We start from the raw sequence: 181,399 nt of genomic DNA on the forward strand, positions 1-181,399 counted from the left end.
CAGGCGGCAACGAGGTTGAGCCCGGGGCAGTCCGGAGCGAACGCTCCGGACCGCAATCGTAGCCCCGCCATCCCCCACCGACCCCGACACGCGCGCCTTAAGAACCTACCCTCAAGCGCAAAACACCCAATTCACCCCCGGATATCGGCCAGGAACTTCCGTGCCCGCTCCGTCTCCGGCCGACCAAAAAACGCCTCCGGCCCGGCCACCTCCACAATCCGCCCAGCATCCATGAACCACACGGTATCGGCCACCTCCCGCGCGAACCCCATCTCGTGCGTCACGCACACCATGGTCATGCCGTCGCGCGCCAGGCCCTTCATCACCTGCAGCACCTCGCCCACCATCTCGGGATCCAGGGCGCTGGTCGGCTCGTCGAACAGCATCACCGGCGGATTCATCGCCAGCGCCCGCGCGATTGCCACTCGCTGCTGCTGACCGCCGGACAACTGCGCCGGATACGCCTCCGCCTTGTGCGCCAGACCGACGCGTTCCAGCAACTGCATGGCGCGTTCGCGCGCCTCGGGGCGGCGGGCGCGCTTGAGTTGCAGCGGCGCCAGCATCAGGTTCTCCAGCACCGACAGGTGCGGAAACAGGTTGAACTGCTGGAACACGAAACCGATGTGGCTGCGCAGCGTGTCCAGATGGACCTTGGCGCCATAGATGTCCTGGCCGTCGACCTCGATCACGCCCTTCTGGATCGGCTCCAGCCGGTTCACCGTGCGGATCAGGGTCGACTTGCCGGAGCCCGACGGTCCGCACACCACGACCACCTCGCCGCGCCGCACCTGCGCGGTCACGTCGGTCAGCGCCTGATAGTCGCCGTACCACTTCTGCACTTCGGAAAAACGGATCATGTCGGTATCGCCTTGGGAACGGGGGCCCGGCCGGCGCGGCGGCTGCCGATGCGTCTCTCGGTCAGGTGCACCAGGGCGCTCAGGCCGAAATTCAGGATGAAATAGGTCAGCGCCAACAGCGCGAACACCTCGAACGGCTTGGTCAGCAGCACGCTGTTGATCTGGTTGGCGGCATAGGTCAGCTCCTGCACGCTGATCACGTAGGCCAGCGACGTTTCCTTCACGGTCGAAACGAACTGGCTCAGCATGCTGGGCAGCATGTTGTAGAGCGCCTGCGGCAGGATCACCCGGCGCATGGTCTGCAGGTACGACAGTCCCAAGGCGCGCCCGGCTTCCTGCTGGCCGGGCGGCAGCGCCTGGATGCCGGCGCGGATGATCTCGGCCAGGTAGGCGCTTTCGTAGCAGACCAGCGCCACCACCATCGTCGTGGTGCCCGCCACCGGCCGGCCGATGACGAGCGGCACGAAGAAGTAGGCCCAGAAGATGAACATCAGCAGCGGCAGGCCGCGCACCAGGTACACCACGGTCGAGGCCGGCCAGCGCAGCACGCGGAACGGGCTGATACGGCCCAGCGCCAGCAGGACGCCGCAGGGCAGGGCCAGCGCCAGGCTGATCGCGGCCAAGCCCAGCGTGGCGGCCAGTCCGCCGATCGGGCCGTGCGGATACTGGCCGATGAGCAGCAGCAGCCAGTTGTCTTTGAGTATGTCCCACATGATCAATGGCCTCCCAGGGGCCGGTAGCGCCGCTGCAGCAGCGCGCCGCCGCCCATGATCAGGAACGACAGCGCCAGGTAGATCGCCGTCACCACCGCATAGGCCTCGAAGGTGCGGAACGTGTAGTTCTCGATCTCGCGGCCGGCGGCGGTCAGTTCCGCCACGCCGATGGCCATGGCCAGGCTGGTGTTCTTGACCAGCAGCAGCGTCTGGTTCAGAAGCGGCGGGATGGCGATGCGGAAGGCCTGCGGCAGCACCACGCACCGCATGGTGCGCAGAAAGCCAAGGCCCAGCGCGCGCGCCGCCTCGACCTGCCCGGCCGGGATGCCGCGCACGGCGCTGCGCAGGTCTTCGCAGACGTAGGCCGACATCACCAGGCCGATGGCGATGCACGACAGGATGAACTCGCTGCCATGATTGTTGAGCCAGTCGGTGGCCGCCTGCGGCAGCAGCGCCGGCACGCCGAAATACCAGAACAGGATGTGCACCAGCATGGGCACGTTGCGGTGGAAGGCCACGTACAGCGCGATCAGCGCATTGGCCACGGGCGAGCCGGTCAGGCGGATGACCGCCAGCAGGCTGCCCACCAGGAAGGCCAGCATCCAGGCCAGCCCGGCCAGCGCCAGGGTGGTGACGAACCCCCTGAGCAGCCAGGCCGGATACTCCCCCTGGAAGATGGCGGAGAAGTCGAAGACGTAATGCATCGCAGGCTCCGGCGCGCGTGGCGTCAACCCTTGATCGCTTCGATGCGGAAGTCGCGCTTCATGTTGAACGGGGTGCCGGCGCCGAACCACTTGTCGAAGATCTGCGCGGCCTTGCCCGACGCTTCCAGGCCGTCCAGCACCTGGTTGACCTGGTTCAGCATCGCCGTGTCCCCGCGCCGCACGCCCATGCCCCAGGGTTCCACGAACAGCGCGGGTTCGAGGATCTTGGCAGGCACCGCGCTGGTCGCGGCCTGTTGCTTGAGCTTGACCAGCATCAGCTCGGAGCCGACGAAGCCGCTGACCTTGCCTTGTTGCAACGCCAGGAAGGCGCCGCTGGGGTCCTTGAAGGTCACGGGTTCGACGTTGGGGATGAACTTGCGCGCGCCTTGCTCCGACGACGAGCCGCGCACCGCGCTGACGCGCTTGCCGGCCAGGTCGGCGGGCGCCTTCAGGTCCTTGTCCGATTCGCGCGCCAGCACTTTCTGCAGGCTTACGAAATGCTGGTGCGAATAGTCGATCTGCTGCGCCCGCTCGGGACTCCATCCCAGATTGGCCGCGACCACGTCGACGCGGCCGGCGATCAGTTCGGGGATGCGGGCCTCGACCGCGATCAGCTTGAGTTCCAGCGGCACGCCCAGGCTGTCGGCCACCGCCTGGCACATGTCGACCTCGTAGCCGACGATGGCGCGGGTCTTGGGGTCCTGGAAGCTGAACGGCTCGGCCGTGCCCATGGTGCCGCAGATGAACTTGCCGCGCGTCTTGATGTCCTGCAGCGTGTCGGCGTGGGCCGCGGGCGCCAGGGTGGCGGCCAGGCCGATGGCGGCCGCGCAGGTGATGATCCAGTGCTTCATGTCGATTCCCTTGAAATATAGGTATGGGTACTGCCAACGGCGGCGGCCCCGGCGCGGGGCCGCCAGATTCAAGCCAGCCGGCCGCAGGCTTCGGCGATGCGGCGGCAGCCTTCCTCGATGTGGTCCATCGAAGTCGCGAAACTCAAGCGCAGATAGGGCGACAGCCCGTAGGCGGCGCCGTCCAGCACCGCCACGCCGGCCTCGTCCAGCAGGTACATGACCACGTCCAGGTCGCTGCGCAAGGTCGCGCCTGCCGGCGTGCGCCGGCCCAGCAGGCCTTCCACATTGGGATAGACGTAGAACGCGCCCTGCGGCCGCGGGCAGCGGATGCCCGGCACCGCGTCCAGCAGCGCCACGATGCGGTCGCGGCGCGCGTGAAACACGGCGGCGGCCTCGCCGACGCAGGCCTGGTCGGCGCTCAGCGCCACGCGCGCCGCCGCCTGGCTGATGGCGCTGACGCAACTGGTGCTTTGCGAGATCAGCGTGGCCATGGCCTTGATCAGCGCCTTGGGGCCGCCGGCGTAACCCAGGCGCCAGCCCGTCATGGCGTAGGCCTTGGAAACGCCGTTGACCGTCAGCGTGCGGCCCGCCAGTTCCGGCGCGGCGGCGGCCGGCGAGGCATGGCGCTCGTCGCCATAGGCCAGGTGTTCATAAATCTCGTCCGTCATCAGCCAGACGTGCGGATGGCGCGCCAGCACGTCGGCCAGCGCGCGCAGTTCCGCCGCGCTGTACATCGCGCCGGTCGGATTGGAGGGCGTGTTCAGCAACAGCCATCGGGTGCGCGGCGTGATGGCGCGCGCCAGCGCCTCGGGCGTGAGCTTGAAGCCGTCGGCCTCGGGGCAGGCCACCACCACCGGCGTGCCGTCATTGACCAGCACCATGTCGGGATACGAGACCCAGTACGGCGCGGGAATGATGACTTCGTCGCCGGCCTGCACGGTGGCGGCCAGCGCGGTGTAGAGCAGCTGCTTGGCGCCCACGCCGACGATCAGCTCATCGAGCGCGTAGTCCAGCCCGTTCTCGCGCTGGAACTTGGCGCGCGCCGCTTCCAGCAATGGCCGCCAGCCGGCCGACGCGGTGTAGCGGATGTCGCCGCTGTTGAGGGCGTCGATGCCGGCCTGCACGATGTGCGCCGGCGTCGCCAGGTCGGGCTCGCCGACGGTGAAGTCGATGATGTCGCGCCCTTGCGCCCGCAACTGGTCGACGCGGGTCTTGGCCGCCATGCTGGGCGAGGGCTTGATGGCGCGGGCGCGCGCCGCCAGCCGCAAGGTGTCGGCGCCGCTCATGCCAGCCCCTTGGCGGCAAAGGCCGCCTGCATCCAGCTCTGGGTGCGGGCGCCGCCATCGATCTCGGCCATGATGCGCGCTTCCTTGTCGGCATGCGCGCGCGCCGCCGCGATCAGCGCCGGCGCTTCCTCGACCGCGAAGCTCACCAGGCCGTCCTCGTCGCCCACGACGATGTCGCCGGGCTGGATCACCTGGCCGCCGATGGACACCGGCACGTTGACCTCGCCGGGGCCGTCCTTGTACGGGCCACGGTGAATGTGGCCGCGCGCATAGCAGGGAAACGCGTCGGCCTCGAACGCGCCCACGTCGCGGATGGCGCCGTCCACCACCACGCCGGCGCAGCCGTGCGCCTGCAGGTAGCGCTTCATGATCTCGCCCAGCACGGCGTTGGACAGGTCGCCGCCGGCATCCACCACCAGCACGTGGCCAGGCTGCACCTGCATCATGGCCTTGTAGATCATCAGGTTGTCGCCGGGACGGGTCTTGACGGTGAGCGCCGTGCCGACCAGTTTGCCGGCGCGGTTGTAGCGATGCAGCCCGGCGATGCCTTCGCGGCGCGCCAGATTGTCGCTGAGATGCGGCGTGACGATGCCGGCCAGCGCCTGCAGGATGGATTCCGGGGCAACGGGGGCGGCCGGCAATATGCGCGTGCCGGTGATGAGAGTGGCCATGGCGGTCTGTGTAGTCCTGAAACGAATGAGTCAGACTGCATGGTCGGCGCTTTCGGCGATCCGAAAAAGGGATTAAATTTCCACGAACTTGATCCCTTTTGGGAATATAAGGGTTAGCCCTTAACGGAAATTTCGGAATGAATCAGACCCTCCACCGGAGCGCTGTATGCTGACCTTCAAGCAGATCGAGGCGCTCTACTGGACCGTGCGCCTGGGCACGTTCTCGGCCTCGGCGCAGAAGCTGCACACCACCCAGTCGGCCATCACCAAGCGCATCCAGGAACTGGAGGCGGATTTCGACGTGGCCCTGTTCGACCGCTCCGGCCACCGCGCCGAACTGACCGCGCGCGGACACGAGGTCTTTGCGCTGGCCGAGGAAATGCTGGGTCACCGCGACCGGCTGCTGGTGCGCCTGAAGGGCCAGCACACGCTGACCGGCACGTTCCGTTTCGGCATCACCGAGATCACCGCGATGACCTGGCTGCCGGCCCTGATCCGCCTGTTGCGCGCGCACTATCCGCGCATCACGCTGGAGCCGCACATCGATCTGGGCGCGGACCTGCAGAAGCGGTTGCAGGCCGGGCAACTGGACATGGCGTTTCTGCATGGCGAATTCGCCGAGCCGGGCCTGCAGGTGGTGGCGCTGCAGCGGCTGGAGTTCGCCTGGATGGGCAGCCCCGACATGATCGACCCGAGCCGCGTCTATACCCCCGCCGACATCGCCGCCCTGCCGCTGCTGCGCCAGAGCCGGGAGTCAGGGCTGAACATGATCTACGACGGCTGGCTCAAGCCGCACACGCCGGCCAGCAACATGTTCACCATCAACAGCCTGATCGCCATGGCGGGCCTGACCGCGGCGGGTTTCGGGGTGAGTTGCCTGCCGCGGGATTATTTCGCGGAGATGGTTAGCGCCAGACAACTGGTGATCGCGCGGACCAGCACCGCGGCGCCGCAATCGGTGTATTGCGCGATGTACCGCAAGGGGGCTGATGATGCGTTTTGTGAGAGTGTTGCCGAGTTGGCGCGGAGTTGTTGTGATTTTTCTTCTAGCGGGCGGCATTGAGGGGAGGGGGTTTGTGGCGCGGGGGTGAGTTCTTAAGGCGCGCGTGTCGGGGTCGGTGGGGGATGGCGGGGCTACGATTGCGGTCCGGAGCGTTCGCTCCGGACTTCCCCTTCGTCATCCTCGTCCGCCTTCGGCTCCCTACGGATTCCCTCGGGCGCATCTACACGCCCCGCCATCCCCCACCGACCCCGCCACGCGCTCGCGATGAGACGTAATGACGGTCGCTGGGGCGGGTGGTGTGCTTGGCGTTTTGGCGCACAACGGGGGGGGAGGGAAAGGTCTTGCGGGGCCCGCCGCAAGCCGGCCGCGCGGGCGGCCTTTTGCGGCTTACGTGGTGTCTTGCGTCGGAATGATGACGCTTCCTGCAGGGCGCCTCACTGACCCCTCTCGCTGCGATAGCATCAACAGACCTGATCTAAACGACGATCAGGCTTTTAATGCCTTAAGCACAAAAATACTGACACTCCCCTCGCGGGTGGAAAGGCCCCCATCCGACGCGATTGCACGGCTATCGGCACCAGGAAAAGGGCGCTATCCGGTGCGATTGCGCGGTTGCCGGCACCACGACTGTTGTGGGCGGCGCACGCGCTCGTCACGCGCAAGCCAGCCCCCACCGCGCCGCCATTACCCCCCTCTCCTTCGGAGCGGAACCACCAGAAAACCGCTCGCCACCCGCGCGCAGCGCACCCGCCCCACTTTCAAATGCACAGACGCCCATCGTGGCCGCCCGCGCGGCCGCGATGGGCAGCCCCGCAAATTCCCTTCCCCGCCCCCGGCTCTAGCAACGCGACAAGCCCAGACGCACGTAGCCCCTCGGGCGGGCGGACCCGATGGCGGGCAACCTCGATGCGCCCGACGGAATCCGAAGGAGTCGCCGAAGGCGAGGACGAGGATGAGGCAGGGGAAGTCCGGAGCGAACGCTCCGGACCGCAATCGCGGGCGCCCGCCATCGGGTCCGCCCGACCGAGGGGCGACCTACGAAGCCGCCCAACGAAGCCCCCCCCAAAGGCCCCAGCAACCACCGCCCCGCAAGCGCCTTCACTCAGACAACGGATCCTGAAACTGCGAACACTTAACCTGCACCAGCTTCCGATCCTGCAACCGCAACGCCGTCAACGCCCCGCCCCACACGCATCCCGTGTCCAGGCAGATCACATCGGGCCGCATCATCAGGCCCAGCGTCGACCAGTGGCCGAATACCGTCGTCACGTTGCGTGTCGCGCGGTTCGGCACGTCGAACCAGGGCACCAGGCCCGGCGGCCACGCGCCCGGCGTCACCTTGGTGGCGAACTCCATGTGGCCGTTCGGCGTGCACAGGCGGATGCGCGTCAGTGCATTGATGATCACCCGCATCCGCTTGCCGCCCTTGTGGTCTTCCTTCCAGGTGGCCGGCTCGTTGCCGTACATCTTCTGCAACGCCTTCTGCCAGTTCGGGCCGCGCAGCGCCTCCTGCACCTCGGCCGCCAGCGACAGCGTCTTGGCCACGTCCCACTTGGCCAGCGTGCCCGCGTGCACCATCAGGTGGTCCTGCTCGAAATGCGCCAGCGGGCGCGAGCGCAGCCAGTCGATCAGGTCGGCCGAATCCGGCGCCCGCAGGATCTCGTCGAGCGTGTCGGACTTGGACGGTTTGCGCACCCCGGCGGCGGCGGCCAGCAGGTGCAGATCATGGTTGCCCAGCACCACCGTGGCGCGCTCGCCCAGGTCGATGATGCGGCGCAGCGTCGCGAGCGACTGCGGGCCGCGATTGACCAGATCCCCGGCGAACCAGAAGCGCGATTGCGGGTCGCCGACCAGTTCGGGATGGGACAGCAAGCGATCCAGCGGCGAGCAGCAACCTTGCACGTCGCCGATCATCCAGATACTGCCGTTCATGCGGGACTCTTGCTCCAGGGCCAACGTTGTTGGACGATTCGGGTGATGGTGTGGCGGTACTCCATGTAGCTCATGGCGCCCAGCGCCAGGGCCATGGCGCCGATGTTCGGCCCCAGGGCGGTGAGCCAGGGCGGCCACTTACCCAGCATGCCGACGTTCAGCGCCAACTGGTTGAGCATGAAGAAGCCCACGCCCAGCAGGATGCCGATGAACACCTTGGCGCCCACGCCGCCGCGGCGCGTCTGCATCAGGCCGATGGGGGCGGCGATGGTGATCATCACCAGCAACGTGAACGGATATGCCAGTTTGCGCCACAAGGCGACAACCTGTCGACCATATTGCAGCTGGTTGTTGCGCAAATAATCCACATAGTCGAGCAGCGTCACGATCGACATGCGTTCGGGCGTCAGGACCCGGGCCAGCAGGCGTTCGGCGCTCAAGGTGGTATCGACGGTGCGCTCGGGCACCTTGACCACCACCGCGGGGGGATTCTTCGGCGGGCGGGCGTCGGCCAGCGCCTCGGCGGCGTTATCGTCCAGGCGCGTCTCGGCCACATCCTTGAGCACCAGGTCGCCATGGGCGAACAGGCCGGTCGGGGCGGTCGACAGGACGGACAGGGTCAGGTCCTTCTTGAATTCGTACAGGGTGACGTCGGTGACCTGGCCGTCGCCCTTGAGTTCGCCGATGTTGATGATGCGGGTGCCGCCGTTGGCCGTGGGTTCCTTGAACCAGTAGCCGCTGTTCAGGCGGTCGCCGCCGGCCTTGCCGCGGAACATCAGGTTGGCCTCGCCGGACTTCATCTCGGCCCAGGGGGTGACGTACTCGGACAGCAGGGCCGCGCCGATCATCAGCGGGATGGTGACGATCCAGAGCATGCGCAGCAGGCGCATGCCGCTGACGCCCGAGACCCGCAGGATCACCAGTTCGTTGCGCTGGGCCAGGCCGGCCAGCGCCAGGATGGCGCCGATCAGCAGGCCGATGGGCAGCAGGTCGTACAGACGGGTGGGGATGGCCAGCGCCTGCATGTACAGCAGGGCCATCATGGAGAACTTGTCGCCCACGTTGTCCAGGTCGTCCACCAGCGCGAAGAACGTGAAAAGGCCCAGCAGGGCCATGAGGACCACTGCACAAGAGCGATAGATCTCGCGGGCCAGGTAGCGACGTGCGGTACGCATGAAAAAGGGCGAAGTAGCGCTAAACGTGAAAGCTTAACAAATCCGGCCGTCGAGGGTGGGCCGTGACCTGTCGAAGCCGCCGGTTTCCGTGTCAGGGAATGTCAACCATCTGCATGCGCCGGGTCAGGGTGTAGACGCGGGAATTCAGGTAATTCGAGTTGCGGTGGCTGTCATAGAAGCGCGGATTGGGCAGCATGGCCGCCAGCCGGGCCGACTGGGCGGCCCCCAGGCTGGCCGCCGGCACGTTGAAATAGTGCCGGGCCGCCGCCTGGGCGCCGAACACCCCGACGCCCCATTCCGCCACATTCAGGTACAGCTCCAGGATGCGCTCCTTGCTCATGACGTGTTCGATCATGTAGGTCAGCACCAGTTCCTGGCCTTTGCGCAGGTAGCTGCGGGAACTGGACAGGAACAGGTTCTTGGCCAGCTGCTGGGTGATGGTCGAGCCGCCGCGCATCTTGCTGCGCCCGGCCGCCTCCTGTTTCTGGTTGTATTCCCAGGCCTTGCGGATGGCGTCCCATTCGACGCCATCGTGTTCGGTGAAGTTGGAATCCTCGGACGCGACCACCGCCAGCTTCAGGCTGCGGTTGATCTTGTCATAGGGCACCCACTCGTATTTCAGTTGGAAATCGGGATTGCCGTCGCGCAGACGCGATAGTTCCTCGCGCATCACCGCGCTGCTGCCCGGGTTCTGGTAGTTGTACCAGACCACCAGGCCGAACAGCCAGAACTGGTACAGCAGCACCGCGCACACCAGCGCCATCAGCGTGCCGGTGATGATCCGGAACCAGGAGCGGCGCTTGCCGCTCTTGCCGCGGGCGGCCATTGGCTCAGTTCCCGGCCATGAGCGCCTCGCGCAGCGCGGCCAGCACCGGGGCGGGGTCGGGCCGCACGCCGTGCCAGATGAAGAAGCTCTCGGCCGCCTGGCCCACCAGCATGCCCAGGCCGTCGGCGGTCAAGGCGGCGCCGTCCTGGCGGGCCTGGCGCATGAACGCCGTCGGCTGGGCGCCGTACATCATGTCGTAGGCGGCCGCGCCCTCGGCGTACAGGCCGGCGGGCAGGTCCGGGGCGGCGTCCTGCAGCCCGCTGGCGGTGGCATTGACCACCAGGTTCCAGCCGCCGGGCTGGGCGGCGTCGGCCAGCCCGCCTGCGGTGACCCGGGTCTGCGGCTCGGCGCCGGTCTCGCGCCAGCCCTCGGCCAGCTCCAGCGCGCGGGCGGCGGTGCGGTTGACGATATGGATGCGGGCGCAACCGGCCTGCGCCAAGGGCTGCAGCACGCCGCGGGCGGCGCCGCCGGCGCCCACCAGCAGCACCGAGGCGCCCGTCAGGCGCACGCCCAGGCGCAGCAGATCGGAAACCAGGCCCACGCCGTCGGTGTTGCAGCCATGCCAGGCGCCGTCGCGCCAGGACAGGGTGTTGACCGCGCCGGCCAGCCGGGCGCGGCTCGACAGGCGGCCCGCGGCCAGCGCGTAGGCGTCCTGCTTGAACGGCACCGTCACATTCAGGCCCAGGCCGCCCTCGGCGGCAAAGGCGGCCACGGCTGCCGTGAAGCCGTCCACCGGCGCCAGCAGGCGCTCGTAGCTGAGCGGCTTGCCGGTCTGGCGGGAAAACAGGGCGTGGATCTGCGGCGAGCGGCTGTGCGCGATGGGGTTGCCGATCACGGCATAGCGGGCAAGAGGGGACGCCTCGGTCATGGGGCTTCGGTTTCCAGGGTGTCGTTGACGAAATGCCAGGTGCGGGTAATGACCAGCACGTCGGTATCGCGCGCGATGTCGGGCGGGAAAGGCGGGAAGGGCGCGGCCAGTTGCACGATGCGGCGCGCGGCCTGGTTCAGCACGGCGTGCGGCGAGGGCTGGTCGATCTCGACGTTGGCGATGCTGCCGTCGGCGCGCACCGACACGGTGATGCGCAGCGAACCATAGATGCGGCCGCGCGCCTCGTCCGGGTAGTGCTGGGTGCCGACCGTCTCGATGCGGGTGCGCCAGGCGTCCAGGTAGGCGGCATAGCGCGAGGCTTCGGCCGAGGGCGCCACGAACTGCTTGCGCGGTTCCGCGCTGTATTGCTGGACCTTGGCCGCCAGGGCGGCGACCTGGGCGTTCTGGATGACGCTGGCCTGGTCCTCGGCGTCCTTGCCGCGGTCATTGCCGTCGGGCCAGGGGTTGACGGCCTGGCGCTCGGCGCCGGCCTTGTCGGCCGCCCGCAACTGGGTCATCAGGCGGGTCTGCTCGGCCTCCAGCTGGACCTGGCGCTTGCGCATGGCTTCGAGCACGATGGTCTCGGCCGAGGCGCCGGTCTGGGGCAGCGGAGTGGTGGACAGGCCGCGTTCGGCGTTGCCGCCGCCGCTCATCTGGTTCTGCGCCTGGGCCCGTGGCGCGTCGGGCGGGGTTTCGCTGCGCGCATTGAGCAGCACGATTTCCAGACTGGCCGCCGGCGGCCGCGACAGGGCGGGCGCGCCGAAGCGCCACGCCAGGGCGCCGGCGTGCACCAACAGCGAAATCGTGAGGCCGATGCGCAGGTAATGCTGGGCGGGCGCGCCCAGCCACCGCAGCGGACGGCTCAGCGGGGGAGGGGAGTCAGCGACGTGTTGCACGCACGCATTGTAGAGCCACTCCGCCCGCCGCCGTCACCTTACTTGGCCGGGCGCGGGAACACCCAGACCTTGTCCGCCGGCAGGGCCAGGCGGCAGGGGCCGGGCTCGCGGCCCTCGGGGCCGTAGGCGCGCAGCGCCAGCGTGTTGGCCGGGTCCGCATCGGGGGTGCGGAACAGGTATTCCCAGCGGTCGCCCAGGTACATGCTGGTCAGCAGCGGCATGTCGATGTGGTTGCCGTCGGGGTCGTCCGCCAGGCGGACCTGTTCGACCCGGATCACGGCGGTGGCGTCCTGGCCCGCGGCCACGCCTTCGCCGGCCTTGCCCCACAGCGCCCAGCCGCGGCCCTCGATGCGGGCGCGGCCATCGCGCACTTCGGTGACCTTGCCGTCCAGGCGGTTGTTGCTGCCCATGAATTCGGCGGTGAACAGCGTCGACGGCGCGCCGTACATCTCCTGCGGCGTGCCCTGCTGCTCGATCTTGCCGTTGTTCAGCAGCAGGATGCGGTCGGAAATGGCCATGGCTTCGCTCTGGTCATGCGTCACCATCAATGCCGAAAGGCCCAGGCGGATGATCAGCTCGCGCAGGAAGGCGCGGGCCTCCTCGCGCAGCTTGGCGTCCAGGTTGGACAGCGGCTCGTCCAGCAGGATCACGGGCGGGCTGTACACCAGCGCGCGGCCGATGGCCACGCGCTGCTGCTGGCCGCCGGACAGCGCGTGCGGATGGCGTTGGCCGAGCTTGCCCAGGCCGAGCTGGTCCAGCACCGCCTGTACGCGTTCGCGCACTTCGCCCGAAGGCACCTTGCGCAGCTTGAGCGGGTAGGCGACGTTGTCGAACACGGTCTTGTGCGGCCACAGGGCATACGACTGGAACACCAGGCCGAGGTTGCGCTCCTCGGCCGGGATCTCCTGGCGCGCGGCGCCGTCGTAGACGGTGCGATCGCCGATGGTGATGCGGCCGCGCTTGGGGCCTTCCAGGCCGGCCACGGCGCGCAGCAGGGTGGTCTTGCCGCTGCCCGAGGGGCCCAGCAGCGATACCACTTCGCCCTGGCGCAGTTGCATCGACACGCCCTTGAGCACCGGGTTGTCGCCGTAATCCAGGTGCAGGTCTTCTACAGAAAGCTCAATCATGAAGTTTGACTCCGAATCGCAGGGCGATGCCCAGGCCGATCACGACCAGAACGATATTGATGAAGGAAAGCGCGGCCACGATGTCGATGGCGCCCGAGGCCCACAGCGACACCAGCATGGAGCCGATGGTCTCGGTGCCGGGCGACAGCAGATAGACGCCGGTGGAGTATTCGCGCTCGAAAATCAGGAACATCAGCAGCCACGAACCGATCAGGCCGTACTTGGCCAGCGGCACGGTGACGTGGCGCGTGACCTGGCCGCGGCGCGCGCCGGCGCTGCGGGCGGCTTCTTCCAGTTCGGGGCCGACCTGCAACAGTGTCGACGAGATCAGTCGCAGGCCATAGGCCATCCAGACCACCGTGTAGGCCAGCCACACGCTGAAAATGGTGCTGCGCATCGAACGCAGCCATTCGACGAAGTTCTCGCGCGCCCACTCGGCGAACGGCAGGCCCGACAGCCAGCCGCCCAGGTCGGCGTCGAGCGCGTTGTCCAGCCACATCGGCACGAACAGGAACACCCACAGGAACGCCAGGCCCGCCAGCAGGCCGGGCACGGCGCGCGGCACCAGCACGCTGTAGTCCATGAAGCGGGTGACGTTGTCCGGCTTGCGGTGCATCGCCAGGCCGACGAAGGTGTAGCAGATCACCGCCAGCGCGCCGCCGAAGACGCCGATGGCCACCGAGTTGACGATCGCGCGCATCAGGTTGGGCTGCGAGAACACCGTGCGGAACGCGTCCAGCGACAGCACGTCGAACAGCGACACGCCCATGCCCCAGTTGGACACGAAGGCGCGCAGCAGCACGCCCAGCAGCGGCACCACGATGGTGACCAGCAGCCAGAACGCCACCACGCCGCCGGCCACCCAGCGCCACTTGCCCAGCGGCAGCGGACGGGCGCGCGAGGCCTTGCCCTTGACGGTGACGAAGCGGTTGGCGGTGCGCATCAGGCGGCGCTGCAGCATGACCAGCGGGATCGTCATGCAGATCAGCACCACGGCCACCGCGGCCATCAGGTGGTACGAGGGGATGCCGAGCTTGTTGGTCAGCTTGTACAGGTACGTCGCCAGCACCAGGTTGCCTTCGGGGTCACCCAGCACCAGCACCAGGCCGAACACTTCCAGGCCCAGGAAGAACAGCAGCACGGTGGCGTACAGCATGGCCGGGCGCACCATCGGCAGGCTCACCGACACCATCACGCGCAGGGGCGAAGCGCCACTGACGCGGGCCGCTTCCTCGACGTCCGAGCCCATGCTGCGCAGCGCCGACGAGATGTACAGGTAGGCGTGCGGCACGTGCGTCAGGCCGGCGATGATGACGATGCTGGTCAGCGAATACACATTCCAGGGCACAAAGCCCAGGATGTTCTGCGCCCAGGTCGAGAAGAAGCCGACCGGGCCCGCCGCCACCACGTAGCCGAAGCCCAGCACCATCGGCGACACGAAGATCGGCACCAGGATCAGCGGTTCGATCCAGCGCCGGCCCGGCAGGTCGGTGCGGATCATCAGGAACGCCAGCATGCCGCCCAGCGGGATGGCGATGATGGCCAGCCCGAACGCCAGGATGAAGCCGCTTTTCAGCGCCTTGTAGAAATCGGGGTCCGCGAAGATGAAGCGGAACGCATCCAGGCTGAAGACCTTGGACGGCGAAAAGAAGGGCGCGGATAGAAAGCTCTGGATGATGATGAACGACAGCGGCACGTAGATGGCCAAGGCTGTGATCAGCACCACCACGCCGCGTGGCAGGGACTGCCATTTTCTGCGCAATGACTGCATGGGGAAAATCCTGTTATCTCGATAGACGCGGGTCGCGCCCACTGGCCATGAACACCCGGGCCACGGGCGGCCTGGCGGGCGGCGGTGCTACGCCCTCCCGCGTGCTTGCGGCCGGGGGCGCGCGGCCCCCGGCGGTACCGGCGACAGCCTTACTTGCCGGCGGCGGCGCGCCAGTCCTTGATGAACTGCAGGCGCTTGTTCTGCTCCAGGTAGTCCAGCAGCGTCTCGTTGACCGGGATCGGCTTGAGCGAGGCGCCCAGCTTCTTGGTCATGCCGTCGACGTCGTTGTCGCCTTCGATGTCGTCGCGGACCGAGGCCAGGTCGGCCTGGTTGGCCATGATTTCCTGGCCCTTCTGCGACAGCAGGTAGTCCATCCACAGCTTGGCGGCGTTGCGGTTCTTGGCCTTCTTGCTGATGAACGCCACGCGCGACAGCACCAGCGCGTAGTCGGTCGGGTAGGCCACGCCCAGCGACGGGTCGGTCTTGGCGCGGGTCTCGGCGTACGAACCCAGGATGTTGTAGCCGATCAGGTTCTCGCCCGACGACACGCGTTCCATCATGGTGCCGGTGGACGACTGCACGATCAGGCCGCCCTTGGCGATGTCCTTGAGCGTCTCGAAGTACTTGGGATCGTTGGCCTTGTCCTGCACGGCCAGCATGAAGCCCACGGCCGACTTCTCGATGTCGTAGGTGGTGACCTTGTTCTTGAACTTGTCCGGCTGGCTGGCGATCAGCTTGGCCAGGGCGCCGTGCGTGGTCGGCACTTCGTTGGCCGGGATCAGGCGCTTGTTATAGATGAACACCGCCGGTTCGTAGGTGGTGCCATAGGCCGAATCCTTCCACACCGCCCAGGCCGGCAGCTTGGCGATTTCCGGCGACTTGTACTGCAGCGCGTAGTCGGTGGCCAGCTTGAGGGCCGAGTCCATCGACGAGCTCCAGACGATGTCGCCGCTGCTGCCGCCCGCCGCCTGCTCGCTGATGTAGCGGTTGTACAGCTCGGTGCTGTTCATGTCGTTGTATTCGACCTTGATGCCCGGGTACAGCGCTTCGAAGCCCTTGATGATGGGGCCGGCGGCCTTGGTGTCGGTAGTCGAATAGATCACGACCTTGCCTTCCTTCTTGGCGCCGTCGAGGATCTTCTGATAATCGGCCGGGTAGCCCGCGGGAACCGTTTGGGCGTAGGCGCTGCCGGCGGCGATGGCGAATGCAGCGGCGCAGGCGGCCGCCAGTCTGGACTTGGCAAGCATGTCTTGTCTCCGTTTGGATTTGGTATCGACAGGCGCAAGGGCCTGCTTGGCGCCCATCTTAGGTTTCGGCGTCTGTCGTCGTCCTGTCATGGCGCGACAGCCGGGGTAGGGGTAATCCCGGTGTCCGCGGCGGGCGGCGGGACCGATGGCCCGCTCGCGGACGCGGCGGGAGGAGCGGTCGCCGCGCCCTAGGGCCGTTCAGGCGTGTCGGTGACCAGCCGGATCCAGTTCTGCACGAAGCGCGAATGGCGCCGCTGGTCCAGCCCTACCAGCAGCGCGGGCGACAGCACCACCGGCTGCACGATGCCCTGTGAGCGCGCCAGCACCGCTTCCGAGGTCCAGCGGCCGGGGGTGTCTTCCATGATCGACCCCAGCGCCGCGTGGCTGGAGGCCACCTGCTGGCCGGCCGGCGACAACAGCCAGTCGACCAGCGCGCGGCCCAGGTCCGGGTTGGGCGCGCGCCGCGCGATCAGCACCGAGCGCGCCAGCACCAGCACGTAGTCCTGCGGGAACACCACGCCGATCTTGCTGCCCGCCGCCTGGCGCGACAGGGCGTAGGAACCGAGGATGTTGTAGCCCAGGTCCATCTCGTCGTTCTCGATGGCGTCGAGCAGTTCGGCGCTGGTGGCCGACAGCCGCACGCCGACCTGGCCGAAGGCGTTGGCCAGGCCCCAGAAGTTCGACGACACCAGCTCGTCCTGCTCGGCCATCAGGTAGCCCACGCTGCTGCGCGAGATGTCGTAGGTGCCGACGCGGCCATGCAGCCGAGCACGGTCGTGCTCCAGCGTGCGCAGCAGGTCCTGGCGCGAGCGCGGCACCGTGGCCTCGGTGTAGCGCTTGGGGTTGTAGACGATCACGGCCGGCTCGAAGGTGAAGCCGTAGACCTCGTCGCGCCACACCGCCCACGAGGGCAGCTTGGCGGCGTAGGGCGAGGCGTAGCGCTGGGCATAGCCGTCGTTGGCCAGGCGGATCTGCAGGTCCGAGGCGGAGCTCATCAGCACGTCCACGTCCTTGAGCCGGTCCTCGATGGCGGCTTCGTACAGCTCGCGGCTGCCCATCTCGCGGTAAACCACCGTGACGTCGGGCCGCTGTGCCTGGAAGCCAAGGATCAGCGGCGCCACCACCGGCGTGTCGGTGGGACCGGCGATGGTCAGCACGCGCGACGACGGCTGCGGCGCGGGATAACGGGTGACGACCTCGGGGATCCCGGCGGCGCGCACGTCCGCGGGCGCGGCGGCCAGCAGCAACAGCGTTGTGCCGATGGCCCCGAGCAATCCGGCCAGGGCGCGGCCCGCGCGCTGCCGCGCCAGCGGCAGGATGACGCGCGCCGACAGGCCGCCGCCGGGGCGGTCCTGCAGCCACAGCGAGCCGCCGTGCGCCATGGCCACCGAGCGCACGATGGCCAGGCCCAGGCCCGAGCCCGGCTGCGATCCGCCGGCGCGGCCGCGCGTGAAGCGTTGCTGCACGGCGTCCTTTTCGTCGTCGGCGATGCCCGGGCCGCGGTCGGACACGGTCAGCGCGACCCGGTAGCCCGCCACCGGCGTCGCCTGGATATCGACGGTGCCCTCGGGCGCATAACGCAGCGCGTTGTCGACCAGATTGCGCAGCATTTCCCGCAGCGCCACGCGGTCGCCGGCGATGCGGGCGCGCCGCACCTGCGGCGCGATTTCGATGCGCAGCCGCTGCGCCTCCAGCGGACCGATGCGGCGGCGCGTTTCGTTGATGGTCTCGGCCACGCCCACTGGCGCGCGCGCGCCCTTGCCCAGCCGGTGCGTGATGGTGGCGTCCATCAGCAATTGATTGATCAACTGGCTGGCGTGGGTGGCGTTCAGGTGGATGCGGCCCAGCCGTTCGCGCAGGCGCTTGGGATCGGTTTCATCCAGCGCCACCTCGGCCTGGGCGCGCAGCGAGGCCAGCGGGGTGCGCACCTGGTGCGCGGCGTCGGCGACCAGGGTATTGAGGGTGTCCATGATGCCCGACAGGCGTTGCATGAAGGCGTTCAGGGCCTCGACCAGCCGCCGCACCTCGGTCGGCACCGGCGTCACCAGCGGCGCCAGGTCGTCCGGCGCCCGCTGCCGCAGTTCGCGTTCGATCACCGCCAGCGGCGCGAAGGCGCGTTGCACGCCGAACCACAGCAGGCCCAGCGCCACCAGCGACACCACCACCAGCGGCAGCACGCTGCGGCCCAGGATCTCGTCGGCCAGCTCCTCGCGCGACCCCAGCGTCTCGGCCACCCGCACGGTGACCCAGCCGGCATGCTGGCTGGCCGACACCAGCCGTCCCACCGTGGCCACGCGCACCGGCTCGTCGTGGTAGCTGAGGTAAGTGAAGACCGGGGTGGCCGACTGCGCCAGCGGCAAGCCCGGCGCCAGGTCGGCGTAGCCGGTGATGAGGCGGCCGTTGGACGTGCGGGCTTCGTAGAACACCCGTTCGCTGCCCGACAGCATGGCCAGCGACGATACCGGCGGCTCGACGGTGACACCGTTGTCCTCGATCTGCACGGAGCCGGCAATCGTCAGCGCCGACGCCGCCAGCAACCGGTCGAAGGCCTGCTCGGCGGCGCGCTGGGCGTAGTCGCGCAGGAAGAACACCAGCCCGATCAGCGCGCAGGCCAGCAGCACCGCGCCCAGTGTGAAGACGCGGCGGCGGATGGAGGCGCTTTCAGGCAGGCTCATGGCTGCGGGCCTGGTAGCCGACGCCGCGCACGGTGACGATATCGATGGAAGCGCCGGCCAGCTTCTTGCGCAGGCGCGAGATCAGCAGTTCCAGCGCGTTCAAAGATCCATCATCCAGGTCGAACAGCTGGTTCATCAGCCGTTCCTTGGCGACGGTCTGCCCCAACTTGCCCAGCAGGATCTCCAGCAGCCGGAACTCGCGCCGGCCCAGCTCCAGCGGCGCGCCGGCCAGCGTGACGTGGCGATTGGCCAGGTCCAGGCTCAGGTTGCCGTAGGCGGTGACGCTGCTGGTCTGCCCGGCCGGGCGCCGCAGCAGGGCGCGCAGCCGGGCTTCGAGTTCGCGCAGGTCGAAGGGTTTGACAAGGTAGTCGTCGGCGCCCAGGTCGAGCATGTCGATCTTGTCTTCGATTTCGGAACGCGCGGTGACGACGAGCACAGGCGCTTCGAGCCCGGCCGCGCGCAGTTCGCGGATGACGCTGAAGCCGTCCTTGCCGGGCAGGTTGATGTCCAGCACCAGCGCGTCCCAGGTTTCGTCCAGCCCCCAGCGCAGCGCGGCGACGCCATCATGCACCCATTGCACGCTATGGCCCGCCGAGCGCAGCTTGCTCTCCACGGCATCGCCCAGGTCGAGGTTGTCCTCGACCAGCAGAATGCGCATGTCCGTCCTCCGATATCGATTGTGATTTTTTCGGGAGTTTAACGGGAGGCTTTGATGCTGTCGCTGTCGGGGGGGGTGGTGTTCTTTTGGCCGCCCGTGGCGTCGGCGGCCGGCGGGGCGCGGGGCTACGATTGCGGTCCGGAGCATTCGCTCCGGACTTCCCCGTTGTCAACCTCGTACGCCTTCGGCTCCCTACGGTTTCCCTCGGGCGCATCTACACGCCCCGCGCCCCACCGGCCGCCGACGCCACGGGCTACGGCGTGATCACTTCACCGGCGCGGGGGCGAATCGTGTGCTTGGCGTTCTGGCGGCAGACCGGGTCGGGACGGAAGATTTGGCGGGGCCGCCAAAACCGGCCGCGCGGGCGGCCTTCTTTGGCATTTGGGGAGAGGTCGGGCGAGATGCGGAGGAATCGGAGAGGCAATGCCGGCGGTACTACGTTTGGAAGAATCCGGGATGCATCGGGCGTTGTCTTCCGTGGAAAGGATCCGCGATGCATCGGGCGTTCTTCTCCCGTGGAAGGATCCGCGATGCATCGCCAGACCTCTTCCCCATCAGCCGTTCTTCCCCAGTATCAGGCGCGCGCCAAGCCCGTCACGCGCAAGCTACCCTCCATCGCGCGCCGCCACTCTCTTCCCCCCCGACTGGACGGCACCTCAAGCAAGCAACCCGCCACCCGCGCGCAGCGTCAACACGCCAAGCCAAGACACCGCGTAAGTTGCGGGCGGCCGCCCGCGCGGCCACCCGCAACGGGCATCAGCAATCTCGTGAAGCTTTCTCGCTCTTGCAGCGCCACAGGCCAAGAAAAACGTAGCTCGTCTGGCAGGCGGCCCGGGCGGCGGGCAACCTCGATGCGCCCGACGGAATCCGAAGGCAGCCGCCGGCAGGCGGCAACGAGGATGAAAAAGGGGAAGTCCGGAGCGAACGCTCCGGACCGCAATCGTGGGCGCCCGCCGCCCGGGCCGCCTGCCAGACGGGCGGCCTAAGAAAGCGCCCCTGCCGCCAGCAGAAACAACCCAGCGACAAGCCAAATGCCGCCTCAGGCAGCAGCCTCTTCAGCCGCCGGCCCCACCTGCCCCACATACCGGCAATCCAGCTCCAGCGACAACTCATCCATCCCCAGGATCTCCACCTCCACCGCCGTCCCGCGCTCCAGCTCGGGCATCCCCCCGATGCGGGTCACGAGCGGGCAGTTGGCGAAGCGCACCAGGTCTTCGCGCAGCACGTGGGCCACCGTGCGGGTGATGTTGTGCTGCTTGAGCCAGCGCAGGCACCAGTAGCGCTCCATCGCGCTCTGGAACTCGGCCCAGGCCGCGTACTGCGCGTCGAACGCGCCGATGATCGCGAACAGATCCGCGTCGCGCGGCTTGAAGGGAGCCACCAGGCGCGCCGAGACGCCGTGCTCGACCGCGGCGATCAACTGCCACTGGTTCACCAGGTCGACGTAGCGGCGCAGCGGCGACGTGCTCCAGGCGTACTGCGGCACGCCGATGGCCTCGTGCGGCAGCGCCTGCGTGCTCATGCGCACGCGGCCGGCCTGTTGCGAGCGGTAGATGCCGGGCACGCCGTGCTGGTTCAGCAGGCCGCCCCACAGGTTATTGGCCAGGATCATGTACTCGGCCACCATCCGGTCCAGCGGCGCGTTGCGCTGGCGCGGCACCAGGCGCACCGGGGTGTCGGGATCGTCGGGGTCGCCGTCCAGGTAGAAGCTGTACTCCACCCGCGAATTGTTCTCGGGCTTGCCGCGCACGTTTTCGCGCTGCGCCGACAGCGCCTGCGCCAGCTTCCACAGCGGGCGCAGCCAGTGGCCGTAGGGCAGGTCAGTGGAAGTGTCGTTCAGGCTCTCTTCGGTGACCTGGGCGTCGAGCATGTTGTGGCGCAGGTTCTCGCGCACCACCACGCGCTCCAGGCGCGTGTCGGATTCGATAACCTCGCCGGTTTCCGGATTGGCCGTCACGTACAGCGACAGCACCGGCACCTCGCGGCCGGCGTCCAGCGAGAATGCCTTGATGACGTTGTCGGGCTGCATCGGGATCTTGTCGCCCGGCATGTAGACGGTCGACAGGCGCGCGCGCGCCAGCTTGTCGAACTCGCTGTCGCGCGTCACGGTCAGGCCGGGCGCGGCCACGTGGATGCCCACGCGCAGGTTGCCGTCGGGCAGGGTGGAGACCGACAGCGCGTCGTCGATTTCGGTGGTGGTGACGTCGTCGACCGAATAGATTTCGGCGTCCGACAGCGGCAGGTCGCGGTCGATCGGCGGCAGTTCCAACTCGGGGAAGGCCAGGCCACGGGGGAAGTTCACCGCCAGGAAGCGGCGCTTGTGCAGCGCCAGCGCGTGCGGCCAGGCGCCCAATTCCAGCAGCAGGCGGTCGGGGCTCTTGCCGAGCCTGGCGCAGGCGGCGTCCAGCGCCTTCCATTGCTGCGAATTCTTGTCGGGCCGGATCAGCAGCGATTCGGCCACCTGGGCGATGGGCTCGGGCAGGCGGCCGGCGGCCATCTCGTCCACCCATTCCTGTTGCTGCTCGGCCTGGCGCTGTTTCTTTTCGAGCGCGGCCAGGGCGGCGGCCAGGATGTCGGGCGGGGCGGGGCGGTAGCTGCCCTTGCCGCGGCGGTGGAAATAGGCGGGCGCGCCGTGCAGGCGCATCAGCAGCGCAGCCTGTTCCACCGGGGTGGGGGCGTGACCGAAGTAGTCGGCCGCCAGCGCGGGCGAATCGAATTCTTCCTGGGGCGCGCATTCCCACAGGAATTGCAGATCCAGGGTTTCGGCCAGCGCCGCCGCCTGGGCCATCAGCGCGGCCGGTTCGGGCGCGGCGAAATTGAACAGCGTGTTGGCGCGCTTGATCTTGCTGCGCTTGCCCGACTCCGACTCCACCTGCAGGCTGGCGTCGGTTTCGGACAGGATATGGCCGGCCTTGAAGCTGCCGTCGTCTTCGTAAAACACATACATGGTGAGGGTCGTCCTGGGCGGCGCGCACGCGCCGCCTTGCGCAGCTATATATAAGCGTGTTGATGTCAGAGTTATCGGGGGCCGTCCGGGGCGGCGCCAAGGGCGAATTCCAGCACCTCGGGCATCCAGTCGGCGAAATCGGACAGGCCGTGGTCGCTGCCCTGCACGATACGCTGGCGGCAACCCGCGTAGCGATCGCGCATTTCGCGCCAGTCCAGCACCTCGTCGCCCGTCGCCGCCACCAGGAAATACCGTTCCGGCTGGGTGACGCGGCCGACGTGCAAAGCGGCCAGTTCCGCCACATATTCCGGCAGGAACTGGAACGGAGTGTCGGAATGATACATGCGGTGCTCGCCCACCTGGGTCGCCAGATCGCGCGCGGCCTCGACCGCGGGGTTGAGCAGCACCGCCTTGCAGCCGAGCTGTTCGGCCAGCCAGGTGGCGTAGAAACCGCCCAGCGACGAGCCGATCACGGTCAGCGCGCGCGGGTTGGCGGCGCCGGCCAGCTGCCGGCGGGCGATACCCAGCGCCAGGTCAATGGCCTCGCGCGGGCTGGCCGGCAGTTGCGGGCAGGCCCAATCGCGTTCCAGGCCGCGGGCGGCCATGGCGTCGGCCATCATGCGGGCCTTGAACGAGGTCGGCGAGGAACGAAAGCCGTGCAGGTAAAGGATCATTTCGCGCCTTTCCGGTCTGTCAGCCTGGATCGCGGGCGGCCGGCCTCAGCCGCGCGTCTCCAGGGCGGCCAGCAGCTTGCCATGGATGCCGCCGAAGCCGCCGTTGCTCATCACCAGCACCTGGTCGCCCGGTCGGGCAGCCTGGGTCACGGCGGCCACCAGGGCGTCGATATCATCGTAACTGGAAGCGCGCTCGCCCAGGGGCGCCAGCACCTCGGCCGGATTCCAGCCCAGGGCATGCTTGCCGGCGCGGGCGCCAAAGCAGAACACCAGGTCGGCGTCGCGTAGCGAATCCGGCAGGCGCGCCGCCATGGCGCCCAGCTTCATGGTGTTCGAGCGCGGCTCCAGCACCGCCAGGATGCGCGCCGCGCCAACTTGGCGCCGCAGGCCTTCCAGGGTGGTGGCGATGGCGGTGGGGTGATGGGCGAAATCGTCGTAGACCTTGACGCCATTGACCGTGCCGCGCAGTTCCATGCGGCGCTTCACGCCACCGAAACGGCTCAAGGCCTCGACGCCCTCGGCGGCCGGCACGCCGGCGTGGTCGGCGGCGGCCAGCGCCGCCAGCGCATTCATGCGGTTGTGCTCGCCGCCCAGCGACCAGCGCACCGTGCCCACGGCGATGCCTTCGCGCCACACCTCGAAGGCGCCGTCGGCGTCGGGCGCGCCAGCACGCCAGGCGCCATCGGCGCCGAACGTGACGGTTTCAGACCAGCATCCGCGCGCAATCACGCGGTCCAGCGCGTCGGAGTGCGTCGGGCGGATGATGCGGCCCGATCCCGGAATGGTGCGCACCAGGTGATGAAATTGGGTTTCGATGGCGGCCAGATCGGGGAAGATGTCGGCGTGATCGTATTCCAGGTTATTCAGGATGGCGGTGCGGGGGCGGTACTGCAGAAACTTCGAACGCTTGTCGAAGAACGCGGTGTCGTATTCGTCCGCCTCGATCACGAAGGGGCGCCGCGCCGGGTCGTAGCGCGCCGACACCTGCAGGTCCGTGGCCACGCCGCCGATCAGGAAGTTGGGCGCCAGGCCCGCGGCCTCCAGGATCCAGGCCAGCATCGAACTGGTGGTGGTCTTGCCATGGGTGCCGGCCACCGCCAGCACGTGGGCCCCGGGCAGGATGTTATCGCCCAGCCATTGCGGCCCTGACACGTAGCGGGCGCCCGACTCCAGGATGGCTTCCATCAGGGGATTGCCACGGCTGACGACGTTGCCGATCACGTACAGGTCCGGCTTGAGGGCCATCTGCTCGGGGCCGAAGCCCTCGATCAGCTCGATTCCCTGTTCGGATAGCTGGGTGCTCATGGGCGGGTAGACGCCCGCGTCGCAACCGGTGACCTTGTGGCCGGCGGCGCGCGCGATCAGCGCCAGCCCGCCCATGAACGTACCGCAGATGCCAAGAATGTGCAGGTGCATTGAAAACTCTCCTGTCCTGCATTGTATATATAGGCGGCCGTCATGCCGGCGCGCCGGTGGTTGCGGCGCAAACCGGCCGCAGCGGTTATGATCGCGCCATGAATCGACGCCTACTCCTTTCCGCCGCCGTGGCCGTTGCCGCCACGGTCGCGGGTGGCTACACCCTGCTGGGCCGCAACAAGCCCCAGCCCGCGGCGCCCGCCGCCGAGGATCCCGTCGCCGCCCTGATGCAATTGCAGCTGCCTGACCTGAACGGCGCGACCCAGTCGCTGGCCGCCTGGAAGGGCCAGCCCATCGTGGTCAATTTCTGGGCGACCTGGTGCGCGCCCTGCGTCAAGGAAATGCCCGAACTCGACGCGTTGCAGAAAAAATATCCGCAAATCAAGTTTGTCGGTATCGGCGTGGATTCCGCCGCCAACATGCAAAAATTTGTCGAGAAAGTACAGGTTTCCTATCCGCTCTGGGTCATTGGCGCCGGAGCCATCGATACGCTTCGCAAGCTCGGAAATCCCAGTGGAGGTCTGCCATTTACCATTGTTTTCAATGCAGATGGCAGCATTAACCGGAAGATACTGGGTGAAATCCAGCCTGACGACCTGAATCAAACGCTCTCCGGTTTGAAGGCGTAAGTCTGTTGGACAAATAGTAGGAATTGGCGTAAAAAGCTGGTTTATCGGCTGTTTTGCCAACAATTGGCAATCCACTCATTGGCAAGCGCATGGCGCAAAACATACTGGTATTGCATGGCCCGAATCTGAACCTGCTCGGCACCCGGGAACCTCACATCTACGGCAGCCTCACGCTGTCCCAGATCAACGAGGGCCTGGAGCGGCTGGCCGGTGAATTGGGCGCCACGCTGACCGCGTGGCAAGGCAATCATGAAGGCGCGCTGGTTGACCGCATTCAGGCGGCCCGGCAAGACGGCACCGATTTCATCATCATCAACGCGGCGGCATATACGCACACCAGCGTCGCGATTCGCGATGCGCTGGCCGGGGTCGCGATCCCATTTATTGAAGTACATTTGTCCAACCTGTATAAGCGAGAGCCCTTCAGGCATCACTCATACCTGTCCGACTTGGCGGTAGGCCTCATCAGCGGCCTGGGCGCGGATGGCTACGAAGCGGCTCTGCGTTACGCAGTGCGGCACTGATCTCGCACCAACTCTCAGCTTTTACATCTTATATGGCGCGGACCCGACGACCGGGACGTTGCCGACACTATCTCGGGAAGCAGCTTCTATGGACCTTCGAAAACTCAAAACCCTGATCGACCTGGTGGCTGAATCGGGCATCGCCGAGCTGGAAATCACCGAAGGCGAAGGCAAGGTTCGCATCGTCAAATTCTCGCAGACCCTGCAGCCGGTGGCCTATCACCAGCCGGAAGCCGGTGTCGCCGTCGCCCCGGCGGCGCCCGCGGCCCCCGCCGCGCCCGCCGCGCCCGCGGCCGAGGCCGCCCCGGTGATCCAGGGCCACGTGGTCAAGGCGCCCATGGTCGGCACCTTCTACCGTTCGCCGAACCCGGGCGCCGCGCCGTTCATCGATGTGGGCGCCACGGTCAAGGAAGGCGATCCGCTGTGCATCATTGAAGCCATGAAGCTGCTCAATGAAATCGAAGCCGACAAGTCCGGCGTCATCAAAGAAATCCTGGTCGAAAACGGCGAGCCCGTCGAGTACGGTCAACCCCTGTTCGTCATTGGCTGATAGCTGAAAATGTTCGAAAAAATCCTGATCGCCAACCGGGGCGAAATCGCCCTGCGCATTCAGCGCGCCTGCCGCGAGCTGGGCATCAAGACCGTGGTGGTGCACTCCGAGGCCGACCGCGAAGCCAAGTACGTGCGTCTGGCCGACGAATCCGTGTGCATCGGGCCTGCGCCGTCGCGTGAAAGCTACCTCAACATGCCGGCCATCATTTCGGCGGCCGAAGTCACGGATTCCGAGGCAATCCACCCGGGTTACGGGTTCTTGTCCGAAAATGCCGACTTCGCCGATCGCGTCGAAAAGAGCGGCTTCGTGTTCATCGGCCCGCGTCCCGACACCATCCGCCTGATGGGCGACAAGGTCAGTGCCAAGCGCGCCATGATCGAAGCCGGCGTGCCGGTGGTGCCCGGTTCCGAAGGCGCGTTGCCCGACGATCCGCAGGAAATCATCCGCGTTGCGCGCGAAGTCGGCTATCCGGTCATCATCAAGGCCGCTGGCGGCGGCGGTGGCCGTGGCATGCGCGTGGTGTACACCGAGGCCGCGCTGTTGAACGCCGTCACCATGACGCGTTCGGAAGCGGGCGCCGCGTTCAACAACCCGGAAGTCTATATGGAGAAGTTCCTCGAGAACCCGCGCCATGTGGAAATCCAGGTGCTGGCCGACGGCGGTCGCAACGCCGTGTGGCTGGGCGAGCGGGATTGCTCCATGCAGCGCCGCCACCAGAAGGTCATCGAGGAAGCGCCGGCCCCCGGCATCGCGCGCCGCCTGATCGAGCGCATCGGCGACCGCTGCGCCGACGCCTGCCGCAAGATGGGCTACCGTGGCGCCGGCACGTTCGAGTTCCTGTATGAAAACGGCGAGTTCTATTTCATCGAAATGAACACCCGCATCCAGGTCGAACACCCGGTCACCGAGCTGATCACCGGCGTCGACCTGGTGCAGCAGCAGATCCTGATCGCCGCCGGCGAGAAGTTCACGCTGCGCCAGCGCGACATCACCTTCAAGGGCCACGCGATCGAGTGCCGCATCAACGCCGAGGACCCGTTCCGCTTCGTGCCCAGCCCTGGCCGCATCACCAACTGGCACACGCCGGGCGGTCCGGGCGTGCGTATCGATTCGCACGCGTTCAACGGCTATTTCGTGCCGCCGAACTATGATTCGATGATCGCCAAGGTCATCACCTACGGCGACACGCGCGACCAGGCCCTGGCGCGCATGCGCACCGCGCTGTCGGAAATGGTGGTGGAAGGCATTTCCACCAACATCCCGCTGCATCGCGAACTGCTGCAGGATGCCCGCTTCGTCGAAGGCGGCACCAGCATCCACTATCTGGAAAACAAGCTGGCCCAGCGTCCCTGACCAGCGCATAGCAGGGGGCCTTGGCCCCCTTTTTACTGCCTTAACCGGCTGACCGGGCCGCGGCGCATGCCGCGGCCCGTTGGCCAGATGGAAGAATCATCATGCGTGAACTCGTGCTCCACTGCCAGGAGGCCCAGGCCGAAGCGTTGTCCGACGCGCTGCTGGAAGCGGGCGTGCTGTCGGTGTCCGTTGAGGACGCCGACCTGGGCACCGACGACGAGCGCCCGCTGTTCGGCGAGCCGGGCACCGAGCCCGACGTGCAGGCCTGGGAACGCAACCGCGTCGTGGCCCTGCTGCCGGACGGAGCCGATCCCGCGCAGATCATGGAAGAAGCCGCCGCCGCGGGCGAGCTGGACCCGGCGCTGTTTGCCGGCTGGAGTCTGCGCGACGTGCCCGACGCCGACTGGGTGCGCCTGACGCAATCGCAGTTCGGGCCCATCCACATCGCCGAACGCCTCTGGATCGTGCCCAGCTGGCACCGCGACAGCCCGGACGTGCCGGGCCTGGAAGCGGCAGCGGCCGAGGACGGCGCCATCCATATCGAACTCGATCCAGGCCTGGCCTTTGGCACCGGCAGCCATCCGACCACGCACCTGTGCCTGGCCTGGCTGGAGGCTGAATTGCCCAAGGGCGCGACCCTGCTGGACTACGGCTGCGGCTCGGGCATCCTGGCCATCGCCGCGCGCAAGCTGGGCGCCGGTCCGACCCAGGCGGTCGACATCGACGCCCAGGCGGTGCAGAGCACCGTCTTCAACGCCGAGGTCAACCACGTCGAACTGCAGGCCATGTTGCCCGACGGCCTGGCCGACGGCACCTTCGAAGTGGTGGTGGCCAACATCCTGTCCAACCCGTTGAAGGTGCTGGCCCCGATGCTGGCCGGCCGCGTGGCCGCCGGCGGCCACCTGGTGCTGTCCGGCGTGCTGGAGCGGCAGGCCGAGGAAGTCGCCGCGGCCTACGCGCCCTGGATCGCCATGTCGGTCTGGCGCGCCCGCGACGGCTGGGTCTGCCTGCACGGCCAGAAGGCCTGAGTCCGTTTTCACCGGATCGCGCCATGGCCCTGACCACCCGCTGCCCCCAATGCGGCACGTCATTCAAGGTGGTGCCCGACCAGCTTCGGGTCCGCAACGGCCTGGTGCGCTGCGGCGCCTGCGCCACCGTATTCGACGGCCGCGCCTGCCTGCTGCCCGAGCGGGATGCCGGCATGCCGGCCACGGGCGCCAACCCGACCGTTCCCGCCGCGAACACGCCGCCCGCGCCCGTCGCGCCGCATACGATCGCCGCGCCGGTCCTGGGGACGCCGCCGGCGCCGCCCGTCGACGACGAGGCGCCGCCGCCGGTGCGCCGTCCCTCCATCGAGCCGCGCTCGGTCGCGCCCTGGGACGACCTGCCCGCTGCGCCCGCCTCGCCGGGCGTTTACCCGGGAGCCATCGGCGCGTCCCCGCCCTCCGCTCCGTCTGTCGCGCCGAGCGATGAACCGTCGCCTCGGCCTCCCGCGCCCGCCGTGCCGCCTGCCGTGCTGCGCGGCCGCGACGACATCCGCCGCCGCATCGAACCCGACGCCGCGCTGGCGGAAGAGGGCGACGATGATGAAGACGAAAACGAAGACCTGGATCGCTACGACGACGAGCCGCGCCTGGGCCATGCGCCGCGCTGGCCGGAGCCGGTGGCGCCGCGCGACGGACCCATCGTGGCGGTACGCGACAGCGCGAGCCGCGAGGCGCCGCGCCCTGTCCGGCCCGCCGAACCGGTATTCGTGGTGCGCAACGACGCGCGCCCCACGCCGCCCGGCGATGAGGATGACGATGACATCGACCAGCGCCATCACGACGACGAGGACGCCGACGACCGGCGCGGCCTCGACGACGCCGCCGAACCGATCCTGGGAGACACGCGCACGCGCTATTCCAGCGCCACGGATGTCGGCCGCGCCCCGCCCGAGTTCCTCGATGAGGACCGCCAGCAACGCCGCGGCCTGCTGCGCAAGGTCTGGGGCTATGCCTGCCTGATCGGCCTGCTCGCGCTGGGCCTGCAACTGCTGTACGTGTACCGCATCGACATCGCCAATTCGGTGCCGGTGCTGCGCCCGGCACTCGAAGCCGCCTGCAAACCGCTGGGCTGCACGGTGGGCTATGCGCGCCGCCTGGAACGCATTGCCATTTCCTCATCGTCGCTGCAGCCGCCCACGGGCGCGGCCGCCATCGACGACGGCCGCACCCGGCTGGTGTTGAACCTGGTGCTGCGCAACCGCTACGACAAACCGCAGCATTGGCCGGCCTTGGTGCTGGACCTGACTGATTTGTCGGATACCGTGGTGGTGCGCCGCGTGCTGATGCCCGAGAATTACCTGACGCCCGAGCAGTTGCGCGGCCCCTTCGGGCCGGCGGGCGAACTGAAGATTTCCGTGCCGATTGAAGTGACGCGTGTTCAAGTCAACGGCTACCAACTCGACAAATTCTTTCCCTGAAGGATGACATTCATGGCGACCCCTGTCCTGGTCTGCGGTTCGATGGCGTTCGACACCATCGCGGTGTTCGAAGGCCGCTTCAAGGAGCACATCCTGGCCGACCGCATCCAATCCCTGAGCGTGTCGTTCCTGGTGCCCAGCATGCGCAAGGAATACGGCGGCTGCTCGGGCAACATCGCCTACAACATGAACCTTCTGGGCGGCAAGCCGGTGCCCGTGGCCACCGTGGGCGAGGACGCCGGCGAATACCTGGAGCGCCTGACCGGCCTGGGCATCGACGTCAGCCGCGTCAAGGTGGTGCCGGGCACGTTCACCGCGCAATGCTTCATCACCACCGACCTGGACGACAACCAGATCACCGCCTTCCACCCGGGCGCCATGTCGTTCTCGGCCAGCAACGACCTGAGCGATGCCAAGGCCAGCTGGGGCATCGTCGCTCCGGACGCCAAGGAAGGCATGTTCGCCCACGCCGAACGCCTGCACCGCAGTGGCATCCCCTTCATCTTCGACCTGGGCCAGGCCATGCCGCTGTTCGACGGCGCCGACCTTGAACGCATGCTCGGCCTGGCGCAGGCCCTGACGGTCAACGACTACGAAGCCGGGGTGGTCGAGCAGCGCACGGGCCGCAGCATGGCGGACATCGCCACCGGACTGCGGGCCGTGGTCGTCACCCGCGGCGCCGAAGGCGCCACGCTGCTGACCGAAGGCAAGAGCATCCAGATCGAACCGGTGCGCGCCACGCAGGTGGTCGATCCCACCGGTTGCGGCGATGCCCAGCGCGGCGGCCTGCTGTACGGCCTGACCAGCGGCTGGAACTGGGAAGACAGCTGCCGCCTGGGCAACGTCATGGGCGCCATCAAGATCGCCTCGCGCGGCCCGCAGAACCACGCCCCGTCGCGCGCCGAGATCGACGCCGTGCTGCACGCCACCTACGGCATCCATCTGCCGGCCTGATCCCGCTCCGGATTGGCGGGCTGGCCTCGCGGGGAACCCGGGCGCGTCGACACGGTCAAACAGCCGGAAAAAACAGGCCGCGGCGGCACACCGCCGCAGCCGTTTCGCAAACGGGTTTTCCGCCCGTGGCGGTGCGTTTCAGTGTGTTGCACGTTAGGCTACCGTCCCCGTTGGGCGGAGTATGATCAGATCGTCGGCTGTGCCCGATCGAGGAGTCCAAATGAACCAAAGCAAAACCTTTTCCTTGTTGACGCCGCGTACCGGTCGGTGGGTGGCCGTGGCTGCCATCGTGACCTCGATGGCTGTCCTGGGCGGTTGCGCCAATCGCAGCGCGTCCAGCGGTGTGTATAGCTATGATCAAGCCCAGCGCGAGCAGATCGTTCGCACGGGCACCGTGACGGGGGTGCGTCCCATCGTCATCCAGAACGACAGGTCCAGCGGCGTCGGCATGCTGGCGGGTGGCGCGCTGGGCGGCGTGGCCGGCAACGCCGTCGGCGGCGGCACGGGCCGCACCATTGCCACCGTGGGCGGCGCCATCCTGGGCGCCCTGGCGGGCAACGCCGTGGAAAACCAGGTGGGCAAGAATTCCGGCTACGAAATCACGGTGCGCCTGGACAACGGCGAAACCCGCGTCGTGGCGCAGGAAGCCGATGTGCCGATCAGCGTCGGCCAGCGCGTGCAGGTCATCAGCGGCTCCGGCCCGACCCGCGTCACGCCGATGTAATCCGCTGACTGCTCCAGCCAGCGAAAAGCCCGCGCGAGCGGGCTTTTTTTCGTCCGGCGGCGCGCCAGCGGCGGGCGAGCCGGCATCACACAGGGCGGGGGAGACGGGCCTCCGCCGCCCGGAATCTGTCGTTCCGCCGCAACGCGGCACCCGGGATTTACCCGCAGGCGTTACCTTTACCAGCTATTTATAGCGATTTGGTCTGTAAGTTTCATGGCGATTCGACGTTCGTAGTGCCATGATTGCACCCGTGAACGAAGTCGCCGCGCGAAATTGATGTAACCAACTGCATCGGCGCCTCGCTCTGGAAGACTGGAATTGTCAGTCGACTTTCAGCTGTTTTCTATATACTCGCCGTCCAGAAACTCGGGGCGGGGATGATTTTGCCGACGAGGCAATGTAACGCCGTACTAGCTATGCATACCGAGCAAGAACTCCACACCAAGATCGGCGCGATCGTCGAGTCGATCGTCATGAAGAAAGTCACTCCCGATACCCAACTGATTGCCACCGGCCTGGTCGATTCGCTCGCCGCGGTGGACATCACGCTGGCGGTCGAGGCTGAGTACGGCTGCAGCATCCCGGCTCCCGAGATCGCCGAGCATCTGCAGTCGGTACGCACGCTCGCCGGCTATGTCGCTGCCAATCTTTCGTAATTCCCGCCTGCTGTCCCACGTCGCGGCCGCCACCACGGCGGTGGCGGTGGCGTATGGGGCGTACTGTGGCGCCGATGATGTGCTGTCGCGCGTCGTCAGCCCGGTTTCGACCGTGGCGGCGTCCAGCAGCAACTATCTGCCGAACCTGGGGCCGGACTGGGGGACTCAGCACGTCAACCTGACCCGCCTGGGCAATGCGCTCAGCGACGGCACCCTGGTGGTGTTGGGCTCTTCCGAGTTGTCCAGCCACGACCTGCGCTTCGTGCCCTATCGCTTCTTCCCCGAAGAACTGAAAGTGCCGACGCTGGCCTACGGCCACGCGATGTTCCAGTCGTACGGCATCGTCAGCGTGCTGGAATCGGTCGCGGATTCCCTGACCCCCAACACACGCCTGGTGATCATGGTGTCGCCGGCCTGGTTCGCCTCGGGCGGCCAACTGCCGCGCAGTGCGTTCGCCGAACACGTCACCGGACCTGTCTGGGATCGCCTCTGGGACAAACCCAACACGCGCGAACAGATGCAGAACTGGATCAGCGACAACGCCAACTGGGGGCTGCTCTGGCTGATCGCCAATGGCCAGGTCGCCGAGCTCAAGGACAAGCTGTCGCTGTGGTGGAACGCGCGCAAGGAACCCGCGCCCGATCGTCCGCGCAGCAAGCTGTCGGTGCCCGCGCATCGTTTCGTGACGTGGCCGTCGTCGGCGAAGCTCAACGCTGGCCAGTGGTCGCGCCTGACGCACGAGGCGCGCGAAGTCGAGCACCAACTGGGGGGCAACAACCCCTATGACGTGCGCGACGACTACTACAAGCAGTACCTGGCCCCGCTGTACTCGCCGGCGCGCAACGAGTTCGCCGACGTCGACCCGCTCACCCGCACCGAGCTGGGCGACCTGTCGCGTGTCATGGCCTTGCTGCAACGGCGCAAGGTCAAGGCCTACTTCGTGATCCAGCCGTTCAATCCCAAGCTCATCCTGGATGTCGAGCGCTTCGATCCGGTGGTGGCCGCCATTACCGGTATGTGCCAGCGCTACCAGATGGGGTGCCTGGACATGTACAGCATTCCCTTCGAACCGGGCATGGTGCGTGACGACATGCATCTGGCCGAGCTCGGTTGGGCGATGGCGGACCAAGGCATTGCGGAGTATTTTTCCCGATGAAACTCTTTCAGAAAGACGATGCGGCGCAGGACGACGCCGGCCAGGCCCCGGACGCGCGCAAGTCGGCCAAGGCCTGGGGACGCCGCTTCTTCTGGCATCTTTGCCTGTATATCGGGGTGATCCTGGTGTTCGTGCTGCAGGCGCAGCCCACCACGGGTAGCGGCGGACCTATCAAGGTCGAATTCCAATATCAACAGTTCTGACCGCAGCATGGAATTGTTCGCAAGTTTGAGCTTTTTCGGCGGCGCCCTGTTCGGCGGCCTGGGGCTGTTGGCATACCGTTCTTTCGGCATGCCGCTGCGCATCGGCTATCGCCACATCATCGGCGTGATCTGCCTGGGCGTGTGGATGGCGGTGTTCTGGGCGCGTCCCTACCAGCCCATCGCGTTGCTGGCCATCTCGGGCAGCGCGCTGTGGGCCATGCGCCGCAACTACATCCCGACCTGGCTGGCCGTGGTCATCACCATGACGCCGCTGCTGCTGGTCAAGACCGGCGTCTCGCACCTGGGCGCGATGCTGGGCCTGTCGTTCGCCACCTTCCGCGCCATCGACGTGCTGCTGTTCGCGCCGCGCAACGAGCGCGTGTCGCCGCTGGACTACTTCATCTACCTGTTCTTCCCGCTGACGCTGCTGGCCGGCCCGATGTACCGCTGGCGCAGTTTCCAGGCCGACCTCAAGCGCGGCTACGAAGGCGTCAACCTGAACACCTGGCTGACCGGCCTGGAACTGATCATGCTGGGCGTGATCCAGAAGTTCGGCCTGGCCGAACTGATCTGGCGCTACGGCCTGTCGACCCTGGACGCGCACGACTACTCGTTCACCGGCGTGGCGCTGAACGCCTCGCTCTACAGCGCCTACCTGTTCTTCGATTTCGCCGGCTATTCCACCATGGCCATCGGCATCGGCATGTTGTTCGGCTTCACCTTGCCGATCAACTTCCGCAACCCGCTGGCGACGCTCAATCCGCAGGACTTCTGGCGCCGTTGGCACATCAGCCTGTCCGAATGGCTGCGCGACGTGGTGTTCATGCCGATCTACAAGGCGCTGAGCAAGACCGCGTTCTTCGCGCGTCACCGGATGGCGGCGCAGAACATCGGCATCTTCGCCACGCTGCTGGCGATGGGCGTGTGGAACGGGCTGTCGTTGCACTACATCGTCAGCGGCCTGATGTTCGGCGCGTACTCGGTGGGCCATAACCTGCTGATCAACGCGGCGCGCACCCGGCCGGCGCTGCAGGCCACGCTGGCGCGGCCCGTCATGCGTTTCCTCGGACGCGTGCTCACCCTGATCCTGGCTGCCCTGGCGCTCTACGTGTTCAGCGGTCGCAGCCCCATCTGATGCCCGGAGTTTCGGCATGCGTTTCGACCTGAAGACTTTCCAGTTCGTTGATTCCGCGCGCGCGCCCGACGCGCTCGCGGTGGTCGGCGCCGACCGCAGCCTGACCTGGGCGCAACTGCGCGACGAGGCCATGGCGTGGGCCGACGAGGCGCGTGCGCACGGCGCGGCGCCGGACGTGCCGGTGGCCATCTATGGCCATAAAGAGGCCTCGTTCTTCGTCGCCATGGTCGGCGCGCTGCTGATCGGCGCGCCGTTCGTGCCCGTCGACACCATCTACCCGCCGGAACGCCTGCGCCGCATCGTCGAGATCGTGCGCGCCGCCGCCGTCTACGACGCCGCGGCCCGGGGCTTCGAGCCGGGCGAGGGCGCCGAACTGGCCGAGCGCGGCCTGGCTTACGTCATGTTCACCTCCGGCAGCACCGGCGATCCCAAGGGCGTGCAGATTGGCCGCGAAAGCGTCGGCCTGCTGGGCGACTGGATGCTGGGCAGCTTCGGCCTGGGCGATGCGCCGGTGTTCATGAACCAGGCGCCTTTCAGCTTCGACCTGTCGATGTACGAGGTGTTCGCCACGCTGGCCGCCGGCGGCACCTGCGTGCTGAACTCGCGCGAGCAGATCGGCGCGGCCGCGACCTGGATGAGCCGGCTGGCGCGGCACGGCGTAACCGTGTGGGTGTCGACGCCGTCGTTCGCGCACCAGCAGCTGGCCAACCGCGATTTCTCGCCGGCCACGCTGCCGACGCTGCGCACCTTCCTGTTCTGCGGCGAGCCCCTGCCGGCGGCGTTGGCGAAAAAGCTGCGCCAGCGTTTCCCGGACGCGGTGATCCTGAACACCTATGGCCCGACCGAGGCCACCGTCGCCACCACCTGGATCGCCATCACCGATGCGGTGCTGGCGGCGCATGATCCGCTGCCGGTCGGCCACGCCAAGCCCGATTGCGAGCTGCGCATCCAGGAGGGCGAGATCTGCATCATCGGCGATCACGTCATGCGGGGCTACCTGAACCGCCCGGATCTGAACGAGGCCAAGCTGTTCGTGACCGAGGATGGCCGCCGCGGTTTTCGCACCGGCGACCTGGGTGAACTGGGCGCGGACGGGCTGCTGTTCTGCCGCGGTCGCATGGACGACCAGATCAAGCTGAACGGTTATCGCATCGAACTGGCCGAGATTGACGAGGCCCTGCACGGGTTGCCGGGCGTGGAGGGCGGCGCCTGCGCGGTGCTGCGCCGGCCGGATGGCACGGCGGTGCGCCTGATCGGCTTTGTCGCCGGACTGGCGCAGGCGGATGCCAGCCTGCTTGAGCTCGATGCGCTATCGGGATGGAAGGAGCGGCTGGGCCAGCGCCTGCCGCCCTACATGGTGCCGTCCGAGCTGGTTTCGTGCGCGGCGCTGCCGATGTCGAACAACCACAAGATCGATCGCAAGAAGCTGCTCGACATCTACGCCGCGATTCCGGCGTAAGGGATGGGGCAGGCGCGCGCCGCGACCGCCGCGCCATGGAAACGGCCCGGGCAAGGCTTGCCGGGCCGTCGTCGTTTTCAGACGCCCATCAGGCCGTAGCTCAGGCGGGCAAGGACCATCAACAGCACCTGGGCCACGATCAGCAGCACCAGCGGCGAGAAGTCGATCGAGGTGCGCGGCAGCAGCCGGCGGATGGGATCGAGCATGGGCGCGGTCAGCGCCTGCAGCAGCGGCATCATCGGCGCCATCGGATTGACCCACGACAGCACCGCCTGGATCAGCGTCAGCCACACCACCAGGTTCAGCGCCCACTTGAGCGCCATCAGCAGCGCCGACAGCATGGCCGAGGGCAGCAGCACGGCGGGGATCAGGGCGCCGATGGCGACCAGCCAGATCAGCACCAGGTACACCAGCGCGGCCAGCCAGGTGGCCACCAGGCTGGTCCAGTCGATCTTGTTGCCCGCCGGAATGATCTTGCGCAGCGGCAGCACCAGCCAGTTGGTGGCCTGGTAGATGACGCGCGCCAGCGGATTGAACGGATGCAACCGGATCGCGTGCATCCAGGCGCGGGCGATCAGGGCGGCGCCGAACAGCGTGAACGCGATTTCGAGCAGGAAGCGGAGGATTTCACCGAGCATGGACGCGATCTACCTAATGAAGACAACATTTATTGTCTCACGCCAAGGCGTCAACGGCGCTGTCCGGATGGCCGCGGCGAAATGAGATTGACGCGGCTGGCGCCCGAATAAAAACCGCCTGGCCAGGGCCAGGCGGTTTGAGGTACTGCTACCGTTATGACCGGTCCGATTACGGACGGCCACCCGTCGGGAACGGCCACGACGCGGCGGGGTTCAGCGCGGTCTTCGCGCCCGGGGCAGCGGCCGTGGACGGCGGCGTGGCGGGCTTCTTCGGAGCGGCTTTCTTCGCAGCGGGCTTCTTGGCAGCGGCGGGCTTGGCAGCCGGCTTGGCAGCGGGCTTCTTGGCGGCCGGGGCCTTCTTGGCTACGACCTTCTTGGCAACCGCCTTCTTGGCCGGGGCCTTCTTGGCAACCGCCTTCTTGGCGACGGCCTTCTTGGCAACCGCCTTCTTGGCGGCGACCTTCTTGGCTACCGCTTTCTTGGCGACGGCCTTCTTGGCAACCGCTTTCTTGGCGACGACCTTCTTGGCCGCTGCCTTCTTGGCTACCGGCTTCTTGGCCGCGACTTTCTTGGCGACGGCCTTCTTGGCTACCGCTTTCTTCGCGACCTTCTTGGCGGCCGGCTTCTTGGCGGCAACCTTCTTCACCGCCGGCTTCTTGGCGGCGACCTTCTTGACAGCTACCTTCTTGACGGCAGCTTTCTTGGCCGGGGCGGCCTTCTTCGCTACTGCCTTCTTGGCGGCGGGCTTCTTCACCGCTTTCTTTACGGCTTTCTTGGCTGTTGCCATGGTCATGCTCCTTAGGTTCAGGGGTCCCAGAACTTAAACCCGTGCCCCGATCCGCCAACAAGGCGAACCGTGCCCGGGCTATTCATCGGCGCATGCCGCTGTTCTGTGCGAGCAACAGCTACTACGGTTTGCGCTAATGAATTCGGCACAGCCATTTGATATGGCCCCCGCTCCTTTGGCGCGAGCCATTTCAAATGGCGCCGGTGGGCAGTCTGATCACAGACCGCCTACCGCTTGTTCTACGTGTTCGAAAACACCCTGACCTGGGAGATCACCCTCAAGGCCTGGCGCGAACGCAACGCTCTTGCAAGAGCGTGCCCGCGCCGGGCCCGAAGGCGAACTGCGTTACTCCCAGCTCAGCGTGCCACCGGTTTGGTATTCGATCACGCGAGTTTCAAAAAAGTTGCGTTCCTTCTTAAGATCGATCATTTCCGCCATCCACGGGAAGGGATTCTCTTCCTGCGGGTACAGCGGTTCGATACCGATTTGCTGGCAACGACGGTTGGCGATGAAGCGCAGGTAGGATTTGAACATGGGAGCGTTCAAGCCCAACACGCCACGCGGCATCGTGTCTTCGGCGTAAGCGTATTCGAGTTCGACCGCTTTGCGGAAGAGTTCTCGAATTTCTTCGCGGAATTCCGGCGTCCACAGATGCGGATTTTCCAGTTTGACGGTGTTGATCAGGTCGATGCCGAAATTGCAGTGCATGGATTCATCGCGCAGGATGTACATGTACTGCTCGGCGGCGCCGGTCATCTTGTTCTGGCGACCCAGCGCCAGGATCTGCGTGAAGCCAACGTAGAAGAACAGGCCTTCCATCAGGCAAGCGAAGACGATCAGCGACTTCAGCAGCGTCTGGTCGGCTTCGGGCGTGCCCGTCTTGAAGTTGGGGTCCGCGATCGCGTCGATGAACGGAATCAGGAACTCGTCCTTGGCGCGGATGGACGGCACTTCGTTGTAAGCGTTGAAGATCTCCGCTTCGTCCAGGTCCAGGCTTTCGACGATGTATTGATAGGCGTGCGTGTGGATGGCTTCCTCGAACGCCTGGCGCAGCAGGAACTGGCGGCATTCGGGCGCCGTGATGTGGCGGTAGGTGCCCAGCACGATGTTGTTCGCGGCCAGCGAGTCGGCCGTGACGAAGAAACCCAGGTTGCGCTTGACGATGCGGCGCTCGTCCTCGGTGAGCCCGTTCGGGTTCTTCCAGAGGGCGATGTCGCGCGACATGTTGATTTCTTGCGGCATCCAGTGGTTCGCGCACGTGGCCAGGTATTTCTCCCATGCCCACTTGTACTTGAACGGCACCAGCTGGTTGACGTCGGTCTGGCCGTTGATGATGCGCTTGTCGGCAACCTTCACGCGTTGCGAGGTGGCGCTGCCGCTGGCCGCCAGACCGGCCGCATGCTGCGGCGCGGCTGGGGTCGGCATGGCGGTGTCACCGAACACGCCGGTCGCCGCCCGGACTTCGGGCACAGCCTGCCCGCCCGCCGCGGGCGCGGGGGCTTGTGCAGGTTGCGTGGCGAGGGTGTCGTCTTCCCAATTAATCATGATTCATTCTCCGGAGGCGGTTATTGGCAGGCTTCGCACTCTTCGAAGCCGGGGTCGCCCGGCCGCATGGTGCAAACCGCCCCGAGAACTTCGGGTTCCGGCAAAACAGGTGCAGCGGACACGGGGGCCGCGGTGGACTGGCCACCGGCGCTGACGGCGTTCAGTTCGCCGCCGCGTCCCGTCGACTTCTCGGCGCTGGTGGCGCCAAGGGTACGCAGGTAATAGGTCGTCTTCAGGCCACGCTTCCAGGCCAGCTTGTAGGTGTCGTCCAGCTTCTTGCCGGAGGCGCCGGCCATGTAGATGTTCAGCGACTGGGCTTGGTCGATCCACTTCTGGCGACGCGAGGCGCATTCCACCAGCCAGCTCGGTTCGACTTCGAACGCGGTGGCGTAGAGTTCGCGGAGTTCGGAAGGTACGCGATCGATGCGGGACAGGCTGCCGTCGAAGTACTTGAGGTCGGCGACCATGACTTCGTCCCAGAGACCGAGTTTCTTCAGGTCACGCACGAGGTAATCGTTAACGACCGTGAACTCGCCGGAGAGATTCGATTTGACGTACAAGTTCTGGAAAGTGGGTTCGATGCACGCAGATACACCAATGATATTGGAAATAGTCGCGGTTGGGGCGATTGCGATGCAATTGGAGTTGCGCATGCCATGTTGTTTGATGCGCGCGCGCAACGCATCCCAATCGAGCGTGCTCGATTCATCGACCTCGACATGACCACCGCGTTCGTCACGCAGCATCTTCAACGTGTCTTGCGGCAGGATGCCACGCGACCACAGCGAGCCTTCGTACGATTGATAGCGGCCACGTTCTTCGGCCAGCAGGCTCGAGGCCCAGTAGGCGTGATAGCACACCGCTTCCATCGAACGATCGGCGAATTCGACGGCGGCTTGCGATGCGTACGGCACGCGCATCATCTGCAGGCAGTCCTGGAAACCCATGATGCCCATGCCCACCGGACGATGGCGCGCGTTGGAGTTGCGGGCCTTGTCGACGGCGTAATAGTTGATGTCGATGACGTTGTCGAGCATGCGCATGGCGATGCTGACGGTGCGCTTGATCTTCTCGTGGTCGAGTTCGAAACCGCCGCCGGCGGCCGGCTTCATGTGCGCGACCAGGTTCACCGAACCCAGGTTGCAAACCGCGATTTCCGATTCGTTGGTGTTCAGCGTGATCTCGGTGCACAGGTTCGAGCTGTGGACCACACCGACGTGCTGCTGCGGCGAACGGATGTTGCACGGATCCTTGAACGTGATCCACGGGTGGCCGGTTTCGAACAGCATCGACAGCATCTTGCGCCACAGGGTCAGCGCCGGCATCTTCTTGAATAGCTTCAGGTCGCCGCTGGCGACGCGCGCTTCATAGCCGACGTAGGCTTCTTCGAAGGCCTTGCCGTACTTGTCGTGCAGGTCGGGGCAGTCGGACGGCGAGAACAGGGTCCATTCGCCGCCTTCCATGACGCGCTTCATGAACAGGTCGGGAATCCAGTTCGCCGTGTTCATGTCGTGGGTGCGACGGCGCTCGTCGCCGGTGTTCTTGCGCAGTTCGAGGAATTCCTCGATGTCCAGGTGCCACGATTCCAGGTAGGTGCAGACCGCGCCCTTGCGCTTGCCGCCCTGGTTCACCGCCACGGCGGTGTCGTTGACGACCTTCAGGAACGGGACCACGCCCTGGCTTTCGCCGTTGGTGCCCTTGATGTGGCTGCGCAGCGCGCGCACCGGGGTCCAGTCGTTGCCCAGGCCGCCGGCGTACTTGGCCAGCAGCGCGTTTTCCTTGATGGCGTCGTAGATGCCTTCCAGGTCGTCGGAGACGGTGGTCAGGTAGCACGACGACAGTTGCGAGTGCAGGGTGCCCGAGTTGAACAGCGTCGGGGTCGAGCTCATGAAGTCGAACGACGACAGGATTTCGTAGAACTCGATGGCGCGGGCTTCGCGGTCGGTCTCGCGCAGCGCCAGGCCCATGGCCACGCGCATGAAGAACACCTGCGGCAGTTCGATGCGGGTGCCGCGGATGTGCAGGAAGTAGCGGTCGTACAGGGTCTGCAGGCCGAGGTAGCCGAACTGCAGGTCGCGCTTGGCGTTCAGGGCCTTGCCCAGCTTGGTCAGGTCATAGCTGGCCAGGTCGGGCGACAGCAGGCCGCCTTCGATGCCGCGGGCGATGAAGGTGGGGAAGTACTCGGCGTAGCGGGCGGCCATGCCGTCCTGCGAGACTTCCTCGCCCAGCACTTCCTTGCGGATCGTGTGCAGCAGCAGGCGGGCGGTGACCTGGCTGTAGGCCGGGTCCTTCTCGACCAGCGCGCGCGCCGACAGGATGGCGGACTTGAACACTTCATCGACGGGGATGCCGTCGTACAGGTTCTTGACCGTTTCCTTCAGGATGGCTTCGGAGTCGATGAATTCGGCCAGGCCTTCACCGGCGGCGACGATGGTGGCGCGCAGTTCGGCGATGTCCAGCGGACGGCGGACACCCGCGTCCGTGACGTGCAGCACGTTTTCCTGCGGCGTCGTGTCGGCCTTCTGCTGGCCTTCGGCGGCCGCGGCGGCGGCGCGTTCCTGCGTGCGCTTTTCGCGATAGAGCACATAGGCGCGGGCGACGTCATGCTGGCCCGAGCGCATCAGGGCCAGTTCGACCTGGTCCTGCACGTCTTCGATATGGAAGGTGCCGCCGCCCGGGCGGTTGCGCACCAGCGCGTTGACGGCCTGGGTCGTCAGCTGTTCAACCAGCTCGCGCACGCGGGCCGAGGCCGCGCCCTGGCCGCCGTTCACGGCCAGGAAGGCCTTGGTCATGGCGATGGCTATCTTGCCGGGTTCGAACCCGACCACCGAGCCATTGCGGCGGATGATGTTGTAGCTGGCCCATTGCCCGCCGTTGGCGTCGGCCGGGGAATCGGTTTGAGAGGGCGGCACGGCCGAGGGCCGGGTCACAGAGGCGATCGTAGTCTGCATGGAAGCTCCTGTGCGAAAAGCGCGTAGATAGCGACATGACGACGTCATGTCAGGTACGAAATTTGGATCTTATTGAGGGGGTCGCAACGCTTGGACGGACGAATCCGCATGGCGTGGCCGACGAGTATCAGCGGTTAGGCGACCACAACATATAGTGTAGCACCCCTCGTTGGACACTAATTCTAGTGATCGAGTACGACAGCTACAAGAAGAAGATAGGATCAGGTTCCCAAAACATTGTTACTAAATGCACTGGGCGCGCCTAGCAAGGCGCGCCCAGGAGAATGCCGCTCAGCGCGAGTGTTTATGCGGTTTTCCGCAGGGGTACATCGCGCGGGGCAGGCGCCGTATAGCTTTGCATCAAGCGGGCCAGCTCCGTCCTGTACTTCTCGACGTTCGCAGCCTTCACGTGGCCGAAGCCGCGGATGGTTTCTGCAAGGGCGGCGATTGTAGCCGCTTGCGCCAGGTTGTCGCGATTCAACCCTGCGAGCAACTGGTCTATGGTCTGGCGGTATTCGACCACCAGGGCCCGCTCCATCTTGCGCTCGGCCGTGTGGCCGAACGGATCGAACCAGGTGCCGCGCAGGCGCTTGAAACGGGTCAGCAGCTTGAGCGCGGTCATGGTGCGCGGGCCCAGCGTCATCTTGCGCGGCACGCCGGTGCGCGGGTCCTTGCGCGCGAAGATCGGCGGCGCCATGTGGAAGCGCAGGCTGTAGTCGCCCTCGAACTGGCCCTTGAGCTGGGCCTGGAAGGCTTCGCCGGTATAGAGGCGGGCGACTTCGTATTCGTCCTTGTAGGCCATCAGCTTGAACAGGCCGCGCGCCACCGCCATGGCCAGGCGCGGCGTCCTGGCGTCGGGCGCCAGCTCGCGTTCGCGCGCGGCGACGCGCTCGACCACGTCGCGATAGGCCTGCGCGTAGGCGGCGTCCTGGTAAGCGGTCAGGTCCTCGACGCGGCGCGCCACGGCGCGCTCGAACGTTTCCGGCACATGCAGTTGCACCACCTGGGCGCGCGGGCGCAGCGCGCCGTCCAGCGCGTCGGGTTGGTGCGCGGCCAGGCGGCCGCTGTCGAAGGCCGCGCGGTTGGCGGCCACGGCGACGCCATTCAGTTCGATGGCGCGGTTGATGGCGGCCTGCGACAGCGGCACGCCGCCGCGCTGCCAGGCGTAGCCCAGCATGAACATGTTCGACAGGATGCTGTCGCCGAACAGCGCCAGCGCGGCCTCGTGCGCGTCGATGGCGGCGGTGTGGTCGTCGCCGGCGGCGTGGCGGATCTTGGCCAGCAGCGCTTCCGGCCGCATGGCGGCGTCCGGGTTGCGGGTGAAATCGGACACCGGCGCGACATAGGTGTTGACGGTGACCTGGGTGTGGCCGCGGCGCAGCGCGCCGAGCGAGTCGGGCGCCACGGCGGCGACCGGATCGCACAGGATGGCGGCGTCGGCCTGCTGCCAGTCCAGGCGCACCGGGCCGGCGGCCGCGCCCGCGGGCGCCAGGCGGATGTGGCTGACGACCGTGCCGCCCTTCTGCGCCAGGCCGGTCAGGTCCAGCACCGCGGCCGACAGGCCTTCCAGGTGCGCGGCCATCGAGACGATGGCGCCGATGGTGATGACGCCGGTGCCGCCCATGCCCGCCACCAGCAGGCGGTAGGGACGCTCCAGCGCCGGCGGTTGCGGCAGCGGCAGTTGCTGGATCAGGCGTTGCAGGCGTTCCTGGTCGGCCTTGGGCGCGGCGCTCTTTCTGGGCTTGCCGCCCATGACGGAGACGAAGCTGGGGCAGAAGCCTTCGGCGCAGGAGTAGTCCTTGTTGCAGCTGGACTGGTCGATGGCGCGCTTGCGGCCGTAGGGCGTTTCCAGCGGCACCACCGACAGGCAGTTCGATTTCACGCCGCAGTCGCCGCAGCCTTCGCACACGGCGCTGTTGATCAGCATGCGGCGGGCCGGATCGGGGAACTGGTTCTTCTTCCTGCGGCGGCGCTTTTCAGCGGCGCAGGTCTGATCGTGGATCAGCACGGTGACGCCGGGGATCTCGCGCAGCTCGCGCTGCAGGGCGTCGAGCTCGCGGCGGTGATGCACCTTGATGCCGGCGCCCAGGTCCACGCCCCGGTATTTCTCGGGCTCATCGCTGGTGACGACGATGCGGGCGACGTTCTCGCCGCGCAGCTGCTGGCAGATCTGCGGCACCGAGATCGGGCCATCCACCGGCTGGCCGCCGGTCATGGCGACGGCGTCGTTGAACAGGATCTTGTAGGTGATGTTGGCCTTGGCGGCCACGGCCTGGCGGATCGCCAGGTAGCCGGAGTGGTAGTAGGTGCCTTCCCCCATGTTCTGGAAGATGTGCGGCATCCTGGTGTAGCGCGACAGGCCGATCCAGTCGACCCCTTCGCCGCCCATCTGGGTCAGGCCGCCGGTGTCGCGGTCCATCCAGGCGGCCATGTAGTGGCAGCCCACGCCCGACAGCGCCTGGCTGCCTTCCGGCACCTTGGTCGAGGTGCTGTGCGGACAGCCGGAACAGAAGTAGGGACGGCGGCGCATGCCGTCGGCGTCGTTGGACAGCATGTCCTGGCAGTCGAAGGTGGCCAGGTCGACGCCGGGCTGCAGGCCGGCGCTGCGCGACAGCCATTGGGCCAGCGGCCGCGCCAGCAGCGACGGGCGCAACTGGCCGGCGGAGGGCACCAGCGTCTCGCCGTCGAAACCCTTCTTGCCGACCACGGTGGCGCGCTCGGGCAGGTTGAACAGCAGGTCCTTGAGCTGGGTCTCGACCACGGCGCCTTTTTCCTCGATCACGAGGATGTGCGAGAGGCCGCGCGCGAACTCGAGCATGCGCTCGGCGTCCAGCGGCCAGGTCAGGCCCGGCTTGTAGATGCGCACCGGCGCGTTGGCGGTGACGGTGTCCACGCCCAGGCGCGCCAGCGCTTCCATGGCGTCCAGGTGGGCCTTGCCGACGGTGACGATGCCGACGGTGGCCTTGGGCGCCGGACAGGTGAGGCGGTCGATGCTGTGGCGGCGGGCGAAGGCGGCGACCGCCTTCATGCGCAGGTTCATGCGGGTTTCAACCGCCAGCGACAGGAAGTCGCGGGCGGAGTATTCCAGCGCTTCCGGCGGCAGGTCGGGATCGGCCGGCATGTCGTAGTGGCGCACCGGCGCGGGGGTGAACGAGTGACCGCTTTCGATGGTCTCGGACACGGCCTTGAAGGCGACCCAGGCGCCGGAATGGCGCGACAGGGCCCAGCCCCACAGCGCGAAGGTCTCGTATTCGTCGATCGAGGCCGGGTGCACGATGGGCATCTGCCAGCCGATCAGCGAGGCTTCGCTGGCGTGCGGGATCGAGGAGGAGACGGCGGTGTGGTCGTCGCCCACCACCACCAGCACGCCGCCGTGACGCGAGGCGCCGGCGGCGTTGCCGTGGTGCAGGGCGTCGCCGGCGCGATCCACGCCGGGGCCCTTGCCGTACCACATGGCGAAGACGCCATCGACATTGCGGTCGGCGCGCACGCCGGCCTGCTGGGTGCCCATGACGGCGGTGGCGGCCATGTCTTCGTTGATGCCGGGCAGGAACGAGATCTGGTTGGCGTCCAGCGCCTTCTGCGCCTTCCACATCGCCATGTCGACGCCGCCCAGGGGCGAGCCACGATAGCCGGAGACGAAGCCCGCGGTGTTCAGGCCGCGCTCGCGGTCGATGCGGCGCTGGGTCAGCATGATGCGCACCAGGGCCTGGGTGCCGGTCAGGAAGATGCGGCCGGTCTCACGGGTGAGGTTGTCGGCGAGCTGGTAGTCGAGGTCCAGCGTGGGCTCGGGGGCGGGGGTGCCGTCCATCATGAATGCTCCTGTAGTCGGCACCATGATAGGTTCGCGAGGCATCGGGTTTATTGCGTTTTCGGATCGTGCTATCCCTATAATTCGCAATGAATATTTCGTGTTCGCGGAATTTCGACCCAAACAGGAGACAAAGCAATGGACAAGACCGATATCGGCATCCTCAAGGCCCTGCAGGAGGATGGCCGGGCCTCGGCGCAGCAGCTTTCAGAAAAGGTGGGGCTATCGGCGGCGCCGGTGTGGCGGCGGGTGAAGGCGCTGGAGGCCAGCGGCGTGATCCAGGGCTACAGCGCGCAGGTCGATCGCAGCAAGGTGGGGCTGGGCTGTATGTTCGCGCAGATCAGCCTGGAGCGGCATTCGGCGAACACGGTGGAGAACTTCGAGCGGTCGGTGCGGGATGCGCCGGAGATTCTCGAGTGCTATGCGGTGACGGGGGATTCGGATTTTCTGCTCAAGATTCTTGTGGAGAGTCCGGAGGCTTATGACCGGTTCTTGCATCGGTTCTTGTTCAATATGCCTGGGATTCGGCAGACGCGGACGATTGTGGCGTTGCGGGAGATCAAGCATGAGTTGAAGTTGCCTTTGTAGGGGGGGCTTCTATGTGGGCTCTTGTGGCGGGTTGGGTTCTTTAGTCGCGGGAGCCGGGGCAGGCGGGGGATGGCGGGGCTACGATTGCGGTCCGGAGCGTTCGCTCCGGACTGCCCCGGGCTCAACCTCGTCCGCCTTCGGCTCCCTACGGTTTCCGCCGGGCGCATCTACACGCCCCGCCATCCCCCGCCTGCCCCGGCTCCCGCTTTTGATGAGACTTAACGGCCGGGCTTTGGGGCGAGTTGTGTGCTTGGCGTTTTTGCCGTCAATCTGGGGAGTAGGGAGGATCTTGCGGGGTCGCCAAAAAGCGGCCGCGCGGGCGGCCGCCTTTTGGCATTTGGGTGTCTTGCGTCGAGGCGGCGGACGCTGCGCGCTGCTGGAGAGAGGCGTTGCTCGGGGGGCAATGGCGCGGCGCGATCGTGATGGGAGGGGCTGGTGAATCCTGCGTCATCGCGCTTGATTCGATGGGCGCAATCTTTTGATGGTCTCTATATTGCGACGCCCTCTATATATAGAGGGCGTTTCTTTATTTGCTGTGGGCGGTTACTGCGGCTGGATGCCGGAGATCTTGATCCATTCCTTCCAGCGGGCGGTGTCTTCCTTGACGAAGGTGTCGAAGCGGGCGGTGTCCATGGCTTCGGGGGTCAGGCCGAGGGCGCGGAGTTTGTCGGCGGTGGCGGGATCGTTGACGGCGGCCTGGGTGGCGGCGTTCATCCTGGCGACGATGTCGGGCGGGGTGCCGGCGGGGGCGGAGATGCCGAGCCAGCCGGCGACGATGAAGTCGGGGAAGTAGGTCGACATGGTGGGGACGTCGGGCCAGGCGGGGTGGCGCTGGGCGGCGGTGACGGCGAGAGGGGCGAGGCCCTTGCCGTCGATCTGGCCCATGGCGGTCAGGTAGTCGACGAAGGCGAAGCCGATCTGCTTGCCGCGCAGGTCGGTAATGATCTGGGTGATGTTCTTGTAGCCGGCGGCGCCGATGTTGATGCCGGCGCGTTGCTTGAACAGTTCGGACGGCACTTGCGAGGACGAGCTGTAGTAGCCGAAGAAGACTTCGCCGGGATGCTTCTTGGCGTAGTCGACCAGCTCGGGCACGGTGCGATAGGGGCTGTCGGGGGCGACGATGCCCACGGTGCCGAAGGTGCCGAGCATGCCGATCTGCACGAAGTCCTTTTGCGCGTCGTAGGGCAGGCGCTTGTAGAGGAACTGGTTGGCGGCGTGGGTGGAGTTGGTGGATAAGAGGAAGGTGTAGCCGTCGCCGGCGGCGTTCTTGGCGGCATTGGTGCCGACGATGCCGCCGGCGCCGGGGCGGTCCTCGACGATGACGGTCTGGCCGGTCTGTTTGCCCAGGAACTGGGCGAAGGTGCGGGCGGTGAGGTCGGCGGCGCCGCCGGCGGCGGAGGGCACGATCAGCGTGATGGGTTTCTCGGGCCAGCCGGCGGCGTGCGTGGTGGCGGCCAGCAGCAGGCTGGCGGCGGCGAGCGCAGGGCGCAGGAAGGCGCGGGGCGCGAAGGCGGTGAGGGTCATGCTTGTCTCCTGGGGCGGCGCTGGCGCCGTCATGTTCTATGGCTTGCGGTGTGCTTCATGGCGCGCTGGACGCGGGCCGGGTGGATCTGTCTGGCGGTCGTTGGCGGATGTCGATGGTTGAGGATGTATCGGGCGTCAGGGGCGTCGCGGGTCAGCCGAACTGTTGGCGATGCCAGCCGAGGATCGTGTCCGCGCTGGCCTGCCATGCGTCGCCGTACATCATGCAATGGGGCTGTCCGGCGAGGACGGCATGGGAAAAGCCGAACAGTCGCGCGATGGCGCGGTCCTGGCCGGGCGGATGGCGGTCGTGGGTGTCCAGGCCGGCCTCCAGGCACAGGCCGGGGGCGGTGATGGCGGCGGGGTCGACGGGCACGCGCAGCAGGTAGCGGTCGTTGAGCACGCGCGGGCTTTCGGGATTCAGGCGTTGGGTGACGGCGCTGACGTCGCGCGTCGGCGAGGTGGCCAGGAAGCGGGCGCGGATCTCGCTGGCGGCGGGCGCGGCGCGCACGGCGTCAGCGGGCACCGGCGGCAGGCCCAGCGCGCCGGGCAGGTTGGCGGGCGGCGAGGGCGCCATCAGCACCACGCCGGCGACGGTGCGTTGGCTGGCGGCCAGCAGCGCGGGCAGGGCGCCCATGCTGTGGCCCACCACGACGGTGGGCGCGTCCAGCAGGTCGAGCGCGCTGACGACGTCGGCGGCCAGGTCGGCGATGCCCGTGTCGAGGAAGCCGGGCGGTTGCGGCAAGGGGCCGTGGCCGCGCAGGTCGATGGCGGCGCAGGCCAGGCCGGCTCGGGCGAAATAGTCCAGGTAGTGCGCGTAGCACCAGGCGCCGTGATAGGCGCCGGGCACGAGCAGCAGGCCGGGCCTGCCGTTGGGTGCGGCAGCGGTCAGCAGCCGGCCCTGGCCGGCAGCGCGGGCGGGCAGCCGGTCGGCGAGGCTGAAGTCGAGCGGATCGACGGCCTGGGCGCGGGCGGGGGAGAGAGTCGCGGTAGTCATTGCGGCCATGTTAAGTGCCGCCCTATGATGAGAAAACTTTATTTTTCCTATGATTTGATAAGTTCATCAAATCAGGTGTCACGATGCCCGCCTTGCCCGAACTTTCCATTGCGCACTACCGCCACTTCCTGCTGGTGGCCGAATTGCGCAGCTTCCGCGCCGCCGCCGCGCGCGCGTTCCGCTCGCAGCCGGCGCTGTCGCTGTCGATCCGCGAAATGGAGCAGCGCCTGGGCCAGCCGCTGTTCGAGCGCGGCAATGGCAACGCGCTGACGCGGTTCGGCCAGGACTGCCTGCCGCTGGCGCGCGAACTGGTCGAGCACCACGACCGCGTGGCCGGGACGCTGGCGGGGCTGGCCAGCAACGAGGCCGGCACCCTGACCATGGCATCGGTGGCGACGGTGGCGACCCATTGGCTGCCCGAACTGGTGGCAACCTATCGCGAGCGCTACCCGGCGGTGGCGCTGCGCCTGTTCGACGACAATTCCGAAGGCGTTGAGCGCATGGTGCTGGCGGGCGAGGTCGAGCTGGGGGTGTGCAGCCCGGTGCTGCGCGACCGGCGGCTGGCGTTCGAACCGCTGCTGCGCGATGCCTTCGGACTGGTCTGCCATCGCGGCCATCCCCTGGCGGGGCGCAAGTCCGTGACCTGGCGCGAGATCGCCGGGCTGCCGCTGGTGGGCACGGTGGCGCACCGGCAACTGGCGGACTATCCGCAGGCCGCCTTCATGATGGAACGCCAGGTGTTCGTGTCCAACATGATGTCGCTGCTGGCGATGCTGGAGCGCGGCGTGGGCGTGACGGTGCTGGCGCGGCTGGGCGTGCCGCCGGATTCGCCCGGTCTGGTTTTCGTGCCGTTGGCCCGGCCGCGTATCGAGCGCGAACTGGGCATCACGCGGCTGGCCGGCCGCAGCCTGTCGCCGGCCGCCGCGCGCATGGAGGAAATGCTGCGCGCCAAGGCCGCGCGCGGCGCCCGCAGTGTCGCTTGAAACCAACGCATTTTTGCGCGTTGAGCCCTTAAAACACGGGGTTTCCGGCAAGGACTGTTGCGCAATTGCACACGGCGCCGATCGTCGTTGATTCTTCACCTGGGCATCTTTAGAGTGCGTGATGTTTGCTGCGCGAGGGGCGTGCCGGTTTGAGCGGCGCGGCGCGTCGACAGACGTGTTGAGGAATTCATGAGCAGTGTGTATTTGCGTTCGGCGGGCGTGGCCTGCGCCCTTCTGATCCTGGCCGGCTGCGCCGCCAGGAAACCCGCCTCCATTACCGAGGCCCAGCCGGAAGCGGCGCCCAAGCCGGTGGCATGCGTGCCCGCCAAGAGCGGCGATCCCATGGTCGGCACCTGGTATTCGAATTCCAAGCCGAAAGGCGTCAGCGGCGATTTCCAGGCCCTCACGGTGCTGTATGCCGATGGCCGCATGGCCTATGAAACCCAGCTGAAGATCGGCCGCAAGACGCGTCCGGCGCTGCGCGAGACGGGTTGCTGGAGCGTGGTGGACGGCGTCTACACGATGCAGACCACGCAATCGAACGGCGAGATCGTCGACGCCGCCGATCCGATTTACATCAACCGCTACCGTGTCGAGAAGGTCGAGCAGGCCAAGCTGACGCTGCGCGAGCTCAAGAGCGGCGGCCAGATCGTGACCGCGCGCCGCATGCCGCAGGGCTATCGCCTGCCGTATTGATCCCTGGGGCAGCCGGCGATTCCGCGTTCCGTCGCGCGGACGGAATCCGGGCGCCGGCGTCGCCAAGCGGGCGCGGCTGCGGTAAGGTGCGGACTTCGTCCTTCATTGCGCCGCCGGCCCTCCATGCCCGCCCTGTCATCCGAAGCGCGCGCCATCGCGCTGCTTGCCCTGGCCGCCTTCGTCAGCGCCAGCGCCTTCCGTATCTGTGATCCCATGCTGCCCCAGCTGGCGGCTGAATTCGGCGCCAGCACCGGCCAGGCCGCGCGCGCCGTCACCGCTTTCGCGGTGGCCTACGGCGTGCTGCAGATGTTCTTCGGTCCGGTCGGCGACCGCTACGGCAAATACCGCGTCGTCAGCGTGGCGACGTTCGCCTGCGCACTGGGCAGCGCCGGCGCGTTCCTGGCCGAGACGCTGGACGTGCTGGTGTTCTGCCGCGCCCTGTCGGGGGCGGCGGGCGCCGGCATCGTGCCGCTGTCGATGGCCTGGATCGGCGACACCGTGCCTTACGAGCGTCGCCAGGCGACGCTGGCGCGCTTTCTGACCGGCACCATCCTGGGCATGGCGGCCGGGCAGCTGGCCGGCGGCCTGTTCGCCGATACCCTGGGCTGGCGCTGGGCCTTCGCGGCGCTGGTGGCCGGCTACCTGGTGGTGGGCACGCTGCTGCATCGGGAAGTGCGGCGCCAGCGCGCGCTGGGACTGGGCGTGGTCGATCCGAACGCGCCGCGCCAGGGCTTCGTGGCACAGGCGCGGCTGGTGCTGGGCACGCCATGGGCGCGCGTGGTGCTGGCCACGGTGTTCATCGAGGGCCTGCTGGTGTTCGGCGCCCTGGCGTTCGCGCCGTCCTACCTGCATGAGCGCTTCGACATCTCGCTGACGGCGGCCGGCGCGCTGGTGGCGGTGTACGCGGTGGGCGGGCTGCTCTATACGGTGGTGGCGGGCCGCATCCTCAAGCGCCTGGGCGAACGCGGCCTGGCGGTGGCGGGCGGGCTGGTGCTGGGCGTGGCCTTCCTGTCGTACCTGCTGGGGCCGGTGTGGTTGTGGAGCCTGCTGGCCAGCGTGCTGGCGGGCTTCGGCTACTACCTGCTGCACGCGACCTTGCAGACCAACGCCACCCAGATGGTGCCGTCGGCGCGCGGCACGGCGGTGGCCTGGTTCGCCTCCTGCCTGTTCATGGGGCAGGCGGCGGGCGTGGCGCTGGCCGGCTCGGTGGTGGACGAGGCCGGCGCGGCGGTGCTGTTCGGCGGTTCGGCCGTGTTGCTGCCGCTGCTGGGCGCGTTCTTCTCCTGGGCCTTGAAGGCGCGGCCCAAGGCCGCCTAGGGATGCCTGCCGCCGCGCGGCGCCGGGACGGTAACCGGCCCGTGAGGCGAAAAAAAGCCCCGAACGGCCAGGCCGGGCGGGGCTTTTTCGTGGACGGAAGTCCGATCAGATGGCGGCCAGGCGCTTGATCACGACGTCCTTGCCGAGCAGGGCCAGCACCGCGTCCACCGCGGGCGTCTGAGTCTGGCCGGTGACGGCCACGCGCAGCGGGATCGCCAGTTGCGGCATCTTCAGGCCGCGGTCGGCCAGCACGGCCTTGATCAGCGCCGAGATGGCCTCGCGGGTCCAGTCGGCGCCCTGGGCGCGCTGGGCGAAGTCGGCCAGCGCCTCGCGGGCGGCGGCGGTCAGGTGCTGCTCGACCAGCTCCGGCGCGGCCGGCTTGAACTCGCCGCAGAACAGCATGGCGCCGTCGGCCAGCTGTTCCAGGGTCTCGGCGCGATCCTTGAGCAGGCCCATCACGCCCGGCAGGTCGATCTTTTCCGGATAGCCGCCGCGATGGGCGACGCGCGGCGCCACGCGTTCGGCCAGTTCGGCGTTGTCCATTTGCTTGATGTAGTGGGCGTTGACCCAGTTCAGCTTCTTCGGGTCCCACTGCGAGGCCGACTTGGACAGGTGGCGGGTGTCGAACCATTCCACCAGCTGGTCGCGGCTGAAGAGTTCGTCGTCGCCGTGGCTCCAGCCCAGGCGCGCCAGGTAGTTGATCATGGCCTCGGGCAGGTAGCCCTCGTTGTCGTACTCCATGACGTTGACCGCGCCGTGGCGCTTGGACAGCTTTTCGCCGTCCGGGCCGAGGATCATGGGCACGTGGCCGTATTCGGGCAGGGTGGCGCCCAGCGCGCGCAGGATGTTGATCTGGCGCGGAGTGTTGTTGACGTGGTCATCGCCGCGCAGCACGTGGGTAATGCCCATGTCCCAGTCGTCCACCACCACGCAGAAGTTGTAGGTGGGGGTGCCGTCCGGGCGCGCGATGATCAGGTCGTCCAGCTCGGTGTTGTCGAAGCTGATGGGGCCCTTGACCATGTCGTTCCAGGCGGTGGCGCCGTCCTGGGGGTTCTTGAAGCGCACCACCGGCTTGCGGCCTGCGGGCACCGGCGGCAGGGTCTTGCCGGGCTCGGGGCGCCAGGTACCGTCGTAGCGCGGCTTGTCGCCGCGGGCGCGGGCGGCCTCGCGCATGGCCTCGACTTCCTCGGGCGAGCTGTAGCAGTGGTAGGCGGTGCCGGCGGCCAGCATCTGCGCGACCACTTCACGGTAGCGGTCCATGCGCTGCATCTGGTAGAACGGGCCTTCGTCTGGCTGCATGCCGAGCCAGTCCATGCTGTCCAGGATGGCCTGCACTGCTTCCGGCGTGGAGCGTTCGACGTCCGTGTCTTCGATGCGCAGCACGAAGGTGCCCTTGTGGTGGCGCGCGAAGGCCCAGGAGAACAGCGCGGTGCGGGCGCCGCCCAGATGCAGGAAGCCGGTGGGCGAAGGCGCGAAGCGGGTGCGGATGGGGGAGGAGGCGTTGGAGGTCATAGGTGGCAATGATAGCGGCTGCGGCGCCACGAAGCGGCGGCGGACCGGGCCTGGATCAAGCGGACGTGGGGGTTGTCTTGTTACGATGAACGCTATTTTAGATTAGTGCCTGTTCCCGCCATGCTGCGACACGCTCTTGCCCCGATGTTCGAACCCGGTTCGCTGGTGATCGTCGCCGATCGGCCGCTGCCGGCGGCGACGTCGCTGCCACCCGCGCTCAAGGCGAAAACCACGGTGGTGGCCTGCGACCCTGGCGCCGCGCCCGACCTGCCGGAGACGCTTCTGGGGCTGGCCGCTGGCGAGCGGCCCGATCTGGCCCTGGTTTGCGTTTCGCCGGCCGTGCTGCCCGAGACCCTGCGCCGGCTGTCCCCGCTGGCCCCGCGCTCGGTCATCCTGTTGCCGCACGAGCTGCCCGACCCGTACCCGCGCGGCACGCTGGCGCTGTGCCGCGCCTGGGCCGAGGAAAACCGCTGCGAATTGCTGGGGCCGCGCTCGTTCGGCGCGCAGCGCCCGCATGCGGGCCTGAACCTGAGCCAGCACCCGGTGCTGGCGCGCGCCGGCCGCGTGGCGCTGCTGGCGCAGTCGCGCTCCATCATGGCGGCCGTCATGGACTGGGCCGAGGACGTGCATATCGGTTTTTCCACCGCCGTGTCGCTGGGCGACGAGGCGGTGGTGGGCCTGTCCAAGGTGCTGGACTACCTGGCCAGCGACCCGCGCACCGACAGCATCGTGCTGTACCTGGAAGACGTCGGCCCGGCGCGCGAATTCATGAGCACGCTGCGGGCCGCGGCCAGCGTCAAGCCGGTCATCGTGCTCAAGGCCGGCCGCGCCGACACCGACAGCGCCGACGCCATCTTCGACGCCGCCCTGCGGCGCGCCGGCGCGGTGCGGGTGCGCTACTTCGTGCAGCTGTTTTCGGCGGTCAAGGTGCTGGGCTACACGCGCCGTCCCAAGGGCCGGCGCGTGGCGCTGATCTCCAACGGCAGCGGGCCTCCCCAACTGGCCATGGACCTGATCGGCCCGGACGCCGCGGTGCTGCGGGCCGACCTGGCGCCGGCCACGCAGCGCGCGCTGGCGGCGATGCTGGAGCCGGACGCGGCCAGCGCCAATCCGGTCATCACCTACGTGCCGCTGACGCCGGAACGCATCCGCGCCATTCTCGACGTGGTGCTGGACGACACTGGCGTGGACGGCGTGCTGGTGCTGCTGGCGCCCGACGCGCTGGCCGACATGCCGGCGGTGGCGCGCGAGCTGGCGCTGATCGCGCCCAAGGCCAAGAAACCGGTGGTCACCTGCTTCATGGGCGATGCCGGCATGCGGCCGCTGCGGCGCATGCTGGACGACGCCGGCACCTCGGCGTTCCGCACGCCCGAGTCCGCCGCCGACGCCTTCGGCGTGCTGGCCACGCATCATTACAACCAGCAACTGCTGCTGCAGACCCAGCCGCCCGAGCCGGCCACCCATGTGCCCGACCTGGGCGCCGCCCGCGAGATCCTGGCGCGGGTGCGGGCCGATTGCCGGCGCGAGTTGAATACGTCCGAGGTCCGCGCGCTGCTGTCCCTGTTCTACGTGCCGCTGCGCGACATGCCGCTGGACGTGGCGGCGGCCGAGCCCGAGTCGCGCCCCATGGCGATCCGGGTGCGGCGCGATCCGCAGTTCGGGCCGGTCATCCGCTTCGGTGCCGGCGGCCCGGACGCGGTGCTGTCGCAATCGGATCGCGGCATCGACCTGCCGCCGCTCAACGGCTTCCTGGCGCGCCAGATGATCGAGCGCAGCCGGCTGTGGCGCCGGGTGCTGGCGCCGCGCGTCGGCCACCTGGCCGCCGAGGCCTTGCAGCAGGCGCTGGTGCTGGTCTCGGAGATGGTGTCGGAGCTGCCGGACATCGAAACGCTCGACATCGATCCGCTGTATGCCGGCGAGACCCATCTGCGCGCGGGAGGCCTGCGCATGACCCTGGCCGAGAAGCCGGGTTGCGAGACGCCGCAGACCGCCGGCTATCCGCATATGGCGATCCACCCGTACCCGGCGCGCCTGGTGCAGGTGCGCCGTTTCGCCGACGGCATCCCGTGGGTGCTGCGGCCCATCCGCCCCGAGGACGGCCAGCCGCTGCAGGACTTCATCCGCGGCCTGTCGGAGCGTTCGCGCTACATGCGATTCGTGTCGATGATGCGCGAGCTGACCCCGCGCATGGTGTCGCGCTACACCCAGGTGGACTACCACCGCGAGCTGGCGCTGGTGGCCGCCACCCAGGTGCCCAACCCGGCCAACCGCGGCCATCCGCACGAAGTGCTGGTGGGGTTTGCGCACTACCTGCGCAACCCTGACGGGCGCGGCGCGGAATACGCGCTGGTGATCGGCGACGACTGGCAGCGGCGCGGCCTGGGCCGCCAGCTGATGACCGCGCTGATCGACGCGGCGCGCGAGCAGGGGCTGGAATACATCGACGGCCTGGTGCTGTCGACCAACCGGCCGATGCTGTCGCTGATGACCAGCCTGGGCTTCACCAACGATCCGGATCCGGAAGACCCGACCATGCGGCGGGTCTGGCTCAACCTGCGCTGAGCGCCCCGGCCGGCGCGTGCCCGCGCCCGGCCGGGGCCATGCCGGCTTCAGGCCGTCTTGCGCGCGGCCTGCGCCGGCCGCAGCCGCGTCGCCACTTCATCCACCGACAGCACGTCGCCGAAGAACAGCAGCCAGCCATGCAGGGCGTTTTCGTGTTCGGCCGGCGTCACCGCGGCCAGCGCGTCGTCCACCATGATGGTGCGGAAGTCGCGCATCATGGCGTCGCGCGCCGTCGATTCGCAACAGACGTTGGTGACCGTGCCGGCGATCAGCAGCGTGTCCACGCCGCGTCCGCGCAGCAGCGGCTCCAGTTCCGACGAGCCCGTGGCCATGGCGCTGTAGAAGCGCTTGGTGACGCGCAGGTCGCTGTCGGCCGGCCGCAGGTCCGGATGCAGGGCGAAACCCGGCGCATCGCGGCGCAGGGTTTCCAGGCGCCGCGCGCTGCGCTCGGGCGTCAGCATCACGCCATGGTGGTGCGACCAGAAGGCGTCGGCGTTGTCGGAGGCGGTCTGCACCCAGACCACCGTGCCGCCGGCCGCGCGCACCGCGTCGCACAGGCGGTTGACCGGCGCGATGATGTCGCGCGCCGCCGCGCATTCGCCCTGGTAGCCGGGCAGCGTGAAGTACTGCTGCATGTCGATCACCACCACCGCGGTGCGGGTGCCGGGCAGGCTGTCGTAGGGATGCAGGCAGCCCTGGCGGGCGATGACGCGGTCCTGCACCCATTGCGGAATCTGCATGGCGGCTCCTTATCCGTAACGCCGCGCCACGGCGGCTTCGATGCGGTACACCACCAGGTACATGACGCTGGAGATCAGCGCCAGCATGGCGATGGCGGTCATGACGATGTTCAGCTTGAAGACCTGGCTGCCGTTCATGATGAGAAAGCCCAGGCCCGAGTCGGCCGACTGGAATTCGCCGACGATGACGCCCACCAGCGCCAGGCCGATGTTCATCTTCACCGCGGCGATCAGGGTCGGCACGCTGCCGGGCAGCACCACCTTGGTCAGCACCTGCCAGCGGCTGGCGCCGAAGGTGCGGGCCAGCTTGACCTTGTTCAGGTCGATGGCGCGAAAGCCGGCGTACACCACCATGATGGTCACGAACACCGCGATCGCCACGGCCATGCCGTAGACCGCGTAGTCCGACCCCAGCCACAGGTAGAAGATCGGCACGAAGGCGATCTTGGGCATGGCGTTGGCCACCACCAGGAAGGGATCGAGCACCTTGTACAGGAAGTCCGACCACCACAGCGCGGCGGCGACGATGATGCCGATCACCATGCTGAGCGTGAAGCCGACCAGCGTGGCCGACAGCGTGGTGGCGATGTGGTGGGCCAGGTTGCCCTGGTTCCACAGCTCCAGGAAGGTCGGCCACAGCGCGCTCGGATAGCTGGTCAGCAGCGGGTTCAGGATGTGCATGCGCGGCAGGATCTCCCAGGCGCACAGGAACACCACCAGCAGCAGCGCCTGGGCGATGCGGATGTTGCGGCGGCGGGCGCGGTCGCGCCGCAGGTAGTCCAGGTACTTCTGGCTGGGCGCGGGCACGGCGCGCAGCGGCACGGTGTTGGCAATCGGTGCGTTCACGGCTCAACCCTCCACATGGACGTCCAGCTCGTCCCAGAGCTGCTTGAAGTAGGCATTGAATTCCGGCCGCGAGCGGGCCTGGAACGGCGTGGGGCGCGCGCCGTCGCCATAATGGATGCGGTACTGGCTCTTGAGCCGGCCGGGCCGGCGCGACAGCACGATGACGCGATCGGTCATGGCGATGGCCTCGCCGATATCGTGGGTCACCAGCACCACCGTCTTGCCCTCGCGCCGCAGGATGTCGACGACCTCGTCGGAGATCGCCAGCCGGGTCTGCGAATCGAGCGCCGAGAACGGTTCGTCCAGCAGGATCACGTCGGGCTCGGTCACCAGCGTGCGCGCCAGCGCCGCGCGCTGGCGCATGCCGCCCGACAACTGGCGCGGGGTGTGCGACAGGAACGCGCCCAGTCCGCACTTTTCCAGCAGGTGCACGGCCCGCGCCTCGCTGCGCGCATCGCGCCGGCCCTGGATCTCGGCGCCCAGCATGACGTTGTCGAGAATGGTGCGCCACTCGAAAAGATAGTCCTGCTGCAGCATGTAGCCGATGCGCGGGTTGGGTTCGGTGACCGCCTGGCCGTCGATCATCACCGTGCCCGAGGTTGGCGCGTGCAGGCCGGCGATCAGCGACAGCAGCGTGCTCTTGCCGCAGCCGCTCTGGCCGATCAGGCTGACGAATTCGCCCGGCGCCAGCGCGAACGACACCTGCGACAGCGCTTCGGTCTCGCCCTCCGGCGTGAAATAGCTCAGGCAGACATCGCGCAGTTCGATCTTGGCGGTGGCCGGGTCCGGCTTGAGGTTGTGGACGACGGCGCTCATCACGGCACCTTCCTGGCGAAGTCCGCCACCACCACGTCTTCGTATTTGACGCGGGCGCTATCCTTCATGACCGCGCTGGCGATCAGCATGTCCTGCAGCTGGCTCATCGCCTCGGCCGTCACCAGCGGCGTGGTCTTCCAGATCTGGTACTGCTTGTAGCGTTCGATGGCGTCGGTCACCGCGGCCGCGTCCATGCCGGGGAAATAGGTCATGATCTGCGGCGCCAGCGTGGCCGCCGGCGTGTCCTTGACGTATTTCTCGGCGCGCGCCACCACATTGGTCCAGGCCTGGATCACCTTGGGGTTGTCGCGGATGTACTTGTCGGTGGCGGTGAAGACCGTGTAGTCCACCTGGCCGACCTCATGGCCGACCGAGGCCACGATGTAGCCCTTGCCGTTGCGCACCAGTTCGCCGGCCTCGGGTTCCAGGAAGATGCCGTACTCGCCCTGGCCGGCCATCCAGGCGCCGGCGCGCGCGGGGATGCCGATGTTGTTGAGCAGCTTGACGTCCTTCTGCGGGTCCAGGCCGTGCTTGCGCAGCGCGGTCTCCAGGAACACGATGGGGTTCGACCCGGGCCGGAAGCCGATCACCTCCTTGCCCTTGAGCATGCTCCAGTCGAATTTCTCGACCGGCTTGCGCGCCAGCAGGAAGAAGCCGTCGGTGGCGGTCAGGCCGGCGAAGATCTTCGGCTTGACCGGCGATTCGCTGTTCTGCACGTAGATCGAGGCTTCGGGGCCGATCAGCACGATGTCGGCGCTGCCCGAGAGCAGGGCGGTCATGCCCTTGTCGGTGCCCTGCGAGGTCTTCATGGACACGTCCAGCCCGGCGTCCTTGAAATAGCCCTGCGACAGGGCGACGTACTTGGGCACGTAGAGGATGGAGCGAACCACCTCTTCGTAGCGTACCTTTACCGGGGGATTGAGGGCTTCGCCGTGGCTGGCGAAAGGGGCGAGGACGGCGGCAAGCAGCGCCGCCGCCGCCAGGCGAGGCAATGGCAAGGGCTTCACGGGACTTTCTCCTGCGTCTATATGCCTCGCCGAAACCCGGCGCGGCACGGCCAATGGGATGGATCGACTGCAACAACAGGGAAGCCCGAGGCGATTGCGATCGGGCCAATACGGCTTGGATTGAATACTATATTCAACAATCGCGAGCGACAAGGGTTTTGGTATTGGCGTTTTTCTCTATGGACGAGCGAAGTCGCGCCCCGGAAAATTCGGGGCTGGAATACCACTTGGTATACAAAGCAGGGAATCCCCGTGCGAACGGCCCGGCGAATCCGGGCCCCGGGGGAAGGCGGCGGCGCGGCGCGCGCCGCCCGCGTTACACCAGCACCTGGTTCAGAAAGCGCGAGATGTCCGCCACTTCCTCGGCGCAGACCGAGTGCGGCATGGGGTAGGTGTGCCAGCGCACGTCGTAGCCCAGGCGCTCCAGCTCGGCCCGCGAGGCCTCGGCGCGCGGCAGCGATACCACCGGGTCATACAGGCCGTGGGCCAGGAAGATCGGGGTGCGCTGGTTGGCCGGGGCGCGCTCGGCCTCGGCGCTGTCCAGCAGCGGCAGGTAGCCCGACAGGCCCATCATGCCGGCCAGCTTGTCCTGCAGCCGCAGGCCCGTGTGCAGCGTCATGGCGCAGCCCTGCGAGAAGCCCGCCAGCACGATGTTCGAGGTCGGGATGCCGCGCGCGTTCTCGCGCGCGATCAGCTTGTGGATCGCGGCTTCCGAGGCGCGGATGCCCTTGGCGTCTTCCACCCGCACCAGGTCCATCACCAGGATGTCGTACCAGGAGCGCATCGCCATGCCATTGTTGATGGTGACGCGCTGCACCGGCGCATTGGGGAAGACGAAGCGCACGCCCAGGCCGGCCGGCAGGTCCAGCTCCGGCACGATGGGCGCGAAGTCGTTGCCGTCGGCGCCCAGGCCGTGCAGCCAGATCACGGCGTGCGTGGGATTGGAGGCGGTTTCGATCTCGATGCAATCGAGCAGGTCGGTGGGGGCGTTCATGGACGGCGGGCGCAATCAGTGGGTGAGGGTCTTGAGGGCCTGGAATAGGGCGCGATAGTGCTTCTTCTGCGGTTCCTGGCCTTGCAGCAGCACGGCGTTGGCTGCCTTTTCCTTGCGGGCGGCGCGGATCACCGCGCGTAGCTGCTGCACATCCGCCTGCGGATTGTCGTTCAGCAGCTTGGTCAGGGCGTCGTCGTCGTCGAGCAGCCGGTCGCGCAGGGTTTCCAGGCGGTGCATGGCCGCGGTTTCCTCGCGCGAGCCGTTTTCCCACACGTCGAGCTGGGCGCGGATCTCGTCGGCGGGGGCGTCGCGCATCAGCTTGCCCACGAAGTGGGTCTGGCGGCGCCGGCCTTCGCGGCTGGTGGTGCGCTGCGCCTCGCGGATCGCTTCGTAGAGGCGTTCGGCCAGGGGCAACTGCTTGAGGCGTTCGGGGGACAGTTCGATCAGCTGCTTGCCCAGATCCAGCAGCGCGTGCATGTCGCGCTTGACCTGGGACTTGCTGGGACGATCGTAGCCGTTCTCGGCGTAGCCGTCGGTGGATTCTTCTTCGATGTGGGAATTCATGGAAAACTGCGCAATGACAGACTTGGCTATGATAACCGTCTCTGCAAATTGGACAGCAATGGTCAAATCCTCCTCCTCCTTGCCGCTGGCGGCCAATCACGCGCGTTTTTCCGAACTCGTCGAGCAAACCCTGGCCTACGCGCGCCAGATCGGCGCCTCGGACGCCGCGGCCGAAGTCTCCGAAAGCCTGGGCCTGTCGGTGTCGGTGCGCAAGAACGACATCGAGACCGTCGAACAGACCCGTGACCGCTCGCTCGACCTGACGGTCTACGCCGGCCAGAGCCGCGGCTCCGCCTCGACTTCCGACTTCTCCGAAGCCGCGCTGCGCCAGACGGTCGAAGCCGCCTGGCACATCGCCCGCCACACCGCCGCCGATCCGGCCGCCGGCCTGCCCGACGCCGACCAGTTGGCCACCGAATTCCCCGACCTCGACCTGCATCGCGCCTGGACCGTCTCCACCGAGGAGGCCGCCGAGCTGGCCCTGCGCGCCGAGCGCGCCGCGCGCGAGGTCGATGCCCGCATCACCAACACCGATGGCGCCACGGTCGGCACCTACGAAGGCCAGTTCGTCATGGGCAACACCCGTGGCTTCCTGGGCGGCTACCCGTATTCGCGCCACAGCCTGTCGGTGGCGCCCATCGCCGGGCGCGGCAACGGCATGCAGCGCGATTACTGGTACACCTCCGAGCGCGACCCCGCCAAGCTGGCCACGCCCGAGGCCGTCGGCCGCTATGCCGCCGAGCGCACGCTGTCGCGCCTGTCGGCGCGCCGCATCCGCACCGGCAAGTTCCCGGTCCTGTTCGAGGCGCCGCTGGCGCTCGGCCTGGTCGGCGCCCTGACGCAGGCGGCCAATGGCGGCGCGCTGTACCGCAAGGCCAGCTTCCTGCTCGACGCCCTGGGCAAGCCGATCTTCCCGGAACACATCAACCTGACCGAAGACCCGCACATCCGCGGCGCCATGGGCAGCTCGCCGTTCGACGACGAAGGCGTGCGCACCCGCAAGCGCAACGTGGTGTCGGCCGGCGTGCTGGAGGGTTATTTCCTGTCCTCCTACACCGCGCGCAAGCTCGGCATGCAGACCACGGGCAACGCGGGGGGCTCGCACAACCTGGTGTTCAGCTCCACCCTGACGCGCCGCGGCGACGACTTCGAAGCCATGCTCAAGAAGATGGGCACGGGCTTCCTGGTCACCGAGCTGATCGGCCAGGGCGTGAACTACGTCACCGGCGACTACTCGCGCGGCGCGTTCGGCTATTGGGTCGAGAACGGCCAGATCCAGCACGCGGTGCAGGAAGTCACCATCGCCGGCAACCTGTCGGACATGTTCCGCCAGATCGTCGCGGTGGGCGCGGACACCATCTCGCGCGGCACCAAGACCACCGGCTCGATCCTGATCGAGCAGATGGCGATCGCGGGCACCTGATCCCGGGTGCGAGCGCGACCTGCGCCCGCCTGCGCGGGGCCTGCGGGCCTCGACAGGCGGGCGTTGTCGTTTTCGCCTCGCGGCCCCGCCGCCGCCGTGGTGCGGACATGGCCGGGCCGCCCTTTGCAATCCTTGACCGCTCGGGAATTCCTCTAGCCGTCAGCGGCGATGGCAACGTGTAATATCCGGCGGGTATTGCTCAAACTGGTATCGCTGTAGAGGAGCAAAGAGATGCAACGACGTTCATTCTTGAAGCAGGCCGGCCTGGGCGCCATGGCGGCGGGGGCGGCGGTCAGCGCTCCCGCCCTGGCGCAGGATTCCCCTTCGATCAGTTGGCGCCTGGCGTCGGGCTTCCCGGCCGCGCTGGACCTGCGTGCCGGCGCCGGCGAGATTTTCCGCAAGTTCGTCTCCGAGGCCACTGGCGGCAAGTTCAGCATCAAGCAGGTGGACGGCGGCGAGGTCGCGCCCGCGCTGGAACTGATGGACGCGGTCGGCGCCGCCAAGGTCGAATGCGCCCACGTGTCATCGGCCATCTACTTCGCCAGGAATCCCGCCTTCTGCTTCGACGCGGCCGTGCCGTTCGGCCTGGACGCCGCGCTGATGGACGCCTGGATGCTCGAGGGGGACGGCCTGCGCCTGACGCGCGAACTGTTCAAGGCGCGGAAGATCGTCAATTTCCCGCTGGGCAATACCGGCCCGCAGATGGGGCTGTGGTCCAACCGCGAAATCAAGCGCGCCACCGACTTGAAAGACCTGAAGATGCGCGTCGACGGCCTCGCGGCGCAGGTGCTGGCGCGTCTTGGCGTCGTGCCGCAGGATGTCGCGGCGGCCAAGGACGCCAAGGATGCCGGGGCTGCCAAGGATGCCGGGGCCGCCAAGGATGCCGGGGCCGCCAAGGACGCCGGAACCTCCAAGGATGCCGCGGCCGCGAAGGATGCCAAACCCGGCGAGGGCGCGGCAAAGTCCGGTCCGGACGCGGTGGCCGGCGCGGGCGCCTACGACGACGGCAAGCTGGGCCTGAACAAGACCGCGAAGTTCTATTACGGTCCGAGCTGGTGGGCCGCCAGTGAGCAGTTGTCCCTCTATATCAATGAGGAAGCCTGGGCCAAGCTGCCCAAGCATTACCAGGCTGTGCTCGAGGCCGCCGCCCTGGCCGCGCATACGCGCACCACCGCGGCTTATGCGGCCCGCAATCCGGCCGCGCTGGCCCAGTTGGTCGCGGCCGGCGCCCAGGTGCGCGCCTTGCCGCGCTCGGTCATGGACGCCGCCTTTGAAGCCACCCAGCAGGTCTATAAGGAATTGGGCGAGAAGGACCCGAAATTCAAGGCGATCCACGACAACTACATGGGTTTTCGCGACAACGCGATGCCCTGGTTCCGCTTGACCGAGGGCGCCTACGACCAGTACCTGGGCGTGGCGCTGTCCGCCCGCAGTTGAGCAGGGGTCGGATGCCGAATGGCATTCGGCAGGAGGTGGGGTTTTCGCTGATAACCCCGTGTTTTTTACAAAAAAATGGGCGGTTTTGCTCCTTTTGTTGAACGGCATTCGAGTTTCGGCCTGATACAAAGGAGTAATATCCCGGGTCTTGACGCGCAAACGTGACGCCTTCAGGCGCCATTGGACGTCAATCCGGCGGGAACATCCCGGCCTGGATAACCAACATTCCGAGACAGACTTTAAGGTGGTATCAACCATGCAATCCAAGACCAAGAAGCTGCTGGCCGCGCTGATCGCCGCCGGCATCGTCCCGGCTGCCCATGCGGCCGACCTCAAGCTGGGCGTGGCTGAAGCCCTGTCCGGCGGCGCCGCCCAGTACGGCGCGTCGATCCGCAACGGCTTCCAGCTGGCGGCCGACGAGATCAACGCCGCGGGCGGGATCAATGGCAACAAGATCGTGCTGGTGGTCGAGGACGAGCAAGGCAAGAAAGAAGAAGCCATCAACGTCTTCAAGAAGCTGATCTTCAAGGACAACGTCCTGATGGTGTTCGGCCCGACGCTGTCGAACTCGGCCCAGGCCGCCGACCCGATCGCCCAGGCCGCCAAGACGGTCGCCTTCGGCACTTCCAACACCGCCGACGGCATTACCTCCATCGGCAACTACGTGTTCCGCAACTCGGTCACCGAAGCCGACGTGCTGCCCGCCACCATCTCCACCGTCAAGGCCAAGACCGGCCTGAAGAACGTGGCGGTGCTGTACGGCAACGACGACGTCTTCACCAAGAGCGGCTACGACAACTTCAAGAAGGCCCTGGAAGACCAGAAGATCCCGGTCACCACGACCGAAACGTTCGCCAAGGGCGACGTCGACTTCAAGGCCCAGCTGACCAAGATCAAGGGCACCAACCCCGACGCCATCGTGCTGTCGGCGCTGCTGGCCGAAGGCGCCCCGATCATGGTGCAGGCCCGCCAGCTGGGCATCAACGTGCCCGTCATCGGCGGCAACGGCATGAACTCGGTCAAGATCTTCGACCTGGCCCCCGGCGGCGCGTCGAACAACCTGTGGATCGGCAGCCCGTGGTCGATCGAGAACAAGGCCCCCGAGAACGTCAAGTTCATCGACGCCTACAAGGCCAAGTTCAACGGCGCGCCCGACCAGTTCGCCGCGCAGTCGTACGACGCCATGTACATCGTCGCCCAGGCCCTGAAGAACACCAAGATCACCGGCGAACTGGCCAAGGATCGCGCCGCCCTGCGTGACGCGCTGCCCTCGGTGCAATGGACCGGCGCCACCGGCGCCTTCAAGTTCCGCCAGGCCACCGACCGCGCCGGCAAGCCCGCCGGCTACGACGCCGACCAGGCGCCGATCGTCAGCGTGACCAAGGACGGCAAGTACGTCATCGAGAAGTAAGCAATCCGCATCCCCGCGCGGGGGGATGCGCCTTGCGGACCGCGGCTGGCCGCGGTCCGCAAGGCGCTTTTTATCGTAGGACTCCCCAGGAATAGAACGGCTCTCTCAGGGCGGCAGGTCCACGCAATGCGCGGCGTGGAAGGCCTTACACAGGCCTGCCCCGGGTCCCGAAGCCGAGCCTGGCGAGCGGCAAGTCCACGCAGGGGGCGCGGCGTGGGGGCTCTTTTTTGATTTGGAATATGTCCCATCATGTTGGAACAACAATTCGTTAACGCCTTGTCGCTGGGCTGTGTGTACGCACTGTTCGCGCTGGGCTTCACGCTGGTATTCGGCGTGCTCGGGGTGATCAACCTCGCGCATGGCGCCGTCTTCATGGTGGGGGCCTACGCGGCGCTCTCCGTGGTGCAGCATTTCGGGCTGCCCCTGTGGGCGGCGCTGATGGTGGCATTTTTCGTCGCCGGGTTCACCGGGGTCATCATCGACTACCTGGTGCTCAAGCCGCTGCGCAAGCGCAATGCGCCCCACCTGATCCCCATGATCGCCACGATCGGCGTGGGCATCATCCTGAACAACGGCGCGCAAGGCATCTTCGGCGCCAGCAACCTGCGCTTCCCGCACGGCACCGTGCCCGAGGAAGTCATCGAGATCGCCGGCCTGCACCTGACCGTGATCGAACTGGGCATCATCTTCCTGTCGTTCGCGCTGATGGCCCTGCTGATGTTCGTGATGCGTCGCACGCAGTTCGGCCGCGCCCTGCGCGCCATTGCCGAATCGCCCAAGGCCGCCTGGCTGCTGGGCATCAACGTCGAAAAGCTCTTCATCACCACCTCGTTCGCCGCCGCCGCTTTGGGCGGTGTCGCGGGCGTGCTGATCGGCCTGTACTCGAACGCGCTGTTCCCGCTGATGGGCCAGCCGATGCTGCACAAGGGCATCGCGGTCATCATCCTGGGCGGCATGGGCGACATTCGTGGCGCCATGCTGGGCGGGCTGTTCCTGGGCTTCGCGGAAGTGCTGTCGGTGGCCTACATCGGCTCCACCATGCGCGACGCGGTGGCATTCGGCCTGCTGTTCCTGATCCTGCTGGTGCGCCCGCAAGGTCTGTTCGGCAAAGTGGTTCAACGCAAGGCTTGAGTATGAGCGGATTCGAAAACTTCTGGGCCATCTATGGCAACCTGGTGCTGACGCTCGGCACCAACGCCCTGCTGGCCCTCTCCATTTGGCTGACGCTTGCCTGCGGCATGCTGGCCATGGCCAATGCGGCCTTCATGGGCATCGGCGCCTACGCGGCGGCGTTGCTCACCATGAACTACGACGTCTCGTTCCCGGTCGCGCTGGCCGGCGGCATGGCGGCGCCGGCCCTGGTGGCGGCGCTGATCGGCTTGCCGACCTTGCGGCTGTCAGGGGTCTACCTCGCCATGGCCACGCTGGGCTTTGGCGAAGTGGTGCGGGTGACGGTGCTGAACACCGAGTCGATCACCGGCGGCGCGCTGGGCCTTAACGGCATTCCGCAGCTGACGCAGTGGTGGCACGTCATCCTGGCGGTCGTCATCGTGCTGTTCGTGCTGTGGCGCGTGCGCGCCTCCAAGATCGGACGCGCCTTCGAGGCCATCCGCGGCGACGAGACCGCGGCCGGCCTGATGGGCATCGACGTGCGCGCCAACAAGATGCTGGCCTTCGTGGCGGGCGCCATGATCGCCGGCCTGGCCGGCGCGCTGAATGCGCACCTGACCTTCTTCATCGGCCCCAACGAATACGGCTTCGACCGTGGCGTGGAAATCCTGACGATGGCCATCCTGGGCGGTATCGGCGGCCTGGCCGGCCCCGTGCTGGGCAGCTTCATCATCACCGTGCTGCCCGAGCTGCTGCGCGGGTTCGCGGATTTCCGCCTGGTCATCAACGGAGTGATCCTGGTGGTGATTGTGCTGTTCCTGCCGCAAGGCATCTGGGATCCGGCGCGCTTCAAGCGCTGGATGCGTCAAGGAGGCAAGCGCCATGCTTGAGCTGACCTCCGTTTCCAAGAGCTTCGGCGGCCTGCACGTGCTGCATGACGTCAGCCTGTCGGTGCCCGAAGGCGCGATCTTTGGCCTGATCGGTCCCAACGGCGCCGGCAAGACCACGGTGTTCAACCTGATCACCGGGCTGCTGCCGCCCAGCGGCGGCGGCATCGCCTTCAATGGCGAGAGCCTGCTGCGTCGCAAGCCGCACGCCATCACCCGCATGGGCATCGCCCGCACCTTCCAGAACATCCGTCTCTTCAAGGAGATGACGCTGCTGGAAAACGTGGTGGTGGGCGCCTACCGCCACATGAACTACGGCTTTCCCAGCCTCTTGCTGGGCCTGCCGGGCTACCGCGAGCACGAAAAGCGCGCCCGCGAGCGCGCCCACGAGCTGCTGACGTGGATGCGCCTGGATCACAAGGCCAACGACCTGGCCGACAACCTGTCGTACGGCGAGCAGCGCCGCCTGGAGCTGGCGCGCGCGCTGGCCACCGAGCCCAAGCTGCTGCTGCTGGACGAGCCGGTCGCCGGCATGAACACCGGCGAGCGCGCCGAGCTGATGCGCGAGATCCTGGCGATCCGCGACCGCGGCTACACCATCCTCATGATCGAGCACGACATGCGCTTCGTGATGGGGCTGTGCGAACGCATCGCGGTGCTGAATTTCGGCAAGATCATCGCTTGCGGCGGGCCTGAAGAGATCCGCAACAACGAGCAGGTCATCGAGGCCTACCTGGGCCGCGAGGACGACGACGACACCGACAACGCGGAGGCCGCACAATGAGCAGCGCAATGCTGGAAGTCCGCGGACTCGAGGTCAACTACGGCCACATCGAAGCCGTCCGCGGCATCGACCTGGACCTGGAAGCCAAGGAAATCACCGCCCTGGTCGGCGCCAACGGCGCCGGCAAGTCGACCACGCTGCTGGCGCTGTCGGGCCTGTTGCCCAAGGCGCGCGGCAAGATCCTGTTCGAAGGCGAGGACGTCACCAACCTGGCGCCGCACCAGCTGGTGGCGCGCGGCATCGTCCAGGTGCCCGAAGGCCGGGCCATCCTCACCACCATGACCGTGCTGGAGAACCTCGAGCTGGGCGCCTACCGCCGCGGCCTGAAGAACATCGACTCGGACCTGGAATACGTCTTCAACCTGTTCCCGCGCCTGAAAGAGCGGATCACCGGCATCGCCGGCAACCTCTCCGGCGGCGAACAGCAGATGCTGGCGATCGGCCGCGCCCTGATGGCCAAGCCGCGCTTGCTGCTGCTGGACGAGCCGTCGATGGGCCTGGCGCCGATCGTGGTGCAGGAGATCTTCCGCTCGCTGCGCGCGATCAACGCCGACGGCCTGACCCTGTTCCTGGTCGAGCAGAACGTGCGCCAGGCGCTCAAGATCGCCCAGCACGGCTACGTGCTGGAGAACGGCGCCATGGCGCTGTCGGGCACCGGCCGCGGCCTGCTCGGCCATCCGCGGGTGCTGGAAGCCTACCTGGGCGCCTGATCCGCGCCGCGCGGCGCGGACGGGAGCAGGAGCGCGCGGGCAGGGGCACTGGCAGCGCGCAATTGCGTCCCTTTTAAAAATGCGACAGTCGTTCCCCCGGGAACGCCTGTCCATCCACCTGGATTCGACCGCGGCTGCCCATTTTTTGAGCATCCGTGGTAGAATTTCAGGCTTTCCCTCATTTTGACCATTGCACGGGCGGGTAATAACGCTTAGGCGGGACGTCGATAGGGACAACGGATGGGCTAAAACCCGATCGGCTGAAACCCGGCACTGAACCCCAGTTGCTGGAAAGATGCCGGCTCCATTGTCTAGTTGAGGGGAAAAGCCTGGCTGGATCGTCCAGTCAGAGACCATTTTTCATATCTAGGAACCATCATGAAGACCTTTGTGGCCAAGCCGCATGAAGTCCAACGTGACTGGTTTGTGATCGACGCCAAGGGCAAAGTCCTCGGTCGTGTGGCCAGCGAAGTCGCACGTCGTCTGCGTGGCAAGCACAAACCTGAATTCACGCCGCACGTTGATACCGGCGATTACATCGTCATCATCAACGCTTCCGATATCGTCGTTACCGGTACCAAGGCGAAGGACAAGAAGTACTTCCGCCACACCACGTACCCGGGCGGTATCCGCGAAACGAACTTCGAGAAGATGCAAGAGCGTTTTCCCGGTCGCGCCATCCAGAAGGCCGTCAAGGGCATGCTGCCCAAGGGTCCTCTGGGCTACGCCATGATCAAGAAGCTGAAGGTCTATGCCGGTGCCGAGCACCCGCACACCGCCCAGCAGCCCAAGACGCTGGATATCTAAGGAAACGCCATGATCGGTAACTGGAACTACGGAACCGGCCGTCGCAAAACTTCGGTGGCTCGCGTTTTCATCAAGAAGGGCACCGGCAAGATCGTCGTCAACGGCAAGCCCGTCGACGAGTTCTTCGCTCGTGAAACCGGCCGCATGGTCGTGCGCCAGCCGCTGGAACTGACCGGCCACCTGGAATCGTTCGACATCAAGGTCAACGTGCACGGCGGCGGTGAAACCGGCCAGGCCGGCGCAGTCCGTCACGGCATCACGCGTGCCCTGATCGACTACGACGCGACCCTGAAGCCCGCGCTGTCGCAAGCTGGTTTCGTGACCCGCGATGCCCGCGAAGTCGAACGCAAGAAGGTCGGCTTCCGCAAGGCGCGCCGTCGCAAGCAGTTCAGCAAGCGTTAATCGCTGCGAAAAAGCCCGCCTCGTGCGGGCTTTTTTTTACATCCCGGGGCCCAGGCCCCCATGCCGGCCCGCGGAACTCCGCGGGCTTCGTCCGGTCGGACACCGGTCGCCACGCGGATTGCGCAGGGCGGCAAGGCCGGTTGTCCGAGCGATACAATCGAGCCTCGTTCTACGAAGAGCACACATCATGGCCCAAGCATCGAACTCCCGTATCAAGGTTGGTATCGTCGGCGGCACCGGTTACACCGGCGTCGAATTGCTGCGCTTGCTGTCGCAGCATCCCCATGTGGAATTGACCGCCATCACGTCCCGCAAGGAAGACGGGCTGCCGGTGGCCGACATGTACCCGAACCTGCGCGGCCGCGTGCGGATCGCCTTTTCCTCGCCGGAAAAGGCCACGCTGACCGACTGCGACGTGGTGTTCTTCGCCACGCCCCACGGCGTGGCCATGGCCCAGGCCCAGGAACTGATCGCCGCCGGCACCAAGGTCATCGACCTGGCCGCCGACTTCCGCCTGCAGGACGTGCCCACCTTCGAACGCTGGTACAAGATTCCCCACACCTGCCCGGACATCCTGGCCGAATCGCAGTACGGCCTGGTCGAGCTGAACCGCGAAGCCATCTCCAAGGCGCGCGTCATCGGCAACCCGGGTTGCTACCCGACCACCGTGCTGCTGGGCCTGGCCCCGCTGCTCGAAGGCGGCAAGCAGCTGGTCGATGCGCAGACCCTGATCGCCGACTGCAAGTCGGGCGTGTCCGGCGCCGGCCGCAAGGCCGAGGTCGGCTCGCTGTTCTCCGAAGCCTCGGACAACTTCAAGGCCTACGGCGTGGCCGGCCACCGCCACCATCCCGAAATCGTCGCCCAGCTCGAGAAGATCGCCGGCGGCAAGGTCGGCCTGACCTTCGTGCCGCACCTGGTGCCGATGATCCGGGGCATGTACTCGACCCTCTACGCCCGCATCAAGCCCGAGGCGCGCGACACCGACTTCCAGGCCCTGTTCGAGCAGCGCTACGCCGACGAGCCGTTCGTCGACGTCATGCCGGCCGGCAGCCTGCCCGAGACGCGCTCGGTGCGCGCTTCCAACAACCTGCGCATCGCGCTGTCGCGTCCGGGCGGCGGCGACCAGCTCATCATCATGGTGGTGCAGGACAATCTGGTGAAGGGCGCGGCCGGCCAGGCCGTGCAGAACATGAACCTGATGTTCGGCTTGCCCGAGACCATCGGCCTGGATCAGGTCGCGATCCTGCCCTGACGTCGCGCCGGGCCGGTGGCAAGCCCGCCGGCCCGCTTTTCATGTCCAACGATTCCTCCGCGACCCCTCGAACCTCCCGCCCCGGCCCCGGCCTGCGGGTCGCCGCCGGCGTGCTGGTGGGGCTCCTGGCGGGCGGGGCGGCAGGGTATTACTACGCGCGCGGCGTCTACCAGCCGGTCGATGCGGTCGTGCTGAGCGCGGCGCAGGTCGAGACGCGTGACGAAGCCATGCGCCAGCAGGCGGTCCAGTTGCGCTACCTGCGCGGCCAGCTCGATACCGCCGACGGCGAACTGGTGATCGAGCGCTCGGCGCGCCAGGAACTCGAAACGCAGTTGCATGCCGCGCAGGCCGAAGTCGGCCGGGTGCGCGACCAGTTGGCGTTTTACGAGCAATTGCTGCCGCCGGGGCCGGAAGGCACCGTGGACATCCGTGGCGCCCAGATCGACCGCGAAGGCGGCGGGCTGCGCTACAAGGTGCTGCTGATGCGCAGCGGCCGCAACGGCGGCGCACAGTTCGCCGGCACCTTGCGGTTCCAGGCCACCGGCACGCTCAAGGGCGAAACCGTCACCGTCGACCTTGCGCCGATGCAGGTCAAGGCGGAAAGCGGGCCGATGCCCGCCACCGGTGAAACCACGACAGCGGCGTCGCTGGCCTTGCAGTTCGACCAGTACCAGCGCAGCCAGGGCGTCCTGGCCCTGCCCGAGGGATTTGTCCCCGAAAGCGTCACCATCAGCATCCTGGAGGGCGATGTGGTCCGTGCCTCCCGCAGTGTCAAGCTCGAACTTTGAGTCCGGGCGGCGCCTGCGCTATAGTGACTACATGCGAGTGGCGCAGCCGCTCATCGGAATACGGCCCCAGCGGCCAGGAGTGAATCATGAATGCAGTGACCGAAACCGTCGACCTGCAGGCCGCCCCGCCTGCTCCCCTGGTGTTCACCGACTCGGCGGCCGCCAAGGTCAAGGACCTGCTGGCCGAGGAAGGCAATCCCGAGCTGAAGCTGCGCGTGTTCGTGCAGGGCGGCGGCTGTTCGGGTTTCCAGTACGGTTTCACCTTCGATGAAGTCGTCAACGAAGACGACACCGTGCTCGACAAGGCCGGCGTGCAACTGCTGGTCGACCCCATGAGCTTCCAGTACCTGGTCGGCGCCGAGATCGACTACAAGGAAGACCTGGAAGGCGCCCAGTTCGTCATCCGCAATCCCAACGCCAGCACCACCTGCGGCTGCGGTTCGTCGTTCTCGGTGTAAGCCGCGCTCGGCTTGATGCCGAGATGACGGCGCGGACCAAGCGTCCGGCCGATAAAAAAGCCCTTCGGTTTTCCGAAGGGCTTTTTGCTGGGCGCGGGCCGCGTGTCAGGCGGGATATAGCGCGCCCAGGATACGCGGGCCGCGGGCGCCGGTGACGCTGGGCAGGCCGGCGGGTTGGCGCGCCAGGAAGGCCTGCGCCAGCCAGGCGAAGGCCAGCGCCTCGACCTGCTGCGCCGGGACGCCCAGGGCGTCGGTGGCATGCACCGGGCGCTGCAAGCAGTACGCCAATTCGCGCATCAGACCCGGGTTGCAGGCGCCGCCGCCGCACACGTAGAGTTCGCGCACGTCCGCGCCGGCGGCGTCGATGGCGTTGGCGACGGTGCGCGCCGTCAGGCGCTGCAATGTCGCCTGCACATCCTGCGGCGTCGGCTTGGGGCCGTCATAGGCCGCCAGCCGGTCGTCCAGCCAGCGCATGTTGAAGAGGTCGCGGCCGGTCGATTTGGGTGGCGGCAGCGCGAACCAGGGTTCGCTCGCGATCAGTTGTTCCAGCAGCGGCGCCAGCACCTGACCGCTCGCGGCCCAGCGGCCGTCGGCATCGTAGGGCAGGCCCAGGTGCCGCTGGCACCAGCCGTCCAGGAACACGTTGGCCGGACCGGTGTCGAAGCCGCGCGGCGCCTGGCCGGGCGCCAGCAGCGTGACATTGGCGATGCCGCCCAGGTTGAGCACCGCGCGGCCTTGCGGCGCGCCGAACACGGCCGCGTGAAAGGGCGGCACCAGCGGCGCGCCCTGGCCGCCAGCGGCCACATCGCGGCTGCGGAAGTCGGCCACCACATCGATGCCGGTCAGCTCGGCCAGCAGGGCGGGCGCGTTCAATTGCACGGTATAGCCGCTGTCGGGGCGGTGGCGCACCGTCTGGCCATGGGCGCCGATGGCGGCAATGTCCTGTGCCCGCAGGCCGGCGGCGGCCAGCAGGTCGGCGCTCACCTGCGCATACAGGCGGGCCAGTTCGTTGGCGGCGAGCGCGGCGCGGGCGAGCTCGTCGTCGCCGGCCTGGTTCAGCGCCAGGAATTCGGTGCGCAGCGCCGCTGGCATCGGCAGGCTGGCGCTGGCCAGCACCTGCGGCGGCTGGCCGTCGCGCAGGCGCGCCAGGACGCCGTCGACGCCGTCCACGCTGGTGCCGGACATCAGGCCGATGAAGTGCTGGGGTACGGTCATGTCGGGGCTGCCTGGAAAAAAAAGCGGCCCGGCATCGAGATGCGCGGGCCGCCTTGCGGGTGCGTCATGCAGGTCCGCCTCAGCGGCTGGCCACGTTGGTCAGCGCGTCGGGCAGGGTCTGCTGGAATTCGGTGAGCAGCTGGATCTGCTGCTTGTACGGCGCCACGGCCTGGTTGAAGGCGCGGATCTCGGCGGGCTCCAGGGCGCGGGCGACGGGCAGGTCGACCGACAGCGGGTCGATCGGCTGGTTGTCGACGCGGAACTCGTAGTGCAGGTGCGGACCGGTGGCCCAGCCGGTGGCGCCGACGTAGCCGATCAGTTGGCCCTGCGAGATCTTGCTGCCCTTGGTGATGCCTTCGGCGATGCGGCTCTGGTGAGCGTACAGCGTCGAGTACTTGCCGTGGTGCTTGATGATGACCACGTTGCCGTAGCCGTTCTGCCAGCCCGAGAACTCCACCGTGCCGTCGGCCGTGGAGTGGATCGGCGTGCCCGAGGGCGCGGCGTAGTCCACGCCCTTGTGGCCGGTCCAGGTCTTGTGGATCGGATGCATGCGCATGCCGAACGTCGAGCTGATGCGGCTGAACTTCAGGGCGGTGCGCAGGAACGCGCCGCGCAGGCTGGTGCCGTCGAAGTCGTAGTACGAGCCGGTCTTGTTGTTGTCGGCGCTGAACCAGACGGCGGAGTAGGTCTTGCCGCCGTTGATGAACTCCAGGGCCAGCACGCGGCCGGCGCCGGCGTAGCGGCCGTCGTGCGAGCGCACTTCGTAGACCACGCGGAACTGGTCGCCCTGGCGCAGGTCGCGCAGGAAGTCGATCTTGGCGCTGAGGATGTCGGCCATCTGCATGGTGACCGAATCCGGGATGCCGGCCGCATCGGTGGCGCCGAACAGCGAGGAGCGGATGGTGCCCACGGCGACGCGGGTCTGGCGATCGGTGCTCTCGGTGATTTCCTCGGCCTTGTAGCCGTTGTCGGTGCGCGCCACGTGCAGCATGCGGGTGACGACCTGGCCGTCAGCCTCGTTGCCGGGGGTGTGGATGTAGCGCAGCCAGATCAGGTTGCCTTCCGCGTCGGTCGCGGCCTGCACCGAACGACCCGGGTACAGCTTGTAGATGCTGCGCGCGCTGGCGTCGTGGGTGAGGAAGGTCTGCAGATCCGGGGAATCCAGTTCCAGGCGCTGCAGCACGGCGGCCAGCGTGTCGCCCGCGCGGATGCGGGTTTCGCTGATGTAGGGCGCGGCGCTGGGCGTGCTGACTTCGACCTGTTCGGTGGTCAGCGGCAGGATGCTCTGGATGACGCGGGTGGGGGGGATTTCGCTGCGGTCGGGTTGCTGCACCATGCCCAAGGCGGCGGCGCCGGCAAACAGACCCATGGCGGTGACGAGGAGAGTGCGACGGAGAAGTCCCGAGCGATGGGGCTTGGGTTCGACGGGCGCAAACACGGCAGCAACTTTGCGCTTGATGCTACTCGCCAGGTCGTGGAGGCCACGATTCATCGTGAAGATACCCTCTCAGGTGGCATGAGCTCGCAGGGTGCGTGACACGAACGGCCCCCGCGCGCCACGTTTTCCGGGGCAAGGGCTGGCGCGGGGCGCATCTTGTGAACAACGGGTGGTAACCGGACGCGCAACTGCGTATATATGACAGTTGCGTATGATTAGGGCGGTATCCTAGCTGATTCGGCTAGAATTTTCGATAGTTTTCGTCACTTTTTACACCTTTTTATCGGCTGAAGCCGTCGCGGCCCCCCTAAAAATGTCACCTTCAGAAGCCCCCATCACCCCCGAAGTCGAAGCCGATCTGCGTATTGCCAAGCGCGGATGCGATGAGCTGCTGGTCGAGTCCGAATTCGCCCGCAAGCTGGCCCGCAGCCGCGCCACCGGCGTGCCGCTGCGGATCAAGCTGGGGCTGGACCCGACCGCGCCGGACATCCATCTGGGGCACACCGTGGTGCTCAACAAGATGCGCCAGTTGCAGGACCTGGGCCACGAGGTCATCTTCCTGATCGGCGACTTCACCTCGACCATCGGCGATCCCAGCGGCCGCAACAGCACCCGCCCACCGCTGACGCGCGAGCAGATCGAGGCCAACGCCAAGACCTACTATGCGCAGGCCAGCCTGGTGCTGGATCCGGCCCGCACCGAGATCCGTTACAACTCCGAGTGGTGCGACCCGCTGGGCGCGCGCGGCATGATCCAGCTGGCGTCGCGCTATACCGTGGCGCGCATGATGGAGCGCGAGGATTTCACCAAGCGCTTCAAGGGCGGCATCCCGATTTCGGTGCATGAATTCCTGTACCCGCTGATGCAGGGCTACGACTCGGTGGCGCTGAAGTCCGATCTGGAGCTGGGGGGCACCGATCAGAAGTTCAACCTGCTGGTCGGCCGCGAACTGCAGAAGGAGTATGGACAGGAGCCGCAGTGCATCCTGACGATGCCGCTGCTGGTCGGCACCGACGGCGTCGAGAAGATGTCCAAGTCCAAGGGCAACTACATCGGCATTTCGGAGTCGCCCGATTCGATGTTCGGCAAGCTGATGTCGATTTCCGACACGCTGATGTGGCGCTACTTCGAGCTGCTGTCGTTCCGCTCGCTGGAAGACATCGCCGCGCTGCGCCAGGAGATCGACGGCGGCCGCAATCCGCGCGACGCCAAGGTCATGCTGGCCCAGGAAATCATCGCGCGTTTCCACTCGGCCAAGGCGGCCGACGACGCGCTGGCCGCGTTCGAGGCACGTTTCCGCGACGACGCGATTCCGGAGGACATGCCCGAGGTCAGCATCGGCGGCGCGCCGGTCGGCATCCTCAAGCTGCTGCGCGAGGCCGGGCTGGTGGCATCGGGTTCCGAGGCCCAGCGCAACGTCGAGCAGGGCGGGGTGCGCGTCAATGGCGACCGGGTCGAAGACAAATCGTTGCAACTGCCTGCCGGGACTTACGTCGTCCAGGTGGGCAAGCGCAAGTTCGCGCGTGTTAAGTTGAACCCATAATCGCGAAGATTTTGATACGCTGGAGGGACGTTCAAGGCTGGAATGCCTTCGCAGCACTTCAAGGAGCACGACATGAAACTTTCGAGTTTGTCTTTTTCCGATCACGAGTCGATTCCGGAGCGCTACGCCTTCGGCAAGATCGATGCGCAATCGCACGTCGCGCTGGCTGACAACTACAACCCGCAGTTTTCCTGGGACGACGTCCCGGCGGGCACGCAGTCGTTCGCCTTGATCTGCCACGATCCGGACGTTCCCTCCAAGCCCGACGACGTCAACCAGGAGGGACGCGAAGTCCCCGCCGACCTGCCGCGCGTGGATTTCTTCCACTGGGTGCTGGTCGACCTGGCGGCCGACATGCGCGAAATCGACGAAGGCGCCTTTTCCAGCGGCATCACGCCGCGCGGCAAGGGCGGCCCGCTGGCGCCGCTGGATGCCCGCCAGGGCATCAACTCGTACTCGTCCTGGTTCGCCAACGACCACGACATGAGCGGCGACTATTTCGGCTATGACGGCCCGTGCCCGCCCTGGAACGACGCGCTGGTGCACCGTTACGTGTTCACCTTGTACGCGCTGGACGTGCGCACGTTGAACTTGCAAGGGGCATTCACGGGCGAGGACGCGTTGCGGGCCATCCAGAAGCACGTGCTGGCGCAGGCGTCGCTGACGGGCACCTATACGCTCAACCCGAAGCTGGCGCCCAAGCAGATCGGGGCGACCTCGGCGTCCTGATTGCCGCGATCAGCAAAAAGGGCCGCATTCGATGCGGCCCTTTTTTATTTCCGACATATCCGTCGGACGCGTCGCGCCCTCAGGCGCCTGCGCGCTTCAGGCGCAACAGCGCCACGCCGAAGGCCACGAATACCGAACCCACGGCCCGGTTGATCCAGCGCACCGCGCGCGGCTGCTGGAACAGTCGGCGGGCGCGGCGCGCCAGCAGGCCGTAGGCCAGCAGTGACGGCAGCGACAGGCCCATGAAGATGCCGGTCAGGATGAAGAACTGCGGCAGCAGCGGTTCGGCCGCGTTCAGGAACTGCGGGAACAGCGCGGTGAAGAACAGGATGGGCTTGGGATTCAGGCCGGCCACGAAGGTCGCTTCGAGATACAGCGCCAGCGCGCCGCGCGGCGGGCGGCCGGCGCTGTCGGGCGGCGGCGCGGCCACGCTGCTGCGGCCCAGCAGATGGCGCAGGCCCAGGTAGATCAGGTAGGCGGCGCCGGCGATCTTGAGCGCGGCGAACAGCAGGGCGGACGATTGCAGCACCACGCCCAGGCCCAGCATGGCGGCGGCGGACAAGAGGAACAGGCCGGTGACATTGCCCAGCGACGAGGGCAGCACCGCGCGCAGGCCGCCGGCGGCGCCATTGCGCATGGCCAGGATGCTGGCGGGGCCGGGGGTGACGACGCTGACGGCGGCGACCAGGGTGTACGCGATCAAAGTCTGGGTTTGCATGAAAGTTTCTCAAGTCGGGTTGAGCGCGTTTTCCAGCCATGGACGGATGCCCGAATTTTCGCGCCCTTGGCGGGAATTTTGCCGCCATTCGGGGCATTTTGGCGACAGGGGAAGCGGCGCGACGCGGTAAACTATCCGTCATTATCCGGGTTTACCCACCCGGGCGCAGTTTCCTCCTCTCTTACCGCCTCAGGAACCCCCCGTCATGTTTGACCGCAACCTCACCCTCTCCAAGGCTGACCCGGATGTCTGGGCCGCCATCCAGAAGGAAGACGTTCGCCAGGAACAGCACATCGAGCTGATCGCTTCGGAGAACTACGCCAGCCCGGCCGTCATGGAAGCCCAGGGCACGCAGCTCACGAACAAGTACGCCGAAGGCTACCCGGGCAAGCGCTACTACGGCGGTTGCGAATACGTCGACGTGGTCGAGCAGCTGGCCATCGACCGCCTGAAGCAGATCTTCGGCGCTGAAGCCGCCAACGTGCAGCCCAACTCGGGTTCGCAGGCCAACCAGGGCGTGTACATGGCCGTCCTGAAGCCGGGCGACACGGTGCTGGGCATGAGCCTGGCCGAAGGCGGCCACCTGACGCACGGCGCCTCGGTCAACGCCTCGGGCAAGCTGTACAACTTCATCTCGTACGGCCTGGACGAAAACGAAGTCCTGAACTACGCCCAGGTCGAGCAGCTGGCCAAGGAACACAAGCCCAAGCTGATCGTCGCCGGCGCCTCGGCCTACGCCCTGCACATCGACTTCGAGCGCATGGCCCGCATCGCCCACGACAACGGCGCGCTGTTCATGGTCGACATCGCCCACTACGCCGGCCTGGTGGCCGGCGGCGCCTACCCCAACCCGGTGCCGCACGCCGACTTCGTCACCTCGACCACGCACAAGTCGCTGCGCGGCCCGCGCGGCGGCGTCATCATGATGAAGGCCGAGTTCGAAAAGGCCGTCAATTCGGCCATCTTCCCCGGCATCCAGGGCGGTCCGCTGATGCACGTCATCGCCGGCAAGGCGGTGGCTTTCAAGGAAGCGCTGGAACCCGAATTCAAGACCTACGCGCAGCAAGTGGTCAAGAACGCCAAGGTGCTGGCCGACACGCTGGTCAAGCGCGGCCTGCGCATCGTCTCGGGCCGCACCGAAAGCCACGTCATGCTGGTGGACCTGCGCTCCAAGGGCATCACGGGCAAGGAAGCCGAAGCCGTGCTGGGCCAGGCCCACATCACGGTCAACAAGAACGCCATCCCGAACGATCCGGAAAAGCCTTTCGTGACCAGCGGCATCCGCCTGGGCACCCCGGCCATGACGACCCGCGGCTTCACCGAAGCCGAGGCCGAGCTGACCGCCAACCTGATCGCCGACGTGCTGGACAACCCGCGCGACGAAGCCAACATCGCCGCCGTGCGCGCCAAGGTCAACGAACTGACCTCGCGCCTGCCGGTGTACGGCAAGAAGTAATGCGACGGCGGATTTTTTCCGCCCGTGGCTGACAAGGACGGCTCCGCAAGGGGCCGTCCTTTTGTTTTCAGGCCAATGGCGCTTGCGCGCCGGCGGTCATCGTGGCAAAAATAATAGGGACGAATTTGTCATAGTCGACGCGGACAGACTGTCGCATCGTTACAATATCGGCGAATTATTGCTTTCCGTGTTTTCAGGGATCACACATGCGGTGTCCATTTTGCGGCAACTCCGAAACGCAGGTCGTCGACAGCCGTGTCTCGGAAGAGGGCGACGCGATCCGCCGCCGGCGCCGTTGCCAGTCCTGTGACAAGCGCTTCACCACTTACGAGCGGGTGGAGCTGGCGCTGCCTTCCGTGGTCAAGCGCAACGGCAGCCGCAGCGACTACGATCCCGCCAAGCTGCGCGCCAGCCTGAGCCTGGCGCTGCGCAAGCGTCCGGTCAGCACCGAGGACGTGGACGCCGCCGTGGCCCGCATCGAGGAACAGCTGCTGGCCAGCGGCCTGCGCGAAGTGGCCTCCGGGCATATCGGCGAGTTGGTCATGAACGAGCTGCGCAAGCTCGACAAGGTGGCCTATGTGCGCTTCGCCTCGGTCTACAAGAGCTTCGAGGACATCGGCGAGTTCGTCGAGGCGATCCGCGAGATGCAGGGACCGGTGCTGCCCGGCAAGCTGCGCAAGGAGTGATGCCGTCGCGCGGGTCGGCCTATCGCAGCCTGGTTTGTCGCAGCCCGGCTTGTCGCGGCCCGGCCCGACGCGGCCCGGCCTGACGCAGCCGGCCCTGGCGCGGCCTGATCCGCAGGCGGCCGCGGTGGCGCTACCGGCGGTTTGCCGCCCGGCGCGCTACGGCGCCACCGTTCGCGCCATGCTGGGCGTCTGCGGCTGGAACCGGCGCCACACGCGGCGCAGGTGCTGGGCCGAGCCGAAGCCCGATTTCTCCGCCACCAGCTCCAGGTTCAAGCGCGTTTCGCGCAGCATGTCGCGCGCCAGCGCCACGCGTATCTGATACAGGTAGTCCATCGGCGTGCAGCCTGCGTGCTCGCGGAACAGCCGCGTCAGGTGGCGCGGGCTGGTGTGGGCCTGTTCGGCCAGCGACTGCGCCGACCACGGCGCCGCCGGGTTGCGCACCACCGCGTCCTGCACGCGGTGCACGCCCGGATGCATGTGGTTGCGGTGTTCCAGCCAGGGCGACAGCGCCGAGTCGGTGCCGGCGCGGCGCTGGTACACCACCATGTCGCGCGCCACTTCGCTGGCCACGCGCGGGCCGCAATGGCGCGACACCATGTGCAGCGCCAGGTCGATGCCGGCGGTGATGCCGGCGCTGCTGACCAGATTGCCGTCTTCCACGAAGATGCGGTTGTCGTGCAGCCGGGCGCTGGGATCCAGGTCGGCCAGTTGCGCCAGGCAGCTATGGTGGGTGGTGCATTCGCGTTGGCGCGTCAGGCCTGCCGCCGCGGCGAACAGGGCGCCGGCGCAGACCGTCATCAGCGTGAAGCCGTCGGCCGGATGGCGGGCCGCCAGCCAGTCGATGATGAGGCGGGCCTCGGGCTCATCCAGGCGGATGTGCTTGCCGACCACGCCGGACACGATCACCAGCGCCTCGGGCGGCAGTTTCTCGGGCAGCGGCTGGATCCGGGCCAGGTGCAGCCCGGGAATGCCGCTTTCGATTTCGGTGGACGGACCGCAGAAATGCTGGGCGAAGGCGTCCGGGCACAGCTTGTTGGCGACCCGGAACGCCTCGGCCGGCCCGGCCACGTCGAGCAGCACGATTCCCCGGGGCAGGACGAAGTGCACGGGAATCATGGCCATGGCGTCCTATTGCGCGTCGGCGAAGACGTCGGCGGCGCGGGCGATGCGGGCGAAGCGGCCCTGCAGCACCAGTTCGGTGGCGTCGCGGATCTCGGCCGGCGTGTAGTGCTTGCCGGACGGGCTCTGCATCGCGAAGGTCAGCGTGGCGTCGGTCGGGAACACCACCTTGAAGCCGTCGTCGCTGGCGTGGCGGGTGGTGGTCTCGCAGCACTGCTCGGTGCGGATGCCGCTGACGATGACGCCTTCGATGCCGTGCTCGCGCAGCCAGTCCCGCAGCGTGGCGCCGTCGGCGTCCTTGGCGTAGAGCGAGGAATGCACGGTCTTGTGGAACACGGCGTCGGGGGCGATGCGCAGTTCCTTGAGCGTCTTGACGTGGCCGGAGGCCAGCGAGAACGGGTTGGCCGGATCGTTGGCGGCGCTGATGTGGAACACCTGCAGCACCGGGATGTCGCGGGCGCGGGCGGCATCGATCAGGCCCTGCAGTTGCGAGACGAATGCCGGATATTCCGACTCGTCCCAAAACGGACGCTGGCGGAAGGAATCCTGGACGTCGATGACGATCAGTGCTTGTTTCATGGCGGCGGGCTCCGTGCCGTGGAATTTCAGGGGTGTGTGGCGTATTGTGGTCCCGCTCCGGCACCCGGGCGAGACCGTCCCGAGACCAGCATCGGCCCAAAACGGACATGGCTTCAGCGCCGCTGGCATGATCATAGCGCGCCGGCTTGTGAGGGCAAGCGCGGCGTGCCGGCGATCCGCCGCGGACATACAATCCCTGCATGATGAAGAACCCCAGCGAATCCGACGACCTGTCCTGGATGCGGCGCGCCCTGGCCCTGGCGCAGACCGTCATGTACTCGACCGCGCCCAACCCCCGGGTGGGCTGCGTCATCGTGCGCGACGGCCGGGTGCTGGGCGAAGGCGCGACCCAGCCGCCCGGCGGCCCGCACGCGGAAGTCTGCGCCCTGCGCGATGCCCAGGCGCGCGGCGAATCGGTGGCGGGGGCCACCGTCTATGTCACGCTGGAGCCGTGCAGCCATTTCGGCCGCACGCCGCCGTGCGTCGACGCGCTGCTGGCGGCCGCGCCGGCGCGCGTGGTGGTGGCGATCGGCGATCCCAATCCGCTGGTCAACGGCAAGGGGCTGGCGCGGCTGCGCGAGGCCGGCATCGCTGTCACCACGGGCATTTGCCGCGAAGAGGCGCTGGCCCTGAATGCCGGTTTCATCTCGCGCATGAGTCGCGGGTTGCCCTGGACCTGGCTCAAGATGGCGACGTCGCTGGACGGCCGCAGCGCGTTGCACAACGGCCTGTCGCAATGGATCACCGGGCCCGAGGCGCGCGCCGACGGCCATCACTGGCGCGCCCGTAGTTGCGTGGTGCTGACCGGCATCGGCACCGTGCTCAAGGATGATCCGCAACTGACCGTACGCAGCGTCCAGACGCCGCGCCAGCCGCGCCGGGCGGTGGTCGACGGCCGCTTCGAGATTCCCGAGGACGCGCGGCTGTTCGACGGCGGCGAGGTCATCGTGTTCACGGCCCGCGCCGACGCCGCCAAGCAGGCGCGGCTGGAGGCCCGCAATGTGCGGGTGGTGGCGCTGCCCGCCGAGACGCCCGACCGGGTCGACCTGCCGGCGATGATGCGCTGGCTGGCCGCGCAGCAGTTCAACGAAGTCCACGTCGAAGCCGGCGCCGGCCTGAGCGGCGCGCTGGTCGCGGCCGGCTGCGTCGATGAGCTGCTTATCTATATGGCGCCGATGCTGCTGGGCGACGCCGCGGGCCTGGTCAAGCTGCCTTTGCTGGAACGGCTGGACGCGGCTCCGCGCTACGAGTTCATCGAAGCCGAGCGGGTGGCGGCCGACCTGCGTGTGCGGGCGCGGGTGCCCGAGCATTGGCGCGGGCTGCTGCGCAGGGTCGAACTGCCCGCCGCCGGGTAGCCGCGGGGGCGTCGATATTCAAAGACCGTCCTGGCGCCGCTTGCCGCCGCCCGTCGGCGTGCCATTGCGCCAGGCCCACAGCCCGGCGCCGAGCGCCGCCAGCGCCAGCAGGCCGCCGGCGAGCAGGATGCCCGGATGCTGCTGGCGCGCGCGCTCCCAGGCCTTCCACGCCTGGATGTAGTGAAAGCGCGCGGCCGACTGGAAGTCCGGCTCCGGACATTCGCGGCCGAAGGTGGCGCTGAAGGGCACCTGGGCGCCCTGGTCGACATAGCGCAGGTACAGGGCGGTGGCCCTTTCCGGCGTGTCGTCGATGACGTAACGGGCGCCTCGGCACAGCACCGCCGCGAACGCCTGCGAGCGGGTCGGCAGTTCGTCGGCGGCTTTCATCGCGTAGTCGGCCGCGATCTGGCGGTAGTGGTAGCGCACGTTGGGCCGGGCCTCGCTGGCCGCATAGCGCGCGCGTTCCTCCTGGGTGACGAAGGGGCCGGGCAGGTCGGCCTCGGCCCGCTGTTGCGGCGTTTCCATCGGCATGCCGGCATCGGCACGGGGCTCGCGCCACCAGGGGTTGGCATCGCGGCCGGCGCCGGCGGAATAGTTGCCTTCATAGACGGCGTAGTCCGGTCCCTGCTCATAGCCCATGATGCGCATGCCGTCGCGGCGTGCCAGCGTGGCGGCGTTGTACCAGGCTTCGGCGCGAGCGGTGCGGCCCCAGGCGTTGCCGGCGGCCTGCAGCGCGTCGCCGTATTGCGCGGCGCGCTGGCGGACATTGGATTCCTGGATCTTCCAGTTGCCGTTGTCGTAGTCGAGCGAGGCGAAGCGCGGGTCGGAATCCGCGGGGAAGTAGGGCAGGGCCTCGGCCACCCGGTTCTCCCGCACCAGCCGCCGCGCCAGCAGCTGGCGCAGGCGGTCGTGCACGGGCGGCTGGTTCAGCCGGCTCCATTCGTAGAACTGGTCGGTCGTGTAGCGGCTGAAACCCGGCGGCCGCGATGGCGCGGGCGGGGGCGCCGGCAGCCGGTCGACATAGGCCTTGAGCTCATCGGTCGTCAGCACGCGTTCGGCCACGTAGGCCGCGTCGTTCCAATAGGGCGAGAGCGGCCAGCCTTCTTCCGGCGGCGGGGCGCCATCGCCGGCCGCCGCGGCCCGGTACAACTGGTCCAGGGCTTCGACGTATTGGCCGCGCGACAGCGACAGCACGCCCTGTTCGCCTTTGAGCAGGGCGCCCGCTTCCGCCTCGACGCTGCCGTCGCCGCGCGGGAACGCGGCCACCGCGCGGGCGTAGGCCTGGGCGGCGAGCGCGTTGTCACCGCGACGGATCGCCAGCTTGGCGCGCACCCACCAGGCCAGCGCCGTGTCGAGCCGGTCGGCCAGACCTTGCGCCAGGTCGTAGCGACCGACACGGTAGGCCAGCGCCGCGACCCGGTCGGCGTCGGCGATGCGTTGCGGATCCCGGGCCTGCAGCGCGGCCACCAGCGATTGCAGCGCGGGGTTGGGCGTGACATTGGGCGTGCCGTCGGCGGCATCGGCCAGGCTCAGGCGGCCGGTGGCCTCGAAGTTGGCGAAGGGATCGCGCGCGCTGTCGGGCTTGCCGTCGACGATGTCGCCGATGCGGGCCAGGCCGTACGCCACCAGCAGGCGCTGGCTGACCGGATCGTCGATCAGGCGGAGGGCGCGCGCCGGCGCGGCCAGCGCCCAGTCGGCCATCAGGCGCAACGATTCGCGGCCGCTGACCGACTCGCGCGCGGCCTGGGCGGCGTACAGGCGCACGGCCCGCTGCAGGTCGGCCGGCGCGATCGCATCCATGCAGGGCGAGGCGTTGAACAGGTCTTCGTAGGCGCATTGGCCCAGGCTGCCGGACAACGACAGGCGCGCTTCCTGGCCGTAGCTGGCGACGGCCAGGCCCAGGGGGTCGGGCGCGCCTTGCCGCGCCAGTTCGCGCACCCGGGCATAGGCCTGCGCCGGGTGATCCGTCGCCGGCGTGGTTCCGATGTCCCCGATTTCGGCCAGCAGATAGGCCGCCCAGACGCTGCGGGTCGCGGCCTGCTCCGCCGGCAGCGCCAGGATGGCCAGCAGGCGCTGGCGCGCGCGTTCCAGGCGCGGTTCGTCCGGCGCCTGGGCGGCGCTGCGGTAGTCCACCGCGGCGGCGGCATAGAGGCGCGCGGCTTCCGGCAGGCCGGCGCCGGCAGCATAGGCCTGGTCGCCGTCGGGACGGGCGCGCATCGCCCGCGCCTGTTCCCGTTGCGCCGGCGTCAACGCCGTGTCGAACGCTTCAGGAATGGCGTTGGAGCGGTAGCTGCCGTCGGGCAGCAAGGGTGATTCGTTGGCCCGCAGTGTGTCCGTGGCCGGCAGCAGCCGCGCCGCCTCGTACGCGAACGAGTTGGCGGGCGTGCCCTGCAGCGTGCCGGCGCGGTCGTCCAGCAACTGCGGCGGGAAGTCCGGGCCGCAGGCGATGACGATGCCGGCGCCGGCGGCGCAGGCCAGCACCAGCGCGGCGACAAGCGATTTACGGTTGTACATGGAAGCTCGGGGTTGTGGCGTCACAGCGGATCCATCCAATGGCGCGTTCGGCGCCGGCGCGCAGCAGGCCGTCCCGCGCGCGGCGAAGATACCTGCCGTCGCGGTCGTATTCAAGGGTGTAGCCGTTGATGCCGTCGGCGGCGTTGCAGGCGGCGTCCAGCCTGACGATGAAGGGCAGCGGCGTGTCGGCGTTGCCACGATTGGCCAGCATCACGTTGCGCGCGCCGTCCGCCCCGGCCGGATCGGCCGCGACCGCCAGCGCCGGCGCCAGGGGCTGGCGCGCCAGCACCGCGCGCCAGGTCGACAGGCTCCAGGCGCGGGCGTCGGTCTGGGTTGGCAGGCGGAACCAGACAATGCCCGCCAGCCCCGCGGGCGGTTCGCGGTCCAGCGCGCGGACGAAGGCCGCGAGGGTTTCGGGCGCGGCCAGCAGCTCGGCTGAACGGCCGCCGGGCAGCAAGGCGGGCCGTTCGCTTTCAACGGCGGCGATCCGGCCGTTTTCGTCCCAGGAGACGCGGCTGCCGTATGCCGGCAGCGCTACCCGCCACGGTTTGCCGGTGCGGCGGGCATAGGCATCGATCCAGGCGCGAGCGCGCGTGGCGTCGAACAACAACCCTTGCGCGGGGTTCAGCACGGCGTGGACCTGCAGCACGGTTTCGTCCGGCACCGCCAGCAGGTCGGCCAGCGCGGGGCTGTCTAGCCAGGTGGGCAGCGCGGTGATCGACAGCGGCAGGTCCGCGGGCAGCCATGTCTTCAGTTTGGCAAGCAGCGCGGCATAGGCCGGTAATCGCGCGGTGGCGCAGTCGTAGTCGATTTCCAGGCCGGCCACGCGGATGCCGGCGCCGCGCCACGCGGCAAGCGTGGCGGCGATACGCGCGGCGATGTCGGCCTCGCGCAGATCGCCGACGCGACCGTCCAGCCGCAGCACCGGCACGACCGGGCGCGCGGTCGTGGCCAGCGCGGCCAGATCGGGCGCCGCATCGACCCAGGCGCCGTCGGCGCGCAGTTCCGCCGCCAGCACCCGCCACGAGCGCAGCACGTCCGCGCTGTCGCGCAGCGCATGCGCCAAGGCCGGCGTCCAGCGCCGTTGCCAGACATAGGCATCGTTGGGCAAAGGAGGCGTGGCGCGTTCGCAGGCCGCCAGCAGCAGGGCGCAGAGCGGCAGCGCGCAAAGTGCCGCGAGGCGCCGGCCGCGCCTGGCCACGCGAGTGATGCGCGACCCCTGCATGATCAGGCGCGGGCGTGGCGACATGGGTAGGCGGGACAGCGTTTGAATAAAGGCGTGGGACGCGGGTTCGACGAATGCGTGATTCTATCCTTGACGGCGCAATGGGTATTAGCACTCGACCTGCCCGGCTGCCAATTGATCGCGCGATAGCGCATGGCGATCGCGGGGATAGCGTTTGCCGGCGCGGCTTGCGGCGGGATCGCAGCAAGTTTGGGAACGATTTTCGCGACACGGGCTAAGGGTTGTCGATGGTGTTTTTTTACCCTGTAGCCCCAAATGAATTGCCACAAAACCGTCAATTGGGCTTAAGCTAGGCCATGACTTGGCGCTACGCGCGCATGGCTTGCACCACGACCCGCCACGCGCCCTCGTCACCACGGATTCCAGTATCGCGTACCGGCGCTTTCACACACCGGATCGATACTTGCTGAACGCAGTCGCTGTCGCGCCGTTCAGACCGTTCGCTGCCATCGCATAGCGAACGCACCGGACTTGCGTCCGGATCATAAGAATCCACCGGGATATCGCTCATCCCTTCAAATCATTGCTGACCATTTCATGCATGGACGCATCCCGTGCGCGTTCTACAGCAATATGCTGAAGGCGAACGAGTGAACTTATTCACGTTGGTTGCAATCCCTGACGGAACTTGTGTCCGAAGGGCGCAGCCTAAACGGAAAGGGCCCGATCGTGCTCATGGTTGATGTGTGGCGAAAGCAACATACGACCGTGCCGAAATTGCTAATAGCGAGATTGACTAGTCACGCTGAAGCACTGAGGCACACAATGGGGACACGTAGGGACGTCATGGCTTTTTCGCGTGTTGTAGGAGGTTTCCGTGCAAAACATCGTCGAAGGCTTCAAGTCGCAGTATGCAAGAGAACAGGAGTCAGAGCTCTCTCTCGAGGAGTATCTGGATCTCGCCCGACGCGACCCGATGGCATACGCCAGCCCCGCTGAGCGCATGCTGGCGGCGATTGGCGAACCTGAAATCGTGGATACGCGCAACGACCCACGTCTTTCCCGTTTGTTTTCCAACCGGACCATCCGGCGCTATCCAGCGTTCCAGGAGTTCTACGGCATGGAGGACGTCATCGGGCAGATCGTGGCGTTCTTCAAGCACGCCGCGCAGGGACTGGAAGAGCGCAAGCAAATCCTCTATCTGCTGGGGCCCGTCGGCGGCGGCAAGTCGTCCATCGCCGAGCGCCTCAAGGTGCTGATGGAGCGCTTCCCCATCTACGCGCTCAAGGGCTCGCCGGTGAACGAATCGCCGCTGGGCCTGTTCCATCCGGAACGCTTCGGCGACACGCTCGAAAAGGAATACGGCATTCCGCGCCGCTACCTCACGGGCATCATGTCGCCGTGGGCGGTCAAGCGCCTGAAGGAGTTCGACGGCGACATCTCGCAGTTCCGCGTGGTGCGCCTGAACCCGTCGGTGCTGCGCCAGGTGGCGATCGCCAAGACCGAACCTGGCGACGAGAACAACCAGGACATCTCGTCGCTGGTCGGCAAGGTCGACATCCGCAAGCTCGATCGCCATTCGCAGGATGACCCGGACGCCTACAGCTATTCCGGCGGCCTGTGCCTGGCCAACCAGGGCCTGCTCGAGTTCGTGGAAATGTTCAAGGCGCCGATCAAGATGCTGCATCCGCTCTTGACGGCGACGCAGGAAGGCAACTTCAAGGGCACCGAGGGTTTCTCGGCGATCCCGTTCAACGGTTGCATCCTGGCGCACTCGAACGAATCGGAATGGCAGACCTTCCGCAACAACAAGCACAACGAGGCTTTCCTCGACCGTATCTATATCGTCAAGGTGCCTTACTGCCTGCAGGTGTCGGAAGAAGTCCGCATCTACGAGAAGCTGCTGCATCACAGCTCGCTGTCGACGGCGCCGTGCGCGCCGGGGACGCTGGACATGATGGCGCAGTTCTCGGTGCTGACCCGGCTGAAGGAGCCGGAGAATTCCAGCATCTACTCGAAGCTGCGCGTCTACGACGGTGAAAGCCTGAAGGACGTCGATCCGAAGGCCAAGGCGTTGCAGGAGTACAAGGACTACGCCGGCACCGACGAGGGCATGAACGGGGTCTCGACACGCTTCGCGTACAAGATCCTGTCCAGCGTCTTCAACTACGACCAGACCGAGGTGGCGGCCAATCCGGTGCACCTGATGTATGTGCTCGAGCAGCGCATCGGGCGCGAGGACTATCCGGAGGAAATCCGCCGGCGCTACCTGGAGTTCATCAAGGGCTTCCTGGCGCCGCGCTACGCCGAATTCATCGGCAAGGAGATCCAGACCGCGTATCTGGAATCGTATTCGGAGTATGGCCAGAACATTTTCGACCGCTACGTCACGTTCGCCGATTGCTGGATCCAGGACGAGGAATTCCGCGACCCGGAAACCGGCGAGAGCTTCGACCGCAGCGCCCTGAACGACGAACTGGAGAAGATCGAGAAGCCGGCCGGTATCGCCAATCCGAAGGACTTCCGCAACGAGATCGTGAACTTCGTGCTGCGGGCGCGCGCCAACAACAACGGCCGCAACCCGACCTGGACCAGCTATGAAAAGCTGCGCGAAGTGATCGAGAAGAAGATGTTCTCGAACACGGAAGACCTGCTGCCGGTGATCTCGTTCAACGCCAAGGCGTCGGCCGAGGACAAGTCCAAGCACCAGAGCTTCGTCGACCGGATGGTGGAGAAGGGCTACACGGAAAAGCAGGTCAGGCTGCTGTGCGAGTGGTATCTCCGTGTGAGGAAGTCTTCCTGAGCGAGGTGAATCATGAATTCACTGATCGATCGCCGTCTTAACGGGCGCAACAAGAGCGCCGTTAACCGGGAGCGCTTTCTGCGGCGTTACAAGGACCAGATCCGCAAGGCGGTCCACGGGATGATCCGCGACCGCTCGATCCAGGACATGGATCAGGGCGGCGAGATCAACCTGCCCGCCCGCGATATTTCCGAGCCGACCTTCCGGCACGGCGCGGGCGGCGACCGGGAAATGGTGCATCCGGGCAATCGCGAGTTCGCCAAGGGCGACACGTTCGACCGGCCTCAGGGGGGAGAGGGCCAGGGCGGCTCCGAGCCCGGCGAGGGCGAGGCGGTCGATCAGTTCACCTTCAGCCTGTCGCGGGCCGAATTCCTCAACCTGTTCTTCGAAGACCTGGAACTGCCTCACCTGGCGCGCACCCAGCTGGGCGAGGTCAGCCAGAAGAAATGGCAACGCGCCGGCTATACCACTACCGGCTCGCCCAGCATGCTCAGCATCAGCCGCACGCTGAAGTCGTCGCTGGCGCGGCGGGTGGCGCTGAGCGTGAAGGCGCGCGCCGACCTGGAAGACGCGGAAGAACGCCTGGCGAAGGCCAAGGCGGCGGGCGCGCCCGCCGACCAGATCAAGGCCCTGGAGCAGGATGTCGAGGACTGCCGCGAGCGCCTGGCGCGCGTGCCGTTCCTGGACGACCTGGACCTGCGCTACCGCAACCGCGTGTCGGTCGCGATCCCGATGGCGCGCGCGGTCATGTTCTGCCTGATGGACGTGTCCGGCTCGATGGACGAGGGCAAGAAGGACCTGGCCAAGCGCTTCTTCACGCTGCTGTACCTGTTCCTGTCGCGCAAGTACGAGCACGTCGACCTGGTCTTCATCCGCCATACCGACAATGCCGAGGAAGTGGACGAGCAGACCTTCTTCTACGATCCCAAGAGCGGCGGCACCATCGTGCTGTCGGCGCTGGAGCTGATGCGCGAGATCGTCGAGAAGCGCTATCCGCCCACGGCCTGGAACGTGTATGCCGCGCAGGCCAGCGACGGCGACTCGTTCGGCGCCGACGCGGGCAAGAGCGCGCGCTTTTTGGCCGAGCACCTGCTGCCGGCCACGCGCTACTTCGCCTATATCGAGGTGCCCGACTCGCAGGAGGCGCGCAAGAGCAGCCTGTGGGCGGAATATGAACAGAAGCTGGCGCCGCATTTCGTGATGCGGCGGATTTGCGATCGCGGGGAAATCTATCCCGTGTTCCATGACCTGTTCAAGAAGGAAACCGCATGAATGCCATCCTGGGCGCACTGGTGGAGCCGGAATCGGCCGACAGCCCCCGGCCGTTGTCGCAAGGTTCCGAATGGACGTTCGAACTGATCCAGTCCTATGACGACGCGATCTCGCAGGTCGCGCGCGAGTACGGGCTGGACACCTATCCGAACCAGATCGAGGTCATCACCTCGGAGCAGATGCTGGACGCGTACGCGTCGGCGGGCCTGCCCATCGGCTATCCGCACTGGTCGTACGGCAAGGAGTTCATCCGCAACGAGCAGTACTACCGGCGCGGCATGCAGGGCCTGGCCTACGAGATCGTGATCAACTCCAACCCCTGCATCGCGTATCTCATGGAAGAGAACTCCATGACGATGCAGGCGCTGGTGATCGCGCACGCCTGCTACGGCCATAACTCGTTCTTCAAGGGCAACTACCTGTTCCGCCAGTGGACCGACGCCGACGGCGTGCTGGACTACCTGGTGTTCGCCCGCAAGTACGTGATGGACTGCGAGGACCGCTACGGCATCGACGCGGTGGAGGCGCTGCTGGATTCCTGTCACGCGCTGTCGCACCATGGCGTGGACCGCTACAAGCGGCCGACGCCGATCTCGTACAAGGAAGAGGCCGCGCGCCAGGCCGAGCGCCAGGAGCACGCGCGGCTGCAATACAACGACCTGTGGCGCACGCTGCCGCGGCTGGAGGCTGACAAGGACGAGCGGGTGGCCGCGTCGGTGTTCCCGCCCGAGCCGGAAGAGAACCTGCTGTATTTCATCGAGAAGTATTCGCCCAAGCTGGCGCCGTGGCAGAAGGAACTGGTGCGCATTGTGCGCAAGGTGGCCCAGTACTTCTATCCGCAGACCCAGACCAAGGTGATGAACGAAGGCTGGGCCACGTTCTGGCACTACACCATCCTGAACCGGCTGCACGAGAAGGGACTGGTCAACGACGGCTTCATGATGGAGTTCCTGCAGAGCCACACCAACGTGGTCAGCCAGCGCGGCTTCGACGAACGCGGCTACGGCGGCATCAACCCGTACGCGCTGGGCTTCGCGATGATGTCGGATATCCGCCGCATCTGCGAAAAGCCCACCGACGAGGATCGCCGCTGGTTCCCGGACATCGCGGGAGGCGATTGGCTGAAGACGCTGGACTTCGCCATGCGCAACTTCAAGGACGAGTCCTTCATCTCGCAGTACCTGTCGCCGCGCCTGATCCGCGAGTTCCGCTTCTTCGCGATCTCGGACCACCAAGCCAATCCCAAGCTGGAGGTCGCCGCGATCCACGACGACGAGGGTTACCGCGACATCCGCCGCCTGCTGGCCGCGCAGCACAACCGCGACAATCTGGTGCCGGACATCCAGGTGGTCCGCTTCAACCGCGACACCGACCGTTCGCTGGTGCTGCGGCACCTGAAGAGCCGCGGCCGGCCGCTCGCGGCCGAGGACGCGGAGCAGGTGATGAAGCACCTAGCGCGGCTGTGGGGCTTCCGGGTGCGGCTGGAGGAGACCGAACCCGACGGCACCGTCAGTTCATACCGCGAGCAGGATCCGCCCAACGCTTGAGCGGCCAAGGGCTGCCCCGGGCAACTGCGTCCGGGGCGGTCGCCACCGGGTGCGCACGGGCGCCCGTGGCAAAAAGGGGACGCAATCGCGTCCCCTTTTTCTGGGGCCGCCGCGCCGCTGCAGCTTTCTTGCCGATCTGCTAGAATCGCGGATTCGCATTTTCAGCAATGCGTACCGGATCAGGACAGGTGGCCGAGTGGTTGAAGGCGCACGCCTGGAAAGCGTGTATACGTCAAAAGCGTATCGGGGGTTCGAATCCCCCTCTGTCCGCCAAGAATCTAGCAAGAGCCGTCCCGGCGCAGCCCGTTGGCGCTTTGCCCCGAAAACCCGCATGAACATTGGTTCTGCGGGTTTTTTGTTGTCCGGAGGATGGCCGACGGCGACGTTCTCCTTTGTCGGGGCCCCGGAGGGGGGCGTGGCATCGCTTGCAGATCCTAGCTTCGCGCCACGCCGCGAAAGGCTGCCGAGAGCGCGGCCAGCGCATCCCGCGCGCGGCTGTCGCGGACCCGGGTGTGCAGAAGGATGGGCAGCCGTGGCAGGTCCGGCAGCCCCAGCCTGGGGCCGACGTCGACCGCGCCGAACGGCACCATGCGCGGGGCGAGCGCGGCAACCCCCAGCCCGGCCATGACGGCGGCGGCGACCGTCATCACGCCGCCGCCGACGAAAACCTCGGTCCAGGGCATGCCGGCCTCGTCGAGCAGTTGTCCGGCCAGGGCGCGCACGCCGCAGGGTTCCGCCATCGTGGCCAGCGGCAGCGGCTCGCCCGCGCGATGCTGCCAACCCGGCATCGCGAACCAACCGAATTTTTCTTCGGCCAGGATTTCCCCATCGCCGCGCCCCGCCTGGAAGCGCACGATCACTGTATCGAGTTCGCGGCGGTCGAAACGTTGAAGCAGTTCCGCCGACGATCCGATCCGGATCTCGATCAGCAGGTGAGGATCCTGGGCATTCATGCGCGCGATCAGCGCGGGCAGTTCCGGACCCGCGACGTGGTCGCTGATGCCGATGGCAAGGCGCTGCCGCGTTCCTCCAACGACCGAGATCGCCCGGTCATGGGCTTCGATCAGCTTGCGCGCATGTTCAAGAAAGGTCGCGCCCTGGGCCGAAAGCTCCACGTAGCGCGGCGTTCGCTCGACCAGTCTGAAGCCCAGCCTTTCTTCCAGCCGTTTCAGCTTCAAGCTGACCGCGGCCTGCGTGGTCCGTGACGCTTCGGCGGCGCGGGTGAAGCTGCCCAGCTCGGCGATGCGGATGAAGGCTCTGACGGCTTCCAGGTCAAGGGCACGCTTTGTCATTTCAAAGTTTTATCGTTGAAATAAAAATGGATAAGTTATCAGAATAGATAATAGGCCACGGGACCACAAAGGAGGAATTTCCCATGCCATTCGCTCAAATCTCGTTGCGTTCCGGAAAGACGGAGGCCTACCGGCAGGCCATCTTCGACGGCGTTTACCGCGCGCTGCATGAAACGTTCGACGTGCCCGAAGATGACCAGTTCATGGTCATGACCGAGCACGAGGCGGCCAACTTCCGCTACGGCGCGACCTATTTTGATATCGCTCGCAGCGACGATCTCGTGTTCATCCAGATCACCGCGAACAATACGCGCACGCTGGAACAGAAGAAGGCGCTGTTCCGGCGGATTGCGCAGCTGCTCGGTGAAAATCCCGGCCTGCGGTCCGAGGACGTGTTCGTGAATCTCGTCGAGGTCTTGAAGGAAAACTGGTCGCTGGGAGGCGGCCTTGCGCAGTACGCCTGATCCGGCCGACGACAGGATTCTCGTGTAGGCGGCCAGGCCGGCCGCCGCGAGCAGGTTGGCCTTGGACGGGTCGCGCTTGCCGCGACCCGCGGCGCGAGCGGTATTCGAGAAAGCCGGTTGAAAGTTCTGTTGGGCCCTGGAAAGGCGCTTCAGAGGGAAGCCGCGCGAAGAATGTTTCAGCGTGACGATTTGGATTTCGACTGATTGCAATAGCATCGACGCTTATCGCGTCGATCCATAAACTCCGCCTGCGCTTCGACCCCGTGCCCGTCTCGCCCGCCCTCTGTGCGTCGCATGACGGCGGGAGGAGCGTTGTGCGAGCCTGCCGCCGCGCTGTCGCCATGACGTTGCCGGTACGCCCGCTTTACCTGATCTCGAAAAGCGTGGCGTATCATGTTCGGTTGGTTTCGACGCAAGTGGTTCGGCTGGTCCGCGGAGCAGACGCGGGTGGTTCCGAGCTTTCCGGGGCCCGACAAGGCGGCGCCGACCGGGCGGGGAGGCAGCGCGACGGGCATGGTGGTGGCATTCTTCACCCGCGACAGTATTTACGAGACGGAAAAGAACCGCCTGCTGCGCTCGGCGCAACGGCTGGGGCTTGCCGTCGATGCCGAACCGATCGAATCCACCGGGTCCTGGGTGCGCAACGCGTCCATGAAGCCGTCGGTGCTGGTCGCCATGCGCAGGAAACACACGGGCCGTTGTTGTATGTCGACGTGGACGCGGTGTCCCACCGCGATCCGTGGCCGACGCTGGCCGCGTTGGATTGCGACATCGCCGCCTACCATGAGCCCGAAGGCCATTTGCTGAGCGGCACGCTGTTCATCAACCATACGCCGGCCGCCGCCGAGCTGTTGCAGGCCTGGGCCCAGGCCTGCGCGGAGAATCCCGAGGAGTGGGATCAGCGGGTGCTGGAGCGCCTGCTTGCCAGCGATGCCGCATCGGCCGTGCCGCGCTATCGGCAGGCGCGTCTGCCCGTCGCCTACTGCTGGATCTTCGACAAGACTGACAACGCGCCGTGCGCCGAGGTGTTCATCGAGCACCTGCAGGCCAGCCGGGAAGCCACGCAGCGCAAGCGATTTTTCGGCAGGCCGGTGCGCGCGGTCAGGCGCCGCCGGGATAGGGTGCGCGCGATCGAGCGGATCCTGTTCGATCGGGACGCGGCGCGATAGCGGGCGCTGCCGCCCCGGCATGTCAGCGCCGCCAGGCGGCCGTTCGATCGACGGTCGGGCGACTTCAAAGACAGGCGGATTCGTGCGTGTCCAGCGTTGTAATGCGGTGGAGCTGAAAAGTCTGCCGCGTCCGGAAGCCCAGGCGCTGGTAGAGCGCGATGGCCGCCGCGTTGTTGTCGCGGACATGCAGGAACGGTGTGTCGCCGCGCAGACGGATATCGCGCCGTAGTCGATCCATCAGGCGGCCGGCAAGGCCCTGGCCGCGGCAACTGGCGTCCACGCACACCGCGCTGATCTCCACGTAGCCGTCCAGCCGCATGCGTTCACCGGCCATGGCGACCAGGCGGCCCCGGCGCCGCATGCCGACGTATTGGCCGGTCTCGATGGTGCGCGGACCGAACGGGCCCGGCCGCGTGGCGGCGGCCAGTGCCATCATGTCGGCGACGTCGCCCGCGCCCAGCGTCAGTAAATCCTGCTCGTCGTCGGCGGCGGGGGCGGGGCCGTGGTCGATCATCTGGAAGAAGGAGAACAGCGGCTCCGAACGCAGGCCGTCGAGCGGGGGCGGCAGATACAAGGCCTGCAGCATGGCGGGCGTGTCCGGAGCAATGAGTCGCCGCAGCGCGTCGAAGGCGTCACGCGTGGTGTTGCGCACGGCGGCGAAGGGCGCGACGTCGGGCATGTAACGCGCGGCCAGGCCATCGCCTTGGCGCAGGTGCGCCTGGGGGCCGACCAGGGCGAACCAGGCCGGATTGTCGAGCTGGGTCTGATCGGGGTGTTCCATGATGGGGGTCTCGTTTGTGGGACTCCGTGGGACCGGACGGATGCCGGGGCCGTTGAATCCGAGAGAATTCTAGACAGCGCGAGAGGCGCCGATCTATAGTCGTAAATGACAATATTCGGGTTATTTACGACATGCGCATCTGCCTGCTCGCGCTGGATGGGGTGTTCGACACCGGCCTGACGGCGCTGCTGGACACCTTCGACACCGCCAACGAACTGGCATCCATGCAGTCGGATGCGCCGGCGCCGTTCGAGGTGACCGTGGCAGGCGTGGGCCGGCGCATCCGCACCGCGCTGGGACTGTCCATGGCGGTGCGGCCGGCCGGCGAGGTGGCGCGGCCGGATTGGGTCGTGGTGCCAGCGCTGAACGCCAAGACGCCGCCCAAGCTGCTGGCCGCGCTGGCGCGGCCCGACGTGGTGCGCGCCAAGGCGCAGTTGCGCGCTTGGCGCGGGCAGGGCATCGGGGTGGCGGCGGCGTGCATTGGCACTTTCGTGGTGGCCGACAGCGGTCTTCTGGATGGACGCGAGGCCACCACCACCTGGTCGCTGGCGCCGCTTTTCCGCGAGCGCTACCCGACGGTGCGCCTGGATGACACGCGCATGATTGTTGCCGGTGACGGCTTGGTGACAGCGGGCGCGGCCATGGGGCACCTGGATCTGGCGCTGTGGTTGATGCGGCAGGCCAGCCCCGGGCTGGCGGAGGTGGTGGCGCGATTCCTGTTGATCGACAACCGTTCGTCGCAGGCGCAATACATCATCCCCGACTTCCTGGCGCATGCCGATCCGCTGGTGGCGCGCTTCGAGCGCTGGGCGCGCGAGAATCTGTCCAGGGGCTTCGCCTTGCAGGAGGCGGCCGCGGCGCTGCGCGTGCATGCCAGAACGCTGCAGCGGCGCACCGAGCTGGTCCTGGGCAAGTCGCCGCTGGCGTTTGTGCAGGACCTGCGGGTGCAGCGCGCGCGGCAGCTGGTGGCCAATGGTTGCGACCTGGACACCGTTGCGGCGCAGGTCGGCTATGCCGACACCTCGACGCTGCGCAGCCTGTTGCGCAGGAAGCTCGGGCGCGGGGTGCGGGAATTGCGGCGCGACGCCGGGGCCTGAGGCGGCCCGGCATGGGCTGCGCGCGTGACGCGCGGCGGGGCATGAGGATACGGCGCGAACATAGCGGCGCCCTGGCCCTGGCGCATCCAGGGTTTCTTGATCGACGCGCGCCGGTTTGGTCTACGCTTGAGGACTGTTCCCGGAGATTGCCATGTCCAAGATCACTATCGATTTCGTGTCCGATGTTGCCTGCCCGTGGTGCGCGGTCGGCCTGGGAGGCCTGCTGGCCGCCATTGAGCGTGTGCGGGATGAGGCCGAGGTCGAATTGCATTTCCGGCCGTTCGAACTCAACCCCGACATGCCCAAGGGCGGGCAGGACACCATCGAACGGCTCATGGCGAAGTACGGCTACAGCCGCGAACAGGTGCAGGCCAATCGCAAGGTCATCAGCGAACGCGCGGCGGCCGTCGGCATGCGCATGCGCATGGCCGATGACAACCGCTCGTTCAATACCTTCGATGCCCATCGCCTGCTGTACTGGGCGGGCCTGGAAGGGCAGGGCAGCCAGACGGCGCTGAAGAAGCGCCTGCTGGAGACCTATCACTACGACAACCAGGACACCAGCGACGTCGAGGTGCTGGTGCAGGCGGCGGCCGACGCCGGCCTGGACGCGGCCGAGGCGCGCGCGGTGCTGGCCTCGGGCCGCTACACCGAAGAGGTGCGCAAGGAAGAGGCCGAGTGGCGCGATCGCGGCATCACGTCGGTGCCGTCGGTGATCCTGAACGGCAAGTACCTGGTGTCCGGCGGACAGCCGCCGGACGTGTTCGAGCAGGCGCTGCGCCAGGTGGCGCGCGAAGGTTGAGGGGCCGGCGCCGCCGCCGGGTTCAAGTCCGCACGATCGGCGCGACGTCCAGCACGTACATCTGCCGCTCGCCTTCGTGCACCGAGTCGATGCAGACCTGGGTGCCATCACGGCTCCAGCGGGGATGCAGGTCGCAGCGGTTTTCCTTGGACAGCTTGGGGTCGGCGTAGAAGCTGCCGAGGTCATGGCGCTGCCCGGTTTCCATGTCGTACAGGAACAGGACGCGTTCGTGAGTGACGGGATCGGGGTAGGTGTCGCTCAGCAGCCAGCGAGTGTCCACGGGCGAGAAGGTCATGTGGCCGTTTTCGGTGAGGATGCCGTCGCCCACCACCTGCACCGGGCCGCCGTCGGCGTCTTCGTATAAGTGGTAGTGGATGCTGCCGGCGTGCGGGCCCCAGACGATGATCGAACGGTCGTCGCGCCACAGCGGATGCGAGATCTGGTATTCCGACTTCTCGTAGTCGAAGGTGCCGACCGCGGCCGGGTCGAAGTCGGCGGCCAGTTGCGGCAGGGGGTGGTCGGAACATTCCAGCAGGCGCATGTCGCTGCCGTCCGGGTTCATGGTGATGAGGCGGTGCAGGAAGCAGGTCTCGTCCTCGACCCGCTCGGTCCAGCGGTGCAGGAACAGGATGCGCGTGGACGAGGGGTTGACCTCGATGTGGCTGACCCAGTGGATGGCGCGTTCCATCGACGCGCGCGGATGGAAATTGCGCAGGTCGGCGTAGCTGACCAGCAGGCGGTGGTCGCCGCTGTCCAGGTCGAGCGCATGGATGCCGTCGTCGGCCGGGGCGTTGGCCACGGGGCCGGGCGCGTGCTCGCTGTAGCCGATGGTCTGGTGCGTGATGTAGAGCCTGCGGTAATCCACGCACAGCGCGTAGCGGCTGTTGGGCGCGGCGACATAGATGGGCAATGGCAGGTAGCGGGTTTCGCCGCTGGCGAGGTTGTGCACGGCCGAGCGAAAGCCGGGATAGAAGCCGCTGCCGTCATCGCGGCGGCAGTTGTAGATCAGCTGCGGTTCGGCCTTGCCGTCCAGCCATTGCAGCTGGCAGCCCATCTGCCAGTTCCATGCCGTGGTGGCGCCGACGGCGTGGTAGCGGCCGCCTTCATGCAGGTCGAAGTAGCCGACCTCGGCATGCAGGCCGGGCGTGAGCACCGCATCCTTGAAGGCGGTCCGATTGGCAAGCAGATAGCGGCCGCTCTGGTGCCAGACGGTCTTGTTGTAGTAGCCGAAGAAGTGGTGGCCCGGCGGGCCACCCAGGCGCCGGCAGGCGATGGCGGGCGTGGTCATGCGATTCATCAATGAAGGAAGGGGAAGGGCGTTCAGCCGGCGCTGATGTGTTCGGTTTCGATGACCTTGTTCCAGCGGGCGCGCTCGCGCTCGACGAAGGCGCGCGCCTCGGCCGGGCTGTTGCCCACCGGCGTCATGCCCAGGTGCTCGAGGCCGGCGCGGAATTCCGGATCGGCGTAGACGCGGCGCAGGTCGGCGCTGAGCTTGTCGATCAGCGCGTCGGGCACGTCCTTGCCGGCGGCCAGGGTGGTCCAGGAGGTCACGGTCAGGCCAGGCAGGCCGGCCTCGGCGGCGGTGGGCACGTCGGGCAGCGCGGCCGAGCGCGTGGCGCCGGTGATGGCCAGCGCCTTGAGCTTGCCGGTCTGGATGTAGCCGATGGTGGTGGGCACGTTTTCGAACAGCAGCTGGATCTGGCCGCCGATCAGGTCGTTGATGGCGGCCGAGCTGCCGCGATAGGGAATGTGCGCGATCGGGGCCTGCGCGGCCATTTTGTAGAGTTCGCCTACCATATGCACCGAGGAGCCGACGCCGGCCGAGCCGAAATGCAGGCTGTCGGGGCTGGCCTTGGCCTGGGCGGTGAGTTCGGCCAGGGTGTTGGCCTGGAGCGTCGGACTGGCCACGACCACGTGCGGCATCTCGGCGACGATGGTGATGACCTTGAGGGCGTCGGCAGGGCGGTAGTTCAGGTGCTTGTAGACGCCGTAGGTGGCATGCAGGCCGATGGAGCCGAGCAGCAGGGTGTAGCCGTCGGGGTCGGATTCGGCGACGAATTTGCCGCCGATGTGGCCGCCGGCGCCGGGCCGGTTCTCGACCACGACCGGCTGATTGTAGAGCTTGCCCAGGTACTTGGCCAGCAGCCGGCCCTGGATGTCGGAGCTGCCGCCGGCGGTGAACGGCACGATGATTCGTAACGGGCGGTCCGGATAATTGGACTGGGCCTGGGCGGCGAACGGCAGGGCCGCGCTCGCCAGGGTCAGGCAGAAGGCTTGCAGGACGCGGCGGCGCCAGGGACGGCTTGAACGCATGGTATTTCCCCTACAGCGGTTGGTTTTTCGGTGGGGTGCGGGAGCAAGAGCACCTGAGGAGCCACGAGTGTAGGAGTCGATAAGTATTTGAAAAAATTCTTTTTTCGGCATAGTCTATGCAAGTTTGCTATACCCTGTGACCCCATGAGCCGACCGCTGAATTTCCGTCAGATCGAAGCCTTCCACGCGGTAATGCTGGCCGGCACCACCACCGGCGCGGCGCAAATGCTGCGCACCACGCAACCCTCGATCAGCCGCCTGCTGGCGCAGGCGCAGCAGGCCAGCGGCCTCAAGCTGTTCGACATGGAGCGTGGCCGCCTGCGGCCGACGCGCGAGGCCAAGGACCTGTTCGATACGGTCAAACGCCACTTCGTCGGCCTGGAGCGCATCGAGGACCGCGTGGCCGCCATGCGCCGCAGCGGCAGCGGCGTGCTGCGGCTGGCCTGCACGCCGGCGCTGGGCCTGGGCATGTTGCCCGGCGCGGTCGAGGAATTCGCGCAGCGCTATCCCGATGTGCACATCAACATGCAGACGGTGGGCAGCCAGTACCTGCGCGAAGGCCTGCTGCATGGCACCTATGACGTGGTGGTGACGACGGTGCCGCTGGACGGCGCGCACCTGGCGCTGCAAACCCTGCACGAGAGCGCCGCGGTCTGCGTGATGCGGCCGGATCATCCGCTGGCCGCGCTGCCGGCCATCGGCATCGCGGACCTGAACGAGCGCCGGCTGCTGGTGCTGAACGCGGACGACGACGTGTACCTGCAGTTGCGCGGCGCGATGCTGGCGCACCAGGTGCAGCCGGTGTCCGAAATCGAGACCACTTATTCTTCGACGATCTGCGCGCTGGCCGCGGCCGGCACCGGGCTGGGCATCGTCAATCCCTACATTGCCGACGTGTTCGCGCAACAGCTGTCGATACGGCCGTTCACGCCCAAGCTGCCCGTGCGGGTCTGCATGGCGTATCCCGCGCAGACGGCGCCGTCGGTGGTGACCGAGGCCTTCGTTGGTATTCTGACGCGGCGCTTCCAGGACATGGCCGAGCCCGCCTGAGGCGATCGCGCCGGCCGCCGGGGAACGCCGGCGCCATCGGTGTTACTCAGCTTGCGGCGCGCCCCGCGCCAGAAGAACAAGGAGACAGTCTTGATGCACGCCGCCACCGCTTCCGTTCCGCCTGTGCGGACCCGTCCGCGCGCCGCCGGAGCGGCGCGATGACGGCGCGCGCGGGACGCACGCTGGGACTGGAGATGGAAATGGCGGTGGCGCGGCGCGATACCGGCGCCAGCCATCCGGTGGGCGGCTACTTTGAAGCCCTGGCCGCGATCAAGGCGGCGCGCGGCGAGGCGCCGGACCTGGCGCGCATCGACGGGCGCATTGTGGGTGTGTCGGTGGCGGCCGGCGAGAGCGGCCTGGACAATGGCTTCAATCTGCTCGAGACCGCGTTCGCCCCGGTGTCCGAAGACGAGGGCGGACTGGATGAACTGGCGCGGCGCGCCACGCGTGAATTGCACGACGCCTGCCGCGCGCTGGAAGCGGAAGGCGCGGTGCTGCTGAACGCGTCGGAACACCCGGATTGCACGCTGGACGCGTCGTGGTACGCGGCGGTGCACGTGCCGCGTCCGATCTACCGCGAGCTGGTGGGCCATCGCGAATGGCTGCATCGCGTGGGGATCGACGCCAAGGCCCAGAACAGTCCGTGCACGTCGGTGGACGTGACGCAGGCGGCGCGCGCGCTCAATGTGGTGCTGGCACTGGCGCCCGCCAGTATTGCGCTGTTTGCCAACAGTCCGCTGGAGAGCGGTCGCGTCACCGGCCTGAAGGAGAACCGGCTGACGGTGTGGGGCCGCATGTTCCGCCATTCGCGCTATGCCGGCGACCACCACCTGCAACGCCTGCCCGAGCGGCCGTTCGTGGATCTGGGCGATTACTTCCGCTGGATGTTCGCGCCCGGCACCGCCAGCCGCTGCCTGCCGCTGGCGACGGACGATGGCTATAAGTCGGCCACCGGGGTGTACCTGCGCGGATCGCCCTGCCTGTCGGCGTTCCTGGCGTCGGATGGATGGCCGGGCCGTCGTTCGGACACCGGCGAAAACCTTTGCATCGCGCCGCGGGGCGCGCACTTCGAGTACTCGCAGTTTGCGCACTTCCTCGATGCGCGCTGGCGCTACCGGCTGGCGACGCCGCCGTCGCTGGAGGCGTTGCGCGAGGCCTGGCGGCGGCCGGGCGGCATCGAGGAGCTGTATGCGCAGCTTGGCGCCGACGGCTATATCGAAGGCCGTGCGCCCGGGGCCGGTTTTGCCGACGCGCAACTGCTGCGGGAGGCGGGGCGCGAGATCGCGGCCACGCTGGTGATGGCGCCGTCGGCGCTGCAATTGGGCCTGATGCGCAATCTGTCGCAAGCCGAAGACCTGCTGCGCGCATGGGGCTGGCTGCGACTGCGGGCCATGCGCGCCGACGCCATGCGCAACGCGCTGCACGATCCCGCGATGCACGCGCTGGCCGGCGAGGTGCTGGCAGTGGCCGAAGGCGGGCTGGCGCCGGGAGAGCGCCATTGGCTCGGCTACGCGCGCTACGCGCTGGCCGCGCGCAGCAGCGGCGCGGACCGCCTGCTGCGCCTGTGGCACGAACTGGACGGCGATCCGAGGCGCCTGGCCAAGGTGTGCGAGGCCCGGGCGGTGGTGCCGCTCTGAATCGCGCGGCCGGTCCCGGGAGGGGGCCGGCCGTCGCTCAGGCCAGTTGCGGCATCAGTCCCGGTCCGGGCGCGACGTTGCCGTCCACCAGCGCCAGTAGCTGGCGTTGCGGGCCATCCAGCGCGGCATGAGCGCGCAGCGCCTGCTTTTCGCCGTCGGTCAGCAAGCCCGCCAGGTCGGCCAGGTTGTCGCATTCCATCGAATAGGCCTGATTGATGCGCACCGCGATCTGCTCCAGCGACTTCCAAGCCGACAGCATGTGCGCCTGGTGCTGGACTTCGTCGCTGATGCCCGAGGTCAGCGTGCTGATGCCGCCGTGGAACACCGGCAAGGCGTTCGGGCCGGCCGCGTGGAGCTTGACCTTGTCGGCGAAGTCGGCGCCGGCCTGATCGGGATGGCTGGTGATCAGGTTGACGAAGAACGACTTGATCTTGCCCAGCACGCCCGGCGTCGGGGCCTGAGGCGGGCCGCCATGCATGATCTGGTAAGCCTTGCCGTTTTCGTCGAAGGTCAGCAGTAGGGTGCGGGCCTGCGTCTGGCCGAGCGCGTCGCCCGTCAATGCGGTGGGCACGCCTTGCGCGTCCTTCGGGTGGGTGAAGACCTCGGACGGCATGTTGCTGCCGATGCCGCCGTCGGCGTAGACCTTCTTGCCGCCGTCGGCCGTCTCCACCGACACCGCCTTGAACGCGATCGGGAACGACATCGACATGCGCGCGGCATAGGCGATGGGCATGTCCGGCGCGCTGTCGGCGTCGAAGTATTCCTCGACCTGGTCGGTCTTGTTCCAGCCGGTGAGCGTCAGCTGCTTGAACTTGTCGGGCGCCAGCGTGTTCAGCAGCTTCAGGTCGCCGAACGTGATCATGCTGTCCTTGTGTTCCTTGTCGAAATCCGGCAACTGCTGCAATCGGCTCAGGCGTTCGAGTTGGCGGTCGCTCAGCTGGCCCTGGCCGGCGAGCGCGACCAGCTTGTCCTGGAACGCATGCGTGTTCCAGTGCGTCGTGAGGTAGTCGTGCACGCTGCGCGCGGTGGTCTGGTCGACCACCTTCAAGGAAGCGACGGCGGGCGCCAGGCCGCCTTCCATTTTCAGGTCGGGATAGATGCGCGCCAGGTCGCCGCCGCCCTTGAGCGCATCGAGCATGCCCGGGCGGAACAACGCGTCGGCCGGCCCCTGCTCGAATTGCGCGGCGCTCAGGCCCGCCGCCAGGCAGGTGGCGGTGAGGGCGCCGGCGGACGAGCCCGACAGGTGCTTGAGTCCGGCCAGCATGCCGCTCTTTTCCATCTGGTCCAGGTGGGCGCTGTAACCAATGCCCTTGGCGCCGCCGCCGCGCAGCGCCATGTTTTCGAGCTGCGGCGCAGGGCGGATGACGATGTACTTGTCGCCACGCGGAATGATCTGCGGCCGGATGTCGGCCTGTGGCTGGTTGGCCATCAGCTCGGATCGCGCCGCGTCCACTTTCAACCGGTCCAGGGCCATGGAGGCGGCCTTGCCGGCCGACTTCATGGCGCTGGCGAAGTCCTTGCCATCGACCGAGCCGTCCTGCTTGCGCGGCAGCGCGTCGAAGGCGCGCTGGACGATGGCGTCGAAACGCGCCTGCACATCGCCGGCGAAGTTCTCGATGCCCTTGGGGCCCATCATGTCAGCGAGCGCGCTGGTCTCGCGCATGAAGTACTGTTCGAACGAACGCTTGGCCGCGTCAACGTGGGCGGCGTCGCGGTCGGGCGTGACGAATAGGCCTTTGAGCTGGCCGAGCAGCGAGGTGGGCGTCTGCGCTGGCGGTTGCCAGACGGAGGCGGCGGCGCTGTTCTGGATGGCGCTGGAGATGCCGTTCATACCAGCGCTCCCGGCGCGGCGGCGCTCGTGGCGCCAGCCGACATGCCAAAGGAAATCTGCGCGCCTTCGAGCGCCAGGTCGCGCACCAGCGCGCGCGTGTCCCGCGCCTGCGCCAGCTGGTATTGCAGCCAGCGCGGCCAGGTGTCGTCGTCCAGCCTGTCGAGCGCGATGCGGCCGGTGCCAGTCACGAACTGGCGGCTGTCCAGACCCACCACATAGGCGTGGCCGCGCAGCGCGTTCTGGTTGACCAGCAGCGCGCTCTTGATGACGGCGCGGCGCAGGCTGCCATGCAGCACGGCGGCGTCGTGCAGGAAGAAATCGGTCAGCAGCCGGCGGTTGTCGGGATGCAGCGTGACGCGGCCGGGCAGGTCGTCGAACAGCAGGTCGAACTGCCGCGCGCCGGCGGGCAGCGCATCTCGTCCGCAGGCCCGCGCCAGCCGCGCCAGGTCGCGTTCGGCCTGCCGCGCATCGCCTTGCGGACCGCGCGGCAGCGGCGCGGGCGGCGCGTCGTCGGGGGCGGGGCCGGCCAGGCGGTCGAGTTCGCGCAACAGGGCCTCGGCGATGTCGTGCAGCGCCTGCGCGTCGCAGGCCGCGTACAGCGGCAGGCTGAGGCTCGGACCCAGCTCGGGCGAGATGCCGCCGATCAGGCCGGCGCCCAGGCGCGTATCGAAGCTGCGGCGCAACAACGCTTCGCCCTGCGGGTCGTCGAAGCCGGGCGCGTCGTTGAAGGCGTGGCGCCAGGCGGTCAGCACCACGCTGCCGTCGTGCGCGTTGCGCGCCATGCCCAGTTGATGATGGTCGTCCAGCGGGACGGCCCATTGCGCGGGCTGTTCGGTGTCGCTGGCCTGGAAATGCGCCTGTGCGTATTCGGCGGCGGCCCGCGCGATGTCGGTGAGGGAGTTGTGCGCCATGGATAACTCGCGGAGTGGAAATCACCCCATAAGTAACGGCAGCATGCCTTCCGGTTCCGTGGGACTTGGGATTCGCGCGGCGCGAGTGCCATAATGTCGCCTCGTCCATCTCGCGCTCCGGCGCGGCCGCGCCAGTCCGCGCCCGCCTCGCCACTCGTCACCGTGTCAGACCCTCATTTCGCCCAGGTGCTTTCCGAACTCGGCCAGGCGCTGGGCATTCCCGCGCTGGCGCCCGCCGACGGCGGCCTGTGCCAGCTGGCCTTCGATGGCCGCCACCTGGTGCAACTGATGGCGCACGGCGCGCGCGGCCAGATCCTGCTGTCGTGCGCGGTGGGCGGGGGCAAGATGGATGGCGCGCTGGCCCTGCTGGCCGCGCAGGGCAATTTCCTGCAGGCGGGCGGCGGCGTGGTGGCGTGCGCGGCCCCCGACGGCCGCATGCATCTGCAGCTGGGCGTGGCGCGCGAACAATGCGGCGCGGACGCGCTGCTGGCCGCGATCGACGCGTTGCTCAACCAGGTCGAGGCCTGGGAAAAACGCGCCGCGCGCGCGGAACCGGGCGCGGATGCGCCGTGGCGCAATCCCGCCTTCATGATGCAGTCGGTCTGAACCCGCGCGGACGAAGCCGGGCAGGGCTTAGCTGGCCTTCTGGATCACGCCCTTGAGCGAGTCCGCGATCTGCTTGGTGATAGTGCTCTGGATTTCGATCAGCATGGTCCATTGCTGCACCTGCTGCTGCATCTTCAGCATGTCGGCCTGCGATACGCTGCCGTCGGCGTTGGTGCGCATGTTCGACAGCGTTGTCTGCAGATTGCTTTCCTGCGAGCGGATGCTGTCGTAGATGGTGTTGTTCACGCTGTTGAAATTCAGGCCGGACGAGCCGGTCAATCCGTTCAGGGCCATGGTGCGTCTCCTAGCGGTTCAGGGGAGAAAAGGGCATGCGCGGCGCGGGGGCGCCGGTATCGGAATCGAGGGCGAGCCCGGCCAGCACTTCGCGCGCGGCGGCGGCGGCCTGCGCCACCGCCTGGCATTGCTGGAACGCGACGGGCACCAGGCCGGAGTCCAGGCGCTGGCGGGCCTGCTGCTCGAGCGTGGCAAGGCGTTGCGCCAGCGCGGCGCGCAGCGTGGCGCCGTCGGGGCCGGCGAGGCGTTGTTCCAGTTCAGTGAGGGCGGTCGGGTCGTTCATGTGTGCGGGCGGGCGGTTGACATGTCAGCGCGTCACGATGGCGGTGCGCGGGCCTTCGAAAATGATGCGGGTGTTTTCCACGGCGACCAGGCGGTACTTGCGATAGACCCCGCCCACCAGCAGCTTACTGCCGTCTTCGAGCACCACAAAGGGCTGCGGGCCGCCGACGACGCTGCGGATCACGAAAGGCACGCTGTCGGCGGCGGGCGCGGCACTGGCGGCCGCCAATCTGGCCACGCCCAGGTGGCGTTTGTTGAAGTCGTCCAGCACGTCCGCCAGGCGCGCCTGCTGGTCGTCGTCCAGCGCGCCGGCGGCGATTTCGAGATGGTCGGGTTTCCAGGTCAGCGTGACGCCGGAGAGGCCGGCGTCCACCAGTTGGCTCGACAGCGTGTCGCTGAGCTGCTGGGTCAGCGCGATGTCGTTGCCCAGCACCGTCATGCCCGGCAGTTGTGCCCGCAGCGCGTCCAGCGCCGAGGCCCGTTCGCGCGCGCTGCTGGCGACGCCAGCCACCGCCAGCCGGCCGTCGCCTTCGTAGCGCGGTTCGTAGCGCACGTTGAAGGCGCGCAGCGCGCCACGGGCCGTGCGCACCACCTCGTCTTCGTTGCTGATGCGCATCGCCGGCATCGGCCAGATCTGCGATAGCGCCGCCGCCACCGCGTCCTGTTCGGCGGCATTGCGCACCCAGCCCGACACTGTGACCATGCCGTCGCGCGCCATGGAGACATGCAGCCGCGAGGTCAGGCCCATGCGTTCGAACACGGCGGAGATCTGGCCCACCGACTGCTCGGCGGCGGCCAGGCGCGGGTCGATTCGCGGCGCGCGGCTGGCGGTCGAGGGCGGCATCAAGGCCAGGAAGATGGCGACGCAGATGGTCAGCACCACCGCGCCCAGGCCCAGCAGCACCGGCCAGGAGTCGCGTTTTCGGCGCCTGCCGGGCGCCGGTGGCAGGGGCAGCCGCCGTTCCAGCTGGCGTTCCTCGTCAGCGTTGTCGGCAGTGGCCGTTGGCGTGGGCGGCGCCGCGGGCTCGGGCGCGGGCGCCTCGGCATCGTTGGCGGCATCCGGCGCGTGGGTCCAGGGATCGCCGCGCCGCGCCACCGTGATCCAGACCGGGCCCAGCGGCACCGGGCGGTTGAACGGCGTGCCAGGCTGCCGGGCGGGCGTGGCATCGTCCAGCGTCAGGTCCCAGCCGGCTTCGCCGATGCGGATGCGCGCGGCGCGCGGGCCCATGCCATCGTCGGCCAGCACAATGTCGCAGGCCGGATCGGCGCCCAGCACCGAGCCGTCCGCGACCTGGCAGCGGGCGTCGCGGTGCAGCCCGGACAGCACGCGCAATTCCAGCGCTTCGCTCATGAGGGGGCTCCGGTTGCGGGGGCGTTCACAGGTCCACCCTGGCCAGCGGCTGTACGTTGATCTCCTGCGTCAGCTCCTGGTAGGACAGCACCGGCAATTCGTACAGGTCCTGCTCGATCATCTTGCGCAGGTAGCGGCGGATATCCATCGAGGTAAGCAGCACGGGCTTTTGCGCGGCGGCGGCCAGGTCGCCGGTGGCGCGCTTGATGTTGTCCACCAGCTTGCGCGAGGCATTGGGATCGAGCGCCAGGTAGCTGCCGGCCGAGGTCTGGCGAATGGCGCCGCGCACGGTCTCTTCGACGTTGGGCGCCAGCAGATAGGCGGGCAGGATGTTCTGGCCGCTCGAATATTTGTAGCTGATATGGCGCTTGAGCGAGACGCGCACGTATTCGGTCAGCAGCACCGAGTCCTTCTCTTTCTGGCCCCATTCGATCAGCGCTTCCAGCACCGCGCGCAGGTTGCGCACCGAGATATCCTCGGACACCAGCCGCTGCAGGATCTCGGCGATTTTCTGCACCGGCATCACGCGCAGCGCTTCCTTGACCAGATCGGGGAAGCGGTCTTCCATCGCCGTCAGCAGGAAGCGCGTCTCCTGGATGCCGATGAAGTCCGACGAGTATTTCTTCAGCACGAAGGCCAGATGCCAGGTCAAGACCTGGTGCGGGTCCAGGAACGGAATGCCGGCGGCCGACAGCGTCGGCGCCAGGCCGGCGTCGACCCACAGCGTGGGGATGTTGGGCAGGAAGCGCTTGTCGGTTTCGTAGGGCACCTGCAGCGCCTGCAGGTTCTGTTCCGTGTCGCGCACCAGCACCGCGCCCGGCCGCAGCTTGCCTTGCGATACCGGCACTTCGGACAGCAGGATGTTGTAGGTGTCGGCGGGCAGCGCATCGTTGAAGCGCAGCTGGATGCCGGGGAATGGCACGCCCAGGTCGAAGTAGAGCGCGCGGCGGATCTTCAGCAGTTCCTCGTTCAGTTCATCGGCGTCGAAGCTGCGCTGCAGCGCGGCGGCCACGTCGATCATCAGCGGCAGCGTGGGCGCGAATTCGGCGCTGCCGTCGGCGCGCGGCTTGGCCTGCGGCTTCTGGCCGTCGGCCGCCAGCGCCGGGATCTCGGTGATTTCGCCGGTCTTTTCGTCCACCACCTTGCGCGTGCCGCGCAGCAGCACGAAGCCGATGGTGCCGACCACCGCGGCGAGCGCCAGGAAGGTCAGGGTGGGCATGCCGGGGATCAGGCCCATGCCGACGGCGATGGCGGCGGCAATCAACAGCGCGCGCGGTTGCGCCAGCACCTGGGCGCCGATGTCCTTGCCGACGTTGGAAGGGCCGTCGCCGGTCTGCACCCGGGTCACGATGATGCCGGCGCAGATGGCAATGAAGAGCGCGGGGATCTGCGCGATCAGGCCGTCGCCGATGGTCAGGATGGAATACACCTGCACCGCTTCGCCGGCGGACAGGCCGCGCTGCATGGTGCCGATGAGAATGCCGCCGAGCAGGTTGACCGCGACGATGATGAGGCCGGCGATGGCGTCGCCCTTGACGAACTTCATGGCGCCGTCCATGGCGCCGTACAGCTGGCTTTCCTTTTCCACCACTGAGCGGCGCTTGCGCGCCTCGTCCATGTCGATGGTGCCGGCGCGCAGGTCGGCGTCGATCGACATCTGCTTGCCGGGCATGGCGTCCAGCGAGAAGCGCGCCGCCACTTCGGCCACCCGCTCGGCGCCCTTGGTGATCACGACGAACTGCACGATGGTGAGGATCAGGAACACCACCAGGCCGACGATCAGGTTGCCGCCGACCACGAAGTTGCCGAAGGTCTCGATGATGTGGCCGGCGTCGCCCTGCAGCAGGATCAGGCGGGTGGTGGCGATCGAGATGCCCAGGCGGAACAGCGTGGTGACCAGCAGCACCGACGGGAATGACGAGAACGCCAGCGGCGACGGCAGGTACATGGCCACCATCAGCAGGATGGCCGATAGCGTCATGTTGGCGCCGATCAGCACGTCGACCAGCGTCGTCGGCAGCGGCAGGATCATCATGAAGATGATCGAGACGATCAGGACCGCCAGGACGATATCGTTGCGGCTGGTGGCGGCGGCGACGACGCGGTTCAGGGCTTGCATGGGGCGGCTCACGTCGTTTCCGCTTCGGTGGGCGCGGCCGCGGGGGCGGGGCGCAGGGCAACGTAGGCGCGCATGGCCGCGGCGGCCTCGTCGCGCCGCTCCAGGGCCAGCAGGGCCTGCGAGCGGATCAGGTGGAAGGGCGCGTCGACGCCGCCCTGCATGGCCAGCTGGTCCAGGGTCGACAGGGCGGCGTCGGGCTTGCCGGCGCGCAATTGCGCCAGCGCCAGCGTGGCGAGCTGGCGGGGGTCCGCCAGCCCCAGCGTGCGCAGCGCGTTCAGCACCACGGCGGTCTTTTCGGGCCGGTTGTTTTCCAGGTAGACATAGGCCAGCAGGCTGAGCAGCTCGCGGGCGTCGGGCGTCAAGGGCATGGCGGCGGTCATCCCTGGTACAGCGCGCTGCGGTACATGGCGACCAGGTCGCGCAGGCCGGCCTCGTCCTTGAGCAGCCGCACGGCGCGGTTGAGCGCGCGGGCGTCCTCGGGGTTGCGGTCCTGGCTCTGCTCGGCCGCGGCGGACAGGCCATCCAGCGTCGCCTGCAGGGCCTGGGCGAACTTGCCGGGCAGCAGCAGGTCGCGGTTGGCCAGCGTGGGACGCAACTGGTTGTCCAGGTAGCGGTCGGTGTTGGGCGTGTCCAGCAATTGGGCCAGTTGCGCCTTGACCCCGTCGGCGGGCGGGGTCAGTTCCTGGCGCTCCGGCAAATGCTGGCCCGCCGCTTCGCGGCCGGCATAGGAAATGCCGTCCAGGCCGCGGTCGAAGGCGAAACCGCTGATGCGCATATCGGACATGGTGTGAGGGTCTCCGTCGCGGGGTCAATCGGCGCGGGTGTCGTCGAGCCAGCGCGCCAGCCGCTCCACCGCCTGGCGCAAGGCGGGGGCGTCGCTGTGGGCGGCCGGCAGCCGCGTCAGCGCCAGCAGGCGCGGGATGCCGTCCTGTTCGCGCAGGGCGGCCTGCACCGGCGAGCCGTCCAGGTGGGCATGGTGGGCCCGCCGCCAGGCCCGCAGCAGGCGCTGCGCGGCGTCGTAGGGCACCGGCTCGGACACGTAGACCAGCACCTCGTCGCCGGCCGCCTCGATGGCAACCCGGCGGCCCGAGTCCAGTTGCAGCGCCACATTGCCGCGCGGGCCTAGGGCCAGCCGCTCCAGGCCGATGGTTTCGCCGAAGGCGCCCAGGGCGCGATCCAGGCCGTTCATTCGTATTCCTCGTCGATGGCCGCGTCCAGGGCCAGTTGCGCCGCGCTCAGGGCCGACTGGCGCGCGTCCACGTCGGGAAACATTGGCAGCGGCAGGTCCTTGAGCACCGCCCGTACGCCGCCCAGGAATGTGATGCGCGCCGCCACCGAGTCCGCGCCATGCGAGGCCGCGAGCGCGGCGAAGCGCGATTCCGACAGCCATTTCTCGTTGCTGATGTTGACCAGGTCCTGCATCAGCCGGTCGGCCGCCAGCGGCTTGCCGTGGTCACGGGCCATCTTTTCGCCGAGTTCACCGCAGCCGTCGAGCACCGTGACCGCCACGCCCAGCTGATACAGATCCTGCATCAGCGCCTGCAGCCGGTCCGGGCTGGTGGACGGGCGCGCCGCCGCCAGGTCCTGGCCGAGCGCCTGGATCAGCTGCTGCAGGCCGCGGCCGACGTCCTTGCCGCCGAAGCGCTCCAGCGCCAGCGCCAGGGTCTTGGCCAGCGACGCTTCGCCCAGCACCACGTCCTGATAGGTGCGCTGGAAGTCGGCCACGCCGCGCGCGTCGCCGGCATAGCCGGCGGCCGCGCCGATGGTGTTCAGGCTGGCGCGGATCTGCGGGCCGCTCTCCAGTTCCAGGTCGGCCAGCGCCTCGCGCAGGCCGTCGAGCACGTCCTCGGGGGCGCCGTCGCGTTCGCCCTGGCGCAGCGCGTATTGCAGCCCAAGGTACTGGCGGGCGGCATCGCCGAAGGCCCGGGCGGCGGCCTGGCGCGGGTCGGCGCCGCCGGCCAGCAGGTGGCGCGCCAGTTCGATCAGTTTTTCCTGGGCGTCGGCATCGTGCGACTCGGCCAGGTAGGCCACGATGGCCTCGGCGCTGAGCAGCTGCAGCGGGGCGTCGCGGCCGATCTTGCGTTCGGCGTGGTGCTTGTCCTCGGTCTTCTCGGCCATGTGCAGGCTGAGTTCCTCGGCGGAATCGGCCAGCGAGACCTCGCCGTCGACCGCCACGGCGGCCTGGCCCAGCATCGTGCCAACCTGCTGCTGGCCGTGCTGGATGTCGGCGTGCGAGGTCGTGGACGAGAAAGCGGAAGGAGGCAGGCCGGCGTCGATACGGTTCATGAAGGCGCGAGGAACGGCGGACGAATGCCGCGCACAGTCAGGGGTAGTAACGGATGGGCGGGGAAAGTTCCATCTGCTTTGCATGGAACCCTGGCACGGCGGCGGTTACGTACACGGGCAGGCCGCGGATTCCACGGAGTTCGGACAGGCTGCAAGGCGTTTCAGGGTTAACCCGTGCCGTCCGGCTGTCGTGTGTCGACGAGGACGGTCGATCAAGGAGAAAGGAATGGCTACGGTTTCCGGAGTGGGAGTGGGGGGCGTTGCGGGCATGGACCTGTCCAGCATGGATCTGGAGACCGCATTGATGGCGGTGCAGACCCAGCGCTCGCAGATGCTGGAGGACGCCTTGCGCCAACAGCTGGATTCGGTCAATGGCCGCAATGCGCAGATGGCCGGCCTGAACGAGGCCATGAACGCCAAGAACGCCGATAGCCTGAAGCTGGAGTCGTCCAACGTGGCGCTGCAGGGGCAGATTGACCAGCTCAAGGACCTGCAGGGCCGCCTGTCGGCGAGCAAGTGTCCCAACCCCGAGGGCTGGTACGGGCTGTCCTGGGGGCAAGGCGATGATAAGGCGCTTTCGCACGCCACGCTGGACCAGATCAAGGCGGCCGGGCTGACGATTCCCAGCGGCGACGATGCGCCCCGCGACGTCGATCGCAACGGCACCATGGATGCTAAGGGGCGCGTGGTGCAGGGGTTCGTCGACCAGCTCGGCGCCAAGATCTCGGCGCTCGAGGCCCAGGTGGCCAGCAACGGCAAGGCCATCGATGCCAACAAGCAGGCGGTCAACGAGATCAAGAGCTCGCTCGATAACCTGAGCAATACCCAGCAGATGGAAATGCTGCGGCTGCAAGGGCTGACGGGCAAGCGCAATGAGGCCTTCGATGTCATGACCAACTTCATCAAGAAGATGCAGGAGAGCCGTTCTTCGATTCTCGGCAACATGCGGTGATGAAATAAAAGGGGGGCGGATTATGGTCGGAGCAGCCAATGCCAGTCAGCCGAGCCTGGGAGGCGTAGGCCTGGAGAGTTCCAGCGGCGTGCGCGGCGCTGACCTGGTGGGCGCCGACCAGGAGACCGCGATGCTCAGCGTGCAGGGCGAGCGCGCCCGTCTGCTGGACAAGCAGGTCGAGACGCAGATCCAGGAATTACGCGCGCTGAACCGGCGCCTGGAGTTGCTCAACATCGTGCAGGCCGGCCTGAAAGCGGTGCAGGCGCAGTTCAATGCGGGCGCCAAGTACGACAAGGAATGGGATGACGCCAGCGGCGGCTGGAGCTATCGCCAGGCCGACCTCATCAACCGGGCGGCGGCGGAGGCCGGCATCAACCTGGGATTCGCCTCCGACAGCAATACCTGGCGCCTGTTCGGCCACATGGGCGACATGAAAGACTTTGCCCGCGCCTATTTGCCTTCGGAGCAGGCCCACCTGCTGGAGCAATGGCGCGACAAGGCAGACCTGCGCGGCCACTTGCTGGCCGCGCAACTGGTCGACCGGATGGCGGGCCACGACGGTTTCATGACGCCCGACTACCCCGGGCAAACCCTTAATCGTTGCCCGGGCGGCATCCGCTACGACTCGGAATATGGCGAATTGCGCAAAGCGGTGACCCGGGTCCAGGGCGCCATCGACGAGGCTTCGAATCTGCAACAGGACCAGCTGCTGCGGCTGCAGGCGCTGATGAACCGCCGCAATGAGTCCGCCGACATGCTGACCAACTACATCAGGAAGATGCAGGACAGCCGGATGGCGATTTCCGAAAAGATTCGTGGAACCTGACGCCCGGTTCCGTTACTTACGCTGCATAGTCGGCCAACCGCAACATCGAAACCAGGCGATTCGCCCGGACCAGGAGCCTCTCCCATGAGCGTGAACATGAACCCCGCCGGCGTCGGCGCCATCAACATGACCGATATCTCCGGCATGGATATCGAGACCGCCCTGATGATGGTGCAGACCGAGCGTACCAAGCTGCTGGACAGTCAGCTCAAGAGCCAGATCGAGGAAGTGCAGAAGCGCAACGAGCTTACCGGCGCGCTGAACGATATGCAGGCCAAGCTGAACGGCATGAAGGGCACGCTGGACTCCAAGGACGCCAAGCCGGGCGACAAGGTCAGCGAAGGCGCGGGCACGCCCACCAACAAGACGCTGGCCACCGAATATGCCACCCAGGCGTTCAAGCTGGGCATGGACCCGGCGCCGGTGACGGCCACGCCGATCAAGGACGCCGCCGGCAATGTCGTCGGCGCGAACGTGACCGGCATGCCGACCCGCGAAGGCCTGGAGAAGGCGATCCCGGACCTCAAGAGCAAGCTCGACTCGGCCAGCAACAGCCAGCAGATGGACATGCTGCGCCTGCAGAGCCTGTCGAACAAGCGCAATGAAGCCTTCGACACCATGACCAACTTCATCAAGAAGATGCAGGACAGCCGTTCGTCGATCATCGGCAATATGCGCTGACTCTCCTTTCCACCCGCTCGCAATCCGGAGAACGGCAATGGCCGACACCCACGACCAGAACATCCAGGACCTCATCGAACGCGCAGAAGCCGCCGTGCGCGAGGCCCAGCGGTCAATCGAAGCATCGGACGACAACCTGCGCAAGCTCGGGCTGGATCCCGACAAGGTGCGCGCCACGCTGCAGGCGCAACCGATGGACGAGCGCCAGCGCCAGGAGGCCGAGGCGTTGTTCCGCCAGGACATGGAGGCTGTCGACCGCGAAGTCGAGCAGGAAGCCGCCTACGCCCGCCAGCGCAGCACGCCGCGCGCGCCAGGCGCGCCGGTCAAGCGTCCGCGCACGATGGTCTGACGCCTGACGTCTCCGGGAGCCCGTGATGAATACCGCCGCCCAGGCGCCGATGACCGGCGAGGAATATGCAGCGCTGCAAGACCAGATCGTCGAGCAGATGGCCCGCGGGGGCAGCCTGCGCCAGCTCAAGGGCATGACCGCCGATGAATGCGAGGCGCTCTATGCGCTGGGCTACGGCCTGTATGAGAAGGGGCGCTATGCCGATGCCCTCAAGGTGCTGGCCTACCTGGTGACTCTGGACCACACCGAGCATCGCTATCTCGTGGCCCTGGGGGCCGCGGCCCAGGCCATGGGCAAGCATGCCGACGCGTTGCAGCAATACATGGCCGCGACACTGCTCGATCCGCTGGAGCCGGCGCCCGTGTTCCATGCCGCGCAATGCCTGCTGGAAATGGGCCAGCCCGCGGCCGCCCTGCAATCCTGCGACCTGGCGCTGGCCATGTGCAAACCGGATCGCCATGCCGCGCTGGCCGAGCGTGCGCGAGGCTTGCGCGATCTGTTGGCGGCGCGCGGCGCCAAGGAGAATTGAGATGATCAACGTCAATAATTCGGCCGGCATCAATCCGGCGTTGCTCGACCCGCTGGCCGGCGCGGAAGCCGCCAAGGCGACGGCTCCCGGTTACACCGCGCTGGACCCCGCGCAGTTCATTGGCAAGGGGGGCGCGGCCGACAAGCTGGCCGCGCTGGGTCTGCCGCCGCCGGCGAGCGGCGCCTTTGCCGGCGCCGCCGACGCGCTGAACAAACTGATGGCCAATGCCGACACCGATATGTATGCGGTGATGGCGTTGCTGCAGAAGATATCGCAGGAACAGCGCAACGCGGCCCGGGCCGATCGCGCCGCATCGCTGGATGCGCAGACACAGTCGCTGCTGGCCGCGGCCGACAAGATCAAGGAAGCGGCGGAGGAGCGCTTCAAGGGCGCGCTGGCGCAAGGCATCAGTCAAATCGTGGGAGGCGCGTTGCAGGCGGGCGTCGGCGCCGCTGGCGTGGCGGCCATGGGCGCCTCGGCCCGCATGACCACCACCTCCAGTCCGTTGACCGCGCAGCAGACCGTCACGCAGGCCAGGCTGGATGGCTTTGCCAGCAATTCCTCCGGCATTGGCCAAGGCTTGAGCGGCATGGCCGGAGGTGTCGGCGGCATTGTCCAGGCTGCCTATGACCGCAAGGCGGGCGAGGCCGATGCCGCCAGGGCCCAGCTGGAGGCCCAGGCCAAGGTGGCCGAGTCCGGCGCGCAGCATGCCAACGACATGATGCAGCAGATGATGGACGTCATCCGCGACATCCGCGACAAGCTCGGCGCGATCGAGCAGAGCCGTGGCGAGACCAATCGCGGCATCGCCCGCAATCTCTGAGTCCGTCAGAAGAGGAACCGACACCATGGACATCCGCCCATCGACCGTCAATGCCGGATTGACACCGACGCTGGAGCCGTCCGGCGCTGGAGCCGCCGCCGGCGCGGCGGCCGAGGCCGCCCTGCGCGCCGCCAGCGGCCTTGACCTGGCCGCGTTGGCATCGCAGTGGGCCTCCAGCGTGGCGCAGGCCCGCAGCGGCGGCGGAGATGGCGTGACCAACGCCAACGGCAAGCCGGCCATCGCGCCGCCGGCCCGTGAATTCTCTGCCGCCGAAATGGTCGATCTGCTGCGCGCCCTGCAAGGCAAGACGCAGGATGCGCAGTTGCGCAGCGCCAAGGAAAACATCGAAAACAACCGCATCGAGCAGGCCAAGAACAACGAGGAGCAGGCGCGCAAGGTCGATGAATGGATCCAGAAGAGCAAGGAGGCAGAGAAGGGCGGCATCCTGGGAAAGATCTTCGGCTGGATTGGCGCCATCGTGGCCGCGATCGCGGCGGCGCTGATGGTGGTGGCGGCGGTGGCGGCCACGGCCGTCACGGGCGGCGCGGCCGGCCCGGTCATGGTGACGCTCGCGGCCATCGCGGTGGCGGGGGCGGTCAGTCTGCTGGCCAATCAGATATCGGCCGAGTGCGGCGGCCCTGAAATCAGCATCAGCAATCTGGTCACCCAGGTGGTGAGCAAGCTGTTGCAGGCGTTCGGCGTGGAGCCGGATCTGGCCGAGAAGATTGGCAACATCGTTGCCGGCGCCGCGATGCTGATGACCGGCGCCATCCTGATCGAGCCGGGTGCCTTGGGCAAGATGGCTGGCGCCATCGCGGTCGTCGCGGGAGCCGATCCGCAGACCGCGGGCTATATCGCGATGGCGGTCGGCCTGGCCGCGACGATTACGGTCGGGGTGGTGATGGCGGTGGCTTCGTTCGGCGCGGGGGCGGTGTCCGCTGGCGCCAACGCGGCCGCCAATGTCGGTTCGCAAACGGCGCGCACCGTGGCCGACAGCGTCAAGACCGCGGGCCAGGTGGCGTCGGGCGCCGCGGCGGTGGCAAAGGGGGCGGGGCAGGTCATCACGGGCGCCGAGACCATCAAGTCGGCGCAGGCGCAGGAGGCTGCCGACAAGGTGCTGGCCGACAAGAAAGCGCTCGAGGCGCTGCTGGTCAAGCTGCAGGCTTCGATGGAGGAGGACCGCGAGAAGATCAAGAGCGTGATGCAGGCCATGGACGAATCGATGCAGATGGTCAGCAAGATGATCAATGCGGCGGCCGACAGCATGAGCCAGGTCACCGCCAATATCGGCAAGCGCGCCATGGTCTGACTGGCGTCAATATCGGAGCAAACCACGTGTCCCAAACCTCATCCGCGACTTCGCGCAGCGCCTTCGGGCAGCAGCTGTATGACGGCCTGGCGGCCTTGCCGGCCAGCCAGCGGCTCACGGCCGACCAGCTCGAGGTGATCTACGCCATGGCCTATGCGCATGTGGCGCAGGCCCAATACGCCCAGGCGCTGCCGTTGTTCGCCTTTCTGTCGCAGTACGGTCCCACCCGCAAGCACTACCTGGCGGGACTGGCCCTGTGCCTGCAGATGCAGGCACGCTACGAAGAAGCGATCCGGATCCATTCATTGGTCGGCGTGCTGTTTCCGCTGGCGCCCGAAGCGACGCTGCGCGTGGCGGAATGCCAACTGGCATTGGGGCAGGCCGAGGCCGCGCGCGAATCGTTGCAATTGGTGGCGGCCGCCGCCCAGGACGACGACGCCTACGCCCAATTGGGGGCGCGCGCGGCGAGTCTGCTGGTGTTGACGGGAAAAGGAGCCTCCTCGTGACACGGGAATGCAATGATCGATAGGGCGGGCGCAGGCGCGGCAACAGCCGTCTCGGGTGAGACGGCTTTTGTGCTTGATGCGGATGACGCACGCATCCTGGCCGAAGTGGGATTCCTGGCCGCCGGTCGCGGCGACGTGCCTCATGCCGACGCCATCTTCCAGGCGTTGCGCGCCCTTCGGCCGGGGCGTGCCTATCCGTGGCTGGGGCTGGCAGTGGCGCGCCTGAACGCGGGTAGCGCGGACGAGGCGGTGCGACTGCTGGAACAGGGAGAGGCCAGCGCGGCGGGCGAGCGCGCGCTGTTGGCGGCCTGGCGCGGCCTGGCCCTGCAACTGGCTGGCCGCAAGGCCGAGAGCACGCGCGTGCTGCAGGCTTGCGCGCAGGGCGCGGCCGGTGACGAAGGCGCCGTGCTGGCGCGTTCGCTGCTGGGGTTGCGGAACGAAATGAACAACGACACGTTTTAGCTAGGAAAATCATGGAGATCACCGCGCTTTCCGCCGCAATGGCGCCCGTGCTGGACACGATAAAGACCGCGCCGTCCGAGCTGGTCACGCAACGCTTCGCGCAATTGATGGCCGCGCCCGAAGCCGGCGCGCCCGCGCTGACCGGCCTGCAGGCCGCGCTGCAGACTGCCTTCACGCCCGCGGTCGACGCCGCGCCGGCCACGCTCGGCAACCAGATCCTGGCCAGCCTGCGCAGCACCACCACCGAGTATTCGGAAAAGTGGCAGAACATCGCGGGCCGCCTGGACGCCATGTCGTCGGCGCCGGCCATCGCCGACATGCTGCGGTTGCAGGCCGACCTGGTGCAGGTGTCGGTGCAGTACGAGCTGGTCGGCAAGGCCGTCTCGCGCACCACGCAGAACATCGATTCGCTCGTCAGGATGTCCTAATGCACGCCGCTACAACCCTGCCTCTCGCGGCGCCGCGCGGCCCTGGCCCGGTCGGGGCGCTGCCGCGCCTGCGCTGGCTGCTGCTGTGCCTGGCGCTGCTGCTGGCCGCCTGCGGCTCGCGCGTGGAATTGTTCTCGGCCGCCAACGAAAGCGAGGCCAACGAGGTGCTGTCGGTGCTGCTGGACGCGGGCATCGCCGCGCAGAAGGCCACCACCAAGACCGGCGTGGCGGTGTCGGTGGATGGCCAGCAGGTGGCGCGCGCGCTCGATATCCTGCGGGCCCGCGGCCTGCCGCGCGAGCGTTTCGACGGCATGGGACAGATCTTCCGCAAGGAAGGGCTGGTGTCGTCGCCCCTGGAAGAGCGCGCCCGCTATATCTATGCCCTGTCGCAGGAGCTGACCAACACGCTGTCGCAGATGGATGGCGTGCTGGCCGCGCGGGTGCACGTGGTGCTGCCCGAGCGCGGCGGCGTAGGCGAGAACACCACGCCGTCGACCGCCGCCGTGTTCATCAAGCACCAGACGGGCTACAACCTCGACGCCTTGCAACCGCAGATCCGCAAGCTGGTGACGCACGCGATTCCGGGGCTGACGGAAGACCGGGTTTCGATCGCGCTGGTGTCGGCGCAACCGGCCGCTTCGGCGTCGGCCGCCGGCGCCGCCACGCGCCAGGTGCTGGGCCTGGAGGTCGGGGAAGGATCGTCCGCCACGCTGCTGGCGTGGCTGGCGCTGCTGGTTCTGCTGGTGCTGGCGCTGGCCGGCGCCCTGGGCTATGTGCTGTGGCGCTATGGCGTGCCCGGCCGCGGCCGGCCCGAACGCCGCGAACCCGTGGCCGAGGCGCGCTAGCGATGGCGTCCGCATCGGCGCTGCTGGAGCGGGGACTGGTGGCTTTCAACCAGCTGCCCAGCCGTACCCTGCATCCGAGCCGCCACGCGACCTATGCGCCGCCCGCGGCGCTTGCGGTGATCGCCGCGGCGCCGGCGTTGGCGCCGGCCTGGCATCGGCATTGGTCGCGCGAGATCCTCGACGCGCTCGGGCTGCGCCAGCGCCCGGTGGTCGATGCGGCGCGGCCCGAGCTGGCGCTGGCGTTGCTGGCGCCGGATGCGCTGGCGCAGTGCGCCCGACGCCTGGGCGCGGTGCTGTGCGGTCCGCGCTTGCGCCGCGCCATTGCCGGTGACGAGGTGCGGACGCTGATCGCCCATTTCGGCGCGGAGCTGCTCGACTTCACGCGCCGCGCCGCCGCCGGCCTGCACGGCGGCCTGCCCGATAGCGCCGGCTGGACCCTGGCCGAAACCACCGCCGCGGTGGACACGCTGGGCCTGGGCGCCTTGCGCGCCGCCCTGAGCGGCGCCGGCCCCGAACTGGCGTTGCGGGCCGAATTGAAACTGCCCGACCAGCCCACGCCGCCGGCGCCGCTGCCCGCGCCGCAGGCGCTGGCGCTGGGCCTGTCCCTGCTCAAGCAAACGGATTCCTCATGGCTTTCCTCATTCCCCGCGATCCGCTGACCCCGCGCCAGGCGGACGAGGGCGGCGCGGGCCGCGTCGATCCCGCCGCGCGCGTGCTGCGCGCCGCCGAACATCTGGCCTGGGCCGACGCCGGGCAGTTGCTGGCGCAGGCGCGGGCGCGCGCCGATGAGATCATCGGCGGCGCCCAGGCGGCATTCGAGGCCGAGCGCCAGCGCGGCTATGACGAGGGCCACGAAACGGCGCTGCTGGACCAGGCCGAGAAGATGATCGAAACCGTCGGCCGCACGGTCGAGTATTTCGCCGGCGTCGAGAACGAGATGGTGGAACTGGTGATGTCGGCCGTGCGCAAGGTGGTCGATGGCTTCGACGATCGTGAGAAGGTCATGGTGGTGGTGCGCAATGCCCTGGCGGTGGTGCGCAACCAGAAGCAGATGACCCTGCGCCTGAATCCGGCCGAGGTCGATACGGTGCGCGAGCAGATCAACGACCTGCTGGCCGCGTATCCGGGTGTCGGCTACCTGGACATCCTGGCCGACGGCCGGCTGGCGCGCGGCGCCTGCATCCTGGAAAGCGAGATCGGCATGGTCGAGGCCAGCCTGGAAGGGCAGATCCAGGCGCTGCGCCAGGCCTTCCAGCGCACCTTGGGAAGCCGGGTCTAGCGATGCGCCAGTTCGACTACATCTCCGAAATGATGGAGCTGGCGCTGCAGGACACGCCGACGCTGCGCATCAAGGGCCGCGTGACCCAGGTGATCGGCACCATCATCAAGGCAGTGGTGCCGTCGGTGAAGGTGGGCGAGGTCTGCATCCTGCGCAATCCGGGCGAGAACTTCGAGATGAAGGGTGAAGTGGTGGGCTTCGCGCGCGACGCCGCGCTGCTCACGCCGATCGGCGACATGTACGGCATCTCCACCGCCACCGAGGTCATCCCCACCGGCCGCGCCCACATGGTGCCCGTGGGGCCGGGCCTGCTGGGCCGCGTGCTGGATGGACTGGGCCGGCCGCTGGACGAGGCCGAGCTGGGGCCGCTGGAGGCCAGCAAGTTCTACCCCGTGTTTGCCGAAGCGCCCGATCCGCTCAAGCGCCGCATCATCTCGCAACCGCTGGAACTGGGCGTGCGTGCGCTGGACAGCGTGCTGACCTGCGGCGAAGGCCAGCGCATGGGCATTTTCGCGGCCGCCGGCGGCGGCAAATCGACGCTGATGGGCATGCTGGTCAAGGGCGCGGCGGTGGACGTGACGGTGGTGGCGCTGATCGGCGAACGTGGCCGCGAAGTGCGTGAATTCCTGGAGCACGAACTGGGCCGCGAAGGCCGGCGCAAGAGCGTGATCGTCTGCGCCACCAGCGACAAGTCGTCGATGGAGCGGGCCAAGGCCGCCTACGTGGCCACGGCCATCGCCGAATACTTCCGCGACCAGGGCAAGCGCGTGCTGTTCCTGATGGACTCGGTGACGCGTTTTGCGCGCGCCCAGCGCGAGATCGGCCTGGCCGCCGGTGAACCGCCGACCCGCCGCGGTTATCCGCCATCGGTATTCGCCACGCTGCCCAAGCTGATGGAGCGCGCCGGCATGAACGAACACGGCTCGATCACCGCGCTGTACACCGTGCTGGTGGAGGGCGACGACATGACCGAGCCCATCGCCGACGAGACACGCTCCATCCTCGACGGCCACATCGTGCTGTCGCGCAAGCTGGGCGCGGCCAACCACTATCCGGCGATCGACGTGCTGGCCTCCGCCAGTCGCGTCATGAACGCGGTCATCACGCCCGAGCACAAGCGCGCCGCCGGCCGGCTGCGCGAGTTGATGGCCAAGTACCAGGAAGTCGAGCTGCTGGTGAAGATTGGCGAATACAAGCGCGGCGGCGACGCCGTGACGGACGAGGCCATCGACAAGATCGGCGCGATCAACCAGTTCCTGCGGCAGCGCACCGATGAACGCGCCACGCTGCCCGAGGCGCTGGCGCAGATGTCCGGCATCGTGGGGACGGCATGAGCGTGTTCGACGAATTGCTCGCCATCAAGCGCTTTCGCGAAGGCCAGGCCGAGATCGCGGTGTCGCGCCAGCGCCTGCGGCACGCCGAGGCCGAGGCCGCGCGCCAGGCGTCCGAGCAAGCGCTGGCGGATTTCCGCGATGAGTCGGAGCGGCGTGAGCGCGCCATGTACCGCGACCTGTGCAGCCGGGTGGTGCGGGTGCGCGAGATCGAGAGCGTGCTGCAGGGCGTGGCTGGCCTGCGCGAAGGCGAGCGCCAGCGCGAGCAGGCGCTGGACCAGGCCGCGCAACGCCTGCGCGACGAAGCCCAGGCGCTGGCCGAGCGCCGCGACCAGCATCAGCAGGCGGTGCGCCTGACGGGCAAGTTCGTGGAACTGGCCAGCATTCACCTGGCCGAGCACCTGAAGGCACTGGAGCACAAGGAAGACATGGAGATGGAAGAGGCCGCATCGCTATCGCGCGACCGCGAGGACTGGGAGCAGCACGAGGAGTTCGAGCCGGCATGAGCATCGACCGACGCATCGGCCTGGACACCGCGATTGCCCAGGGTTCGGGGTTGACCCAGTCGGACGGGCAGGCGGCTGGCCGCCAGGCCAGCGATGCCGATCGCCGCGCATTCGAGCAGGCCCTGGCGCGGGACGGCGACGACCCGCGTCCGGCCCCGCCCGCGGCGCCCACGCCGTTTTCGCTGTTCGGCGCTGTGCGCGGCGATGCCGCCCCGCCCGCCGACGGGCCGTCCCGGGCGCTGGCCGAGGCCCTGCTGGGCAGCGCCGAGCAGCTGCTGGTGGCCGATGGCAGCCAGGGCCGGCGCCAGGTGCGGGTGGAATTGAAGGACGAGGTGTTGCCGGGGGTGAGCGTGTCGGTCTACGAGGCCGAAGGACGCGTGATCGCCGATTTCATCTGCGCCCTCGAAACCTCGCGCGAGCGCCTCACCGCCCTGGCCCGGCCGCTGGCCGAACAACTGGCCGAGAGCCTGGGCCGGCCGACGCGCGTGCGCGTCGCCACCGACGACCCGGAAGACCCCTGCCTGGCGGAGACCGACGCCGACGCGCCGCTCCGTTGATTGCTGGAACCCATGACCGAAACCACGCTTCTCTCTCCGTCCCCGCCGCCCTTGCCGCGCCTGTCCGGCAACGAGGCCCGCGCGCGTTCGCTGGTGGCCCGCCATGGCGCCGATCTGGCGGTCACCCTGGCGCCGCTGGCCGGCGGCGATGCCGAGCCCACACGCTGGCGCCTGGGCTTTACGCCCGGGGTGCCCGACGCCTTGCGGCAGTCGGCCACGCTGTCGGCGGACCTGGAATGGGCCGGCGCGCGGTTGCGCCTGGGCCTGCCAGCGGGGGCCGCCGCGGCCTGGCTGGCGGCGCGGTTGCCGGACCTGGACGCGGGCGAACTGCCGCCGGCCCTGGCATCGGCCGCCATCGAGACGCTGTTGGCCGAAGTGGTCGCGGGGCTGGGCGAGGCATCGCCCGGCGGTCCGCTGCGGGTGGTGGGCCGCGATACCCCCGCGCCGACGCTGGCGCATGACTGGACGCTGGCCGCGCGCCATCCCGCCAGCGGCGAGACGATCTACGCCACGCTGGCGGCGGATGGGCTGGGTCTGATGCTGCTGGCCGGCCTGGTCGGCCGCGCCGCGCCGACGGCCAATGAGATCGATACCGATGCCGTGCCGGTGCGCATCGCCGCCTGCCTGGGCTGGACCGACCTGGGCGCCGCCGAACTGCGCGGGCTGGCGCCGCGCGACACCCTTTTTCTCGACCACTATCTGGTGTCGCCCGACGGCGAACTGTGGCTGGGCGCCGGCGGCCAGGGGCTGCGCGTGCGCCGCCAGGATTCCTCATACCTCGTTACCCAAGGCTGGACTTCCCTCATGACCGAGACGCCGCAACCGTCGCAGGACGCCGAAGCGGGCGCCCAGACACCGCTCGATATCGACGCCATCCCCGTCCGACTGACGTTCGAGCTGGGCGAACGCCAGATTACGTTGGGCGAGCTGCGGCAACTGCAACCCGGCGAGACCTTCGACCTGGCGCGGCCGCTGGCCGATGGCCCGGTGCTGGTGCGCGCCAACGGCGCGCTGGTGGGCAGCGGCGAGCTGGTCGAGATCGACGGCCGCATCGGCGTCACGCTGCATCGGCTGGGCAAGGCGGGCGCATGAGCGGCGCGGATCCGATCAGCCTGGCGGTCGTCCTGGCGCTGCTGGCGCTGGTGCCGCTGGCCGCGGTCATGACCACCTCGTTCCTGAAGATCGCGGTGGTGCTGACGCTGGTGCGCAATGCCCTGGGCGTGCAGCAGGTGCCGCCCAACATGGCGCTGTACGGGCTGGCGCTGATCCTGTCCGCGTACGTCATGGGGCCGGTGGTGATGCAGATCGGCGACGAACTGCGCGCCCCGCCGGCGGCGGTGGCGCCGGGCACGCCGGAGCCGGACCGGCTCGAAGGCATCCTGGACGCGGTGGCGCGCGGCGCCGAGCCCATGCGCGCCTTCATGCTCAAGAACAGCCGCGCGGAGCAGCGCGATTTCTTCCTGCGCACCGCGCGCGGCCTGTGGGGCGAGCAGCAGGCCCGCAACCTCAAGGAAGACGACCTGCTGGTGCTGATCCCGTCGTTCCTGCTGTCGGAGCTGACCGCCGCGTTCCAGATTGGCTTCCTGCTGTATCTGCCGTTCGTCATCATCGACCTGATCGTCTCCAACATCCTGCTGGCGATGGGCATGATGATGGTGTCGCCGGTCACGATTTCCATGCCCCTGAAGCTGTTCCTGTTCGTCATGGTCGACGGTTGGACGCGGCTGATCCAGGGCCTGGTGCTGTCCTATACCTGAGGCCGCCATGGGCACCGTCGACCTCGTCTCTTACATGACCCAGGCGCTCTACCTGGTGCTGTGGCTGTCGCTGCCGCCGATCGCCGTGGCGGCGATCGTGGGCACGCTGTTTTCGCTGTTCCAGGCGTTGACGCAGATCCAGGAACAGACGCTGTCGTTCGCCATCAAGCTGATCGCGGTGTTCGCCACGATCCTGCTGACGGCGCGCTGGCTCAGCGCCGAGCTTTACAACTTCACGATCTCCGTATTCGACCTCTTCTACAAGATCCACTAGGAGCGGCGCGCCACCATGATCTCGGGCATCACCTACGCCGAAGCGAAAGTCTTCCTGGGTACGCTGGCGCTGACGCAGCCGCGCATCCTGGCGCTGTGCGCGATGCTGCCGCTGTTCAACCGCCAGCTGCTGCCCGGCATGCTGCGCTACGCCTTGTGCGCCGCCATCGGCCTCGTGCTGGTTCCCGCGCTGGCGCCGCGCTATGCCGTGATCGAGCTGGGCGCGGTGGAATTGGTGCTGCTGGTGGCCAAGGAAGTCTTCATCGGCCTGGTGATGGGTTTCCTGGTGGCGATTCCGTTCTGGATTTTCGAGGCGGTGGGCTTCGTGGTCGACAATCAGCGCGGCGCCAGCCTGGGCGCCACCATCAACCCGGCCACCGGCAACGACTCGTCGCCGCTCGGCATCCTGTTCAACCAGGCCTTCATGGTGTTCTTCCTGGTGGGCGGCGGCTTCATGCTGATGCTGACCATGCTGTACGACAGTTTTCGCCTGTGGGACCTGTGGGACTGGGCGCCGACCCTGCGGCGCGAGAGCGTGCCCCTGATGCTGGACCAGCTGGGTCGCTTCCTGCGGCTGACGCTGCTGTTCGCCGCGCCCGCCATCATCTCGATGTTCCTGGCCGAAGTCGGGCTCGCGTTGGTCAGCCGCTTCGCGCCGCAGTTGCAGGTGTTCTTTCTGGCGATGCCGATCAAGAGCGCGCTGGCGCTATTGGTGATGGTGCTCTACATGAGCACACTGTTCGAGTATGCCGCCGAGGCCACGGGGCAGATCGGTTCGGCGCTGCCGTTCCTGGACAACCAATGGCGGGCTCCATGAGCGGCGAAAAGACCGAACAGCCCACCCACAAGAAGCTGCGCGAAGCGCGCCAGAAGGGCGACGTCGCGCACAGCAAGGACTTCACGCAGACGTTGCTGGTGCTGGCGCTGTTCGGCTACTTGCTGGGCAATGCCCACGGCATCGTCGAGGCGCTGGGCCGGCTGATCCTGATCCCGTCCACGCTGGTGGGGCAGCCGTTCGAACAGGCGCTGCCCGTGGCGCTGGAGGCCGCCCTGCGCGAAGCCGTCTACCTGGTGCTGCCGTTCGTGCTGATCGTGCTGATCGTGGGCATGTTCGCCGAGTTCCTGCAGGTGGGCGTGGTGCTGGCGTTCGAGAAGCTCAAGCCCTCGGCCAAGAAGCTCAACGTGATGAGCAACCTGAAGAACATCTTTTCCAAGAAGAACCTGGTCGAGCTGCTCAAATCCGTCATCAAGATCGCCTTCCTGTCGGTGCTGGTGACGCTGGTGGTGCGCGACGCGCTGCCGGAACTGATGGCCGTGCCGCACAGCGGCCTGGCGGGCCTGGAGGCGGGCGTGGGCGGCATGATGCGCACGCTGATCGTGAACATCGCGGTGGCCTATGTGGTGATTTCCCTGGCCGATTTCGTCTGGCAACGCATGCAGTACCGCAAGGGGCTGATGATGAGCAAGGAAGACATCAAGCAGGAGTTCAAGGAGATGGAGGGCGACCCCCACATCAAGCACAAACGCAAGCACCTGCACCAGGAGATGGTGATGCACGGCGCGGTCGCCAGCACGCGCAAGGCGTCGGTGCTGGTGACCAACCCGACCCACCTGGCGGTGGCCATTTACTACGAGCCCGACGAGACGCCGCTGCCGGTGGTGCTGGCCAAGGGCGAAGGCGCGCTGGCCGAGCAGATGATGGCCGCGGCGCGCGAGGCCGGCGTGCCGGTGATGCAGAACATTCCCCTGGCGCGCGCGCTGATGGCGTCCGCGCAGCCCGACCAATACATCCCCAGCGAACTGATCGAGCCGGTCGCCGAAGTCCTGCGGCTCGTCAGGAAGCTGGCCGGCAATCCGGACGACCCGACATGAATGCACCCCAACATCCCCTGATATCCGCCTACGCGGCGCGGCACGGCCTGCCGCCTTCGACCCGTGCCGATGGCCGCCTCACCGTGGTGGTCGACCAGACCTACCGCGTGCATCTGCAGCCGGCGCGCGACGGTTGGCTGGCGATGAGCGCGCGCCTGTGCGCGCTGCCGGCCGGCGATCTCGACCGCGACCGGCTGGTGACCGAAATCGGCAAGCTGGCCGCGGGCATGCTGGCGCGGCACGCGGCCACCTGCGTGGTCGACCCGCAGGGCCGCGCGCTGTGGCTGCAGCAGTCGCTGCAGCCCGGCAGCGGCGAACTGGCGCTGGACGAAGCCCTGGGCGCGTTCACCAATGCGCTTTCCTTTTGGGCCGACGCCGTGCGGCGGCTGGCATGAACAAGCGTGACGGGCGTGGCGCCCGAGGAGAGAGAGTGTTGAAGCGGATGATTCTGGCGACCGCGTTGTCGCTGGGCCTGGCGGCGAGCGCGCAGGCCGCGCCGAACTGGCCGAACGTGCCCTACAGCTACTATGCCCGCGACGAGAACTTGCAGACGCTGCTGCGCGAGTTCGCCGGCGGCTTCAGCCTGTCGTTGCAGTTGGGCCCGAATGTCACCGGCACGGTCAACGGCAAGTTCAATGCCAACACGCCAACCGAGTTCATGGACCGCCTGGGCGGCGTGTATGGGTTTAACTGGTTCGTCTATGCCGGCACGTTGTTCGTCAGCCGCACCAATGACATGAAGACGCGTTCGGTCAGCGCCATGGGTAGTTCCATCAGCGCCCTGCGCCAGGCGCTGCAGCAGCTGGGCGTGCTGGACCCGCGCTTTGGCTGGGGCGAGTTGCCCGACCAGGGCATCGCGCTGGTGTCGGGCCCGCCGGGCTATGTCGATCTGGTGGAACGCACCGTGGCCGCGCTGCCGATGGGCGCCGGTGGCCAGCAGGTGGCGGTGTTCCGGCTCAAGCACGCCTCGGTCAACGACCGCACCATCAGCTACCGCGACCAGAAGGTGGTGACGCCGGGCCTGTCGACGGTGCTGCGCAACCTGATCACGGGCGGCGGCGGCGGCGCCAACAACGAGACCCTGGCCGCGATCGCGGCGCCGCTGCGCGACAATCCGCCGGCGTTCCCGCAGGTCGGCGGCGATGGCGGCGCGGCGCCCGCCGGGCAGGCGGGCGGCCAGCCAACCGCGCCCGCCAGCACCGGCAAGTCGGGCCTGCGCCTGCGCGAGCCCACCGTGCAGGCCGATGCGCGCCTGAACGCCATCATCGTGCAGGACATCCCGGACCGCATTCCCATCTACCGCAGCCTGATCGAGCAACTCGACCTGCCCAGCACGCTGGTCGAGATCGAGGCCATGATCGTGGACGTCAACTCCGACCTGGTCAGCGAGCTGGGCGTGACCTGGGGCGCGCGCGCCGGCTCCACCACCTTCGGCTATGGCAACCTGGGCCTGAGCCCCAGCGGCGGCCTGCCGTTGGAAAGCGGCGCGGCGCTGTCGCCCGGCACCATCGGCGTCAGCGTCGGCAACACGCTGGCGGCGCGCCTGCGCGCGCTGCAGACCAAGGGCCAGGCCAACATCCTGTCGCAGCCGTCGATCCTGACGGCCGACAACCTGGGCGCCATGATCGACCTGTCGGATACCTTCTATATCCAGACCCGTGGCGAGCGCGTGGCTACCGTGACGCCGGTGACCGTGGGCACGTCGTTGCGCGTGACGCCGCGCCATATCGAATCGAAGAATGGCGCGCGCGTCGAGCTGACGGTCGACATCGAGGATGGCCGCATCCAGGAAGAGCGCCAGATCGACAACCTGCCCACGGTGCGCAAGAGCAACATCAGCACCCTGGCCATCGTCGGCAATGACCAGACGCTGCTGATCGGCGGCTACAACAGCAGCCAGAATTCCGAGCAGGTCGACAAGGTGCCGATCCTGGGCGACATCCCGGGCCTGGGGCTGTTGTTCTCGAACAAGTCCAAGACCGTGCAGCGGCGCGAGCGCCTGTTCCTGATCCGCCCCAAAGTGGTCGCGATCAACGGCGAAGTGGTGGCCACGCCGGGCGGGGCCGGCACCGGTCCCATGCTTAACGCCACCTGGGGGGGCGACCGCATGACGGCGGGCCAATACCTCGATCTGGCGCAGAGCCAGCGCACGCGCATCGTGTTCGGACCGAATGTGGAACTGCGCCGCAGCAGCGGCCCGGTGCGGGCCTCCGAGTGGCTGGATGGCACGCCCACGGCCGCGCCGGTGCTGGAAGGCAAGTCCAACGCACAGCAGGGGCCGGTGATCCAGGTCGAGCCGGTGGCGGCGCCCGGGACGGGCAGGGCGCCGTAGCGCTGACGGCGGCGCGCGGGGGGGCGGCTCAGTCGTCGAGCCGCAGCCCCTTCTGGGCCAGCTTGTCGCGCAGCGCCGCGCGCGCGCGCGACAGGCGGCTGCGCACGGTGCCGACGGGCACCGTCAGCATCGCGGCGGCATCTTCGTACGAGATCTCGTCGACGCCGACCATGAGCAGGATGTCGCGCATGTTGTCGGGCAGTTCGTCCAGCGATTCCTGCAGCAGCGCCATGGTCTGGTTCTGTTCCAGCACGCGCTCGGGCGACAGGTCGCTGGCGGCATGCTCGGCCAGCACGCTGTCGCTGACGAAGTCATGGCGCCGTTCCGGCGCGCGCGACAGGTAGTTGCGCACCAGGTTCAGCGCGATGCCGTAGAGCCAGGAGGAAAGTTGCGATTCGCCGCGGAAGCTGCGGTACGAGCGGGCCGCTTCGACAAAGGCCTGCTGCGCCAGGTCTTCGGCCTCGGTGGTATTGCCGATGTGCTTGATGATGAAGCGTTGCAGCCGTGTGGCGTGTTCCCGCACCAGGTCGCGCAGCAGGTATTCCTCGCCCGAATCCCATCCCTGCCCCTCGCCGTCGGCGCGAACGGGCGGCAAATCCGCTTCCTGGGAAGCGGCTGTGCAGTCGCTGGGATGGGTCATGGATTGGGAAAAGAAACGTGTATTAAGCTACAAGTTACTACCGGCGTGCCGCGAATTATCGCAGCTTACCGGTGTCACAATATTTCGAAAATGGAAATATTGAGGCAAAAGTAGCTTTTTTTAAGTCAGATATGTAAAAACAAGTAAGCCAATCCGGGTGATATTTCGAGGGACGGAATCCGACGCCGCAAGGGCGCGCGGGCCCTCAGCCGGTCTTGAGCAGGTCGCGCAGCCAGGCGGCGGCGGTGGCCAGGGAGACCGGGCTCTGACCGGATTGGGCGGCCTGGTCGAAGCGGGCCTGCATGGCCAGGTCCAGCGCGCCGCGGCGGGCGGCGTCCAGGCTGGCGGGCGCCACGCCGGCGTCGCTACAGGCTTGCTGGAAGGCAGGCGCCCCGTTGCTGGCCGACAGGGCCAGGCGCGTCAGGAAGTCGACGCCGGAAAGGGCGTCGCGAGAGGTTTGCGCCATATCCAGCGCCAGCGTGACGGTGCGCGCGGACAGCGGCTTGCCGGGATTCGGTTCCAGGCCCAGTTCACGCGACACCGCGCTGGCGATGCCCTGGCCGTAGCTGTGCGCCAGGGCCTGCGCGAACATCGCGGTGGTGTCGACATTGGGCGCGACCCACGCCACGCTGCGGCCGCCGGGCGTGGTGCCCATGCCCAACACCCGCAGTGTTTCGCCCGCGATGTCGACGTAGATGTCCTGGCCGCTCTGCGCCGCCTGGGCGAAGGCGTCGAGAGAGACGAACGGCGAGGAAGGGGTAACCGATGAGATTGTCATGCAGCCAATAAATCCGGCGTGTCCGATATCGGGCCCATAGGAGATTCAACAGCCCCTGTGATTGAGTAACCCGAGTAGCGCTTTGGTTCCATCGCCACGACACGTAGGCGGATTTTATGCCATTGTGAGATTTCCGGCCGCCGGCGGGAAACAGGGCGCCACCACCACGGCATCGCCGTCAGGCCGTCACTGCGCTTCGTAGACCTCGTCAGCCGCCAGCAGGATGTCCACCGGCGGGTCGAAGCCGATGACCCGCGCGGTCTGCAGATTCAAGGCGATCTTGGCGGGATCGATCCAGACCTGGCTCAGTTCGCGCGCCTTGGCGCCGTTGAAGATGCGCGCCATGGTTTCCGCGTAGAACAGACCCACGTACGAGTAGTCGGCCTGGGCCAGGCTCAGCAGCAGCCCGTGCTTGACCTCCTCCGAGCCCAGCATCGAGAAGCTCGGCACGCGGGCCTGGCGCAGGATCTCGGCGACCGTGTCGATCGACGCGGGCGTCACGCCGCGATGCACGGTGACGTAGGCGGCGTCGATCTGCGGCGCCAGCCTGGCATAGCACTCGAGCGCGTTGCGGGTGGCGGCCTCCTGCGCAATGCCGTTGGACGGCGCATTGCAGGTGAGCACCTTGAAACCCTGTTCGCGCGCCACCTGTTCGACGGCGTCGACCGCGCTGTAGGTGCGGCCTTCCGGGCTGTCCTCGTACACCAGCCCGAGGCGCTTGAACGGCACGATCTCGTGGAACAGCCGCACCTGGCGCTGATAGCGCTCGGGCTGGACGCGGGCATGCAGGTTGTCCAGGCCGCTATCCTGCGCCGAACGGGTGATGCGGGCGCCGACCGCGTCGCTGGTCGAGGCGACGATGGTGGGCACCGGCGCGCCCATCGCCGCCATGTCCTGGCCGGCCCAGGTGCCCATGGCGATGATCAGGTCGATGTCTTTCTTGCCTTCCAGCCGCTGCTTGATCGCCGCGCGCACCGCCGGCCGCTGGGCGGCGTCGAAGTTGCCGGGCTGCCACCAGGCGTCGCGCACGAATTCCAGCGTGTCGCTGCGGGCGTTGTCCGCCAGGTACTCCCACATCTGCCTGCCGTTCAGGCCGTCCGGAATGGCAGGCACGGTGATCCAGCCCAGCTTCTGCAGGCCGTCGACCGTGACGCGCAGCGTGCGTGGATATTCGCTGTAGTCGCCGCTTTCGAAATAGCCGATGCGCCATTTCCCGCCATCGGGGCGCGCCACGGGCTTGGTGGGGAATACCTGCGGCGCGGCGGCCGTGGACGTGGCGGCCGTGGGGGACGGCGCCGCCCCGGCCTGGGCGCGGCTGGCGGCGGGCGCCAGCAGGGCCAGGCTCATCAAGAGGGTGGACAGCGATGTCTTCATGGGCGGCGGATCACGATCAAGGTGATGTCATCGGATTGTTCCGCGCCGTCGGCGAAGGCCTGCACGTCTTCCAGCAGACGCTTGGCCAGGCTGGCCGCCGGCACGGGAGGGTTGGACAGCACGGCCAGCAGGCGCGGGTCGCCGTACTGCGCATTCTGCGGATTCACGGCCTCGGTGATGCCGTCGGTATAGCCCACCAGCATTTCGCCGGGCGCCAGCACCGTCGACAGGCAGCGGTATTCCAGGTTTTCCTGCACGCCACAGGCCGGACCGCTGCGGCCTTCCAGCAGCCGCACCACGCCGTCGGCGCCGACCACCGCCGGCGGCAGGTGGCCGGCATTGGCCCACTTGAGTTCGCCCGTGGTCATGTCGAGCACGCCCACCAGCAGCGTGACGAACATCATGTTCGGGTTGTTCTCGGACAGGCGGTTGTTGATCTTCTGCATCATCAGCGCCGGGTCGGTCTCGTCCTCGGCGGTGGCGCGGATCAGGGTGCGCGTGACCGCCATGAACAACGCCGCCGGCACGCCCTTGTCCGACACGTCGCCGATGGCCAGGCACAGCCGGCCGTCGGGCAGCGTGAAGTAGTCGTACAGGTCGCCGCCCACTTCCTTGGCCGGCAGCATTACCGCGTTCAGGTCGATCTGTTCGCGCGTGATGGGCGACAACGGCACCGGCAGCAGGCCGAGCTGGATCGCGCGGGCAATGTTCAGTTCGCTTTCGAAGCGTTCGCGCGCGGTGGTCTCGCGCATCAGGCGGGCAATGTTCTCGCGCAGCTTGTGGTCCATGAACAGGAACGACGCCGCCAACCGGCCGACTTCGTCCTTGTGTTTGTCGGGCAAGGCGGCGATGTGGGCCGGCACGCTCGACTGCGCGGTCAGGTCCTGTTCGGGCAGCAGGCGGGCATAGTGGGTCAGGGTTTCCAGCGGCCGCACGATGCGTGCCGCCACCAGCCAGGCGCACACCAGCGCCACCAGCATCATGCCCACGAAGATCAGCGCCTGCCGGTTCAGCAGCTCTTGCGCCGGCGCGGTGAGGTCGCTTTCGGGCACCACTGCCACCACGGTCCAGCCCAGCGGCGCGAAGCGCGCGCTGTCGATCTGCCAGGGGCCGTCGCCGCCCTCGAAGCGCAGGCTTTGCAGCTTGCCGCCAGCGTCCTGCCGCGCCAGCAGCGCGCGCAGGGTTACACCGGCTTGGTCGGTGGCGTCCAGCAGGCCGGCGCGGGCCTCGGGCGGCGGCACAATCATGCGCCCGTCATCGGCCGCGATGAAGATGAAGCCCGACTGCGCCAGGGTCAGTTTCGACAGGGTGTCGCGCACCGAGTTTTCCAGCTGCGCGCGGCGCGTGTCGATCTGCTCGATCACGTCCTGGGCGCTGTCGGAAATGGCGAACACCCAGTTCCACGGCCGGAAATAGCCGAAATAGGCGTAGCGCGTTTCGCCATCGCCGCGCTGCGCGGACGGTGGCCAGCGGTAGATGGCGAAGCCGTAGCCCGAGGTGCGGCTTTCTTCCAGCAGCGCCTGCGCCAGCGGCCGGTTCTTGAAATCGGACAGCGTGGACAGGTCGCGGTCGATCATGTCGGGGTTGCCGCTGGCCAGCACCTGGAAGTCGGCGTCGTAGACGAAGGCGTAGCGGCGGTCGTCCAGCCGGAGGCGGTTGATCCAGGCGCGCGCCATGCCCTTGGCCGCGCCGGGCGTCACCAGGCCGCGCTCGGCCAGGTCGGCGTAGGCATTGAGCGCCGCCGCGACCACCGTGCCGCTTTGCATCAGCTGGCGCCGGCCGCTGCGCACGGTCGAGATCTTGTCGGCCAGCAGCGCGCCCCAGCGCGCCTCGGCGTCGCGCAACACCAGCTCCATCACGTTGCTGACGGCGTGGCGTTCGCTGTTCACCACCGTGCGCGTGACGTTGCGTTGCGACGTCAGCATCACGAATGCCGCCACCGCCAGAAGCAGCGCTACGACCAGTAGAAAAATCTTGCTACGGAGCGAGCGCAACGACATGGGGGCGATAGGGGGCGGGTGAGGTAAGGGCGTGAAATAAGATGCAATTTGCATTAATTGTAAATACCATTAGTGCCCGTGTGTAAATACTTTGCGGCGGCGTGGCCCCATGCGTAGCGAACCAATACAAATAGTGCTCGATGGGTTGCGTCGCCGCCCGGTACTGGAAGTCACTCTGGCCTGTCTGGCCGTGCTGTTGCTCGCGCAGGCGCTGATCGGCGCGCTCAGCCTGTCCGCCTTGAACCGGCTGGTGGTCGACACCACCGCCGATCGCGTCGAAGTGGTGGCGCGGCGCGTGGCCGGCAACATCGAAAACGGCCTGCGCCTGGGCAAGCCGCTGGAACAATTCTTCGGCCTGCGCGATACCTTGCGTGACGGCGTCGCGGGCTCGCGCGGCCTGCAGGGCGCGGCGGTGCTGCTGGCCGACGGCCAGGCCCTGGCGACGCAGGGTGAGCTGCCTGACGACGCGGCGCAGCTGGCGCGCACGCTGGACAGCGGCGGCGCCACGGCGGCCGGCTTGTCGCGGCGCGGCTCCGGCGCGCTGGTCGCGGTGGCCGACGATCGCGTTACCGTGGCCGTGCCGCTGACCGCCGCGGGCGGCAAGGCGCTGGGCGCCGTGGTGCTGTCGGCGGCCAAGGACGGCGAGGCCAGCCGCCAGCTGATCATCGACAACCTGCAGGTGCTGCTGGTGGTGACGGTGCTGGTGGGGCTGGGCCTGGCCGCGGTCTTCAAGTACATCGTGCCGCTGACCTCGCTGGCCGCGGGCGGCCGGGCCCGTTTCGTGGTGCCGTTGCTGGCGCTGGTGCTGGCGCAGGGCGTCTACGCCGCCTACACCATTTCCACCTTCCGCAGCGGCTGGCTCGACGTGACGCGCAACAACGTGGGGCTGCTGGCCGAAGGCCTGCAACGCGACCTGAACCGGGTGCTCGGGTATGGCCTGGAGGTGGGCCGGCTGCGCGGCGTGGACGCGCCATTCACGCGCCTGGCCGCCACCTTTCCGGCGGTGGCGCAGATCGAGCTGGCCGATCGCGATGGCCGCATCCTCTACGGGGCCGATGCGCGCGGTCCGCTTGATGTGTCGGGCCTGCCGCGGGCCCGTCCGCGGGCCGACGATCTGACGCTGGTGCTGCCGCTGGGCGCGGCGCTGGCCGACCCCCGCGCCCATGGCGACCTGGTGTTGCGCCTGTCGAGCGACGTGATTGCCGCCGGGGTGCGCAGCCGCGCGCTCGACGCGGTCACGGTGGTCGCGGTGGCCCTGGTGGCCGCGATCGAAATGCTGTTGCTGCTGGCGCTGTTGATGAACCGCGCCTTCGCCGCGCGCGCCACGCTGCCCGACGGCAGTCGTGTCGGCCCGGATGACGAGTCCGAGGTGGGACGCATCGCGCGGCCCGTGATGTTCGGCTTCCTGTTCGCCTGGGCCTTGCCGCTGGGCTTTCTGCCGCTGTATGCGCGCAGCCTGCCGACGGGCGGTCTCGAATTGCCGGCCAACCTGCTGCTGGCCTTGCCGATCTCGGTGGAAATGGGCTGCGGCCTGTTGACCTCGCTGCTGGCCGGCCGCCTGACCGACCGCAAGGGCTGGCAGGTGCCGGTGCTGGCGGGCCTGGGCGTGTCCGCCGCCGGCATGCTGGCGTGCGCGGCCGCCGCCAACCTGCTGATGTTCAGCGCCGCGCGCGGCCTGGTGGGCCTGGGTTATGGCCTGACCTGGATGGGCCTGCAGGGCTTCATCGTGACCCGCAGCCCGCCGCAATATCGCGGCCGCAACATGACTGGCGTGATCGCCGGCCTGTTCGCGGGGCACCTGTCCGGCGCGGCGGTCGGCGCAATGCTGATGGAGCAGGTCGGCTTTCGCGCGGTGTTCGCGGTGGGCGCCGTGATGCTGGCGATGCCGCTGGCCGGCGTGCTGATCCTGATGCGCCCCTACATGGATCGCGGCCGCAAGCTGGCCGCACAGGCCGCTGGGCGCGCCCGCGCCCATCTTTCGGATACCTTGAAACTGCTGTTCACGCGCGACTTCGGCCTGCTGCTGGTGGGCAGCGTGATTCCGTTCTCGATCGCGCAGGTGGGCCTGTTGTCGTTCGCGCTGCCGCTGTACCTGGAGGCCGAGGGCGTGGCCGCGTCCAGCATCGGCCGCGTGCTGATGATCTATGGCCTGTGTGTGATTTACGTCGGGCCGCTGATGGGCCGGGTGGTGGATCGCAGCCGCATCAAGAAAAGCTGGATCGTGCTGGGCGGGCTGGTGGGCAGCCTTGGCATGCTGGGGCTGTACTTCAACAGCGGCCTGCTGGCCGCCGCCGCCGCGGTGCTGCTGCTGGCGCTGGCCAGTTGCTTTGCCGGCGCTTCGCAATCGCCCTACATGCTGGCCTTGCCGCAGGTGCAGCGCTACGGCGCGGCGGGCGCCACCAGCGTCATGCGCGCCGCCGACAAGCTCGGGCAGATGGCGGGCCCGCTGGTGGTCGGCGCCATGTTCGGCGCGGCCGGCATGGGCGCGGGCCTGGCCGCGACCGGTGTGATCTATCTGGGCGCGACGCTGTTGTTCCTGCTGTTCGCGCCGGCCAGGCCGCGCCAGGACTCGGCCTGAACGGCCGCGGGCGGTGCGCGCCGCCGCGGTGCGGAGTGTGGCGCCGCGGTGCGGGGGCGCCGTCATTCAGCGCGCCGGACTCGCGCCCGCCAACGCCACCGGCACGCGTGCGCTCAGGCCCGTGAGCAATTGGGCGGCGATGGTGCCCGCGGCCATCGCCACTTCCTCGACCGGCAGGCCGTCCGCGCCCCACAGGGTCACGGGCGCGCCGATTGCGGCGTGTGGCACGGGGCCCAGGTCCACCGCCATCATGTCCATCGAGACGCGCCCCAGCAGACGCGTGCGCACGCCGGCCACCACCACCGGCGTGCCGGTGGGCGCATGGCGCGGATAGCCATCGGCGTAGCCGCAGGTGACGATGCCCACGTCCATGCCGGTGGGCGCCAGGAAGGCGCCGCTGTAGCCCACGCCCGCGCCGGCCTGCACGCGCTGGATGCCCACCACCTGCGAGTGCAGCGACATCGCCGGCAGCAGGCCGAGCTGCGCGGCGCCGCGGTCGGCGAACGGGCTGGCGCCATAGAGCGCCAGGCCGGGGCGTACCCATTGGGTGGTTGCCGCGCGCGCCGCATGGCCCAGCACGGCGGCGGAATTGCTGGTGGAAACGGGGCCCGGCAGGCCGTCGATGAGGGCGCGAAAGCGCGCGTCGGCGTGATCCACGCCATCGGCTTCGTCGGCGCGCGCATAGTGGTTCAGGTGGCCGACTTCGCCCACCACGCCACGCGCGGCCAGCGCGCGCGCCAGTTCGAACGCGGCGTGATAGTCCTCGGCGCTGAAACCGGTGTGGTGGATATCGCCGGCAAAACGCAGCCAGATCGCCGGCCGCTCGGCCGCCGGCGCTTGCGCCAGCCAGTGCAGTTGCGCGAGATGGGTGATGACCAGGTGCAGTTGCGGCGTATCCAGCAACAGCGTGTCGGCCGGCGAGTACAGGCCGCCATAGACCAGCACGGGGCCTTTCCAGCCCAGCCGGCGGCAGGTGCGCGCTTCGTCCAGGTGCAGCACCGCGAGGCCGTCGGCGCCGCGCAACGCCGGCAGCACCCTTGCCAGGCCATGGCCGTAGGCATCGGCCTTGACCGTGGCCCACAGCCGGGGCGCGCCGGTGGTGGGCAGCGCCGCGCGCAGGCGGGCGAGGTTGTGGGCCACGGCAGCCGCGTCGACGCGGGCATACAAGGGGCGGGCAAGCAATCCTTCTGGACGATAGGGAGCGTTCACGGGCGGCATCTGGGCGAGGGCTGCGCGCAACCGGCGCGCAGTCTATGCATGAGTGACAGATGACCGGGTTTTGTTCGGTACTTTCTGTCTATGCATTGCAAGTTGTCGATAGCGCGTCTTCATTGGACGCGCCGGTGAAGTCACGCGGCGCGCATCACGAGCGTCAGGCGGTTCTCGTTGCCGTCGCGCGTGTAGCGCAGGTCGTGCAGATAGTGCTGCATCAGCCGCACGCCGTGGCCGCCGATTTCGGCGTCATCGAGCGAAGTGGCCAATGGGGGAGGCGGGGTCAGGGTGGGATCGTACGGCCGGCCATTGTCGATTATCTCCAGCGAGATCCACGCGTCGTCCTGGCGGCAGGCCAGGCGGACATGGGCGGGACCGGGGGTGAGCAGGGGATCGTCGAAGGCATAGGAAACGATGTTCGTCAGCGCTTCGTCCAGGCTCAAGGACAGACCAAAACTCAGCTTCGGCGACCAGCCCTCGCGCTCGGCAATGGCCTCGAGCCATTCGATGGCGGAAGCGACGGCGCGGGCGTCGGGGACGAGATCAAGCGTATCGGACTGAGAGGGCATGGTTGCCTTGCGTTCAGGGGTACACGTGCAGGTGGAAGTATGCACGATTGCGGCCGGCAGGCGTATCGGCAGGCGTATCGGCAGACGTATTGGCAGGCTATGGCGCGCGCGTTTTGAAGTTTGCGTTTGGCCGCGCCGGCGCCTCGCGTATCATCTCGGCATCGCGCCGCCGTCCGCAAGCGCCGGGATCCGCGGCGCCGGTCAATTTCCGGGAACCACTATGAATCTCGCAATCGAGAAAGTCGGGGAAGTGCTGGTTGTCTCGCCCGAAGGCCAGATCAACAGCGGCAACGCCGCGGGTATCGAGGCGGACCTGTTGTCGCATGTGGAAAAGGGCGAGCGCCGCTTTGTGCTCGATATGTCGAACCTGAACTACATCTCCAGCGCCGGGCTGCGCGTGGTGCTGGTGCTGGCCAAGCGGCTCAAGCAGGGGGCGGGCGCGCTGGCGTTGTGCGCGATGCAGCCGCACGTGCGCGAAGTGTTCGACATCAGCGGTTTCCTGGCTATCCTGACGGTGGTCGACACGCGCCAGGAAGCGGTCGCCAAGGTCGCCTGAAGCGGCGCGCGCCCTGGGTGGGCGCGCAGGCCGTCTCACGGCTTGCGGTTGTCGTGCGAGGTATCGAGCAGATCGTCCTCGGGGGTGATGACGCCGGGATCGCCCGGCGCCTCGATGGCGCGGCCCTGCCGCGGCATACCTGCCACCGTGGGACTCTGGTCGGGCATCGGCAGGATACCGGTGCCCTTGCGGGGATCGACGGCGGGGGCCTTGTCGGCGGCCGACTCCGGCTTGCTCGAGGCGGAGGAATCGATGACGGTTTTCAGCATGATGACGTCTCCGGTTGCGGGCGTCCCAGGATGGCGACGCGCCGGGTATTCCTCCCCATCTTAGGGCCGCTGGCGGCGCGCGGCGCCGTTTGCGTTGTCACGTTTGCAAGGGGCTGTTGCAGGGCCCGGCCCTTATAATGCCGAGCGCGTCGCGGTGTCGCCAAACAGGGCGCGCCCGGTGGCTCGCGACCTTGCCTCACGGCGCCCGGTTCCCCTCATTTCCAGCCATCTACCTTGACCGAATCCGTCGAACGCTCTGTCCATGCCGAACTCGTTGCCGTCCTGGTCGCCGTCACCAACGGCGAACCGCGCGTCCTGACGACCGAAGACGCGCGGGCCTTGCCGGCGGGGCCGTTCGAACTGTCGCACCGATCGCTGCAGGCCGGCCTGCGTGCGTGGGTCGAGGCGCAGACGCACCATCCGCTCGGCTACGTCGAGCAGCTCTACACGTTCGCCGACGGCGATCGCTCCGATGAGTCGGGCGCGCGCGTCATGTCGGTCAGCTACCTGGGCTTGACGCGCGAAGCCGGCGAGACCGGCGTGGCGCAGGTCGGCTGGCAGGATTGGTATCGCTATTTCCCCTGGGAAGACCGGCGCGCGGACACGCCGGCGCTGGTGGACGAGCTGATCGTGCCGCGCCTGCGGGCCTGGTGCGACGCCGCCGCCGATGCCGCCACGCGCAGCCGCCGTGGCCAGCGCGTCGCCATCACCTTCGGGCTCGATGGCGCGGCCTGGAACGAAGACATGGTGCTGCAACGCTACGAACTGCTGTTCGAGGCCGGCCTGGTGCCCGAGGCCGCGCGGCGCCAGCCGGACGCGCGCGCCGCGCCGTTGCCGGGCGAGCCGATGCGCCACGACCATCGCCGCATCCTGGCCACCGGCATCGCGCGCCTGCGCGCCAAGATCAAGTACCGGCCGGTGGTGTTCGAATTGATGCCGGCGCAATTCACCCTGCTGCAGCTGCAGCACGCGGTCGAAGCTTTGGCGGGGCGCGGCCTGCACAAGCAGAACTTCCGCCGCCTGATCGAGCAGCAGGCGCTGGTCGAAGAGACCGGCGAAATGGCGACGGGCACGGCGGGCCGGCCCGCCAAATTGTTCCGCTTCCGCCGCGACGTTCTGCTCGAGCGGGCCATCGCGGGCAGCAAGCTGCCGCTGTCGCGCAGCCTGTGACGCTTGACAAGGCTATATACTCATCTTTAGCATAAGTGCATGCGCAATTGGTGCGCGCCTTTTTTTAATCACAAAATACTCAAAATGAGCATTAATGCTGAAGCGCCTGCCGCCCGTTTGGCCGTTCCCTCCCTGCCGGATGTCATGCTGGAGCCGCTGGTGCGCGCGGCCCTGCTCGAAGACTTGGGACGGGCCGGAGACCTGACCACCGATGCCATCGTGCCCGCCGACGCGGTGGCGCAGACCCGCCTGGTGGCGCGCCAGGAAGGCGTGCTGGCCGGCCTGGACCTGGCGCGCCTGGCGTTCCGCGCGCTCGACCCCGCCATCGAGTTCCGCGTGGCGCGGCGCGATGGCGCCGAACTCGCGCCCGGCACCGAAATCGCGACCGTGCGCGGCAATGCCCGCGCCATGCTCAGCGCCGAACGGGTGGCCCTGAACTTTCTCTGCCACCTCAGCGGCGTGGCCACGGCCACGGCCTCGATCGCCCGCGCCATCGCCGGCTACGGCGCCCGTGTCACCTGCACCCGCAAGACCCTGCCGGGCCTGCGCGCGGTGCAGAAGTACGCGGTGCGCGTGGGCGGCGGCAGCAACCACCGCTACGGTCTGGACGATGCCGTGCTGATCAAGGACAACCACATCGCCCTGGCCGGCGACGTGGAGACCGCGGTGCGGCGGGCCCGCGCCGGCGTCGGCCACATGGTCAGGATCGAACTGGAAGTGGACACCCTGGCGCAACTGGAAACCGCGTTGGCCCTGGGCGTGGACGTCGTGCTGCTGGACAACATGAGCCTGGACGAATTGCGCCAGGCGGTTGCCATGGCGCGAGGCCGCGCCGTCACCGAAGCCTCCGGCCGCATCACGCCCGAAACCGCCGCCGAAGTGGCCGCCACCGGCGTCGACCAGATCGCGGTGGGTTGGCTGACCCATAGCGCCAAGGTGCTGGATATCGGCCTGGACGCCTGAGACCGGCCGTCTGTCACGGACACGCATCATGAAACGCGCGCTTCGATTTTCCCCGCTACTGCTGGCCCTGGCGCTGGGCGCCTGCGGTAACCCGCCTTCGGGCGACACGCCGGCGGACGCGACCTATCCGACCCGCCCGGTCACCATCGTGGTGACATTTCCGCCCGGCGGCGGCACCGACCTGTTGGCGCGGCGTTTGGGCGCCAGCCTGCAGGAACAGTTCGGCCAGCCAGTGGTGGTCGAGAACCGGCCGGGCGCCAGCGGCAACATCGGCGCCCGCATCGTCGCCGAATCGCCGCCCGACGGCTATACGCTGCTGATGGTCAACAGTTCGTTCGCCATCAATCCCGGGGTCTACCGCAATCTGGGCTTTGCGCCCAGGCGCGATTTCGCGGCGGTGATCAATGTGGCCTTCGTGCCGTCCGTATTCGTGGTGCCGGCGGCGTCGCCGCTGCGCACGCTGGATGACGCGCTCAACGCCGCGCGGCCCGAACGGCCGCTGGCGTTCGCCTCGTGCGGCAATGGCACGCCGCAGCACCTGGCCGGTGAAATGCTGGCGCGAGCCAGCGGCGCATCGTTGCAGCACGTGCCCTACAAGGGTTGCGGGCCGGCCCTGACCGACGTCGCGTCCGGTCAGGTCGGCGTGGGCGTGGTCACCGCTTCCAGTGCCGCGCCCCTGATCGCCGCGGGCAGATTGCGCGCGCTGGCGGTCACCTCGCCGCAGCGCTCGCCCCTGTTGCCGGCGGTGCCGACGGTGGCCGAGCAGGGCGTGAGCGGCTACGCGCTGGACCAGTGGCACGGCCTGCTGGCGCCGGCCGCCACGCCGCCGGCGGTGGTGGCCAAGCTGAATGCCACGCTGACGCGCATCATGTCGCGGCCCGACGTGCAGGCGGCGTTGCGCGAACAGGGTTTCACGCCCGCGACCAGTTCGCCGCGCGCGTTCCAGGACATGATCAATGCCGACATCGACCGCTATACGGCGCTGACCAATGCGATCGGATTGCGCGCCGACTGACGGGCAAGAAAAAACCGCGGGGCAGGCGGCCTGGCCGCTTGCCCCGTCCCGCGTCGAGGCGAGGCGGCGCCGTCAGGCGGCCGCGCGCGCGTGTTGCTCCAACTGTTCCTTCAGGCCCGGCTGCAGCTTGAGCTGGCGCGCCAGTTCGTCCAGGTAGGCGCGTTCCATGTAGCTCTCCTCGTCCACCACCAGCAGGCTGGCCAGATACATCTCGGCCGCCATCTCCGGCGTCCTGGCCGATTGCGCGATCTGGGCGGGATCGAGCGGACGCGCCAGTTCGGCCTCGAGCCAGCGCTGGTCCTGCGCGTCGCCGGACAGCTTGGCCATCTCGGTTTCCAGCAGCGAACGTTCTTCCGGCCCGATATGGCCGTCGGCCTTGGCCGCGCCGATCATCGCGGTCAGCACCGCGCTGCTGTGCTGCTCGGCCTCGGGGGGCGGCAGGCGATCCAGCGTCTGCGGCGGCGCGGCGGGCGCGCCGGCCTGATTGCGCTGCCAGTCGCCGTAGGCGCGGTAGGCCAGGGCGCCAAGCGCGGCCATCCCGCCGTACATGGCGACCTTGCCGCCGATCTTGCGGGCCTTCTTGCTGCCCAGCAGCAGCCCCAGCGCGCCGGCGCCCAGGGCGCCGCCGCCCAGGCCGGTCAGGAACGAGCCCCCCTTGCCGCCGGTGGCGGTCTGCACTTTCGAACCGGCGTCGGCCAACAGGCCCTGGCCGGATTGCAGCAATTGGTCTAGAAGTTGTCTGGCGCTCATGCGGGTTTCCTGGTGAATGCAATCCTCTTGCGGACAGGAATATGCGACCGCCATCTCTGCAGGAAGTTCAGCTTACAGTCAGAAATGGATGTTGCGCCGGACCGGGGCGGCGGCGTCGGATGCTACAACCTGGGGTGGGGCGGCCATGCGCGCCGCCCGCAACGCGAGGAATTCCGCCCATGACTATCCACGTGCGCCAGAACGCGCCCAAGACCCTGCAATTCACCGCCACGGCCGAAGGCCACGACTTGCCGCTGGACATGCCGCAGCCGCAAGGCGCCGGCCCCGATCCGCACGATTACTTCGACACGGCGCTGGGCGGCTGCAAGGCCATGACGTTGATGGTCTACGCGCAGCGCAAGGGACTGCCGCTGGAATCGGTGGGGGTGGACGTGGTGCGCGATGCCAGTGAGGAACGCAAGGGCGTCTATCGCCTGACCGCCAAGCTGACGCTGCATGGCGAACTGTCGGACGCGCAGATCGACGAATTGCTGGCCGTGGCCGAGAAATGCCCGATCCACAAGCTGATGACGGCGGTGGACGTGCAGGTATCCACGCTGATCGTGCGGCCGGCCTGAGGGATCGGCCGCCGGGCGGATGAACCGCCTGGCGCGGGAAGGCGGCCGGGCAGGGCGCCCGGCCGGTCAGTCGAATTACTCTTCCATGCCCGGGACGATGGTCGAGAAACCGGCGTCCACGTGGGTGATTTCACCCGTGACGCCGGCGGCCAGGTCCGACAGCATGAACGCGGCGACGTTGCCGACGTCATCGATGGTGACGTTGCGGCGCAGCGGCGCCTGGGCCTCGACGAACTTCAGGATGGCCGAGAAGTCCTTGATGCCGCTGGCGGCCAGCGTCTTGATCGGGCCGGCCGAGATGCCGTTGGCGCGGATGCCGCGCGGGCCCAGCGCGGTGGCCAGGTAGCGCACGCTGGCTTCGAGCGAGGCCTTGGCCAGGCCCATGGTGTTGTAGTTGGGCACCACGCGTTCGGCGCCCAGGTAGGTCAGCGTCAGCACCGAGCCGTTGCGGCCTTCCATCAGCGGCAGCGCGGCCTTGGCCATGGCGGCGAAACTGTAGGCCGAGATGTCGTGGGCGATGCGGAAGCCTTCGCGCGACAGGCCGTCCAGGAAGTTGCCGGCGATGGCTTCGCGCGGGGCGAAACCGATCGAGTGCACCAGGCCGTCCAGGCCGTCCCAGCGCTTGGCCAGGTCGGTGAAGGTGGCTTCGATCTGGCTGTCTTCGGCGACGTCGCAGGGCAGCACGATGTCGCTGCCGAATTCGGCGGCGAATTCGGCCACGCGGTCCTTGAAGCGGTCACCGACGTAGGTGAAGGCCAGTTCGGCGCCCTGTTGGTGGCAGGCGCGCGCGATGCCGTAGGCGATGGAGCGGTTGGAAAGCACCCCGGTGACCAGGATGCGTTTGCCGGCGAGAAAGCCCATGTGTGATTCCTTTGATCTTTTACCTGCTGGAGACCGCCTATTTTAAGGAGTTTGGCGGTCTCGCGGACAAAACAGCGCGGCGCCCGGGTGGGCGCCGCTGCGAAAGACGGATCGGCGGAGAAATCAGCCGCGGGCGTTGGTGCCCGGCACGCGCAGCTGGGCGCCGATCTTGAGGGCGTTGCCCTTGAGGTTGTTCAGGGCGCGCAGCGCGTCCACCGAGGTGCCGTACTGCTTGGCCAGCGAGAACAGCGTATCGCCCTGGCGCACTTTGTGCGTGCGCACATTGGGGCGGGCGGCCGCGCCGCGCGCGGCGGGGGCCGCGGCCTTGCCGCGCGGCGCCGGCGCCTTGCCGGTATTGACGGGGGCCGAATCCAGCGCGCCCACCGGCGCGGCCAGCGAGGCCAGTTGCACGCCGCCGGCGCCGGGGTCGCCCGGCACCAGCAATGACTGGCCGGAGGCCACCTTCTGGCGCGAGCCGATGTCGTTGGTCTCGCGCAGCTTGGCTTCGGTCACGCCGAAACGCTTGGCGATCGAGGCGTACGACTCGCCGCGGCGCGAGTGGTAGACCTTCCAGGCGCTCAGGTCGCCCTTGTAGTTGGTCAGGTTGGCGTTGAAGATCTCGACGCGGTCGGCCGGCAGCAGCAGCGTGGGGGCGTGGTCGCCGCGGATCACGGGCCGGTTGAACGACGGGTTCAGGGCCTTGAATTCGTCCAGCGGCATCTCGGCCAGCTTGGCGGCGATTTCCAGGTCGATGTCGCTGTTCTTCTGCACCGTCACGAAGTACGGCGTGTTGCCGACCGGCGGCAGCGCCACCGCGTAGCGCTGCGGGTCGGCGATGATGTTCTTGATGGCCTGCAGCTTGGGCACGTAGTTGCGGGTCTCGTCCGGCATGTTCAGGGACAGGTAGTCCGTGGGCTGGCCGGCGGCCTCGTTCTTGGCCATGGCGCGCTGCACCGAGCCCTCGCCCCAGTTGTACGAGGCCAGCGCCAGGTACCAGTCGCCCTGCATCTCGAACAGCTTTTCCAGGTAGTCCAGCGCCGCGTTGGTCGAGGCGATGGGGTCGCGGCGCTCATCGCGCCACCAGTCCTGCTTCAGGTTGAAGTGCTGGCCGGTGGCCGGCACGAACTGCCACAGGCCCGAGGCCTGGGCGCGCGAGAGCGCGGTGGGGTTGTAGGCGCTTTCGACGAACGGCAGCAGCGCCAGCTCGGTCGGCAGGCCGCGGCGGTTGATCTCGTCGACGATGAAATACAGGTACTTGCCGGCACGCTCGGCCATGCGCTGCACCGCCTCGGGGTGGGACGCGTAGTAGTCGGTCCACTGCTGCGAGAGGTCGGTGTTCAGGTTGGGGATGGCGAAGCCGCGGCGGATGCGGTCCCAGGCGTCGACCGGCGGATTGGTCAGGTCGACCGTGCGGGACGTGTCGCGGGCGATGTAGCGCCCTTGGGAGTTGGTGGTGAGGTTCTTGCTGTCGTGGGATTTGGTTCCTGCGCAACCGGCGAGGACTGCCAGCAGAAGCGGCAGAAGGAGTCGGGAGAAATTCATCGGGCGGTCACTTGAAATCGTTCTTCCATTCACGAAGGGAGGCAAAAACCTCTACCGGCGTCGGGTGGTCGTGGCCGGCCCAGTTGCCTGCGGCGCGGACGACGTCAACTTGCTGCGTACGCAAAAACGGATTGGTCGCGCATTCCTGGCCGATGGTCGACGGAAGCGTGGGGAGACCTTCTGCGCGTAATTGCCGGGCCCGCTGATACCACTGTTGCAGGGTGCGGTTGGCGGGTTCGACCGCCGTGGCCCAGCGCAAGTTCGCTAGAGTGTACTCGTGTGCGCAAAAAACCTGTGTATCTGGCGGTAAAACGGAAAATTTTTCCAAGGAATCATACATTTGCGCGGGAGTGCCCTCGAAAAGCCGGCCACAGCCCCCGGCAAACAGGGTGTCGCCACAGAACAGCACAGGCTGTTTTCCCGCCGCCCGGCCGGTGTAGGCGATGTGGCCGGCGGTATGCCCCGGCACGTCCAGCACGGTCAGGTCCAGGTCCAGCTCCGGCAGCACCACGCGGTCGCCCTCGGCCAGCGGCACGTCGCAGCGCGGCAGCTTCTCGCGCGCCGGGCCATATACCGTGATGTCGCCGATGCGGGACAATTCAAGCACGCCGCCCACATGGTCGCCATGGTGGTGCGTGAGTAGAATGGCGCGCAGCTTCAGGTCTTCACGGGCCAGCCATTGCAGTACCGGCCCGGCTTCTCCCGGATCGACCACGGCGGCCTGGCCGTCGCGGACGATGGCCCAGATATAGTTGTCGGTGAAGGCGGGCAGAGGCAAGACCGCGGCGTTGCGCTCGCGGCCGCCTGCGGGGGCGGTCAAGGCTTGCATGGGATTCGAAGGGATGAAAACGTGGCAGAAGAAACTCCGCCGATTGTAGAACTGGCCGAATGGTTCCAGACTCCGCCAGGGCAATACGCCCTGGCCTGGGAGCGCGCGCAGTTCGACGCGGCCGTGGCGGACGTCTTTGGATATTACGCCTGGCAGGTCGGCCTGGCCGACCTGAATCTGCTGCGCGCCAACCGCATGCCCTTCAAGGGCTATGTCGGCACTGAAACCCCCACGCCCGAGAACATCGCCGGTTGGCAGTCGCGCGTGGTGCTGGCCCAGCCCGAAGCGCTGCCGTTCGAATCGCAGAGCGTCGACCTGCTGATCCTGCCGCACGCTTTCGAATGCACCAGCGAGCCGCACAACGTGCTGCGCGAGGTCGAGCGCGTGCTGGTGCCGGAAGGGCGGGTGGTGATCTCCGGTTTCAATCCCTGGAGCATGTGGGGCGCGCGCACCCGCATGCCCGGCATGGAGCCCTGGCTGCCGCAGCCGCCGTCGTCGCAGGTCTCGCTGCCGCGCCTGAAGGACTGGTTCAAGCTGCTGTCGCTGGAAGTGGAGCAAAGCCATTTCGGCTGCTACGCGCCGGCCTGCCGCAGCGAGAAATGGCTGCAGCGCTGGGGATTCCTGGAATCGGCCGGCGCGCGCTGGTGGAGCCTGGGGGGCGCGGTCTACCTGGTGTCGGCGGTCAAGCGCGTGGCCGGCATGCGTATCATCGGCCCTGCCTGGAAAACCAAGCCCAAACGCGCCCGCGCCGCGTCGGTGGTGGTCAACCGCCAGGCCGGCGACGGCTTCGACCGCTCCTGAGCGGCGGGCCGGATTCATATCGAAAGAACAAGGACATACAAGCAGCACCATGCAGGACAACAACGCGAACGACCAGAAAGTGGAAATGTGGACCGACGGCGCCTGCAAGGGCAATCCCGGTCCGGGTGGCTGGGGCGTGTTGATGCGCGCCGGCGCGCACGAAAAGACCATGCACGGCGGCGAGGCCCAGACCACCAACAACCGCATGGAACTGCTGGCCGTGATCGAGGGCCTGCGCGCGCTCAAGCGTCCGTGCACGGTCACCATCCACACCGACTCCCAGTACGTCATGAAAGGCATGACCGAATGGCTGGCCAACTGGAAGCGGCGCGGCTGGATGACGGCCGACAAGAAGCCGGTCAAGAATGCCGAGCTGTGGCAGTCCCTGGACGAGCAGGTGCGGCGTCACACCGTGTCGTGGCGCTGGGTCCGCGGCCACGCCGGCGACCCCGGCAACGAGCGCGCCGACCAATTGGCCAACCAGGGCGTCGAGTCGGTCCGGCGCGCTTGAACCTCCCGCCGGGCGGCGCGGCGTGCCGCCTGGTGTCCGTCAATTGCTCCGTGTTTTCACCGATGCGGACGCGCGGGCGTGGCCGCCCGCATCGGGAAATACCCTGGGTCGGCTGGTTTAGTGCTTTCAGCGCGCTTCAGGATTGTTCCAGGTTGTAAATCCGGTGCTAAAGTGCCAACCCTTGATCCTGTTCCTGCGGCGCCGTCCCAGCGGGGGATGCCTGGCACGCGCCGCGATACCGCCACATTCGCATGAAAAAAGCTGCATTGCTGGCCGCCATCGCGGCAGGAGTGGCCGCGGGGGCCGCTCTGGGCGTATTCGTGCCGCGCTGGCTCGCGCCGGCCGCCACGCCGGCGGCCAGCGCCGCCGCGCCCGCCAAACCCGTTTCCAAGGCGGCGCCGGTACGGGTCGAAATCTCCGCCGTCACGGAAATTCCGTTTGCGCGCGGCTTGTCTGCCGTGGGCAGCCTGCGCTCGGATGAGGCCGTGATGCTGCGGCCCGAAGTGGCCGGTCGCATCCAATCGATCGAATTCAAGGAAGGGCAGCCGGTCCAGCGCGGCCAGGCGCTGATCCGCCTGGACGATTCCGTGCCGCGCGCCGAACTGGCACAGGCGCGCGCCAACCTGGCGCTGGCGCAGAGCCACTATCGCCGCGCCGTGGCGCTGCAGGCCAAGGGCTTCGTCAGCCAGCAGGCGCGCGACGAATCGGCCAGCACGCTCAAGGTGCAGGAAGCCGCGGTGGCGCTGGCGCAGGCGCGCCTGGACAAGATGACCATCAGCGCGCCGTTCGCCGGTTTTGCCGGCTTGCGCAGCGTGTCGGTGGGCGACTACGTCAACCAGGGCCAGGACCTGGCGCCGCTGGAGGCGATCGACCCGCTCAAGGTGGATTTCCGCGTGCCCGAGATGTATCTGAGCAAGGTCGGCGTGGGCCAGCAGCTCACGCTGCGGCTGGACGCCTTGCCCGGCCAGGAACGTCCCGGCCTGGTGTATGCCGTCAGTCCGCTGGTCGACGCGGGCGGGCGCTCCATCCTGCTGCGCGCCACCGTGGCCAACGCCGATTCGCTGCTGCGCCCGGGCATGTTCGCGCGGGTGCAACTGCTGTTCAACCAGGACAAGGCGCTGGTCGCGCCCGAGGCGGCGTTGTCGCCGTCGGGCGAGACGCAGTACGTTTACCGGGTCAAGGACGGCGTGGCCGAGCGCCGCGAAGTCACCATCGGCGAGCGCCGCGAAGGCAAGGTCGAGATCCTGACGGGCGTGGCGGCCGGCGACCAGCTGGTGGTGTCGGGGCTGCAGCGCGTCACCGATGGCGGCGCCGTGCAGGTCGTGAACAACGGCGCCTGACGCCATCATTCCAGCGGACGGCGGCCCTTCATGCGTATCTCGGAAACCTGTATCAACCGGCCGGTGTTCGCGTCGGTGCTGTCGCTGGTCATCGTGCTGATCGGTCTGATCTCGTATTCGCGCCTGACGGTGCGCGAATATCCGAAGATCGACGAGCCCATCGTGTCGGTCGACACCACCTACAAGGGCGCCTCGCCCGAGGTGATCGAGTCGCAGGTGACCAAGCCGCTGGAGGACCAGCTGGCGGGCATCGAGGGCGTGGACGTGATGACCTCGCGCAGCCGCTCCGAGCGCAGCCTGATCAACATCAAGTTCAACCTGTCGCGCAATCCGGACGCGGCGGCGGCCGAGGTGCGCGACAAGGTCTCGCGCGCGCGCCGCTTCCTGCCCGACGAAATCGACGAGCCCATCATCGGCAAGGTCGAGGCCGATTCGCAGCCCATCATCTACATCGCGGTCGAGTCCGGCGCGTATTCGGCGATCCAGACTTCCGACTACATCAACCGCTATATCAAGACCCGCTTGTCGGTGCTGCCCGGCGCGGCCGAGGTGCGCGTGTTCGGCGAACGCCTGCCGTCCATGCGCATCTACGTGGACCGCGACAAGCTGGCCGCCTACGGCCTGACGGTGCAGGACGTGGAATCGGCGCTGCGCAGCCAGAACGTGGAGATCCCGGCCGGCCGCATCGAGTCGCGGGCGCGCGAGTTCTCGGTGGTGTCGTCCACCGACCTGCAGACGCCGGCGCAGTTCGAGAACGTCATCGTCGCCAACGTCAAGGGCTATCCGGTGCGGCTGCGCGACGTCTCCAAGGTCGAGATCGGCGCGGCCAACGACCGCATCCTGTCGCGCTTCAACGGCAAGCCGGCCATCAACATCGGCGTGACGCGCCAGTCCACCGCCAACCCGCTGGAGCTGTCCAAGGCCGCGCGCGAGGAAGTGGCGCGGCTGAACGAGAACCTGCCCGCGGGCATGAAGCTGACCATCGCCTACGACTCGTCGGTGTTCATCGAGCGCTCCATCGACTCGGTGTTCCACACCATCGGCGAAGCCATCATCCTGGTGGTGCTGGTGATCTTCTTCTTCCTGCGCAACCTGCGCGCCAGCATCATTCCCATCGTCACCATCCCGGTGTCGCTGGTGGGCGCCTGCGCGCTGATGTACCTGTTCGGCTTCTCGATCAATACGCTGACGCTGCTGGCCATGGTGCTGGCCATCGGCCTGGTGGTGGACGACGCCATCGTGGTGCTGGAGAACATCTACCGCCACATCGAGGACGGCATGCCGCGCAAGGAAGCGGCGCTGCGCGGCTCGCGCGAAATCGGCTTCGCCGTGGTGGCCATGACCATGACCCTGGTGACGGTGTACGCGCCGCTGGCGTTCGCCACCGGCCGCACCGGGCGGCTGTTCATCGAGTTCGCGCTGGCGCTGGCCGGCGCGGTGCTGGTGTCCGGCTTCGTGGCGCTGACGCTGACGCCCATGATGTGTTCGGTGCTGCTGCGCCACCAGAGCAGCCACAGCCGCTGGTACAACCTGATCGAAGGCTGGCTCAACGCCATGAGCAACGGCTACCGGCGGGCGCTGGCGCTGTCGCTGCGCCATCGCTGGGTGGTGGTGGCGATCGGCCTGGCGGTCGCGGCCGGCAGCGGCGTGTTGTTCAAGGTGGTCAAGAGCGAGCTGGCCCCGGTCGAGGACCGCGGCGTGGTGTTCGGCATCGTCAGCTCGCCGGAAGGCGCGACGCTGAACTACACCCTCGACAGCATGCTCGGCATCGAGCAGTTCTACGCCGCCATTCCCGAGGCCAGCGGCAGCCAGGTCACGGTGGGCTTTCCCACGGTGACCGACGGCACCGCCATCCTGCGCCTCAAACCCTGGGAAGAGCGCGGCCGCCGCCAGCAGGCCATCACCCAGGAGCTGCAGCCGCTGTTCTCGTCGCTGCCGGGCGTGCGGGCGTTCCCCACCAATCCGCCGTCGCTGGGCCAGTCGGCGCGTTCCAAGCCGGTCGAGTTCATCATCATGAGCCAGGCCTCGTACGCGGAGCTGTCGCGCCTGACCGAAGTGTTCCTGGCGGAGCTGCGCAAGTATCCCGGCCTGCTCAACCTGGACACCGACCTGCGCCTGAACACGCCCGAGCTGCGGGTGCGGGTGGACCGCGACAAGATGGCCGACGTCGGCGCCAACGTCGACACCGTGGGCCGCACCCTCGAATCGATGCTGGGCGGGCGCCAGGTGACCCGCTACAAGGACCAGGGCGAGCAATACGACGTGATCGTGCAGGTCACGCCGCGCGACCGCGCCACGCCCACGGATATTTCCGGCATCCACGTGCGGGCGCGCGATGGCAGCATGGTGCAGCTGGACAACCTGGTGGCCGTGCACGAAGGCGTGTCGCCGCAGTCGCTGAACCACTTCAACCGCCTGCGCGCGGTCAAGATCGACGCCGCCGTGGCCCCCGGCTACGCGCTGGGCGAGGTGCTGGCCCACATGCACCAGGTGGCGCGCGAAGTGCTGCCCAACACGGTCGTGACCGATCTGGACGGCCAGTCGCGCGAATTCCGCGATTCGTCGGGCAGCATCTACCTGGTGTTCGCCATGGCGCTGGCCTTCATCTACCTGGTGCTGGCCGCGCAGTTCGAGAGCTGGCGCAACCCGTTCATCATCATGCTGTCGGTGCCGCTGTCCATGACCGGCGCGCTGCTGGCGTTGTGGCTGACCGGCGGCACGCTGTCGATCTACAGCCAGATCGGCCTGATCACGCTGGTGGGCCTGATCACCAAGCACGGCATCCTGATCGTCGAATTCACCAACCAGCTGCGCGACGAGGGCAAGGCGCTGTTCGAGGCCGTGACCGAGGCCAGCGTGCTGCGCCTGCGGCCGATCCTGATGACCACCGGCGCCATGGTGCTGGGCACCGTGCCGCTGGCGCTGTCGTCGGGCGCGGGCGCCGAATCGCGCCAGCAGATCGGCTGGGTCCTGGTGGGCGGCCTGATGCTGGGTACACTATTGACCTTGTTCGTCGTGCCGGTGGCCTACACCCTGATCGCCACCGCACGCAGGAAACCCGGCCCGGCCGGCAGCGCAGCGCATCCCCCGGCCAGCCCGGCGGATGGCCAGGCGCCGTCGGCGCCCGCGGCCCAAGCGTCGGAATAGCTTTATGCGCCAGATCATCTTTGACACTGAAACCACCGGGCTGGATCCCGCCCAGGGACACCGCATCGTCGAAATCGGCTGCGTCGAACTGGTCAACCGGATGGCCACCGGCAACAACCTGCACATCTACCTGAACCCGGACCGCGACAGCGACCCCGAGGCGCTGGCGGTGCACGGCCTGACCACCGAATTCCTGTCCGACAAGCCGCGCTTCGGCGACGTCGCCGACGAGTTCGTCAAGTTCATCCAGGGCGCCGAGCTGATCGCGCACAACGCCGCGTTCGACGTGAAGTTCTTCAACGCCGAGCTGGCCAAGACCGGCCGCGGCCCGATCACCGAGTACTGCGAAACGGTCACCGACTCGCTGCTGCACGCGCGCTCGCTGTTCCCGGGCAAGCGCAACTCGCTGGACGCGCTGTGCGACCGCTTCGGCATCTCCAATGCGCACCGGACGCTGCACGGCGCCTTGCTCGACTCGCAGTTGCTGGCGGAAGTCTGGCTGGCCATGACCCGCGGCCAGGACGCGCTGCTGATCGACGTCGACGACAACGACACGGGCGCGGGCGGCGGCGTGGTGCTGGCCAGGTTCGATGCGTCCGGCCTGCCGGTGGTCAAGGCCAGCGAGGCCGAACTGGCCGAGCACGAAACCTACCTGGCGGCGCTGGACAAGTCGGTGGGCGGCGAATGCGTCTGGCGCAAGCTCGACGCGCCGGTGGCGGCCGCCTGAAAGTTTTTGCGCGGCGACTTGCACACTTTCAAAAAAGCGTGCTAATATTTCGCCTCTTTCGGGGTGGTTAGCTCAGTGGTAGAGCACTGCCTTCACACGGCAGGGGTCACTGGTTCGAACCCAGTACTACCCACCAAAGACCCTCGAAGCGCATCGCCAGGCTGAAAAGCCGGCAATCGTGATTCGAGATCGGTGTAAGCGTTTTGCGCCAAGCAAAAACGCCAAAAACCCGAACGACAATGAAGCCAACCTTAGCCGGTTGGCTTTTTTGTTTTGCGCGCGCCCTTGATATGCCGCAAGCGTCGCTTGCGGATTTGCGCGCCATCGTGCCCCGGGTTGTCTATGATGAAACCTGAAGTCGCAATTTCGGCAAAATTTTCGGCCAAAAAGCGCGGCCGGGTCGCTTACCGGGAGACCTTCATGCACCCCAGCACCAACACCATGTTGATCATCATCGTCACGGGCGTGGCGCTCATGCTGCTCGGGTTTGGACTGCGCGACCGCAATATCGGCATGGGGCTGATGGGCATCGGCCTTATCACGGCCATCGGCACCATCATCTACAAGGCGTACATCACGTTCTATTGACGCGGCCGGGCGCGCGGTCCCGCGCCATTCAGGCCTTGGGCGCGGCCAGTCGCGCCGCGCGCGCCAGCAGCGTGTCGAGCTGGTTGGCGAAGGCCTTGCGGTCCGCCTGGCTGAACGAAGCCGGTCCGCCCGTGTCCACGCCGCTCGCGCGCAATTCCTCCATCATGTCCCGCAGGGCCAGCCGTTCGCGGATGGTCTCCGGTGAATAGCGTTCGCCGCGCGGGTTCAGCGCCATGGCGCCTTTTTCAAGTACCTGCGCCGCCAGCGGGATGTCGCCCGTGATCACCAGGTCGCCGGCCGCCGCGCGTTCGGCGATGTGAGCGTCGGCCACGTCGAAGCCGCGCGGCACCTGCACCGCGCGGATCAGCGGGGAGGGCGGCGTATGCAGCGCCTGATTCGCCACCAGGGTCAGGGGCACCTGCCAGCGCTGCGCGGCGCGGAACAGGATGTCCTTGATGACCCCGGGGCAGGCATCTGCGTCGACCCAGATATTCATCAGCCCAGGGCCTTCTGCAAGGCTTCGGCGATGATGTCGTTGGTGCTCAGGCCGCGCTCGGCGGCCGCCGCGCGCAACTGGTCCGCCTGGGCCTGCGACAGCTTCAGCGGAAACGGCACCAGGCCGGCGGCCTGGTCGAGCTTGCGCTGTTCACGGCGGTCGGGCACCTGCGAGGCGGCGCCGAAACGGTCGGGCGTGCCGGCTTGCTTGAGTTGGCCGGCCAGTTTCAGCGCCTGGTTCTTTTGCAGATCGAATTTGTTCATGGATATTCCTGATGGGGAGCGCCATCATAAGCGCAAGCGCCGTCAGCGGGGTTTGGCATTCTCCAGCGCGGCCAAGCCTTCTTCCGCGCCGTCGTGCAGCGGCACGGTCAGGCCGCGCCGGGCGTTGGCAACGTTTACCTGGGCACCCTGGGTCGAGCCGGCGGCCAGCAGATCCAGCCCGGTCTGGTAGACCGCCCGCACCACCTGCAGGGCTTCGTCGCGGGTCAGCTCCGAGGTGGTCAGCAACAGCGCCGCGGTGCCGATGGTGGCGACCGGCTCGGGCTGGTTCGGATAGGTGCCCGCCGAGATCTCCAGCGGCATCAGCCCGTTGTCCTGCGCGGCCAGTGTCTTGACCGCGGCCGGATCGAGCGGCAGCAGCTTCAGGTGCGCCTGGGTCAACGCGTCGCGCAGGGGCGTGGCGGGAATGCCGATCACCTGCGCCGCCGCATCGATCGTGCCGGCCTTGAGCGCCGGCAGCGAGGCGGTGAAAGGCGTGGGAATCGCCTCGTAGTCGCGTCCGGCCTGCAGGCCATGCGCCGCCAGCACCGCCTCCAGGGTGGCCCGCACCGCCGAACCCTCCGCGCCGAGCGCGATCTTCTTGCCTTTCAGGTCGCGCACGCCGCGCAGTTTGGCGTCGTCGCGCACGACGATATGCACCATTTCGGGATAGAGGCTGCCCAGCGCGCGCAGGCCGGCGAACGGCCCCTGCGACGCGAACGGGCCGCGGCCCTCGTACGCCAGTTTGGCGGTGTCGGCCTGGGCCAGCCCGACCACGGCGTCGCCGCTGCGCAGCAGGGCGATGTTTTCGGCGCCGCCGCCGGTAATCAGCGGCGTGACGCGGATCTGGCGCGCCTGGCCCACCGCGCCCAGCGCCCGGGCGAAGGTGAGGTACTCACCGCGGTCTGGGCCGCCGGCCAGCGGATAGCCTTGTTGCATGCGCGCCAGCCGGCCGTTGATGCGGGCGACGGAGCGCTCCAGTTCCTGCTGCACCACGTGCTGCGCCGTGCTGGAGGCGCTGTAGGCGACCGAATGAGTGATCTGGTCCAGCGTTTCGAGCAGCCGCTGCGTCACGGGCGGCGGCGCGCCGGTATCGAGTGAGGGCGCTTCGGCGGCCTTGAAGCCGGCGGGCGTCACCAGCTCCCAGCCCTCGCCCGCTTTGCGATAGATGGCGCTGGCATGCGCAACGATTTGGTCCCCGGCCTGGTTGCCGCTGGATTTCACGCCGCTGATACTGCGCGGGCCCGCGCCCAGCAGCGTCACCAGCGCGGCGGCGCCAGGCTGGTCCCAGGCGCCCAGCGCGATGTCGCGCGTCACTTCCAGCCGCAGGTCGTAATAGACCACGCGGCGGGTCTCGCCTGCCGGCGCGTTGCTGTCGGCGGCGGACCCCATGCGCTTGATTTCATCGATGCGGAACAGGTCCGCGCCATAGGTGGCGGCCAGGCCGCGTTCAACGTCGGCGCGCAGCGTATCGGTGTCGGGGGCGCGGCCGCAGGCGGCCAGAAGCAGGCACAGGGCCAGCAGGAAGAAGCGCTTGAGCATGATCACATCCCTCCCACGAACGGCAGGGAAATCAACGAGGTCAAGACGATCACGTTGAGAATGTCCACCAGGAACGCGCCCGTCACCGGCACCACGATGAAGGCCTGCGGCGCGGGCCCGTGGCGCCGCGTCAGCGCCTGCATGTTGGCGATGGCGGTGGCGGTGGCGCCCAGCGAAAAGCCGCAGAACGCGGCCGACATGATGGCGGCCTCGTAGTCGCTCCTGAGCAGGCGGAACACCACCCAGGCCGAATACAGCGCGCAGAACAGCGTCTGCACCGCCAGGATCAGCGCGAGCGGCCCGGCCAGCCGCGCCACGCTGCCCAGGTCCAGCGTCATCATCGTCATGGCCAGGAACAGCGACAGCGTGATGGTGCCGATGATTTCGGTGGCGCGGTCATCCAGCTTCAGGCCCAGGCGCTCGCCGCCGTTGCGGATCAGCACGCCGGTCGCCAGGCACCAGAGGAAATTGGGCAGGCTGACCGGCGCGCCTTCCACCAGCGTGGCCAGGTAGCCGCCCGCCACCAGGCAGACGAAGGCGGCGGTCATCGAGGTGATGAACGAGGCCGCCGTCGATGGCGGTTGCGCCCCGGTCAGGTCGGGCGCCTCGTGGCCCGCCGTCGAGCGGCGATCCAGGCTGCCGGCCAGCTTGTGGCGGCGCATCAGCCATTCCGCCACGGGGCCGCCCAGCACGCCGCCCAGCACCAGGCCCATCGTCGCCGCGGTCATGGCCAGCGCCATCACGTCCTGGATGTTGTTGACGTCGGCAAAGCGGGTGGCGTAGGCCGCGCCCGTGCCGTGTCCGCCGACCAGCGTGATGGTGCCGCCCAGCAGGCCCATCAGCGGGTGCATGTCCAGCAGCCAGGCCATGCCCAGCCCGACCGCGTTCTGCAGTACCAGGAAGGGGATCAGCGCCAGGAGGAAGGCGATCAGCCGCGGGCCGCCCTTGGCCAGCAGCTTCAGGTTGGCAGTCAGGCCGATGCAGCCGAAGAACAGCAGCAACAGGGTCGGCTTGATGCTGGTTTCCAGCGAGATGGCATGGCCGCCCCAGGTCGACAGCGCATAGGCGCCGATCGCGAACAGCAGGCCGCCGACGATCGGGTCCGGGATGCTGTAGCGCGCCAGCACGCCGATGCGGGTGGTCAGGACGCGGCCGATGGCCAGCACCAGGCAGCAGGCCAGCAGGGATTGGACGGGCGAGAGTGAAATCATGGAAACCTTCGCGTCCCGGCGCGGGACGCAGCGAAGTCAGGCTGTCGGGATCGTTGCCGCCATGTCTTTCAGGGATTGCGTCCCCCATCTTACCGGGGCGCGGGCGGCGCGACATGCGCGGCAACGGACGGAAAAGGGCGGGGCGCTCGGCCGCCGCGGGTCAGAGCGGAAAGGCACGCGCCATGTAACTGGCCTGCGGCCCGTAGCCTTCGAGCTTGTCGGCCAGCTCGCGGCCGCCCGCGGCGACCGGCGCATAGCCGTGGCGTATCCAGTAGCCCACGGCCGAACCCAGCGAGACCAGGCTGGCGCGCCGCAGTCCCGCCCGCGCGGCGTGCCCGGCGGCGGTGCGCAGCAGGGCCTGGCCCACGCCCAGGCCCTGGGCCGTGGGCGCCACCGCGCAATCATGCAGGAACCAGTGGTCGGCCGCCTCGGGCAAGGCGGCCAGGGGCGCATCCAGTGTCGGCGGCAGGCCCGCGTCCCACGGATACGACACCAGATAGCCGAGCAAGTCGTCCGTGGCGGCCTGCGCCACCCAGCAGTGCGCGGGGGCCAGCGCCAGCCGGTTCAGGAAGAAATCGGCGCTTTCCAGCAGGAAACCCGGGTAGGCCCGGGCCTGGACGGCCAGGATGCCGTCCACGTCGCCGGCCAGCATGGGGCGGACTCGGTATTGCATAACCACCTGTGAAAACAAGAACTTCGCGCATTTTACCGAGGCGCGCGGGCGGCCGCTTTACGTCCCTTCACAAACTAGGGACAGAGCTTAACCTCGTCTTCACGGCACTTCATAAATTGGCCCGCCATGCTTCCTAGAATCGTGCTGATTGCCCTCCGTCCGATAGCCGCCGCATTTGATGAAAATTCGACGACGGCCTGCGCATACTGCCCGTCATAGTGTCCCGCATTCCAATTCCAGAGCATCATGCATATCCAATTCCGGTCCGAGCCCATGGGGCAGCAAGTCTTGACCAAAGCGTTGCCCGTGGACGCGGTCTGGCGCACGGCGACCGTCAACGTGCCTTACGACGCCTGCGTGACCTGCGTCATTCCCTGCCTGAATGAATGCGAGAACCTGCGCGTGCTGCTGCCGCTGCTGCGCAGCCGGCTGGCGGCGCTGGCCACCGGCTGGGAAATCATCGTTGCCGATGATGGCAGCACCGACGGCACCGAAGCGCTGATGGCCGAATGGTCGCAGTACGACGGCTTTCGCTACGTGCAGCTGTCGCGCAACTTCGGCAAGGAAGCGGCGCTGAGCGCGGGGCTGGAAAGCGCCACCGGCGACGTCGTCATCTGCCTGGACGCCGACATGCAGCACCCGCCGGCCCTGATCGAACAGATGCTGGCGCGCTGGGCCGCGGGCGCCGAGATGGTCTACGCCGTGCGTGAGACCCGCAACGACGAATCCTGGGTCAAGCGCACCGGCGCCCGCTGGTTCTACAAGCTGCTCAGCGGCGCCCGGGGCGTCGATGTGCCGGCCCACGCCGGCGACTTCCGCCTGATGAGCCGCAACGTGGTGGACGCGCTGAACGCGTTGCCCGAGCGCACCCGTTTCATGAAGGGCCTGTACGCCTGGGTCGGCTTCAAGGGCGAGGCCTTGCCGTACACGCCCGACGAACGCATGCATGGCGACAGCCGCTTCGGCGGCATGCGCCTGGCGCGCCTCGCGCTGGACGGCCTGACCGCATTCACCACCTGGCCGCTGCGGCTGGTGAGCCTGGTCGGCGTGCTGTTCGCCGTGCTGGCGATGGCCTACGCGATCTTCCTGGTGATCGATTACCTGGTGTCCGGCAACCCGGTTTCCGGCTGGACCACGATCGTCACCGCGGTGCTGTTCTTTGCGGGCGTCAACCTGATATCGCTGGGCGTGGTGGGCGAGTATGTCGCCCGTATCTTCGACGAGGTCAAAGGGCGCCCGCTGTTCGTGGTGCGCCGTCGCCAGGGGCAGGCCGCCCGCTCCGACAAGGTCGCACACTGATGGGCGCCGCGATGCAAGATCCGGCGCGTTCCTACAGGATCCCGCCGGCGGGATGGTTCCTGCTCGCCATCGGCTTCTGGCTGGCCTTCCTGGCCTGGGTGCGGCCGCTGACGCTGCCCGACGAGGGCCGTTATGCCGGCGTCGCCTGGGACATGCTGCGCAGCGGGTCGCACATGGTGCCGCTGCTCGATGGCATGCCGTATTTCCACAAGCCGCCGCTGTACTACTGGCTGACCGAACTGTCGTTCAGCGTGTTCGGCGTGCATCCCTGGGCGGCGCGCCTGCCGTCGTTGCTGGCGGCCTGGGCCGCGATTGCCGCGCTGTACGGCTTCGTGCGGCGCTATCGCGACGCCGCCACCGCCACGCTGACCGCGCTGGTGCTGGCCACGGTGCCGTTCTTCTATGGCGGCTCGCAGTTCGCCAACCTCGACATGCTGGTGGCCGGCATGATCACGCTGTGCGTGCTGGCCGCGGCCGATACCGTGCTGCGCCTGGAGCGCGGCCAGGCCTATCGCTGGATGTCGCTGGCCGCCGCGGCGCTGGCGGGCCTGGCGGTGCTGGCCAAGGGGCTTATCGGGCTGGTGCTGCCCGGCGCCATCCTGTTCATCTGGCTGGTGTGGGGGCGCCGCTGGCGCGCGCTGGCCGCGTTGCTGTGGCCGCCGGCGCTGCTGGTGTTCGCGGCGGTCGCCGTGCCGTGGTTCGTGCTGATGCAGATCCGCTATCCCGGCTTTTACGACTACTTCTTCGTCTACCAGCACTTCCAGCGCTTTGCCGCCTCCGGCTTCAACAACGCCCAGCCGTTCTGGTTCTACCTGCCGGTGGTGGTGGGCCTGAGCCTGCCGTGGTCCCTGTGGGGCGGCGGCGTGCTGCGCAAGGCCTTCTGGGCCGACGGCCCGCAGCGCGACCTGCGGCGCCTGGCCTTGATCTGGTTCGTCGTGATCGTGGGCTTTTTCTCGCTGCCCAATTCCAAGCTGGTCGGCTACGTGCTGCCGGCGCTTGCGCCGCTGGCCTTCCTGCTGGCCGAAGTGATCGTCGCCGCGGGGCGCCAGAAGTCGGACGAGCTGACACCGCGCCTGGTGCGGATCTGCGTTGGCGTCGGCGCGGGCATCTGCGTGGTGGCCATCGGCATCGCCGCCCACAGTGCCCGGGGCAGCGCGGGACCGCTGGCCGCCGTGGTCCGGCCGCTGGCGCAGCCTGGCGATACCTATGTGTCGCTGCACACCTATCCGTTCGACCTGGCGTTGTACGCCCAGGCGCCCAAGCCGAGCTGGGTGGTGGACGACTGGCTCAATCCGGAAGTGCCGGTGCGCGACAACTGGCGCAAGGAACTCTACGACGCGGCCAAATTCGAACCCGAGGTGGGCAAGCAGGTGCTGATCAGTCCGCAGGAATTCCAGGCCCGCCTGTGCGCGGCGCCCGATGGGGCGCGCTACTGGGTCTGGGGCACCAAATCGGATTCGGGCGCTTACCCCGTGCTGGCGGGGCTGGAGCCGGTGGCGAACAGCGTGAAATACGTGATCTGGCAGGTGGTGTCGGACGCCGCCTTCAAGCAGCGGGTTTGTGGCGGAATGCCCAAAGCCGGCTCGTGATGAAGGTGGCGATCGCCAGGCCGATCAGGATGAACGCCAGCAGGATGTCGTAGCGGACGGCGGTTACCCGCAGCAACCAGGCGTAAGCGGATTCATTGATGACGAAGCCCGCGGCTGAAATGAAGAAGAAACGACGTACTGCTATGGTCCAGGGTGTTCTCGAATGTCTGAACGTGAGCCGATAGTGTCCGCTGAAGGACACCACGAACGCCACCAGCCAGCCGAGCAGGTTGGCCAGGAGCGGCGCGGCGCCCAGGCCTTCGACGCAGGCGACGGCGACGCCCCAGTGGGTGGCGGCCGCTGCGCATCCGACAATGATGAACAGGGTGACTTGCTGGACCAGGGCGCGCATGTGGGGCGTGTCGATGAAAAAAAGCGGGGTGAGAGCTTGACCAAACGCATAGTGGTTTGCGGTGATGATTTTGGCATGAATGCCGACATTGATGAAGGCATGATCGCGCTGGCCGGCATGGGCCGGTTGAGCGCGGTCAGCTGCCTGTCGCTGGGCCCGACCTTCAACGCCAACGCCGCGCGGCTGGCCGCGCAGGATGCCGATCTCGGCCTGCATGTGAACTTCACCGAGCCCTTGGGCAATGCGTTCGATGCCGACCTGCCGTCGCTGTCGCAACTGATCCTGCGCGCCTACACCCGCCGCCTGGACACGGCCTGGATCGACCAGCATCTGGCGCGCCAGTTCGACGCTTTCGAGGCGGCCTTCGGCCGCGCGCCCGACTATGTCGACGGGCATCAGCACGTGCACCAACTGCCGATGATCCGCGAGCGCCTGCTGGCCATGCTCAAGCAGCGCTACGGCGCGCGCATGCCGTGGTTGCGCCAGACCGCGCCTGGCATGCTTTCCGGTATTCCGCTGAAGGAATCGATCAAGGCCCGCATCATCGGCGCGCTGGGCGCGGCCGAACTGGGCCGCCGCGCCAGCCGCGAAGGCCTGCGCACCAACCGGCGCCTGCTGGGCGTGTACGGTTTCGAAGGCGGCAAGCGGCGTTACGCCGACCTGCTGCAGAACTGGCTGTTCAATGCCCGGGATTGCGACCTTCTGATGTGCCACCCGGCCAAGGACTGCCAGGACGACAGCGCCATGGCGCGCCAGCGCCGCGCGGAATATGACGTGCTGGCCTGCCCCAAGCTCGGCGACTGGCTGGCCGCCAACGGCGTGCGCATTTCACGCCTGCCGCTCAACGCGCGCTAGGCGCGCCGGGGACGCCAGGGCGTCCGCGTTTTCCGCCATCAGGCCCGCGTCAGGCTCTGCAGCAGCCAGGCGCCGGCGGGCCCCAGCGGGCGGCGGGTCGACCACACCGCGTCCACCCGGATCTGGCGCGGCCAACCCGGCACCGCCAGTTCCACCAGTTGCCCGCGGCCGAAGCGCTGCAACATCCAGCGCGGCAGTTCGGTCCAGCCGAATCCCAGCGTGGCCATTTCCAGCAGCATCAGGTAGCCCGGCGCCGACCAGGTCGACTGCGACGGCGCGGAGTCCTTGTCGTCCAGCTCATAGGTGCTCAGGCGCAGCTCGCGCTCGGTCTTCAGGTGGTCCCGGGTGACCCCCGACAGCGTCGCCAGCGGATGGCCGCGGCCCACGCACAGCACGATCTCCGACGCTTCGCGCAGCGTCGCGTGGGCCATGTCGGGCGGATAGCTTTCCTGCGCCGCCATCAGCCCCAGGTGGGCGCGGCCCTGCTGCACCAGCGCCACCACGTCCTCGTATTCCGCGATCAGGCATTCGAAGCGCAGCGCCGGATAGCGCTGGTCGATCTGGCTGAGCATGTTCTCAAAGGTTTCGGACTGAAACGTATCCGACAGCACCACGGTCAGGCGCGGCTCCAGGCCGGCCGACAGCTGGCTGGCGCTGCGGTTCAGGCGGTCGTTGGCCGCCAGCACCTGCAACGCCTGGCCCAGCAGCACCTGGCCGGCCTCGGTCAGGGATGGCTGGCGCTGGCTGCGGTCGAACAGCGTCACGTTCAGGTCGACCTCGAGGTTGGCGATGGTCTCGCTGACGGTGGACTGGCTCTTGCCCAGCTTGCGGGCCGCCGCTGAAAAGGTGCCCTCGGCGGCCACCTGGGCGAAGGTGGCCAGGGATTCCAGGGAATGGCGCATGGTGGGGTGTTGTATCGGAATTTCCGATGGATTCTATCTTTATCGTACCGGAAATATCGTCGAAAATCCTCCGGTCACTGAAACAAACGACCTCAGAGGTGGGTCATGACGCAAGCCAAGAAAACCATCAAAGAGCGCTTCATCCACGCTTTCCTGTTCGAAATCCTCGCCATCGGCCTGTGCGCGCCGGTGGCCGCCTGGGCCATGGGCAAGTCGCTGTTCGAAATGGGCGTGTTGACCGCCGTGATCGCCTGGATCGCGCTGGTCTGGAACATGATCTACAACGCCGGCTTCGACCGCCTCGAAAATCGCCTGGGCATCACCCGCAACCTGCGCGTGCGCGTGATCCACGCGTTCGGCTTCGAGCTCGGGCTGATCCTGATCGTGATCCCGCTGGCCGCCTGGTGGCTGAACATCAGCCTGTGGCAGGCCTTCGTGCTGGACATCGCGCTGGTGCTGTTCTACCTGCCGTACGCCTTCTTCTACAACCTGGGCTACGACCGCGCCCGCCCGCGCGTCATGGCCTGGCTGGCGCGCGGCGCCAAGGACGCCGCCGCCCCGGCCGCGAGCGCTACGCGTCAATCACCTTGCGCGTAAACATCTCCAGGTAGTCCATCAGCGAATCCGCGCCCTGGATGGCCGCCGCTTCGTCGCCCGTGGCGATGCCGGCGGCCATGGCCATGTGGCGGCGCGCGCCCTCGGCGATGTCGCCCTCGTGCTGGTAGGCGTACCAGAAGCGCCGGCACTGGATGATCAGCGGTTCCACCGCGTTCACCGCCGACACGTTGCGGCAGGCGCTGTGGCAGACGTGGTCGAGCAACTGGTCGGCCTGCATGTAGTCGTCCAGGTTGCCGCCCTCGGCCGCGCGCACCATCTGCGTCGCGCATTCGACGATCTGGGCGCGTTGCGCCGGCGTGGCGCGGCGCGCGGCGCTGGCGGCGATCAACTGCTCCAGCGCCCGGCGGGTCTGGATCAGGTCCATGTGGTCGGCCAGCTGGATCATCGAGACCCGCAGGCCGCGCCGCGGTTCCTGGCGGATCAGGCCGGCCGCCACCATGCGCAGCAAAGCTTCGCGCAGCGGGGTGCGGCCCAGGCCGGTCTTTTCGACCAGATCGGCTTCCACCACCGCGCTGCCCGGCTGCAATTGCAGGGTGGCGATCATGCTTTCGATCTGGTCATAGGCGACGTCTGCCGCGCGCCTTTTGGGTTCTGCTCCTGCCATCAACGGTTGTTTTCCTTCGTTTTGCGCCACTGCGTGTAGGCCAGCCATTCGCCGACGAACCCGCGCCGGAAGAACGACACGCACAACACGAAAATCAACCCGATGACGATGGTGACGACATCGCCCAGGGTGGCCAGGTAGTTCTGCAGACTGACGACCAGCGTGGCGCCCACCACGGGGCCCCACACGGTGCCGATCCCGCCCAGCAGCGTCATCAGCAGGACTTCGGTGGAGGTGGCCAGCGACACGTCGTTCAGCGCCACCAGCTGCAGCACCAGCGCCTTGAGCGAACCCGCCAGGCCGGCCACCGAGGCCGACAGCACGAACGCCAGCAGCTTGCACCGATCCGTATCGTACCCCAGCGAAATCGCCCGCGGCGCGTTGTCGCGGATGGTCTTGAGCACCTGCCCGAAGGGCGAATGGATGACCCGGTAGACGAACAGGAACCCCAGCACGAACACGCCCAGCGTGAAGTAATACATGTTGGTGTCGGCGCTCAGGTCGACCAGGCCCAGGAACTTGCCGCGCGGAATGCCCTGCATGCCGTCCTCGCCGCGCGTCCAGCGCACCTGCACCGCCATGAAATAGGCCACCTGCGACAGCGCCAGCGTGATCATGGCGAAATAGATGCCGGTGCGGCGGATCGCCAGCCAGCCGATGGCATAGCCGATGGCGGCGGCCATGGCCACGCCGCACAGCATCGCCAGCTCGGGCGGCAGGCCGGCCGCGCCGTACAGGATCATCATTTCGCCGGCGGCATAGCCGGCCCAGCCGAAGAAGGCGGCATGGCCGAACGACACCAGGCCGGTGAAGCCGGTCAGCAGGTTGAAGGCCAGCGCGAACAGCGCGAAGCACAGCACCTTCATCACGAACACCGGATAGACCACTTGCGGGAACCACGGAACCAGCAGCGCGGGCACCAGCAGCAGCGCCAGGATGCGGAGGGAAAGAGGAAAGCGCGACACCTTATTTCTCCTTGCCGAACAGGCCCGCGGGGCGCGTCAGCAGCACCACCGCCATCACGATGAACACGACCACGGTGGACGCTTCGGGGTAGAACACTTTGGCCAGGCCTTCCAGCAGGCCCAGCGCCAGGCCGGTGACGATGGCGCCCATGATCGAGCCGAGGCCGCCGATCACCACCACCGCGAACACGATATTGAGCAGGTTGGAGCCCATCAGCGGGTTGATCTGCATGACGGGCGCGGCCAGCACGCCCGCCACGCCGGCCAGCGCCACGCCGAAGCCGTAGGTCAGGGTGATCATCACCGGCACGTTGACGCCGAAGGCCTGCAGCAGCCGGGCGTTCTCGGTGCCGGCGCGCAGCAGCGCGCCCAGGCGGGTGCGCTCGAACAGGTACCAGGTCAGCAGGCACAGCAGCAGCGACGCCACCACCACGAAGGCGCGGTACGCCGGCAGGAACATGAAGCCCAGGTCGAAGCCGCCCTGCAGGATCTCGGGCGGCTCGTAGCCCACGCCGGAAATGCCGTAGAAGTAGCGGAACCCGCCTTCCATCATCAGCGCGATGCCGAAGGTCAGCAGCAGGCCGTACAGGTGGTCCAGATGGTAGAGCCGCTTGAGCAGCGTCTTCTCGATGACCACCCCGACCGCGCCGACAATCAGCGGCGCCAGCACCAGCGCCGCCCAGAAATTGATCTGCGCGCCCGGGCCCAGCAGCTGCGGCAGCTGGGTGAAGCCGATCCACGCCAGGAACGCCGCCATCATGAACTGGGCGCCGTGGGTGAAATTGACGATGTTGAGCAGGCCGAAGATGATGGCCAGTCCCATGCTGAGGATGGCGTAGAAGCAGCCGTTGATCAGCCCCACCAGCAGTTGGGCGAGCAGGGCGGGAAGCGAGATGTCGAACATAGTGGGCGGCGGTCGGACACGGGACGCGTCGGGTTGCGGGAGGCGCGCGCCAGCGCGCGCCACGGGCGGATCGAACCAGCGCCGGGCGGGGGCCGCCCGGCGCCGGGCGCCGTCATGACTTGTTCAACGCGCAGGCGGCCTGCGGCTTGGGGAAGACCTCGTCGCCCTTGAGCACGGCCTTGACGTGGTAGTAGTCCCACGGCGCCTTGGACTCGGCCGGCGCCTTCACCTGCAACAGCAGCATGTCGTGCACCAGCGCGCCATCCGCGCGCAGCTTGCCGTTGCGGATCACGGCGTCGTTGATGGTCATCTCGCGCAACTTGGCCATGACCGCCGGCGCCTCGTCGGTGCCGGCCGCCTCGATCGCCTTCAGGTACGACAGCGTGGCCGAGTAGACGCCGGCCTGCGAGGCCGTCGGCATTTTCTTGGCCTTCTCGAAGAACTTCCTGGCCCAGGCGCGCGAGGCGTCGTCGTAATCCCAATAGAACGCCTCGGTCAGGTACATGCCCTGCGCCTTGGCCAGGCCCATGCTGTGCACGTCCGAGATATAGGTCAGCAGGGGCGCCACGATCTGCTTCTTGGTGATGCCGAACTCGTTGGCCTGCTTGACCGCGTTGACGGTGTCGTTGCCGGCGTTGGCCAGGGCGATCACGTCGGCCTTGGAGGCCTGCGCCTTCAGCAGGAACGACGAGAAATCGTTGCCGGGGAAGGGATGGCGCGACACGCCGACGACACTGCCGCCGTTCTCCTGGATGACTTCGGTGGCGTCCTTCTCCAGCGAATGGCCGAAGGTGTAGTCGGCGGTGATGAAGTACCAGGTCTTCTTGCCTTCCTTGACCAGCGCGCGCGCCGTGCCGGCCGCCAGCGCGTAGGTGTTGGTGGTCCACTGCGCGTTCAGCGGCGAGCATTTCTCGCCCAGGATCGCGGTCGACAGGCCCGCGGACGGCATGGTCACGCGGTTCTTCTGGCGCGCGATCTCCATCACGGCCAGCGCGGTCGAGGCGGTGGGGAAGTCGGTGATCATGTCGACCTTGCCCTGGTCGAACCATTCGCGCGCCAGGTTGGCGGCGACGTCGGGCTTGTTCTGGTGGTCGGCGGCCACCACTTCGACCGGCTTGCCCAGCACTTTGTTGCCCATCTCTTCGGCCGCCATGCGCGCCGCGATCACCGAGCCGTTGCCGGCCAGGTCGGAATAGACGCCGGACAGGTCGGTCAGCACGCCGACCTTGACGATGCCGTCGCTGATGCCGGCCTCGGCGTGGGCGACGCCCGCCAGGCCGATGGCGCACAGCGCCGCTGCGATTCGATTCAATTTCATCTGACTACGCTCCGTAGGGGAATGGGGGGACTGCGGTCGGAAGCACCACGGGAACTGCAACGACGGGGAACTGCGCGCGACGGCCTTCAGATGCCGAGCAGGGCGTTGAGCCGGTCCTGCGACCGCTCGACCTCGGCCCGCTCGATCACGGCGGCCACCTGGCCATGCTCGATGACGTAATGGCGGTCGGCCAGGTGCCGGGCGAAGCGGAAGTTCTGCTCGACCAGCACGGTGGTGTAGCCGCGCTCCTGCAATTGCCGGATCACCCGGCCCAGCGCCTGCACGATGACGGGCGCCAGCCCTTCGGTGATTTCATCGAGCAGCAGCAGGCGGGCGCCGGTGCGCAGGATGCGCGCCATCGCCAGCATCTGCTGCTCGCCGCCCGACAGCCGGGTGCCGGGGCTGTGGGCGCGTTCCTTCAGGTTGGGGAACATCGTGTAGATCTCTTCCACCGACATGCCGTCCGGCCCCACCGAGGGCAGCAGCATGAGGTTCTCCTCGGCGGTCAGCGAGGCGTAGATGCCGCGCTCTTCGGGGCAATAGCCGATGCCCCGGCGCGCGATCTTGTGCGGCGGCAGGCCGATGGTTTCCTGGCCTTGCACCTTGATGGAGCCGCTGCGCCGGCCCACCAGGCCCAGCACCGACTTCAGGGTCGAACTGCGGCCGGCGCCGTTGCGGCCCAGCAGCGTGATGCACTCGCCCGCCTTCACGTCCAGGTCGATGCCGTGCAGGATGTGCGATTCGCCATACCAGGCGTGCAGATCGCGGATCTCCAGCATGGACCGCGCCGGGGTCTTGTCATTCATCTTCCGCTCCCATGTACGCTTCGCGCACCGCGGGGTTCGCGGACACCTCGGCGTACGGACCCTCGGCCAGGATCTCGCCGCGTTGCAGGACGGTGATGGTGTCGCAGATGTCGGCCACCACCTTCATGTTGTGTTCCACCATCAGGATGCTGCGGCCGGCCGAGACCTGCTTGATCAGGTGCTTGACGCGGTCCACGTCCTCGTGGCCCATGCCCTGCGTCGGCTCATCCAGCAACAGCAGCTCGGGCTCCAGCGCCAGCGTGGTGGCAATCTCCAGCGTGCGCTTGCGGCCGTAGGGCAGGTCGCCAGCGGCCACGTCCAGCTGCGCGCGCAGGCCGACCTGGTCGAGCAATTCCTCGACCCGCGCATGCAGCCGCTCCAGCGAGCGCTCCGAACGCCAGAAGCAGTAGTCCACGCCCAGCTTGCGCTGTAAGGCCACGCGCACGTTCTCGCGCACCGACAGCTGCGCAAACACCGCCGAGATCTGGAACGAGCGCACGATGCCGCGCCGCGCCGTCTGCGCCGGCCGTTCGCCGGTGATGTCGACGCCGTCGTAGACGATCTGGCCGCGGGTCGGGATGTGGAACTTGGTGAGCAGGTTGAAGACCGTGGTCTTGCCGGCCCCGTTGGGACCGATCAGCGCATGGATCGCGCCGCGCCTGACGCTCAGGTTGACGTCGTTGACCGCCACGAAGCCGCGGAATTCCTTGGTGAGGCCCCGGGTCTGAAGGATGATGTCGCTGTGCATGGTGTCCGAGAGGCTGGCGCAAGGACGGCGCGCCACGGCCATGCGGGCGCGCCGGTCCTGCTTCGGGCTGGGTCGTTTACTTCGACTGGTATTGCCGCGGCCGCTTGGCCAGCGCCGCTTCGATGATGCCGGCGCAGCGCTCGCGCTCGGCGCCCACCAGCGGCAGGCGCGGACGACGCACGTGCTCGTTGCCGACGCCGGCCAGGGTCTCGGCCAGCTTGATGTTCTGCACCAGCTTGGTCGACACATCCAGGTGCAGCAGCGGCGTGAACCACTGGTACAGCGCCAGCGCTTCCTGCCACTTGCCGGCCTTCATCAGGTCGTATAGCGCCACGGTCTCGCGCGGGAAGGCGGTCACCAGGCCGGCCAGCAGGCCGTCGGCGCCCAGCGCCAGGGCTTCGAACGACAGGTCGTCGACGCCGATGAACAGCTGATAGCGGTCGCCCAGCTTGTTGCGCAGGTCGGTCACGCGGCGGATGTCGTCGCTGCTTTCCTTGATCGCCACCAGCCAGGGGCAGTCGGCCAGCTCGGCCATGTGCTCGGGCTTGAGGTCGACGCGGTAGGCGACCGGGTTGTTGTAGATCATGCAGGGCTTGGCGGCGGCCTCGGCCATGGTGCGGATGCTCTGCATCGCCTCGCGCGCATCGGCCACGTAGATGAGCGAGGGCATCAGCATGAAGCCGTCCACGCCCAGGTCCACCGCCGCCTTGATGAAGCGCAGCGCCTCGCGGGTGCTGGTCTCCGACACGTTGGCCAGCACCGGGATGCGGCCGCCGCTGACTTCCACGGCGCAACGCGTCACGGCCAGCTTTTCCTCCAGCGTCAGGGTGCTGGCTTCGCCCAGCGAACCGCAGGTGACGAGGCCATGCACGCCGTTGTCGATCAGGAAGCCGAAGTGCTTGCGCATCGCTTCGAAGTCGAGGGTTTCGTCGGCATGGAACTTACTGGTTACGGCAGGAAAGACGCCCTGCCAACGCACGTTACTCAACTGGATTCTCCTCGGATGGCCGGCGCCGCGAAGGAAGGGCGGCGGGTGGGAGAAAGTCTAATATCTGCTAAATATATTTAGAAGATATTTTGATATGGGAGTTTCCCGAGAGCGGGTTTCCCCGGGGAGGACGGCGCGGGCGCCTGATAAAAGGCGCAGGTAAATGGGCGGCAAGGGAGCCAGCGAATGCCGGGCGCGCACGCCCGATCTCGCCGGCGCAACGGATGGCTCGACCCGTGGTTGCGCGGCGCGAGGGTCAGCCGGCCTTGCGTTGATAGGCGCGGCTGGCGTCGCGCATGAAAGTCTTCACGGCGTCGTCGTATTGCTCGCCGCTGCGGAACGCGCCCGAATGCGTCGCGCCCTCGATCTTGACCAGCCGCTTCAGCTCGGGCGCCACGCCTCGGGCGGCGGCGTAGAGCTCATCGCTCATCGTGTGCGGCACCACCCGATCGGCGGTGCCATGCATGAACAGCATCGGGGTGTGGAGCTGCGCCAGCGTCTGCACCGAGTCGAACGGTTGCGTGACCAGCAGGCTGGCGCCGGGCACGCGGCCCCACTTCATGGTGGCCAGCATCGCGCTGATGCTGGTGAAACTGGACTCCACGATCAGCCCGGCGAAGTCCGGTTGTTCCGGGCGCGCCGCCAGGTTGATGGCGATGGCGCCGCCCAGGCTGTGGCCATAGACGAAGCGGCGCGCCGGGTCCGGTTGCAACCGGGCCAGTTCCTTCAAGCCGGCCATGGCGTCCTCCAGCGCGCTGGCCTCGGACGGCAGGCGCGGCGTCGACGCGCCGAAGCCCCGGTAGTCGATGGCCAGCACGGAATAGCCCTTGCGGGTCCAGCCGTCGATGCGGAACGCGCTGCCGTTCAGGTTCCAGCGCGCGCCGTGCAGATACAGCACGGTGGGCGCGTCGGCTTGCGGGCTTTGCCAATACCAGGCCCGCACCTTGTCGCCATTGGCCAGCGCCAGGTCGTAGACCTGCGTGCCCTTGGCCGGCTCTCGCCACCAGGTCTGCGGCTCGGACTGCGGGGAGAAGATGGTCTGGCGTTGCCAGGAGTCGAGTTGCGAGCACCCGACCACGCTGGCGGCGGCGAGCACGGCGGCGCCGATCAGGCGGCGGACGGTGAATCGGGGCAGGGCGGGCATGATGGATGAGACCCACGCCGACGAGCGTGGTTGCGCCGCCAGCATACAACGCGGATCGTTGGCGGATCGCTTCAAGCCGTGTCCGGATGCATCTCGCGCGCCAGGGCCAGCCAGGCCTGCGCCGCCGGCGACAGATACCCGCCACGCCGCCACACCAGGCCCATCTCCCAGTCGGTCCGAGCATCGCGCAGCGGCACCAGCGCCACGCCCGCGTGCCGTTCTTCCTCGGCCTTCACGCGGGGCAGGAAGGCCACGCCCAGTCCGGCGCTGACCAGCGCCACGATGAAGTCGATCTGGCCGCTGCGCGCCGCGATGGCCGGCGCGAAACCGGCCCGTTGGCAGGCTTCCTGGATGATGCGGTTTAGGGCGAACCCGGTCTCGAACAAGATGAAAGGCGAATCGCGCAACTGTTCCAGGCCGACGGTGGCGGCGCGGGCACGCGCATGATCGGCTGGCAGCAGCGCCATCAGCGGCTCGCGCGCCACCGGCTGCCAGTCGAAATCCTCGGAGACCGGTCGCAGCGACGCCGCCAGCTCGATCTCGCCGGCCATGACCATTTCCTCCAGCCGGTGGCCGCCGTGTTCCAGCAGGCTGATCTCGACCTGCGGATAGCGGCTGCGAAAGCGCGCGAACATGGGCGCGAACAGTGTGCTGCTGCCCAGCGGCGGCAGGCCCAGCCGCAGCACGCCGCGCTTGAGGCCGCGCAACTCGTCCAGCTCGGCGTACAGATCGTCGCGTTCGGCCAACATCTTCACGGCCCGCCGGTACACGATTTCGCCGGCGTCTGTCAGCCGGGGCGGCTGCGCCTGGCGGTCCAGCAGCGGCATCCCGATTTCATCCTCCAGCTGGCGCACCGCCTTGCTGACCGTGGGCTGAGTGGCGAAAACGACTTTGGCGGCCTGGGAGAAGCCACCCTGGCGGACCACCTCCACCAGCGCGCGCAGCGGGCGCAGATCCATGGTTATGCCTGATTTGAATAGGGGGAATTCAACAAATTCATTTTATCTATGGCCATGCCCGGCGTAAAACGTTCCCTGTCCGCTGGAAATTTCCATGTCTCGCCCTCGCTACCCCATCGTCCTGCGCAGCCTGCTGCGCCGCAGCCGCGTGCTGCAGATCGTTCTCCTCATCCTGTTCTCCCTGCTGGGCCAGGCGCTGGCCAATGTCGCCGGCCTGCCGATCCCCGGCGGCGTCATCGGCATGGCGCTGGTGCTGGCGTTGCTGGCTTCGGGCCTGCTGCGGGTGCGCAACGTGCACCGGGGCGCGAGCTGGCTGCTGGGCGAGATGCTGTTGTTCTTCGTGCCCGCCGTGATGTCGCTGCTGGACCACCGTGAATTCCTGGGCGTCCTGGGCGCCAAGCTGCTGGCCGTGATCCTGCTGGGCACGGCCCTGGTCATGGTCGGCACGGCGCTGACGATCGACCTCTGCTACCGCTGGATGAACCGCCATGCGCACTGAATTCAACCTGCTTTTCTGGCCGCTGGCCACGGTACTGGCCTATGCCTGCGCGCGCCTGTTCTACCGCCGCTATGCCTATTGGTGGACCTCCACGCTGGTGGTGGCTCCGGCTTTATTGCTGATGCTGGCGCTGCTGCTGCATACCGGCTACCGCGACTACATGTCGGGTTCGCACTGGCTGATGATGATGCTGGGCCCGGTGATCGTCGCGTTCGCGCTGCCGCTGTACGAGCAGCGCGCGTTGATCCGGCGCTACTGGCCGGTGCTGGTGGCGGGCGTGGCGGTCGGTAGCGCCATTGCCGGCGCCAGCGCCTGGCTGCTGGGCAGCCTGCTGGACCTGCCGCCAGACCTGCGGCTGAGCCTGCTGCCGCGTTCGGTGGCCACGCCGTTCGCGGTGGCGGTTTCCTCGCACGTCGGCGGCGCGCCGGACCTGACGGCGGTGTTCGTGATCGTCACCGGGGTGTTCGGCGCGGCCATCGGCCAGTTCATGCGGCGCTGGCTGCCGCTGCGCTCGGCCCTGGCGCGCGGCGCGCTGTTCGGCATGGGCGCGCATGGCGCTGGCACGGCCAAGGCGCGCGAACTGGCGGCCGAGGAGGGCGCGGTCGCAGGTCTGGTGATGGTGATGGCGGGCCTGTTCAACGTGCTCGTCACGCCGGCCGTGGTGGTGGCCCTGCTGGCCTGACGGCGTGGTGGACACGGCGGCCGGCCGACGCTTGCAGGCGCCGGCGGCGCGTTCAGCGCAGCGCTTCCAGCACCACCGGATACAGCGAGGCCACCAGCAACAGGGCCATGGTGATGTTGAAAGCCCGGATCGCCCACGGCTTGTGCAATACCCGGCGCAGCGCGGTGCCGAAGGTGACCCAGATGCCGATGCTGGGCAGGTTGACGAGGCCGCAGACCAGCGTGGCGATCACCAGGTTGGCGAAGAAGCCCGCTTGCGGCGTGTAGGTCGCGATAATGCCCACCGCCATCACCCAGGCCTTGGGATTGACCCACTGGAAGGCTGCCGCCTGCAGGAAAGTCATCGGCTTGCCGCGGGCATGGCCTTCTTCCACCCCGCCCGAATTGGCGATCTTCCAGGCCAGGTACAGCAGGTAGGCGGCGCCGCCGTACTTCAGCACGGTGTACAGCACCGGCAACTGCTGGAACACGGAACCCAGGCCGATGCCCACCAGGAAGATCATCAGCGTGAAGCCCAGGTTCACGCCCAGCAGGTGCGGCATACTGCGGCGGAAGCCGAAGTTCAGGCCGGATGCGGCCAGCATGACGTTGTTGGGCCCGGGCGTGATCGAGCTGACCAGCGCGAACAGGGCCAGGGGCCCCAGCAAGGACAGGGAAGTGAGCGGCACGTCGGCCAGACTGGAAGGGAACAGCGTCATTTCTTGACTCCAACGATCGCGCGGCGGCCGCCGGCGATGACCACGATGACGGCGAGGGCGAACAGGAACGTGGTCAGGTCCACGGCCTCGCCGAAAAACAGGACCGCGGCCAGGACCGTCAGGAACGGCTGCAGCAACTGGATCTGCCCGACGCGGGCAATGCCGCCCGCCGCCAGGCCGCGATACCAGGCAAAAAATCCCAGGAACATCGAGCCGAACGCCAGATAGGCGCAGGCCCAGATGACGTCGACGGCGGGCCAGCCGGCCTGCCGCGAGGCCATCCAGCCGACCGGCACCGCCAGCACCGGCGCGCTGATGGCCAGCGCCCAGCAGATGGTGCGCCAGCCCCCCAGCGTGCGCGAGGCGCGCGCACCCTCGGCATAGCCCATCCCGCCCAGCAGCACCGCCAGCAACAGCCAGAAATCGCCCATCGCCAGCGCGCCCTGGCCCTCGCGCAGCGCGAATGCGCATACCAGGGCGGCGCCCACCATGGCCCAGCCCCAGAATGCCGGCGAGGGACGTTCGCCGCTGCGCCAGGCCGCGAAGACGGCCGTGGACAGCGGCAGCAGGCCGTTGAACACCGCGCCGTGCGACGATGCGACGGTCTGCATCGCCAGCGTCGAGGCCAGCGGCCACCCCACCACGATGCCAAGCGCGGCCAGGATGACGCCGGGCCATTCGCGGCGATCGGGCCGCCGGCTGCGGGTCAGCCACAGCAGGGCCAGTGCCGGCACAGCCGCCAGCAAGGCCCGTCCCAGGCCCACCAGCAGAGGCGGCAATTCGGCCACCGCGAGCCGTGTCATCGGCAGTGTCAGCGAGAACACCAGCACGCCCAGCAGGCCGTAGCCATAGCCCTCCCAGGGCGAGGGGCGGGACGCAACGGGGGCGGCCTGGGGCGAGGGATACAACGCGGTGCGGCGCATCGGTGGGCGTCCAGAAAAAAGGGGCGGTCCACAGGGCTTGCGGGTTGACGCCATTGCTGTCACTCTACGCATAGTCATCGGTACAGTACCGGTACACCTTTGCATGTCACTTTAACCACTGGCCTGGTGAAATTCCCATGACAGTTGCTTCGCCTTCCATGCCCTGGCAGCCCGTGCGCCAGGCCGACGCCACGCTGGTGGCGCAACTGGCCGACGGCCTGGCCCGGCGCATCGACGAACAGGGCCTGCGGCCTGGCACCCGCCTGCCGTCGATCCGCAAGATGGCCGAGCAATCCGGCGTCAGCCGCTTCACGGTGGTGGAGGCCTATGACCGGCTGGTGGCGCGCGGCCTGGTGCAGTCGCGCCGTGGCGCCGGATTCTTCGTGCGCGCCCGCAGCGGTCCGCTGGCTCCCGCGGCCAGCGTGCCCGCGCCTGCCGGCCAGGCTTTTGTCCCGCCCGCGCGGGTCGACATCGCCTGGCTGTTGCGCAGCATGTTCCGCGAGGGGGGCGGTCCCGGCATGCCGGGCGGCGCCGGCCTGCTGCCGGCGGAATGGCTCGATCCGGAAATGGTGGCGGGCGCGGTGCGCGCCGTCGGCCGCTCGGTGCGCGGCCATCTGGTGTCCTATGGCCACCCGCAGGGGTTTTCGCCGCTGCGCCAGCAGATCGCGGCGTCGCTGCAGAGCGACGGCGTGCCGGCCCATCCTGAACGCAATCTGCTCACCACCAACGGCGTCACCCACGGGCTCGACCTGATCGCCCGCCTGCTGGTGCAGCCGGGCGATACCGTGCTGGTCGAGGACCCGGCCTGGTTCGTCATCTTCGGCCGCCTGGCGGCCTTCGGCGCGCGCCTGATCGGGGTGCCGCGCGGCCCCGACGGCCCCGATATCGCCCTGCTGGAGCAACTGGCGGCGCAGCACAAGCCCAAGCTGTTCATCATCAACAGCGCGGTGCACAACCCTACCGGCCATACCCTGTCGGCGGGCGCCGCCTACGACATCCTGCGCATCGCCGAGCGCCACGATTTCCTGGTGGTGGAAGACGACACCTACGGCGAGCTGCACCCCGGCGGCGCCATGAAGCTGGCGGTGCTGGACCGGCTCAACCGCGTTATCCTGGTCAGCGGTTATTCCAAGATGCTGGCGGCCAGCCTGCGGGTCGGCTACCTGGCCGCCAATCCCGATATCCTGCAGAAGCTCGCCGACCTGAAAATGCTGGCCGGGCTGACCTCGCCCGAACTGGGTGAGCGGGTGGTGCACCGGGTGCTGATGGAAGGCCAGTACCGACGCCACATCGAGCGTGTGCGCCAGCGCGTGGACGAGGCCCGCCAGCGCTGCCTGAAAGGGTTGCTCAAGCTGGGCTTGACCATCCGGCATGAGCCGCAGGCCGGCATGTTCGTCTGGGCCGATTGCGGCCGCGATAGCGAGGTGCTGGCCCGCGCCGCCGCCGACCGCGGCATGTTGCTGGCGCCCGGCACGCTGTTCTCGCCCTCGCAGGGGCCGTCGACGATGTTGCGCTTTTCCGTTTCCATGGCCGATGATCGCGGCGTCTGGAACGTGCTGGAAAAGCTTTTCGCCTGAAACGGCTCCTACAATAATACGCAGTCACCCCCATCAAGGAATCGCCATGTCCGCACCCATCAAGCCCCTCACCGAGAACTTCGCCGTCGCCCCGCAACTGGGTCCCGACGACATGGCCGACGTGGCCGCCGCCGGCTACAAGAGCGTCATCATCAACCGTCCCGACTTCGAGGGCGGCCCCGACCAGCCGACCGCCGCCGACGTGTCCAAGGCCGCCGCCGCCGCCGGCCTGAAAATCGAATACCAGCCGGTCGTCGGCAGCGCCATGACCGCGGCCGACGTGGTCCGCTTCGCCGAACTGCTGCGCACCCTGCCGGGCCCGGTGCTGGCGTACTGCCGCACGGGCACCCGCTGCACCAACCTGTTCGCCGCCGCCCAGCAACTGGGTTGATGCGTATCAATGGCGCCGGGTTCGCTTGATGTGAACCTGGCGGGTTTCCGGTAGCATGGAGCTTCCTCTCAAACAGGAGCAGGCAAGATGTTCAAGAAGATCCTGATTCCCACCGACGGCTCGCCGCTGTCGGCCCAAGCCGCCAACGCCGGCATTTCCTTCGCGCGCTCGGTGGGCGCTGACGTCGTCGCCCTCTACGTGACGCAGCCGTTCGCCGCCACCATCGGTTTCGACGGCATGGCCGCGGCCTACGCCATCACCGACGAAGACTACGAAAAGGCCTCGGCCGAGCAGGCCGACAAGTACCTCAAGCAGATCACCGACCGCGCCGACACCGCCGGCGTGAAGTCCGAGGCGCGCGCCGTGTCCAACTTCAACGTGGCCGACGGCATCGTCCAGGCCGCCGCCGACGCCGGTTGCGACCTGATCTTCATCGGCAGCCACGGCCGCAGCGGCCTGTCACGCCTGCTGCTGGGCAGCGTCACCGCCAAGGTGCTGTCGCTGGCCAGCACCGCCGTGCTGGTGTACCGCGTCAAGGAAGAAAAGAAGTAATCCCGGCCCGCCTCGCCGTCGTCAGGCCGCTGTCAGGCCCGCCGGCGGCGCCGCCCGCCCAGCCCCTCCCCGCCGAGGGGCTTTTTCTTGCCCGGGCCATCCCCTATGGCGCTTATGGCTAAAGCTTGTAAACCGGCTCGCGGCGCGTAATATTCAAGGATAGTGCGGGCGCGGTTTCGCAACACCCGAGCACACCTCTCAACGCGGCATGGCGCCCGCCGCGGCAGTATCCGGTCGGACCTGCCGCCCATTCCTGGTGATTACTGCAAGGAACGAGGCCATGACTCGCAAGACGCCTATCGAGCTATACCGGAACATCGGCATCAGCGCCCACATCGACGCGGGCAAGACGACGACCACCGAGCGCATCCTCTTCTATACCGGTATCACCCACAAGATCGGCGAAGTGCATAACGGCGCCGCCGTCATGGACTGGATGGAGCAGGAACAGGAACGCGGCATCACCATCACGTCCGCCGCCACCACCGCCTTCTGGAAGGGCATGGGCGGCAACTATCCCGAACACCGCATCAACATCATCGACACGCCGGGCCACGTCGACTTCACCATCGAGGTCGAACGCTCCATGCGCGTGCTGGACGGCGCCGTCATGGTCTATGACGCGGTCGGCGGCGTGCAGCCGCAATCCGAGACCGTCTGGCGCCAGGCCAACAAGTACCGCGTGCCGCGGCTGGCCTTCGTCAACAAGATGGACCGCGTCGGCGCCGACTTCCTGCGCGTGCAGCGCCAGATCAGCGAACGCCTGAAGGGCGATGCCGTGCCGGTGCAACTGCCGGTGGGCGCCGAGGACGGCTTCGAGGGCGTCATCGACCTGGTCAAGATGAAGGCCATCATCTGGGACGACGCCAGCCAGGGCGTGCGTTTCGAGTACCGCGATATTCCGCCGGCGCTGCAGGCGCAGGCACAGGAATGGCACGACAAGATGGTCGAGAAGGCCGCCGAGGCCAATGAAACGCTGCTGGAGAAATACCTGGGCGGCGAGGCGCTGACCGAGGCCGAGATCAAGCAGGGCCTGCGCCAGCGCACGGTCGCCAACGAGATCGTGCCGATGCTGTGCGGCAGCGCCTTCAAGAACAAGGGCGTGCAGGCCATGCTGGACGCGGTCATCGACTACCTGCCGTCGCCGGTCGACGTGCCCGCCATCAAGGGCCACGACGAGCGCGACCACGAAATCGAGCGCCATCCCACCGACAAGGAACCGTTCTCGGCGCTGGCCTTCAAGATCATGACCGACCCGTTCGTCGGCCAGCTGGTGTTCTTCCGCGTCTATTCCGGCGTGGTCAAGTCCGGCGACTCGGTCTACAACCCGGTCAAGGAAAAGAAGGAACGCCTGGGCCGCATCCTGCAGATGCACGCCAACGAGCGGCGCGAGATCACCGAGGTCTATGCCGGCGACATCGCCGCGGCGGTGGGCGTCAAGGACGTCACCACCGGCGACACGCTGACCGACCCGGCGCACGTCATCGTGCTCGAACGCATGGTGTTCCCCGAGCCGGTCATCTCGCAGGCGGTCGAGCCCAAGACCAAGGCCGACCAGGAAAAGATGGGCATCGCCCTGGGCCGGCTGGCGCAGGAAGATCCCTCGTTCCGCGTGCGCACCGACGAGGAATCCGGCCAGACCATCATCTCCGGCATGGGCGAGCTGCACCTGGAAATCCTGGTCGACCGCATGAAGCGCGAGTTCGGCGTCGAGGCCACGGTGGGCAAGCCGCAGGTGGCCTACCGCGAGACCATCCGCAAGACCTGTGACGAAGTCGAAGGCAAGTTCGTCAAGCAGTCGGGCGGCCGCGGCCAGTACGGCCACGTGGTGCTCAAGATCGAGCCGCAGGAACCGGGCAAGGGTTACGAGTTCGTCGACGCCATCAAGGGCGGCGTGGTGCCGCGCGAGTTCATCCCGGCGGTGGACAAGGGCATCCGCGAATCGCTCAACGCCGGCGTGCTGGCGGGCTATCCGGTGGTCGACGTCAAGGTGACGCTGTTCTTCGGTTCGTATCACGACGTGGACTCGAACGAAAACGCCTTCAAGATGGCCGGCTCGATGGCCTTCAAGGAAGGCATGCGGCGCGCCGATCCGGTGCTGCTGGAACCGATGATGCAGGTCGAGGTGGAAACGCCCGAGGACTTCACCGGCAACGTCATGGGCGACCTGTCGTCGCGTCGCGGCATGGTGCAGGGCATGGAAGACATCGCCGGCGGCGGCGGCAAGGTGGTGCGGGCCGAGGTGCCGCTGGCCGAGATGTTCGGCTACTCCACCTCGCTGCGCTCGCTGACGCAGGGCCGCGCCACCTACACGATGGAGTTCAAGCACTACGCCGAAGCGCCGCGCCAGGTGGCGCAGGAAGTGATCGCGGCCCAGGGTTCGGGCCGCTGAATTCCGATCGGCTCGGAACAAGGGCCACCCGTGTGAACTGCACCCCAAAAGTTGGACATCAATCCAATCTTTGGGGTGTTTTTCATGACGAAGTACGATGAGCAATTCAAACTCAAGGCAGTCAGACGATACTTGTCAGGCG

Annotated in this window: 174 protein-coding genes and 2 tRNA genes; 93 read left to right on the top strand and 83 right to left on the bottom strand. The window is 67.7% G+C overall.

Translation table 11 applies throughout. The annotated features are described in order from the left end of the window. Positions 1-131: 131 nt before the first annotated feature. From HV742_RS15200 to HV742_RS15225, 6 genes are all read right to left on the bottom strand, one after another. The gene (locus tag HV742_RS15200) at positions 132-857 is read right to left on the bottom strand and encodes an amino acid ABC transporter ATP-binding protein (RefSeq protein WP_175145845.1); all 726 of its coding nucleotides are present in this window, start codon (positions 855-857) and stop codon (positions 132-134) included. Then, positions 854-1,570 (bottom strand): amino acid ABC transporter permease, encoded by a 717-nt coding sequence (locus HV742_RS15205; protein ID WP_049071090.1) that lies wholly within the window; start codon positions 1,568-1,570, stop codon positions 854-856. Before HV742_RS15205 ends, HV742_RS15200 begins: the two co-directional genes overlap by 4 nt. A gap of 2 nt (positions 1,571-1,572) precedes the next feature. Further along, positions 1,573-2,274, bottom strand: a complete 702-nt coding sequence (locus HV742_RS15210) for an amino acid ABC transporter permease (RefSeq protein ID WP_059269249.1) — start codon at positions 2,272-2,274, stop codon at positions 1,573-1,575. A 23-nt stretch (positions 2,275-2,297) separates the two neighbouring features. Next, the gene (locus HV742_RS15215) at positions 2,298-3,125 is read right to left on the bottom strand and encodes an ABC transporter substrate-binding protein (protein WP_054420005.1); all 828 of its coding nucleotides are present in this window, start codon (positions 3,123-3,125) and stop codon (positions 2,298-2,300) included. 68 nt (positions 3,126-3,193) lie between these two features. Further along, the gene (locus HV742_RS15220) at positions 3,194-4,411 is read right to left on the bottom strand and encodes an aminotransferase class I/II-fold pyridoxal phosphate-dependent enzyme (protein ID WP_175145846.1); all 1,218 of its coding nucleotides are present in this window, start codon (positions 4,409-4,411) and stop codon (positions 3,194-3,196) included. Beyond that, a complete protein-coding gene (locus tag HV742_RS15225; protein ID WP_049071097.1) occupies positions 4,408-5,082 on the bottom strand; it encodes an RraA family protein in 675 nt (224 codons plus the stop codon). Before HV742_RS15225 ends, HV742_RS15220 begins: the two co-directional genes overlap by 4 nt. Before the next feature lie 166 nt (positions 5,083-5,248). On the opposite strand from HV742_RS15225, the gene HV742_RS15230 reads away from it, so the two are divergent. Next, positions 5,249-6,145: a LysR family transcriptional regulator gene (locus HV742_RS15230; RefSeq protein ID WP_049071098.1), complete on the top strand. Its 897-nt coding sequence runs from the start codon at positions 5,249-5,251 to the stop codon at positions 6,143-6,145. Between the two features lie 1,038 nt (positions 6,146-7,183). Here HV742_RS15230 and HV742_RS15235 read toward each other — a convergent pair. The 13 genes from HV742_RS15235 to mpl form a co-directional block, all read right to left on the bottom strand. Continuing rightward, positions 7,184-8,017, bottom strand: a complete 834-nt coding sequence (locus HV742_RS15235) for a symmetrical bis(5'-nucleosyl)-tetraphosphatase (protein ID WP_049071100.1) — start codon at positions 8,015-8,017, stop codon at positions 7,184-7,186. After that, on the bottom strand, positions 8,014-9,192 hold the full coding sequence (gene lptG / locus HV742_RS15240; protein WP_049071102.1) for an LPS export ABC transporter permease LptG: 1,179 nt from the start codon (positions 9,190-9,192) through the stop codon (positions 8,014-8,016). Before lptG ends, HV742_RS15235 begins: the two co-directional genes overlap by 4 nt. A gap of 91 nt (positions 9,193-9,283) precedes the next feature. Next, positions 9,284-10,018: a monofunctional biosynthetic peptidoglycan transglycosylase gene (gene mtgA / locus HV742_RS15245; protein WP_049071104.1), complete on the bottom strand. Its 735-nt coding sequence runs from the start codon at positions 10,016-10,018 to the stop codon at positions 9,284-9,286. 4 nt (positions 10,019-10,022) lie between these two features. Next, positions 10,023-10,886 carry a shikimate dehydrogenase gene (aroE, locus tag HV742_RS15250; RefSeq protein WP_054416247.1) on the bottom strand — a complete coding sequence of 288 codons (864 nt, stop codon included), beginning with the start codon at positions 10,884-10,886 and terminating at the stop codon, positions 10,023-10,025. Then, positions 10,883-11,782 carry a TonB family protein gene (locus HV742_RS15255; RefSeq protein WP_175145847.1) on the bottom strand — a complete coding sequence of 300 codons (900 nt, stop codon included), beginning with the start codon at positions 11,780-11,782 and terminating at the stop codon, positions 10,883-10,885. Before HV742_RS15255 ends, aroE begins: the two co-directional genes overlap by 4 nt. Positions 11,783-11,820: 38 nt before the next feature. Further along, positions 11,821-12,909 carry an ABC transporter ATP-binding protein gene (locus tag HV742_RS15260; protein WP_049071108.1) on the bottom strand — a complete coding sequence of 363 codons (1,089 nt, stop codon included), beginning with the start codon at positions 12,907-12,909 and terminating at the stop codon, positions 11,821-11,823. Further along, positions 12,902-14,680, bottom strand: coding sequence for an ABC transporter permease (locus HV742_RS15265; protein ID WP_049071111.1), 1,779 nt, complete (start codon positions 14,678-14,680; stop codon positions 12,902-12,904). Before HV742_RS15265 ends, HV742_RS15260 begins: the two co-directional genes overlap by 8 nt. A gap of 149 nt (positions 14,681-14,829) precedes the next feature. After that, on the bottom strand, positions 14,830-15,927 hold the full coding sequence (locus HV742_RS15270; protein ID WP_049071112.1) for an ABC transporter substrate-binding protein: 1,098 nt from the start codon (positions 15,925-15,927) through the stop codon (positions 14,830-14,832). 188 nt (positions 15,928-16,115) lie between these two features. Then, positions 16,116-18,602, bottom strand: a complete 2,487-nt coding sequence (locus HV742_RS15275; RefSeq protein ID WP_175145848.1) for a sensor histidine kinase — start codon at positions 18,600-18,602, stop codon at positions 16,116-16,118. Further along, complete coding sequence (locus HV742_RS15280; RefSeq protein ID WP_049071115.1) at positions 18,589-19,260, bottom strand: response regulator transcription factor; 672 nt, start codon at positions 19,258-19,260, stop codon at positions 18,589-18,591. The genes HV742_RS15275 and HV742_RS15280 overlap by 14 nt, the downstream gene beginning before the upstream one ends. Positions 19,261-20,299: 1,039 nt before the next feature. After that, complete coding sequence (locus HV742_RS15285) at positions 20,300-22,207, bottom strand: ribonuclease catalytic domain-containing protein (protein WP_054416249.1); 1,908 nt, start codon at positions 22,205-22,207, stop codon at positions 20,300-20,302. Between the two features lie 71 nt (positions 22,208-22,278). Next, complete coding sequence (locus HV742_RS15290; RefSeq protein WP_059269255.1) at positions 22,279-22,881, bottom strand: YqiA/YcfP family alpha/beta fold hydrolase; 603 nt, start codon at positions 22,879-22,881, stop codon at positions 22,279-22,281. Between the two features lie 45 nt (positions 22,882-22,926). Then, positions 22,927-24,297 (bottom strand): UDP-N-acetylmuramate:L-alanyl-gamma-D-glutamyl-meso-diaminopimelate ligase, encoded by a 1,371-nt coding sequence (mpl, locus tag HV742_RS15295; protein ID WP_175145849.1) that lies wholly within the window; start codon positions 24,295-24,297, stop codon positions 22,927-22,929. Positions 24,298-24,395: 98 nt separating this feature from the next. Here mpl and HV742_RS15300 point away from each other — a divergent pair, with 98 nt between their 5' ends. From HV742_RS15300 to HV742_RS15360, 13 genes are all read left to right on the top strand, one after another. Then, a complete protein-coding gene (locus HV742_RS15300) occupies positions 24,396-24,926 on the top strand; it encodes a TlpA family protein disulfide reductase (protein WP_059269257.1) in 531 nt (176 codons plus the stop codon). Between the two features lie 89 nt (positions 24,927-25,015). Then, a complete protein-coding gene (gene aroQ, locus HV742_RS15305; RefSeq protein ID WP_049071124.1) occupies positions 25,016-25,450 on the top strand; it encodes a type II 3-dehydroquinate dehydratase in 435 nt (144 codons plus the stop codon). 88 nt (positions 25,451-25,538) lie between these two features. Further along, the gene (gene accB / locus HV742_RS15310) at positions 25,539-26,000 is read left to right on the top strand and encodes an acetyl-CoA carboxylase biotin carboxyl carrier protein (RefSeq protein ID WP_049071125.1); all 462 of its coding nucleotides are present in this window, start codon (positions 25,539-25,541) and stop codon (positions 25,998-26,000) included. 9 nt (positions 26,001-26,009) lie between these two features. Continuing rightward, positions 26,010-27,356, top strand: a complete 1,347-nt coding sequence (gene accC, locus HV742_RS15315) for an acetyl-CoA carboxylase biotin carboxylase subunit (RefSeq protein ID WP_006388604.1) — start codon at positions 26,010-26,012, stop codon at positions 27,354-27,356. A gap of 101 nt (positions 27,357-27,457) precedes the next feature. Then, complete coding sequence (prmA, locus tag HV742_RS15320; protein ID WP_049071128.1) at positions 27,458-28,384, top strand: 50S ribosomal protein L11 methyltransferase; 927 nt, start codon at positions 27,458-27,460, stop codon at positions 28,382-28,384. Between the two features lie 23 nt (positions 28,385-28,407). Next, the gene (locus HV742_RS15325) at positions 28,408-29,820 is read left to right on the top strand and encodes a DUF3426 domain-containing protein (protein WP_175145850.1); all 1,413 of its coding nucleotides are present in this window, start codon (positions 28,408-28,410) and stop codon (positions 29,818-29,820) included. A 12-nt stretch (positions 29,821-29,832) separates the two neighbouring features. Beyond that, positions 29,833-30,774: a carbohydrate kinase family protein gene (locus tag HV742_RS15330; protein WP_049071131.1), complete on the top strand. Its 942-nt coding sequence runs from the start codon at positions 29,833-29,835 to the stop codon at positions 30,772-30,774. 220 nt (positions 30,775-30,994) lie between these two features. Beyond that, on the top strand, positions 30,995-31,498 hold the full coding sequence (locus HV742_RS15335) for an outer membrane lipoprotein (protein WP_063583338.1): 504 nt from the start codon (positions 30,995-30,997) through the stop codon (positions 31,496-31,498). Positions 31,499-31,914: 416 nt separating this feature from the next. After that, on the top strand, positions 31,915-32,154 hold the full coding sequence (locus tag HV742_RS15340; protein WP_006388609.1) for an acyl carrier protein: 240 nt from the start codon (positions 31,915-31,917) through the stop codon (positions 32,152-32,154). Continuing rightward, positions 32,132-33,310, top strand: coding sequence for a D-alanyl-lipoteichoic acid biosynthesis protein DltD (locus HV742_RS15345; RefSeq protein ID WP_049071136.1), 1,179 nt, complete (start codon positions 32,132-32,134; stop codon positions 33,308-33,310). The genes HV742_RS15340 and HV742_RS15345 overlap by 23 nt, the downstream gene beginning before the upstream one ends. Then, positions 33,307-33,513 (top strand): hypothetical protein, encoded by a 207-nt coding sequence (locus HV742_RS15350; protein ID WP_175145844.1) that lies wholly within the window; start codon positions 33,307-33,309, stop codon positions 33,511-33,513. The genes HV742_RS15345 and HV742_RS15350 overlap by 4 nt, the downstream gene beginning before the upstream one ends. Positions 33,514-33,520: 7 nt before the next feature. Next, positions 33,521-34,648 carry an MBOAT family O-acyltransferase gene (locus HV742_RS15355; protein ID WP_054416258.1) on the top strand — a complete coding sequence of 376 codons (1,128 nt, stop codon included), beginning with the start codon at positions 33,521-33,523 and terminating at the stop codon, positions 34,646-34,648. Positions 34,649-34,664: 16 nt separating this feature from the next. Next, a complete protein-coding gene (locus HV742_RS15360; protein ID WP_049071140.1) occupies positions 34,665-36,107 on the top strand; it encodes a D-alanine--poly(phosphoribitol) ligase in 1,443 nt (480 codons plus the stop codon). Positions 36,108-36,184: 77 nt separating this feature from the next. On the opposite strand, the gene HV742_RS15365 is transcribed toward HV742_RS15360, so the two are convergent. The 5 genes from HV742_RS15365 to HV742_RS15385 form a co-directional block, all read right to left on the bottom strand. After that, positions 36,185-36,745, bottom strand: a complete 561-nt coding sequence (locus HV742_RS15365) for a YggT family protein (protein WP_049071142.1) — start codon at positions 36,743-36,745, stop codon at positions 36,185-36,187. Positions 36,746-36,914: 169 nt separating this feature from the next. Next, the gene (locus tag HV742_RS15370; RefSeq protein WP_175145851.1) at positions 36,915-37,532 is read right to left on the bottom strand and encodes a histone H1-like DNA-binding protein; all 618 of its coding nucleotides are present in this window, start codon (positions 37,530-37,532) and stop codon (positions 36,915-36,917) included. Between the two features lie 345 nt (positions 37,533-37,877). Beyond that, entirely contained in the window at positions 37,878-39,077 is a 1,200-nt protein-coding gene (locus HV742_RS15375) for a ribonucleotide-diphosphate reductase subunit beta (RefSeq protein WP_175145852.1), read from the bottom strand. A 20-nt stretch (positions 39,078-39,097) separates the two neighbouring features. After that, positions 39,098-42,028, bottom strand: coding sequence for a ribonucleoside-diphosphate reductase subunit alpha (locus HV742_RS15380; RefSeq protein WP_068952273.1), 2,931 nt, complete (start codon positions 42,026-42,028; stop codon positions 39,098-39,100). 304 nt (positions 42,029-42,332) lie between these two features. Further along, positions 42,333-45,839, bottom strand: a complete 3,507-nt coding sequence (locus HV742_RS15385) for an indolepyruvate ferredoxin oxidoreductase family protein (protein ID WP_175145887.1) — start codon at positions 45,837-45,839, stop codon at positions 42,333-42,335. Positions 45,840-45,977: 138 nt separating this feature from the next. On the opposite strand from HV742_RS15385, the gene HV742_RS15390 reads away from it, so the two are divergent. Next, positions 45,978-46,427 (top strand): Lrp/AsnC family transcriptional regulator, encoded by a 450-nt coding sequence (locus HV742_RS15390; protein ID WP_049071146.1) that lies wholly within the window; start codon positions 45,978-45,980, stop codon positions 46,425-46,427. Positions 46,428-46,970: 543 nt separating this feature from the next. Here HV742_RS15390 and HV742_RS15395 read toward each other — a convergent pair. Together HV742_RS15395 and HV742_RS15400 are read right to left on the bottom strand one after the other, a co-directional pair. Then, positions 46,971-47,951 carry a Bug family tripartite tricarboxylate transporter substrate binding protein gene (locus HV742_RS15395; RefSeq protein WP_059269261.1) on the bottom strand — a complete coding sequence of 327 codons (981 nt, stop codon included), beginning with the start codon at positions 47,949-47,951 and terminating at the stop codon, positions 46,971-46,973. A 151-nt stretch (positions 47,952-48,102) separates the two neighbouring features. After that, positions 48,103-48,945: an alpha/beta hydrolase gene (locus HV742_RS15400; RefSeq protein WP_254601140.1), complete on the bottom strand. Its 843-nt coding sequence runs from the start codon at positions 48,943-48,945 to the stop codon at positions 48,103-48,105. A gap of 83 nt (positions 48,946-49,028) precedes the next feature. Here HV742_RS15400 and HV742_RS15405 point away from each other — a divergent pair, with 83 nt between their 5' ends. The 3 genes from HV742_RS15405 (at position 49,029) to HV742_RS15415 (ending at position 51,941) form a co-directional block, all read left to right on the top strand. Next, a complete protein-coding gene (locus HV742_RS15405; RefSeq protein WP_049071150.1) occupies positions 49,029-49,928 on the top strand; it encodes a LysR family transcriptional regulator in 900 nt (299 codons plus the stop codon). A 189-nt stretch (positions 49,929-50,117) separates the two neighbouring features. Next, on the top strand, positions 50,118-50,624 hold the full coding sequence (locus HV742_RS15410; protein WP_049071152.1) for a hypothetical protein: 507 nt from the start codon (positions 50,118-50,120) through the stop codon (positions 50,622-50,624). Positions 50,625-50,747: 123 nt separating this feature from the next. Continuing rightward, positions 50,748-51,941, top strand: a complete 1,194-nt coding sequence (locus HV742_RS15415; RefSeq protein ID WP_059269263.1) for an MFS transporter — start codon at positions 50,748-50,750, stop codon at positions 51,939-51,941. A 105-nt stretch (positions 51,942-52,046) separates the two neighbouring features. Here the strand turns inward: HV742_RS15415 and gltX are convergent, their stop codons facing one another. After that, positions 52,047-53,453 carry a glutamate--tRNA ligase gene (gltX, locus tag HV742_RS15420; RefSeq protein ID WP_054416265.1) on the bottom strand — a complete coding sequence of 469 codons (1,407 nt, stop codon included), beginning with the start codon at positions 53,451-53,453 and terminating at the stop codon, positions 52,047-52,049. Between the two features lie 120 nt (positions 53,454-53,573). Between gltX and HV742_RS15425 the strand changes: the two genes are divergently transcribed. Beyond that, on the top strand, positions 53,574-56,015 hold the full coding sequence (locus HV742_RS15425) for a bifunctional acetate--CoA ligase family protein/GNAT family N-acetyltransferase (RefSeq protein WP_100508654.1): 2,442 nt from the start codon (positions 53,574-53,576) through the stop codon (positions 56,013-56,015). A gap of 47 nt (positions 56,016-56,062) precedes the next feature. On the opposite strand, the gene HV742_RS15430 is transcribed toward HV742_RS15425, so the two are convergent. The 6 genes from HV742_RS15430 to yjgA form a co-directional block, all read right to left on the bottom strand. Further along, positions 56,063-56,755 carry a cysteine hydrolase family protein gene (locus HV742_RS15430; RefSeq protein ID WP_175145854.1) on the bottom strand — a complete coding sequence of 231 codons (693 nt, stop codon included), beginning with the start codon at positions 56,753-56,755 and terminating at the stop codon, positions 56,063-56,065. A 9-nt stretch (positions 56,756-56,764) separates the two neighbouring features. Then, positions 56,765-57,601 carry an ABC transporter permease gene (locus HV742_RS15435; protein WP_049071162.1) on the bottom strand — a complete coding sequence of 279 codons (837 nt, stop codon included), beginning with the start codon at positions 57,599-57,601 and terminating at the stop codon, positions 56,765-56,767. Positions 57,602-57,604: 3 nt separating this feature from the next. Beyond that, positions 57,605-58,417 (bottom strand): ABC transporter ATP-binding protein, encoded by an 813-nt coding sequence (locus tag HV742_RS15440; RefSeq protein WP_006388630.1) that lies wholly within the window; start codon positions 58,415-58,417, stop codon positions 57,605-57,607. Next, on the bottom strand, positions 58,417-59,424 hold the full coding sequence (locus tag HV742_RS15445) for an ABC transporter substrate-binding protein (protein ID WP_049071164.1): 1,008 nt from the start codon (positions 59,422-59,424) through the stop codon (positions 58,417-58,419). The genes HV742_RS15440 and HV742_RS15445 overlap by 1 nt, the downstream gene beginning before the upstream one ends. A gap of 316 nt (positions 59,425-59,740) precedes the next feature. Beyond that, positions 59,741-60,418: an alpha/beta hydrolase gene (locus HV742_RS15450; protein WP_006388632.1), complete on the bottom strand. Its 678-nt coding sequence runs from the start codon at positions 60,416-60,418 to the stop codon at positions 59,741-59,743. A gap of 15 nt (positions 60,419-60,433) precedes the next feature. Continuing rightward, positions 60,434-60,982, bottom strand: a complete 549-nt coding sequence (gene yjgA, locus HV742_RS15455) for a ribosome biogenesis factor YjgA (protein ID WP_175145855.1) — start codon at positions 60,980-60,982, stop codon at positions 60,434-60,436. A gap of 58 nt (positions 60,983-61,040) precedes the next feature. On the opposite strand from yjgA, the gene pmbA reads away from it, so the two are divergent. The 12 genes from pmbA (at position 61,041) to erpA (ending at position 72,451) form a co-directional block, all read left to right on the top strand. Further along, positions 61,041-62,405, top strand: coding sequence for a metalloprotease PmbA (pmbA, locus tag HV742_RS15460; protein ID WP_006388634.1), 1,365 nt, complete (start codon positions 61,041-61,043; stop codon positions 62,403-62,405). A 231-nt stretch (positions 62,406-62,636) separates the two neighbouring features. Further along, the gene (locus HV742_RS15465; RefSeq protein WP_175145856.1) at positions 62,637-63,842 is read left to right on the top strand and encodes a TRAP transporter substrate-binding protein; all 1,206 of its coding nucleotides are present in this window, start codon (positions 62,637-62,639) and stop codon (positions 63,840-63,842) included. Between the two features lie 256 nt (positions 63,843-64,098). Then, positions 64,099-65,253: an ABC transporter substrate-binding protein gene (locus HV742_RS15470; protein ID WP_049071171.1), complete on the top strand. Its 1,155-nt coding sequence runs from the start codon at positions 64,099-64,101 to the stop codon at positions 65,251-65,253. Between the two features lie 249 nt (positions 65,254-65,502). Beyond that, positions 65,503-66,384 (top strand): branched-chain amino acid ABC transporter permease, encoded by an 882-nt coding sequence (locus HV742_RS15475; protein ID WP_006388637.1) that lies wholly within the window; start codon positions 65,503-65,505, stop codon positions 66,382-66,384. 2 nt (positions 66,385-66,386) lie between these two features. Continuing rightward, positions 66,387-67,253 (top strand): branched-chain amino acid ABC transporter permease, encoded by an 867-nt coding sequence (locus HV742_RS15480; protein WP_006388638.1) that lies wholly within the window; start codon positions 66,387-66,389, stop codon positions 67,251-67,253. After that, on the top strand, positions 67,246-68,034 hold the full coding sequence (locus HV742_RS15485; protein WP_049071173.1) for an ABC transporter ATP-binding protein: 789 nt from the start codon (positions 67,246-67,248) through the stop codon (positions 68,032-68,034). The genes HV742_RS15480 and HV742_RS15485 overlap by 8 nt, the downstream gene beginning before the upstream one ends. After that, positions 68,031-68,744, top strand: a complete 714-nt coding sequence (locus HV742_RS15490) for an ABC transporter ATP-binding protein (RefSeq protein WP_006388640.1) — start codon at positions 68,031-68,033, stop codon at positions 68,742-68,744. The genes HV742_RS15485 and HV742_RS15490 overlap by 4 nt, the downstream gene beginning before the upstream one ends. 378 nt (positions 68,745-69,122) lie before the next feature. Continuing rightward, positions 69,123-69,551, top strand: a complete 429-nt coding sequence (rplM, locus tag HV742_RS15495) for a 50S ribosomal protein L13 (protein ID WP_006217309.1) — start codon at positions 69,123-69,125, stop codon at positions 69,549-69,551. A gap of 9 nt (positions 69,552-69,560) precedes the next feature. After that, complete coding sequence (gene rpsI / locus HV742_RS15500) at positions 69,561-69,953, top strand: 30S ribosomal protein S9 (RefSeq protein WP_006388641.1); 393 nt, start codon at positions 69,561-69,563, stop codon at positions 69,951-69,953. A gap of 187 nt (positions 69,954-70,140) precedes the next feature. Then, positions 70,141-71,205 carry an N-acetyl-gamma-glutamyl-phosphate reductase gene (argC, locus tag HV742_RS15505; protein ID WP_054416273.1) on the top strand — a complete coding sequence of 355 codons (1,065 nt, stop codon included), beginning with the start codon at positions 70,141-70,143 and terminating at the stop codon, positions 71,203-71,205. Positions 71,206-71,246: 41 nt separating this feature from the next. Then, positions 71,247-71,993, top strand: a complete 747-nt coding sequence (locus HV742_RS15510; protein ID WP_175145857.1) for a DUF6776 family protein — start codon at positions 71,247-71,249, stop codon at positions 71,991-71,993. A gap of 86 nt (positions 71,994-72,079) precedes the next feature. Next, positions 72,080-72,451 carry an iron-sulfur cluster insertion protein ErpA gene (gene erpA / locus HV742_RS15515; RefSeq protein ID WP_006388644.1) on the top strand — a complete coding sequence of 124 codons (372 nt, stop codon included), beginning with the start codon at positions 72,080-72,082 and terminating at the stop codon, positions 72,449-72,451. 105 nt (positions 72,452-72,556) lie between these two features. On the opposite strand, the gene HV742_RS15520 is transcribed toward erpA, so the two are convergent. Continuing rightward, on the bottom strand, positions 72,557-73,666 hold the full coding sequence (locus HV742_RS15520; protein WP_068953088.1) for an anhydro-N-acetylmuramic acid kinase: 1,110 nt from the start codon (positions 73,664-73,666) through the stop codon (positions 72,557-72,559). Between the two features lie 79 nt (positions 73,667-73,745). Then, complete coding sequence (locus tag HV742_RS15525) at positions 73,746-75,158, bottom strand: M23 family metallopeptidase (RefSeq protein ID WP_049071177.1); 1,413 nt, start codon at positions 75,156-75,158, stop codon at positions 73,746-73,748. A 259-nt stretch (positions 75,159-75,417) separates the two neighbouring features. Here HV742_RS15525 and tyrS point away from each other — a divergent pair, with 259 nt between their 5' ends. Then, positions 75,418-76,647, top strand: coding sequence for a tyrosine--tRNA ligase (tyrS, locus tag HV742_RS15530; protein WP_175145858.1), 1,230 nt, complete (start codon positions 75,418-75,420; stop codon positions 76,645-76,647). A gap of 72 nt (positions 76,648-76,719) precedes the next feature. Next, positions 76,720-77,376, top strand: coding sequence for a YbhB/YbcL family Raf kinase inhibitor-like protein (locus HV742_RS15535; protein WP_049077430.1), 657 nt, complete (start codon positions 76,720-76,722; stop codon positions 77,374-77,376). Positions 77,377-77,455: 79 nt separating this feature from the next. On the opposite strand, the gene HV742_RS15540 is transcribed toward HV742_RS15535, so the two are convergent. Then, a complete protein-coding gene (locus tag HV742_RS15540) occupies positions 77,456-78,094 on the bottom strand; it encodes a LysE family translocator (protein WP_059269272.1) in 639 nt (212 codons plus the stop codon). 205 nt (positions 78,095-78,299) lie between these two features. On the opposite strand from HV742_RS15540, the gene glyA reads away from it, so the two are divergent. Further along, positions 78,300-79,550 (top strand): serine hydroxymethyltransferase, encoded by a 1,251-nt coding sequence (glyA, locus tag HV742_RS15545; RefSeq protein ID WP_049071180.1) that lies wholly within the window; start codon positions 78,300-78,302, stop codon positions 79,548-79,550. 206 nt (positions 79,551-79,756) lie between these two features. Beyond that, a complete protein-coding gene (gene nrdR / locus HV742_RS15550) occupies positions 79,757-80,236 on the top strand; it encodes a transcriptional regulator NrdR (RefSeq protein WP_006392798.1) in 480 nt (159 codons plus the stop codon). Between the two features lie 156 nt (positions 80,237-80,392). On the opposite strand, the gene HV742_RS15555 is transcribed toward nrdR, so the two are convergent. Beyond that, on the bottom strand, positions 80,393-81,352 hold the full coding sequence (locus HV742_RS15555) for a GlxA family transcriptional regulator (RefSeq protein WP_100504548.1): 960 nt from the start codon (positions 81,350-81,352) through the stop codon (positions 80,393-80,395). A gap of 12 nt (positions 81,353-81,364) precedes the next feature. Then, a complete protein-coding gene (locus HV742_RS15560; protein WP_049071182.1) occupies positions 81,365-81,934 on the bottom strand; it encodes a cysteine hydrolase family protein in 570 nt (189 codons plus the stop codon). Positions 81,935-82,173: 239 nt separating this feature from the next. Between HV742_RS15560 and ribD the strand changes: the two genes are divergently transcribed. Further along, on the top strand, positions 82,174-83,289 hold the full coding sequence (gene ribD / locus HV742_RS15565; RefSeq protein WP_175145888.1) for a bifunctional diaminohydroxyphosphoribosylaminopyrimidine deaminase/5-amino-6-(5-phosphoribosylamino)uracil reductase RibD: 1,116 nt from the start codon (positions 82,174-82,176) through the stop codon (positions 83,287-83,289). Positions 83,290-83,307: 18 nt separating this feature from the next. Here ribD and HV742_RS15570 read toward each other — a convergent pair whose 3' ends face one another. Together HV742_RS15570 and HV742_RS15575 are read right to left on the bottom strand one after the other, a co-directional pair. Continuing rightward, the gene (locus tag HV742_RS15570) at positions 83,308-85,803 is read right to left on the bottom strand and encodes a hypothetical protein (RefSeq protein ID WP_175145859.1); all 2,496 of its coding nucleotides are present in this window, start codon (positions 85,801-85,803) and stop codon (positions 83,308-83,310) included. Then, positions 85,790-87,052: a DUF3142 domain-containing protein gene (locus tag HV742_RS15575; protein WP_254601142.1), complete on the bottom strand. Its 1,263-nt coding sequence runs from the start codon at positions 87,050-87,052 to the stop codon at positions 85,790-85,792. The genes HV742_RS15570 and HV742_RS15575 overlap by 14 nt, the downstream gene beginning before the upstream one ends. A gap of 823 nt (positions 87,053-87,875) precedes the next feature. On the opposite strand from HV742_RS15575, the gene HV742_RS15580 reads away from it, so the two are divergent. The 4 genes from HV742_RS15580 to HV742_RS15595 all read left to right on the top strand — a co-directional run bounded on the left by HV742_RS15580 (position 87,876) and on the right by HV742_RS15595 (position 92,884). Then, positions 87,876-89,792: a PrkA family serine protein kinase gene (locus HV742_RS15580; RefSeq protein WP_372415586.1), complete on the top strand. Its 1,917-nt coding sequence runs from the start codon at positions 87,876-87,878 to the stop codon at positions 89,790-89,792. Positions 89,793-89,804: 12 nt separating this feature from the next. Beyond that, a complete protein-coding gene (locus tag HV742_RS15585) occupies positions 89,805-91,064 on the top strand; it encodes a YeaH/YhbH family protein (protein ID WP_054495498.1) in 1,260 nt (419 codons plus the stop codon). After that, positions 91,061-92,611: a SpoVR family protein gene (locus HV742_RS15590; protein WP_049071186.1), complete on the top strand. Its 1,551-nt coding sequence runs from the start codon at positions 91,061-91,063 to the stop codon at positions 92,609-92,611. The genes HV742_RS15585 and HV742_RS15590 overlap by 4 nt, the downstream gene beginning before the upstream one ends. Before the next feature lie 182 nt (positions 92,612-92,793). Then, positions 92,794-92,884: transfer RNA gene (locus HV742_RS15595), tRNA-Ser, on the top strand. A 161-nt stretch (positions 92,885-93,045) separates the two neighbouring features. Here HV742_RS15595 and HV742_RS15600 read toward each other — a convergent pair. Next, the gene (locus HV742_RS15600) at positions 93,046-93,903 is read right to left on the bottom strand and encodes a LysR substrate-binding domain-containing protein (protein ID WP_059269275.1); all 858 of its coding nucleotides are present in this window, start codon (positions 93,901-93,903) and stop codon (positions 93,046-93,048) included. A gap of 83 nt (positions 93,904-93,986) precedes the next feature. On the opposite strand from HV742_RS15600, the gene HV742_RS15605 reads away from it, so the two are divergent. Both HV742_RS15605 and HV742_RS15610 read left to right on the top strand, forming a co-directional pair. Further along, complete coding sequence (locus tag HV742_RS15605; RefSeq protein ID WP_049071188.1) at positions 93,987-94,367, top strand: tautomerase family protein; 381 nt, start codon at positions 93,987-93,989, stop codon at positions 94,365-94,367. 701 nt (positions 94,368-95,068) lie between these two features. Further along, on the top strand, positions 95,069-95,536 hold the full coding sequence (locus HV742_RS15610; protein WP_254601143.1) for a putative nucleotide-diphospho-sugar transferase: 468 nt from the start codon (positions 95,069-95,071) through the stop codon (positions 95,534-95,536). Between the two features lie 64 nt (positions 95,537-95,600). Here HV742_RS15610 and HV742_RS15615 read toward each other — a convergent pair whose 3' ends face one another. Then, positions 95,601-96,317, bottom strand: coding sequence for a GNAT family N-acetyltransferase (locus tag HV742_RS15615; RefSeq protein ID WP_175145860.1), 717 nt, complete (start codon positions 96,315-96,317; stop codon positions 95,601-95,603). A 131-nt stretch (positions 96,318-96,448) separates the two neighbouring features. On the opposite strand from HV742_RS15615, the gene HV742_RS15620 reads away from it, so the two are divergent. Together HV742_RS15620 and HV742_RS15625 are read left to right on the top strand one after the other, a co-directional pair. Then, the gene (locus HV742_RS15620; protein ID WP_049071190.1) at positions 96,449-97,414 is read left to right on the top strand and encodes a GlxA family transcriptional regulator; all 966 of its coding nucleotides are present in this window, start codon (positions 96,449-96,451) and stop codon (positions 97,412-97,414) included. A 151-nt stretch (positions 97,415-97,565) separates the two neighbouring features. Beyond that, positions 97,566-98,216, top strand: a complete 651-nt coding sequence (locus HV742_RS15625) for a DsbA family oxidoreductase (protein WP_175145861.1) — start codon at positions 97,566-97,568, stop codon at positions 98,214-98,216. Between the two features lie 22 nt (positions 98,217-98,238). Here the strand turns inward: HV742_RS15625 and HV742_RS15630 are convergent, their stop codons facing one another. Next, a complete protein-coding gene (locus HV742_RS15630) occupies positions 98,239-99,513 on the bottom strand; it encodes a hypothetical protein (RefSeq protein WP_059269278.1) in 1,275 nt (424 codons plus the stop codon). Positions 99,514-99,536: 23 nt separating this feature from the next. Beyond that, positions 99,537-100,529 (bottom strand): Bug family tripartite tricarboxylate transporter substrate binding protein, encoded by a 993-nt coding sequence (locus tag HV742_RS15635; protein ID WP_054416286.1) that lies wholly within the window; start codon positions 100,527-100,529, stop codon positions 99,537-99,539. Positions 100,530-100,673: 144 nt separating this feature from the next. On the opposite strand from HV742_RS15635, the gene HV742_RS15640 reads away from it, so the two are divergent. Then, entirely contained in the window at positions 100,674-101,579 is a 906-nt protein-coding gene (locus HV742_RS15640; RefSeq protein WP_175145862.1) for a LysR substrate-binding domain-containing protein, read from the top strand. Between the two features lie 158 nt (positions 101,580-101,737). Further along, positions 101,738-103,216 carry a glutamate-cysteine ligase family protein gene (locus tag HV742_RS15645; RefSeq protein WP_175145863.1) on the top strand — a complete coding sequence of 493 codons (1,479 nt, stop codon included), beginning with the start codon at positions 101,738-101,740 and terminating at the stop codon, positions 103,214-103,216. Between the two features lie 37 nt (positions 103,217-103,253). On the opposite strand, the gene HV742_RS15650 is transcribed toward HV742_RS15645, so the two are convergent. Together HV742_RS15650 and HV742_RS15655 are read right to left on the bottom strand one after the other, a co-directional pair. Further along, positions 103,254-105,047, bottom strand: a complete 1,794-nt coding sequence (locus HV742_RS15650) for a patatin-like phospholipase family protein (RefSeq protein ID WP_157810460.1) — start codon at positions 105,045-105,047, stop codon at positions 103,254-103,256. Beyond that, complete coding sequence (locus HV742_RS15655; protein ID WP_175145864.1) at positions 105,044-105,958, bottom strand: hypothetical protein; 915 nt, start codon at positions 105,956-105,958, stop codon at positions 105,044-105,046. Before HV742_RS15655 ends, HV742_RS15650 begins: the two co-directional genes overlap by 4 nt. A 162-nt stretch (positions 105,959-106,120) precedes the next feature. Here HV742_RS15655 and HV742_RS15660 point away from each other — a divergent pair, with 162 nt between their 5' ends. Continuing rightward, positions 106,121-106,564, top strand: coding sequence for a CesT family type III secretion system chaperone (locus HV742_RS15660; RefSeq protein WP_235432734.1), 444 nt, complete (start codon positions 106,121-106,123; stop codon positions 106,562-106,564). A gap of 27 nt (positions 106,565-106,591) precedes the next feature. Here the strand turns inward: HV742_RS15660 and HV742_RS15665 are convergent, their stop codons facing one another. Genes HV742_RS15665 through sctW form a run of 8 tightly spaced genes read right to left on the bottom strand, consistent with a single transcriptional unit; the run spans position 106,592 to position 112,896 of the window. Next, on the bottom strand, positions 106,592-106,858 hold the full coding sequence (locus HV742_RS15665) for an EscF/YscF/HrpA family type III secretion system needle major subunit (protein WP_025137564.1): 267 nt from the start codon (positions 106,856-106,858) through the stop codon (positions 106,592-106,594). Positions 106,859-106,868: 10 nt separating this feature from the next. Next, a complete protein-coding gene (locus tag HV742_RS15670) occupies positions 106,869-107,141 on the bottom strand; it encodes an EscE/YscE/SsaE family type III secretion system needle protein co-chaperone (RefSeq protein WP_049071203.1) in 273 nt (90 codons plus the stop codon). Positions 107,142-107,165: 24 nt separating this feature from the next. Further along, on the bottom strand, positions 107,166-108,491 hold the full coding sequence (gene sctD / locus HV742_RS15675) for a type III secretion system inner membrane ring subunit SctD (RefSeq protein ID WP_175145865.1): 1,326 nt from the start codon (positions 108,489-108,491) through the stop codon (positions 107,166-107,168). Between the two features lie 25 nt (positions 108,492-108,516). After that, a complete protein-coding gene (gene sctV, locus HV742_RS15680) occupies positions 108,517-110,610 on the bottom strand; it encodes a type III secretion system export apparatus subunit SctV (RefSeq protein WP_049071206.1) in 2,094 nt (697 codons plus the stop codon). 8 nt (positions 110,611-110,618) lie between these two features. After that, positions 110,619-110,978 (bottom strand): type III secretion apparatus assembly chaperone SctY, encoded by a 360-nt coding sequence (sctY, locus tag HV742_RS15685; protein WP_063581962.1) that lies wholly within the window; start codon positions 110,976-110,978, stop codon positions 110,619-110,621. An 8-nt stretch (positions 110,979-110,986) separates the two neighbouring features. Continuing rightward, positions 110,987-111,394, bottom strand: a complete 408-nt coding sequence (gene sctX / locus HV742_RS15690; RefSeq protein ID WP_059269283.1) for a type III secretion apparatus assembly protein SctX — start codon at positions 111,392-111,394, stop codon at positions 110,987-110,989. Between the two features lie 24 nt (positions 111,395-111,418). Next, positions 111,419-111,799 carry a type III secretion system chaperone family protein gene (locus tag HV742_RS15695; RefSeq protein ID WP_054416292.1) on the bottom strand — a complete coding sequence of 127 codons (381 nt, stop codon included), beginning with the start codon at positions 111,797-111,799 and terminating at the stop codon, positions 111,419-111,421. Continuing rightward, positions 111,796-112,896 carry a type III secretion system gatekeeper subunit SctW gene (gene sctW, locus HV742_RS15700; protein WP_068953059.1) on the bottom strand — a complete coding sequence of 367 codons (1,101 nt, stop codon included), beginning with the start codon at positions 112,894-112,896 and terminating at the stop codon, positions 111,796-111,798. Before sctW ends, HV742_RS15695 begins: the two co-directional genes overlap by 4 nt. A gap of 226 nt (positions 112,897-113,122) precedes the next feature. Between sctW and HV742_RS15705 the strand changes: the two genes are divergently transcribed. The 23 genes from HV742_RS15705 to sctC all read left to right on the top strand — a co-directional run bounded on the left by HV742_RS15705 (position 113,123) and on the right by sctC (position 130,513). Further along, entirely contained in the window at positions 113,123-113,848 is a 726-nt protein-coding gene (locus HV742_RS15705) for a hypothetical protein (RefSeq protein ID WP_232732940.1), read from the top strand. A gap of 88 nt (positions 113,849-113,936) precedes the next feature. After that, complete coding sequence (locus HV742_RS15710) at positions 113,937-114,674, top strand: hypothetical protein (RefSeq protein WP_175145866.1); 738 nt, start codon at positions 113,937-113,939, stop codon at positions 114,672-114,674. An 84-nt stretch (positions 114,675-114,758) separates the two neighbouring features. Further along, on the top strand, positions 114,759-115,355 hold the full coding sequence (locus HV742_RS15715) for a hypothetical protein (protein ID WP_053085988.1): 597 nt from the start codon (positions 114,759-114,761) through the stop codon (positions 115,353-115,355). 37 nt (positions 115,356-115,392) lie between these two features. After that, a complete protein-coding gene (locus HV742_RS15720; protein ID WP_175145867.1) occupies positions 115,393-115,704 on the top strand; it encodes a hypothetical protein in 312 nt (103 codons plus the stop codon). A gap of 25 nt (positions 115,705-115,729) precedes the next feature. Then, entirely contained in the window at positions 115,730-116,233 is a 504-nt protein-coding gene (locus tag HV742_RS15725) for a SycD/LcrH family type III secretion system chaperone (RefSeq protein ID WP_175145868.1), read from the top strand. Position 116,234: 1 nt separating this feature from the next. Continuing rightward, complete coding sequence (sctB, locus tag HV742_RS15730; protein WP_049071221.1) at positions 116,235-117,056, top strand: type III secretion system translocon subunit SctB; 822 nt, start codon at positions 116,235-116,237, stop codon at positions 117,054-117,056. A 25-nt stretch (positions 117,057-117,081) separates the two neighbouring features. Then, on the top strand, positions 117,082-118,365 hold the full coding sequence (gene sctE / locus HV742_RS15735) for a type III secretion system translocon subunit SseC family protein (RefSeq protein WP_059269286.1): 1,284 nt from the start codon (positions 117,082-117,084) through the stop codon (positions 118,363-118,365). A gap of 26 nt (positions 118,366-118,391) precedes the next feature. Then, positions 118,392-118,871 (top strand): SycD/LcrH family type III secretion system chaperone, encoded by a 480-nt coding sequence (locus HV742_RS15740; protein WP_269449578.1) that lies wholly within the window; start codon positions 118,392-118,394, stop codon positions 118,869-118,871. 69 nt (positions 118,872-118,940) lie between these two features. After that, a complete protein-coding gene (locus HV742_RS15745) occupies positions 118,941-119,333 on the top strand; it encodes a hypothetical protein (RefSeq protein WP_254601145.1) in 393 nt (130 codons plus the stop codon). Positions 119,334-119,344: 11 nt separating this feature from the next. Continuing rightward, the gene (gene sctI, locus HV742_RS15750; RefSeq protein ID WP_100504507.1) at positions 119,345-119,761 is read left to right on the top strand and encodes a type III secretion system inner rod subunit SctI; all 417 of its coding nucleotides are present in this window, start codon (positions 119,345-119,347) and stop codon (positions 119,759-119,761) included. Further along, positions 119,761-120,606 (top strand): type III secretion system inner membrane ring lipoprotein SctJ, encoded by an 846-nt coding sequence (gene sctJ / locus HV742_RS15755; protein WP_175145869.1) that lies wholly within the window; start codon positions 119,761-119,763, stop codon positions 120,604-120,606. The genes sctI and sctJ overlap by 1 nt, the downstream gene beginning before the upstream one ends. 2 nt (positions 120,607-120,608) lie before the next feature. Beyond that, complete coding sequence (locus HV742_RS15760) at positions 120,609-121,265, top strand: SctK family type III secretion system sorting platform protein (protein WP_049071231.1); 657 nt, start codon at positions 120,609-120,611, stop codon at positions 121,263-121,265. Next, positions 121,235-121,885, top strand: a complete 651-nt coding sequence (locus HV742_RS15765; RefSeq protein ID WP_080977311.1) for an HrpE/YscL family type III secretion apparatus protein — start codon at positions 121,235-121,237, stop codon at positions 121,883-121,885. The genes HV742_RS15760 and HV742_RS15765 overlap by 31 nt, the downstream gene beginning before the upstream one ends. Before the next feature lie 2 nt (positions 121,886-121,887). Then, on the top strand, positions 121,888-123,219 hold the full coding sequence (sctN, locus tag HV742_RS15770; protein ID WP_054416299.1) for a type III secretion system ATPase SctN: 1,332 nt from the start codon (positions 121,888-121,890) through the stop codon (positions 123,217-123,219). Beyond that, positions 123,216-123,722 (top strand): type III secretion protein, encoded by a 507-nt coding sequence (locus HV742_RS15775; RefSeq protein ID WP_054503473.1) that lies wholly within the window; start codon positions 123,216-123,218, stop codon positions 123,720-123,722. Before sctN ends, HV742_RS15775 begins: the two co-directional genes overlap by 4 nt. Further along, positions 123,719-124,279 carry a hypothetical protein gene (locus HV742_RS15780; RefSeq protein ID WP_063581931.1) on the top strand — a complete coding sequence of 187 codons (561 nt, stop codon included), beginning with the start codon at positions 123,719-123,721 and terminating at the stop codon, positions 124,277-124,279. The genes HV742_RS15775 and HV742_RS15780 overlap by 4 nt, the downstream gene beginning before the upstream one ends. Positions 124,280-124,291: 12 nt before the next feature. Further along, positions 124,292-125,371 carry a type III secretion system cytoplasmic ring protein SctQ gene (gene sctQ / locus HV742_RS15785; protein ID WP_175145870.1) on the top strand — a complete coding sequence of 360 codons (1,080 nt, stop codon included), beginning with the start codon at positions 124,292-124,294 and terminating at the stop codon, positions 125,369-125,371. Next, the gene (gene sctR / locus HV742_RS15790) at positions 125,368-126,036 is read left to right on the top strand and encodes a type III secretion system export apparatus subunit SctR (protein ID WP_049071239.1); all 669 of its coding nucleotides are present in this window, start codon (positions 125,368-125,370) and stop codon (positions 126,034-126,036) included. The genes sctQ and sctR overlap by 4 nt, the downstream gene beginning before the upstream one ends. Before the next feature lie 7 nt (positions 126,037-126,043). Beyond that, on the top strand, positions 126,044-126,310 hold the full coding sequence (sctS, locus tag HV742_RS15795; RefSeq protein WP_049071240.1) for a type III secretion system export apparatus subunit SctS: 267 nt from the start codon (positions 126,044-126,046) through the stop codon (positions 126,308-126,310). Positions 126,311-126,325: 15 nt separating this feature from the next. After that, the gene (gene sctT / locus HV742_RS15800; protein ID WP_049071242.1) at positions 126,326-127,126 is read left to right on the top strand and encodes a type III secretion system export apparatus subunit SctT; all 801 of its coding nucleotides are present in this window, start codon (positions 126,326-126,328) and stop codon (positions 127,124-127,126) included. Continuing rightward, positions 127,123-128,181, top strand: coding sequence for a type III secretion system export apparatus subunit SctU (sctU, locus tag HV742_RS15805; protein WP_054416415.1), 1,059 nt, complete (start codon positions 127,123-127,125; stop codon positions 128,179-128,181). Before sctT ends, sctU begins: the two co-directional genes overlap by 4 nt. Next, positions 128,178-128,576, top strand: a complete 399-nt coding sequence (locus HV742_RS15810) for a CesT family type III secretion system chaperone (RefSeq protein WP_175145871.1) — start codon at positions 128,178-128,180, stop codon at positions 128,574-128,576. Before sctU ends, HV742_RS15810 begins: the two co-directional genes overlap by 4 nt. Positions 128,577-128,623: 47 nt before the next feature. Next, the gene (gene sctC, locus HV742_RS15815; protein WP_059269292.1) at positions 128,624-130,513 is read left to right on the top strand and encodes a type III secretion system outer membrane ring subunit SctC; all 1,890 of its coding nucleotides are present in this window, start codon (positions 128,624-128,626) and stop codon (positions 130,511-130,513) included. A gap of 28 nt (positions 130,514-130,541) precedes the next feature. On the opposite strand, the gene HV742_RS15820 is transcribed toward sctC, so the two are convergent. The 4 genes from HV742_RS15820 to HV742_RS15835 all read right to left on the bottom strand — a co-directional run bounded on the left by HV742_RS15820 (position 130,542) and on the right by HV742_RS15835 (position 135,305). Next, positions 130,542-131,108, bottom strand: coding sequence for an RNA polymerase sigma factor (locus HV742_RS15820; protein ID WP_049071248.1), 567 nt, complete (start codon positions 131,106-131,108; stop codon positions 130,542-130,544). Between the two features lie 250 nt (positions 131,109-131,358). Further along, a complete protein-coding gene (locus HV742_RS15825) occupies positions 131,359-131,931 on the bottom strand; it encodes a BspR family type III secretion system anti-sigma factor (RefSeq protein WP_049071249.1) in 573 nt (190 codons plus the stop codon). A gap of 186 nt (positions 131,932-132,117) precedes the next feature. Then, complete coding sequence (locus tag HV742_RS15830; protein WP_175145872.1) at positions 132,118-133,305, bottom strand: ABC transporter substrate-binding protein; 1,188 nt, start codon at positions 133,303-133,305, stop codon at positions 132,118-132,120. Continuing rightward, positions 133,302-135,305, bottom strand: coding sequence for a SpoIIE family protein phosphatase (locus HV742_RS15835; protein ID WP_175145873.1), 2,004 nt, complete (start codon positions 135,303-135,305; stop codon positions 133,302-133,304). The genes HV742_RS15830 and HV742_RS15835 overlap by 4 nt, the downstream gene beginning before the upstream one ends. A gap of 109 nt (positions 135,306-135,414) precedes the next feature. Between HV742_RS15835 and HV742_RS15840 the strand changes: the two genes are divergently transcribed. Further along, positions 135,415-137,883 (top strand): MFS transporter, encoded by a 2,469-nt coding sequence (locus HV742_RS15840; protein WP_175145874.1) that lies wholly within the window; start codon positions 135,415-135,417, stop codon positions 137,881-137,883. Between the two features lie 66 nt (positions 137,884-137,949). Here the strand turns inward: HV742_RS15840 and alr are convergent, their stop codons facing one another. Next, the gene (alr, locus tag HV742_RS15845; protein WP_175145875.1) at positions 137,950-139,101 is read right to left on the bottom strand and encodes an alanine racemase; all 1,152 of its coding nucleotides are present in this window, start codon (positions 139,099-139,101) and stop codon (positions 137,950-137,952) included. A gap of 131 nt (positions 139,102-139,232) precedes the next feature. Beyond that, on the bottom strand, positions 139,233-139,664 hold the full coding sequence (locus HV742_RS15850; RefSeq protein WP_049071258.1) for an ATP-binding protein: 432 nt from the start codon (positions 139,662-139,664) through the stop codon (positions 139,233-139,235). 220 nt (positions 139,665-139,884) lie between these two features. Between HV742_RS15850 and HV742_RS15855 the strand changes: the two genes are divergently transcribed. Then, positions 139,885-140,220, top strand: a complete 336-nt coding sequence (locus tag HV742_RS15855; protein ID WP_049071260.1) for an STAS domain-containing protein — start codon at positions 139,885-139,887, stop codon at positions 140,218-140,220. Positions 140,221-140,255: 35 nt separating this feature from the next. Here the strand turns inward: HV742_RS15855 and HV742_RS15860 are convergent, their stop codons facing one another. Beyond that, positions 140,256-140,489: a hypothetical protein gene (locus HV742_RS15860; protein ID WP_175145876.1), complete on the bottom strand. Its 234-nt coding sequence runs from the start codon at positions 140,487-140,489 to the stop codon at positions 140,256-140,258. A 234-nt stretch (positions 140,490-140,723) separates the two neighbouring features. On the opposite strand from HV742_RS15860, the gene HV742_RS15865 reads away from it, so the two are divergent. From HV742_RS15865 to HV742_RS15875, 3 genes are all read left to right on the top strand, one after another. Continuing rightward, positions 140,724-141,659: an NUDIX hydrolase gene (locus tag HV742_RS15865; RefSeq protein ID WP_175145877.1), complete on the top strand. Its 936-nt coding sequence runs from the start codon at positions 140,724-140,726 to the stop codon at positions 141,657-141,659. Between the two features lie 84 nt (positions 141,660-141,743). Then, entirely contained in the window at positions 141,744-142,622 is an 879-nt protein-coding gene (gene nadC, locus HV742_RS15870; protein ID WP_049071267.1) for a carboxylating nicotinate-nucleotide diphosphorylase, read from the top strand. A 28-nt stretch (positions 142,623-142,650) separates the two neighbouring features. Further along, on the top strand, positions 142,651-143,637 hold the full coding sequence (locus tag HV742_RS15875) for a tripartite tricarboxylate transporter substrate binding protein (RefSeq protein ID WP_175145878.1): 987 nt from the start codon (positions 142,651-142,653) through the stop codon (positions 143,635-143,637). Positions 143,638-143,709: 72 nt separating this feature from the next. Here the strand turns inward: HV742_RS15875 and HV742_RS15880 are convergent, their stop codons facing one another. Beyond that, positions 143,710-144,387: a tellurite resistance TerB family protein gene (locus HV742_RS15880; RefSeq protein WP_049071270.1), complete on the bottom strand. Its 678-nt coding sequence runs from the start codon at positions 144,385-144,387 to the stop codon at positions 143,710-143,712. A gap of 179 nt (positions 144,388-144,566) precedes the next feature. Between HV742_RS15880 and HV742_RS15885 the strand changes: the two genes are divergently transcribed. Continuing rightward, a complete protein-coding gene (locus tag HV742_RS15885; protein WP_049071273.1) occupies positions 144,567-144,965 on the top strand; it encodes an OsmC family protein in 399 nt (132 codons plus the stop codon). A 75-nt stretch (positions 144,966-145,040) separates the two neighbouring features. Here HV742_RS15885 and fabI read toward each other — a convergent pair whose 3' ends face one another. From fabI to gloB, 3 genes are all read right to left on the bottom strand, one after another. Beyond that, the gene (gene fabI / locus HV742_RS15890; RefSeq protein WP_006392868.1) at positions 145,041-145,826 is read right to left on the bottom strand and encodes an enoyl-ACP reductase FabI; all 786 of its coding nucleotides are present in this window, start codon (positions 145,824-145,826) and stop codon (positions 145,041-145,043) included. A gap of 123 nt (positions 145,827-145,949) precedes the next feature. Continuing rightward, positions 145,950-147,368, bottom strand: coding sequence for a transglycosylase SLT domain-containing protein (locus tag HV742_RS15895; RefSeq protein ID WP_063581938.1), 1,419 nt, complete (start codon positions 147,366-147,368; stop codon positions 145,950-145,952). A gap of 7 nt (positions 147,369-147,375) precedes the next feature. Continuing rightward, positions 147,376-148,197 (bottom strand): hydroxyacylglutathione hydrolase, encoded by an 822-nt coding sequence (gene gloB, locus HV742_RS15900; RefSeq protein ID WP_049071277.1) that lies wholly within the window; start codon positions 148,195-148,197, stop codon positions 147,376-147,378. A 21-nt stretch (positions 148,198-148,218) separates the two neighbouring features. Between gloB and HV742_RS15905 the strand changes: the two genes are divergently transcribed. The 7 genes from HV742_RS15905 (at position 148,219) to HV742_RS15935 (ending at position 155,311) form a co-directional block, all read left to right on the top strand. Further along, positions 148,219-148,998, top strand: a complete 780-nt coding sequence (locus HV742_RS15905) for a class I SAM-dependent methyltransferase (protein WP_049071278.1) — start codon at positions 148,219-148,221, stop codon at positions 148,996-148,998. Positions 148,999-149,047: 49 nt separating this feature from the next. Continuing rightward, on the top strand, positions 149,048-149,509 hold the full coding sequence (rnhA, locus tag HV742_RS15910; RefSeq protein WP_049071280.1) for a ribonuclease HI: 462 nt from the start codon (positions 149,048-149,050) through the stop codon (positions 149,507-149,509). Positions 149,510-149,760: 251 nt separating this feature from the next. Then, positions 149,761-150,849, top strand: a complete 1,089-nt coding sequence (locus HV742_RS15915; RefSeq protein ID WP_175145879.1) for an efflux RND transporter periplasmic adaptor subunit — start codon at positions 149,761-149,763, stop codon at positions 150,847-150,849. A gap of 30 nt (positions 150,850-150,879) precedes the next feature. Further along, positions 150,880-153,996, top strand: coding sequence for an efflux RND transporter permease subunit (locus HV742_RS15920; RefSeq protein ID WP_175145880.1), 3,117 nt, complete (start codon positions 150,880-150,882; stop codon positions 153,994-153,996). A 4-nt stretch (positions 153,997-154,000) separates the two neighbouring features. Continuing rightward, positions 154,001-154,723, top strand: coding sequence for a DNA polymerase III subunit epsilon (gene dnaQ, locus HV742_RS15925; protein WP_049071285.1), 723 nt, complete (start codon positions 154,001-154,003; stop codon positions 154,721-154,723). A 61-nt stretch (positions 154,724-154,784) separates the two neighbouring features. Next, positions 154,785-154,859 (top strand) — tRNA-Val (locus HV742_RS15930). Between the two features lie 284 nt (positions 154,860-155,143). After that, positions 155,144-155,311: a hypothetical protein gene (locus tag HV742_RS15935; protein WP_006388695.1), complete on the top strand. Its 168-nt coding sequence runs from the start codon at positions 155,144-155,146 to the stop codon at positions 155,309-155,311. A gap of 28 nt (positions 155,312-155,339) precedes the next feature. Here the strand turns inward: HV742_RS15935 and HV742_RS15940 are convergent, their stop codons facing one another. From HV742_RS15940 to HV742_RS15960, 5 genes are all read right to left on the bottom strand, one after another. Beyond that, positions 155,340-155,807, bottom strand: coding sequence for a YaiI/YqxD family protein (locus HV742_RS15940; protein ID WP_175145881.1), 468 nt, complete (start codon positions 155,805-155,807; stop codon positions 155,340-155,342). After that, a complete protein-coding gene (locus tag HV742_RS15945; protein ID WP_006388697.1) occupies positions 155,807-156,070 on the bottom strand; it encodes a hypothetical protein in 264 nt (87 codons plus the stop codon). Before HV742_RS15945 ends, HV742_RS15940 begins: the two co-directional genes overlap by 1 nt. Positions 156,071-156,112: 42 nt before the next feature. After that, on the bottom strand, positions 156,113-157,609 hold the full coding sequence (locus HV742_RS15950; RefSeq protein ID WP_100508676.1) for a TAXI family TRAP transporter solute-binding subunit: 1,497 nt from the start codon (positions 157,607-157,609) through the stop codon (positions 156,113-156,115). Positions 157,610-157,611: 2 nt separating this feature from the next. Continuing rightward, positions 157,612-158,820: a sodium/glutamate symporter gene (gene gltS, locus HV742_RS15955; RefSeq protein ID WP_175145882.1), complete on the bottom strand. Its 1,209-nt coding sequence runs from the start codon at positions 158,818-158,820 to the stop codon at positions 157,612-157,614. A gap of 160 nt (positions 158,821-158,980) precedes the next feature. Next, positions 158,981-159,472 (bottom strand): GNAT family N-acetyltransferase, encoded by a 492-nt coding sequence (locus tag HV742_RS15960; protein WP_049071291.1) that lies wholly within the window; start codon positions 159,470-159,472, stop codon positions 158,981-158,983. Between the two features lie 267 nt (positions 159,473-159,739). Between HV742_RS15960 and HV742_RS15965 the strand changes: the two genes are divergently transcribed. After that, the gene (locus HV742_RS15965) at positions 159,740-160,792 is read left to right on the top strand and encodes a glycosyltransferase family 2 protein (protein WP_049071292.1); all 1,053 of its coding nucleotides are present in this window, start codon (positions 159,740-159,742) and stop codon (positions 160,790-160,792) included. Continuing rightward, positions 160,792-162,381 carry an ArnT family glycosyltransferase gene (locus HV742_RS15970; RefSeq protein WP_049071294.1) on the top strand — a complete coding sequence of 530 codons (1,590 nt, stop codon included), beginning with the start codon at positions 160,792-160,794 and terminating at the stop codon, positions 162,379-162,381. Before HV742_RS15965 ends, HV742_RS15970 begins: the two co-directional genes overlap by 1 nt. On the opposite strand, the gene HV742_RS15975 is transcribed toward HV742_RS15970, so the two are convergent. Then, a complete protein-coding gene (locus tag HV742_RS15975) occupies positions 162,338-162,733 on the bottom strand; it encodes a GtrA family protein (RefSeq protein WP_175145883.1) in 396 nt (131 codons plus the stop codon). The genes HV742_RS15970 and HV742_RS15975 overlap by 44 nt on opposite strands. A 36-nt stretch (positions 162,734-162,769) precedes the next feature. On the opposite strand from HV742_RS15975, the gene HV742_RS15980 reads away from it, so the two are divergent. Then, positions 162,770-163,588, top strand: coding sequence for a ChbG/HpnK family deacetylase (locus HV742_RS15980; RefSeq protein WP_175145884.1), 819 nt, complete (start codon positions 162,770-162,772; stop codon positions 163,586-163,588). A 38-nt stretch (positions 163,589-163,626) separates the two neighbouring features. Here the strand turns inward: HV742_RS15980 and HV742_RS15985 are convergent, their stop codons facing one another. After that, positions 163,627-164,490, bottom strand: a complete 864-nt coding sequence (locus tag HV742_RS15985) for a LysR family transcriptional regulator (RefSeq protein ID WP_049071297.1) — start codon at positions 164,488-164,490, stop codon at positions 163,627-163,629. A gap of 105 nt (positions 164,491-164,595) precedes the next feature. On the opposite strand from HV742_RS15985, the gene HV742_RS15990 reads away from it, so the two are divergent. After that, positions 164,596-165,087 carry a multidrug/biocide efflux PACE transporter gene (locus HV742_RS15990; RefSeq protein ID WP_047993461.1) on the top strand — a complete coding sequence of 164 codons (492 nt, stop codon included), beginning with the start codon at positions 164,596-164,598 and terminating at the stop codon, positions 165,085-165,087. Here HV742_RS15990 and HV742_RS15995 read toward each other — a convergent pair. From HV742_RS15995 to HV742_RS16035, 9 genes are all read right to left on the bottom strand, one after another. Then, positions 165,062-165,712 carry a GntR family transcriptional regulator gene (locus tag HV742_RS15995; RefSeq protein ID WP_006392889.1) on the bottom strand — a complete coding sequence of 217 codons (651 nt, stop codon included), beginning with the start codon at positions 165,710-165,712 and terminating at the stop codon, positions 165,062-165,064. The two genes, HV742_RS15990 and HV742_RS15995, sit on opposite strands and share 26 nt — an antisense overlap. Continuing rightward, positions 165,712-166,677 carry a branched-chain amino acid ABC transporter permease gene (locus HV742_RS16000; protein ID WP_049071298.1) on the bottom strand — a complete coding sequence of 322 codons (966 nt, stop codon included), beginning with the start codon at positions 166,675-166,677 and terminating at the stop codon, positions 165,712-165,714. Before HV742_RS16000 ends, HV742_RS15995 begins: the two co-directional genes overlap by 1 nt. A gap of 1 nt (position 166,678) precedes the next feature. Beyond that, on the bottom strand, positions 166,679-167,581 hold the full coding sequence (locus HV742_RS16005; protein WP_006388713.1) for a branched-chain amino acid ABC transporter permease: 903 nt from the start codon (positions 167,579-167,581) through the stop codon (positions 166,679-166,681). Positions 167,582-167,693: 112 nt separating this feature from the next. Beyond that, complete coding sequence (locus HV742_RS16010; protein WP_049071300.1) at positions 167,694-168,899, bottom strand: ABC transporter substrate-binding protein; 1,206 nt, start codon at positions 168,897-168,899, stop codon at positions 167,694-167,696. A gap of 86 nt (positions 168,900-168,985) precedes the next feature. Beyond that, the gene (locus tag HV742_RS16015) at positions 168,986-169,705 is read right to left on the bottom strand and encodes an ABC transporter ATP-binding protein (RefSeq protein ID WP_148317529.1); all 720 of its coding nucleotides are present in this window, start codon (positions 169,703-169,705) and stop codon (positions 168,986-168,988) included. Beyond that, positions 169,698-170,453, bottom strand: a complete 756-nt coding sequence (locus HV742_RS16020; RefSeq protein ID WP_049077448.1) for an ABC transporter ATP-binding protein — start codon at positions 170,451-170,453, stop codon at positions 169,698-169,700. The genes HV742_RS16015 and HV742_RS16020 overlap by 8 nt, the downstream gene beginning before the upstream one ends. Before the next feature lie 76 nt (positions 170,454-170,529). Next, positions 170,530-171,441, bottom strand: coding sequence for a dihydrodipicolinate synthase family protein (locus HV742_RS16025; RefSeq protein WP_054503510.1), 912 nt, complete (start codon positions 171,439-171,441; stop codon positions 170,530-170,532). 256 nt (positions 171,442-171,697) lie between these two features. Beyond that, positions 171,698-172,585: an alpha/beta hydrolase gene (locus HV742_RS16030; RefSeq protein WP_049077449.1), complete on the bottom strand. Its 888-nt coding sequence runs from the start codon at positions 172,583-172,585 to the stop codon at positions 171,698-171,700. 71 nt (positions 172,586-172,656) lie between these two features. Then, complete coding sequence (locus tag HV742_RS16035; RefSeq protein ID WP_175145885.1) at positions 172,657-173,544, bottom strand: LysR family transcriptional regulator; 888 nt, start codon at positions 173,542-173,544, stop codon at positions 172,657-172,659. Between the two features lie 94 nt (positions 173,545-173,638). Here HV742_RS16035 and HV742_RS16040 point away from each other — a divergent pair, with 94 nt between their 5' ends. After that, positions 173,639-174,043 (top strand): CidA/LrgA family protein, encoded by a 405-nt coding sequence (locus HV742_RS16040; protein ID WP_049071308.1) that lies wholly within the window; start codon positions 173,639-173,641, stop codon positions 174,041-174,043. Further along, on the top strand, positions 174,033-174,725 hold the full coding sequence (locus HV742_RS16045; RefSeq protein WP_059269304.1) for an LrgB family protein: 693 nt from the start codon (positions 174,033-174,035) through the stop codon (positions 174,723-174,725). Before HV742_RS16040 ends, HV742_RS16045 begins: the two co-directional genes overlap by 11 nt. Before the next feature lie 52 nt (positions 174,726-174,777). Here the strand turns inward: HV742_RS16045 and HV742_RS16050 are convergent, their stop codons facing one another. Next, positions 174,778-175,422: a LysE family translocator gene (locus tag HV742_RS16050; protein WP_054416327.1), complete on the bottom strand. Its 645-nt coding sequence runs from the start codon at positions 175,420-175,422 to the stop codon at positions 174,778-174,780. Then, positions 175,419-176,345, bottom strand: coding sequence for a DMT family transporter (locus tag HV742_RS16055; protein ID WP_175145886.1), 927 nt, complete (start codon positions 176,343-176,345; stop codon positions 175,419-175,421). Before HV742_RS16055 ends, HV742_RS16050 begins: the two co-directional genes overlap by 4 nt. 137 nt (positions 176,346-176,482) lie before the next feature. Between HV742_RS16055 and HV742_RS16060 the strand changes: the two genes are divergently transcribed. From HV742_RS16060 to fusA, 4 genes are all read left to right on the top strand, one after another. Next, positions 176,483-177,922: an aminotransferase-like domain-containing protein gene (locus tag HV742_RS16060; protein WP_059269305.1), complete on the top strand. Its 1,440-nt coding sequence runs from the start codon at positions 176,483-176,485 to the stop codon at positions 177,920-177,922. 46 nt (positions 177,923-177,968) lie between these two features. Further along, complete coding sequence (locus HV742_RS16065) at positions 177,969-178,313, top strand: protein tyrosine phosphatase family protein (RefSeq protein WP_025137488.1); 345 nt, start codon at positions 177,969-177,971, stop codon at positions 178,311-178,313. A gap of 87 nt (positions 178,314-178,400) precedes the next feature. Continuing rightward, positions 178,401-178,865, top strand: coding sequence for a universal stress protein (locus HV742_RS16070; protein WP_006388728.1), 465 nt, complete (start codon positions 178,401-178,403; stop codon positions 178,863-178,865). Between the two features lie 280 nt (positions 178,866-179,145). Then, positions 179,146-181,257: an elongation factor G gene (gene fusA / locus HV742_RS16075; RefSeq protein ID WP_049071316.1), complete on the top strand. Its 2,112-nt coding sequence runs from the start codon at positions 179,146-179,148 to the stop codon at positions 181,255-181,257. The last annotated feature ends 142 nt before the right edge of the window (positions 181,258-181,399 follow it).

It is taken from the genome of Achromobacter ruhlandii (genome assembly GCF_902859695.1).
Lineage (GTDB): Bacteria > Pseudomonadota > Gammaproteobacteria > Burkholderiales > Burkholderiaceae_B > Achromobacter > Achromobacter ruhlandii.

Excerpts from the sequence above, each read along its gene's own strand:
- gltS (WP_175145882.1), bottom strand. The coding sequence starts at position 158,820 with ATGATTTCACTCTCGCCCGTCCAATCCCTGCTGGCCTGCTGCCTGGTG.
- HV742_RS15625 (WP_175145861.1), top strand. The coding sequence starts at position 97,566 with ATGTCCAAGATCACTATCGATTTCGTGTCCGATGTTGCCTGCCCGTGG.
- HV742_RS15325 (WP_175145850.1), top strand. The coding sequence starts at position 28,408 with ATGGCCCTGACCACCCGCTGCCCCCAATGCGGCACGTCATTCAAGGTG.
- HV742_RS16065 (WP_025137488.1), top strand. The coding sequence starts at position 177,969 with ATGTCCGCACCCATCAAGCCCCTCACCGAGAACTTCGCCGTCGCCCCG.
- HV742_RS16020 (WP_049077448.1), bottom strand. The coding sequence starts at position 170,453 with ATGCACAGCGACATCATCCTTCAGACCCGGGGCCTCACCAAGGAATTC.
- HV742_RS15230 (WP_049071098.1), top strand. The coding sequence starts at position 5,249 with ATGCTGACCTTCAAGCAGATCGAGGCGCTCTACTGGACCGTGCGCCTG.
- HV742_RS15275 (WP_175145848.1), bottom strand. The coding sequence starts at position 18,602 with ATGAGCCTGCCTGAAAGCGCCTCCATCCGCCGCCGCGTCTTCACACTG.
- HV742_RS15335 (WP_063583338.1), top strand. The coding sequence starts at position 30,995 with ATGAACCAAAGCAAAACCTTTTCCTTGTTGACGCCGCGTACCGGTCGG.
- HV742_RS15975 (WP_175145883.1), bottom strand. The coding sequence starts at position 162,733 with ATGCGCGCCCTGGTCCAGCAAGTCACCCTGTTCATCATTGTCGGATGC.
- gloB (WP_049071277.1), bottom strand. The coding sequence starts at position 148,197 with ATGCAAGCCTTGACCGCCCCCGCAGGCGGCCGCGAGCGCAACGCCGCG.
- argC (WP_054416273.1), top strand. The coding sequence starts at position 70,141 with ATGGCCCAAGCATCGAACTCCCGTATCAAGGTTGGTATCGTCGGCGGC.
- HV742_RS15775 (WP_054503473.1), top strand. The coding sequence starts at position 123,216 with ATGAGCGTGTTCGACGAATTGCTCGCCATCAAGCGCTTTCGCGAAGGC.
- sctE (WP_059269286.1), top strand. The coding sequence starts at position 117,082 with ATGGACATCCGCCCATCGACCGTCAATGCCGGATTGACACCGACGCTG.
- HV742_RS16050 (WP_054416327.1), bottom strand. The coding sequence starts at position 175,422 with ATGACGCTGTTCCCTTCCAGTCTGGCCGACGTGCCGCTCACTTCCCTG.
- HV742_RS15990 (WP_047993461.1), top strand. The coding sequence starts at position 164,596 with ATGACGCAAGCCAAGAAAACCATCAAAGAGCGCTTCATCCACGCTTTC.
- HV742_RS15235 (WP_049071100.1), bottom strand. The coding sequence starts at position 8,017 with ATGAACGGCAGTATCTGGATGATCGGCGACGTGCAAGGTTGCTGCTCG.
- HV742_RS15540 (WP_059269272.1), bottom strand. The coding sequence starts at position 78,094 with ATGCAAACCCAGACTTTGATCGCGTACACCCTGGTCGCCGCCGTCAGC.
- HV742_RS16010 (WP_049071300.1), bottom strand. The coding sequence starts at position 168,899 with ATGAAATTGAATCGAATCGCAGCGGCGCTGTGCGCCATCGGCCTGGCG.
- HV742_RS16005 (WP_006388713.1), bottom strand. The coding sequence starts at position 167,581 with ATGTTCGACATCTCGCTTCCCGCCCTGCTCGCCCAACTGCTGGTGGGG.
- sctC (WP_059269292.1), top strand. The coding sequence starts at position 128,624 with ATGATTCTGGCGACCGCGTTGTCGCTGGGCCTGGCGGCGAGCGCGCAG.
- HV742_RS15995 (WP_006392889.1), bottom strand. The coding sequence starts at position 165,712 with ATGGCAGGAGCAGAACCCAAAAGGCGCGCGGCAGACGTCGCCTATGAC.
- HV742_RS15570 (WP_175145859.1), bottom strand. The coding sequence starts at position 85,803 with ATGTACAACCGTAAATCGCTTGTCGCCGCGCTGGTGCTGGCCTGCGCC.
- nadC (WP_049071267.1), top strand. The coding sequence starts at position 141,744 with ATGAGCATTAATGCTGAAGCGCCTGCCGCCCGTTTGGCCGTTCCCTCC.
- HV742_RS15340 (WP_006388609.1), top strand. The coding sequence starts at position 31,915 with ATGCATACCGAGCAAGAACTCCACACCAAGATCGGCGCGATCGTCGAG.
- sctI (WP_100504507.1), top strand. The coding sequence starts at position 119,345 with ATGGAGATCACCGCGCTTTCCGCCGCAATGGCGCCCGTGCTGGACACG.
- HV742_RS15655 (WP_175145864.1), bottom strand. The coding sequence starts at position 105,958 with ATGGCGCACAACTCCCTCACCGACATCGCGCGGGCCGCCGCCGAATAC.
- HV742_RS15695 (WP_054416292.1), bottom strand. The coding sequence starts at position 111,799 with ATGAACGGCCTGGATCGCGCCCTGGGCGCCTTCGGCGAAACCATCGGC.
- HV742_RS15945 (WP_006388697.1), bottom strand. The coding sequence starts at position 156,070 with ATGAACAAATTCGATCTGCAAAAGAACCAGGCGCTGAAACTGGCCGGC.
- HV742_RS15970 (WP_049071294.1), top strand. The coding sequence starts at position 160,792 with ATGGGCGCCGCGATGCAAGATCCGGCGCGTTCCTACAGGATCCCGCCG.
- HV742_RS15725 (WP_175145868.1), top strand. The coding sequence starts at position 115,730 with ATGAATACCGCCGCCCAGGCGCCGATGACCGGCGAGGAATATGCAGCG.
- HV742_RS15470 (WP_049071171.1), top strand. The coding sequence starts at position 64,099 with ATGCAATCCAAGACCAAGAAGCTGCTGGCCGCGCTGATCGCCGCCGGC.
- HV742_RS15535 (WP_049077430.1), top strand. The coding sequence starts at position 76,720 with ATGAAACTTTCGAGTTTGTCTTTTTCCGATCACGAGTCGATTCCGGAG.
- erpA (WP_006388644.1), top strand. The coding sequence starts at position 72,080 with ATGAATGCAGTGACCGAAACCGTCGACCTGCAGGCCGCCCCGCCTGCT.
- sctW (WP_068953059.1), bottom strand. The coding sequence starts at position 112,896 with ATGAACCGTATCGACGCCGGCCTGCCTCCTTCCGCTTTCTCGTCCACG.
- HV742_RS15370 (WP_175145851.1), bottom strand. The coding sequence starts at position 37,532 with ATGGCAACAGCCAAGAAAGCCGTAAAGAAAGCGGTGAAGAAGCCCGCC.
- HV742_RS15650 (WP_157810460.1), bottom strand. The coding sequence starts at position 105,047 with ATGAACGGCATCTCCAGCGCCATCCAGAACAGCGCCGCCGCCTCCGTC.
- HV742_RS15300 (WP_059269257.1), top strand. The coding sequence starts at position 24,396 with ATGAATCGACGCCTACTCCTTTCCGCCGCCGTGGCCGTTGCCGCCACG.
- HV742_RS15605 (WP_049071188.1), top strand. The coding sequence starts at position 93,987 with ATGCCATTCGCTCAAATCTCGTTGCGTTCCGGAAAGACGGAGGCCTAC.
- HV742_RS15405 (WP_049071150.1), top strand. The coding sequence starts at position 49,029 with ATGCCCGCCTTGCCCGAACTTTCCATTGCGCACTACCGCCACTTCCTG.
- HV742_RS15355 (WP_054416258.1), top strand. The coding sequence starts at position 33,521 with ATGGAATTGTTCGCAAGTTTGAGCTTTTTCGGCGGCGCCCTGTTCGGC.
- HV742_RS15810 (WP_175145871.1), top strand. The coding sequence starts at position 128,178 with ATGAATGCACCCCAACATCCCCTGATATCCGCCTACGCGGCGCGGCAC.
- HV742_RS15350 (WP_175145844.1), top strand. The coding sequence starts at position 33,307 with ATGAAACTCTTTCAGAAAGACGATGCGGCGCAGGACGACGCCGGCCAG.
- HV742_RS15935 (WP_006388695.1), top strand. The coding sequence starts at position 155,144 with ATGCACCCCAGCACCAACACCATGTTGATCATCATCGTCACGGGCGTG.
- HV742_RS15885 (WP_049071273.1), top strand. The coding sequence starts at position 144,567 with ATGACTATCCACGTGCGCCAGAACGCGCCCAAGACCCTGCAATTCACC.
- HV742_RS15985 (WP_049071297.1), bottom strand. The coding sequence starts at position 164,490 with ATGCGCCATTCCCTGGAATCCCTGGCCACCTTCGCCCAGGTGGCCGCC.
- sctX (WP_059269283.1), bottom strand. The coding sequence starts at position 111,394 with ATGTCCGATATGCGCATCAGCGGTTTCGCCTTCGACCGCGGCCTGGAC.
- HV742_RS15270 (WP_049071112.1), bottom strand. The coding sequence starts at position 15,927 with ATGCTTGCCAAGTCCAGACTGGCGGCCGCCTGCGCCGCTGCATTCGCC.
- HV742_RS16070 (WP_006388728.1), top strand. The coding sequence starts at position 178,401 with ATGTTCAAGAAGATCCTGATTCCCACCGACGGCTCGCCGCTGTCGGCC.
- HV742_RS15210 (WP_059269249.1), bottom strand. The coding sequence starts at position 2,274 with ATGCATTACGTCTTCGACTTCTCCGCCATCTTCCAGGGGGAGTATCCG.
- HV742_RS15670 (WP_049071203.1), bottom strand. The coding sequence starts at position 107,141 with ATGAACGACCCGACCGCCCTCACTGAACTGGAACAACGCCTCGCCGGC.
- HV742_RS15400 (WP_254601140.1), bottom strand. The coding sequence starts at position 48,945 with ATGACTACCGCGACTCTCTCCCCCGCCCGCGCCCAGGCCGTCGATCCG.
- sctV (WP_049071206.1), bottom strand. The coding sequence starts at position 110,610 with ATGCAAGCCCTGAACCGCGTCGTCGCCGCCGCCACCAGCCGCAACGAT.
- HV742_RS15360 (WP_049071140.1), top strand. The coding sequence starts at position 34,665 with ATGCGTTTCGACCTGAAGACTTTCCAGTTCGTTGATTCCGCGCGCGCG.
- sctB (WP_049071221.1), top strand. The coding sequence starts at position 116,235 with ATGATCAACGTCAATAATTCGGCCGGCATCAATCCGGCGTTGCTCGAC.
- dnaQ (WP_049071285.1), top strand. The coding sequence starts at position 154,001 with ATGCGCCAGATCATCTTTGACACTGAAACCACCGGGCTGGATCCCGCC.
- HV742_RS15830 (WP_175145872.1), bottom strand. The coding sequence starts at position 133,305 with ATGAAGACATCGCTGTCCACCCTCTTGATGAGCCTGGCCCTGCTGGCG.
- pmbA (WP_006388634.1), top strand. The coding sequence starts at position 61,041 with ATGGTCAAATCCTCCTCCTCCTTGCCGCTGGCGGCCAATCACGCGCGT.
- HV742_RS15950 (WP_100508676.1), bottom strand. The coding sequence starts at position 157,609 with ATGCTCAAGCGCTTCTTCCTGCTGGCCCTGTGCCTGCTTCTGGCCGCC.
- HV742_RS16040 (WP_049071308.1), top strand. The coding sequence starts at position 173,639 with ATGTCTCGCCCTCGCTACCCCATCGTCCTGCGCAGCCTGCTGCGCCGC.
- HV742_RS15555 (WP_100504548.1), bottom strand. The coding sequence starts at position 81,352 with ATGATTCCCGTGCACTTCGTCCTGCCCCGGGGAATCGTGCTGCTCGAC.
- aroQ (WP_049071124.1), top strand. The coding sequence starts at position 25,016 with ATGGCGCAAAACATACTGGTATTGCATGGCCCGAATCTGAACCTGCTC.
- HV742_RS15440 (WP_006388630.1), bottom strand. The coding sequence starts at position 58,417 with ATGAGCGCCGTCGTCCACAACCTCAAGCCGGACCCGGCCACCGCCAAG.
- HV742_RS15765 (WP_080977311.1), top strand. The coding sequence starts at position 121,235 with ATGGCTTTCCTCATTCCCCGCGATCCGCTGACCCCGCGCCAGGCGGAC.
- HV742_RS15395 (WP_059269261.1), bottom strand. The coding sequence starts at position 47,951 with ATGACCCTCACCGCCTTCGCGCCCCGCGCCTTCCTGCGCCCTGCGCTC.
- gltX (WP_054416265.1), bottom strand. The coding sequence starts at position 53,453 with ATGACCTCCAACGCCTCCTCCCCCATCCGCACCCGCTTCGCGCCTTCG.
- HV742_RS16060 (WP_059269305.1), top strand. The coding sequence starts at position 176,483 with ATGACAGTTGCTTCGCCTTCCATGCCCTGGCAGCCCGTGCGCCAGGCC.
- HV742_RS15920 (WP_175145880.1), top strand. The coding sequence starts at position 150,880 with ATGCGTATCTCGGAAACCTGTATCAACCGGCCGGTGTTCGCGTCGGTG.
- sctD (WP_175145865.1), bottom strand. The coding sequence starts at position 108,491 with ATGAGCGAAGCGCTGGAATTGCGCGTGCTGTCCGGGCTGCACCGCGAC.
- HV742_RS15380 (WP_068952273.1), bottom strand. The coding sequence starts at position 42,028 with ATGCAGACTACGATCGCCTCTGTGACCCGGCCCTCGGCCGTGCCGCCC.
- HV742_RS15560 (WP_049071182.1), bottom strand. The coding sequence starts at position 81,934 with ATGAAACAAGCACTGATCGTCATCGACGTCCAGGATTCCTTCCGCCAG.
- sctQ (WP_175145870.1), top strand. The coding sequence starts at position 124,292 with ATGACCGAAACCACGCTTCTCTCTCCGTCCCCGCCGCCCTTGCCGCGC.
- prmA (WP_049071128.1), top strand. The coding sequence starts at position 27,458 with ATGCGTGAACTCGTGCTCCACTGCCAGGAGGCCCAGGCCGAAGCGTTG.
- HV742_RS15640 (WP_175145862.1), top strand. The coding sequence starts at position 100,674 with ATGAGCCGACCGCTGAATTTCCGTCAGATCGAAGCCTTCCACGCGGTA.
- HV742_RS15450 (WP_006388632.1), bottom strand. The coding sequence starts at position 60,418 with ATGAACGCCCCCACCGACCTGCTCGATTGCATCGAGATCGAAACCGCC.
- HV742_RS15205 (WP_049071090.1), bottom strand. The coding sequence starts at position 1,570 with ATGTGGGACATACTCAAAGACAACTGGCTGCTGCTGCTCATCGGCCAG.
- tyrS (WP_175145858.1), top strand. The coding sequence starts at position 75,418 with ATGTCACCTTCAGAAGCCCCCATCACCCCCGAAGTCGAAGCCGATCTG.
- HV742_RS15265 (WP_049071111.1), bottom strand. The coding sequence starts at position 14,680 with ATGCAGTCATTGCGCAGAAAATGGCAGTCCCTGCCACGCGGCGTGGTG.
- HV742_RS15835 (WP_175145873.1), bottom strand. The coding sequence starts at position 135,305 with ATGTCGTTGCGCTCGCTCCGTAGCAAGATTTTTCTACTGGTCGTAGCG.
- HV742_RS15375 (WP_175145852.1), bottom strand. The coding sequence starts at position 39,077 with ATGATTAATTGGGAAGACGACACCCTCGCCACGCAACCTGCACAAGCC.
- HV742_RS15720 (WP_175145867.1), top strand. The coding sequence starts at position 115,393 with ATGGCCGACACCCACGACCAGAACATCCAGGACCTCATCGAACGCGCA.
- HV742_RS15200 (WP_175145845.1), bottom strand. The coding sequence starts at position 857 with ATGATCCGTTTTTCCGAAGTGCAGAAGTGGTACGGCGACTATCAGGCG.
- sctN (WP_054416299.1), top strand. The coding sequence starts at position 121,888 with ATGCGCCAGTTCGACTACATCTCCGAAATGATGGAGCTGGCGCTGCAG.
- nrdR (WP_006392798.1), top strand. The coding sequence starts at position 79,757 with ATGCGGTGTCCATTTTGCGGCAACTCCGAAACGCAGGTCGTCGACAGC.
- HV742_RS15600 (WP_059269275.1), bottom strand. The coding sequence starts at position 93,903 with ATGACAAAGCGTGCCCTTGACCTGGAAGCCGTCAGAGCCTTCATCCGC.
- HV742_RS15760 (WP_049071231.1), top strand. The coding sequence starts at position 120,609 with ATGGCGTCCGCATCGGCGCTGCTGGAGCGGGGACTGGTGGCTTTCAAC.
- HV742_RS15425 (WP_100508654.1), top strand. The coding sequence starts at position 53,574 with ATGCTGCGACACGCTCTTGCCCCGATGTTCGAACCCGGTTCGCTGGTG.
- HV742_RS15705 (WP_232732940.1), top strand. The coding sequence starts at position 113,123 with ATGGCTACGGTTTCCGGAGTGGGAGTGGGGGGCGTTGCGGGCATGGAC.
- HV742_RS15390 (WP_049071146.1), top strand. The coding sequence starts at position 45,978 with ATGGACAAGACCGATATCGGCATCCTCAAGGCCCTGCAGGAGGATGGC.
- HV742_RS15260 (WP_049071108.1), bottom strand. The coding sequence starts at position 12,909 with ATGATTGAGCTTTCTGTAGAAGACCTGCACCTGGATTACGGCGACAAC.
- HV742_RS15860 (WP_175145876.1), bottom strand. The coding sequence starts at position 140,489 with ATGCTGAAAACCGTCATCGATTCCTCCGCCTCGAGCAAGCCGGAGTCG.
- HV742_RS15415 (WP_059269263.1), top strand. The coding sequence starts at position 50,748 with ATGCCCGCCCTGTCATCCGAAGCGCGCGCCATCGCGCTGCTTGCCCTG.
- HV742_RS15475 (WP_006388637.1), top strand. The coding sequence starts at position 65,503 with ATGTTGGAACAACAATTCGTTAACGCCTTGTCGCTGGGCTGTGTGTAC.
- HV742_RS16015 (WP_148317529.1), bottom strand. The coding sequence starts at position 169,705 with ATGAATGACAAGACCCCGGCGCGGTCCATGCTGGAGATCCGCGATCTG.
- HV742_RS15915 (WP_175145879.1), top strand. The coding sequence starts at position 149,761 with ATGAAAAAAGCTGCATTGCTGGCCGCCATCGCGGCAGGAGTGGCCGCG.
- HV742_RS15590 (WP_049071186.1), top strand. The coding sequence starts at position 91,061 with ATGAATGCCATCCTGGGCGCACTGGTGGAGCCGGAATCGGCCGACAGC.
- glyA (WP_049071180.1), top strand. The coding sequence starts at position 78,300 with ATGTTTGACCGCAACCTCACCCTCTCCAAGGCTGACCCGGATGTCTGG.
- HV742_RS15215 (WP_054420005.1), bottom strand. The coding sequence starts at position 3,125 with ATGAAGCACTGGATCATCACCTGCGCGGCCGCCATCGGCCTGGCCGCC.
- HV742_RS15880 (WP_049071270.1), bottom strand. The coding sequence starts at position 144,387 with ATGAGCGCCAGACAACTTCTAGACCAATTGCTGCAATCCGGCCAGGGC.
- HV742_RS16035 (WP_175145885.1), bottom strand. The coding sequence starts at position 173,544 with ATGGATCTGCGCCCGCTGCGCGCGCTGGTGGAGGTGGTCCGCCAGGGT.
- HV742_RS15665 (WP_025137564.1), bottom strand. The coding sequence starts at position 106,858 with ATGGCCCTGAACGGATTGACCGGCTCGTCCGGCCTGAATTTCAACAGC.
- HV742_RS15480 (WP_006388638.1), top strand. The coding sequence starts at position 66,387 with ATGAGCGGATTCGAAAACTTCTGGGCCATCTATGGCAACCTGGTGCTG.
- HV742_RS15510 (WP_175145857.1), top strand. The coding sequence starts at position 71,247 with ATGTCCAACGATTCCTCCGCGACCCCTCGAACCTCCCGCCCCGGCCCC.
- sctY (WP_063581962.1), bottom strand. The coding sequence starts at position 110,978 with ATGCCCTTGACGCCCGACGCCCGCGAGCTGCTCAGCCTGCTGGCCTAT.
- HV742_RS15715 (WP_053085988.1), top strand. The coding sequence starts at position 114,759 with ATGAGCGTGAACATGAACCCCGCCGGCGTCGGCGCCATCAACATGACC.
- HV742_RS15485 (WP_049071173.1), top strand. The coding sequence starts at position 67,246 with ATGCTTGAGCTGACCTCCGTTTCCAAGAGCTTCGGCGGCCTGCACGTG.
- HV742_RS15520 (WP_068953088.1), bottom strand. The coding sequence starts at position 73,666 with ATGACCGTACCCCAGCACTTCATCGGCCTGATGTCCGGCACCAGCGTG.
- alr (WP_175145875.1), bottom strand. The coding sequence starts at position 139,101 with ATGCCGCCCGTGAACGCTCCCTATCGTCCAGAAGGATTGCTTGCCCGC.
- HV742_RS15840 (WP_175145874.1), top strand. The coding sequence starts at position 135,415 with ATGCGTAGCGAACCAATACAAATAGTGCTCGATGGGTTGCGTCGCCGC.
- fusA (WP_049071316.1), top strand. The coding sequence starts at position 179,146 with ATGACTCGCAAGACGCCTATCGAGCTATACCGGAACATCGGCATCAGC.
- HV742_RS15630 (WP_059269278.1), bottom strand. The coding sequence starts at position 99,513 with ATGAATCGCATGACCACGCCCGCCATCGCCTGCCGGCGCCTGGGTGGC.
- HV742_RS15290 (WP_059269255.1), bottom strand. The coding sequence starts at position 22,881 with ATGATCCTTTACCTGCACGGCTTTCGTTCCTCGCCGACCTCGTTCAAG.
- HV742_RS15525 (WP_049071177.1), bottom strand. The coding sequence starts at position 75,158 with ATGAATCGTGGCCTCCACGACCTGGCGAGTAGCATCAAGCGCAAAGTT.
- sctJ (WP_175145869.1), top strand. The coding sequence starts at position 119,761 with ATGCACGCCGCTACAACCCTGCCTCTCGCGGCGCCGCGCGGCCCTGGC.
- HV742_RS15850 (WP_049071258.1), bottom strand. The coding sequence starts at position 139,664 with ATGCCCTCTCAGTCCGATACGCTTGATCTCGTCCCCGACGCCCGCGCC.
- aroE (WP_054416247.1), bottom strand. The coding sequence starts at position 10,886 with ATGACCGAGGCGTCCCCTCTTGCCCGCTATGCCGTGATCGGCAACCCC.
- HV742_RS15635 (WP_054416286.1), bottom strand. The coding sequence starts at position 100,529 with ATGCGTTCAAGCCGTCCCTGGCGCCGCCGCGTCCTGCAAGCCTTCTGC.
- yjgA (WP_175145855.1), bottom strand. The coding sequence starts at position 60,982 with ATGAATTCCCACATCGAAGAAGAATCCACCGACGGCTACGCCGAGAAC.
- HV742_RS15345 (WP_049071136.1), top strand. The coding sequence starts at position 32,132 with ATGTCGCTGCCAATCTTTCGTAATTCCCGCCTGCTGTCCCACGTCGCG.
- lptG (WP_049071102.1), bottom strand. The coding sequence starts at position 9,192 with ATGCGTACCGCACGTCGCTACCTGGCCCGCGAGATCTATCGCTCTTGT.
- HV742_RS15960 (WP_049071291.1), bottom strand. The coding sequence starts at position 159,472 with ATGCTGGCCGGCGACGTGGACGGCATCCTGGCCGTCCAGGCCCGGGCC.
- HV742_RS15780 (WP_063581931.1), top strand. The coding sequence starts at position 123,719 with ATGAGCATCGACCGACGCATCGGCCTGGACACCGCGATTGCCCAGGGT.
- HV742_RS15615 (WP_175145860.1), bottom strand. The coding sequence starts at position 96,317 with ATGGAACACCCCGATCAGACCCAGCTCGACAATCCGGCCTGGTTCGCC.
- rnhA (WP_049071280.1), top strand. The coding sequence starts at position 149,048 with ATGCAGGACAACAACGCGAACGACCAGAAAGTGGAAATGTGGACCGAC.
- rpsI (WP_006388641.1), top strand. The coding sequence starts at position 69,561 with ATGATCGGTAACTGGAACTACGGAACCGGCCGTCGCAAAACTTCGGTG.
- ribD (WP_175145888.1), top strand. The coding sequence starts at position 82,174 with ATGCGGCGCGCCCTGGCCCTGGCGCAGACCGTCATGTACTCGACCGCG.
- HV742_RS15465 (WP_175145856.1), top strand. The coding sequence starts at position 62,637 with ATGCAACGACGTTCATTCTTGAAGCAGGCCGGCCTGGGCGCCATGGCG.
- fabI (WP_006392868.1), bottom strand. The coding sequence starts at position 145,826 with ATGGGCTTTCTCGCCGGCAAACGCATCCTGGTCACCGGGGTGCTTTCC.
- accC (WP_006388604.1), top strand. The coding sequence starts at position 26,010 with ATGTTCGAAAAAATCCTGATCGCCAACCGGGGCGAAATCGCCCTGCGC.
- sctU (WP_054416415.1), top strand. The coding sequence starts at position 127,123 with ATGAGCGGCGAAAAGACCGAACAGCCCACCCACAAGAAGCTGCGCGAA.
- HV742_RS16045 (WP_059269304.1), top strand. The coding sequence starts at position 174,033 with ATGCGCACTGAATTCAACCTGCTTTTCTGGCCGCTGGCCACGGTACTG.
- HV742_RS15575 (WP_254601142.1), bottom strand. The coding sequence starts at position 87,052 with ATGTCGCCACGCCCGCGCCTGATCATGCAGGGGTCGCGCATCACTCGC.
- HV742_RS15330 (WP_049071131.1), top strand. The coding sequence starts at position 29,833 with ATGGCGACCCCTGTCCTGGTCTGCGGTTCGATGGCGTTCGACACCATC.
- HV742_RS15585 (WP_054495498.1), top strand. The coding sequence starts at position 89,805 with ATGAATTCACTGATCGATCGCCGTCTTAACGGGCGCAACAAGAGCGCC.
- HV742_RS15225 (WP_049071097.1), bottom strand. The coding sequence starts at position 5,082 with ATGGCCACTCTCATCACCGGCACGCGCATATTGCCGGCCGCCCCCGTT.
- HV742_RS15940 (WP_175145881.1), bottom strand. The coding sequence starts at position 155,807 with ATGAATATCTGGGTCGACGCAGATGCCTGCCCCGGGGTCATCAAGGAC.
- mpl (WP_175145849.1), bottom strand. The coding sequence starts at position 24,297 with ATGCACCTGCACATTCTTGGCATCTGCGGTACGTTCATGGGCGGGCTG.
- HV742_RS15285 (WP_054416249.1), bottom strand. The coding sequence starts at position 22,207 with ATGTATGTGTTTTACGAAGACGACGGCAGCTTCAAGGCCGGCCATATC.
- HV742_RS15645 (WP_175145863.1), top strand. The coding sequence starts at position 101,738 with ATGACGGCGCGCGCGGGACGCACGCTGGGACTGGAGATGGAAATGGCG.
- HV742_RS15895 (WP_063581938.1), bottom strand. The coding sequence starts at position 147,368 with ATGAATTTCTCCCGACTCCTTCTGCCGCTTCTGCTGGCAGTCCTCGCC.
- HV742_RS15410 (WP_049071152.1), top strand. The coding sequence starts at position 50,118 with ATGAGCAGTGTGTATTTGCGTTCGGCGGGCGTGGCCTGCGCCCTTCTG.
- HV742_RS15490 (WP_006388640.1), top strand. The coding sequence starts at position 68,031 with ATGAGCAGCGCAATGCTGGAAGTCCGCGGACTCGAGGTCAACTACGGC.
- HV742_RS15385 (WP_175145887.1), bottom strand. The coding sequence starts at position 45,839 with ATGGACGGCACCCCCGCCCCCGAGCCCACGCTGGACCTCGACTACCAG.
- rplM (WP_006217309.1), top strand. The coding sequence starts at position 69,123 with ATGAAGACCTTTGTGGCCAAGCCGCATGAAGTCCAACGTGACTGGTTT.
- HV742_RS16055 (WP_175145886.1), bottom strand. The coding sequence starts at position 176,345 with ATGCGCCGCACCGCGTTGTATCCCTCGCCCCAGGCCGCCCCCGTTGCG.
- HV742_RS15965 (WP_049071292.1), top strand. The coding sequence starts at position 159,740 with ATGCATATCCAATTCCGGTCCGAGCCCATGGGGCAGCAAGTCTTGACC.
- HV742_RS16030 (WP_049077449.1), bottom strand. The coding sequence starts at position 172,585 with ATGCCCGCCCTGCCCCGATTCACCGTCCGCCGCCTGATCGGCGCCGCC.
- sctR (WP_049071239.1), top strand. The coding sequence starts at position 125,368 with ATGAGCGGCGCGGATCCGATCAGCCTGGCGGTCGTCCTGGCGCTGCTG.
- HV742_RS15430 (WP_175145854.1), bottom strand. The coding sequence starts at position 56,755 with ATGCAGATTCCGCAATGGGTGCAGGACCGCGTCATCGCCCGCCAGGGC.
- HV742_RS15620 (WP_049071190.1), top strand. The coding sequence starts at position 96,449 with ATGCGCATCTGCCTGCTCGCGCTGGATGGGGTGTTCGACACCGGCCTG.
- sctS (WP_049071240.1), top strand. The coding sequence starts at position 126,044 with ATGGGCACCGTCGACCTCGTCTCTTACATGACCCAGGCGCTCTACCTG.
- HV742_RS15825 (WP_049071249.1), bottom strand. The coding sequence starts at position 131,931 with ATGACAATCTCATCGGTTACCCCTTCCTCGCCGTTCGTCTCTCTCGAC.
- HV742_RS15855 (WP_049071260.1), top strand. The coding sequence starts at position 139,885 with ATGAATCTCGCAATCGAGAAAGTCGGGGAAGTGCTGGTTGTCTCGCCC.
- HV742_RS15365 (WP_049071142.1), bottom strand. The coding sequence starts at position 36,745 with ATGCTCGGTGAAATCCTCCGCTTCCTGCTCGAAATCGCGTTCACGCTG.
- HV742_RS15220 (WP_175145846.1), bottom strand. The coding sequence starts at position 4,411 with ATGAGCGGCGCCGACACCTTGCGGCTGGCGGCGCGCGCCCGCGCCATC.
- HV742_RS15875 (WP_175145878.1), top strand. The coding sequence starts at position 142,651 with ATGAAACGCGCGCTTCGATTTTCCCCGCTACTGCTGGCCCTGGCGCTG.
- accB (WP_049071125.1), top strand. The coding sequence starts at position 25,539 with ATGGACCTTCGAAAACTCAAAACCCTGATCGACCTGGTGGCTGAATCG.
- sctT (WP_049071242.1), top strand. The coding sequence starts at position 126,326 with ATGATCTCGGGCATCACCTACGCCGAAGCGAAAGTCTTCCTGGGTACG.
- HV742_RS15280 (WP_049071115.1), bottom strand. The coding sequence starts at position 19,260 with ATGCGCATTCTGCTGGTCGAGGACAACCTCGACCTGGGCGATGCCGTG.
- mtgA (WP_049071104.1), bottom strand. The coding sequence starts at position 10,018 with ATGGCCGCCCGCGGCAAGAGCGGCAAGCGCCGCTCCTGGTTCCGGATC.